The sequence below is a fragment of the Bacillus jepli genome, from assembly GCF_047238305.1.
Lineage (GTDB): Bacteria > Bacillota > Bacilli > Bacillales > Bacillaceae_L > Ferdinandcohnia.
The window spans coordinates 4,151,405-4,382,090 of the sequence record NZ_JBDFMO010000001.1 but is presented as its reverse complement, the minus strand read 5'-3'; the positions used below and the strand labels follow the sequence as shown (position 1 = coordinate 4,382,090).

General features: G+C 37.1%; 228 protein-coding genes, 2 pseudogenes, 1 riboswitch and 1 other annotated feature (1 of these 232 only partly in view). Of the genes and pseudogenes, 163 read left to right on the top strand and 67 right to left on the bottom strand.

Annotated features, from left to right (window positions below; genetic code table 11):
- Positions 1-225: the 3' end of a lysozyme inhibitor LprI family protein gene (locus tag ABC371_RS22315; RefSeq protein WP_412898812.1), read on the top strand. The gene continues 429 nt to the left of window position 1, outside the view; 225 of the gene's 654 nt are visible here — the last part of the coding sequence; its start codon lies beyond the left edge, outside the window; its stop codon occupies positions 223-225.
- Between the two features lie 196 nt (positions 226-421).
- Positions 422-685: a hypothetical protein gene (locus ABC371_RS22310; RefSeq protein WP_412898811.1), complete on the top strand. Its 264-nt coding sequence runs from the start codon at positions 422-424 to the stop codon at positions 683-685.
- Positions 686-721: 36 nt separating this feature from the next.
- On the opposite strand, the gene ABC371_RS22305 is transcribed toward ABC371_RS22310, so the two are convergent.
- Together ABC371_RS22305 and ABC371_RS22300 are read right to left on the bottom strand one after the other, a co-directional pair.
- Positions 722-913 carry a hypothetical protein gene (locus ABC371_RS22305; protein ID WP_412898810.1) on the bottom strand — a complete coding sequence of 64 codons (192 nt, stop codon included), beginning with the start codon at positions 911-913 and terminating at the stop codon, positions 722-724.
- Positions 914-1,096: 183 nt separating this feature from the next.
- Positions 1,097-1,456 (bottom strand): helix-turn-helix domain-containing protein, encoded by a 360-nt coding sequence (locus tag ABC371_RS22300; RefSeq protein WP_412898809.1) that lies wholly within the window; start codon positions 1,454-1,456, stop codon positions 1,097-1,099.
- Between the two features lie 109 nt (positions 1,457-1,565).
- On the opposite strand from ABC371_RS22300, the gene ABC371_RS22295 reads away from it, so the two are divergent.
- The 4 genes from ABC371_RS22295 (at position 1,566) to ABC371_RS22280 (ending at position 4,694) form a co-directional block, all read left to right on the top strand.
- Complete coding sequence (locus ABC371_RS22295; RefSeq protein WP_412898808.1) at positions 1,566-2,159, top strand: hypothetical protein; 594 nt, start codon at positions 1,566-1,568, stop codon at positions 2,157-2,159.
- Positions 2,152-2,469 carry an HNH endonuclease gene (locus tag ABC371_RS22290; RefSeq protein WP_412898807.1) on the top strand — a complete coding sequence of 106 codons (318 nt, stop codon included), beginning with the start codon at positions 2,152-2,154 and terminating at the stop codon, positions 2,467-2,469. The genes ABC371_RS22295 and ABC371_RS22290 overlap by 8 nt, the downstream gene beginning before the upstream one ends.
- Before the next feature lie 532 nt (positions 2,470-3,001).
- A complete protein-coding gene (locus tag ABC371_RS22285; RefSeq protein WP_412898806.1) occupies positions 3,002-3,304 on the top strand; it encodes a hypothetical protein in 303 nt (100 codons plus the stop codon).
- A gap of 115 nt (positions 3,305-3,419) precedes the next feature.
- Positions 3,420-4,694, top strand: coding sequence for a hypothetical protein (locus ABC371_RS22280; protein WP_412898805.1), 1,275 nt, complete (start codon positions 3,420-3,422; stop codon positions 4,692-4,694).
- Between the two features lie 188 nt (positions 4,695-4,882).
- Here ABC371_RS22280 and ABC371_RS22275 read toward each other — a convergent pair whose 3' ends face one another.
- The gene (locus tag ABC371_RS22275; protein ID WP_412898804.1) at positions 4,883-7,438 is read right to left on the bottom strand and encodes a Spaf_1101 family AAA-like ATPase; all 2,556 of its coding nucleotides are present in this window, start codon (positions 7,436-7,438) and stop codon (positions 4,883-4,885) included.
- A 410-nt stretch (positions 7,439-7,848) separates the two neighbouring features.
- Between ABC371_RS22275 and ABC371_RS22270 the strand changes: the two genes are divergently transcribed.
- From ABC371_RS22270 to ABC371_RS22225, 10 genes are all read left to right on the top strand, one after another.
- Entirely contained in the window at positions 7,849-8,751 is a 903-nt protein-coding gene (locus ABC371_RS22270; protein ID WP_412898803.1) for a polysaccharide deacetylase family protein, read from the top strand.
- A 30-nt stretch (positions 8,752-8,781) separates the two neighbouring features.
- Complete coding sequence (locus tag ABC371_RS22265; protein WP_412898802.1) at positions 8,782-9,420, top strand: YkyA family protein; 639 nt, start codon at positions 8,782-8,784, stop codon at positions 9,418-9,420.
- A gap of 63 nt (positions 9,421-9,483) precedes the next feature.
- Positions 9,484-9,795: an inner-membrane translocator gene (locus ABC371_RS22260; protein ID WP_412898801.1), complete on the top strand. Its 312-nt coding sequence runs from the start codon at positions 9,484-9,486 to the stop codon at positions 9,793-9,795.
- A gap of 188 nt (positions 9,796-9,983) precedes the next feature.
- Entirely contained in the window at positions 9,984-10,439 is a 456-nt protein-coding gene (locus tag ABC371_RS22255) for a hypothetical protein (protein ID WP_412898800.1), read from the top strand.
- A 257-nt stretch (positions 10,440-10,696) separates the two neighbouring features.
- On the top strand, positions 10,697-11,146 hold the full coding sequence (locus ABC371_RS22250) for a hypothetical protein (RefSeq protein ID WP_412898799.1): 450 nt from the start codon (positions 10,697-10,699) through the stop codon (positions 11,144-11,146).
- A gap of 2 nt (positions 11,147-11,148) precedes the next feature.
- The gene (locus ABC371_RS22245) at positions 11,149-11,964 is read left to right on the top strand and encodes a hypothetical protein (RefSeq protein WP_412898798.1); all 816 of its coding nucleotides are present in this window, start codon (positions 11,149-11,151) and stop codon (positions 11,962-11,964) included.
- A 499-nt stretch (positions 11,965-12,463) separates the two neighbouring features.
- Complete coding sequence (locus ABC371_RS22240) at positions 12,464-12,664, top strand: hypothetical protein (RefSeq protein WP_412898797.1); 201 nt, start codon at positions 12,464-12,466, stop codon at positions 12,662-12,664.
- A 68-nt stretch (positions 12,665-12,732) separates the two neighbouring features.
- A complete protein-coding gene (locus tag ABC371_RS22235; protein ID WP_412898796.1) occupies positions 12,733-13,248 on the top strand; it encodes a hypothetical protein in 516 nt (171 codons plus the stop codon).
- Between the two features lie 238 nt (positions 13,249-13,486).
- Positions 13,487-14,002: a hypothetical protein gene (locus ABC371_RS22230; protein WP_412898795.1), complete on the top strand. Its 516-nt coding sequence runs from the start codon at positions 13,487-13,489 to the stop codon at positions 14,000-14,002.
- Positions 14,003-14,203, top strand: coding sequence for a hypothetical protein (locus tag ABC371_RS22225; protein WP_412898794.1), 201 nt, complete (start codon positions 14,003-14,005; stop codon positions 14,201-14,203). It begins immediately after the preceding gene.
- A gap of 305 nt (positions 14,204-14,508) precedes the next feature.
- On the opposite strand, the gene ABC371_RS22220 is transcribed toward ABC371_RS22225, so the two are convergent.
- Positions 14,509-14,919, bottom strand: coding sequence for a hypothetical protein (locus ABC371_RS22220; protein ID WP_412898793.1), 411 nt, complete (start codon positions 14,917-14,919; stop codon positions 14,509-14,511).
- A gap of 230 nt (positions 14,920-15,149) precedes the next feature.
- Here ABC371_RS22220 and ABC371_RS22215 point away from each other — a divergent pair.
- From ABC371_RS22215 to ABC371_RS22200, 4 genes and pseudogenes are all read left to right on the top strand, one after another.
- Positions 15,150-15,356: pseudogene (locus tag ABC371_RS22215) on the top strand (3'-5' exonuclease); the annotation flags it as partial.
- A 100-nt stretch (positions 15,357-15,456) separates the two neighbouring features.
- Complete coding sequence (locus tag ABC371_RS22210; RefSeq protein ID WP_412898792.1) at positions 15,457-16,302, top strand: hypothetical protein; 846 nt, start codon at positions 15,457-15,459, stop codon at positions 16,300-16,302.
- An 86-nt stretch (positions 16,303-16,388) separates the two neighbouring features.
- A complete protein-coding gene (locus ABC371_RS22205; RefSeq protein ID WP_412898791.1) occupies positions 16,389-16,748 on the top strand; it encodes a YtxH domain-containing protein in 360 nt (119 codons plus the stop codon).
- Between the two features lie 109 nt (positions 16,749-16,857).
- Entirely contained in the window at positions 16,858-17,436 is a 579-nt protein-coding gene (locus tag ABC371_RS22200) for an HTH-type transcriptional regulator Hpr (protein WP_412898790.1), read from the top strand.
- Between the two features lie 7 nt (positions 17,437-17,443).
- Here the strand turns inward: ABC371_RS22200 and ABC371_RS22195 are convergent, their stop codons facing one another.
- Positions 17,444-17,785 carry a DUF1878 family protein gene (locus tag ABC371_RS22195; RefSeq protein WP_412898789.1) on the bottom strand — a complete coding sequence of 114 codons (342 nt, stop codon included), beginning with the start codon at positions 17,783-17,785 and terminating at the stop codon, positions 17,444-17,446.
- Between the two features lie 216 nt (positions 17,786-18,001).
- Between ABC371_RS22195 and ABC371_RS22190 the strand changes: the two genes are divergently transcribed.
- Positions 18,002-18,541, top strand: coding sequence for a DUF3267 domain-containing protein (locus ABC371_RS22190; RefSeq protein WP_412898788.1), 540 nt, complete (start codon positions 18,002-18,004; stop codon positions 18,539-18,541).
- 73 nt (positions 18,542-18,614) lie between these two features.
- Positions 18,615-18,809 carry a hypothetical protein gene (locus tag ABC371_RS22185; RefSeq protein ID WP_412898787.1) on the top strand — a complete coding sequence of 65 codons (195 nt, stop codon included), beginning with the start codon at positions 18,615-18,617 and terminating at the stop codon, positions 18,807-18,809.
- Positions 18,810-18,889: 80 nt separating this feature from the next.
- Here ABC371_RS22185 and ABC371_RS22180 read toward each other — a convergent pair whose 3' ends face one another.
- Positions 18,890-18,982, bottom strand: coding sequence for a YjcZ family sporulation protein (locus ABC371_RS22180; protein WP_116351295.1), 93 nt, complete (start codon positions 18,980-18,982; stop codon positions 18,890-18,892).
- 307 nt (positions 18,983-19,289) lie between these two features.
- Here ABC371_RS22180 and ABC371_RS22175 point away from each other — a divergent pair, with 307 nt between their 5' ends.
- Positions 19,290-20,165, top strand: coding sequence for a peptidylprolyl isomerase (locus ABC371_RS22175; RefSeq protein WP_412898786.1), 876 nt, complete (start codon positions 19,290-19,292; stop codon positions 20,163-20,165).
- Between the two features lie 125 nt (positions 20,166-20,290).
- Here the strand turns inward: ABC371_RS22175 and ABC371_RS22170 are convergent, their stop codons facing one another.
- The 4 genes from ABC371_RS22170 to ABC371_RS22155 all read right to left on the bottom strand — a co-directional run bounded on the left by ABC371_RS22170 (position 20,291) and on the right by ABC371_RS22155 (position 23,058).
- The gene (locus ABC371_RS22170) at positions 20,291-20,488 is read right to left on the bottom strand and encodes a sporulation YhaL family protein (protein ID WP_136380633.1); all 198 of its coding nucleotides are present in this window, start codon (positions 20,486-20,488) and stop codon (positions 20,291-20,293) included.
- A 272-nt stretch (positions 20,489-20,760) separates the two neighbouring features.
- Positions 20,761-21,279, bottom strand: coding sequence for a tryptophan transporter (locus ABC371_RS22165; protein WP_412898785.1), 519 nt, complete (start codon positions 21,277-21,279; stop codon positions 20,761-20,763).
- 120 nt (positions 21,280-21,399) lie between these two features.
- Positions 21,400-22,482, bottom strand: coding sequence for a 3-phosphoserine/phosphohydroxythreonine transaminase (gene serC, locus ABC371_RS22160; RefSeq protein WP_412898784.1), 1,083 nt, complete (start codon positions 22,480-22,482; stop codon positions 21,400-21,402).
- A gap of 150 nt (positions 22,483-22,632) precedes the next feature.
- Positions 22,633-23,058: an HIT family protein gene (locus ABC371_RS22155; RefSeq protein WP_412898783.1), complete on the bottom strand. Its 426-nt coding sequence runs from the start codon at positions 23,056-23,058 to the stop codon at positions 22,633-22,635.
- Between the two features lie 801 nt (positions 23,059-23,859).
- Between ABC371_RS22155 and ABC371_RS22150 the strand changes: the two genes are divergently transcribed.
- From ABC371_RS22150 to ABC371_RS22140, 3 genes are read left to right on the top strand one after another with little or no spacing between them, the layout of a single operon-like run.
- A complete protein-coding gene (locus ABC371_RS22150) occupies positions 23,860-24,600 on the top strand; it encodes an ABC transporter ATP-binding protein (protein ID WP_412898782.1) in 741 nt (246 codons plus the stop codon).
- Complete coding sequence (locus tag ABC371_RS22145) at positions 24,593-25,822, top strand: ABC transporter permease (RefSeq protein WP_412898781.1); 1,230 nt, start codon at positions 24,593-24,595, stop codon at positions 25,820-25,822. The genes ABC371_RS22150 and ABC371_RS22145 overlap by 8 nt, the downstream gene beginning before the upstream one ends.
- Positions 25,823-25,882: 60 nt before the next feature.
- Positions 25,883-26,602 (top strand): EcsC family protein, encoded by a 720-nt coding sequence (locus ABC371_RS22140; RefSeq protein ID WP_412898780.1) that lies wholly within the window; start codon positions 25,883-25,885, stop codon positions 26,600-26,602.
- Between the two features lie 230 nt (positions 26,603-26,832).
- Here the strand turns inward: ABC371_RS22140 and ABC371_RS22135 are convergent, their stop codons facing one another.
- Complete coding sequence (locus ABC371_RS22135; protein WP_412898779.1) at positions 26,833-28,032, bottom strand: M20 family metallopeptidase; 1,200 nt, start codon at positions 28,030-28,032, stop codon at positions 26,833-26,835.
- 97 nt (positions 28,033-28,129) lie between these two features.
- Positions 28,130-30,265, bottom strand: a complete 2,136-nt coding sequence (locus tag ABC371_RS22130) for a GDYXXLXY domain-containing protein (RefSeq protein ID WP_412898778.1) — start codon at positions 30,263-30,265, stop codon at positions 28,130-28,132.
- Positions 30,266-30,443: 178 nt separating this feature from the next.
- Here ABC371_RS22130 and ABC371_RS22125 point away from each other — a divergent pair, with 178 nt between their 5' ends.
- The 4 genes from ABC371_RS22125 to modA all read left to right on the top strand — a co-directional run bounded on the left by ABC371_RS22125 (position 30,444) and on the right by modA (position 34,025).
- Entirely contained in the window at positions 30,444-31,136 is a 693-nt protein-coding gene (locus ABC371_RS22125; protein WP_412898777.1) for a TerC family protein, read from the top strand.
- 106 nt (positions 31,137-31,242) lie between these two features.
- Positions 31,243-31,578, top strand: a complete 336-nt coding sequence (locus ABC371_RS22120) for a DUF2680 domain-containing protein (RefSeq protein WP_412898776.1) — start codon at positions 31,243-31,245, stop codon at positions 31,576-31,578.
- Between the two features lie 181 nt (positions 31,579-31,759).
- Positions 31,760-32,917 (top strand): acyl-CoA dehydrogenase family protein, encoded by a 1,158-nt coding sequence (locus ABC371_RS22115; protein ID WP_412898775.1) that lies wholly within the window; start codon positions 31,760-31,762, stop codon positions 32,915-32,917.
- 337 nt (positions 32,918-33,254) lie between these two features.
- Positions 33,255-34,025 (top strand): molybdate ABC transporter substrate-binding protein, encoded by a 771-nt coding sequence (gene modA / locus ABC371_RS22110; RefSeq protein ID WP_412898774.1) that lies wholly within the window; start codon positions 33,255-33,257, stop codon positions 34,023-34,025.
- A 38-nt stretch (positions 34,026-34,063) separates the two neighbouring features.
- On the opposite strand, the gene ABC371_RS22105 is transcribed toward modA, so the two are convergent.
- A complete protein-coding gene (locus ABC371_RS22105; protein WP_412898773.1) occupies positions 34,064-34,309 on the bottom strand; it encodes a helix-turn-helix domain-containing protein in 246 nt (81 codons plus the stop codon).
- A 145-nt stretch (positions 34,310-34,454) separates the two neighbouring features.
- Positions 34,455-35,270 carry a bifunctional hydroxymethylpyrimidine kinase/phosphomethylpyrimidine kinase gene (locus tag ABC371_RS22100; RefSeq protein WP_412898772.1) on the bottom strand — a complete coding sequence of 272 codons (816 nt, stop codon included), beginning with the start codon at positions 35,268-35,270 and terminating at the stop codon, positions 34,455-34,457.
- Between the two features lie 228 nt (positions 35,271-35,498).
- Between ABC371_RS22100 and trhO the strand changes: the two genes are divergently transcribed.
- From trhO to ABC371_RS22085, 3 genes are all read left to right on the top strand, one after another.
- Positions 35,499-36,467, top strand: coding sequence for an oxygen-dependent tRNA uridine(34) hydroxylase TrhO (trhO, locus tag ABC371_RS22095; RefSeq protein WP_412898771.1), 969 nt, complete (start codon positions 35,499-35,501; stop codon positions 36,465-36,467).
- Between the two features lie 110 nt (positions 36,468-36,577).
- Positions 36,578-36,844: a hypothetical protein gene (locus ABC371_RS22090; RefSeq protein ID WP_412898770.1), complete on the top strand. Its 267-nt coding sequence runs from the start codon at positions 36,578-36,580 to the stop codon at positions 36,842-36,844.
- A 16-nt stretch (positions 36,845-36,860) separates the two neighbouring features.
- On the top strand, positions 36,861-37,487 hold the full coding sequence (locus ABC371_RS22085) for an NUDIX hydrolase (protein WP_412898769.1): 627 nt from the start codon (positions 36,861-36,863) through the stop codon (positions 37,485-37,487).
- A 591-nt stretch (positions 37,488-38,078) separates the two neighbouring features.
- Here ABC371_RS22085 and ABC371_RS22080 read toward each other — a convergent pair.
- Positions 38,079-40,160, bottom strand: a complete 2,082-nt coding sequence (locus tag ABC371_RS22080) for a transglycosylase domain-containing protein (RefSeq protein ID WP_412899422.1) — start codon at positions 40,158-40,160, stop codon at positions 38,079-38,081.
- A 164-nt stretch (positions 40,161-40,324) separates the two neighbouring features.
- Entirely contained in the window at positions 40,325-41,467 is a 1,143-nt protein-coding gene (locus ABC371_RS22075; RefSeq protein WP_412898768.1) for an MFS transporter, read from the bottom strand.
- A gap of 125 nt (positions 41,468-41,592) precedes the next feature.
- On the opposite strand from ABC371_RS22075, the gene ABC371_RS22070 reads away from it, so the two are divergent.
- The 5 genes from ABC371_RS22070 to acnA all read left to right on the top strand — a co-directional run bounded on the left by ABC371_RS22070 (position 41,593) and on the right by acnA (position 48,478).
- The gene (locus ABC371_RS22070) at positions 41,593-42,462 is read left to right on the top strand and encodes a LysR family transcriptional regulator (RefSeq protein ID WP_412898767.1); all 870 of its coding nucleotides are present in this window, start codon (positions 41,593-41,595) and stop codon (positions 42,460-42,462) included.
- A gap of 130 nt (positions 42,463-42,592) precedes the next feature.
- Entirely contained in the window at positions 42,593-43,576 is a 984-nt protein-coding gene (locus ABC371_RS22065; RefSeq protein ID WP_412898766.1) for a tripartite tricarboxylate transporter substrate binding protein, read from the top strand.
- A 66-nt stretch (positions 43,577-43,642) separates the two neighbouring features.
- Positions 43,643-44,551, top strand: coding sequence for a methylisocitrate lyase (prpB, locus tag ABC371_RS22060; protein ID WP_412898765.1), 909 nt, complete (start codon positions 43,643-43,645; stop codon positions 44,549-44,551).
- 12 nt (positions 44,552-44,563) lie between these two features.
- A complete protein-coding gene (locus tag ABC371_RS22055; RefSeq protein WP_412898764.1) occupies positions 44,564-45,703 on the top strand; it encodes a PrpF domain-containing protein in 1,140 nt (379 codons plus the stop codon).
- 84 nt (positions 45,704-45,787) lie between these two features.
- The gene (acnA, locus tag ABC371_RS22050) at positions 45,788-48,478 is read left to right on the top strand and encodes an aconitate hydratase AcnA (protein WP_412898763.1); all 2,691 of its coding nucleotides are present in this window, start codon (positions 45,788-45,790) and stop codon (positions 48,476-48,478) included.
- Positions 48,479-48,532: 54 nt separating this feature from the next.
- Here acnA and ABC371_RS22045 read toward each other — a convergent pair whose 3' ends face one another.
- The 6 genes from ABC371_RS22045 to ABC371_RS22020 all read right to left on the bottom strand — a co-directional run bounded on the left by ABC371_RS22045 (position 48,533) and on the right by ABC371_RS22020 (position 55,231).
- Positions 48,533-50,041, bottom strand: a complete 1,509-nt coding sequence (locus ABC371_RS22045) for a tripartite tricarboxylate transporter permease (RefSeq protein ID WP_412898762.1) — start codon at positions 50,039-50,041, stop codon at positions 48,533-48,535.
- 15 nt (positions 50,042-50,056) lie between these two features.
- Positions 50,057-50,506 carry a tripartite tricarboxylate transporter TctB family protein gene (locus ABC371_RS22040; RefSeq protein WP_412898761.1) on the bottom strand — a complete coding sequence of 150 codons (450 nt, stop codon included), beginning with the start codon at positions 50,504-50,506 and terminating at the stop codon, positions 50,057-50,059.
- Between the two features lie 231 nt (positions 50,507-50,737).
- Positions 50,738-51,421, bottom strand: coding sequence for a response regulator (locus tag ABC371_RS22035; RefSeq protein WP_412898760.1), 684 nt, complete (start codon positions 51,419-51,421; stop codon positions 50,738-50,740).
- The gene (locus ABC371_RS22030) at positions 51,421-53,028 is read right to left on the bottom strand and encodes an ATP-binding protein (protein ID WP_412898759.1); all 1,608 of its coding nucleotides are present in this window, start codon (positions 53,026-53,028) and stop codon (positions 51,421-51,423) included. Before ABC371_RS22030 ends, ABC371_RS22035 begins: the two co-directional genes overlap by 1 nt.
- A 162-nt stretch (positions 53,029-53,190) precedes the next feature.
- Positions 53,191-54,609, bottom strand: coding sequence for a hypothetical protein (locus ABC371_RS22025; protein WP_412898758.1), 1,419 nt, complete (start codon positions 54,607-54,609; stop codon positions 53,191-53,193).
- Between the two features lie 115 nt (positions 54,610-54,724).
- On the bottom strand, positions 54,725-55,231 hold the full coding sequence (locus ABC371_RS22020) for an antibiotic biosynthesis monooxygenase (protein ID WP_412898757.1): 507 nt from the start codon (positions 55,229-55,231) through the stop codon (positions 54,725-54,727).
- 307 nt (positions 55,232-55,538) lie between these two features.
- Here ABC371_RS22020 and ABC371_RS22015 point away from each other — a divergent pair, with 307 nt between their 5' ends.
- From ABC371_RS22015 to hemY, 4 genes are all read left to right on the top strand, one after another.
- A complete protein-coding gene (locus tag ABC371_RS22015; RefSeq protein ID WP_412898756.1) occupies positions 55,539-57,677 on the top strand; it encodes a transglycosylase domain-containing protein in 2,139 nt (712 codons plus the stop codon).
- A gap of 201 nt (positions 57,678-57,878) precedes the next feature.
- Complete coding sequence (hemE, locus tag ABC371_RS22010; RefSeq protein WP_412898755.1) at positions 57,879-58,916, top strand: uroporphyrinogen decarboxylase; 1,038 nt, start codon at positions 57,879-57,881, stop codon at positions 58,914-58,916.
- A gap of 23 nt (positions 58,917-58,939) precedes the next feature.
- Positions 58,940-59,872, top strand: a complete 933-nt coding sequence (hemH, locus tag ABC371_RS22005) for a ferrochelatase (RefSeq protein WP_412898754.1) — start codon at positions 58,940-58,942, stop codon at positions 59,870-59,872.
- A 90-nt stretch (positions 59,873-59,962) separates the two neighbouring features.
- Positions 59,963-61,387, top strand: coding sequence for a protoporphyrinogen oxidase (hemY, locus tag ABC371_RS22000; protein WP_412898753.1), 1,425 nt, complete (start codon positions 59,963-59,965; stop codon positions 61,385-61,387).
- 30 nt (positions 61,388-61,417) lie between these two features.
- On the opposite strand, the gene yhfH is transcribed toward hemY, so the two are convergent.
- Positions 61,418-61,546, bottom strand: a complete 129-nt coding sequence (yhfH, locus tag ABC371_RS21995; RefSeq protein ID WP_116351244.1) for a protein YhfH — start codon at positions 61,544-61,546, stop codon at positions 61,418-61,420.
- Between the two features lie 190 nt (positions 61,547-61,736).
- Here yhfH and ABC371_RS21990 point away from each other — a divergent pair, with 190 nt between their 5' ends.
- The 10 genes from ABC371_RS21990 (at position 61,737) to aceA (ending at position 72,202) form a co-directional block, all read left to right on the top strand.
- Positions 61,737-62,468: an MBL fold metallo-hydrolase gene (locus ABC371_RS21990; protein ID WP_412898752.1), complete on the top strand. Its 732-nt coding sequence runs from the start codon at positions 61,737-61,739 to the stop codon at positions 62,466-62,468.
- 7 nt (positions 62,469-62,475) lie between these two features.
- Entirely contained in the window at positions 62,476-63,465 is a 990-nt protein-coding gene (gene lplA, locus ABC371_RS21985) for a lipoate--protein ligase (protein ID WP_412898751.1), read from the top strand.
- 163 nt (positions 63,466-63,628) lie between these two features.
- Positions 63,629-65,179 (top strand): fatty acid--CoA ligase family protein, encoded by a 1,551-nt coding sequence (locus ABC371_RS21980; protein ID WP_412898750.1) that lies wholly within the window; start codon positions 63,629-63,631, stop codon positions 65,177-65,179.
- A gap of 123 nt (positions 65,180-65,302) precedes the next feature.
- On the top strand, positions 65,303-66,079 hold the full coding sequence (locus ABC371_RS21975) for an enoyl-CoA hydratase (RefSeq protein WP_412898749.1): 777 nt from the start codon (positions 65,303-65,305) through the stop codon (positions 66,077-66,079).
- 242 nt (positions 66,080-66,321) lie between these two features.
- On the top strand, positions 66,322-67,050 hold the full coding sequence (locus ABC371_RS21970) for an AzlC family ABC transporter permease (protein WP_412898748.1): 729 nt from the start codon (positions 66,322-66,324) through the stop codon (positions 67,048-67,050).
- Entirely contained in the window at positions 67,043-67,348 is a 306-nt protein-coding gene (locus tag ABC371_RS21965; protein ID WP_412898747.1) for an AzlD domain-containing protein, read from the top strand. Before ABC371_RS21970 ends, ABC371_RS21965 begins: the two co-directional genes overlap by 8 nt.
- A gap of 12 nt (positions 67,349-67,360) precedes the next feature.
- The gene (locus ABC371_RS21960) at positions 67,361-67,666 is read left to right on the top strand and encodes an MGMT family protein (protein ID WP_412898746.1); all 306 of its coding nucleotides are present in this window, start codon (positions 67,361-67,363) and stop codon (positions 67,664-67,666) included.
- A gap of 181 nt (positions 67,667-67,847) precedes the next feature.
- The gene (locus ABC371_RS21955; protein ID WP_412898745.1) at positions 67,848-69,110 is read left to right on the top strand and encodes a M48 family metallopeptidase; all 1,263 of its coding nucleotides are present in this window, start codon (positions 67,848-67,850) and stop codon (positions 69,108-69,110) included.
- 204 nt (positions 69,111-69,314) lie between these two features.
- On the top strand, positions 69,315-70,904 hold the full coding sequence (gene aceB, locus ABC371_RS21950; RefSeq protein WP_412898744.1) for a malate synthase A: 1,590 nt from the start codon (positions 69,315-69,317) through the stop codon (positions 70,902-70,904).
- A 20-nt stretch (positions 70,905-70,924) separates the two neighbouring features.
- A complete protein-coding gene (gene aceA / locus ABC371_RS21945; protein WP_412898743.1) occupies positions 70,925-72,202 on the top strand; it encodes an isocitrate lyase in 1,278 nt (425 codons plus the stop codon).
- A 69-nt stretch (positions 72,203-72,271) separates the two neighbouring features.
- On the opposite strand, the gene ABC371_RS21940 is transcribed toward aceA, so the two are convergent.
- Positions 72,272-72,508 (bottom strand): IDEAL domain-containing protein, encoded by a 237-nt coding sequence (locus ABC371_RS21940; protein ID WP_412898742.1) that lies wholly within the window; start codon positions 72,506-72,508, stop codon positions 72,272-72,274.
- Positions 72,509-72,663: 155 nt separating this feature from the next.
- On the opposite strand from ABC371_RS21940, the gene ABC371_RS21935 reads away from it, so the two are divergent.
- Both ABC371_RS21935 and ABC371_RS21930 read left to right on the top strand, forming a co-directional pair.
- A complete protein-coding gene (locus ABC371_RS21935) occupies positions 72,664-72,876 on the top strand; it encodes a hypothetical protein (RefSeq protein ID WP_412898741.1) in 213 nt (70 codons plus the stop codon).
- Positions 72,877-73,182: 306 nt separating this feature from the next.
- A complete protein-coding gene (locus ABC371_RS21930; protein ID WP_412898740.1) occupies positions 73,183-73,734 on the top strand; it encodes a competence protein ComK in 552 nt (183 codons plus the stop codon).
- 35 nt (positions 73,735-73,769) lie between these two features.
- Here ABC371_RS21930 and ABC371_RS21925 read toward each other — a convergent pair whose 3' ends face one another.
- A complete protein-coding gene (locus tag ABC371_RS21925) occupies positions 73,770-74,135 on the bottom strand; it encodes a YhjD family protein (protein WP_412898739.1) in 366 nt (121 codons plus the stop codon).
- A 176-nt stretch (positions 74,136-74,311) separates the two neighbouring features.
- On the opposite strand from ABC371_RS21925, the gene ABC371_RS21920 reads away from it, so the two are divergent.
- The 19 genes from ABC371_RS21920 to ABC371_RS21830 all read left to right on the top strand — a co-directional run bounded on the left by ABC371_RS21920 (position 74,312) and on the right by ABC371_RS21830 (position 99,716).
- Positions 74,312-76,303 (top strand): S9 family peptidase, encoded by a 1,992-nt coding sequence (locus tag ABC371_RS21920; protein ID WP_412898738.1) that lies wholly within the window; start codon positions 74,312-74,314, stop codon positions 76,301-76,303.
- A 149-nt stretch (positions 76,304-76,452) separates the two neighbouring features.
- Positions 76,453-77,079 carry a TVP38/TMEM64 family protein gene (locus ABC371_RS21915; RefSeq protein WP_412898737.1) on the top strand — a complete coding sequence of 209 codons (627 nt, stop codon included), beginning with the start codon at positions 76,453-76,455 and terminating at the stop codon, positions 77,077-77,079.
- A 27-nt stretch (positions 77,080-77,106) separates the two neighbouring features.
- Positions 77,107-77,667, top strand: a complete 561-nt coding sequence (gene lepB / locus ABC371_RS21910) for a signal peptidase I (protein WP_412898736.1) — start codon at positions 77,107-77,109, stop codon at positions 77,665-77,667.
- Positions 77,668-77,817: 150 nt separating this feature from the next.
- On the top strand, positions 77,818-81,054 hold the full coding sequence (locus ABC371_RS21905; protein WP_412898735.1) for an AfsR/SARP family transcriptional regulator: 3,237 nt from the start codon (positions 77,818-77,820) through the stop codon (positions 81,052-81,054).
- Between the two features lie 118 nt (positions 81,055-81,172).
- Positions 81,173-81,778, top strand: coding sequence for a TetR/AcrR family transcriptional regulator (locus ABC371_RS21900; protein WP_412898734.1), 606 nt, complete (start codon positions 81,173-81,175; stop codon positions 81,776-81,778).
- Positions 81,779-81,793: 15 nt separating this feature from the next.
- On the top strand, positions 81,794-83,275 hold the full coding sequence (locus ABC371_RS21895; RefSeq protein ID WP_412899421.1) for an o-succinylbenzoate--CoA ligase: 1,482 nt from the start codon (positions 81,794-81,796) through the stop codon (positions 83,273-83,275).
- Between the two features lie 16 nt (positions 83,276-83,291).
- Positions 83,292-84,305 (top strand): 3-oxoacyl-ACP synthase, encoded by a 1,014-nt coding sequence (locus ABC371_RS21890; RefSeq protein ID WP_412898733.1) that lies wholly within the window; start codon positions 83,292-83,294, stop codon positions 84,303-84,305.
- A gap of 97 nt (positions 84,306-84,402) precedes the next feature.
- Complete coding sequence (locus ABC371_RS21885) at positions 84,403-85,662, top strand: substrate-binding domain-containing protein (protein ID WP_412898732.1); 1,260 nt, start codon at positions 84,403-84,405, stop codon at positions 85,660-85,662.
- Positions 85,663-85,734: 72 nt separating this feature from the next.
- On the top strand, positions 85,735-86,502 hold the full coding sequence (locus ABC371_RS21880; protein ID WP_412898731.1) for an ABC transporter ATP-binding protein: 768 nt from the start codon (positions 85,735-85,737) through the stop codon (positions 86,500-86,502).
- Positions 86,486-87,193: an ABC transporter ATP-binding protein gene (locus ABC371_RS21875; protein WP_412898730.1), complete on the top strand. Its 708-nt coding sequence runs from the start codon at positions 86,486-86,488 to the stop codon at positions 87,191-87,193. The genes ABC371_RS21880 and ABC371_RS21875 overlap by 17 nt, the downstream gene beginning before the upstream one ends.
- Before the next feature lie 30 nt (positions 87,194-87,223).
- Complete coding sequence (locus ABC371_RS21870; protein ID WP_412898729.1) at positions 87,224-88,084, top strand: branched-chain amino acid ABC transporter permease; 861 nt, start codon at positions 87,224-87,226, stop codon at positions 88,082-88,084.
- Positions 88,085-88,088: 4 nt separating this feature from the next.
- The gene (locus ABC371_RS21865; protein ID WP_412898728.1) at positions 88,089-89,096 is read left to right on the top strand and encodes a branched-chain amino acid ABC transporter permease; all 1,008 of its coding nucleotides are present in this window, start codon (positions 88,089-88,091) and stop codon (positions 89,094-89,096) included.
- A 12-nt stretch (positions 89,097-89,108) separates the two neighbouring features.
- On the top strand, positions 89,109-89,288 hold the full coding sequence (locus tag ABC371_RS21860; RefSeq protein WP_412898727.1) for a hypothetical protein: 180 nt from the start codon (positions 89,109-89,111) through the stop codon (positions 89,286-89,288).
- 6 nt (positions 89,289-89,294) lie between these two features.
- Positions 89,295-90,317 (top strand): 3-oxoacyl-ACP synthase, encoded by a 1,023-nt coding sequence (locus ABC371_RS21855; protein WP_412898726.1) that lies wholly within the window; start codon positions 89,295-89,297, stop codon positions 90,315-90,317.
- Entirely contained in the window at positions 90,308-91,207 is a 900-nt protein-coding gene (phaZ, locus tag ABC371_RS21850; RefSeq protein WP_412898725.1) for an intracellular short-chain-length polyhydroxyalkanoate depolymerase, read from the top strand. Before ABC371_RS21855 ends, phaZ begins: the two co-directional genes overlap by 10 nt.
- Before the next feature lie 127 nt (positions 91,208-91,334).
- Positions 91,335-92,072: a 3-oxoacyl-ACP reductase FabG gene (gene fabG / locus ABC371_RS21845; RefSeq protein ID WP_412898724.1), complete on the top strand. Its 738-nt coding sequence runs from the start codon at positions 91,335-91,337 to the stop codon at positions 92,070-92,072.
- Between the two features lie 216 nt (positions 92,073-92,288).
- On the top strand, positions 92,289-93,791 hold the full coding sequence (locus ABC371_RS21840; protein ID WP_412898723.1) for an acyl-CoA synthetase: 1,503 nt from the start codon (positions 92,289-92,291) through the stop codon (positions 93,789-93,791).
- Between the two features lie 280 nt (positions 93,792-94,071).
- On the top strand, positions 94,072-99,027 hold the full coding sequence (locus tag ABC371_RS21835; RefSeq protein ID WP_412898722.1) for a 5'-nucleotidase C-terminal domain-containing protein: 4,956 nt from the start codon (positions 94,072-94,074) through the stop codon (positions 99,025-99,027).
- A gap of 149 nt (positions 99,028-99,176) precedes the next feature.
- Positions 99,177-99,716 (top strand): GNAT family N-acetyltransferase, encoded by a 540-nt coding sequence (locus ABC371_RS21830; protein WP_412898721.1) that lies wholly within the window; start codon positions 99,177-99,179, stop codon positions 99,714-99,716.
- A 39-nt stretch (positions 99,717-99,755) separates the two neighbouring features.
- Here the strand turns inward: ABC371_RS21830 and ABC371_RS21825 are convergent, their stop codons facing one another.
- Positions 99,756-100,166 carry a VOC family protein gene (locus ABC371_RS21825; protein WP_412898720.1) on the bottom strand — a complete coding sequence of 137 codons (411 nt, stop codon included), beginning with the start codon at positions 100,164-100,166 and terminating at the stop codon, positions 99,756-99,758.
- Between the two features lie 152 nt (positions 100,167-100,318).
- Here ABC371_RS21825 and ABC371_RS21820 point away from each other — a divergent pair, with 152 nt between their 5' ends.
- The 4 genes from ABC371_RS21820 (at position 100,319) to ABC371_RS21805 (ending at position 105,060) form a co-directional block, all read left to right on the top strand.
- Positions 100,319-100,828 (top strand): GNAT family N-acetyltransferase, encoded by a 510-nt coding sequence (locus tag ABC371_RS21820; protein WP_412898719.1) that lies wholly within the window; start codon positions 100,319-100,321, stop codon positions 100,826-100,828.
- 98 nt (positions 100,829-100,926) lie between these two features.
- Positions 100,927-101,105: riboswitch (cobalamin riboswitch) on the top strand.
- Between the two features lie 152 nt (positions 101,106-101,257).
- Positions 101,258-103,540: a ribonucleoside-diphosphate reductase subunit alpha gene (locus ABC371_RS21815; protein ID WP_412899420.1), complete on the top strand. Its 2,283-nt coding sequence runs from the start codon at positions 101,258-101,260 to the stop codon at positions 103,538-103,540.
- 15 nt (positions 103,541-103,555) lie between these two features.
- A complete protein-coding gene (locus ABC371_RS21810; RefSeq protein ID WP_412898718.1) occupies positions 103,556-104,602 on the top strand; it encodes a ribonucleotide-diphosphate reductase subunit beta in 1,047 nt (348 codons plus the stop codon).
- 2 nt (positions 104,603-104,604) lie between these two features.
- Complete coding sequence (locus tag ABC371_RS21805) at positions 104,605-105,060, top strand: flavodoxin domain-containing protein (protein ID WP_412898717.1); 456 nt, start codon at positions 104,605-104,607, stop codon at positions 105,058-105,060.
- A gap of 17 nt (positions 105,061-105,077) precedes the next feature.
- Here ABC371_RS21805 and ABC371_RS21800 read toward each other — a convergent pair whose 3' ends face one another.
- From ABC371_RS21800 to ABC371_RS21785, 4 genes are all read right to left on the bottom strand, one after another.
- Positions 105,078-105,533: a DUF2269 family protein gene (locus tag ABC371_RS21800; protein ID WP_412898716.1), complete on the bottom strand. Its 456-nt coding sequence runs from the start codon at positions 105,531-105,533 to the stop codon at positions 105,078-105,080.
- A gap of 93 nt (positions 105,534-105,626) precedes the next feature.
- Positions 105,627-106,757: an MFS transporter gene (locus tag ABC371_RS21795; protein WP_412898715.1), complete on the bottom strand. Its 1,131-nt coding sequence runs from the start codon at positions 106,755-106,757 to the stop codon at positions 105,627-105,629.
- 175 nt (positions 106,758-106,932) lie between these two features.
- Positions 106,933-107,355, bottom strand: coding sequence for a universal stress protein (locus ABC371_RS21790; protein WP_412898714.1), 423 nt, complete (start codon positions 107,353-107,355; stop codon positions 106,933-106,935).
- Between the two features lie 135 nt (positions 107,356-107,490).
- On the bottom strand, positions 107,491-110,151 hold the full coding sequence (locus tag ABC371_RS21785; protein WP_412898713.1) for a cation-translocating P-type ATPase: 2,661 nt from the start codon (positions 110,149-110,151) through the stop codon (positions 107,491-107,493).
- A 209-nt stretch (positions 110,152-110,360) separates the two neighbouring features.
- Between ABC371_RS21785 and addB the strand changes: the two genes are divergently transcribed.
- The 4 genes from addB to ABC371_RS21765 all read left to right on the top strand — a co-directional run bounded on the left by addB (position 110,361) and on the right by ABC371_RS21765 (position 122,297).
- Positions 110,361-113,849 (top strand): helicase-exonuclease AddAB subunit AddB, encoded by a 3,489-nt coding sequence (addB, locus tag ABC371_RS21780; protein WP_412898712.1) that lies wholly within the window; start codon positions 110,361-110,363, stop codon positions 113,847-113,849.
- Positions 113,842-117,597, top strand: coding sequence for a helicase-exonuclease AddAB subunit AddA (addA, locus tag ABC371_RS21775; protein WP_412898711.1), 3,756 nt, complete (start codon positions 113,842-113,844; stop codon positions 117,595-117,597). The genes addB and addA overlap by 8 nt, the downstream gene beginning before the upstream one ends.
- Positions 117,598-117,726: 129 nt before the next feature.
- Positions 117,727-118,911, top strand: coding sequence for an exonuclease SbcCD subunit D (locus ABC371_RS21770; protein WP_412898710.1), 1,185 nt, complete (start codon positions 117,727-117,729; stop codon positions 118,909-118,911).
- Positions 118,908-122,297, top strand: a complete 3,390-nt coding sequence (locus ABC371_RS21765; protein ID WP_412898709.1) for an SbcC/MukB-like Walker B domain-containing protein — start codon at positions 118,908-118,910, stop codon at positions 122,295-122,297. The genes ABC371_RS21770 and ABC371_RS21765 overlap by 4 nt, the downstream gene beginning before the upstream one ends.
- A gap of 34 nt (positions 122,298-122,331) precedes the next feature.
- Here the strand turns inward: ABC371_RS21765 and ABC371_RS21760 are convergent, their stop codons facing one another.
- The 6 genes from ABC371_RS21760 to ABC371_RS21735 all read right to left on the bottom strand — a co-directional run bounded on the left by ABC371_RS21760 (position 122,332) and on the right by ABC371_RS21735 (position 124,373).
- Complete coding sequence (locus ABC371_RS21760) at positions 122,332-122,550, bottom strand: spore germination protein (protein ID WP_010283446.1); 219 nt, start codon at positions 122,548-122,550, stop codon at positions 122,332-122,334.
- Positions 122,551-122,615: 65 nt separating this feature from the next.
- A complete protein-coding gene (locus tag ABC371_RS21755) occupies positions 122,616-122,996 on the bottom strand; it encodes a spore germination protein GerPE (protein WP_412898708.1) in 381 nt (126 codons plus the stop codon).
- Between the two features lie 6 nt (positions 122,997-123,002).
- Complete coding sequence (locus ABC371_RS21750; RefSeq protein WP_412898707.1) at positions 123,003-123,182, bottom strand: spore gernimation protein GerPD; 180 nt, start codon at positions 123,180-123,182, stop codon at positions 123,003-123,005.
- Positions 123,179-123,808, bottom strand: coding sequence for a spore germination protein GerPC (gerPC, locus tag ABC371_RS21745; protein ID WP_412898706.1), 630 nt, complete (start codon positions 123,806-123,808; stop codon positions 123,179-123,181). Before gerPC ends, ABC371_RS21750 begins: the two co-directional genes overlap by 4 nt.
- A gap of 70 nt (positions 123,809-123,878) precedes the next feature.
- A complete protein-coding gene (locus tag ABC371_RS21740) occupies positions 123,879-124,136 on the bottom strand; it encodes a spore germination protein GerPB (RefSeq protein WP_412898705.1) in 258 nt (85 codons plus the stop codon).
- Positions 124,137-124,151: 15 nt separating this feature from the next.
- A complete protein-coding gene (locus ABC371_RS21735) occupies positions 124,152-124,373 on the bottom strand; it encodes a spore germination protein (RefSeq protein ID WP_010283441.1) in 222 nt (73 codons plus the stop codon).
- Positions 124,374-124,587: 214 nt separating this feature from the next.
- Between ABC371_RS21735 and ABC371_RS21730 the strand changes: the two genes are divergently transcribed.
- Positions 124,588-125,787 (top strand): DUF418 domain-containing protein, encoded by a 1,200-nt coding sequence (locus ABC371_RS21730; RefSeq protein ID WP_412898704.1) that lies wholly within the window; start codon positions 124,588-124,590, stop codon positions 125,785-125,787.
- Between the two features lie 15 nt (positions 125,788-125,802).
- Here ABC371_RS21730 and ABC371_RS21725 read toward each other — a convergent pair whose 3' ends face one another.
- Positions 125,803-125,970 (bottom strand): aspartyl-phosphate phosphatase Spo0E family protein, encoded by a 168-nt coding sequence (locus tag ABC371_RS21725; protein ID WP_136379543.1) that lies wholly within the window; start codon positions 125,968-125,970, stop codon positions 125,803-125,805.
- A 226-nt stretch (positions 125,971-126,196) separates the two neighbouring features.
- On the opposite strand from ABC371_RS21725, the gene ABC371_RS21720 reads away from it, so the two are divergent.
- From ABC371_RS21720 to ABC371_RS21710, 3 genes are all read left to right on the top strand, one after another.
- Positions 126,197-127,102, top strand: coding sequence for a fumarylacetoacetate hydrolase family protein (locus ABC371_RS21720; RefSeq protein ID WP_412898703.1), 906 nt, complete (start codon positions 126,197-126,199; stop codon positions 127,100-127,102).
- 320 nt (positions 127,103-127,422) lie between these two features.
- Positions 127,423-127,791, top strand: a complete 369-nt coding sequence (locus ABC371_RS21715) for a YisL family protein (RefSeq protein WP_412898702.1) — start codon at positions 127,423-127,425, stop codon at positions 127,789-127,791.
- Between the two features lie 130 nt (positions 127,792-127,921).
- A complete protein-coding gene (locus ABC371_RS21710; RefSeq protein WP_412898701.1) occupies positions 127,922-129,355 on the top strand; it encodes a putative bifunctional diguanylate cyclase/phosphodiesterase in 1,434 nt (477 codons plus the stop codon).
- Between the two features lie 35 nt (positions 129,356-129,390).
- Here ABC371_RS21710 and ABC371_RS21705 read toward each other — a convergent pair whose 3' ends face one another.
- Positions 129,391-129,954 (bottom strand): DUF2777 domain-containing protein, encoded by a 564-nt coding sequence (locus ABC371_RS21705; RefSeq protein ID WP_412898700.1) that lies wholly within the window; start codon positions 129,952-129,954, stop codon positions 129,391-129,393.
- A gap of 152 nt (positions 129,955-130,106) precedes the next feature.
- The gene (locus ABC371_RS21700) at positions 130,107-131,477 is read right to left on the bottom strand and encodes an MATE family efflux transporter (RefSeq protein ID WP_412898699.1); all 1,371 of its coding nucleotides are present in this window, start codon (positions 131,475-131,477) and stop codon (positions 130,107-130,109) included.
- Between the two features lie 201 nt (positions 131,478-131,678).
- Here ABC371_RS21700 and ABC371_RS21695 point away from each other — a divergent pair, with 201 nt between their 5' ends.
- Positions 131,679-133,067, top strand: coding sequence for an alpha-amylase family glycosyl hydrolase (locus ABC371_RS21695; protein WP_412898698.1), 1,389 nt, complete (start codon positions 131,679-131,681; stop codon positions 133,065-133,067).
- Between the two features lie 37 nt (positions 133,068-133,104).
- Here ABC371_RS21695 and ABC371_RS21690 read toward each other — a convergent pair whose 3' ends face one another.
- Positions 133,105-133,971, bottom strand: coding sequence for an SDR family oxidoreductase (locus ABC371_RS21690; protein ID WP_412898697.1), 867 nt, complete (start codon positions 133,969-133,971; stop codon positions 133,105-133,107).
- A 158-nt stretch (positions 133,972-134,129) separates the two neighbouring features.
- Between ABC371_RS21690 and ABC371_RS21685 the strand changes: the two genes are divergently transcribed.
- The 7 genes from ABC371_RS21685 to ABC371_RS21655 all read left to right on the top strand — a co-directional run bounded on the left by ABC371_RS21685 (position 134,130) and on the right by ABC371_RS21655 (position 140,571).
- Positions 134,130-134,840, top strand: a complete 711-nt coding sequence (locus tag ABC371_RS21685) for a response regulator transcription factor (RefSeq protein WP_412898696.1) — start codon at positions 134,130-134,132, stop codon at positions 134,838-134,840.
- Entirely contained in the window at positions 134,837-136,300 is a 1,464-nt protein-coding gene (locus ABC371_RS21680; RefSeq protein ID WP_412898695.1) for a HAMP domain-containing sensor histidine kinase, read from the top strand. Before ABC371_RS21685 ends, ABC371_RS21680 begins: the two co-directional genes overlap by 4 nt.
- Positions 136,301-136,302: 2 nt before the next feature.
- Positions 136,303-137,379, top strand: a complete 1,077-nt coding sequence (locus tag ABC371_RS21675) for a LolA family protein (protein ID WP_412898694.1) — start codon at positions 136,303-136,305, stop codon at positions 137,377-137,379.
- A gap of 9 nt (positions 137,380-137,388) precedes the next feature.
- Entirely contained in the window at positions 137,389-139,104 is a 1,716-nt protein-coding gene (locus ABC371_RS21670; protein WP_412898693.1) for a M56 family metallopeptidase, read from the top strand.
- Between the two features lie 13 nt (positions 139,105-139,117).
- Positions 139,118-139,264: a hypothetical protein gene (locus tag ABC371_RS21665; protein ID WP_412898692.1), complete on the top strand. Its 147-nt coding sequence runs from the start codon at positions 139,118-139,120 to the stop codon at positions 139,262-139,264.
- Positions 139,265-139,282: 18 nt separating this feature from the next.
- Positions 139,283-139,486, top strand: a complete 204-nt coding sequence (locus tag ABC371_RS21660) for a hypothetical protein (protein ID WP_412898691.1) — start codon at positions 139,283-139,285, stop codon at positions 139,484-139,486.
- 644 nt (positions 139,487-140,130) lie between these two features.
- Positions 140,131-140,571, top strand: a complete 441-nt coding sequence (locus tag ABC371_RS21655; protein ID WP_412898690.1) for a YtoQ family protein — start codon at positions 140,131-140,133, stop codon at positions 140,569-140,571.
- 38 nt (positions 140,572-140,609) lie between these two features.
- On the opposite strand, the gene ABC371_RS21650 is transcribed toward ABC371_RS21655, so the two are convergent.
- Positions 140,610-141,101: a YajQ family cyclic di-GMP-binding protein gene (locus tag ABC371_RS21650; protein WP_412898689.1), complete on the bottom strand. Its 492-nt coding sequence runs from the start codon at positions 141,099-141,101 to the stop codon at positions 140,610-140,612.
- A gap of 151 nt (positions 141,102-141,252) precedes the next feature.
- On the opposite strand from ABC371_RS21650, the gene ABC371_RS21645 reads away from it, so the two are divergent.
- Positions 141,253-142,113, top strand: a complete 861-nt coding sequence (locus ABC371_RS21645) for a CvfB family protein (protein WP_412898688.1) — start codon at positions 141,253-141,255, stop codon at positions 142,111-142,113.
- Positions 142,114-142,155: 42 nt separating this feature from the next.
- Here the strand turns inward: ABC371_RS21645 and ABC371_RS21640 are convergent, their stop codons facing one another.
- Together ABC371_RS21640 and ABC371_RS21635 are read right to left on the bottom strand one after the other, a co-directional pair.
- Entirely contained in the window at positions 142,156-142,287 is a 132-nt protein-coding gene (locus ABC371_RS21640) for a DUF3941 domain-containing protein (RefSeq protein ID WP_010283423.1), read from the bottom strand.
- A 65-nt stretch (positions 142,288-142,352) separates the two neighbouring features.
- The gene (locus ABC371_RS21635; RefSeq protein WP_412898687.1) at positions 142,353-143,216 is read right to left on the bottom strand and encodes a DegV family protein; all 864 of its coding nucleotides are present in this window, start codon (positions 143,214-143,216) and stop codon (positions 142,353-142,355) included.
- Between the two features lie 159 nt (positions 143,217-143,375).
- Here ABC371_RS21635 and ABC371_RS21630 point away from each other — a divergent pair, with 159 nt between their 5' ends.
- Both ABC371_RS21630 and ABC371_RS21625 read left to right on the top strand, forming a co-directional pair.
- Positions 143,376-144,218: a YitT family protein gene (locus ABC371_RS21630; RefSeq protein WP_412898686.1), complete on the top strand. Its 843-nt coding sequence runs from the start codon at positions 143,376-143,378 to the stop codon at positions 144,216-144,218.
- Positions 144,219-144,266: 48 nt separating this feature from the next.
- The gene (locus tag ABC371_RS21625) at positions 144,267-145,142 is read left to right on the top strand and encodes a BsuPI-related putative proteinase inhibitor (protein ID WP_412898685.1); all 876 of its coding nucleotides are present in this window, start codon (positions 144,267-144,269) and stop codon (positions 145,140-145,142) included.
- 50 nt (positions 145,143-145,192) lie between these two features.
- On the opposite strand, the gene ABC371_RS21620 is transcribed toward ABC371_RS21625, so the two are convergent.
- The 3 genes from ABC371_RS21620 to ABC371_RS21610 form a co-directional block, all read right to left on the bottom strand.
- Entirely contained in the window at positions 145,193-145,390 is a 198-nt protein-coding gene (locus tag ABC371_RS21620) for a DUF3813 domain-containing protein (protein WP_412898684.1), read from the bottom strand.
- A 1-nt stretch (position 145,391) separates the two neighbouring features.
- Entirely contained in the window at positions 145,392-145,541 is a 150-nt protein-coding gene (locus ABC371_RS21615; RefSeq protein WP_116351173.1) for a competence protein, read from the bottom strand.
- 201 nt (positions 145,542-145,742) lie between these two features.
- Positions 145,743-146,558, bottom strand: coding sequence for a Cof-type HAD-IIB family hydrolase (locus ABC371_RS21610; protein WP_412898683.1), 816 nt, complete (start codon positions 146,556-146,558; stop codon positions 145,743-145,745).
- Between the two features lie 144 nt (positions 146,559-146,702).
- Between ABC371_RS21610 and yjfP the strand changes: the two genes are divergently transcribed.
- Entirely contained in the window at positions 146,703-147,470 is a 768-nt protein-coding gene (gene yjfP / locus ABC371_RS21605; protein WP_412898682.1) for an esterase, read from the top strand.
- A 48-nt stretch (positions 147,471-147,518) separates the two neighbouring features.
- Here the strand turns inward: yjfP and ABC371_RS21600 are convergent, their stop codons facing one another.
- The 7 genes from ABC371_RS21600 to ABC371_RS21570 form a co-directional block, all read right to left on the bottom strand.
- The gene (locus tag ABC371_RS21600; protein WP_136380548.1) at positions 147,519-147,827 is read right to left on the bottom strand and encodes a metal-sulfur cluster assembly factor; all 309 of its coding nucleotides are present in this window, start codon (positions 147,825-147,827) and stop codon (positions 147,519-147,521) included.
- Positions 147,828-148,091: 264 nt separating this feature from the next.
- Complete coding sequence (locus ABC371_RS21595; RefSeq protein ID WP_412898681.1) at positions 148,092-148,391, bottom strand: metal-sulfur cluster assembly factor; 300 nt, start codon at positions 148,389-148,391, stop codon at positions 148,092-148,094.
- A gap of 14 nt (positions 148,392-148,405) precedes the next feature.
- Entirely contained in the window at positions 148,406-149,647 is a 1,242-nt protein-coding gene (locus tag ABC371_RS21590; RefSeq protein ID WP_412898680.1) for a hypothetical protein, read from the bottom strand.
- Positions 149,648-149,661: 14 nt separating this feature from the next.
- A complete protein-coding gene (locus ABC371_RS21585) occupies positions 149,662-149,868 on the bottom strand; it encodes a DUF2249 domain-containing protein (RefSeq protein WP_116351166.1) in 207 nt (68 codons plus the stop codon).
- Complete coding sequence (locus ABC371_RS21580) at positions 149,868-150,107, bottom strand: DUF2249 domain-containing protein (protein ID WP_412898679.1); 240 nt, start codon at positions 150,105-150,107, stop codon at positions 149,868-149,870. The genes ABC371_RS21585 and ABC371_RS21580 overlap by 1 nt, the downstream gene beginning before the upstream one ends.
- A 132-nt stretch (positions 150,108-150,239) precedes the next feature.
- Complete coding sequence (locus ABC371_RS21575) at positions 150,240-150,929, bottom strand: Crp/Fnr family transcriptional regulator (protein WP_412898678.1); 690 nt, start codon at positions 150,927-150,929, stop codon at positions 150,240-150,242.
- Positions 150,930-151,090: 161 nt separating this feature from the next.
- Positions 151,091-151,228 carry a hypothetical protein gene (locus ABC371_RS21570; RefSeq protein ID WP_412898677.1) on the bottom strand — a complete coding sequence of 46 codons (138 nt, stop codon included), beginning with the start codon at positions 151,226-151,228 and terminating at the stop codon, positions 151,091-151,093.
- Positions 151,229-151,531: 303 nt separating this feature from the next.
- On the opposite strand from ABC371_RS21570, the pseudogene ABC371_RS24715 reads away from it, so the two are divergent.
- The 5 genes and pseudogenes from ABC371_RS24715 (at position 151,532) to ABC371_RS21540 (ending at position 155,735) form a co-directional block, all read left to right on the top strand.
- Positions 151,532-152,773 (top strand): annotated as a pseudogene (locus tag ABC371_RS24715) (IS110 family RNA-guided transposase).
- Positions 152,774-153,077: 304 nt separating this feature from the next.
- Positions 153,078-153,308, top strand: a complete 231-nt coding sequence (locus tag ABC371_RS21555; protein WP_412898674.1) for a DUF2249 domain-containing protein — start codon at positions 153,078-153,080, stop codon at positions 153,306-153,308.
- 145 nt (positions 153,309-153,453) lie between these two features.
- Positions 153,454-154,059: a molybdenum cofactor guanylyltransferase gene (locus tag ABC371_RS21550; protein WP_412898673.1), complete on the top strand. Its 606-nt coding sequence runs from the start codon at positions 153,454-153,456 to the stop codon at positions 154,057-154,059.
- A 113-nt stretch (positions 154,060-154,172) separates the two neighbouring features.
- Positions 154,173-154,466 carry a DUF5316 domain-containing protein gene (locus ABC371_RS21545; protein WP_412898672.1) on the top strand — a complete coding sequence of 98 codons (294 nt, stop codon included), beginning with the start codon at positions 154,173-154,175 and terminating at the stop codon, positions 154,464-154,466.
- 144 nt (positions 154,467-154,610) lie between these two features.
- Positions 154,611-155,735 carry a TIGR04053 family radical SAM/SPASM domain-containing protein gene (locus tag ABC371_RS21540; RefSeq protein ID WP_412898671.1) on the top strand — a complete coding sequence of 375 codons (1,125 nt, stop codon included), beginning with the start codon at positions 154,611-154,613 and terminating at the stop codon, positions 155,733-155,735.
- A gap of 138 nt (positions 155,736-155,873) precedes the next feature.
- Here ABC371_RS21540 and ABC371_RS21535 read toward each other — a convergent pair whose 3' ends face one another.
- Complete coding sequence (locus tag ABC371_RS21535) at positions 155,874-156,578, bottom strand: Crp/Fnr family transcriptional regulator (RefSeq protein WP_412898670.1); 705 nt, start codon at positions 156,576-156,578, stop codon at positions 155,874-155,876.
- Between the two features lie 171 nt (positions 156,579-156,749).
- Between ABC371_RS21535 and modB the strand changes: the two genes are divergently transcribed.
- The 5 genes from modB to ABC371_RS21510 all read left to right on the top strand — a co-directional run bounded on the left by modB (position 156,750) and on the right by ABC371_RS21510 (position 160,818).
- Positions 156,750-157,403, top strand: coding sequence for a molybdate ABC transporter permease subunit (modB, locus tag ABC371_RS21530; RefSeq protein WP_412898669.1), 654 nt, complete (start codon positions 156,750-156,752; stop codon positions 157,401-157,403).
- A 136-nt stretch (positions 157,404-157,539) separates the two neighbouring features.
- Positions 157,540-158,064, top strand: coding sequence for a cupredoxin domain-containing protein (locus tag ABC371_RS21525; RefSeq protein WP_412898668.1), 525 nt, complete (start codon positions 157,540-157,542; stop codon positions 158,062-158,064).
- A gap of 14 nt (positions 158,065-158,078) precedes the next feature.
- Complete coding sequence (locus tag ABC371_RS21520) at positions 158,079-159,566, top strand: cbb3-type cytochrome c oxidase subunit I (RefSeq protein ID WP_412898667.1); 1,488 nt, start codon at positions 158,079-158,081, stop codon at positions 159,564-159,566.
- Positions 159,556-160,164 (top strand): SCO family protein, encoded by a 609-nt coding sequence (locus ABC371_RS21515; protein WP_412898666.1) that lies wholly within the window; start codon positions 159,556-159,558, stop codon positions 160,162-160,164. Before ABC371_RS21520 ends, ABC371_RS21515 begins: the two co-directional genes overlap by 11 nt.
- Before the next feature lie 9 nt (positions 160,165-160,173).
- Positions 160,174-160,818, top strand: a complete 645-nt coding sequence (locus ABC371_RS21510; RefSeq protein ID WP_412898665.1) for a hypothetical protein — start codon at positions 160,174-160,176, stop codon at positions 160,816-160,818.
- 60 nt (positions 160,819-160,878) lie between these two features.
- On the opposite strand, the gene ric is transcribed toward ABC371_RS21510, so the two are convergent.
- The gene (ric, locus tag ABC371_RS21505; RefSeq protein WP_412898664.1) at positions 160,879-161,586 is read right to left on the bottom strand and encodes an iron-sulfur cluster repair di-iron protein; all 708 of its coding nucleotides are present in this window, start codon (positions 161,584-161,586) and stop codon (positions 160,879-160,881) included.
- Between the two features lie 454 nt (positions 161,587-162,040).
- Here ric and ABC371_RS21500 point away from each other — a divergent pair, with 454 nt between their 5' ends.
- The 12 genes from ABC371_RS21500 to ABC371_RS21445 all read left to right on the top strand — a co-directional run bounded on the left by ABC371_RS21500 (position 162,041) and on the right by ABC371_RS21445 (position 173,882).
- On the top strand, positions 162,041-163,309 hold the full coding sequence (locus tag ABC371_RS21500; RefSeq protein ID WP_412899419.1) for a molybdopterin molybdotransferase MoeA: 1,269 nt from the start codon (positions 162,041-162,043) through the stop codon (positions 163,307-163,309).
- Positions 163,294-163,803 carry a molybdopterin-guanine dinucleotide biosynthesis protein B gene (gene mobB, locus ABC371_RS21495; protein WP_412899418.1) on the top strand — a complete coding sequence of 170 codons (510 nt, stop codon included), beginning with the start codon at positions 163,294-163,296 and terminating at the stop codon, positions 163,801-163,803. Before ABC371_RS21500 ends, mobB begins: the two co-directional genes overlap by 16 nt.
- A complete protein-coding gene (locus ABC371_RS21490; RefSeq protein ID WP_412898663.1) occupies positions 163,800-164,273 on the top strand; it encodes a molybdenum cofactor biosynthesis protein MoaE in 474 nt (157 codons plus the stop codon). The genes mobB and ABC371_RS21490 overlap by 4 nt, the downstream gene beginning before the upstream one ends.
- Entirely contained in the window at positions 164,270-164,503 is a 234-nt protein-coding gene (gene moaD, locus ABC371_RS21485; RefSeq protein ID WP_412898662.1) for a molybdopterin converting factor subunit 1, read from the top strand. Before ABC371_RS21490 ends, moaD begins: the two co-directional genes overlap by 4 nt.
- Before the next feature lie 139 nt (positions 164,504-164,642).
- Positions 164,643-165,683, top strand: a complete 1,041-nt coding sequence (gene argC / locus ABC371_RS21480) for an N-acetyl-gamma-glutamyl-phosphate reductase (protein WP_412898661.1) — start codon at positions 164,643-164,645, stop codon at positions 165,681-165,683.
- Positions 165,684-165,700: 17 nt separating this feature from the next.
- Complete coding sequence (gene argJ / locus ABC371_RS21475; protein ID WP_412898660.1) at positions 165,701-166,930, top strand: bifunctional ornithine acetyltransferase/N-acetylglutamate synthase; 1,230 nt, start codon at positions 165,701-165,703, stop codon at positions 166,928-166,930.
- A gap of 11 nt (positions 166,931-166,941) precedes the next feature.
- Complete coding sequence (argB, locus tag ABC371_RS21470; protein ID WP_412898659.1) at positions 166,942-167,718, top strand: acetylglutamate kinase; 777 nt, start codon at positions 166,942-166,944, stop codon at positions 167,716-167,718.
- Positions 167,718-168,869, top strand: a complete 1,152-nt coding sequence (argD, locus tag ABC371_RS21465) for an acetylornithine transaminase (RefSeq protein WP_412898658.1) — start codon at positions 167,718-167,720, stop codon at positions 168,867-168,869. Before argB ends, argD begins: the two co-directional genes overlap by 1 nt.
- Positions 168,870-168,979: 110 nt before the next feature.
- Positions 168,980-169,408, top strand: coding sequence for a carbamoyl-phosphate synthase domain-containing protein (locus ABC371_RS21460; protein WP_412898657.1), 429 nt, complete (start codon positions 168,980-168,982; stop codon positions 169,406-169,408).
- Positions 169,409-169,468: 60 nt separating this feature from the next.
- Positions 169,469-172,594: a carbamoyl-phosphate synthase (glutamine-hydrolyzing) large subunit gene (carB, locus tag ABC371_RS21455; RefSeq protein ID WP_412898656.1), complete on the top strand. Its 3,126-nt coding sequence runs from the start codon at positions 169,469-169,471 to the stop codon at positions 172,592-172,594.
- Positions 172,591-173,550: an ornithine carbamoyltransferase gene (argF, locus tag ABC371_RS21450; protein ID WP_412898655.1), complete on the top strand. Its 960-nt coding sequence runs from the start codon at positions 172,591-172,593 to the stop codon at positions 173,548-173,550. Before carB ends, argF begins: the two co-directional genes overlap by 4 nt.
- 152 nt (positions 173,551-173,702) lie before the next feature.
- Positions 173,703-173,882: a YjzC family protein gene (locus ABC371_RS21445; protein WP_412899417.1), complete on the top strand. Its 180-nt coding sequence runs from the start codon at positions 173,703-173,705 to the stop codon at positions 173,880-173,882.
- A 36-nt stretch (positions 173,883-173,918) separates the two neighbouring features.
- On the opposite strand, the gene ABC371_RS21440 is transcribed toward ABC371_RS21445, so the two are convergent.
- Positions 173,919-174,107 carry a YjzD family protein gene (locus tag ABC371_RS21440; protein ID WP_412898654.1) on the bottom strand — a complete coding sequence of 63 codons (189 nt, stop codon included), beginning with the start codon at positions 174,105-174,107 and terminating at the stop codon, positions 173,919-173,921.
- A gap of 152 nt (positions 174,108-174,259) precedes the next feature.
- On the opposite strand from ABC371_RS21440, the gene ABC371_RS21435 reads away from it, so the two are divergent.
- The 3 genes from ABC371_RS21435 to ABC371_RS21425 all read left to right on the top strand — a co-directional run bounded on the left by ABC371_RS21435 (position 174,260) and on the right by ABC371_RS21425 (position 176,693).
- Positions 174,260-174,991, top strand: coding sequence for an alpha/beta hydrolase (locus ABC371_RS21435; protein ID WP_412898653.1), 732 nt, complete (start codon positions 174,260-174,262; stop codon positions 174,989-174,991).
- 89 nt (positions 174,992-175,080) lie between these two features.
- Positions 175,081-175,647, top strand: a complete 567-nt coding sequence (locus ABC371_RS21430) for a hypothetical protein (protein WP_412898652.1) — start codon at positions 175,081-175,083, stop codon at positions 175,645-175,647.
- A gap of 89 nt (positions 175,648-175,736) precedes the next feature.
- Complete coding sequence (locus ABC371_RS21425; RefSeq protein WP_412898651.1) at positions 175,737-176,693, top strand: BMP family ABC transporter substrate-binding protein; 957 nt, start codon at positions 175,737-175,739, stop codon at positions 176,691-176,693.
- Between the two features lie 32 nt (positions 176,694-176,725).
- Here the strand turns inward: ABC371_RS21425 and ABC371_RS21420 are convergent, their stop codons facing one another.
- A complete protein-coding gene (locus tag ABC371_RS21420) occupies positions 176,726-176,989 on the bottom strand; it encodes a hypothetical protein (RefSeq protein ID WP_412898650.1) in 264 nt (87 codons plus the stop codon).
- A gap of 263 nt (positions 176,990-177,252) precedes the next feature.
- On the opposite strand from ABC371_RS21420, the gene ABC371_RS21415 reads away from it, so the two are divergent.
- The 3 genes from ABC371_RS21415 to ABC371_RS21405 all read left to right on the top strand — a co-directional run bounded on the left by ABC371_RS21415 (position 177,253) and on the right by ABC371_RS21405 (position 180,364).
- Positions 177,253-178,185 carry a beta-ketoacyl-ACP synthase III gene (locus ABC371_RS21415; RefSeq protein WP_412898649.1) on the top strand — a complete coding sequence of 311 codons (933 nt, stop codon included), beginning with the start codon at positions 177,253-177,255 and terminating at the stop codon, positions 178,183-178,185.
- Between the two features lie 79 nt (positions 178,186-178,264).
- On the top strand, positions 178,265-179,503 hold the full coding sequence (gene fabF / locus ABC371_RS21410) for a beta-ketoacyl-ACP synthase II (protein WP_412898648.1): 1,239 nt from the start codon (positions 178,265-178,267) through the stop codon (positions 179,501-179,503).
- Between the two features lie 87 nt (positions 179,504-179,590).
- On the top strand, positions 179,591-180,364 hold the full coding sequence (locus tag ABC371_RS21405; RefSeq protein ID WP_412898647.1) for a DUF2268 domain-containing putative Zn-dependent protease: 774 nt from the start codon (positions 179,591-179,593) through the stop codon (positions 180,362-180,364).
- Between the two features lie 687 nt (positions 180,365-181,051).
- Here the strand turns inward: ABC371_RS21405 and ABC371_RS21400 are convergent.
- Positions 181,052-181,960, bottom strand: coding sequence for a nuclease-related domain-containing protein (locus ABC371_RS21400; protein WP_412898646.1), 909 nt, complete (start codon positions 181,958-181,960; stop codon positions 181,052-181,054).
- 298 nt (positions 181,961-182,258) lie between these two features.
- Here ABC371_RS21400 and ABC371_RS21395 point away from each other — a divergent pair, with 298 nt between their 5' ends.
- From ABC371_RS21395 to ABC371_RS21340, 12 genes are all read left to right on the top strand, one after another.
- Positions 182,259-183,272, top strand: coding sequence for an ABC transporter ATP-binding protein (locus ABC371_RS21395; RefSeq protein WP_412898645.1), 1,014 nt, complete (start codon positions 182,259-182,261; stop codon positions 183,270-183,272).
- Between the two features lie 2 nt (positions 183,273-183,274).
- A complete protein-coding gene (locus ABC371_RS21390; RefSeq protein WP_412898644.1) occupies positions 183,275-184,267 on the top strand; it encodes an ABC transporter ATP-binding protein in 993 nt (330 codons plus the stop codon).
- A gap of 45 nt (positions 184,268-184,312) precedes the next feature.
- Positions 184,313-186,028, top strand: a complete 1,716-nt coding sequence (gene opp4A / locus ABC371_RS21385; protein WP_412898643.1) for an oligopeptide ABC transporter substrate-binding protein — start codon at positions 184,313-184,315, stop codon at positions 186,026-186,028.
- Between the two features lie 91 nt (positions 186,029-186,119).
- A complete protein-coding gene (gene opp4B / locus ABC371_RS21380; protein WP_412898642.1) occupies positions 186,120-187,085 on the top strand; it encodes an oligopeptide ABC transporter permease in 966 nt (321 codons plus the stop codon).
- A gap of 12 nt (positions 187,086-187,097) precedes the next feature.
- Positions 187,098-188,006, top strand: coding sequence for an oligopeptide ABC transporter permease (gene opp4C, locus ABC371_RS21375; RefSeq protein WP_412898641.1), 909 nt, complete (start codon positions 187,098-187,100; stop codon positions 188,004-188,006).
- 491 nt (positions 188,007-188,497) lie between these two features.
- The gene (locus tag ABC371_RS21370) at positions 188,498-189,481 is read left to right on the top strand and encodes an ABC transporter ATP-binding protein (RefSeq protein WP_412898640.1); all 984 of its coding nucleotides are present in this window, start codon (positions 188,498-188,500) and stop codon (positions 189,479-189,481) included.
- Positions 189,478-190,500: an ABC transporter ATP-binding protein gene (locus ABC371_RS21365; protein ID WP_412898639.1), complete on the top strand. Its 1,023-nt coding sequence runs from the start codon at positions 189,478-189,480 to the stop codon at positions 190,498-190,500. The genes ABC371_RS21370 and ABC371_RS21365 overlap by 4 nt, the downstream gene beginning before the upstream one ends.
- Positions 190,501-190,614: 114 nt before the next feature.
- Positions 190,615-192,291 (top strand): peptide-binding protein, encoded by a 1,677-nt coding sequence (locus tag ABC371_RS21360; protein WP_412898638.1) that lies wholly within the window; start codon positions 190,615-190,617, stop codon positions 192,289-192,291.
- Between the two features lie 137 nt (positions 192,292-192,428).
- A complete protein-coding gene (locus ABC371_RS21355; RefSeq protein WP_412898637.1) occupies positions 192,429-193,379 on the top strand; it encodes an ABC transporter permease in 951 nt (316 codons plus the stop codon).
- Positions 193,380-193,394: 15 nt separating this feature from the next.
- Positions 193,395-194,303 carry an oligopeptide ABC transporter permease gene (gene opp4C / locus ABC371_RS21350; protein WP_412898636.1) on the top strand — a complete coding sequence of 303 codons (909 nt, stop codon included), beginning with the start codon at positions 193,395-193,397 and terminating at the stop codon, positions 194,301-194,303.
- Between the two features lie 159 nt (positions 194,304-194,462).
- Positions 194,463-194,681, top strand: a complete 219-nt coding sequence (locus tag ABC371_RS21345) for a YuzI family membrane protein (protein ID WP_412898635.1) — start codon at positions 194,463-194,465, stop codon at positions 194,679-194,681.
- Positions 194,682-194,782: 101 nt separating this feature from the next.
- Positions 194,783-195,532 carry a YjbA family protein gene (locus tag ABC371_RS21340; protein ID WP_412898634.1) on the top strand — a complete coding sequence of 250 codons (750 nt, stop codon included), beginning with the start codon at positions 194,783-194,785 and terminating at the stop codon, positions 195,530-195,532.
- A 59-nt stretch (positions 195,533-195,591) separates the two neighbouring features.
- Here ABC371_RS21340 and trpS read toward each other — a convergent pair whose 3' ends face one another.
- Positions 195,592-196,581: a tryptophan--tRNA ligase gene (trpS, locus tag ABC371_RS21335; RefSeq protein ID WP_412898633.1), complete on the bottom strand. Its 990-nt coding sequence runs from the start codon at positions 196,579-196,581 to the stop codon at positions 195,592-195,594.
- A gap of 84 nt (positions 196,582-196,665) precedes the next feature.
- Positions 196,666-196,908: a binding site (T-box leader), on the bottom strand.
- Between the two features lie 182 nt (positions 196,909-197,090).
- Here trpS and ABC371_RS21330 point away from each other — a divergent pair.
- The 6 genes from ABC371_RS21330 (at position 197,091) to ABC371_RS21305 (ending at position 204,101) form a co-directional block, all read left to right on the top strand.
- The gene (locus ABC371_RS21330) at positions 197,091-198,719 is read left to right on the top strand and encodes a peptide ABC transporter substrate-binding protein (protein ID WP_412899416.1); all 1,629 of its coding nucleotides are present in this window, start codon (positions 197,091-197,093) and stop codon (positions 198,717-198,719) included.
- 107 nt (positions 198,720-198,826) lie between these two features.
- Entirely contained in the window at positions 198,827-199,762 is a 936-nt protein-coding gene (locus ABC371_RS21325; protein WP_412898632.1) for an ABC transporter permease, read from the top strand.
- Positions 199,763-199,765: 3 nt separating this feature from the next.
- Complete coding sequence (locus ABC371_RS21320) at positions 199,766-200,683, top strand: ABC transporter permease (protein ID WP_412898631.1); 918 nt, start codon at positions 199,766-199,768, stop codon at positions 200,681-200,683.
- 12 nt (positions 200,684-200,695) lie between these two features.
- Complete coding sequence (locus ABC371_RS21315) at positions 200,696-201,754, top strand: ABC transporter ATP-binding protein (RefSeq protein ID WP_412898630.1); 1,059 nt, start codon at positions 200,696-200,698, stop codon at positions 201,752-201,754.
- 1 nt (position 201,755) lies between these two features.
- Positions 201,756-202,694, top strand: coding sequence for an ABC transporter ATP-binding protein (locus tag ABC371_RS21310; protein WP_412898629.1), 939 nt, complete (start codon positions 201,756-201,758; stop codon positions 202,692-202,694).
- Between the two features lie 201 nt (positions 202,695-202,895).
- The gene (locus ABC371_RS21305) at positions 202,896-204,101 is read left to right on the top strand and encodes a putative glycoside hydrolase (protein ID WP_412898628.1); all 1,206 of its coding nucleotides are present in this window, start codon (positions 202,896-202,898) and stop codon (positions 204,099-204,101) included.
- A gap of 47 nt (positions 204,102-204,148) precedes the next feature.
- Here the strand turns inward: ABC371_RS21305 and ABC371_RS21300 are convergent, their stop codons facing one another.
- Positions 204,149-204,334, bottom strand: a complete 186-nt coding sequence (locus tag ABC371_RS21300) for a hypothetical protein (RefSeq protein ID WP_412898627.1) — start codon at positions 204,332-204,334, stop codon at positions 204,149-204,151.
- Positions 204,335-204,483: 149 nt separating this feature from the next.
- Here ABC371_RS21300 and ABC371_RS21295 point away from each other — a divergent pair, with 149 nt between their 5' ends.
- From ABC371_RS21295 to pepF, 5 genes are all read left to right on the top strand, one after another.
- The gene (locus ABC371_RS21295) at positions 204,484-205,059 is read left to right on the top strand and encodes a GNAT family N-acetyltransferase (RefSeq protein WP_412898626.1); all 576 of its coding nucleotides are present in this window, start codon (positions 204,484-204,486) and stop codon (positions 205,057-205,059) included.
- A 238-nt stretch (positions 205,060-205,297) separates the two neighbouring features.
- Positions 205,298-205,693 (top strand): transcriptional regulator SpxA, encoded by a 396-nt coding sequence (gene spxA / locus ABC371_RS21290; protein ID WP_099354197.1) that lies wholly within the window; start codon positions 205,298-205,300, stop codon positions 205,691-205,693.
- A gap of 357 nt (positions 205,694-206,050) precedes the next feature.
- Positions 206,051-206,719, top strand: a complete 669-nt coding sequence (gene mecA / locus ABC371_RS21285; RefSeq protein ID WP_412898625.1) for an adaptor protein MecA — start codon at positions 206,051-206,053, stop codon at positions 206,717-206,719.
- Between the two features lie 128 nt (positions 206,720-206,847).
- Entirely contained in the window at positions 206,848-208,086 is a 1,239-nt protein-coding gene (locus ABC371_RS21280) for a competence protein CoiA (protein ID WP_412898624.1), read from the top strand.
- 94 nt (positions 208,087-208,180) lie between these two features.
- Positions 208,181-210,001, top strand: a complete 1,821-nt coding sequence (gene pepF, locus ABC371_RS21275; RefSeq protein WP_412898623.1) for an oligoendopeptidase F — start codon at positions 208,181-208,183, stop codon at positions 209,999-210,001.
- A 38-nt stretch (positions 210,002-210,039) separates the two neighbouring features.
- Here pepF and ABC371_RS21270 read toward each other — a convergent pair whose 3' ends face one another.
- The 4 genes from ABC371_RS21270 to ABC371_RS21255 form a co-directional block, all read right to left on the bottom strand.
- A complete protein-coding gene (locus tag ABC371_RS21270; RefSeq protein ID WP_412898622.1) occupies positions 210,040-210,219 on the bottom strand; it encodes a hypothetical protein in 180 nt (59 codons plus the stop codon).
- 270 nt (positions 210,220-210,489) lie between these two features.
- Positions 210,490-211,329, bottom strand: a complete 840-nt coding sequence (locus tag ABC371_RS21265; protein ID WP_412899415.1) for a ClpXP adapter SpxH family protein — start codon at positions 211,327-211,329, stop codon at positions 210,490-210,492.
- A gap of 199 nt (positions 211,330-211,528) precedes the next feature.
- On the bottom strand, positions 211,529-212,143 hold the full coding sequence (locus ABC371_RS21260) for a lytic transglycosylase domain-containing protein (protein WP_412898621.1): 615 nt from the start codon (positions 212,141-212,143) through the stop codon (positions 211,529-211,531).
- Positions 212,140-212,739, bottom strand: coding sequence for a CYTH domain-containing protein (locus tag ABC371_RS21255; RefSeq protein WP_412898620.1), 600 nt, complete (start codon positions 212,737-212,739; stop codon positions 212,140-212,142). Before ABC371_RS21255 ends, ABC371_RS21260 begins: the two co-directional genes overlap by 4 nt.
- Before the next feature lie 142 nt (positions 212,740-212,881).
- Between ABC371_RS21255 and ABC371_RS21250 the strand changes: the two genes are divergently transcribed.
- From ABC371_RS21250 to ABC371_RS21235, 4 genes are all read left to right on the top strand, one after another.
- Positions 212,882-213,256: a UPF0738 family protein gene (locus tag ABC371_RS21250; protein ID WP_412898619.1), complete on the top strand. Its 375-nt coding sequence runs from the start codon at positions 212,882-212,884 to the stop codon at positions 213,254-213,256.
- Positions 213,257-213,279: 23 nt separating this feature from the next.
- Positions 213,280-213,921: a GTP diphosphokinase gene (gene yjbM / locus ABC371_RS21245; RefSeq protein WP_412898618.1), complete on the top strand. Its 642-nt coding sequence runs from the start codon at positions 213,280-213,282 to the stop codon at positions 213,919-213,921.
- A 17-nt stretch (positions 213,922-213,938) separates the two neighbouring features.
- On the top strand, positions 213,939-214,733 hold the full coding sequence (locus ABC371_RS21240; protein ID WP_136379968.1) for an NAD kinase: 795 nt from the start codon (positions 213,939-213,941) through the stop codon (positions 214,731-214,733).
- 65 nt (positions 214,734-214,798) lie between these two features.
- On the top strand, positions 214,799-215,698 hold the full coding sequence (locus ABC371_RS21235; protein ID WP_412898617.1) for an RluA family pseudouridine synthase: 900 nt from the start codon (positions 214,799-214,801) through the stop codon (positions 215,696-215,698).
- A gap of 406 nt (positions 215,699-216,104) precedes the next feature.
- Here ABC371_RS21235 and prpE read toward each other — a convergent pair whose 3' ends face one another.
- The gene (gene prpE / locus ABC371_RS21230) at positions 216,105-216,842 is read right to left on the bottom strand and encodes a bis(5'-nucleosyl)-tetraphosphatase PrpE (protein ID WP_412898616.1); all 738 of its coding nucleotides are present in this window, start codon (positions 216,840-216,842) and stop codon (positions 216,105-216,107) included.
- 77 nt (positions 216,843-216,919) lie between these two features.
- Positions 216,920-218,095: an FtsW/RodA/SpoVE family cell cycle protein gene (locus ABC371_RS21225; RefSeq protein ID WP_412898615.1), complete on the bottom strand. Its 1,176-nt coding sequence runs from the start codon at positions 218,093-218,095 to the stop codon at positions 216,920-216,922.
- 287 nt (positions 218,096-218,382) lie between these two features.
- On the opposite strand from ABC371_RS21225, the gene mgtE reads away from it, so the two are divergent.
- Positions 218,383-219,762, top strand: coding sequence for a magnesium transporter (mgtE, locus tag ABC371_RS21220; RefSeq protein WP_412898614.1), 1,380 nt, complete (start codon positions 218,383-218,385; stop codon positions 219,760-219,762).
- Between the two features lie 33 nt (positions 219,763-219,795).
- Complete coding sequence (locus tag ABC371_RS21215; RefSeq protein ID WP_412898613.1) at positions 219,796-221,643, top strand: monovalent cation:proton antiporter family protein; 1,848 nt, start codon at positions 219,796-219,798, stop codon at positions 221,641-221,643.
- Between the two features lie 42 nt (positions 221,644-221,685).
- Here the strand turns inward: ABC371_RS21215 and fabI are convergent, their stop codons facing one another.
- Positions 221,686-222,465 (bottom strand): enoyl-ACP reductase FabI, encoded by a 780-nt coding sequence (gene fabI, locus ABC371_RS21210; RefSeq protein WP_116351099.1) that lies wholly within the window; start codon positions 222,463-222,465, stop codon positions 221,686-221,688.
- Positions 222,466-222,666: 201 nt separating this feature from the next.
- Between fabI and bcbE the strand changes: the two genes are divergently transcribed.
- From bcbE to ABC371_RS21165, 9 genes are all read left to right on the top strand, one after another.
- Complete coding sequence (gene bcbE, locus ABC371_RS21205; protein WP_412898612.1) at positions 222,667-223,899, top strand: bacillibactin exporter BcbE; 1,233 nt, start codon at positions 222,667-222,669, stop codon at positions 223,897-223,899.
- Between the two features lie 158 nt (positions 223,900-224,057).
- A complete protein-coding gene (locus ABC371_RS21200) occupies positions 224,058-224,885 on the top strand; it encodes a UTP--glucose-1-phosphate uridylyltransferase (protein WP_412898611.1) in 828 nt (275 codons plus the stop codon).
- Between the two features lies 1 nt (position 224,886).
- Positions 224,887-226,164 carry a UDP-glucose dehydrogenase family protein gene (locus ABC371_RS21195; protein WP_412898610.1) on the top strand — a complete coding sequence of 426 codons (1,278 nt, stop codon included), beginning with the start codon at positions 224,887-224,889 and terminating at the stop codon, positions 226,162-226,164.
- Between the two features lie 96 nt (positions 226,165-226,260).
- Positions 226,261-226,608 (top strand): DUF1360 domain-containing protein, encoded by a 348-nt coding sequence (locus ABC371_RS21190; RefSeq protein ID WP_412898609.1) that lies wholly within the window; start codon positions 226,261-226,263, stop codon positions 226,606-226,608.
- Positions 226,609-226,711: 103 nt separating this feature from the next.
- Positions 226,712-226,948, top strand: a complete 237-nt coding sequence (locus tag ABC371_RS21185; protein WP_412898608.1) for a hypothetical protein — start codon at positions 226,712-226,714, stop codon at positions 226,946-226,948.
- Positions 226,949-227,164: 216 nt separating this feature from the next.
- The gene (locus ABC371_RS21180; protein WP_412898607.1) at positions 227,165-227,395 is read left to right on the top strand and encodes a hypothetical protein; all 231 of its coding nucleotides are present in this window, start codon (positions 227,165-227,167) and stop codon (positions 227,393-227,395) included.
- Between the two features lie 204 nt (positions 227,396-227,599).
- Complete coding sequence (locus ABC371_RS21175) at positions 227,600-228,556, top strand: protein kinase family protein (RefSeq protein WP_412898606.1); 957 nt, start codon at positions 227,600-227,602, stop codon at positions 228,554-228,556.
- Between the two features lie 40 nt (positions 228,557-228,596).
- Positions 228,597-229,700 carry a glycosyltransferase family 4 protein gene (locus ABC371_RS21170; RefSeq protein WP_412898605.1) on the top strand — a complete coding sequence of 368 codons (1,104 nt, stop codon included), beginning with the start codon at positions 228,597-228,599 and terminating at the stop codon, positions 229,698-229,700.
- A complete protein-coding gene (locus tag ABC371_RS21165) occupies positions 229,681-230,457 on the top strand; it encodes a HipA family kinase (RefSeq protein ID WP_412899414.1) in 777 nt (258 codons plus the stop codon). The genes ABC371_RS21170 and ABC371_RS21165 overlap by 20 nt, the downstream gene beginning before the upstream one ends.
- Positions 230,458-230,686: the final 229 nt, after the last annotated feature.

Below are 230,686 nucleotides of genomic sequence, written 5' to 3'. Positions count from 1 at the left end.
TTGCTGAATGATATTTATGGGGTCCTAAACGAACAACTTCCTACAGACGAGATGGACCAATTGAGAGAAGAACAACGGAAATGGATAAAATATAGAGACGATACTGCACTAGAGGCATCCAATAAATATAAAGGAGGCACGCAGGAACATTTAGAATATGTAGCTGTGCTAGCGAATCTTACAGAAGAAAGATGTTATGAATTAGTTGAGGATTATATGATGTAACTCTTAGTTACTGATTATTAATTAATTCTTCTTAACACCAGTCATTAATAACTTACTAGTATTTATGAAATGCTAAAAAAAGTTGAACGGTACATAAGCGATTGCGTTAATCCTTTTAGGATTAACGCAATTAGTATTTTAAGGTAATAACCTAAAGCAACGGTATTCTAGTTACATAACTAAAGGAAGATGAAAATTGAGATATCTAAATGCTGTATCATTATTATTATTTGGATTAAATGTATCGCATTATTTTTTATTTTTTAACGGAATTGATTTAGTTCCAGATAAAGTGTTTTTTCCTATTGTTATAGTTTTTTCAATTATAGGATTAGCTCTAGCAATATTTGGTCAAAAAGGAATCACCAGAAACATCGGTGTTTTTGGAAACACTATTTTCCTTTTGTTTACGGTAGTCGGTCCATTGATTGTACGTATTTTATTATGGAATAGTCCTTAATGGAAAGTTCAAAAAGAGAAGGATAACATCTTAAATTTATTCTCTGTCCCACTGTTGTTGACAATCCGGACACTCCCATTTAATGACTCTATCTCTTTCCATGCTTGAAATACCAATTTTTCTTGAAAAATGTGTTGATGATCCATAATGTTTTTGTAATTCTTTTGGTATTAGTTCTCCTTGCAAATTTGCTTTGCAAAAGGGACAATATTCAAGATTATTATCCATTAAAATCATCCTTTCAGTATTTTTATAAATATCTTAATTAAGTAGAAAGATTAATGAATATCAAGAAAGAGGAAATGCAAAGCATTTCCTCTTTTTCAACTACAAATTGCAATAACGACAGCAATAATATATCATTTTTTTAATTTATTTTCCATATCCTTCTAAGATTAAATAGCAATCAATTTATTGTTTCTTTTGCGAATCAATTACCTTTAGAATTTCTTTCGTTATATTATGTATTGATTTTATTTCATCAATGTTTCGTGACCTAATCAAACTTTCATGGATTTTAATAATTTCATTGATATTATTTTTTTCAGAGATGTCTATATCCTTATAATTAAAGAAAGTTTCTGATGATAAATTTAACGAATTTATTATTTTTTCTAATGTTAGTAAAGAAATATTTCGCTCGCCGCGTTCTACTCCTCCAATATAGGAATTCTGGAGGTCAGACTGATCAGCTAATTCCTCTTGAGTTAATCCTTGCTCTTTTCTATGGAACCTAACCTTTTCTCCTACTAGCTTTAAAAAATCTGACATTTTATCACCTCTAACTTTAGATTAGAAAAGTGTGATAAACATAGTAAGATGCATAAAGTATAAAAAAAAGCTAAAACTATACTTATAAGTATCAAAAAGGAGGTTAATTATGTCATTAGTAAGTGCAGAAGTGGAAATTAGGGGAATTAGGCCATTATTATTCAATAATTTCTCAATAGAGTCTATTCCGCTTATAAAGAAAGAAAGGACAGGAGTTGCGGGGAATGATCCAGAAGAATGGAAGAAAAGCTATCTAGTTACCCGTGAAGGACAGTTATATTTGACATCAGATTATATTTTTTCATGTCTAAGAGCAGGAGCAAAGCATACACCGTGTGGTCGAGGTACAATGGAACCTGTAGTTTCCGCATCATTACAAGTCTTGACGGATAAATTGCTATTAAATAGGTATGTTACTGATGAAGATCAAATATCGAAAGATAGTAATGATGAGGTGTACATTGATGTAAGGCCAGTAACAAGGCGGGGAGTCAAGAATATAAGGTATCGACTTGCTACATCAGAAGGATGGGAAACAAAATTTGAAATAGCATGGGAGAATACGTTAATTAGTAGAAACCAAATGGAAGCAATCTGTATGGATGCAGGATCATTTGCTGGACTTGGTGATGGCAGGAAAATTGGTTATGGTCGTTTTGAGATTATAAATTTTAATGTAATAGAGGAACGATTGAATGCCTAAAAAGCGCCCTCCATCTGAAACTTGGAATAAAAATATAAGACCAGTAATTTGGAATAGAGATGGTCGAAAATGTGTTCATTGTGGAACTCAAGTTACTTTAAGAAATTGTCATATAGACCATATTATAAGTGGAGTAACAGCAACCAATAAATTTTCTAATTTACGAACACTATGTTATAAATGCCATGTACTGAGAGCCGATCCTCTTCATAGGGGAATGGTTCAACAAGCTATTAAAGGAGGGATTATTCCACCAAGATGGAGAAACTTAATTTGGGATGAGATAAAAATTGAAACGGAAGATATATAAGTCCGTTCAATAAGGGTGACCTCCTTATTGCTGATGATTTACGTCAAAACGGTGCGTTTCGGTCCGGTATGGTATGCTTTGGTAAGGTAGGGAACGGTACGCTTCGGTATGGTACGGTACGGGTAGGATAGTATATTAAAGTTTTGTATTTCCATAATATGTGATGCACAAGATTCCTTTTTTAAGTTTTCCACATTTTTAGACTTCAAATATATTCTCCCTCAAGTAATTCATTGATTATAATTATTATTTTTTATTCCAATTAATATAGTATAAAGCACTTAATAACTACATATTTTTGAACGTCTGTCAAAATTGCAGAAGTGTGGCTTGAAAAATTGATTTTAGATATCTGAGATAGCTGGATATCTAGATATCTATAAAATAAGTTTGTAACAGTAACAGGACTGTGCAAACAAGTCAGTATTTTGAGAGTGGGGTATCCTATTTGAAAAAATGTAAATTGAATTGGTTTAACTACTTTATATCGTGTATCATCTATAATTTTGATTAGAGGTGACGAAGAATGAGGTTGAAGGGATATGGATTAAGTTTTAATCTAAGAAAGGTAAAAGAGAATAATGCTCAATTGTGGGATGATTACAAGGAACACTTTGATAATGCTAAATTTGAAGATGAAGAGGAAGTTTATTTTCATGAATTACCAGATGGAAAAGCAGCATTGGAGTTTTTGCGAAAATTGCTTCCTGAAGTATTAGAGAAAGAAATCGAAAAAGATTTTAAAAAACATCGAGTAAAAAGCGCTATGGAATTTACTATTCCAAGCTTTTTTTGTTTCATGGGATGTTCATTATTAAGATACAGTACCAATTAAGAACAGAACTAATATACTTACGCTATAAGGTTTCTGATAAAATATATTTATAGAGTAATAGGGTTAAATACACTTGTTTAATGAATTTTTAACAATATTAATGAAGGAGATAAATATGGCCAAGGATGTATTTCTAATAAGTCTAGATACAAATGTTCTTGATAAACTAAGAAATAAGGTGAATGAGGAACTAAATATCTCCTATAACATTACATATGGTAAACACCGGGCATGGGATAAAATTTGCGCTATTATGGATAGGCTTGATGATACTGTATATTTCTTAAATGAACTTAAATTAAATACAGGTAAGTACAAAAGAAGCGCGTTTGATTTTTATGATTTTATGAACAATGCATCAGTTGTTGTAGATTGTATCAAAGAATTATCAAAAATTTTTAATGTACCCGATGATCAGATAAAAAATTCAACAGAAATTTTTAAGCAACTTGGCAGTGATGGGAAAGGGTCAGATGAAAAATATTTTGAATATCTGCGTTCATTATGTTCAGTACATCCAGTAGAAACAAGTAGACACAAAAGGTATCAAGCTAACGATTTTGAATGTAGCCCATTTGTTGTTTGGAATAATAGAGAACTTTGGAATGATGATTGTGATATTTACGCAGTTGTCTATACAAGTAAAGATGAAGAGATAAATAAAAGAGTTCCAATATACATTTCACAAATATTTGAATTTGTTAAATCGAGATTAGATTTTGTAGTAGAAATAACAAACGCAATTGACCAATATCAAAAAAAGGTTATATCTAATTTGAAGAAGAGACCCATGAAAAAAGAAAAAGAGTTTAATAATTATATAGATTATCTACGATATCTAGACGTAGAATTAAAAGAACGATATGGTTCAGATTACTTTTATTCATTTGATTATATTATTAATTTAATTGAACTTAAATTATCAAACCCTATAAATAAAAATAAAATGAATTTATATCTAAACGCACTAAAATACGCAATCGAGTATGAACATAATGGTATACAAAATATGAGATATTCTGTATACGAAGATAACGGATTGTCAGATTCTTATAGAAATATTGAGACATCTTTATATATTGAATTATATTCACCTCGCAGTGGAAGTGATGAACAAAGAAGATACGGTTATAATTTAGAGAAAATAAGCTATTTAAGTTATGATGCGGGCTACGGGAATAAACAATGGGCTTACCGTCAATTAGAGGATGCATTAATATTTTTGGAAAAGTATGTTTCGTTTAAGGGTGCTAAAGGGGATTTTGAACATTATGCATTAGTTAAACTGGCATTATACTTGGATTGTTTGGAAAATGAATGTTTGTTAAATAAAAATATTCCAAATGACTTAAAATACCGTCAAAGACTACTGGAAGAAATTATGCTGTGAAAAAAATAGCTTATAAATCAATCATAAAATACTTTGAACCTCAACAGCGCTAAATGATAGTTTCCTCAGACGAGATGAATTTGTAAAAGGAAGAACCGCAACTAGATAGTTGAACTAAAAAATTAAATAGATAAAAACGGCTCAGTATTGGACTGAGCCATTAATGTTTTTTGCTCAAAATAATTACCTTAATGATGAATACCAAGAATCGTATCATAAGTGTTTATTTTATGTCTGAACGATTCTTCCCCACCTTCTAAATACTGCAAAATCAATTTTGTTATTCGGCGATTTCCTTGATAACCTTTGCATTCAAGCCAGCCTTTCTTATTATCTGAATTTAGTACAATTACTTGTTCTGCAACTGCATTAGTTACGATAGTTGAATTATGAGTGACGATGATAACTTGTCTTCCGTTTTTAATTTCTCTTAAACTGCTTACAAGGTTTTTATATATATACTGACTATCTAAATTGTCTTCTGGTTGATCAATAATGAGAGGTGTATTGTCTTTGGCATGGATACCGAATTTAAATATGAATGTTAATATTGCTGCAACTTTTTGTCCAAGTGATAAGGAATCGATTGGTTTTAACAAAACTCCCTGATTAGGGGTAGCTTCTTTAGAATTCACATTAAACAAAATATTAAAACTCTCAGTTACCTCCAAATATCTTTTAAGAGATGAATGTAAGTTACCAAAGTTAGAGACAAACTGTTTTAATATACTACGGTAAACCTTAGCGATATTTCGGGGATTAACCTCTTCATAGTCATTAAAAATATCTCTTTGAGTACGAGAATTCCCACCATTAGCAAAAGGTGATAGCGGTAAAATTTTTTCAAGTTCCGAAAAACGTTGCCAAACCAATAATTCAAGAAAGGTAATCATGTCAATCTTTTTAATCATTTGATAAAGATACCTTTCAACACCAGCCCAGTCCAAGAGAGTTTTGTTTATTCGTTCTTCCCGTTTAATATTAAAAAGTAATTCATCTATATAATGATGTTGAAAAGGATTATCATTTCCGTATTTAATTTTAATTAATTCTTTATAGGCTTCATTAAATTTTTCTATTTCGTTAGCTACCTTAATTTTTCGGTCCTCTAGTTCCGCAATAACAATAGGAAACTGATCTTTAAGATAATTTCTAATCGTATTATTGTTTGTATTCTTTAACCCTTGTAAAAAGCTATTTAATTTTTGAGAAGGAAGGCCGTCAAATATAACCTCCTTAACGAATTCACCAATTTCCCCTTTATCAATTCTATGAATGATATTATTGATGGAGTATCTATTTCTATATACTGAGTTTAGTATTTCGTTTTTATTCTCTCCGGTAATTTCAACTAATTTTATAGATTGTTTATCTTCTACTTTGTACAATTCAATCCAGTGATCAGCCAACACTAGCTGTTTATTCAAGTTGTAATTTGATTCTTTAAATGCCTTTTCCAAGAAAAAATCACGTTGATAATATTCCTTATCTGGATCAAGTTGCGGAACAAATCTAACCAAATAATCAAAGCCTTGATATGTGAATAACACTACTATATATTTGTGATCTGAAATAAATTTTAATTGTTGTTTATTAGGAGAAGTTCTAGAGAAAATAGTATCGATTATATTAAGCATGGTACTTTTTCCGGTTCCTCTACCTCCAATAATGCAGTTTAGATCCTTTGAGAAGTCCACAACAAAAATATCTTCCGAAACATTTTTTCCTCTTAAATATCCTTCCTTACCGGGATTAATATATATCCCTTTAATAAATTTGTCTGTCGTCGCTGGCTGCTCTGTATATACTGAAAAGTCATGATCAATTATTGCTTTTTTAAAAGCAGAAAAACTAAATTCGTTGAATTTAATCCAGCTATTCCTGCGTCCTATTGCTTCAATACAGTGGGAATCACCTTCATGCAAGATACAAAATTTTCTATTACTAACAAATGGATAAACTTGTGTTTCTAAAATTTGACTCATATTGTTTAAATTAGTTGAACCCAGTATTTTATTAGTAAAGAGATTTTGTTTATAAAGGCGGGTTCCTATAAAATCAGAGCTATTAATGTGTGCTACATAACCTATACCTCCCAACTTGGATATCTCGTTTATGATGGTCAAACTCGTTTCTAGAGTTCCATCTGTTTCAGAATAAATAAACTGGTCAATAAACTTTTGAACTTTAGTATAATCATTTTCTTTAAATATCCCGACTACATGATTCCTATCTGAACAAGTAATTTCGATACCTAGTAGTAAGTATACGGCTTTATTATTTCGGTCATTATTATTCTTAATATATGTCTTAAAATATTCTTCAAGTGCAAAATGGAGTTTTTTATAGCCAGCAATTGTATTGTGATCGGTTATTAGTACAACTTCAATATTTTCCGAATAAAGCTTATGTGCGATAAGCATGTATGAGATGTATTCCTTAAAATCCTCATATGGTATATTTTTTTCTTCAAGTTGTTCTATATAGTTAAGTCCATCATAATCCCCATTCGCTATACCCAGAAGAATACTTTCCTTTTGTGTTTGATTTAGATATCCATATTTCTGACAATACTCTAAAAGTATTTCTATTTTTAATGATTTATAGTTTTTTCCTTCGATAAGAGAGTAGTCATGAGAGGCTGGTGTATGTAAGTGTATTTCACATTTTTTTAGATCTGCATATTTTCGCCTCATTTTTATTATTCGTTCATAAATTTGAGAGAGAGAGTTAGTCATTAACATATTAGTGACCTCCAAATACGGTTTAAAAGAATTAATAATTTATATGGCATACTGGTACATATTACCTATTTTAATTATATCATTCTGACCTGTAAGTAGTAGAGAAACATAGCATGACTATAAAAAATAGTTATCACAGCAGTTCTCTTAGATTACTACAATCATTATCTTAAATAACATAAGACGTATGGAACAAATAAAACAAGATTAATAGTTGAGATTGGAATTATTATTTAGGCTAAAAAAATCGTAAATGGGAGAAAAGTAACGTTAATATCATTAAATACCCAATATTATCCTTTAAAATGGTCATATTTATATGTTATGTTAGATTATGGAATGCAAATTTTGTAGATATATGAATCTATTTGTAGAAAAATATATAAATCTAACAATTGGAGGATGTTAACGTGCGTAGGCGTAGAAGGTTAAACAAAAGAGGGAAGATTGCTGTTTCCATTCTATTAACCATGATTGTTGTATTATTATCTGGAATGGTTGGTAATAATACAGGAAAAAATAATGAATCCACTTTAGAGAATACACTGAAAATGTTTTCGTTTTCTGCAGAGCCAGTGATAGCGTTTTCTGATTCTACACTAAGTCAATCTATCATTTATAAGGAAAGTAAAAAAAGAGAAGTTGCTAGAAAAAGAGAGGTATCTCAACAATATAAGTTAGATCAAGAGGAAAATGCAATTTACCTCACTTTTGATGATGGGCCAACCAATGTTTCAGATGAATTATTGGACATGTTAGAGGATTATCAGATGAAAGCAACTTTTTTCATGGTTGGTCCAAAAATAAAAGAATATCCTAAAGTTGTGAAACGTATGCATAGGGAAGGTTATGGACTTGCATTACACGGTATTACACATGATGTAGGTGAAATTTACAGTAGTCGTTATGCTCCATCTGAAGAAATGGAAGAGAATCGGGAAATATTGGAAAACGTTACAGAGGAACGTTCTTACATTGTACGTCTACCTTATGGTAGTATTCCGTATCTTACTGAAGAAATGCGTTATGTACTACACCAAAATAACTTTAAGATTTGGGATTGGAATGTAGACAGTCGTGATTGGGAATTAAATGATGAACGATATGTTCAACATACTATCCGAGAAATACAAAAAATGAAACAATCAGGTGTAACCCCAGTAGTACTTCTTCACGATACAAAAGAGACAGTAAGACATTTGCCTAAATTACTATCATATATCAAGATACAAGGATTTAAAACAAAAGTATTAACTAACGAAATGCCTCCATTAACATTTCAATGTGAAGGACGCTGCCGTCCTGTAAACTAATCCGATCCTAATAATAGGAGGTAATAATTTTTGAAGAAGAAACGAGTACTAATTGCAATTGCGATTATTATAAGTTTTATTTTTATTCTTAATGGTTGTCAGTCCGATAATAAACAGGCTACTAAAATACAGAAAATATTAGAGAAATCTGCTGTGTTTGAAAATGATTTCGCGACTACTCAAACAAAACTATTTGAAACTAGAGAAAACGCACAATTGTTATACAATGACCTGATTAGTCTTGATATAAATGATAAGGAAGTAATTAATCAAAAGATAGATGAAGCCAATACATACATAGAAAAACAACAGAAGTTATTAGAGGCAGCTGAAAAAAACTTCCATAAGGCTTACAATAAGGTTTTAACCATTGAGAAAAATATCAAAAAAATTAAAAACGAGGATAAAAGAAACCAAGCTTTAAAACTATTAACGATCATGAACGAACGAAAAAAATTGCTCAACACCTTTTTTGAATTATACAACGAAAATTTGGATTCACAGAATTCATTTTATAATTCCCTTGGTGAAAATATATTTAGAATTGAAAACCTTGATGAACCCATTAATGAAATTAATAAGCGCAGTCAAGAAATGGAACAGATTATAGAACAATTTAATCAATATACACAAAATTATATAGAGGAACAAGGCGAATTTTATAACTAGCTTAAAAGCTAAAATTCGCATAACTGTATTTACGGTAAATTTAACTGATGGGAGAAATAGATTTTGGAAAATTTAATTTTGATTTTATTTGTTTTAATTTTAATATCGCTTAATGTTTTTTTCTTTATATTGTTTAAAAAAGGAAAAATAAATCTTATGGTATCAGGCATCATTATGATAATACTTGCTCCAGTTATGGGTTTTTCAAGCGGTGCATTATTCCTTCATTTTTATGATTGGAGTTCAGGAGGAACAGGGGAAGGTGCAGGTTATGGTGGAGCATTTTTAGGACTTATAACAATGGCTAATGGGATTCTCATTCTAGTGGTTGGAATTATAAGGTGGTTTTTACATTTCGTGAAAAAAGAAAATTAATGTTTCGTTATACAAGTAACGGGTGCTTTAGTCCAAGTAGGATTAAAGCTCCTTTTTGTTGAATTCCTTATTGAGCTAACGGGTCAGTTTAGTTGGACAAGGACAGGAAAATCATTTAAATTTTATTAGTGTCAATGTTAAAAATTATAATGAATTAGTAGTCAAAAAACGTGAAGGAGTGAAGATGTGTGAATACATTTTTCAAGTTGATTGTAGGTTTGTTTTGCGTCTTTTTATTAACAGGATGTATTGGAGAAGAATATGATTTTTCTCCACCAACTGTTTCAGTGTATACTCCAAATGATATTAACGCCCAAGAAGATTTAGCAGCAGCAAACATAAATTGGGATTATGATGAAAAATTCAATATGGAAACAAAGGATATTCAATCATTTGCCAAAAGACAAGATGAAATATACTTTAATGCAGGTGAGTTAGTTGCTATAACCCTTGAAAATGGGGATTTTAATCCAAATGGAATAAGTGTTTCAGTTTGGCAAGAAGACAAAAAAATTGATTTAGAATATCAAAAAAACAGCCAAGACTTCTACTTACCAGAAGAAAAAGGTGAGTATATGATTGTGATTGACATAAATGCGGATAGTGGAAATGCTCAATACGTTGGGAATGTCGTTATTCAATAATTTGAAGGTTAGACACGGCAATTACTTAGGCATCTTCTTTTTCTTCTTCAACGGGTGCTTTAGTTAAAAATAGTCCATATTACGAAACAGAACTTCCAAATAAACGGAAGTTCTATTTTTTTCCTGTTATCAATATTAAACTTTAACAGAGCTTAATATTGACGGTATTAGTAAAATCCAATTACTAAGCAATAATTTTTTTGGAATTTAATGTTATGATAATTGTAAGATTATTTTAATAAAGGAGGTTGGTGAAAGTGACAAAAAACTTTGTTTTAACGAAACAAAGTGACATTGATGGTTTTTCTTCTTTTAAATGTTCATTATGTGGTGAGGAATTCAAGCTTCTTTCTAATGAATGTCAAGAAGATGATGTATATGAACTTTTCTGTCCCCATTGCGGAATACCTAGTCCACCATCATCGTATATAACTGATGATTTTGTTGAAAACGCAAAAGTGCTTGCAGAAAATGAAGTAGCAAAAATGTTAAATGATTTTACGAAAGGTCTTGAGAAATCATTTCGGGGCAATAAATCTATCAAATTTAAGGGTGGTAAAAAACTTCCTATAAAACCATTACTTTCAATGTATGAACAAGACAACCTTGACCAAATAGTGTTTACTTGTTGTGAAAGAAAAGCCAAGCTAAATACACTACTTATTAGTTCTAAAAATCCTTATTGTCCTTATTGTGGGGTGAATTAAGTATGGAAGAAATTATAAATAAAAGAGATTTTAAAAACTTATCTCGACAATTTAGAAGAGTTTCTGGTCAACTTCTTAACTGTGGAGATTCAACTGAAGCTATTAGACTCACTAAGAGATTTATAGATTTTATTGACAACGAGCCTTTGTTATCAGACTTTATAAAGAAAAATCATACCGAACAATTTGATATAGAAAACATTATTAAATCCACAAATATAAATGAGAAATATGAGATACCAATAGAAATAAATCGAGAAATCACATTCATCTATCAACTTCTCAAATATACAGCAGAAAACTTTGATGACTATATAGTGATATGTAGAGGATATGCTTTTTATAAAGGAGCAACTTATAGAGATTGTATTAATAAGTTTAATCATCAGGTTGTTAATCTTTTAGTAAATCATATAATTGATTATTTGGAAGGGATTTCGATAGAAATGGGATTAGATGAAAAAGAAAATGCGAAAATTCTTGTTCAAGGTTCAGTAGGTCAATTAAACTTTTCAGAACAAAATTTAGAAGCACATCAAACGAATAACCAACAATCTTATACTGAATTAGTTTCATTAATAAGCGAACTAATAAGGGAGTTAAAGAATGAGCAAATATCAGATAGTGAGACACAAGAGGATGCAATTGATTTTTTAGAAGATGCAAAAAGTGAATTGCAGAATGAAACTCCCAAAAAATCTGTATTTAGAAGAGTGACTGACACTTTAAGTCAAATAAGAAAAAGTGTAGATGACTCCGTGCATATTGCACAACTTATTGATAAGGCAATTGTTGGTTTTAGCCAGTTACCATTTTAAATATGGCACTGTTAAAGTTAGTTGTAGATAATGATAACTTAGTATTTGGTATAGTTTATTGGAATACGAGAAAAAGACCACGTCTGCAGATCTGATCAGCTAAAAATTGAGGTTCTCGATAATGATGGGGCGGTCATATGGAACCTTACGTTTGAAGGAGGTTTGGGAGGTTAATATCCAACTAAACCAGCTAATAGAAGCATTCCCTTATTTCACTATAGGGTGCAAGAGTTGAAGATCAAGGCTGTCATTGAGGCAGCTTTTTTTGTTGAATTTATTCTACGAACGTCGCAGATTAGTTGATGAATCGTCTTTAGCTCTTTTCAACAATCGGGCCATATTCTTGTATAACACTCGGCAATAAATTTGGATATTTATGTTAAAATGGAGGTTGTAAGAAATGTACTTAAACTATCGAGGCAGTATAATGTAGTTAGTTATGTACTTTAATGGTATTTGTTTCGGGGAGTAAAATGGTAGCGGAAATGGGGTATCCTTGATGATTACAGAATTAGAAACACGGCTTGTAAATATATATGTAGCTCGTAATCTTGAATTGTACAAGAAGTTCATGGGAATACATGAAATGCCAGATTTTAATATTGTTCTAATGGAAATACACTTGAAGAGGCAAAGCAAAAGGGTTATGGTGTTCCAGCTGCTCATTTTTATGATGTTGGTAAAGACAAACACATATTGAAAGTCTGGAAGGACATTTATAAGAGTATTTTACACGCAGACTATATATTATTTCATGAGTTTACTCATATGCATGATACGGTTGCATATTCAGCCAAAAATAAAATTTTATATGCTGCTAATCGTGGATTTACAGAATATCATGCCGCTCAAGTTGAATTGTTGAAGTTGTTGGGGGCAGAATCGATAGAAGACATAATATCTTTTTCGTTAAAACAACCAATTGAGATAATCGCTGGTCGTAAAACAGTATTTGAGTATATTACAAATTCCCATGTAGCAGTAACCGAGCTTATTTCGAGATCGAATTTTCCAGATAGTATTGAATCTTTATCAACGGGATTGGGAATGATTTTTAATCATCTTGGCCGCATATCAATATGCAAAATGTATGCCAATGATTATGACCAATACATGGACGAAATTGAAAATATGACAGTTGAAGAGTCTTATATTGGGGATAAGTTTTCAGAAATAAAATCTATTATGAATGGTTTCTTGGGCAAGACAGACATTTTGAGTATTGGTCAAATATATCTTCCAACTATTATTGAACTAACAAAAAAAATTGAGGGAAACCTTTAAAATTAAAGGGCGCTTTTCCGGAGTAACGAAAAGTCCAAATCTCAATGTTAATGTTGAGAAATTGGGCTTTTTAATATTGTAATTCCCTTAACGTTGTAAATCCACATTTTCCTGACGCTACCCCCATGCCCATCAAGCTAAAGGTTGATATCCCCCCAAATGGGAAGTTGAATTAATATATAAAATTATTAATGTAAAGATTTATTTTCAGCATGTTTATAAAGTTCTGGAGGTTTCAATGATGAATAGTTACGAGGAAAATAATGAAGCCATCTTTGATGAGGAAAATTACGATGAAGAATGGGCGTATGTTGGTATTAAACTTAATAATGATGGATTATCAGTAGTTGAAAATAAAAGAACTAAAGAAGAAATGATAAAAGACATATATTCTCCTTTATTGTCTATAGATTTAACACCAAAAGCTAAACGCGATATATTTGAGGCAGTAGCTAGAGATTGGACTAAAGAATATGGAAAATACAAAGGGGCTAAGTTTTGGTCAAAAGAAGCCATTGAATTGTATAAGAAAATGGTTGATGAAAACAACGGAAAATCAATATCCGAAAAAAAATTATCTTCAAAGTTTGTTCATGAACATGTAGTTCCAATAAAGGCATTTATTAAATTTTTGGATGAAAGACAAGAGCCACATGCAGATTATATTCGTGAACATATGATAGATAAACTCATTGGTGCAATTGTAACTAAAGAGGAAGATAAAAAATTAAGAACAGCAGGTCTTAAAGATTAAATGCCGAATGATTTTTGGCTAGATAATAAACAAAATCCTTGGTGGAGATATTTAGTTGTAAATATTGATATTGAACTATGTTGGTGGGATGAAATAAAAAAAACAAAAGTACTTCAATGTTCTAAGGCATATAACATTGAAAGAAGGCTTCTACAAGAGGATGTAGAGGAAGAAGAAAAATGGAAATATCTTGATGATTAATATTGCTTTTATGTAATCTTTTTGTAAACTACCATGAAAGAACGTAATTATCTTTTACTTTCTGTGGTGAAGGTGTGGTTCGTGGATGGTTAACGGGGCTTTTCAGGAATAAAATTTACAATAAAACGATATTCTACAATCGGGCGCGTTTGAGGACATCACAAGCCTAATTCCTTGCTAAAATTAAGGATTAGGCTTTTTATTTTTCAAAATCCTTTCGTTATAAATCTGCACGTTCCTGACTATACCCATTGGTAAAACAACTCGTTGGTGAGAAGCGGTACATTCTTTTGGCTGTAATCAGGTTAGTTAGATAAATTATTCATATTGTGTTTTCTAATATGGCATATACGTTCTTCGATTACTTTATAATACTTTTTATATTCATGTCTTCCGTTCAAAATTGAGTTAGCCTGTATTAATATTGAAAGTTCATCTTGATTACTTCTTTCAATAAACTCTCCTATAAAATCTTCGGGTAATACCTTATCCAAACCATCTAGACCAAAAGAAATGTCGCCAAGGGAACTTATATCATCGTCAAAAGATAAACTAACTGATGCTCGTTGATCACTTTTTAATTCGAAATGTAAAATTTTAGCCCAAACAGAGTCTAATCCTCCGTGAATAGGAACCTTGAGTCTTTCAGGTTCCCCAACTAGTGATTTGAGTATTAGCTCTTCGGGAAGAAAGTTCTTTTTTACTTTAACGTCCATTACAGTTTCCCCCTAAACATTAATAAATGAATTATACCATCACCAAGTTTAAATACAAACATGCGTTCTTTAAAGTGAAATAGAAATTCCTTCATTAAGGTGATTATTTCTACAAAAACTTATTAATAGAAGAAATCAGTCCATGTTTTGCTCACATATAGTGAGCAAAATAGCTGATAAGTACTGGCATTAATGTATTTGTTGTTACTTTTCTCACTTTTTATATATAGATAACTTCACATCACGGGAAAGCCGAATGGGGAAGTCCTAAGCCTCCACTGATTAAGGAAGCAGAAATACTGCATTATATTGACAATTTGGATGCGAAAATGAACATGTTAGATCGTGCATTAGAACGAGTAAAGCCAGGCGAATTTAGCGAACGCGTTTTTGCATTAGACAATAGAAGCTTTTATAAGCCAACCTTTCATAAATAAACAATGATACACTCGACTCGATTTTTTAAAAGAGTCGAGTTTTTTTATAAATAGAATCTGATTGTTAATGGAAAGCTATGAAAAAAAAGAGGTACTTAAAATGATAAAGGTGATCCTTCTATTTTTTCTTCTTACTTTTTCAACCCAGTATTTTGCAGTCGGGGCGGCAACAACAAAATTTGATGAAAAAGACAGCCCACTTAGCTTTAAAGTTGAAATGGTTCCTTGGGATATGGTGAATGAAATACTTCCCAGAAAATCCTTTTTTACAATTATTGATGTAGAAACCGGTCTCCAATTTCGTGTGCAAAGAAGAGCCGGAAGTAGGCATGCTGATGTGCAACCACTTACATTTGAGGACACGAAGATCATGAAAAAAATCTATAGTGGGAAATGGAGCTGGAAGCGTAGAGCGATTATTGTAAAATATGGTGATCAAATGATCGCAGCTTCAATGCATGGAATGCCACATGGAGCAGGTGCATTAAAAAACGGTTTTCCTGGCCATTTTTGTGTGCATTTTTTGGGAAGCACCACCCATAGTTCAAAAGAGCCAGATTTAGCTCACATGCTTATGTTACTAAAGGCGGGTGGAAAGCTTGATGAATACATAAGCAATTCAGATCCCTATCATCTCATTGAAATTTTTGCTACAGGAATTAATCAAACAGACCGAAAAATTATTAAACAAACATTACTCCCTCATTCAAATAATAAGAAGCTATTTAAGAAATTGAATGAAATTACTATCTTTTCAATAACAAATATGTCCTATCTACCATTAAGTGATTTAAAAGGACTGCTAAGCATCGAGATTCCTGTGGAGGTTGAAATATATCGTGATAACCAAGGGAAAGAGCGGAAGCAGATCGTTTTCGTTTTAGTTCGCAACAGTATAGTTGATCGTTGGTATATCCAACAAAAAATATTACAAAGAGAGGTCTGATTTTGTAAAAAATATGAAAATGAAAAAGGATTTTTGCATTTTTTGTGGAATTCTGTAAATGATGGGTTTTTTAAGGAGTGATTAAGATGACGTCAACAAAATCTCTTTTTTATGGATTGTTAATTGGAAGTGTAATCGGTGGTGTTTCTGTCCTTTTAAGTACTCCATCTTCTGGAAAGGAAGTTAGAAGGACTTTAAAAAATAATCAAAGACAACTTTCTGAATCACTGTCTCAGGTAGTTTCGGAAGGGAAGTCTCTTACTGAACAGGTTTCTAAATCAACTAAACAGGCCGTAAGTGCGATAACCGAAATTTCTGCTGATGTTAAAAACTCATTTGATCATTGGAAAAGAGAAATTGAAGGTAATCAAAAAAATATTCAAAAAGAGCTTTTAGAAATAGAGAGCGCTTTAGAAAAGCTTGAAAAAACGGTTACAACCAAGTGAATACTAATTTTTTTCACTTAATTTAAAAATTTTGTAAATTTACATCTTTATTAATTTTTATTTTATTGGCATAATAGTAATAAGAGAAAATAGAAAAGTGGGTGGATCTATGAAACATGAAGAAAAAATGGCCTCCATCAAAGAAGCGCTCCTTTTTAGTCAGAGAATCGCACAACTTAGTAAGGCACTATGGAAGTCTATTGAAAAGGACTGGCAACAATGGATCAAGCCTTATGACTTGAATATTAATGAACATCATATTATTTGGATAGCGTATCATTTAAGAGGTGCTTCTATTTCAGAGATTGCTAAATTTGGAGTTATGCATGTTTCGACTGCATTTAACTTTTCTAAAAAGTTAGAGGAACGTGGACTGCTACAATTTTCAAAAAAGGAAAATGATAAGTGTAACACGTATATCGAGTTAACTCCAAAGGGAGAAGAAATCTTTTTAAAAATTGTGGAAGCCTATAATCCTAGTAAAAATGGGGTATTAGAAGGTGCGATACCACTTAAGAAACTTTACGGAAAGTTCCCAGAAATTGTTGAAGTAATGAGCATTGTACGCAATATTTATGGAGATGATTATATGGAAATCTTTGAAAAATCTTTTAAAAATTTCGAAGATGACTTTATCGAAGTAGATGGAAAGCTTTATAAACGAGTAGAAGAGAAATTAGAAATGTAAATAAAGGCTATTTGATTGTATCAATTATCCCTTTAAACTCTTCCATTAAAGGGGCGTATTTTCTTTCTTGTGCTAGGACGTTAATTGTTACTTTTGGATCTAAACGCGGATGAAGCATCCCTACAAATAAAGTTAAAAGCGGTGTGAAACCAATAAATCCCTCCGCTTTTTGTTTTTTATACTCTTTGCTCATTTCTTCACAATTTTGTAATAGGTATTCAACGTCTGTTTTTGTTAATCCAGCCTCCATAATCATTTTGTGAAAAGTGGGTAACTTCTCACCTAAAAGGGGGAGGATTAAAGACTGATAAAACTCAAGACGTGCAAGTCGCTCTTCAAAGGTCTCCATATTCCACACTCCAGTTAAATCAATCACCTAGCTATCAATTTTAATATGCCCAAATAACGCGAAAAAAGTCGAAAAAACGTGTATTTTATCGTTCTTTTAGATACCTATTGCATTTTTGTGAGAAACAAAGTAAAGTAATTTAGTAAGTTTAGAGTATCTAATTTTGATAATGATTTTATTTATTTTACTTCTTATGATTGCGGACGGTGATTTGGTATGACTTGCTGGAAAACCATTAATCTTTCAAGGGATTATGGATTCCATCGAATTATCTTGATATCCTTTATATCAATGTTTATAGCATTTATTCTTTTTTATTTGCCATTGAATCTTATGTATTCTTCTGTTGAACTTAGAGAAGATGGAGCAATTTATCTTTTATTAGCTTTATTATTCATTTATCCAATACATGCGACATTGCATGTTTTACCATTCTGGATATTTAATAAGAAGCTTACAGTAAAGTTTAAATGGATGTACGGTATTATTCCAGTAGTTTCGACACGTTCAAAACACTCACTTTCTAAACCGTTTATAATTTGTGTAATGGGTACACCATTTTTACTCATGACAGTCCTTATGCTTGGTGCATGTGTTTTATTTCCAGGCTATATTCATTATTTTTCCATTATCGCAGCGATTAATTTTGGTTTATGTGTTCCAGACTTTATTTATTTAGGTCAGTTTATTAAGGCGCCAAGGTCTTGTACTGTTGAAGAAATAGAAGACGGCTATGATATCTTAATTCACAATTAATTTTCACATGGGTGCGAAATAGATAAAAACTTCAGTGGTGACTAAGATTTGATATGCCAAGGCGCATTTAAAGATGGGGGGATTAGGAGTGATCATATTTTATATTCCATTTGCTGCTTTTATTTTATTTTACATTAATCAAATGACTTACCGGCTTTGTGAGCAAAAAGAAATTCCTGATGACCGCCAGCCAAAAGTTTATCGAACAATCAATATTTTGATTACTATTTTGCTGATCTCATCTTATGTAGAGGTCTTGTTTACGTGAAAATGGAGAAAGGATGGCTTATTACTGGAGCCATCCTTTTCTTTTTGTAAATTTTACAATCTCCTATTGCAGAGGAGCTTTTAGTAAACCCAAGAAGCGCCAATAATAACTAATAGGATGAATAAAACGACGATTAGCGCAAATCCACCACCGAATCCACCAGCGTAACCCATAATTACACCTCCATTTTCCTTAGTACGGTATTTTATGCGAAATTATTTGTGAACGAATAGGCGGTTGTCTCGCCTTTAGTAATTCTTTTTCACAATTATCTATAGTTTTGAACCTTTGAAAGCTCTTGCCTTTACTCAGTTCACTATAATCCTATTCCCAAAAACCTTATCTGACTGTACGAATGTCCCATATTTTTGGATATCTTTTTAGAAAATGTTTTCTTTCTTTTTTAAAAGTATGTTATAGTAATTTTTGTACCCTTGGACAAATCGTATATAAAAATTGTACATAGTAGGAGTGTGTGTAATGAAGAAATCAATAATTGCTCTAACGGCAGCAGTAGGTATATTTGGATTAAGCGCTTGTAACAATGCCGACGATTCAGCAGTGCTTGTCGAAACTAAAGCAGGAAACGTAACAAAAGAAGAACTATATAATGCAATGAAGGACCAAGCAGGTGCTGTTATCCTTAAAGATTTGGTTTATACAAAAGTGTTATCTGAGAAATATGAAGTTACCGATAAAGAATTAGACGCAAAATATAAGGAAATGCAAGCTGCATTAGGTGCTCAATTTGATGCAATTGTTGAGCAAAACGGCGAAGATTTTGTTCGCGAGCTTCTAAAATCTGACATGCTAAAAGAAAAAGCAGCATTGGACGAAGTTGAAGTAAAAGAAGGCGAAGTAGTTAAGGCTAGCCATATCTTAGCAAAATTCTCTGATAATCCATCTGCAGAAGTAACTGACGAACAAAAGGCAGCAGCTAAAAAGAAAATCGAAGAAGTTAAGGCTAAGCTTGATAGCGGCGAAAAATTCGAGGATGTTGCAAAGGAATACTCTGATGATAGTACAGCTCAAAATGGTGGAGACCTAGGCTGGTTCGGAAAAGGCCGAATGGTTCCTGAATTTGAAGAAGCTGCATTTGCTCTTAAAGAAGGCGAAACAAGCGATATTATTGAATCACAGTATGGTTACCATATCATTAAAGTAACAGGAACTACTGAAGGTTTCGATAAGATGGATCAGGAAAAGAAAGATGAAATCCGCAAAGCTTTACTTCAAGCAGATCAATCTGGTACTACTCTTCAAAAAGCTTTAGATAAAGCAATTGAAGGTGCAGATGTGAAAGTGAAGGATAAAGAATTTAAAGATTTATTTAATACTGAACCTGCTGCAGAATAAGTAGTGTGCAAACATAGAAAAGGACCGTTTTATGACAAAACGGTCCTTTTTTCAATTGTCTAGCTTTAGATTCATCAAACCTAGGTTACAATCCGATGATAGGGGTATGATAATGTTTATCAATTTTACATTGCTTCTGGTTTATTCATTCGTTTTGTACGTCGTTCCTTTTCATCGTTCATTCGTTCGATGTAAACATTACCTTCCTGCTCAATGTAAGAGTCTTCAATCTGCTTTTCCTCCCTAGTTGTTCGAATCACCATATATGCACTAAAAAGTACTCCAAATAATGCTACATATACAAACCACGGTACTGATAACATCGCTATCCACTCCTTGTCCCACTTTTTACTTCTACTATATGATGAAAATTCACTAGATATCACTAAATCTCATAGATTTTTGATTGATAGGAGAGCCTATCAGCGTTTATTTGAATTCTATCGACGATAATTCGATTCTATCGATTTTATTTCGATTCTATCGGTTTTATTTGTGTTCTATCGGTTTTAATTCATTTCTATCGATTTTAGCAAAATTCATAAACAGAAAAAGGGTGCCCGACAACCTAGTCGGACACCCCATGAAAATCTGATTATGCACTTACTGTAAAGTTTGTACGTTTAATAATTTGTTGTGCAACTGGGTGAATAATCGCCATTGCAATTGTACCCATTACAGTTGCTGGGAGGACTACACTAATGAACAATCCGATGAATGTTCCAGGTAGACCAGCAATAAACAGTGCAGTAGTCAAGAAAACAGTTCCAGAAACTAAAATTCCTACTGCGGTAACAGTACATACCATTACAAGTGATTGTGTGTGCTTTCTTGCAGCCATGAAAATGCCGTAGAATACGAATGCTGATACTAACTTATCAACTGGGTTCGCAATTTGACCACCTGGGAAGTTTGTTGTTAATGCTGAAATAACACCAGCGACAATCGCAACAAGAAGAACGTATTTTTTTTCAGGAAATAACATAATTCCTAAAAACATCATGACTAACATTAAGTCAGGTTTCATTCCTAGGTAGATCGGAGGCATAACTGTATGCAAAACAGCACCCATTCCAACTAATAATGATAAAAATACTAAAACCTTTGTATTCATTTCTCATCTCTCCTCAGCTTTACTAAGCTATATTTTTTTGGATTCTCCAATAGTGCACTCATTGCCTATTGCAAAAATCTTACCTTTAATTATATCAGACTATCATCCTACTTGAAAGTTCTAATTTTCTGATTTAAAGGCTTTCATAAATAAAACAAGCGCTTCAACAGATTCATATGGAACCGCATTGTAGATGGATGCACGGCAGCCACCGATAGAACGATGTCCATTTAGCCCAACAAAACCTTTTTCTTTCGCTTGTGCTAAGAACTTTTTCGTTAATTCTTCACTTGGAAGTGTGTAGGACACGTTCATAATGGAACGGCTGCCTACCTTTGCATGTGCTTTATAGAAACCTTCTGATTCATCAATTGTATGATATAAAAGTGCTGCTTTTTCCTTGTTTCTTGCTTCAATCACGGGCACTCCACCTTGTTCCATCACCCAATCAAGGACAAGTGATAGCATATAAATAGAAAAAGTTGGTGGTGTATTATAAAGAGAATTTGACTTAACATGTGTATGGTAATCCAACATTGTTGGCAGATTGCTGTTCCTTTGTTTTAATAGGGAATCCTTAATAATAGCAACTGTTACACCAGAAGGACCAAGATTTTTTTGGGCACCTGCATAGATCATCCCAAACTGCTCCACATTTGTTTCTCTGCATAAAATATCACTAGACATATCTGCAATTAATGGGACATCCGTGTAGCTTGGGTATTTCTCCCATTGTGTTCCATAGATTGTGTTGTTAGAGGTAATGTGAACATATGCAGAGTTAGTCGAATGGTTGTCCCCATTTACTTCAGGGATATAGCTATATTTTTCGTCTTTGCTTGATGCAATGACATTGGTTTCCCCAAGCTTATTTGCTTCTTCAAGTGCCTTTTGAGACCAAGAACCAGTTAAAATGTAATCTGCTGTTTTACCAGGAGTTAAAAAATTCATTGGAATCATTGAGAACTGTAGACTAGCGCCTCCTTGTAAAAATAACACCTGGTAGTCATCTGGAATCTGCAAAAGGGTACGTAAATCAGAAATAGCTTGTTGATGAACTTGATCATATTCCTTGCTGCGATGGCTTAGTTCCATCACTGACATACCAGTTCCTTTGAAATTAACTAGCTCGGCTTGTGCACGATTTAACACTTCAAGTGGCAGAGCAGAAGGACCGGCATTAAAATTGTAAGCTCGTTGCATGGTTGATTCCTCCTATTTTATCGCTTTAGATGAATAAAGCTATCTTATCACGTTTTTATGAAAAAAAAAGTGAAATTTTTTGAAAAGAATGAAGAAAACGCTAACATGGCAATAAAAAAGACAAGACTTAAAAAGTCCTGTCGGTAATGATTAATTTTGGATGGCTTTAGATATAGTGGAAGCGATATTTTGTAAATCCTCGCCTGTATATTGATTTTCATGTGACTTCCATACGATGCCAAATCCATCGCCTTTTCCATAACGTGGAATGAGGTGGAGGTGGAAGTGGAAAACAGATTGTCCAGCTTGTTCGCCATTATTTTGTAAAAGATTCATTCCAATCGGATTGAATTCTTGTTTGATTGCATTTGCAATGGATGGTACGGCTTCAAAAATATGTTGTGCGATTTCAGGTGTTAATTCAAATACATTTTCTTTATGTACTTTTGGAATGACAAGCGTATGTCCTTTTGAAACTTGGCTGATGTCTAAGAAAGCAAATACGTGTTCATTTTCAAATACTTTCGCACTTGGAATATCCCCATTGATAATCTTACAAAAAATACAATCACTCATTTATGTCCATTCCTTTCAAAATTCAAATATTATCCCATATTTTATCATAGGTTCTAGAGATGTAAAAATTTTCATGCCTAAATTCAAAAAGAAACAGGATGCAATCGCAAAGGATGCATCCTGTTCTTGAAGAAGGCTTAAGTTAAAAGGTTAACGGTATCTTTGATAAACACCTCATTTTTTTAGGAATGAAAGTCTTTATCTAATGGAGTGAGTCAATTTCGTGGTTCAAGCGGACCATCCCCTTGTCTTTTGGATATAAGCTTTTTTACGACTTATATTTCGACTAGGTAGCCTTTAACAAACACCTCATTTACAAAATAATGTTATTTTGTTGGTAGTGGTAATTTGTTATGAACTCACTTTCTCTGACATTTCCCAAAGTAACCATCCCCTTATAACAGGTTTAAAAAGCTATCGTCTAAAACAAGGATATTGTCTTTAACAAACACCTCATTCCAGGTAGATGATTAACATCAAGGCTTTTTTCTTGCCCTCTTCAAGAATTAGTATGGCTTTTTCTAGTCAAGATATACAAACTTTTTAACTATGTAAAAAAGCCATTTTTTGATATGATAAAAAGAAAAGTGCAAGGCGCCTTGGTAGCGGAACATCGACTAACTACCGCCACGTCCTGTGGCAAACGTCGATGTCAGCACTTCCTGTGCAAGTCAAGCTTAAGACGAGCGCTGACAGAAGGTGCCTTATACCTTCCGAAGCGATTGGCGTAAGACCTCGAGCCGATGGCGCCTGGAGTTAGACATCGAAAAATACGTAATACGGGTAAGAAGGGAGCTTTCCATGGCACTATTAGAGATAAAAAATCTAACAGGTGGATATACACAAAATCCAGTTTTAAAAGATGTTTCCTTCCAAGTCAAACAAAATGAGATTGTAGGATTAATCGGATTAAACGGTGCAGGGAAAAGTACGACTATTAAACATATCACTGGTCTGATGGAACCGAAAAAAGGATCCATCCAAATCAACGGAAACACGATTCAAGAGGATATGGAAGCCTATCGCTCTATGTTTAGTTTTATTCCTGAAACACCGATTCTATATGATGAATTGACATTATATGAACATTTAGAACTAACGGCTATGGCATATGGGTTAGAGAAGAAAGTTTTCGAAGAAAGGGTACAACCTTTATTAAAAGAATTTCGAATGGAAAAAAAGGTAAAGTTCTTCCCATCTCATTTTTCAAAGGGAATGAAGCAAAAGGTGATGATTATGTGTGCCTTTCTGGTTGAGCCTGACCTTTATATTATTGATGAGCCATTTGTGGGACTCGATCCGCTTGGTATCCAGTCATTATTAGAATTAATGAACAAAATGAAAAATCAAGGTGCAGGTATTTTAATGTCGACCCATATTCTTGCGACGGCTGAAAGGTACTGTGATTCTTTTATTATTTTACATAACGGGAAGGTAAAGGCCTCTGGAACCTTGGAGGATCTTAGGCAGCAATTTAAAATGGATAACGCCACACTTGATGATATTTATATCAGCCTAACAAAGGAAGAAGAACATGATTGATATCAATGAATTATGGAGTAAGCGTCAAACCCAACATTTTAAGGAAATAAGCCGTTACTTACGCTATATGTTAAATGACCATTTATTGATTGCCCTCCTATTTTTAGGTGGCGGAGGGGCGTATTATTATAATTATTGGCTGCACGATGTTCCAAAAAATTTTCCATATGCCATCATTATTGCGCTCATTTTAGGGTTCATATTAACAAATAGTCGTATTCAAACATTGGTAAAAGAGCCTGACCTCGTTTTCTTATTGCCCATTGAAAAGAAGCTAACTCCTTATTTTCAAAAGGCATTTTGGTATAGTTTGTTCTCCCAAATCTATTTATTGTTAATAGTATTTGCGGTAGCAGCACCTTTGTATCTAGCTGTTACGGATAAAACCTTTTCGTCTTTAGCTGGGATTTTCGTCATTGTGTTGTTGTGTAAAGCATGGAACCTTTTAATGACGTGGTTTACACAATATTACACGGAAAGCTCAACCTATTATACTGATATCGTGATTCGCGTTATTTTAAATATCGTACTCATGTATTTATTATTTTCAGGTGCATCGATTCTTGTGATTGGCAGTGTGGCTGTCATCATGGTAGGGTTGCTCCTTTATTTCCATAAAGCAGTTGAAAATAAAGGGCTAAAATGGAATACATTAATCGAATTAGAATCGAAACGAATGCTATCCTTTTACCGAATTGCGAATTTATTCACTGATGTCCCAAAGTTAAAGGAACGGGTGAAAAAAAGACCATGGCTCAATTGGGTGACAGCGTCAATTTCGTATTCAAAGAAAAATACGTTTCGTTACCTTTACACACGTACTTTTTTGCGGACAAGTGACTATTTAGGAATGTATGTGAGGCTGACAATTATTGGTGGATTAATCATTTATTTCGTCCCATTTCAATATGGAAAAGCCTTTGTTATGATTTTGTTTCTTTATTTAACTGGCTATCAGCTAATTACTTTATGGAGACATCATAGCTTGAAAATTTGGGTTCGCTTATACCCTGTAAGTGAAGCTGCAAAGTTAGCCTCCTATTTACAGCTATTATTCCAGCTACTTGTTGTTCAGTCTATTTTATTTACCATACTCTTGTTTCTAACTGCTGAAATCACGACAGCATTCACTTTCTTAGTGGTAGGTATTGTATTTGTTTATCTATTTGTGTTTGTTTATTCGAAAGGGAAAGTACGTAAGCTTGATCGCATGTATGGTTAAATGAAACCTTTTCTTTTATTCACACGTAGAATGACTAAACGAAAAGAAGGGTAGAGGTGCATGAACGATTCGTATATGGTAACGGTAGAAGAGGAGTTATTTCAATGGCGCAAAAAGCTCATTAAAAAGTCAAATATGCTCCAACGTGTATCGAAAAAAGCACAAACAAAAGTGAATGAATTAATTCCTGAGAAAGCTCATACGGTCATTACCGAAAGTATTAAAAAAATGGTTCAAGCAACGTTGGTTGGTTCGGAATATACAACGAAGGGAAGCTATCCTCAAGGGCTGACATTACAAGTTAAAGAAAAACTGATTGAAGATAAGCTTACTGTTTATCGACGTACTGCAGCGGCTGAAGGAGCCGGAACTGGAGCAGGAGGATTTCTATTATCGTTGGCTGATTTCCCATTACTTCTGTCGATAAAAATGAAGTTCTTGTTTGAAGTGGCTGCGATTCATGGATTTGATACGAAAAACTATGAGGAACGCCTTTTCTTGTTGCAGGTGTTTCAGCTTGCTTTCTCAAGCGATGAGCATAAAAAGAAAACCTTACAAGTAATTGAGAAATGGGAGGAAGTAAAATATCGTCTAGCGGAATTGGATTGGCGAATTTTCCAACAGGAGTATCGAGATTATATTGATTTCGTGAAAATGCTTCAACTACTGCCGGGTATTGGTGCTGTTGTCGGAGCCTATGCCAATTATAATCTTCTTGATCATTTGGGTGAAACCGCGAAAAATTGTTATCGATTACGCATCTTAAAAGAGAGTAACTAAATGAAAACGCAAGAATGCTGTAAACAACAACATTCTTGCGTTTGTTTTTGGATTTTTGACAAGATTGGTATACGCGGTACATGCGTTTGAAACGAAAAAGAGAAAGCATGCCCCGCAAGAAGTGTCTAGCGGTACATGCTTGAGTAAAAGAGTCCTAGCTTTTCACTAAAGATGTATTTAGAAGTACATGCTTCAGGCAAAAGTCGCTAGCCTTGTTTGGCAAGCCCTTTTTACACTGTAGCTTCCTCAGATTTTTCTATTGATAAGTAGTTCAGGGTTGCAGCTCCCAATGTTTTTGCAGCAATGAGCATGGCTTTTTCATCAATATCAAATTTAGGATGGTGATGTGGATAGGCATTTGCTTCATCTACTGGCTTTGCCCCTGTAAAGAAAAAGCTTCCTGGAACATGCTGTAAATAATACGCGAAGTCCTCACCACCCATTTGAGGTGCAGTTTCATTTACATGCACAACACCTGGTACATTCTCTGCAACTTCCACAAGCAAATCAGTTTGTTCCTTATGATTGACGACAGCAGGGTAACCTCGGTGATAGGCATATGTGTAAGAGGAATCAGATGCAATACAAGTTCCCTTTACGATTCGTTCAATTTCTGCCTCAATTTGACTTCGTACATCCTCACTAAATGTTCGTACAGTGCCCTCAAGTTTCGCAGAGTCTGCGATCACGTTAAATGGATTTTCTGCAACAAATGAGCCAAGGGTTACGACAGCAGATTCAATCGGATCAACTCGTCTACTTACAATTTGTTGTAAATTCATGACAAGCTGGGATCCAATCACAATTGCATCCTTTGTTGTATGCGGATGCGCCCCGTGTCCGCCAGACCCTTGAACCTTAATTTCAAACCGGTCGGCTGCAGCCATAATTGGACCAACACGGTATTCAATTGTTCCTGTAGGGGTAGTTGACCATAAATGGGTTCCAAAAATGACGTCTACATCTTCGAGACAGCCATCCTCAATCATCGCAATTGCGCCCCCTGGAGCAAATTCTTCCGCATGTTGGTGGATAAGAACAACATTTCCTGCAAGTTGATCTCTCAATTCATGGAGTGTTTTCGCCAGTACAAGTAATGTAGCGGTATGCCCATCATGGCCACAAGCGTGCATCACACCAGGTACAGTCGATTTATAGGGTACATCCTTTTCATCTTGAATTGGGAGTGCATCAAAATCGGCTCTTAGGGCAACCGTAGGACCTGGCTTGTCACCGTGAATTTTTGCAACAACTCCATTGCCTCCAACATTTGTGCGCACCTCGACCCCGATGTTTTTATAGAAATTCGCAATGTATTCAGCTGTTTTATATTCTTTAAAAGAAACTTCTGGGTGTTGATGTAAATAACGGCGGATATTGACCATTTCGGTGTAATTATTATCTAAAGCTTCATATAGGTTATGTAACATTTTCCGATTCTCCCCTCTTTGTAGTATGAATAAATTATATCATGATTATTTAGATTTTTAGTACTTTTCATGAGAAAAAGGAGGCAAGTGTGCCTCCTTAATAAATGGTTTCTACTATTGCATTTCCGTTTTTCGCAACTTTTACTTTTGCATGTTTGGCATCAAGTTGAAGATCTAACCCAGTTCCTTCTTTGACAAAATAGCTTTCAATCCCAAGGATTACCCCATCATATCCATTGTATTTACCTGCAATCAGAACTTCATCTTCAGCAAGTTGATATTCTTTAGGGTCAATGGAGGTAAGTATTTTCTCACGTTGATACACTCCATTTTGATCTTTTTTAGCAAGGATGTAAACCCGATTTCCGGAACGAACATTTGTTAGTTCAGGAACTTCGGCAATTTCATAACGTAAGGTAACATAGTCCCCCTGAAGCATGGAACGGGGATCAACTGGTGCCAATTCGAGCGTAATTTCTTTTCCATTTTGCAAAAGCGATTCATTGCTTCCAATTTGGTATCCGACAAATCCTAATTGGAGAAGGAATATAAGTCCAATCAGACTCCACTGCTTTTTCGTAAATACTATTTCATTTTCAATCACTTTTACACCCGACCTTCGATCAAAGAATTGGGTAATTGTAAAGAAGACAAGCCCGATAACTAGAAGTGAAAGTGATTTGTGTACAAGTGACCAAACTAAGTCATAATAGGTAGAAATAAATAATGCAATCCAGAAGACAAGTGTCATTCGAAACATAAATACATCGTCGTGGCGAGAGTAGAAAAGGACTAATGTTGTCGTAATGATAAAGAACACCAGACTATATAAAATCTCCTGCCATAACAAATTATCTAAAAAAGTTAGTGAATAGAAGAAGAGCAAAGTATAGAATGAACTTATTCTTTTTAATTTAGTTTCTGAACGAACGACATAATAGATGATTGCGTTTAACAGGGCAAATCCTATCAACACAAACTCTAAGTGTACCCATTGGCCCCATGCATCTAGGAAAAGATTCAAGGAACAACCAATGATTGTTGTATAGCTTAAAAAACGAATGATTCCATCCTTCATGACGATTGTGACCACGACCGATACGATTAAAAAGAAAATCGTAATGGATGTCGATAGGAAAAATGCCTCAAGTAGACCCGAGAAAAAACCGATAAACAGCAATGTGTTTCGGACATAGGGTCCAAGCTTTTGCACAAATAAGCCTACACTAATAAATATTACACTTAAAATGACAGTTGGATAAAAACTAGAAAAGATCAGGAATAAAACTCCTCCGAAACTAATCGAAAACATAAAGGATCCTATAAGTGTGACAATCACGATTAAGATACCTTTGACCGCCTGACTCACCGGAGTCTCTGTATGTTTCGCCGATAAATGTCTTGCGAGCAGAACCCCACCAACTATCAGGGCGATCGAGGCTATTGAACCGATTATTTGTAATCCAAGGTAACCCATTGCATCTCCAAACAAAAATGGGATTTCAATGATTTTCGTACACACGTAAATACTAACCATAGTGAATAAGATGATTGAAATATACTTATCAATTTTCTTTGTAACAAGATAGAAATAAGATATGGACGCAAATACAAGATATAAAACATTCGTCCACCCACTATACGGTTCATACAATTCAAAGATGCTCATTCCGATTAACATGGCATGTGTCATTGTATAAGACATATAACGAATCGAATGATTTGCTAAAAATCGCGTAAAGGTTAGCAAAAATACGATTAAATTAATAACAGCAATGATGAGATATATGAGCCACTCCTGAAAATCTGTGCGGACGATGAAGTATGATGAGGGATTCATATAGAACCAATAGGCAAGGTGGAAAAGCACAAAGCTTAAAATAGACAAAGGTGCATAACGTGTGCAAATCGCAAGCAGTAATGCAGGTATTAGCCAAATAAGGAAAAGTACATAACTATCTGCATGAGAGTTGTATATTTGACCAATTAATGCAACGCATAAGCCGAAGGAAATTGCACCTGCAACCAATAGCCATTTCCCTAAAAATACTTGATGTGAAAGGAGTTTTGAGGAAAGGACCGATAATAAATAAAATAAAGCAATCGCAGCCACTGCAAGTGCCACTTTTTCAAAACGTGTAAATTCTGGCCAATTTGCAGCAAAAAAATAAAGAACACCAGATAAAATTAATACAATCGAAGCAAAGTAACCAAATGGAATTAACTTCTTCATTCATACTCCCCGTTTCTCCTAGGAAAAATAAAATTTTTCTACTAGTACTATATGTTGTAATAATGAATCGTTGTAACGATTATAATATATTTTTCCAATTATGATACCAATTTTTAATGAACAAATTCTTAAAAGATAAATGTAATTTGGGGGAACCTAATTTTGAGGTGAATTACTTATGGAATTGTTTTCAGGAGAGTTTTTTTCAGCTCTACTTGCAATTGTAGTAATTGATCTCGTCTTAGCAGGCGATAATGCGATCGTTATCGGTTTAGCCGCAAGAAATTTACCTAAGAACCAGCAAAAACGAGCAATCATATGGGGAACCGTAGGAGCCATTATCATACGTGCAGCTGCTACCTTAGTTGTAGTATGGCTTCTCGAGATACCTGGATTACATCTCGTTGGAGGAATTCTCCTCATTTGGATAGCCTATAAGCTCCTCGTTGATGATCAAGAGGATCATGAAATTGAGGCGAAAGGTTCTTTTGGATCCGCGGTTCGAACAATAATTGTTGCCGATGCGTTAATGGGACTTGATAACGTTCTTGGAGTTGCCGGTGCTGCTCATGGTAGTTTTGTTTTGGTCATTGCAGGGCTGATAATTTCAGTCCCAATTATGGTTTGGGGAAGTACGTTGTTTATTAAATTAATTGATCGTTTTCCAATCATTGTTACAATCGGTGCAGCAATACTGGCCTGGACAGCATCAAAAATGATTGTAGGAGAACCATTCCTACAGGATTTTTTTGATAATCCATGGATCAAATATGGATTTGAAGCACTAGTCATTATTGCTGTTGTGTTTATTGGAACAAAGATGAAGAAAACAAAAGCACAGTCGATACAAGAAAAGCAAAAAGCATCTTAGATACAGGTGGCCATTATGGCCACCTTTTTAAATGGGATGAATAAAACTTGGATAATAATGGATACTAACAACGAATTGGTACACAATTGAGAAAGGAAGTATTTAGATGAAAAGAATGACTGGTTTTGTATTACTATTAAGTTTCTTTCTTCTAGGAGGAATCCATGCAAACGCTGAAGTGGAGAAGAGTGAAGAAAGACCTAAGGTAGAGCTTACTGATCAGCAGAAGCAAGAGCTCGATAAGCTTTATCTTGAACTCCTTGAAACAAAGAAATCGATTATTGACAAATATGTTGAATATGGCGTTCTTCCAAAAGAGAAAGCCGATAAAAAGCTTAAATGGTTGGACGAGCATTACCAAAAAATAAAAGAACATGGATATATCCCAATGCATCATTATAAAAAGCATCATGATGATGAAGATAACAACGACAATGATTAATCGAGGAGCTAGATAAAACAGTACCTGTTTTGTCTAGCTTTTTTCTTTTAACATCAAGTAATCACGAACTCATGAAGTGTCACATCCTCAGGTTTGCGCATTTATTTTTAATTATTCAAATAGGAATAGTATAATATACATATTGAATTAGTAAGGATGATTCGAAAAAGGAGAGGTGAAAATGCCCATTTCATTTATTAAAACAGAGAAACAAAAGCATTTATATAAGCTGGCTAGCGAATTAGCAGAGAGATTTTATGAGAGAGCTCAAAAGTATGATGAAACAGGAGAATTTCCTATATTAAATATTGAGGATTTAAAAAGAACAGGCTATACAAGTCTTTCAGTACCAAAGGAATATGGAGGGAAAGAAGGTCTTTCCTTGTATGACTTTGTATTGTTGCAAGAAACGCTTGCTGTTGGGGATGGCTCAACCGCCTTGTCGATTGGATGGCATCTTGGCGCAACCATGGATTTATTTGAGAAGCAGCGCTGGGATGAAGAGAAACTTTCTTCTTATGCAAACCAGGTTTTGCAAGGAGCCTTATACAATCGTGCTGCAACAGAGCCCCAAACGGGCAGCCCTACTCGAGGAGGAAAACCTCAAACAACTGCTAAAAAAGAAGGGTATAAGTGGATTCTTTCGGGAAGAAAATCATTTACAACCATGGCCCCTGTCCTTGATTATATCGGCGTCATTGCTTCGATAGAAGGCACAGATCAAGTGGGTGAGTTTTTGGTCGAACGCTCAAAAGCTGGAGTTACAATAGAAGAAACGTGGAATACCATTTCGATGAGGGGGACAGGAAGCCATGATTTAGTACTTACAAATGTAGAACTGGAAGAACATGATTTAGTAGAAATTTTAACCCCAGAATTAAAAGCAATACCAAGTGGCTGGATGCTGCATATTCCAGCATGTTACCTAGGAATTGCAATTGCTGCTAGAAATTATGCAGTGAAATTCGCAAATGAATACTCACCAAATAGTATAAAGGGGCCGATAAGAACGATACCAAATGTTCAGCGAGTCGTTGGGGAAATGGAAGCTGAGCTGCTTCAGGCACGTCATGTACTGTACTCAATTGTTGACAAATGGGATCGAACTGTTGACCGTAGCCAACTTGGACCAGAATTAGGTCTTGCCAAATACATTGCTACAAATAGTGCACTTTCTGTAGTTGATAAAGCAATGCGAATTGTCGGTGCAAAAAGTCTACATAAATCCAATCCACTACAAAGATACTATCGCGATGTGAGAGCAGGACTTCATAACCCACCAATGGACGACATGACAATTGCTAAGTTAGCGGATTTAGCTTTTAAGGAAATGGAATAATATGTGAAAATGTAGTCACAAAATAATCAACTTGTGACTACAGTTCCACTATTTAAAGAAGCAATTGATGAATCCGATATGGTGATGGGAGTGCTTGTGAATTCTCAAAAAATAGAAAAAGCGAAAAAACTTTTCCATTTTTTGTTTACGAATTAACAAACGTTCATTAAAAATTCTAGTATTTTACGATATTATTTTCTTCAACACGTTAAATGAAAGAGAAGAAGAGTATCGTCAAGGACTTGTAAAACACATAGTCAAGCACGTTGAATTATTAAACCTATAATTGTTCAAAAACACCTTCCTTTTAGTTATACTAACTAGGGGAAGGTGTTTTATGTATAGGTTCATTTTTTTACTCATACTTGTCTTATTATTAAATGCATGTGGGTCACCTAAGAAAACTGAAGATGTTAAAAATATGGGGATAACCGTTTCTGCTGCAGCAAGCATGCAAAATGTGCTCCAGGAATTAAAGGAAAACTTTGAAGAAAAGCATTCAACAATCGATATTTCCTTTAATTTTGGGGCATCAGGTGCACTTTCCCAGCAAATATCACAAGGTGCGCCGGTAGACTTATTTTTATCTGCATCACTGGAGAAATTCAATGACTTAAGAGAAGCTGGGCTCGTTCATGAGGAATTTCAACAAAATTTAATCGGTAACGAAATTGTCTTAATCACTCCGGAAGATAATAATAAAAATATTAAATCGGTGGAAGATTTGAAAAAAGCAGAGCGAATTTCAATCGGTATACCAGAAATTGTCCCTGCAGGTGCATATGCAAAAGAAGCCCTAGATCATATGGGGTTGTGGGATACCATTGAAAATAAGCTTGTTCTTGCTAAGGATGTTCGTCAAGTACTTACATATGTTGAAACAGGAAATGTTGATGCAGGATTTGTTTATAAAACAGATACGGAAACGTCAGATCATATTCAAGTTATCACGAGTGTGGACTCTAAATACCATTCACCCATTATCTATCCAATCGGGGTTATAAAATCTTCGAAGCATGTGGAAGAAGCAACACTATTTTATGAATACTTATCAAGTGAGGAAGCCATAACCCTATTTGAGGAATATGGTTTTACAAGAATCCAATAAAAAGGCAATTGGCACACATGTCCAATTGCTTTTTTATTTTACATATAAGGATGTACGCCCTTTGCTACTTCTTGAACGATGGATGCAAGGGATGATATTTGTTGATCATCTAAATTAAAAGACTCTTTGATTTTCATTTCAAGGTTGCTTGTAATTCTGCGTTTGCCAACTTCGACAAGAGCAATTAGCGCAAAGCTGCAATTTACAGCTTTAGCAAAATCACGTTGAGTCATGTTGTTTCTTTTGCGTAAAAATTTAACGATATCTTTGTTAATCCTAGGCATCTTTCTACACTCCTTACCTATGGCTTTCTACAAGTGAATATCTATTATTCTATGATATTCACAATATTACCATCATCTTTAAAATTCGTCTAGGCAGGTTTTTCATTACCTAAGATTAGTAAAGCTTTAGAGTTTTTTCTACAGCTTAGTTATCACCGTAAAGTCGACGTGCAGCATGATTTGTTGGACCAACATACTCATTTAGCTGGAAGGAATGACGAATGGCAGCTGTAATGAATTTCTTCGCTTCATATATGGCTTCCTTTACATCTAATCCTTTTGCAAGTCCTGCTGCAATCGCTGCAGAAGAAGTGCAGCCTGCACCGTGAGTAAATGTTGTTTCAAAACGGTCACTTTCAAGGATCTCTATTTCTTTTCCATCATATAAAACATCTACTGCTTTATCATGTTTTAGCTTTCCGCCACCTTTTACAAGTACATATTTTGCACCAAGGTCATGTATCTTAACAGCAGCTTCTTTCATCTGATCGACAGTTGTAATCGAACCAATTCCACTTAGTTGGCCAGCTTCAAATAAATTTGGAGTAATGACGGTGGCAAGTGGAGTAAGTATTTCTTTAAGAGCAACGGCATGGTCTGGGAATAGAACTTCATCTTCGCCCTTACAAACCATAACAGGGTCAACCACAAACTTTTGAAGATTATGTTTTTTTACCGCATCTGCAGCAATTTCAATAATATCAACAGTAGGAAGCATTCCAGTTTTTGCCGCATCAACACCAATGCCATCAAGAATTGTTGCTAATTGTGCCTTGATGATATCATGCTCAACGGGAAACACTTGGTGATTCCAACGATTATTTGGGTCCATCGCAACAATTACAGTTAAGGCTGACATGCCATAAACCCCATTTTCTTGGAAAGTCTTTAAGTCGGCTTGTAGTCCAGCTCCACCACTGCTATCAGAACCTGCAATTGTTAACGCTTTTGGTAAACTCATATTTGAAACCCCCATCCAAAAAAATTTGACAAGATATATTATATATCAAATGTCGAAAATAGATATATTATTGTAGAAAAAAAACGACTTTACAATATAAGGAATGTATAAAACGTTGATTTAGTATTAAAGAATTTGATACAATACACTGATGTAAGAGAAAAAGTGTAATTCGATCCTAAACACATTCATATCTTGCAAATATTAATGATAGGCGGTCGAAAAATAATGACAGAAACAAAACCTTATCGAGTATTACTTTATTATCAGTATGTGACAATTGAAAACCCAGCAGAATTTGCTAAAGAGCATCTTGCGTTCTGTAAGGAAATTGGTTTAAAAGGTCGTATTTTAGTCGCGACTGAAGGGATTAACGGAACAGTTTCCGGTACAATTGAACAAACTGACAAGTATATGGAAGAAATGAGAAAAGATCCACGCTTCGCTAGCATTGTATTTAAAATTGATGAAGCAGATGGTCATGCATTTAAGAAAATGCATGTTAGACCACGTCCTGAGCTTGTGAACTTAAGTCTTGAGGATGATATAAATCCACATGAATTAACCGGTAAATATCTTAGTCCAAAAGAATTTTATGAAAAAATGCAAGATCAGAATACGATTATTCTTGATGCACGGAACACCTATGAATTTGATTTAGGACATTTCAGAGGTGCAATCAGACCTGACGTTGAAACATTCCGCGATTTACCACAATGGGTACGTGAAAATAAAGACATGCTTGAAGGTAAAAAGATTTTAACATACTGTACAGGCGGTATTCGTTGTGAAAAATTCTCTGGTTGGTTAGTGAGAGAAGGCTTTGAGGAAGTCGGCCAACTTCATGGTGGTATTGCAACTTACGGAAAAGATCCTGAGGTACAAGGGGACCTTTGGGATGGCCAACTCTATGTTTTTGATGAAAGAATTGCTGTTCCAGTAAATCAAAAAGAACACGTTATTGTTGGTAAAGACCATTTCACTGGTGAACCATGTGAAAGATATGTAAACTGTGCAAATCCAGAATGTAATAAACAAATTCTATGTTCTGAAGAAAATGAGCATAAATATTTAAGAGGCTGTACTCATGAATGTCGTGTTCATCCACGTAACCGTTACGTAGAAGAGAATGGTTTAACTGAGGAAGAAGTAGAGGAACGTTTACAAGCTCTTGAAAAAGAATTAGTACAACAATAAGTATGATGACCACAGTGATTATAGTTCACTGTGGTTTTTTCTATAATGGATAATGGGAGCCCAGTGCTCGTCATTTTCTGATACAATATAGGAAAGAAAGGGGAGAATCTGTGAAATTTATTGCATCTCATTCGTATATTGTTATACAAAGAAAAATTGAGTGGAATGAACAAAAATATATCGAAACACATCATCAACTACGATTATTTGAAGACAGAATCCTTTCTTCTGCAAATGAATTTCAACTAGAACATGTGTATGATGTATCCTACCGAACAAGCTTTTTATACCTCCATACCAATCAAGGAGTATTCTCCTACCATATAAAAGAAGAGCCAATTGAATTTATTCAAGCTTTTAAAGGCTTAAAACAATAAATATTCGAGGTGAACTATGGAAATAGATAAAATTGTCAGTGTTATCAACAATCGAACTCCATCCATATTAGGTCTTGGTGAATTCAAACGCTTTTCCATTCTTCTTCCTTTGATTAAAAAAGATAATGAAGTTCATATCCTATTTGAAGTTCGATCAAGCCAACTAAGAAGGCAGCCAGGTGAAATTTGCTTTCCAGGTGGGAAAATGGATTCAACCGATAAAGATGAAAGACATACAGCGATAAGGGAAACAATGGAGGAGCTAGGAATAAAAGAGAGTGCGATTACAGATGTAAGCCCATTAGATTATTTTGTATCACCTTTTGGTACGATTATTTATCCATTTGTAGGTGTGATAACCAATCCTGATGAGATTCACCCGAATCCAGAAGAAGTTGGCGAGGTTTTTACGGTACCATTGTCATTTTTTCAGGCTAATCCACCACAAATTTTCAAAGTGAATTTTCATGTAGAACCTGAAGAAAGCTTTCCTTTCAACGATATTATTGGTGGTGAAAATTACAAGTGGCAGGTACGGGGAATGGATGAATGCTTTTATTATTATGAAGACCGGGTTATTTGGGGCTTAACAGCTGGAATTCTTAAACATTTTATAGAAGTCATTGATAAAAGCCCTAAATAGAGGGCTTTTTGTTCATTATTGAGTAAATTTAGTGTTAGGATGACGGTCTAATTCTTCATAGAGTTCCACTGTATTCCAGATATTAGTATGTTGGTGTCACCCGAGTGGCCGTGGAGATCCACGAAGTACTAGATAATAGGAGGTTGGTGTCTCCCGAATCGACGTGGAGGTACCTGGAGTACCAGATATTAGGAAGTTGACGTCCCTCGCATGGCCGTGGAGATCCACGAAGTACCAGATATTAGGAGGTCGGTGTCCCCCGAATCGACGTGGAGGTACCTGGAGTACCAGATATTAGGATGTTGGTGTCCCTCGAGTGGCCGTGGAGGTCCACGAAGTACCAGATAATAGGATGTTGGTGTCCCTCGAGTGGCCGTGGAGATCCACGAAGTACCAGATATTAGGAGGTCGGTGTCTCCCGAATCGACGTGGAGGTACCTGGAGTACCAGATATTAGGAGGTCGGTGTCCCCCGAATCGACGAGGAGGTCCATGCAATACCAAAAACTAGGAGATTGACGTCGCTCCAAATCGCCACTCTCGGATCAATTAAAAAGAGTATTGCTCGTTTGAACAATACTCTTTGGAAAATCTAGTTTCCGAGTAATCCTTGTACTTTTTCTTTCAGTTTTTGACTAACATCCTTCATGTCTTTTTTTGCTTCTTCCAGAACTAGCTTCCATTTTGCACTTTCTTCTTTTAAGGCTTCTTCCACTTTTTCAGCCTTCTCTTTAATTTCTTCTTTTGAAATTGTTTTTCGATCCTCTTGTCCGGATAGTTTCGCATTAACCGAGACAACATCAAATGAATCTACTTCCATCGATGGGAGCATTTCCTCCATCATTGCCCTAAATAAAGGAACTATATAATCGGAGCTGCTTCCTTGAATATAATGTGTTTTATCTGTTTTGTCATAGCCTAACCAAACAGCTCCAACGAAATTAGGCGTAAATCCGACAAACCATTGGTCCTTTGTACCATTTATATCTTTATAAGGAAGCTGTGTTGAACCCGTTTTTCCAGCTAATTCAACTCCAGGGATTTTTGTTCCCTTACCTGAACCAGTTTCAACTACGTTTAGAAGCATGGATGTCATATCATCAGCTACTTTTTTGGAAGTGACTCGAGTTGTTTTATGCTTATGTTCAGCAATCACATTCCCAGTTGGTCCTACTATTTTCGAGATAAGATGTCCATCCGGTCGTTTTCCATCATTTGCAAAAACGGAATAGGCCTCTGCAAGTTGTAATGGTGAAGTCCCTTTATGCATACCACCAAGTCCAATTCCGAGATATTTATCTTCATCTGTATAAGGAATACCAAACCGTCGTAAAGCATCAAGTCCTTTATCAAGTCCAATTTGGTCTAACAGCCAAACGGTCGGTGCATTCAGGGAATTCTCTAGTGCTTCGTACATCTTTACCTCACCTTGGTAGGTTCTTGAGAAATTCTCTGGTGTGTAATCGCCATATGTTTTCAACTCATCCTTGAGCACGGAGGTTACCTCATATCCATCTTCAAGAGCGGGAGTATAAACAGCTAATGGCTTTATCGTTGAACCTGGTTGTGCCTGCAAATGGGTGGCACGATTAAAACCACGAAATACATAGTCACCACGACCTCCGACTAAACCAAGTACACCACCTGTTTCAGGATGTACCATAACAGCTCCACTTTGTACGAGTACATCTCTCCCTTTTGGGAAAAGGTAGTCCTTTTTATAGACAGCTTCAAGGGAAGCTTGAATATGTTGATCCATTTCAGTATAGATTCGGTACCCACGAGTAAGAATTTCCTCTTGAGTTAGACCATATTTTTTAATGGCTTCATCTAGAACAGCATCTACATAATAGGGATAATTTCTTTGGATATAACTTCCACCGCCATCTTCAAGCTGTATTTCTTCCTTTTTCGCTTGGGCATATTCATCGTCAGAAATCATCTTTAATTCATGCATTTTCAAAAGTACAGTATTTCTTCTTTTGATAGCTCCATCGTAATTTCGATAAGGATCTAATGCAGAAGGAGCTTGGAGAAGTCCGGCCAACATTGCTGCCTCACTAATTGATACTTGTTCAATATCTTTATTAAAATACTTTTTAGAAGCTTGGCTTATTCCCCATGAGCCATTTCCAAAGAAAACCTGATTCAAGTACATTTGCAAAATTTCATCTTTGGAATAATGCTTTTCAATTTCTAAGGCTAAAAAGAGTTCCTCGATTTTCCGTTTATAGGTCTGTTCAGGAGAAAGAAGTGCATTTTTTGTCAACTGCTGAGTAATGGTACTTCCTCCACCAGTGATTCTTCTTGCAAATAGATTATTAAAAAAGGCGCGCATGATTCCTTTAATATCAAAGCCATTATGGCTATAAAAGCGTTCATCTTCAATGGCAATGACTGCATTTTTTACATGGTCGGGTAGTTCTTCAACCTGAACACCTTCCGTACGATTTGTCACAATATTGGTGGCAACCGCACCGTCTTTATCATAAATAACAGTTGCTTGGCGCAATCCGTCCTTCAATGACTGGACGTTCGCTTGGCTTGCCATGAAAGCAAAGAAAAGCATGGACACTAAAATAAACACTAACATAATCAGTAATAATATTTTTGTCAGATGCTTTTCACGCCAAAATCGTTTAATAGATTTCCAGGCACGTTTTATATACGGCATTATTTTTTCAAATATACCTCTCATATTTGTTTCTCCAATCGTTAGGATGCTTGAACTTATATTTTATAACAGTTATTCGAATAAGAGAAATATAATATGACGTTGTATAGTTAATGTTATAAATGAAGCCTACAGCTATCCTTCATGCTGTAGGCCTTTGTAATCTATGAAGCTAGTTTGCTTTTCTTTTCTGGCTTAATGGCAAATAAGCCGCCAAGTAAAAACGTTCCACTGATAAAAAACACGGAAAAAATTCCAGCCCAAGATCCCACCAATCCAAAGAAGACAGGGGCTATTAACTGAGACAGCCGATTAGAGGCAAGTCGCAATCCTAGAACTTCACCAGTCCTTGATTTTGGTGAAGCATTATAGGTGGTTGTCATCGAAAGTGGTTGACCACATCCCAAACCAAGTCCCATTAGGGCACTTAACGCACCTAATAAAATCACATTTCCCGTAAACGGCACTATTAAGAACGATATTCCAGCCATAAAAACGGAAGCAATTAATACGCTGTCCCTTCCAAGTCTGCCAGTTAAAGCTGGTAGTAAGAATCGAACGAGAATAATCGCAAGTCCCTGAATTGAAATAATCCAACCAATCGTAGATGTTGAAATCCCATACTGTTTAGCAAAAAGCGGAAAATAGGCGATGAAAATATCCTTTGAATAAAGAACAAGTGCACTTGATATTAATGCTTTTCGTAATAACGGCATTTTTAATAATCCGACAGAAGCAGAGATGCTCATCTTTTGCTTAGTTTCTTGCTTCCGAAGTACCGGAATAAAAAACGAAATTAAAATAGGAACAATATTAATAAAAATCGAAGCAAGGAATACGGAAGCATATGAAATGTGTTCCCCTAAATAACCTCCGATTATTGGACCAATCATTGCCCCCATCGCGGTCGCGATACCGAATAAACTATAGTACTGATCTCGCTTTTCCTCAGTCGCAATATTTCCAAGTATGTTTTGTAAGGATACCGTTATAAAGACGGCTGCAGTTCCTACAATTAATTGTGAAACAATCAAGCTCAGCATGGAAGGAAAATAGTAAGGGATGATCATACCTAGTGAAATCCCAATTAATCCAAAAAACACAGGTAATCGGTCCCCGATCTTATCAGCAATTCTCCCTGCATGTATAGCGAAAATTAAAGGAAAGAAAGCATATGCTGCTGTTAAAATTCCAATATCAAATGTATTCGCTCCCATTTCGGAAGCATACAACGTGATGATGGGTCTAGTTGTGTTTAAAATCGTTTGAAAACCAGTACAGATGATGATGACTATCCAGAGAATCATGTTTTCCCCCACCTATAAACTTCTTTATTATGTATGGATAAATATAGTATATTGATAGATATAAGTAAAATATTGTATTTGAATTAGTGGTCATAAGTTTTCTGAATATCTAAAGGAGGAAAGGAATGCGGAGTCAGGATTGGGAAATTCTTAAAGTACTTTATGAAAATAAGAATATAACAAAAACGGGTAAGCAATTATTTATTTCACAACCGGCCTTAACAAATCGGATTAAACAAATTGAAAAAGAATTTGGAATTAAGATTATTAATAGAGATAGACGCGGTGTCAAATTTACACCACAGGGAGAATACCTTGCTAAAAGTGCCGAAGAAATGATTTTAAAATTTAGACAAATAAAAGATAATTTGACCAATATGGAGCGTAAAGTGGTCGGAACCATTAATTTAGGCGTTTCAAGTTTTTTTACAAAATATAAGCTTCCTCAATTACTAAGAGCGTTTAAAGACAAATATCCGAATGTGGAATTCAAAGTAACTACAGGGTGGAGCCGAGATCTTTTTCATTCATTATATAAAAAGGATATTCATATTGCATTTGTTCGCGGTGAATATACATGGATGGAGCAAAAGCGATTATTATTTGAAGACCAGCTTTGTGTTGCCTCAAAAGAGAAAATTGACTTAAAAAACTTACCAGATTTGCCTAGGATAAATTATAAAACTGACAATTTTTTAAAATCTATTATTGACCACTGGTGGATGGAGAATTATACAAAACCTTCGAGGATTACAATGGAGGTAGACCAAGTCGATACATGTAAAGAAATGGTCGTAAATGGACTTGGATATGCAATATTACCTGGGATGATCTTAAAAGGAAATGAAGATATTTATAAAGTGTTTATCAAGGATAAAGAAAAGAACCCATTAATACGTAATACATGGATGCTTTATCATAATGAATCGCTTGAGGTAAACGTAATTAATGCATTTGTCACTTTTATTGAATCATTCGATTTGCATGATTTATAAAACTGGTGAACTTTATGAACAAAATGATGTTTTTATTGTTAAATTCCTTTAAATTGAAAACGATTACATTTCCTTCAATAAAAAGTATTATAAGGTTGTGAAAATTAAGAAAGATAAAAGGGGTGGAACAATGAAAAAACTATTTTCATTAGTAGCAATTTTAGCTTTAGTATTTGTAGCAACTGCATGTTCATCTGGAGCTTCAGGGAAAAAAGATTCTTTCCCAACAGGAAATATCGAACTTATAGCTCCTGCAACTCCAGGGGGAGGTTGGGATGCAACTGCTAGAGCAATCCAGAAGATTTTTAAGGATGAAGGCATTGTAGACCAAAACATCAATGTTGTTAACAAGCCAGGGGGAAGTGGAGAAGTAGGTTGGCAATATCTATCTACAAAGGATGCTCATCATCTTGCGATTAACTCAAGTCTAGTGATTACAAACAACTTACTAGGCCAAAGTGAATTAACGTATAAAGATTTTACTCCACTAGCAATATTAACAACAGAGTGGATTTCAATTGCAGTAGGAAATGACTCAGAATTCAAAACTGCAAAAGATGTGATGGAACAATTGAAAAAGGATCCTGCATCTTTAACAATTGCAGTTGCACCAGGTTTGGGTAATAATGATCACCTATCATTCGTAGAAGCAGCAAAAACCTACGGTGTTGACGTATCAAAATTAAACTTCATGATTTATGAGAGTGGCGGGGATGTAGTAACAGCTCTATTAGGTGGTCACGTGGATGTAGCTACAATGGCAGTTTCTGAATCTAAGGATCAGCATATCGCAGGTAATTTCAGAGTAATTAGTGTTTCTTCTGATGAAAGAATAGAAGGTTTAGAGGACGTTCCAACTTGGAAGGAACAAGGGGTAGATATGGTATTCCCACACTGGAGAGGGATCATGGGACCTCCTGATATGACTGAAGAGGAAATTGCTTACTGGGATAAAGTAATCGGAGAAATGGTTGAGACCGATGCTTGGAAAGACCTTGTGAAAAATAATGAATGGTCTTCATTTTATAAGGATAGCAGTGAAGCAGCTAAGTTCTTAGAAGATCAAACTAAAATGTATGAAACATTAATTAGCGAATCTGGATTAGTTGACTAATGATAGGGGCCCTATTTCGATAGGGTCCTTCGTTCTTTCATTCATTCAAAGAAAAGAGGGTTTATCATGACATGGCTTATTGAACAACAAAAAAGTCAAAAAGAGTTAGCAGAAGAATTTAAAAATTATATAACAGAGGGACCAATCTTGAAAATCATGGGTACGCATGATGGAATGGCAGCTTTAATGGCGAAAAAGGTAGGATTTAAAGCATTGTATTTATCTGGTGGGGCGTACACAGCTAGTAGAGGTCTACCAGATTTAGGCGTTTTACATTCCCAAGAAGTTGCGGAGAGAGCACGCGACATTATTCGTGCATCCAATTTGCCACTATTAGCGGACATTGACACAGGTTTCGGAGGAATCTTAAATGTTGCTCGAACGGCAAAGGAAATGGTTGAAGCTGGTGTTGCCGCAGTACAAATTGAAGATCAAGATTTACCGAAGAAATGTGGTCATTTGAATGGGAAAAAATTAGTTTCAGCAGATGAAATGGCACAAAAAATTAAGATTATTAAAGAAGTTGCACCATCATTAGTTGTTGTTGCTAGAACCGATGCACTTGCAGTTGAAGGTAGAGTCGCTGCAGTTGAGAGACTAAGAAAATATGTAGAAGCGGGTGCTGATGCTTTATTCCCGGAAGCCCTAATTACTGAAGAAGACTTTAGAGCTTTCAGTAAAGAGTTTAATGTTCCTTTATTAGCTAATATGACAGAGTTCGGGAAAACACCATATTTTACAGCAGATGAATTTGAGTCATTTGGTTATGCCATGGTCATCTACCCGGTTACATCTCTAAGAGCAGCAGCGAAAGCATATGAAATTGTGTTCTCGCAAATATTTGAAAAAGGAACACAGCGTGATGTACTAGACAAGATGCAAACGCGAAAAGAACTTTATGAAACAATTAAACTTCATGACTATGAGGATTTAGATCAAGAAATCGCCAAGACGATTGTTCCTGAAATGAAGTAAGGAGGTATAAAAATGTCACAATTCTCTGTTCGATGTGTTGTGTATAGAGGTGGTACAAGTAGAGGTCTCTTTTTTCATGAAAAGGATCTACCAACAAATAAAGAATTACAGCACAGAATATTTTTAGAAGGAATTGATGCATATAATCCCTCACAAATAAATGGCTTAGGAAGCGGTACATCGCATACAAGTAAGGTGATGGTCATTTCAGATCCATCAGTGAAAGGTGCAGACCTTGATTATACATTCTATCAGATTGGAATTGGAGAGGCAGTAGTAGATGATGAAGGAACATGTGGAAATCTAATGGCTGCCATTGGAGCATTTGCAGTAGATGAAGGACTTGTACAAACAAATCCGAATGATGACTTTATTACTGTTTCTGCTTTTAATAAAAATATAAATAAAATGATTAAGATGCGAGTACCCTTATCAAACGGTAATGCAAGGGTGTCCGGTGAATATTTGATGCCAGGAATCGTAACTCCTGGAGCAAAAATTATCGTGAACATCCTCTCACCCGGTGGAGGAAAAACTGGAAAAACAATACCGATTGGCCTAAAGACAACTGTAGCTACTCAAAAAAGAAAGTATGACACATCATTTGTTGATATTGTTAATCCTTTTGTATATGTAGCTGCAAAAGATTTTGGATTATCAGGTTCTGAGTACAATCGTGTAGTAGGAGAGAACCAGGAGTTATTATCTGAACTCGAAGAAATTCGTTTGAAGATAGCAGTCGCAGGTGGTGTGGCAAAAAACGAGGAGGAAGCAAAAAATATTCCTTCTATTCCAAAAATTGCACTAGTTGCAAGTCCACATGATTATATAACTTCTACAGGGAAAAAGATTAAAGCAGATGACATTGACATTGTAGCAAAAATGATTTCAATGAAGCGGTTCCATCGAACATTTGCCGGAAGCGGATTATATAACTTGGCTGCATCTGCTTTACTTGAAGGCACAATTCCGAATCAATTCTCTAAAAAGAAAGATGGAAGCATCGAACAAATCATTCGAATTGGCCATCCTGAAGGAATTGCAGAGGTACGTGTCAATTTAACTGAGGATCTACGAGATGTAGCTTCTGTTGGTTTAGATAGAACAGCACGAAGAATAGTAAAAGGTGATTTATTTATTCCTGGGGGGTAATACGTAAATGCTCATTAGTCTAGCTGAGTTTCATCAACTAGGCTATTTTTTTCAGTTAGTAGAACAATAAGGGAGGCATGTCAAATGAGTGTGTCTGAAGTTTTATCAACATTAAAAAGAACGTTATATGTTGATGGAAAAGAATATCGTTATTTTCGAATAAATGACCTGGAAACGAATGGTTATCCGGTTGCTTCACTTCCATTTTCAATAAAAATGCTACTAGAGGCCGCAGTTCGGCACTTAGACGGAAAGCATATCACCACCACCCACATTGAACAACTAGCAAACTGGGAAAACATGCAATGGGAGAAAAAAGAGATTCCATTCAAGCCAGCTAGAATTGTCTTTCAAGACTTTACGGGGATTCCAGCGATCGTTGATTTAGCTTCCATGAGGAATGCTGTGAAACGAAAAGGTGGGGATGTCTCCCGCATCAATCCGCAAATTCCTGTCGATTTAGTCATTGATCATTCCATGATTGTCGATCATTCTGGTAATAAAGAAGCTTTATCTGAAAACCTTAAGCTGGAATACGAGCGAAATCTAGAAAGATACCGTTTCATTAGATGGGCACAAAATAGCTTTTCAAATTTTAGAGCTGTACCACCTTCAAACGGAATTGTTCACCAGGTTAATTTAGAGTATTTGGCTACTTCGATTGTCACAAAAAATGATAATGGAGAAACCATTGTCTTTCCAGACTCTCTTGTAGGAACAGATTCCCATACACCAATGATTAATGGCCTTGGAACAATTGGATGGGGAGTAGGTGGGATTGAAGCAGAGGCAGCGATGCTCGGACAACCTCTATATTTTGTTATTCCTGAAGTAGTTGGAATTAAGCTAATTGGAAAACTACAGGAGGGTGTAACGGCCACAGACCTTGCCTTAACAATTACAAGCCTCTTACGTAAAAAGGGAGTAGTGGGAAAGTTCGTTGAGTTCTTTGGCAAAGGTTTAACAAATATCTCCCTAACAGACAGGGCAACGATTGCGAATATGGCGCCAGAATATGGAGCAACAATGGGCTACTTCCCGGTTGATGAAGTGACATTAGATTATCTTGAACTTACAGGTAGGGGAGATAACAAATCATTAATCAAGGCATATTATGATGCCCAAGGATTATTTAGAACGGATGAGACTCCTGATCCAAAGTTTACCGAAACCCTTGTGGTGGATTTAGACTTAATCAAACCAACTATTGCAGGACCAAAAAGACCACAAGACAGTATTGACTTGGGTTCGATGAAGGAAGAGTTTACTAGTTTCGTAACTAAGCCAATCACAAGTGGTGGATATGGACTGGATGAAGCAGAACTAAATAAGCATGTCGAATTAAAAGAGGGTGGTAGCATCGGTACTGGCTCGCTCGTACTCGCTGCAATTACCAGTTGTACAAATACTTCAAATCCTAGCGTGATGGTAGCAGCTGGTCTAGTTGCCAAAAAGGCATTACAACTAGGGCTACAGAAACCAGGTTATGTAAAAACAAGCTTAACACCAGGCTCACGTGTAGTTACAAAATATCTTGAAGCGTCTGGCCTTCTACAGGCTTTAGAAGAGATTGGCTTTTATATTGATGGTTATGGCTGTGCAACTTGCTGTGGCAATAGTGGGGCTCTTTTAGAATCTGTCGAAAAGGCTATTAAGGATAACAATCTCCTAGTCGCTTCTGTTTTAAGTGGAAATCGTAATTTTGAAGGTCGTGTCCACCCACTAATAAAAGCCAATTACTTATGTTCACCTCCATTGGTTGTTGCATATGCGTTAGCAGGATCAGTAAATATTGATTTATATTCTGAACCAATTGGTAGCGGGAGAGATGGGAACCCTGTTTATTTAAAAGATATTTGGCCTTCATCAGAGGAAATAAATAAGGTCCTTACATCTACCATTAATGAGGAACTCTTTAAGGAAGAATACGACCGGATTTTTGAAAATGAAGTTTGGTCATCGATTGATTCATCAAAAGGCCAACTTTATAGTTGGAATGATATGTCAACATACATCCAGGAAGCACCTTATTTTCTTGAACAGAAATCAGATGGTAAGACGGAAGTAGATTATAAAAAGATGAAGACTTTATTGATGTTAGGGGATTCTATTACAACTGATCATATTTCTCCAGTAGGACAAATTCCAGTAAATAGCCCAGCAGGTATCTTTTTAACGGAAAAAGGCATTCCAGTTCGACAATTTAATTCATATGGCTCAAGACGTGGGAACCATCATGTCATGGTTCGGGGTACATTTGCAAATATCCGAATTCGAAATAAACTAGCTGATGGAAAAGAAGGTGGATACACAAAGTACTTACCTACAGGTGAAATCATGCCAGTTTATGATGCTGCCATGAAATATAGAGATGACAAACAAAGCCTCCTTATCATTGCGGGGAAAGAATATGGAACAGGAAGTTCACGGGATTGGGCGGCAAAAGGAACGGCGTTATTAGGTGTTAAAGCAGTTCTTGCTGAAAGCTTTGAGCGAATCCATCGTAGCAATCTAGTAGGTATGGGTGTATTACCGCTTCAATTTTGTGAAGGAGAAAATGCGGAAAACTTGCAATTAGATGGAACGGAAGATTTTGAATTACGAGGGTTAACCGAAAGTATTATACCAGGACAAGAAATCAAAGTAATCGCAACGAAACAGAACCAACTTAAACAAGTCGAATTTGCGGTTATCGTGAGGTTAGATAGTGTAGTTGAAATTGAATATTACCAAAACGGTGGAATTTTACAAGCGGTTCTTGAAAATCTCCTATAAAATATGAAAACCCTTAGCACCACTGCTAAGGGTTTTCACAATGACTTAATTCCTTTATAATGAGCTATTTTCGTTTAAATCAGCTTTTTTCTTTTTTCTGCTGTTCACGAATAATGGGTAAGTAAGTGATAAAATGGTTAAAATTAGTAGAGTAATCGAGATTGGTGAACTCACAAAGATATCTAGATTACCATGACCAGCTACAAGACTTTTTCTGAAGTTTTGTTCCATATCTGTTCCAACAATTAAAGCAAGTATCATTGGTGCAATTGGGAAGTCGTATAGTTTTAAGAATAAACCGATGACTCCGAAAATAATTAAGATATAGAAGTCTAATATCGTGTAATTCATTGTATAAGCACCGATAAATGCAAGCACTAAAATAATCGGGTATAGAACCTTAGCAGGTACATCTAAAATTTTAATAAATACACCAACCATTAATACGTTGATTAGGAATAAGAAAATATTTCCTAAGAATAGACTATCGATTAAGCTCCAAACCATGTTCGGGTCACTTTCAAATAAAAGAGGACCTGGTTTAACACCTAGCATGACGAGAGCACCTAGCATGACGGCAGTTGTCCCAGAACCTGGGATACCCATGGTTAATAGTGGAACAAAAGCACCGACCGCTGCAGAGTTGTTAGCTGTTTCAGGTGCAGCTAATCCTTCAATTGCCCCTTTTCCGAATTCTTCAGGGCGTTTGGATAGTTGTTTTTCTGTACTGTAGGCCATTAATGAAGCAATTGCCCCACCAGCACCAGGTAAAATACCTACTATGAAGCCTAGTGGGGAACTACGGAACATCGGCCACTTTGACCTTTTCCAGTCATCTTTCGTAATCCAAACTCGCCCAAGTTTATTTTTCTTACCAAGTGGATTATCAATAGTTAGGTAGTTATAAAGAATTTCTCCGACAGCATAAATACCAATAATAATGACTAAGAAGTTGATCCCATCGCTTAAATGAACATTGCCAAATGTAAAACGGTGTACTCCTGTTTGGAGGTCAATCCCAACTGTACTTAGTACTAAACCAAGCCCCATTGAAATAAACCCTTTTGTCATATTTCCAATTGATAAGGAAACGACAGCTGATAAAGTAAAAAGCATTAGTAAAAAGTATTCCGCTGGACCAAACTGTAAAGCGAAATTTGATAAAGGCTTTGCTAAAAACATAAATCCTATAACAGCGACAAAACCACCGATGAGTGATCCAATGGCCGTAATCGCAATAGCTGGACCAGCACGCCCAGCTTTAGCCATCTGGTAACCATCAAATGTTGCAGCAACAGCTGAACCATCTCCAGGAGTGTTGATTAAGATGGAACTTAATGAACCACCATACATTGCACCATAGTAAATAGTTGCCATTAAAATTAATGCACTCGTCGGATCCATTCCAAATGTAACTGGGATTAAAACCGCAATCGCTGTTGCTGGTCCTAAGCCTGGAAGCATTCCAACAATGGTTCCTAAAAATCCACCGAATACAACGAATAGTATATTTTCTGGTCTTAGTACCGTTGCAAATCCTTCAAGAATTCCTTGTATATCCATGTTATCCCCCCTGATCTACGGTAAGCTGACGTCTAGAAGTTGAGAAAAGGCGTACCATGATCCCAAACTAAATAAAACAGCTACACTAATGTTAACCTTCCATTTTTCTTTTCCATTCACAATGAATAACACAGCCAACATAAAGAGCGTTGTTGAGATTAAGAATCCAACCCTTTCAAAAATGAGTGTATAAATTAATGATAAGACCAATGTCGAAATGATAAGAAAAGGAACCCTTCCCTTAAACAATAATTTCACTTCATCATTTTTTGGGTAATGATTTCTTAATTCCTTTATGAAATAAATGACACTCACTATAAAAAGAAAAATACTAATCATTAATGGAAAATAGAGAGGACCATTTGGGTCTCCCAATTTAGCTTTTGATAGATTAATAGTTGATATAAAGTAAAAAATGCTAATTAGAATTGAAATAATCGGTAGAATTAATCTAGTTGCCCCCATTTATTAAAACCTTCCCTTCTATAAAATATTTTCATTGTTAATAACCTTATCTAACCTTCATATGCACCCCTCAAAAGATAGAAATTGCTTAGTTGCTGTATTGATAATTTTAAAACTTCAGACACAATCTTGTAACCGTTTTCAAAATAAGTTATATAAAAATCGATAAAATCTTTTTGTTCATTTTGTTCATAAGAAAGCATCTTGAATCCACTTCAAGATGCTTCACAACTACTTAAGTTTTGAATATTTTCGTTCTGGCCTACCTACAATTCCATATTCAAGTTCTGCAGTTACCTCATTTGTTGATGTAAGGTATTCTAAGTAACGTCTTGCAGTCGTTCTGGATGCGCCCATTCTCTCACCCATTTCTTCAGCCGTAATACCTGAATCCAACTTTCTGATTATGTCTCTTACTTTTTCAAGTGAAAGGGGGTCTATACCTTTTGGGTAGTGAATTTTCTTTTCAACAGACTGCATTAATTTACCCCCGAAATAATGGTCTGCAAAAGTTTGATCAACTTCATTCATGCTTAGAAGTAGGTCTTTCTTTTCTATATACTTTTTTATTGTTTCCGTAAATTTTTCGAATGTAACCGGTTTTATAAGATAATGAAAAACCCCACTTCGGAGTGATTCCTCTAAATGTTTCTTTTCGGTCGCAGCAGTTATCATGATGATATCTACTTCCGGATATAGATTACGAATGATTGGCAAAAGTTCAGTTCCCATTTTATCGGGCATATAAACATCCAATAAGAGAAGATCGATATTGTCATGTTTTTTTAACATTTCAAGGGTTTCTTTTGCGTTCGATGATTTTCCAACCAAGTTTACATCTTCGATTTTTTTTAGGAATTGTTCATGAATGGACGCTACTCGAAAGTCATCCTCAGCAATAAGTACATTTATCATCAGTCTACCTCCTTATCAATCTGATTTTTCATCGGTAGAAAAACCGAAAAAATCGCTCCACCATTTTTTCCATTTGCTACTTCAATTGACCCGTTTAACTTATCCACAACGGTCTTAACGTTCCAAAGCCCAAAGCCTCTATTTTTTTCTGCTTTGGAGGATACTCCTTTTTCAAAGAGATTAGAAATTTTTTCGCTCGGGATTCCTTTACCATTATCACTCACTTCGAAAACGATGTCATTTCCGATATCGGTTACGAAAAAGGTTACTTTCCCTTCATCTTGCATAACCTCGTCAATCGCATTGTCAATTAGGTTTCCAATAATGATGATGCAGTCTGTAATAGAAATATGGCTCGGTAATTCTGCTAGATAGCTATTTTCATCAATTTCCAAACTGACCTTTTTTTCTGAAGCTTTTCCGATCTTTCCAAGTAAAATAGCTTGGAGTTTAGGGTCTTTTATTTGATTAAACAAAATATCGTTTTGAAAGTTAAGTTGATTCGTTTCTTGTTGAATCATGGCAATTGCTTGCTCGTATTGTTCTAGCTGAAGTAATCCAGATAAAACATATAATTTATTCGTAAACTCATGAGTTTGTGCCCTTAAATCTTCGGAATAATTTTTTATCTCAGTCAAGGTGTCAACCATTTTCTTAATATCTGTTTTATCCCTGAAACTTGAAACGACTCCTACCGTTTTGCCGTTTTCGATGATAGGCATACGGTTCACGATTAATACTCGGTTGTTAATAATCATTTCATCATCGGATTCAACCATATTTGTATCCAATACCCGGAGCATTCTTGTGTTTGGCAAGATCTCTGCTATTGGTCTGTTAATGCTTTCGTTCGAGATTCCAAGCATTTGTCTTGCTGAATTATTAAGTAATGTGATGAATCCATTATTATCAATTGCGATAATTCCTTCTTTTACAGATTTTAAAATTGCATTTCTCTCACGGTATAAGGAAGCGATTTCATGTGGTTCAAGTCCCATGATGTCATTTCGAATACTTTTGGCTAAAAGAATTCCACCCAATAAACCAACTATTAAGACAATAATTGCTATAAAAAGAGTTTTAAGTAATTTATGATTGATACTTTGTTGAATTTCGCTTTTTAAAAAGCCAACACTTGCAACACCGATGATTTGTTGTCCGTTTTTTTCGGCAAAGATAGGTGCTTTTCCCCATAAAATGTGACCAAGTTCATTTTCTGTTTCTATTGTGTAAAAACCACCAAAAACGATTGCTTTATAGTTTTCTGGATCAAAGACAGAGTGGCTAATTTCGTAAGTAGGATACGAAATATTCAGCCCATCTTTATATTCAATGAGTACATAATTTGCTCCTGCCTGGTTTCCTATTTGTTGCGTAATAGCCTGCATAGAGCCTGTTTGGATGTCTTCACGGGAAACATTTTTCATAATCGGTATTAAAGACAGTGTGCGTGAAGCTTGGATAGCCAGCTTTTGCATTTCTTCATTCGTGTCTTTTGCTTCATAGTAAAGAAACATCCCTGTGAGTACCGAAATGACAAAAACGATTAAAGTAAGAATTAATGTAATAATTTTTGTTTGCAAGGTGATGTTAAATAGTTTTAACATGTCTCTCTCCGATTATATAAATATAGGAAGAATTGTAGATTATATATTATTATATCGAAAAATGTCATAGATTCATAATATTTAATGAATTGAAATGAATAAAAGTTAAAAAAGTTACATGAAAAAGAAGCTCTCATCACACAAGAGCTTCATTAAGATGGACTATATCAAAAACATCGCCACTATCGTCGTCACAACTAAACCAATGGTGACAGGAAGCAAATTCTTCCTTGCAAGCTCAAATGGGTCAACCCCACATATTGCAGCTGCAGGGATTAGCGCCCACGGGACAAGGGTTCCACCGCCGACCCAAATGCCGGCAATTTGCCCTAGTGCTGTTAATGTTGCAGCGCCTGCCCCAATGGCTGTTGAGAACAATGCAGCAAGTGACCCAGCTAAGGAAATCCCCGAGAAACCTGATCCATCTAACCCGGTAATTGCACCTACTATCGTTAATGTGATCGCTCCAGTTGGTGCATTTAATGGTACGACGGAAGCGAGACTAACCCCTAGGTCGTTCACAATTCCCTGTGAGTGTTCAGGTAAGAAGTCACCAATAATTTTCACAAAACCAGAATCGCCAAGATAGAAAAAGGCAGCGATTGGGATAACCGGACCAAATACTTTAAAACCAAATTGGAAACCCTCGATTAAATAGGTAGTGGTTTTTTCTAATCCCGCATTTTTATGGGCTACAAGTGAAATGAGAAGAAGAATAAAAATGGATGTGCCTCCAATAAGAGCTGTTGCATCTCCACCAGAAAGTTTCAATGCAGACATGGCTGCTACATCTAAGGCAAACAGGATTGGGATTAAGATTGCGAAAAAACGTTTTGCTGTTGGAGATAACAAAGTTCTTAGATGCTGTTCCTCCTGTTTTGTGAGGTCTTTTGTTAATGGATTTGAATAATTTGATTCTCCACTAACTGAAAGGATGCCTTTTCGCATGTCGCGCCGAAGGAAAATGTAGGCTGCGACTGTTGTCACAATCCCCATTACAAATACTAATGGAATACTTGCTTTGACAACTTCTAGTACTTCCAGACCTGCAGCATCTGCAGTAAGCTTTGGCGCTGCCTGTATAATAAAGTCACTCGACAATGCAATACCGTGACCGAACAAGTTCATTGCCATCGCAACACCTAATGCTGGAAGACCAACCCGCATTGCAACTGGCAGAAGAACTGCACCGATTAAGGCAACAGCAGGGGAAGGCCAGAAAAACCATGATATGACCATCATCACTATTCCAATCGTCCAATAAGCAAGTGCAGGGGAACGAATCAGTTTTGCAAAAGGAGCAATCATGATATCATTAATTCCCGTTACTGTTAACGCCTTACTCATCGAAACAATAATGGAGATGACGAGAATGGTTGAGAGTAATTCAGTAATGGCATAAATAAAGCTATTAAATACCCCACTTATCGAAGCACTTATCGATCCGGTTGCGGTAATGGCAAGTAAAAAGATGCCAATTATACAAATAAGTGAGGTATCTCTTCTTATGACCATAAAGCCAATGATTAAAAGGATAAACGAAACATATATCCAATGCAGGGCGGTTAATTCCACTAACATTTCAAAACCCCCATTCAACTAATCCGAATTCAAGCAAAGGTAACTACGCATTTACCCATGTTTGTAATACAGAATATGTTGAAGGGGATGAGGTGTGAGAAGGGAGCAAAGTTTTTTAATTCTCTTTTAATGAATGAAACGTTTTTGTATAAACTGGACCTGAAAAAACAGTTTGGTTGATTCCTGCTTTTGTTTTTTTAATCACTTGTTCAAGCTCCTCGAAATTTGGTGAGCGAGTCCATTCCAAATAAAAAGACTCTTTCAACCAAAAGCTAGCAATGACAAAGGTATCACTTTTTAAAGGTCGAAGTACGCGAAAAGCGACCAATCCTAGTGTGTCTTTTAATAGTGAACTCTTTTGGATAATGTTGTATTCGAAAAGCGGCTTACCCTCATCGGTCACAGGTACATATGTAAGTGCCACGAAAACTGCGTCTTTAAAGTTCCCGGAACCAGTTAGAACTTCGTATTTTCGCGGTGCAGCAAAAACGGACTTCTTCGTCGTTTCATGTACCAAGATGGCTGTTTCATTGTTATAAAACAAGGCCATGTTTTCATTTTTATGCTTTTCATGAAGCTTTTCTAAAAATTCTACCGTCCCAAACGCAAAATAGAAATTCACGGAACCACTCCTTTATTTATACGTAATACATAGTAGGAAACTTTTACAGTTATACTAAAAGATAACATAACAAATTTTTGAAAACATCTACAATCATTATATCTAGCTTCAGCGCCTAGCCCCTCGAGGTCATAAGCCAATCCGTCAAGAAGGATAAACTGCATCCTCCTCGCCGTCTTTTCTTATGCTTGTCGGACTTGCACAGGAAGTGCTGACATCGACGTTTGCCACAGGACGTGGCAGTAGTTAGTCGATGTTCATCTTTTCGAGGCGCTTGCGCCTTTAAATCTTCCAAGGAGGTCACTTTATGAAAAAGAAATTATTTCTCTCATTTTTTGTTATTGTTGGTTCATTTGTCCTTGGATTGTGTGGGTATTTGCTTATCATATATGCCGGTGACTATGTCATTGATGACAAAAAACTGGTCATGAATTCTGCAACAAAACTAGTCGATGAGGATGGCCACTTTATTACCAAATTATATTATGAGAATCGTGACATTGTACCAATAAGGGATATTCCAGAATATGTCCAACAGGCGTTTATCGCGGTCGAAGACACTCGTTTCTATAAGCATCATGGAATCGACGTTCAGGCGATTGGAAGGGCAATTTATAAAGATATTGTGGCTGGTGGAAAGGTAGAAGGTGGCAGTACAATTACACAACAGCTTGCAAAAAATGTGTTTCTTACAAACGAAAAAACATTTCTTCGAAAAACGAAGGAATTAATCATCTCCATTAATTTAGAGGAGGAATACAGCAAGCAGGAACTTCTTGAAATGTATTTAAATCAAATTTACTTTGGACATGGTGCATATGGTATTCAATCTGCATCAAAGTTTTATTTTAATAAAAATGTAAGTGATTTGACTGTCGAAGAAGGGGCACTGCTTGCGGCAATTCCAAAAGCACCAACTACTTATTCTCCCATCCTTAATCCTGAAAAAAGTAAACAGAGACGGGATTTGGTTATTAACTTAATGGAAAAAAAGGGCTTTTTGCAACCTGAGGAGGCTGTAAGGACCCAAGGAAAGACCGTTGCGTTGGACATTCATGAGGTCGAAAGAGATCCTTCATTATTAACCTATATCGATATGGTGTTTGAAGAGGCGGAGACACGCTTTAATCTGTCAAATGAAGAATTACTCAGAGGTGGCTATACCATCACAGTTCCCCTTCATTTGGAAATTCAAAAAACAGCATATGAGCTTTTTAAAGATCAAAAAAACTTTCCGGGAGTCGATGATCAAGCCGAAGGTGCTTTCGTGTTACTTGATAATGATACAGGTGGTGTCTTAGCTAGTATCGGGGGTAGGAACTATGTGAGTCGGGGCATTAATCGAGTTTTGGTTAAACGTCAGCCAGGCTCGACAATAAAGCCACTTGCAGTATATGGACCTGCATTGGAAGAAGATGAGTTTGACCCTTATTCGATGCTTGTTGATAAAAAGCTATCCTATGGTGAATATGAACCAAGTAATATATCGGGTATTTATAAAGGGAAAATATCTATGTATGATGCTCTAATCGAATCAGCAAATGCGCCTGCTGTATGGATGCTTGACAGACTCGGAATTGATACAGCTAAAAAATATTTAACTAAAGCGGGAATCACCATACCAGACCAAGGTTTGTCGATTGCGTTAGGTGGACTGAAAGAGGGGATTTCTCCACTTGCAATGGCAAAAGCATATCGTGCCTTTGCCAGGGAAGGAAAAGTCATTGAACCACATGTTATAAGTAAAATTGAAAATCGTGACGGAAAAGTAATTGGAGAGGCATCCACGCACGAAACAGAGGCATTTTCAAAACAAACGGCATGGTATATGACAAGAATGCTTGAGGGGGTTGTTGATAACGGTACAGCACGAGTAGGAAGTTATTCGGGTGCACTTGCTGGTAAAACAGGGACAACCAATTTACCTGGTGTTGAAAACGGGATAAAGGATGCTTGGTTTGTCGGCTTTACTCCGTCTGTAGTGGGAGCAATATGGATGGGCTATGACTCGACAGATGCAACTCATTATTTAAAAGGGGGTAGTTCATCTCCAACAAAATTGTTCAAGAATATTCTTGATCAATCGGAGTTGAAAAAAGTCACCGCTTTTTCTGCGCCGAAGGATGTTCAAGAGCTTGAGCCACCAATAAGACTATCCGAAATTGATGATGTGAAAGCCAATTTATCATTTAAGCCACTAGGGTTATTTACGGTTACATTAAATTGGACTCCTTCAGAAGATGAACGGATTGAATATCGAATCTACGAAGAGAATTCGAAAACTGTTAAATATGTGGGTTCTGTAAGAGGTATAGGGGGGTATGAAATTGAAAATGTAAACATTTTTTCGATGCCATCCTACTTTATTGTTCCTTATAATTCACAAACAAAGGAAGAAGGTACACATTCTAAATCTGTTAAGCCTACCTTTTTTTCGAATAAATAGATCATTAAGGGTGGTAATTCCTTTAACCACCCTTAATGTTCGTCAAATTTTTGACATTTGACGTGGTTTTGTATACATAGATAGTAGAAACAATTATAGTGGTAAAGTGAGGATAAATGAAACATAAACTTAATAAATGAAACTTATTTATGCTATGATGGTAACTATTGTGTGAAGATGTTGAAAGGTAGGTAAATACATATGCAAAAGGGTTTTAATGATACATTATTAAGGGCGGCTAGAGGAGAAAAGACTGGACATGTACCTGTTTGGTATATGCGCCAGGCTGGACGTTCCCAACCTGAATATCGAAAAATCAAAGAAAAATATGGTTTATTTGAAATTACTCATCAACCGGAATTATGTGCTTATGTCACTAGACTACCAGTTGAACAATATGATGTAGATGCTGCAATTCTTTATAAAGACATCATGTCTCCACTTCCAGCACTTGGAGTAGATGTTGAAATCAAGGCTGGTGTTGGTCCAGTTATCAGTAACCCAATCCGTTCAGTAAAGGACGTTGAAAAGCTTGGAGAAATTCATCCAGAAGAGGATGTTCCATACGTACTTGATACAATTAAGCTTTTAACAACAGAACAGCTTTCAGTACCATTGATCGGATTTGCTGGGGCACCATTTACGCTAGCAAGCTATATGATTGAAGGCGGTCCTTCAAAAAATTATAATAAAACGAAGGCTTTCATGTACGCTGAGCCAGACGCTTGGTTTGCGCTTATGGATAAATTAGCTGAAATGACGATTACTTATGTAAAGTCACAAATAGCAGCAGGTGTAAAAGCTGTACAAATTTTTGATTCTTGGGTAGGGGCATTAAATGTTGCAGATTACCGTCACTTCATTAAACCAGTTATGCATCGTATATTCTCAGCACTTCGTGAGGAAAACGTGCCACTGATTATGTTCGGAGTAGGCGCAAGCCACTTAGCATTAGAATGGAATGACCTGCCTTTAGATGTTGTAGGCCTGGATTGGCGCCTCCCAATAATGAAAGCAAGGGAACTTGGAGTCACAAAAGCCGTTCAAGGAAACCTTGATCCAGCTATACTATTAGCTCCTTGGGAAGTCATTGAAGAAAAAGCAAAAGAAATTTTAGACCAAGGCATGCAGCAGCCAGGCTATATCTTTAATCTTGGTCATGGTGTATTCCCTGATGTGAAACCAGAGACTCTAAAGCGTCTAACTACATTCATCCACGAATATTCTAAGCAAAATTAATCTAGTCTTTTGAGGTGTATTTAATGACAAAAAAGAAAATGGGTTTACTCGTAATGGCATACGGGACTCCATACAAAGAAGAAGATATTGAACGCTATTATACACATATTCGTCACGGCCGTAAGCCATCACCAGAGATGCTAGAAGACCTTCGTAGTCGTTACGAAGCAATTGGTGGAATTTCACCTCTTGCAAAAATTACTACTGAACAAGGTAAAAAACTAGAAGAACATTTAAATCAAGTTCAAGATGATTTTGAGTTTAAAATGTACCAAGGCTTGAAGCATATCGAACCATTCATAGAGAATGCAGTTGCACAAATGAATGAAGATGGAATTGAGGAAGCGGTGAGTCTTGTCCTTGCACCTCATTTTTCAACCTTTAGTGTAAAATCCTATAATGGTCGTGCCAAAGAAGAAGCAGAAAAACTTGGGGGGCCAACAATTACATCCGTAGAAAGCTGGTATAAAGAGCCTAAATTCATCGAGTATTGGGCAAATCAAGTGAAACAAACATTTGCTTCAATGACTGAAGAAGAACGTGAACATGCAGTACTAATCGTTTCGGCTCATAGCCTTCCTGAAAAGATCATAGCAGCAGGAGACCCATATCCAAGCCAATTACGAGAAACAGCTGATTTAATTGCAGAAGCTGCAGGTGTAAACAATTATGAAATTGGCTGGCAAAGTGCCGGAAATACTCCCGAGCCGTGGTTAGGTCCAGATGTTCAAGATTTAACGAGAGATCTGTATAATGAAAAAGGCTACAAGGCGTTTGTTTACATTCCAGTTGGATTTGTTGCCGATCACTTAGAGGTTCTATATGACAATGATTATGAGTGTAAGGTTGTTACTGAGGAGCTAGGTGTAAGCTATTACCGTCCGGAAATGCCAAATGCGAAACCCGAATTTATCGATTGTTTGGCAACTGTTGTTTTAAAAGAACTACAAAAATAATCTATGCATTTAAATAAAAGTTCAATAGGAAAGGTGAAATTGCCGATCACCTGACTTTTTGAACATTCTATTGAAAGAAGGCGAAGTTAAGTGAGTAATCAAAAGGTAGTCGTAATAGGTGGTGGGATTACTGGTTTAACAGTAGCTTATTATCTCCAGAAAGAGGCAAAGGAGAAGGGCTTAGATATTACATGTACGCTTTTAGAAGCGAGCCATCGATTAGGTGGAAAAGTACAGACAGTTGAACGGGATGGCTTTGTAATTGAAAAAGGTCCAGACTCCTTTTTAGCTAGGAAAACAAGTGCCTCACGGTTGGTTAATGAGGTTGGACTAGGGGATAAATTGGTCAATAATACCGCTGGTAAATCCTATGTTCTTGCGGGTGGAAAGCTCCATCCAATGCCAGGTGGATCGATTATGGGGATTCCTACTCAAATCGGCCCGTTCATTACTACAGGTCTGTTTACCCCAATGGGCAAACTGAGGGCAGCAATGGATTTTGTGTTGCCACGAACACCTGCTGAGGGGGATCAATCACTTGGTCGATTTTTTAGAAGAAGACTTGGTGATGAGGTCGTAGAAAATCTTATTGAGCCATTGCTTTCCGGGATATATGCGGGGGATATTGATCAATTAAGCCTAATGTCAACTTTCCCACAATTTTACCAAGTTGAGCAAAAATATCGAAGTCTAATTGTTGGAATGAAACAAACAACACCACCAAAACCAAAGCAAAATGCGAAATCTGCACCAAAAGGACAGTTCTTAACGGTTACTACTGGACTACAGTCATTTATTGATGCAATTGAAGCAAAGCTAGAGCCAGGTACCGTGTTTAAAGGAATTAAAGTTGAGGGTATTGAAAAACATAATCATCAGTATACGATAAAGTTAAGTAATGGAGAAGAAATGACAGCTGATAGTGTAGTTGTGGCAACTCCACATCATGTAACGCAATCTATTTTTAATCAATATTCCTTTTTCGATAGTTTTAAGGATATGCCATCAACATCGGTTGCAACCGTGGCAATGGCATTCCCTGAAGAAGCGATTAAAAAGGATATTGATGGAACTGGCTTTGTTGTATCAAGAAATAATGATTATATTATTACCGCAGTTACTTGGACACATAAAAAGTGGCCACATACAACACCTAAAGGAAAAGTGCTACTCCGTTGTTATGTTGGAAAAGCAGGAGACGAAGCCATTGTTGATCAATCAGACCAGGAAATTACCAAAGTGGTACTCGATGATCTGAACAAAACGATGAACATCACAGATCAACCTGAATTCTCAATTGTAACAAGATGGAAAGATGCGATGCCACAATATACAGTTGGTCATAAAGAGCGGGTAGAGTATGTAAAGAGGAATGTTACTGAACATTTACCAGGCGTCTTTTTAGCGGGAAGCTCATACGAAGGTCTAGGGTTACCTGATTGTATTGACCAAGGCGAAGCAGCGGTTAAAAAGGTTCTAGAATACATGAAAATAAATACTCCAGTATTGGTGTAAAAGAAAAAGGAAGGCCGCGGCCTTCCTTTTTCATTTTATTTCATTACAGTGGTCACATTTGTTACCGTAGCACTCATGCTGCTCCTCGATATCATGGCCACACTCAACACATTTTTTAGGCGGCAGATTTTTGAAAAATTCTGTACTTTTTACTAACATTTGAACCCCTCCGTTTCTTTTATTGTTTATAGTGTACTATAACAGTTGAAAATATGTCAATAACTGTTTTGTAACAAAAGTATTAAAAAGTGATATTTTTTTTCGTATCGATTATAGTGGTATTGGATAGGGTAAACCATTGAAGAAGTGTAATGGATAACGAAAAACATTTGAGGAGAAAGGTGATCCTATGAAAGTAACGGTCGTAGGTTTTTGGGGTGGATTTCCAGCAGCAAATGAAGCCACAACGGGGTATTTATTTGAACATGAAGGTTTCCGACTTCTAGTTGATTGCGGAAGTGGTGTACTGGCACAGCTTCAAAACTATATAACCATTGATGAACTGGATGCGATTATTTTATCCCACTATCATCATGATCATGTAGCGGATATCGGTCCAATGCAGTACGCAAGATTAGTAACAAGTGCAATACATAATCAACAAAAGGAACTTCCTATTTATGGGCATACAGCTGACCAAGAAGGTTTTTCAAAATTAGAGCATAAAGGGCATACAAAGGCGATTGCTTATCATCCGGATGAAACAATCAAAATTGGTCCGTTTTCGATTTCCTTTATGAAAACCAAGCATCCGGTTGTATGTTATGCGATGAGAATGACAGCTGGTGGACAAACTGTTGTATTTTCAGCGGATTCTAGCTACATAGATGACTTTATTCCGTTTACGAAGGGTGCAGACCTGTTTATTTGTGAATGTAACCTCTATGCGGATCAAGATGGCTCCAATATGGGGCATATGAATAGTACAGAGGTTGGAAAAATTGCGGCTGCTTCTGATGTGAAAGAACTCTGGATTACACATCTGCCTCATTACGGAAATCATGAAGACCTTGTTAAACAAGCTTCAGAACAATTTACTGGCGATATCAATTTAGCAAAATCAGGACTAACTTGGGAGTGAAATCACGATGTTATTTATCGATAATAAAGGAATTAATGATCCACAAATTAACTTAGCGATTGAAGAATACGCACTTAAAAATTTAGACATTAACGAAACATATTTATTGTTCTATATTAATGCGCCATCGATCATTATTGGAAAGAACCAAAACACAATTGAGGAAATCAATACGCAATATGTTGAAGATAATGGGATAAAAGTGGTGCGTCGCTTATCAGGCGGTGGAGCTGTTTATCATGATTTAGGAAACTTGAATTTTAGCTTTATTACAAAGGACGACGGAGAGAGCTTTCACAATTATAAAAAATTCACTGAACCCGTTATTGAAGCACTCCATAAGCTTGGAGTTCATGCACAATTAAGTGGTCGAAACGATATTGAGGTTGAAGGTAGAAAAATCTCCGGAAATGCTCAATTTTCAACAAGAGGTAGAATGTTCAGCCATGGAACTCTTATGTTTGATTCAGAAATTGATCACGTCGTTTCAGCTTTAAAAGTGAAAAAAGACAAAATTGAATCAAAAGGAATTAAATCTGTAAGAAGTAGGGTTGCCAATATCAGTGAATTCCTAACGGAAAAAATTACAATTGAAGAATTTAGACAAATGCTTCTTCGCTACATTTTTAACACAGAAGGGGAAATTCCAGAATATAAATTAACGGAGCAGGATTGGGAAAAAATTCACGAAATTTCAAAGGCACGCTATCAAAATTGGGAGTGGAACTACGGAAAATCACCAAAATTTAATTACCAACATACACATCGTTTCCCAGTTGGCTCGATAGATGTGCGTCTTGAAGTTCAAAAAGGGACGATTGAAAACTGTAAAATTTATGGTGATTTCTTTGGTGTTGGAGATGTTGAGGAAATCGAAAAACGATTAATTGGAACAAAGTATGAAAAAGCGGAATTAGAGAAGGCATTAGAAGGTATCGACATTCAGCATTATTTCGGTAAAATTACCAAAGATGATTTTATGAATTTAATTTACTAATTCACGTGGTTGACGGGTAAGATTTCTTACCCGTCATTTTTCAAAAATACATTTTACGTCTTGATAGAAAAACTTTCTTTCAATATAATATATTTAGAATATTATTTTTTGCTGTATAATGAATGATTATTCATTCATTATACTGACCATGGGAGGGAGAAATTTGAATCTATCAACTCGACTAGGGGACACAGCTAAGAAATACTTCGACAAACCAGCGTATATTTTTCAAGGGAATGTTAGTACATATGCTGAATTAGATGGTGCAGTTTCAAAGTTTGCAAGTGGTTTAGAGCAGCTCGGAATAAAAAAGGGAGATCACATTGCTCTCGAATTGGGGAATATTCCACATTTTGTGATAGGATTTTACGGTGCACTCCGTTTAGGGGCGACGGTAATTCCGATAAATCCAATCTATACACCAGACGAAATCGGCTATATTGTAAATAACGGAGATGTAAGGGCTGTCATAACGTTTGATTTGCTTGTTCCACTTTTTGAGAAGATGAATCAACACCTTCCGAAAGTAGAACATCTTATTGTGTGCGAAACTTCACAGGGGGCTAATAGTGAAGTAGATGTCTCAAAACTTTCAATCTACCCTAAATTGAAATCGTTTACAATTGTGGTGGATTCGGGTGATTTTCCTTTTTCTGGTCCAATTCTTGAAGATGATGATATTGCCGTCATTCTATATACATCAGGTACAACCGGTAAACCTAAAGGTGCAATGTTAACCCACTTGAATTTGTATAGTAATGCAAGGGACGTTGCGGATTATTTGAAAATTTCCGAGGATGATCGAGTCATCACTACTTTGCCGATGTTCCATGTATTCTGCTTAACAGTAGCGTTAAATGCCCCATTAATGAGTGGTGGAACAATGTTAATTGTTCCAAAGTTTAGCCCGAAAGAAATTTTTAAAATGGCCAAGGACTATGAAGCTACGGTTTTTGCAGGTGTTCCAACAATGTATAATTTCCTTCTTCAGTATCCCGAAGGAAACCCAGAAGATTTAAGCTCGTTGCGCTTATGTATTTCAGGCGGGGCTGCAATGCCGGTCGCCCTTTTAAAAGGCTTTGAACAGAAGTTTAATGTTCTTGTATCAGAGGGGTATGGTCTTTCTGAAGCATCACCTGTCACATGTTTTAATCCGTTAGATCGTCCACGTAAGCCAGGTTCAATTGGAACAAACATTGTAAACGTCGAAAACAAGATTGTCGATGAAAAAGGCGATGAAGTCCAGGTAGGTCAAGTTGGAGAATTGATTGTTCGCGGTCCAAATGTGATGAAGGGCTATTATAAAATGCCTGAAGAAAGTGATGCGGCATTGCGAAATGGTTGGCTCTATACAGGTGATTTAGCACGAATGGATGATGAAGGCTACTTTTATATCGTTGACCGTAAAAAGGACATGATTATTGTTGGTGGATATAATGTTTATCCAAGAGAGGTTGAAGAAGTTCTTTACAATCATCCTAACGTAGTTGAAGCCGTTGTTTTAGGTGTGCCAGACCCAGAGCAGGGAGAAGCAGTCCACTGTTATGTTGTGAAAAAGAATCCTACTTTAACAGAAGATGATCTTCTCGCTTATTGTCGGGAGCATTTAGCTAAATATAAACTTCCTAGTAAGATAGAATTCATAGAAGAAATTCCTAAAAATACAACCGGAAAAATTCTTCGTCGTGCTTTAAAGGATTTAGTGACAAAATAAGGGGGAGAGCAGGTCGATTGGCCTGTTCTTTTTTTGATTGTTTTTAAATAATTTAAAGGAATTTTTCAGTTTAAAGCGAAATAGGATGTAAGCGATATCAAATTTTATTGAAGAGGTGTATCCATGACCACAGTTTTATACCAAGTTGAAAACCATGTAGCAACTGTCACATTGAATCGCCCAGATGCTTTGAACTGTTTTAATTACGAAATGCTTAAGACACTTGATGAAATCGTCGAGGATATCCGTACGAACGCTGATGTTCGTGTTGTTATTATAACTGGAACAGGTGAAAAAGCATTTAGTGTGGGTGCTGATTTAAAGGAGCGAAAGACATTAAATGAAGCACAGGTAAGAAGAAATGTGTATAAAATTGGCCAGGTTTTTGCGAGTATTGGAGACTTGCCACAGCCGACAATTGCGGCGATCAATGGCTATGCCTTTGGTGGCGGAATGGAGCTTGCACTAGCCTGTGATTTCAGAATTTCGGTTGAGAATACTCAAATGGGACTAACGGAAACGAGTCTAGCCATTATTCCGGGAGCAGGGGGAACTCAACGTCTTCCACGTCTCATTGGTGAAACAAAGGCAATGGAGCTTATTTTAACGGCAAAACGAATTAGTGCAACAGAAGCGAAAGAGTATGGGATTGTTTCAAGTGTGGTGCCTCGTGAAGAATTAATGGAAAGTTCCATGAAGCTAGCAAATGAGATGCTAAAAAATGGTCCACTTGCCTTACAGCAAGCCAAATTTGCGATTAAGCAGGGGATGAATGCAGACTTACATACGGGCTTTAAAATTGAACGTAAAGCATATGAAGTGATCATTCCAACTGAGGATCGAGTGGAAGCGCTGGCTGCTTTTAATGAAAAACGGAAACCAAATTTTAAAGGGAAATGATTTTATGAGGGCGCCACGTGGTAGGCGCCTTTTTCATGGGCGGAATCTTGCTAAAGTCGATAGAAACGGAATAAAATCGATAGGATGGAAATAAAGTCGATAGAACCGAAATAAAAATGATAGACCGTAAATAAAACCGATAGACCACATTTCTTAAAAATATTCAAACAAAAACATTGAAAAAACATTCCAAATTTAAGACAATTAGTAATAAAAAACGTTTAAAGGAGAATATTGGGGGAATGACAACTACAGTTTTAGCAAAAAAGCATTCAGAATTTCGGAGCGGCTTTCAAGCCGGCATCAGTATTGCGCTTGGCTATGCACCAGTTGCGTTGACATTCGGTTTATTGGCAAAATCGACAGGGCTTACGGTAGCTGAAACGGTCATGATGAGTATTATCGTATTTGCTGGAGCATCACAATACATAGCCCTACAATTAATTGCCGTAGGAACTGGCGTTTTTGAAATTATACTTACGACTTTCATTTTAAATATCCGTCATTTTTTAATGTGTGCCTCTCTTAATGAAAAGGTAGAGGAAGACCATCCAATTAAAAAGGCATTTTATTCCTTTGGAATTACAGATGAAACGTTTTCTGTTGCCGCTGTAAAAGAAGGTACGGTTACAACGGGCTATTTATTTGGTGTGATCTCCATATCCTATGGAAGTTGGGTCGTTTTTTCAGGGATTGGACATGTCATTGGGGCAAATCTTCCACATGTGTTGCAGCAAAGCATGTCTGTCGCCTTATATGCAATGTTTATCGGGTTGCTTGTACCATCGTTAAAAAAACAGAGAAAAGTAATTGTGTTAGCAGGAAGTGCAGCGATTTTAAATGCCATTTTTTCATTTTTCTTAGAGCCTGGTTGGTCAATTGTCGTAGCCTCTCTTGTGGCAGCAATAGGGGTTGAAGTGGTTATTAGTTTAGTTGGGAATAAGAGCAAGGAGGATGAGCAGCATGGATAAGACAATTCTTCTTATGATTATCGGAATGGGGCTTGTTACATATATACCAAGGATGTTGCCTCTAGTTGTGTTTAACTCTGTTAAATTACCTCCATTCCTGCAAAATGTGTTAAAGAACGTTCCGTTTGCTATTCTTGGCGCACTGATTATTCCAGGGGTTTTTACGATTAATGAAGATATTTGGTTTGGAATCATTGGTGCAGGAGTCGCTTTTATTGTCGCTTTCTTAGGGGCAAATGTCATTGTCGTCGTATTAAGCTCCATCCTTGCTCTAAGCATTTATTCATTTTTTATGTAAGGGATAAACAAGATGAAACCATTTACCGAAAATGTTATTAGGATTATTAAGCAGATCCCCCCAGGAAAGGTCATGACGTATGGGCAGATAGCAAAACTTGCAGGAAGCCCACGAGGCGCAAGACAGGTTGTGCGAGTTCTCCATTCCATGAGCAAAAAGTACAATCTTCCTTGGTTCCGGGTGATTAACTCTAGGGGGGAAATCACAATCCTAGATGAAGAAACTCACGCTGCCCAGATCATCTTTCTTGAGGATGAAGGGATCGAGATTGAGAACAAGTCAATCGATCTTAAAAAATATCAATATCATCCAGAGTAAAAGCCTAGGACTAAATCCTAGGCTTTCTACATTTGCTCCGGCCACTACCCTTTAAAAAATCAACTCGTTTTTTAAGGATCATCTTTGTCTAAAATGGATGATAGTAAAAGTCAATGTTCTAACTAGCACTAAATTAAACTAAAATACAGTAAGAGGGTTGTACATAAAGGGGGACAGCTTAGTGAAAAAAGTAATCGGTTGGTCACTTGGCATTTATCTTGTTTTTGGATTAGGTATAGCATGGTACTTATTTTTTGGAGCAAATACAGACATACCTGCTCAGCTAAAAGGAAGTCCTGCAGATCCACAGACATTTATGAATGAGCGTGAACTATTATTAAGTGAAGAATATTCACAAATTAAAAATCTTTTGTTTTTCCTGTCAGTACCTTTTGAATGGTTAATTTATACTCTTGTCCTTGTAATCGGCATATCGGCAAAATTCCGTGATTGGTCAAAAGCATCTGCTAAATTTTCGATTCTACAAACGGCGATTTATCTATTTTGGTTATCCTTGCTGGTTGAAGTATTATCATTTCCACTTTCTTGGATTAGCTACAATGTTTCAAAGACGTATAATATCACTGTTCAATCCACACAAAGCTGGGTGAAGGATCTCCTAATTGATTTTTGGGTGAATTATGCATTAATGATTGTCATTGTGGGCGTCTTGTTCTGGTTGATTCGTAGAAATGAAAAAAGATGGTGGTTTCATGCATGGCTGCTGTCGATTCCATTTTCAATGTTTCTCATGTTCGTACAGCCAGTTATTATCGACCCATTGTATAACGACTTTTTCCCATTAACAAATAAAGAGTTGGAGACGAAAATTCTTGAGATGGCTGATCGTGCAGACATCCCTGCAGATCATGTATTTGAAGTAAATATGTCCGAAAAGACAAATTCACTGAATGCTTATGTAACAGGAATCGGCTCCAATTCTAGGATTGTGCTATGGGATACGACACTTCAGCGACTAAATGAAAATGAAATTTTATTCATAATGGCCCATGAGATGGGACACTACGTGATGAAGCATATTTACATCGGGATTGCGGGGTACTTGGTGTTAACCTTAGTGGGACTGTTTATTATCAGTAAGCTCATGACCTTTATGATTCGTAAATGGGGCCATGTATTTAAAATTTCAAGTGTCAAAGATATTGCGGTTTTGCCCGTGTTTTTATTATTAATTTCGGTATTAAGCTTTGTATCCGATCCAGTTTCAAACGCTGTTTCAAGACATCAGGAAAAGTCGGCTGATTTATACGCACTTGAAATGACCGAGGATAACAAGGCAGCAGTCTCATCATTCCAGGAATTATCAAGAGCAGGTTTAAGTCAAGTGAACCCGCCATTCTTAGTGAAAATTTTCCGATATGGACACCCAACAATGCTTGAAAGAATTACGTATACGAATGAATTTGAAAAGGGTGAAAAATAATCGAAAGAACCTTGTTTACGGATCTATTTCTGTAAGCAAGTTTTTTTTATTTCAGTGTTGTTATAGTACAGAATGACTATTTGTAAAAGTGTTATATAAAAATTTACAGAAAAATGTTCCATTTTTGGAAATTCTGTTATATAATACTTTTAGTATTAAAAATCTGTATTATAACAATACAAAGGAAGGTGTGTTTGGGACAAAATGACGATACAAACCTCAGGACTTCAGATCACAGGAAAAATGAATGAGCAGTATGGTGAAATTTTGACACCTCAGGCATTAAACTTCATTGAAAAACTAGAGCGGAACTTCGGTGGAAGAAGAAAACAATTATTAGAAAAGAGACAGCAAAGACAGCGGGAAATCGACAGAGGAATCATGCCCACATTTTTATCCGAAACAGAACATATTCGGAATGGGGATTGGACAGTTGCTCCAGTTCCGAAAGACCTACAAGATCGTCGCGTTGAAATTACTGGACCTGTCGACCGAAAAATGATCATTAATGCATTGAACTCAGGAGCTAAAGTATTTATGGCAGACTTTGAGGATGCTAATTCTCCAACTTGGAAAAACATAATCGAGGGGCAGATTCATTTACGGGATGCTGTTAGAAAGACGATTACATTTGAAAATCCAAATGGAAAAACGTATCAATTAAACGATGACATTGCAACACTTGTTGTTCGTCCACGAGGCTGGCATTTAGAAGAGAAGCATATTGAACTTGACGGGAAGAGAATCTCTGCGAGTTTACTAGATTTTGGACTTTATTTTTATCATAATGCGAGTGTGTTAATCGAGAACGGTAGCGGGCCTTATTTTTATCTACCAAAGATGGAAAGCCATCTTGAAGCAAGACTGTGGAATGATGTATTTATCTTTTCGCAAAAGGAACTAGGAATTGCCCAAGGAACGATTAAAGCTACTGTACTAATTGAAACGATCCTTGCAACCTTTGAAGTGGATGAGATTTTATATGAACTAAAAGAACACTCTGCAGGTCTCAATTGTGGGAGATGGGATTATATTTTTAGTTATTTAAAGAGATTTCGAAATGTAGAGAATGTGATTTTACCAGACCGATCAGAAGTCACAATGACAGCTCCATTTATGAGTGCGTATTCACAACATGTCATCAAGACTTGTCATAAGCGAGAGTGTCATGCGATTGGTGGAATGGCTGCCCAGATACCAGTAAAAAACAATCCAGAAGCAAACGAGGAAGCCTTTAATAAAGTACGTGCAGATAAAGAACGTGAAGCACATAATGGCCATGACGGTACATGGGTTGCTCATCCAGGGCTTGTACCGGTTGCTAGGCAGGTCTTTAATACAATCATGTTAGGACCTAACCAAATTGATAATAAACGTACCGATGTTCAAGTGACTGCCGAGGAACTTATTGCTGTACCTAAAGGCAGTATAACGGAACAAGGTGTACGTACGAATATCAATGTTGGGATTCAATATATTGAATCGTGGCTTCGCGGATATGGTGCAGCACCGATTCATAACCTCATGGAGGATGCGGCTACAGCAGAGATTTCTAGAGCACAACTATGGCAGTGGATCCGTCATCCAAAAGGGATCTTAGAGGATGGAAGAAAGGTCACATTTGAGCTTGTTCAACAACTACAAGAAGAAGAACTTGAAAAAATTAAGCAAGAAATTGGTAGTGAAGCATTTGAAGCAGGCCGTTTCAACGAAGCAGTTCATTTATTTGCGAACTTAGTGTCAAATGATGAATTTGTAGAATTTTTGACTATACCAGGATATGAAATTTTATAAAATAAGAGGAGGAATTTAAAATGACAAACGAAAGAATTCAAAAATTACAAGAAAGCTGGGAAATGGATTCAAGATGGAAAGGAATCGAAAGACCCTATCATGCTGAGGATGTTATTCGCTTACGCGGTTCTATTGATATTGAGCATACATTGGCGCGTAGAGGGTCTGAAAAACTGTGGAATCTTCTTCAGACAGAGGATTATGTTCATGCTTTAGGGGCATTAACCGGGAATCAGGCTGTTCAGCAAGTAAAAGCGGGTCTTAAGGCCATCTATTTAAGTGGTTGGCAGGTTGCTGCTGATGCGAATCTTTCAGGTCATATGTATCCGGATCAAAGCTTATACCCAGCCAACAGTGTTCCAAGTGTTGTAAAGCGGATTAATCAAGCTTTACAGCGTGCAGATCAAATTCAGCATTTAGAAGCCGACGGTGATACGGATTGGTTTGCTCCAATTGTGGCCGATGCTGAGGCAGGTTTTGGCGGTCAGTTGAATGTTTTTGAACTAATGAAAGGTATGATTGAAGCAGGAGCTGCCGGAGTGCATTTTGAAGACCAGCTTTCGTCAGAAAAGAAATGTGGTCATTTAGGTGGAAAGGTATTATTGCCAACGCAAACTGCCGTACGAAATTTAATTTCTGCACGACTTGCAGCGGACGTTATGGGGGTGCCAACGATTTTAGTGGCCAGAACAGATGCTGATGCAGCAGACCTTATTACAAGCGATGTTGACCCTGTTGATCAGGAATTTATTACAGGTGAACGAACACCAGAAGGCTTCTTCCGGACAAAAGCCGGACTTGATCAAGCCATTGCACGCGGTTTGGCGTATGCACCATATGCTGATTTGATTTGGTGTGAAACATCGGAGCCAGACTTAGAGCAGGCCCAGCGCTTTGCAGACGCAATACATGCGAAGTTCCCTGGTAAGCTATTAGCCTATAATTGTTCTCCATCGTTTAACTGGAAGAAGAAGCTTGACGAAGTAACAATTGAAAACTTCCAAAAAGAAATCGGAAAGATGGGGTACAAATTCCAATTTGTAACGTTAGCAGGATTCCATGCTTTAAACCATAGCATGTTTGAATTGGCAAGAGGCTATAAAGAAAGAGGAATGGCGGCATATTCAGAGCTCCAGCAAGCTGAATTCGCAAGCGAAAAATATGGTTACACAGCAACAAGGCATCAACGTGAAGTAGGAACAGGGTACTTTGACGAAGTTGCCCAGGTTATTACAGGTGGAACATCTTCAACAACTGCGTTAAAGGGGTCTACAGAAGTAGCGCAATTCACGAAGTAATTGATGCATGAAAAAACTGGCTAACACTTTTGTTAGTCAGTTTTTATGTGATTTTAAAGATGAAAATTTCTACAATGTTTTACTATATAGTTTGCGGTATTCTGCCGATGCTTCCATAAACAAACCTTCATTTCTGGCATCAATCGCTTCGTTAACCTTTGTTTCCAAAAGCTCTTTTTTTCGTTTGAATAGGCTCTCATCAATAATCATTTGAATATATATGTCTAATACCGATTGCCTAGGTGTTTTTAAATTTTTTGTATCTCGTGACCTCATGATCTCAGAGTATGTTTTTCTATTCTTCATGAAATCTCACCCCTAAACCCTTTTTAATAGTATATTTAGGTAGCAATATAAAATCAACTGAATTTTTTGACTTTTTTAAAATTTATTTGGAATACTCAAAATGGTAGTATGATATTTTACATTTTCATGCATCATAATAGTGGAGGTGGAAATAAATGAAAAATCCAAATGAACATACAAATCACGATATCCCGATGAATACTCCATTAAATCCGGTTTTCGGGATGTCAAACTCACTTGATACAAATAATCCTTTTCTTTCTGAATCAGTCTATGCGGGTAATTCGGTTGACGAGCATACGACATTAGAACAAGCAAATGCATTTCTTGCTGAAAAGGAACTTGGCCAAATAAATGAAAATTCATGAGAAAGGCGCTATGCGAGTCCGCCCATCGACGATAAGCATAAGACGAGCGCTTAGGAGAATGTGTCATTTACCTTCAGAAGTGATTGGATAGACCAGAGAGTCGATGTCGCCTGGAGCTAGACAATAAAAAGCCTTAGTGGTTTTCTTTTAAAAATGTTCTTTCTTTTTAAAAAGAGCATTTTAAAAAGAAGTCCACTTTTTTTGTGAACATTTTGTGAACCGTATAGTTATAAATACCTAGAAGTGATATTATGAAAATGCTTCCATTAGTTTAAAAATTAAAATAATTTAAAAGGGGATGAATGAATGGAAGGTAGGAATAGCAATTATTTAGTGGAATATGAGATTAACCCTGATACAATGGCGGTACTTCCAATTGAAATAGGAAATAATACCTGTTCAAGAGTACTTGAAGTTGAAGGTGAATATGTAGTTACCATGAAACCAACTGAGATTGTCGACCGCAGTTGCCGTTATTTTGGAAGCTCACTTAAAGGCAGGCAAGAAGGAACGCGTGAGATTATGGGAGTGACTCATAAGGCTCCGATCATTGTAGAAGCTTCTAATAAGATTTTTCTGTTTCCGACCGCTTCTCCAACAAAACAGGATTGTGCATGGCTGTCTCATCATTATGTCTCAGATTGCAAGTTTAGTGTACATGAGGAGACGACTGTTATATTTACGAATAAGCAAGCAATTCAACTACAAATCTCGAAGGGCTCCTTCCAAAATCAACTCCATAGAACTGCACAACTGCGAACCATTGTCACAAATCGAATGGATAAACCAAATAAACGCATTAATTTCGTCATAAATCCTCAAATCAACGATAGCTTACCCAAAAAATCTGATTTCTGAACTAAAAATTATTTTTCTACCTGAATTGTGCTTTGCTACTCACTGTTATTTTTTTCAACGAAATAAGATTCGAGCAGCTGTTGAACCTCATTTCGAATCCGTGGGTTAAAGTAGTTATGCTCCTCTTCATAGCCTCGATACATGAATGAAAATAGAGTAAATGCCTCATCTCTTTGTTTTTCCCATACTTTCATATTTTTCTTTTTCATTTGTTGTTTGATTGTGTAGAGGTCTTTTTGAACTTTCTTCATGGTATGTTCAAGCAAATGCAGATATGGCTTTTTTAATTTAAAGCCAGCCGTTTCAATTGCTGAAAGATCACGATTAAGGATGGTAAGAACCATTGGCAAAAAGATGGCTTTTTCAAAAATATCACGGTCATCCTCAGGTATTCTTGTCATGATTATCCCTCTTTCGAGAACGTATGTTTGTATCTATGATAGAACATTTTTTAAAAAGAATCAAGAAACATGGAGGAAAATTATTTCTAGTATCGAAATAATTTAATTTGTAGTGCATAATGGAAGAGGAAGTATTAAACTACTTTGACAATTCTGTGATAAAGGACGGGAGAAGGATGACAGAGAAAAAACGCAGAGGAATCGTTGCAGAAGATTTATATGAATTAAAAACAGTTAATGATCCACAATTTTCTCCAGACGGGAAGCGCTATGCGTTTGTGGAAACAGAGATTAATAAGGAAACTCATGAATATAATTCACATTTATATGTTGGAACTGTAGATGGGAATGTATCACAGTGGACGTTTGGGGATGTTCGAGATGCGTCGCCACGTTGGTCTCCTGATGGAGAATCAGTCGCGTTTGTATCAAATCGTTCAGGCAAACAGCAAATCTTCGTTATGAATGTAAACGGTGGGGAGCCGAAACAACTTACATATTGTGTGAATGGTGCCAGGAATCCAATCTGGTCTCCAGACAGTTCGAAAATTTTATTTGCAACTTCTTTAACATCAGATGAAAGCCTCACTGATAAGGAAAAGAAGAAAAAGGATGAAGATGAGAAGAACCTTGAACCAATGGTTGTCGAGAGAATTCGTTACAAATCAGATGCTGCAGGCTTTTTAGATAATAAAAATCAACATCTTGCATTAGTTGATATCGCTTCTGGTGATCTAGAACAATTGACATCAGGAGATTATGATTATGCCGCAGGTGGTTGGTCTCCAGATGGAACAAAAATCACTTTCGTTGGTGATATAAGTGAAGACTCAGATTATAATTTAATCTCTGACGTATATGTAATGTCAGTAGAAGATAAAAGCTACCATAAAATTACGGGCAGTACTGGTAACTTTGGCTTGCCGTCTTGGTCACCAGATGGCAAATATATTGCGATCATTGGACATGAACAGGAGTTTGCAGGCGCAACATTGCCGAAAATATGGCTTTACAGTGTTGATAGCACAGAATTCACTTGTTTAACAAGTGAACTTGATGCATATGTTGGGGATTGTGTTGCTGCAGACTTTCAATTAGGCGGTTCAGATCCTGGCGTTATCTGGAATGACGATAGCAGAAGTTTTTATTTTCTATTAACTAACCATGGCAATACGGGAGTCTATTACGGTTCCATTGAAGGAGAAGTGTATCCGTCCCTATTTGAAAATCAACACGTGTTTGCCTTAACCGTAAATAATCATAAGGCTGTGGTAGGAATCAGTAAACCAACAGAGCCTGGCGATCTTTTTTACTTGGATTTGAGTACAGGTGAATTGAATCGACTTACACATGTGAATGAAGCATTTTTACATGAGGTTGAATTGTCAGATGCAGAGCCATTTACGTTCAATGCTCCAGACGGTTGGGAAATTAATGGATGGGTTATGAAACCATTTGGCTATGAAGAGGGCAAAAAATATCCGACTATTGTCGAAGTCCATGGTGGGCCACATGCGATGTATGCTAATACATATTTCCATGAGTTTCAGGTGCTAACAGGCAAGGGTTTTGTGGTTGTCTTTACGAATCCTCGTGGTAGTCATGGCTATGGTCAGCAATTTGTTGATGCTGTCCGAGGCGACTATGGAGGAAAAGACTACTTAGACGTCATGGCAGCAACTGATTATGCTGTCGAACATTTTGATTTTGTGGATGAAACAAAGCTTGGTGTTACAGGTGGAAGTTATGGTGGTTTCATGACAAATTGGATTGTTGGACATACAAATCGATTTAAAGCAGCGGTTACCCAACGCTCCATCTCAAACTGGCTAAGCTTTTATGGGGTAAGTGATATTGGCTACTTCTTTACTGAATGGGAGCTCAAAGGCACTCTTCTTGAAAATGCTGAAAAATTATGGAATCATTCACCATTAAAATATGTGGGAGATGTGGAGACACCACTATTAATTCTCCATGGTGAGCGTGACTTCCGTTGTCCAATCGAACAAGCAGAGCAGTTTTACGTGGCATTAAAGCATCAAAAGAAACCAACAAAGTTTGTTCGTTTCCCTGGTGCTAACCATGAATTATCGCGAAGCGGAAATCCAAAATTACGATTATCACGACTTAACCATATTAAAGACTGGTTTGTTGATTATTTAGGATAAGAATGAAAGGCACTAGTACTTACTAGTGTCTTTTTTCTATGTATTTAAAGTGAATTTTTTTGGTAGGAATGCCCAAATGGGTGTACAATATGAAGTAAGACAATATTATTGTATCTGTTAAGCTGAATTGTTTTTTCAAGGAGAGACCTATGGATATTGAAACACTGAAAGAACTCATTACATTGAAAAATATTGAAGAATTGTTAAGTGAATACCGGTCATTTGGTCCATTGCCTGGAATTGTTCTTCCAATGTTGGAAGCGTTTCTTCCATTTCTGCCTTTGGTCGCATTTGTTGTTGCCAATGCAAATGCATTTGGACTTTGGCTTGGATTTTTATATTCATGGATAGGAGCCATTGGTGGTTCTTTGCTCGTTTTTTTCCTGGTTCGTAAATATGGTCAAAAACGATTCTTTTCATTTGTCAGTCGCCATAAAAAAATAAAGAGTCTTATAACTTGGGTAGAAAAGCACGGATTTGGTCCATTATTTCTCCTATTATGCTTTCCTTTCACCCCGTCTGCGGCAATTAATTTAGTAGCAGGGCTATCAAGGGTAAGTACTCCCCAATTTGTTTTAGCCGTTTTAAGTGGAAAATTAGTCATGATATTTACCATAAGCTTCATAGGCTATGATATACGAGCTCTTTTTCAACAGCCCGTTCGGACGATTATTGTGGTCATCATAATATTTGTGCTTTGGATTGTCGGGAAAAGAGTGGAAGCATGGTTAAAGGTAAAGCCAAATTCAAATCTTCTTAAGGAGGATGAGGCTTGACACGATAAAACGAAGGGTGGAGTTGCAATGGAGGAAACCCCAGCGAAGAAGAATCATCAATTTTCTTTTATTAAATCTTTAGGGATTAGTCTGATCATTGTTGTCTTTTTACGAGCCTTTTTTTTTACGAACTACATAGTTGACGGTGAATCAATGATGCCAACCCTTGAGGATGGTAACCTTTTAATGGTCAACAAGATCGGGATGAAAATAGGAGAGCTTGACCGCTTTGATATCGTTGTATTTCATAAAAATAAAGAAGAGGATTTTGTAAAAAGGGTGATCGGTTTACCTGGCGACAAACTTGAATACCGGGATGATGTGCTTTATATAAATGGGAAAAGTGTTTCCGAACCATTCTTAGACAAATATAAAGAAGAAATAATTGTAGGTCAACTAACAGGCGACTTCACGCTTGAGGAAGTGACAGGGGAATCAAACGTTCCCGAAAATCATATTTTCGTTATTGGCGATAATCGCATAGACAGCTGGGATAGCCGCCATTTTGGATTTGTTAGAATGGAACAAGTTGTTGGAAAGGTAAACATCAAATACTGGCCATTCAACAAAATGGAATTATTGAATTAAGGAAAATTGGATCAACATAATAAACAATGTCAAAGAACTCAACCGAATTTCGAGTTCTTTTTTGGCTTGGATATGATAAAATAGTACCAAAATTATGAATTAATTTAGTGTAAATATTCCGGGGCATTTGATACGAAGGGAGGTTATGGAATGGGGACGAAAATTCAAGTTCTGCAAACAAAAATTACTCCACCCAATTTAAAGGACATCATTTTACGAAGACCGTCTTTAATGAAGAAAATGAAAACGATTGCAACGTACCCACTAACCATTCTACATTCGGGAGCAGGTTACGGAAAAACAACTGCACTTGCATCCTTTATTCATGATCAAAAAAATACGCCCTGCTGGTATAGTGTGGGTATTAATGATGACGATATTATTCCTTTTTTAACATATGTGGTCTACGCAATTCGAAAAAATCACCAAGGATTTGGAACGGAACTTCTTCTTTATGTTGAAAACATTGAAAGATATGTACGTGATGAAGAAATCAGAACACTTTGCTCGCTGTTTATCAATGAGATAACTGTGCTTAATCAGAATGTCATGCTTGTTATTGATGACTATCATTTGATTCAACACTCTTCGTCAATAGACCATTGGATGGCATGGTTGATCCAGCATCTTCCAATGAATTTAAATCTTGTCATCTCAAGTCGGATAAAACCAAGCTGGGATTTTCTAACTTCAATGACGGTGAAGGGAGAACTCCTTGAACTAAAACAGCGGGACCTTGTGTTTTCGTTTGATGAAGTTGAAGTTCTATTAAGTGATTTATATAAGGGTGATCTGACTGATCAAGATATAAAGAAAATTTTTTCACTAACAGAAGGATGGATTATTGCGATTGGAATGATTCGAGGGCAGCTTTCTTCTGATGGAGGATTGGAGGCAATTCTAAATAATAAATCGAAATCACTTGATGAATTGTTTCGCTTTCTTGCAATGGAAGTGTTCATGAAACAGCCACCGATGGTTCAACAGTTTCTTGAGAATACATGTATTTTTGAAGAATTGAACGGTAAAGTGTGTGATGAAGTTTTAGGAATCAGAAGCTCAGGTGAGATGTTAAAGGAACTTTCCGACCATAATCTTTTTTTACTTTCCATTGGAGAAGGACAATATCGCTACCATGCATTGTTTAAAGAATTTCTAGAGCAGCGTCTGTATTCGATGAATGAACGGCATTTTCATAATCTTCATATTCAAACCGCTCAATATTTTCAAAGGATAGGAGATTTCAATCAAGCTATCTATCATCTTGAGGAGTCCTGTGATTTTGAAAGAATTGCGGAAATCCTCCACCATTATGGAGAAAAGATGATTCAAAATGGACAACTTGAAGGGCTACTTGATCGGATTAAAAAGATCCCGGAATCACTTATGAACCATTATTATCTATTATGGCTTTATAAAGGAGAAGCGTTAAGATATCGCTGCTCCTATAAGGAGGCTGAGGATTGTTACATAAAAGCCATTCACTTTGCACATTCTGCAAGGGATTTAGAGGGGTTAAGCAGAGCCTATGAAGGACAAGCGAAAATTTATCTTGATACCATCCAACCTGGTAAAGCCGAGCGGTATTTATTACAGGCAATTGAAGCACTTGAGGAAAATGAAGCCTCCTCAAGTGAAGATAAAAGTAGAGTATATCAATTAATGGCTGAAAATCTAGCCAATGCTGGTCATGCAAAAAAAGCAAAAAAGTGGTATGAAAAAGGACGAGAGCTCAATATTCCATTATTGGACGGAAATTTAGAATCAAGATTATTTTTGCGGACTGGAAAGCTTTTTGAAGCGAAAAAAATTCTGACTCAAAAGAAAGTAGTTGAAGCGGATCAAAAAACGGTCCATTTACAGCAATCCCACCGTGAAACGGATTTGTTGTTATCGTTAATTGAGTCCTTTATGGGGAACGGGCAAGAAGCTAAGGAACTGGCGGAATCAGGTATTAAGCAAGGGGTACAATTTCAAGCACCATTTGTTGAAGCATGTGGCTGGATACGCATGGGTCATGCGGTCCAATTGCTCGATAAATATGACGCTTCACTTGCAATCCAATGCTATGAAACGGCGCTTGAAATCATGGATGAATTAAATATTGCAAGGGGTAAAGCAGAACCGTTAATGGGTTTATGTATTTTATACGGAAATCGAGGTATTTATGATCGAGCCATTGAATTTGGGAATAAGGCCTTGGAGGAAACAGAACAGGTAAAGGATGCATGGCTTTCCGCACTTATATTACTTTGTATGGGTATTTCTTCTGTTCATAATGAAAAATGGGAGGAAGCGAACAAATACTTAACAAGGTGTGAATCCTTGTTTGGAAATTGTGGTGATCAATATGGGATTGCCTTAACACAGCTTTGGTTTGCATTTCTCTATTATCAACAGAAAGATAAAGAGGCTTTTAACGAAGTTATTACTAGTTTTCTTAATAAAGTGCAGGTTGGTGGCTACGATTTTATCTTGACGAAACGCACAACTTTCGGACCACTAGATTTATATAATGTCGTACCATTGTTACTCGATGCACAGAAGGAAGGCATTCATCTTCCATACGTAAATCAACTCTTAAATAATTTAGGCTATTCAAATATAACGTCCCATCCTGGCTATACGTTACGTATTCAAACATTAGGTAGATTCCGAGTATGGCTTGGAAGCCAAGAAGTGGAGGAATCTGATTGGCAGCGTGGAAAAGCTAAAGAATTACTCGAGCTTTTTGTGACACTAAGAAATACAATGATTGCCAAGGAAGAAATATTTGCTACCCTGTGGCCAGATCATGATGAGGCGGCGGCAGCAAGAGACTTTAAGGTGGCTTTAAATGCATTAAATAATGCATTGGAACCAAATCGAGTGGCAAGATCAACACCATTCTTTATCCAACGAATTGGTTCATCCTATGGACTAAATCAACAAGCAGGCTATCAACTCGATATTATTGAGTTTGAAGAATGGATACATGCAGGTCTTCATGAAAAGGATACCGAACAGGTTATTAAGTGCTTAAGACGAGCATTGGAGTTTTACGAAGGAGATTATTTACCGAATCGCAGATATGAAGATTGGTGTTTAAGTGAGAGAGAACGGCTCCAAGTCTTATTTTTACGTGGTGCTGAACGGATTGCACAAAGCTTTGTAAAAACGGAAGAGTTTGACGAGGCCATTTATTGGTGTGAACAAATTATTGCTAAGGACCGGACATGGGAGGAAGCATATCGCTTGTTGATGTTCTGCTACTATCATAAAAATAACCGGCCACAAGCGATCAAATGGTATAAAAAATGCGTATCAGCATTGGAGGACGAACTAGGAGTAGAGCCAATGCAACCAACAAAACAAATGTATGACATGATTCTCCAGCATCAAAACTAGTTTAATAAGACTTGTTTGATAAACCATAACCTTCCGGGGATGGTTTATTTTTTTATTTTTAAAAACATATTGAAAAGTCAGTAAATGTGTATATAATAAAAGTTGAGAGGTGATTCAGGTGTCAGAAACAACAAAAACAGATCAAAAAGTATTGAGTCCTAAAGGTTTAGAGACAAGAGAGAAACTATTACGTGCAGCAGAGGAGGTATTTGGACAAAAGGGATACTATGAGACTTCAATTGTAAACATTTCACAAGAAGCAAATGTAGCACAGGGCACCTTCTATAATTATTTTCCATCAAAAAAAGATATTTTTGATGAACTTATTCGTCAATATAGCCGCGAGCTTCGTTTGGCCATTAAAGAAGAAATGGGTAAAGCTAAAACCTTCGAGGAAGCACAACGGAAAGGATTTAAAGCTTTCTTTACTTGGGTCAAAAACCGCAGAAATTTATATAGTATCGTTCAACAAGCTGTAGTAGTGGATAAGGACCTTTATCGCTGGTATTACGATAAACTTGCTAATGGATTCTTAAAAAGTTTATCTGCTGGAATTGGCGTAGGTGAATTTAAAGAGATTGATCAAGAAACGGTTGCCTATTGCCTAATGTCAATTGGTCAGTTTCTTGGTATGAGATGGGTGTATTGGGAACAGAAAGACGTTCCTGAAGAGGCTTTTGAGGCAGCAATGACACTTATTTTTGAAGGGCTAAAAAAAGGATAGAAGGGAGAGTACATGATGCAAGGCATTGCTTATTGGATTGAAAAAAGAGCTGAATTACATCCGAAGCGTATTGCCATTATCACAGAGAAGGAACAAATCACTTATAAAACGCTTAGTCAAGATGTAAACAATTTAGCTTCTTATTTAAAACTTAAGTTGGGTATAAAAAGAGGAGACCGTATCGGAATCTTGTCTCAAAATAGATATGAATACATGGTATTACTATTTGCTATTGCAAAGCTGGAATGTATTGCGGTCCCACTTAATATTCGCTTAACAGTAAAAGAACTTGTTTATCAATTAAATGATAGTGAGGCAGAGACTCTTTTTATAGAAGACACCTATCAACAAACATTGAATGCTTTGGAAGAGGAAACGTGCTTGAAAAAAATAATATCCGTTGACACAATTAGATATCTAAAAGGTGGAAATGAGAAGGTTTCAGTTGAAATAAATGAAAGCGCTCCCTATTTGATATGTTATACATCAGGAACAACTGGAAAACCAAAGGGGGCGGTTTTGACACAGAATAATATGTTTTGGAATGCCATTAATAATTCGCTCGCAATTGATATCACATCTAGTGATCGTTCCCTTTTATTACTTCCGCTCTTTCATATAGGAGGTATAGGCTTATTCGCATTTCCAACATTGTATGCTGGTGGGACCATCATTTTACCTGAGGGGAAATTTGATTCTGAAAGAGCCTTAATGATGATTGAACAGCACCAAGCGACAATCGTAATGGGTGTTCCTACAATTCATCAAGCGATTTTACATAGTCCGTCATTTGATAAAACAAATTTAAAATCTGTTCGCTGGTTTTACAATGGGGGTGCCCCATGTCCACTTGAAATTATCAAGTCGTTTTTTGATAAGGGGTTATTATTCGGCCAAGGTTTTGGGATGACCGAAACATCTCCCACCCTGTTTATGCTTTTGAAAGAGGATGCCGAACGAAAAATGGGTTCGATTGGAAAGCCTGCTATGTTTTGTGAGTATAAATTAATAGATTCGAAAGGGTCGTTGGTAAAAGCAGGCGATGTTGGAGAGCTCATTGTTCGTGGACCAAATGTGATGAAGGAATATTGGAATAGACCGGAAGCAACAGCTGAAGCTCTTCGTGATGGTTGGTTATATACCGGAGATTTAGCAAGGGTTGATGAAGAGGGATTTTTGTATATTGTCGGAAGGAAAAAAGAAATGATTATTTCTGGAGGAGAAAATATTTATCCATTAGAAGTTGAACAAATCATTGGGAAGCTAGAAGATGTTGAAGAAGTAGCTGTTGTTGGAGTTGTCGATCAGAAATGGGGAGAAGTTCCGGTAGCTTTTGTTGTAAAGACCAAGGAGAGTTTACTAACAGAAGAAGAAATAATCGAATATTGTTATCAGTTTTTAGCAAAATACAAGATTCCGAAAAAAATAGAATTTATTGATCAACTCCCTAGGAATGCGACAGGGAAAATCCAAAAGAACCGGCTTGTCAAAATATGAAAGGACGGTAAAACAGATGAGAACAGATAAGATCGGAATTGAAGCAACAAGTGTATATTTTCCAAAAGGAGTTGAAACAGCAGCGGAATTGGCTAAAAAAACAGGAATCCCTGAACAAGTCATTATAGAAAAATTCGGATTGTATCAAAAGCATGTCTCTGATGATTCCATGCAAGCAACAGATCTCGGAATCGAAGCAGCCAGACAAATCTTAGCGAATATAGATCCTTTATCAATTGATGTGGTTATATATTTTGGAAGTCCTCATAAAGATTATTTAGTTTGGTCAAGTGCACCAAAACTTCAATTTGAACTGGGAACAAAAAATGCCTATGCATTCGAATTAATGAATGTGAGCTCCTGCTTTCCAATTGCCTTAAAAGTAGCAAAGGATATGTTACGTTCAGATGAAAAAATTAATAATATTTTACTTGTTGGAGGCTGTAAAGAATCTCAAATAATAGATTATGAGAATCCTCGCTCTAGATTTATGTTTAATTTTGGAGATGGCGGGACGGCGGCATTAATAACGAAAAATTCTACTACAAGTGAAATTCTAGAAAGCTCGATCATCACGGATGGTTCATTCTATGAAGATGTTCGTGTACCGGCCGGAGGTTCCAAATTGTTCCCAAGCTTGGAAACAGTAAAAAATCGACAACATTATATCGATGTTCTTGATCCATCTAGCATGAAAGAACGGCTTGACCCTGTATCGATTCTGAATTTCGAAAAAGTGATTCGACAAGCAGTACAAAGTAGCGGATATTCACCTCAAGACATAAAAGTTCTTCTCCCACTTCATACGAAACGCTCCATGTTTAGAGAACTACTTCACACATTCCAAATTCCAGAAGAAAACGCAGTCTATTTAGAGCACCATGGACATATGTCCGCACTTGACCCCTGTGTTGGTCTCCATTTTGCACAGGAGCAAGGAAAACTAAGAGATGGAGATATTGCTGTAGCTGTGAGTGCCGGAACTGGTTATACATGGGCAGCTACTGCAATTCAATGGAAGGTTAGCTAATTACACAAATATATCTGTAACTAAAATGTAACTATCACCGAGTACGATTATCTCAGGAGGTTTTACAGTTTTAATGATGAAAAAGGGGGAAGGAAAAATGAAGAAATTCTCATTTCGTAAAATGCTTTTCTTAAGTCTGCTTGCCATGCTTATGGTAGTTGCAGCAGCTTGTAGTTCAGGATCTTCAACGACAGAAGAAAAGAAACCAAGCTCAGGTGATTCAGACAAACCAGCAGAAGAAACAAAAGCAAAGGATCCGATCAAAATCGGTGTGCTCGCTTCATTAAGTGGTGGACTTGAATCATACGGAAAACAAACAACACAAGGATTTGAACTTGGGCTTGAATACGCAACTGACGGAACAATGGAAGTCAATGGACAAGAAATTCAATTTATTGTAGAAGACACTGAAACAAAACCAGAGGTTGCGATTCAAAAAGCTACTAAATTAATTGAGGAAGACGGAGTCGATTTCCTAGTCGGTTCTTCAAGCTCAGCAGATACATTAGCCGTTCTTCCACTAGCTGAGGAATACGAAAAAATCATGATTGTTGAACCAGCCGCTGCAGACAGTATTACAGGCGCAGACTGGAATGAGTATATTTTTAGAACAGCGCGTAACTCTTCACAAGATGCGGTTGCGGGTGCAGCAGCTATTGCAAAAAAGGGTGTAAAAATCGCGACACTTGCTCCAGACTATGCTTTTGGTCGTGATGGAATAGCAGCCTTTAAGGAAGCAGCAGAAGAACTTGGTGCTGAGATTATACATGAGGAATATGCAGACCCTGCAGCAACTGACTTTACATCTAATGTCCAAAAGATTATTGAAGCAAAGCCTGATTATTTATATGTTGTATGGGCTGGTGCAAACACACCTTGGAACCAAATCGCAGATATGAAGGTCCAAGAAAATGGTATTAAAATCTCGACAGGTGCTCCAGATATTCCGGCACTTGCTACCATGGATGCCTTAATTGGAATGGAAGGATTCACAGTGTACTATCATCAACTTCCTAAAAATGATATTAACGATTGGTTAGTTGAAAAGCATAAAGAAAAGTTTAATGGAGAGGTTCCAGATCTATTTACTCCAGGTGGTATGACCGCTGCATTAGCAATTGTTGAAGCAATTAAAAAGACGGATGGCGATACAAATGCAGATAAGCTTATTGAAGCAATGGAAGGTATGAGTTTTGACACACCTAAAGGAAAGATGACGTTCCGTGAAGAGGACCATCAAGCCCTTCAAACGTTATATGCTATTCGCCTAGAAAAGGTGGATGGTGTGGATTATCCAGTACCAGTCTTAATGAGAGAATTAAGCCCTGAGGAAACAGCACCACCAGTTCGCAACTAAAGTCAATTAAGGAACTTCGGTAGTGAATTTTTCTACCGAAGTTTCCTTTTAGAAAAAAAGAGGTGAGACTACGTGAAAAATATTATTGAAACGAAGGAACTGACAATAGCATTTGGAGGACATGTTGCTGTTGATAAGGTGAATTTTACAGTTCCTCCAAACCACTTCAAATCCATCATCGGACCAAATGGTGCAGGTAAAACAACTTTTTTCAATCTGCTAAGTGGTCAGCTTTCACCAACCAATGGCCAAGTTTTCCTAAAAGGTGAAGATATTACAAAGCTTTCTCCCACTGCACGTACACGTAAGGGAATCGGTCGTTCCTTTCAAATTACAAATGTTTTTCCAAATCTGACAGTATTAGAAAATGTGCGTTTGGCCGTTCAATCCGTGGCAGGAGTTAGGTACCAAATGTTTAAGCACTTCCGCAAATATCGACAATTCGAAGAAAAAGCTTTACACATTTTATCGCTTGTTCTTCTTGATAATAAAGCAGATGCAATTGCAAAAAACTTGGCACATGGCGAAAAAAGAAAGTTGGAAATTGCCATGCTTTTGGCATTGGAGACGGAGGTTCTATTACTAGATGAACCAACAGCCGGAATGTCGCTGGAGGAAGTTCCTACAATTCTTGAGGTTATTAAAAAAATTAAAGCAGAAGGGAATCGTACCATCATTTTAATTGAACACAAAATGGATATGATTCTCGATCTATCTGATAGTGTAATGGTTTTATTTAATGGGAGATTGCTTGCTGATGGAACACCTGAAGAAATCATGAACAATGAAACAGTCCAATCAGCGTATTTAGGAGGTTTGTACGATGACACTGCATCTTAAGGTAGAGGGAATCCAAACGTATATTGACCAATTTCATATTTTACAGGGCGTCTCATTTGAAGCGAAAAAAGGAGAGGTTACGGTTCTTTTAGGAAGAAATGGTGCAGGCAAAACAACGACCCTGAGGTCAATTATGGGACTCAATCCACCGGCTAAAGGAACAATTGAATATAACGGGGAAAACATTGCCGGACTTGCAACCTATCATATTGCGGCAAAGGGGATTGGCTATGTACCCGAGGATCAAGGAATATTTGGAGAGTTAACAGTAGAAGAAAATATGAAGGTCGCGATCAAAAAGGAAAACGACGAAACAAAGGACCGGCTCGATTATATTTTGAACTTATTCCCCGACCTGAAAAAGTTTTGGAAACGAAAAGGGGGGAACCTAAGCGGTGGGCAAAAGCAAATGCTCTCGATCGCAAGGGCTTATGTCAATAATAATGATTTACTTTTAATAGATGAACCGAGTAAGGGTTTAGCCCCTATTGTGGTAGAAAAAGTGATGGAATCTATCCAAGAGATAAAGTCTAAGACATCCATCGTACTTGTTGAACAAAATTTTATTATGGCAAGTACAATTGGAGACCGATTTTTCATCATTGACGATGGAAGAACTGTTCATCATGGTGACATGAAGGAGTTAAAGGAAAATGAACAACTCCGCAAACAATATTTAGGAATAGCATAACGAGATATTCTAACGGGAGGAGGATAATTTGTGGATGCAATCATTAATTTAACGATCAATGGACTTGCTACAGGTATGTTGATTTTCCTGCTTGCAGCAGGGTTAACGTTAATTTTTGGACTTATGGATGTCTTAAATTTTGCCCATGGTGGTTTATTTGCATGGGGAGCATATGCTGGTGTTTGGTCATATGGGCAAACCGGCAGTTTCTTAGTTGGGATCATTACAGCTTTGATTACCGGATTAATTTTGGGGTTGTTAATTGAAAAATTTATTGTTACCCCTGTATACGGAAATCATGTCCAACAAATTTTGATAACACTTGGGGTCATGATCGTCCTTTCCGAAATGTTAAAGGTCGTTTGGGGACCAAACCAATTAAGTGCGAAAACCCCTGCATATTTGAGTGGAAGCTGGGAGTTTGGTGGGGTTATCCTCATAAAATATCGATTATTTATTATTTTAGTTGGGTTCTTAGTTTTCTTCCTTATTTACTACATTCTAAAAAATACAAAGATTGGCTTAATCGTTCGTGCGGGCGTTATCAACAAGGAAATGGTCCAATCGCTTGGAATTAATATTAAAAAGATTTTTATGCTCGTTTTTATGGTAGGTGCAGCAATGGCCGCACTTGGGGGTGTATTACTTGGACCCTATTCTGGACAAATTTATGCGGAGATGGGTATGGAATTTGCTATTCTCGCATTTATCGTTGTTGTCATCGGGGGAATGGGAAGTATTACAGGGTCACTATTTGCAGCGATTTTAGTAGGGTTATCAGGTGCTTTCATGGCATACTATGTCCCAGAATTATCACTAGCAGTTAATATGCTACTGATGGCCATTGTATTAATTTTTAGACCACAAGGATTATTCGGGGCAAAGGGGTGAGGAAATGAGGCTTCTAACTAATTCTTCAAAAGCAAACATCATATATATTGCGGCAGCGGTATTTCTTCTATGTTATCCATTTATTAATGACACTAGAAGTATATTGATTTTATTTACACAAATTTTTATCTTTGCTGTCTTTGCTATGAGTTATGATATTTTACTAGGTTTTACAGGGATTGTTTCATTCGGGCATGCGATGTTTTTCGGAATTGGTGCTTATGCAACAGGTGTTCTTTTACATCGATTTGAACCAACAGTTCCCATTTTTCTACTATCAATCATAGTTGGAATGATTCTGTCAGCCATTTTAAGTTATATTGTCGGTTTGCTCTCACTTCGGTTAAAGAGTCACTTCTATGCCATGCTGACATTGGCGTTTTCGGGCTTATTTTTAGTAGCTGCTGAAAAATGGCGATCATTAACCCGGGGGAATGATGGATTTACGTTCCGCATACCAGATGTATTAAAAGACCGTATGACCCTCTATTTTGTCACATTGATTCTAATGATTATCGTATTTTTAGTGTTAAAAAGATTTACAGAATCACCTCTTGGCAGGGTTCTCCAAGCGATTCGTGAAAATGAACCACGAACAGAGTCACTAGGCTATAATGTGATTCATTATAAAATTATAGCAAGTATTGTTGCAGGGGTAATTGCAAGTGTTTCCGGATCGATGTATGTTGTCACACTAAGGTTTGTCAATACATCGGTATTTGCTCTCGATGTAACTCTGGATGCTCTTCTCATGACAATTATCGGAGGGGTTGGAACATTAGTTGGGGCCATCATTGGAGCGGGGCTTATCGAATTTGCCCATCACTGGCTAACTGGGCTTGCAAAGGTGCACTGGATTTTTGAACGATGGATGATCTTCTTTGGCATTATATATATATTAGCTGTTATGTTCTTCCCAATGGGAATCGTTGGAACTGTTAAGTCATGGTTCTATAAAAGCAAAGGGACCACTAAAACGAAAGACTGTGAAAAAGAAAAAATAGCCGGCTAAGGAGAGAGGTCCATGAATGATAATCAAACCATTACTTCATTCGTTGTCCGTTGTGCGCTGGTTGATGTCGATAACCAGACAATGAAAAAGCACTGGCGTATAAAGGTTAGTCATGTCCAGGGGGAAGATGAGGTAGTTGTGACAGATTTAGATGATGCCGTTGAGTTTATGAAACGTGTAATAGAGGAGTGACCTACTTTGGAATCAGTTGGAGTTTTAAGTACAGGGACATACATTCCGAAAGACTTTTTAACCTCGGAAGACATTTCAAAAAAAAGTGGGATACCAAAGGAAATCGTCGAGACCAAGCTTGGTATTTTGAAGAAACCGATTCCTGGAACAGATGATCATACATGTGAAATGGGCATAAAAGCTGCAAGAGAAGCTATCAAGAAGGCAAACATTGACCCATTGGAAATTGATTTAATCATCTATATCGGAGAAGAGCATAAGGAATATCCTTTGTGGACAGCAGCCATTAAAATGCAACAAGAGCTCGGAGCCTCGAATGCGTGGGGCTTTGATGTGGCAATGAGATGTGGAACGACAATCATGGCGATAAAGGTAGCAAAGGATTTGATGAAAGCAGATGACTCCATAAAAACGGTATTACTAGCGGGTGGCTATCGAAATGTCGATTTTATTGATTACGAGAATCCTAGAACTCGCTTTATGTATAATTTGGGAGCGGGTGGCGGTGCCATCCTGCTACAAAAAGGGATCACAAAAAATCACGTACTAGAAAGTCATATTATCACAGATGGTGCTTTTTCTGAGGATGTCGTAGTCGTTGCGGGTGGAACAAAGAACCCGATAACCAAAGAAGCCCTTGAGCAAAAATTAAATATGCTTGATGTTCTTGACCCAGAAGGGATGAAACAGCGACTTGAAGAAAAGTCGATGGCGAACTTTCTTCTGGTGATTCGAACAGCCGTACAAAAAAGCGGGTATACCGAAGCAGATATTGACTACTTAGGCATTCTTCACATGAAAAAATCGGCCCATGATTATGTGTTGCAAGAGTTAGGGCTTACCCAGGACCAATCCATATATTTGAATGAATACGGACATATTGGTCAAATCGATCAAATACTTTCTATGGAATTGGCGGAAAAAAAAGGTAAAATAAAAGAAGGGGATCTTGTTGTTCTCGTAAGTGCCGGTATTGGATATGCATGGGGTGCCACGACAATTAAATGGGGGGATTGTGAATGTCAGTGATTGAACTGAAAACGGTTAATCTCGAAAATGGAGAAACATTGGGCTACAGGGAACGTGAAGGAGGAGAAAAAATAGTTCTACTCATTCATGGGAACATGTCATCATCGAAACATTGGGATGTTGTCATTGAAAATCTTGATAGCGATTACAAGGTATATGCGGTGGATATGAGAGGCTTTGGTATTTCAACCTATCATAAACCGGTACAATCTATTAAGGACTTCTCAGATGATATTAAACTATTTGTTGATGAATTAGGCTTATCAGATTTTATCATTGCTGGTTGGTCAACAGGTGGTGCCGTAGGAATGCAGTTTGTAGCTGACCATCCAGGACTTTGTTCAAAATTAGTGTTACTAGCATCAGCATCAACAAGAGGTTTTCCAATCTTTGGTTTAGGTGCCGACGGACAGCTGGATTTTTCAAATCGTTTGAAGACAATGGAAGATATTCATAGTGATCTAGCACGAACAATCCCAATTCAAACTGCCTACGACAATCGAGATAAAGAAGTTCTGAAAGCTATCTGGAATGCTGCTATATACACAAAAAATCAGCCTAAAGAGGCTCACTACGATGAGTACTTAGAGGATATGATGACTCAACGAAATCTTGCCGATGTCTACTATTCACTAAATACCTTTAACATCAGCCATCACCACAATGGGTTAACAGAAGGAACAGGCCAGGTGGATGATATCAAAATCCCAGTCTTAGTACTACGCGGGGATCGGGATTATGTTGTAGTAGAAAGTATGGCAAAGGAAATTATGGAAGATATGGGAGATAACGCTACATTTATTGAATTAGAAGACTGTGGACATTCTCCATTAATTGATAACTTAGAGCTATTGTTAAAACATATGCATGAATTTATAAGATATGAGTAAGCACCTTGAACAGCCCCGACAAGCGCTGGAACCCCGACGAGGAGGCTGTTGCCGCCGCAGGAGGGTGAAGCGACCTCGAGGGGCTAGGTGCTGAAGCTAGACAAATCGGAAAAAAGGAGCCAGCAAAATGAGATTAAAGGATAAGGTGGCAATCATTACGGGAGCAGCAAATGGGCTAGGATTAGAAGCAGCTATTACATTTGTACGTGAAGGCGCAAAGGTTGCCTTAACAGACTATGATACAAGAGGCGCTGATAGAGCTAAGGAACTGAAAGAACAAGGTGCCGATGTTGAATTTTTTCAGGTCGATGTAGCAAATAGAGAGAGCGTTGATGAAATGGTTTCCGCTGTAATGGAGCGATTTGGAAGGATTGATATTTTAATAAATAATGCAGGGATTACTCGGGATGCAATGCTGACAAAGCTTTCTCAGGAGGATTTTCAAAAGGTTATTGACGTGAATTTAACAGGTGTTTTTAACTGCACTCAAGCTGTCGTACCTCATATGATTGCTAACGGAAAAGGGAAAATTGTCAGTACCTCGTCTGTAACTGGTGTTTACGGGAATGTTGGTCAAACCAATTATGCGGCATCAAAAGCTGCAGTAGTCGGAATGACGAAAACATGGGCAAAAGAACTAGGAAGAAAAGGGATTAACGTAAATGCAGTTGTACCAGGATTTATCGAAACAGGGATGGTTGCTTCCGTACCTGAAAAGGTCATCAATCAAATGAAAATGATGATTCCTCTGCAAAGGCTTGGAAAGCCTTCAGACATTGCGAATGCGTATTTATTTTTATCTTCCGATGAATCTGATTACGTGAACGGAACAACCTTACATGTTGATGGTGGGATTATGATGTAGTTTTATTTAGGAGCCGATAATATGGCTCCTATTTTTTTCCTTTTAGCCTATCTCAAAGACAAACTAATGTAAAAAGTAACATGAACTATCTCCGAAAGCCTACCCCGAAGACAAACCGTACATACTATTCCCACGCCCATATCCTAATGTAACTTCTATGTAACTACTATCTTCTATAGTAAGAATAGAATTAAGTAGAAGTAAGGAGAGATAGTTGTGAGGTGGGAACTGGATTGGATCGCAAATCGGGCTCGACTATCACCTGATTCGATTGCTGTTGTAGATGGTGAGACGGGAAGCCGTTTTACATTTCAAGAATTAAATAAACGTGCGGAAAATATCGCCTATTATTTCAAAACCATCGGAATAAATAAGGGAGATCGGATTGCACTACTATCTCCGAATGATATTTGTTATTTCGATTTGCTGTTTGCCTGTGGGAAAATCGGGGCAATTTTTGTACCGCTAAATTGGCGTTTATCAAGTGAAGAAATAGATTACATCCTTTCAAATTCATCACCAAGGCTAATTGCTTTATCTAATAATTTGGAAGGCTTATTAGGGAACAAATCATCTAGGCATGTCATAAAAATTGATTCAGAGGAATATCAACAAATTGCGAATGTATCAAGTATTTCCAATGTGCAAGAGGAAATGATTCAAGAAGATGACGCCTTAGCGATTATTTATACAGGCGGTACAACAGGTAAACCAAAGGGCGTGGTCCTAACCCATCGATCGATTATGTGGAATGGGTTAAATACGATCGTAAGCTGGAATTTATCAGCAGAAGATGTGACATTAACGTATATGCCGATGTTCCATACGGGTGGGCTTAATGCCTTATCCATTCCGATTTTAATGATGGGGGGAAAGGTAGTAATTGCGAATAATTTTGAGCCAAATCGAGCAATCCAGATTATCAATCAAGAGGGTTGCACCGTCGTATTACTTGTTCCAACGATGTATCACATGATGGTTAACACTCCATCCTTCAAGGATGTGAAATTTCCAACCATGCATACTTTCTTATCAGGAGGAGCTCCATGTCCGCTAGAAATTTATCAGGCGTTTGAAGAAAAGGGACTATCCTTTAAAGAAGGATATGGACTAACAGAGGCTGGTCCAAATAATTTCTTCATCGATCCTAAGATTTCAAGATTTAGAAGGGGGTCTGTCGGGAAGGCGATGTTTTATAATGATGTGAAAATCATGACTTCTGATGGGAGGGAAGCCAAGGCTGGAGAAGTAGGAGAGCTTTTAATTCGTGGAAAGCATGTATTCCATCATTACTGGAATAATCAAGAAGCGACTAAGGAAGCGTACCATGATGGATGGCTCCATACCGGTGATTTAGCAAGATGTGATGAGGAAGGCTATCACTATATTGTTGGTCGAAAGAAAGAAATGATCATTACTGGTGGGGAAAATGTCTATCCTTTAGAGGTAGAACAATGCATTAGTAAGCATCCAGCAATCAACGAAGTTGCGGTGATTGGTGTCTCGCATCAAAAATGGGGCGAAATGGTAATTGCTATTATCTCGTTAATGCCAGACCAACAAGTGTCTAAGATGGAATTAAAAGAATTCTGTCAAGAAAAAATCGGTAAATACAAAGTTCCGAAAGAGTTTATTTTTGTAGAAGAAATACCAAAAACACATGTTGGAAAGATAGATAAGAACCATTTGCAAAAAACATATGAAAATTTAGTTGGGTGAAAAAATGATATGCAAAAAACGACTACTAGTTTAATTGGTAGTCGTTTTTTTAGTATTATAGGATTTTTCAGAGACTGCTAAGAAATATTGTTAATCAAAGTAAAATAGTAAAAAAATACTAACGTTAAATCGTGACTATTTACCTAACGTTCGTGTTTTATAGGTAAAATAGATTGAAGTTATGTTTAATTTTCGTAAATTATATTGACCTATATTTACTTTGCCATTATCCTGTAGGCGAACCAATTTCTACTAATTCACTAAGTGAGGGGAGAACGCTGTGAAAAAAGTCATAGTGAAAAAATTACGATCAATCTTATTTGTGCTTAGCTTAATAGTGCCTACTACTCTATTAAACTTTGCACCTGCTGTAAATGCGGCAGAAGAAAATGCGAGTACAACTGAACAACAATCATCCTTTATAACAGTAGCAGAAGCGATTGCTAATAATACGGGGATAGCTACAGTGCAAGGATACATAGTGGGAACAGCTAAGAGTGGATCAAGTTATGATCAAGTTGTACCATTTGAAATTGCTACTAACCTTGGTTTAGCAGATGATCCAAACGAAACAAATCCAGTTAACATCTTACCGGTACAGTTACCGAAAGGAGATGTTCGTACAAATTTAAACTTAATGGATCATCCAGAAAACTTTCAAAGAAAAGTAGCTATAACAGGCAACCTTGAGCTATATTTTAGTGTGCCAGGATTAAAAAGTGCCTCTTCTTATGAATTTCTTGATGGTGACTCCAATCCTGGTGAACCAGAACAACCATCCGTAATCAGCATTGCTGAAGCACGTGCTAAAGGTACGGGTTCAGCAACAGTTAAAGGAATTGTAACAGCAACATTAAAAAATACAATTCACATTCAAGATGAAACAGCTGCGATTGCTGTTCGTCCAACGTCCTTAGATGTTCAACTTGGCGATGAAATCACTGTAAGTGGTTCATTACAAGATTATCGAGGGCTATTACAACTAGATTCAGCAACACTAATTGAAAAAATGGAAGATAAAGGCGAACCTGCACCAATAGAATTAGCAGGGGCAAATGTTAATGAAGAAAATGAATCTAAATTAGCAGTTGTCAAAAATGTTGAACTTGTAAAAGTTAATGAAGGCAGTGGTTGGGCAAATTACACGGCTAAAGCTGAAGATGGTACAGAGTTCTTAGTTCGTGATGAAAAAGGCACATTGGAATTATCAGTAGGTACGACATATGATTCGATAACTGGTATCGTTCAACAATTCGACCAAGATTATCAAATCATTCCTCGTGGACAAGCAGATATAATTGAGGATGCAACAAAAGTTCAATCAGTAAATGCATCTCATCCTACCGGCACCATTCCAGGAGGAACGCAAGTAACATTATCTACTACAACTGAAGGTGCAGACATTTACTATACAACAGATGGAACTGAACCAACAGTTGAGAATGGTCAAAAATACAGCGAACCGATCACAATTGAACAAGATACAACAATCAAAGCGATTGCTGTAAAAGAAGGCCTAACCGCTAGTGAAGTGAAAGAATTTACTTATAAAGTATACAATGCTGAAGATATCAATATCCATGATATCCAGGGAGAAGCTCAAGAATCTCCGCTCAAAAGTTTAACAGTTGGAAATGTTGAAGGTATCGTTACGTATACCTACAAAATCGGAAGTGGCAACTATTTTCATATGCAAACGCCAGATGACCAAAAGGATAACAATCCAAAGACATCTGAAGGGATTGTCGTTTATACAGGGAACCAAGCGAATGTAAAAGTTGGTAATCTAGTAAGTGTAACAGGTACAGTAGATGAGTATCATATTGATGGTTACAGTAATACAAAAAGTGACACTGACTTACCAGTAACTCAAATCAATGCAAGAGATGATCGTGGCGGTGTAATAACACTACTTGAGGAAGCGGTTGAATTACCTGAACCAATAATAATTACAAGCGAAAACCTTCCAAACCAAGTAATCGATAATGATAGTTTTGCTGAGTTTGATCCAGAAGAAGATGCAATTGATTTCTGGGAAAGCATTGAAGGTATGCTTGTTGAAGTAGGAACAGTGAAGGCTGTTGCACCTCAAGAGCATGGAGATTTAATTACCGTTCTTGAAAATAGAGAAACAGATACAATCCATGGTGGCGTATTATTTACTGATGACAATGCGAATGCGGATCGTATCCAATTCAAAATGTATGATAATTATGAAGCAAGAGACTTTGAAGTAGCAACAGGAGACAAATTTACTGGCCCGATTACTGGTGTCGTAAACTATGGTTTCCAAAACTTTAAGATCTATGTTGATTTAGCAGACATGCAATCAAAACATGTTGAAGGCAATACAGAACCTGAGACAACAACGATTGTTAAAGAAGATGATAAGTTAACAATTGCGTCTTATAATCTAGAAAATTTCTCGAATAATACAAAAGAAACATCAAACGATAAAGCACAGAAACTAGCAAGAGCATTTGTTCAAGATATGGAAAGTCCTGATATTATCGGGGTAACTGAAGTTCAAGATAACAACGGTCAAGATGCAGGTGATTCAGCTGCAAATGAAAGCTATGAACGTTTAATTCAAGCAATTGTTGATGCAGGCGGTCCTTCATATGAATATTTAAACATTGACCCTATTAATAATGAAGATGGTGGAGCACCAAATGCCAATATCCGTGTTGGATTTTTATATAATCCAGAACGTGTTTCTTTACCAGAAGGGATAACGGCCGGTGATGCTACAACTGCAGTCGGTTATGAAAATGGTAAATTAACTCATAACCCTGGACGTATTGATCCCACAAATCCTGCATTTGATAACAGTCGTAAACCTTTAGCTGCTCAATTTACCTTCAAAGGTGAAGATGTAGTTGTGATTGCAAACCACTGGAACTCCAAATCAGGAGATACTCCTTTGTTTGGTTCAACACAACCACCTGTATATGGTAGTGAGGTACAACGTAAACAAATCGCAAATATCGTGTATGACTTTGTAGAAGAAATTAAAGCTGTTAACCCAGATGCAAATATCGTATCTGTTGGCGACTACAATGATTATCAATTCTCTGATTCTATGAAAATATTTGAAGGCGAATTGATGACCAACATGATAAACCATGTTGAACAAAGTGATCGTTACACATACTTGTTCCAAGGTAATTCACAAGTTTTAGACCATATTGTGGTATCTAATAACCTAGTGCCAAGAACAAAGATTGATATTTTACACATCAATGCAGACTTTACAGATATGGCCGGACGTGCAAGTGATCATGACCCGGTAATGGTACAAGTAGATTTAAAAGACAATTTCGACCTAACCGTAATGCATACAAATGATACACATGCAGCCCTAGATAATATGCCTAAAACAGTGACTGCAGTGAAAGAAGAAAGAGCAAAAGACCCAAATGCACTTCTTCTACATGCAGGGGATGCATTTACAGGTACCTTGTATTTCAATGAGTTCCAAGGTGCAGCAGACTTAGCCATGATGAACTTGATGGGCTTTGATGCGATGACCTTTGGTAACCATGAATTTGATTTAGGATCTTCAGCTGAAGGTCATCAAAAATTAGTCGAATTTATCCAAGGTGCCACATTCCCATTTGTTAGTGCAAATGTTGACTTCTCGAAGGATGCTACATTCGCTGGAATTTTCAATGATTCTATCGCAGCAGAATTTAAAAATGGCCAAATTTACAATGGAATTATCAAAGAGATAAACGGTGAAAAAGTGGGTATCTTTGGTTTAACAACGGAGGAAACAGCCGATATCTCAAGTCCAGGTTCTATTGAATTTGAAAACTATCTAGAGGAAGCTGAAAAGGCTGTAACAGCTTTGGAAGCAGAAGGTGTTAACAAGATTATTGCATTAACCCACATCGGATATGACGATAATGCAGCGGTAGACAACGACTTAACACTTGCTGAAGAAGTAGAAGGCATTGACGTAATTGTTGGTGGACACAGCCATACAACATTATCTGAACCTGTAGTTGTTGCAAAAGACGATACACCAACAGTCATCGTTCAAACAGGAAATGCGAACAGCAATCTAGGGGTATTAAATGTTGAATTTGATGAAAATGGTGTAGTAGTAGCCCATGATGGTGGTTTAGTGCCAATTGGTAATCAAGTGGATGATCCTGAAGCAGCCGAAATATTAGCACCATTTAAAACGCGTGTCGATGAGGTAGCTCAGGAAGAAATTGGTGTAGAAACTCCAATTGAATTAGAAAACCCTCGTACAAATGGTGATAATTCAAAACCAAGCGTACGTAAGAACGAAACAATTCTTGGTAACTTGATTACAGATGGTATGCTTACAAAAGCAAGAGAATTCACCGGTAAAAATGTCGTAATGGCGTTACAAAACGGTGGTGGTATCCGTTCAGCTATAAATGCAGGCCCAATCACTGTTGGTGAAGTTATCACTGTTCTTCCTTTTGGAAATACGTTAGCAACAATGGAGATAACAGGTGCTGAGCTTAAAGAAGCGGTTGAAATTTCGTTAAGCAAGTATCCAGGAGAGAATGGCGGCTTCTTACATGTTGCAGGAGGTAAGGTTGAATTTGATTCGTCCAAACCAGCTGGGGAACGTGTAGTTGAAGTTTACATCAAGGATTCCAATAATAAACTGGTTGCGGTTCATGATGATACAACGTACACCATTGCAACAAATGCATTCACAGCAAAAGGCGGCGATGGCTATGATGTATTTGCAAAAGCGTATGAGGAAGGCCGTGTAACAGATCTTGGACTTTCTGATTGGGAAAATTTCCGTGACCATTTAATAAGCCTTGGTAGTGATGGAATTCCAACTGAAATTGATGGCAGAATTGTTAATATTCTTACAACACCGGGTGAAGAACCGGAAGAACCTCAAATTGTTGTTGTTACTCCAGAAGTTGAGCGAGGGAACAAATATGTTGTAACAGCAAATGATTTCGGTGATTTAACAGATGGAGCAACTGTTAGAGTTGAAGTACCTGAGAAGAAAAATACAATTTTTGTATCAGTGAGTTCTGAAGCTGTTGCAGAGCTTAAAGAAGCGGATGCAACATTCGTAATTTCTAATAACGCTAATGAACTTCAAGTTCCTGCAGCTGAATTGCCTGATGGTGAAATTGAAATTAAAGTGCAAAAGAACAATCGTAAGGGTGCTTTAGATGCTTATGATTTTGCAATGAAATCCAAAGGTAAAGGATTTCAAAAGTTGAAATAAAATATAATGATGAAGGCCATAGAACTTGTTTCTATGGCTTTTATAATGGAGAAATTAAACGAGATTATCTATAAATGGCTTGTTTGAAAAAGGAAATCGATACGAAATGTTGAATTACTAAATTAGTTAATAATGAAGGGGTAATTCAAATGATTACATATAATCTACTAAAAGGAAAAAAGGTTGAACTTGTAAGATTTAAGGAAGAGAATGTTCCTACAATTGTCAGTTGGTATGAAGATCAGGAGTTTCTTAGAAATCTAGATACGTTACCATCCTTCCCAAAACATCCTTCTGATTTCAAGGAATGGGTCGAGCAGAAAAATGAAAAAGCATTCGTGTTTGGAATTAAAGAGCTAGCTACTGATAAATTAGTGGGCTTTGTCGATATTGATAGTATTATTTGGCCACATCGAAATGCATGGCTCGCCATTGCAATTGGTGGAGATGGTAACCGGAATCGAGGGTTAGGACACGAAGCGATGCAGCTTGTGTTAGAATTTTCGTTTCAGGAATTAAATCTGCACAGAATTCAATTAACCGTATTTCAGTACAATGAAAGAGCCATCGCTTTATATGAAAAACTTGGCTTTGTCAGGGAAGGAACTTCTAGGGAATTCCTAGAGCGAGACGGCAAGCGTTTTGATATGTATTTTTATGGTCTGTTAAAACACGAATGGAAACAATAATCTAAAATCCCCCCCAGAAGTTTGGGGGGATATTCACATTTACTGTTTTTCAAAGTTTAAATCCCAAATAATCCCGAATGGGTCTTTTACTTTAGCATATTTGGCACCCCAGAAGGTATCCTGTAATTCCATGAATACTGTTCCTTTTTCCTTTAAATCATTAAACGTTTTCGTAATCTCTTCTTCACTTTCGAATTCGATTACAAGCGAGATGTTGTTTCCGATAGTAACTGTTTGGTCTGGAGAATCATCAGATACCATTAATAAGAAGTCATTCTTTTTAAATTTACCATGGATGAGTCTATCATTCGCCCACTCTTGGTTCTCATAACCCGCCTTAGCATATGTTTGAACATCCAAAATTTCCCCTTCAAATATTTCCTGGTAATAGTCCAAAGCTTCCTTGGCATTTCCGTTAAACATTAAATACGGTGTTGCTTGTCCTTTCATTCACAAAACACTCCTTTTAAAATTTCTTATGCGCTACACTATGTTTTCTATTTCCTAAAGAAGTCATACATTTTTGTATATTTTTCCCTTAAGTACCATTATAATTAAGGAAAATAAAAAACACAAGAACAAATGTTCTTAGGAGGGATAATATGAATATTAGAAAGCTTATACCAGAGGATGCTGAGGGCTATTGGAAGCTACGGCTAAAAGCATTAACAACTGATCCTGATGCGTTTTTAGTCACGTATGATGAAGCAATAAGTAAGGAAAACCCGATCGAAGAATACAAGAAAAGCTTTCAATCTGAAGATATTTTGACATATGGTGCATTTGAAGAAGCACAATTAGTTGGTATGGTAACGGTAGTAAGGGAAACACGTCGAAAAATCAGGCATAGGGCTAATATTGTAGCAATGTATGTTGATGATGGAAACAGAGGAAAGGGAATTGCAAAATCTTTACTAACTGAAGCGATCAAAGTGGCCGAAAGTATTCCTGAAATTGAGCTACTTTATTTAACGGTGGATGCTGAAAATACACCTGCAAAGCAATTATATGAAAAGTTAGGATTTCAAACATTTGCTGTTGATAAAAAAGCAATGAAATACAACGGACAATATCGTGGCGAAGAGCATATGGTATTATTTCTCGAGAAATAATTTTGTCAAAATTTGTCTTGCTAAAAGTGCAGTATTCACTTATCATAAATTTAATAGCATATATTGATAGACTTTTAATTTAAATAACTACATATTGTGTTTTGCCTTGAGAAAAAGATGCCGTGTAGGCTTAAAAGGGAATCTGGTGAAAATCCAGAACTGCCCCCGCAACTGTAATTGCTGACGAAATGAACAGACCACTGTATGACTTATATGGGAAGGGTTCAAAGTAGAGTGACGCATAAGTCAGGAGACCTGTCTTTTCTTAAGATGTTTCACCTTCTTCGGGGATTGGGAAGATGAAACGGTGGCGACAGGTGGGCTCTATTTTTATGCTCTCTTGATGTTATCGTTTCATCCGCTCAATTCGTTTGAGCGGATTTTTTCTGTTTAACGAAAAAATAGATAAGGGAGAGAAATAAATTGAATATCACAACGCAAGGAGAATTAGATTCAGTTCTGCACTCGCTTGATTATGCTAAAAAGGCATATCAGCTTGATACAACCGAACTAAAAAATAATCTGCAAGGGATGAATTTCTCAACATTTGAAGCAAACCAACATGCACTTTTTTATTCTCTAAACAGAATTGCCATGGACCAGCCAAATTGGACTTATTTAGCGGCCCATCTGTATTTAAATGAGCTCTATGAAAAAGCTGCAACGAGTCGGAATTACAAAAGCGCCCTAAAATACGGGAGCTTTCATAAGTTAATTGAAGAGCTAACGAACAAAGGGATCTATTCTCGTGAAATAGTAAACTCCTATTCCAAAGATGAGATTTTTGAACTAGAAAAGATAATCGATCCTACTAAAGATCATTTATTTACATACATCGGGTTATTTTTATTGGCAGACCGATACCTTGCCAGGGACTATGAACGGAATATTTACGAACTTCCACAGGAGCGCTTCATGATCATTGCTATGACATTAATGCAGCATGAAAAAAGGGATGTGCGGATTGAGTATGTCAAGGAAGCCTATTGGGCATTAAGTAATCTGTATATGACCGTTGCAACCCCAACTTTATCTAATGCTGGCAAGAGTTTTGGTCAGTTATCCTCTTGTTTTATTGATACAGTTGAGGACTCACTTGATGGCATTTATTTAAATAACTGGGACATTGCTAGATTATCAAAAGATGGAGGCGGAATAGGTGTCTATTATGGAAAGGTTCGTGCACTCGGCTCCGATATTAAAAAGTTTAAAGGGAATTCATCTGGGGTTGTACCATGGATTCGTCTAATAAATGATACAGCAGTAAGTGTTGACCAATTAGGACAACGCCAAGGAGCAATTGCAATCTATCTTGATTTATTCCATAAGGACATTATGAATGGCTTCCTAGATTTAAAAACGAATAATGGGGATGAGCGCCGTAAGGCCCATGATATTTTTACGGGAGTCTCCGTCCCAGATCTATTTATGAAAAAGCTACAAGAAGTAGATGAAAATGGAAGAAGCATTGGGGAATGGCATACCTTTTGTCCACATGAAGTAAAGCAAATCATGGGCTGGAAGGATGAGAATGGAAATCTATTAGGACTTGAAGATTTTTATGATGAAGAGGATGAAAAATACTTCACATTAAAATATATGGAAGCCGTCAATCATCCCATACTACCACGTAAATCGTATCGAGCGATGGATGTCATGGCTCGTATCATGATTGCGCAGTTAGAAACAGGAACACCATATATGTTCTATCGTGATGCAGTCAATCGTCAAAATCCGAACAAACATCTGCTAGGAAAAGGGCGAACAGCGATTTTCTGCAGTAATTTATGTACGGAAATTGCTCAAAATATGTCAGCAACCGCGATTACAAAGGAGTATGTGGATGATGAAGGAAATATTGTGATCATCCGAAAACCGGGTGATTTTGTGGTTTGTAATTTATCATCTGTTAATCTACCAAGGGCAGTTCAGGAAAATGTACTTGAACGATTAATCCGCATCCAAGTGAGAATGCTCGATAATGTTGTAGATTTAAATACCATTTCTGTTAAACAAGCAGATATCACTAATAAAAAGTTTCGCGCGGTGGGATTAGGAACATTTGGCTGGCATCATCTTTTAGCACAAAAGGGGATTTACTGGGAATCAGAAGAGGCTGTGCAATTGGTTGATATATTGTATGAGGACATTGCCTATTACGCAATACAATCCTCGATGGAGCTTGCCAAGGAAAAAGGAGCTTACCCGAAATTTAAAGGATCCGAGTGGGAAACGGGAGCCTATTTTAAACGCAGAAAGTACACATCTCAACGATGGAATAAACTTAAAGAAAATGTTTCTCAGAATGGATTGAGAAATGGTTGGCTGATGGCGGTTGCTCCTAATTCATCAACAGCTAAAATTGGCGGCTCTACTGATGGGATTGATCCAATCTACGCAGTTGAGTATGCAGAGGAGAAAAAGAATTTCAAGTTTAAAGTCACTGCACCAGATATTAACCATAGAACCTATGAATATTATCGAAAAGCACGTCATGAAGTGGATCAAATTTGGAGCATCAGACAAAATGCAGCACGTCAGCGACATATTGACCAAGGCATCAGCTTTAATCTATATGTTAGACATGATATTAAAGCAAAGGATCTCTTACAACTCCATGTAGAGGCTTGGAGACAAGGGTTAAAAACGACATATTATGTAAGAAGTACCTCACAAGCAGAAATTGAAGAATGTGAACTATGCCATAGTTAAGGGGGAAAAGAACGAATGACAATCAATCAGCCGTTAACAAAAATTAAATTATTTAATCCGGATTTTCCTAATAAATCAACAGGAATCATTAACGGAGAAACCTCGGGTTTATTGAATTGGAACGATATTGCCTATCCCCAAATGTATACTTTATATCAAACCTTGCTTTCGAATTTTTGGAAAGCGCAAGAAATTAATATGCAGGATGACATTAAGCAATGGGACCAATTAACATCAACTGAAAAGGATGTATTTTTACGAATTAACACTCAGCTCGCATCTTTAGACAGTTTGCAAACACCTACAATGAACCAGGTCATGGACTATGTAACAGATTCTAGCTTTAAAGCCATTTTCGCGGTGATATCACAGCAGGAAGCCGTTCATAATGAATCCTATTCCTATATTCTGAGTTCACTGGTGCCATTACAAGAACAAAAGGAACGCTTTAACCAGGCGAAGGAAGACCCAATTGTTCGAAAAAGAAATCAGGTAATCCTTGAGGCTTACGAGGGATTCAGGGAGCATTCGACTCCAGAAAATTTGTTTAAGCTTGCGATCAATTCAATTAACCTAGAAGGAATCTATTTTTATGCGGGTTTTGCCTTTTTCTATAATCTTGCCAGACAACAAAAAATGCTTAAGACGAGCACAATGATTAGCTATATTCAAAGGGATGAAATGCAGCATGCTTATTTCATCGCTCAATTTGTACGAATTCTTTTATCAGAAAACCCTGAACTAAACACCGAGGAAAATAAGGATTATGTCTTTAGGGCAATCGGACAGGCAGTGGAGCTTGAAAAGGAATGGGCACGCTATATTTTGAAAGATATTGATGGAATTGATTTAAAGGAATTTGAAGGATATGTAGAATATCTTGCTAATAAGAGGCTTCGCCAGCTTGGGTTCCAAAATTTATATGAAGAGAGGGAGAACCCGATGCCGTGGATTCAGGTGTTTAGTGATGAGATGATGAACGATACCAAATCGGATTTCTTCGAACAAAAATCACGAACCTATACCAAGGTATCCCAATCCAATGGGTTTGATGAGCTATAAATATGAAGATTGCGATTGTGTATACATCGATTACTGGGAATACAGCGGAAGCGATGAATATCATTTACAAATATATAAGTAGGTACACTAGCAAGTGCTATGTCTATGAGGTAGAACATTTTCCTTTTTATGAATTGGAATCATTTGATGCGATTATCATAGGTACCTATACTTGGGGAAGTGGGGATATTCCGCACGAAATGATTCCTCTTTATTGTGCACTAGAGAAAAGTACCAATAAGGATATGGTAACAGGTGTATTTGGCACTGGGGACCAATGTTATCCCCATTTTTGTGGGGCAGTTGATGAGTTTCGCGATATGCTCTATGTACATTCGAACTTAGCAGCAACTTTAAAAATTGAATTAATGCCTCAGCATATTGATGAACATCGCTTTGAGCGCTTTGTTGAGGTTGTCATGGAGAGGGTAAATAGTAAAAAGGGTATCACTGTCTAGTGTTACCCTTATTACACTTACAAAGGTTTCCATATCATTAAAATGAACAGAAGAACACCGAATACGGTAGCGAAATAAAATTGATTACTGATTTTTGAGAGAAGCTGGTCTTGCTCTTCAGGCAAATCAACAGCTTCTTTGTTATTTTCATCAAAAACCCAACCTGCTAATTTTTTTGCGTTTGGATCAATGATTCCAATAACAATGATCTGAATAAGGATATAAATAATAAGAGAGCCGATAAGCCAAAGATTTAAGAAAGAGCCATAATTTCCAATGATTACAAGAAGTATTCCTGTTAATACGGCAATTGAGCCTCCGATTTTAGGAAAGAAGTTCAGCATTTGACTTAAGGCCATCGATTGTCTCAATTGTACCGCATTTTGATTTTTGCGAAGTAGGACATGGGCAAAAAAGGTTGGACCCACACCGATTATGGCTGACAACACATGGACAAGGATTAAAAACTTCACGAACTCAACTCCTACTTATAGCTTATAAGATATTACTTTAGTACCATACAGATTATGTTTATGAAACAAATTTATAAAAGTATTCCTATCATTCTACATTTTTAATTTAAAACTCAGAATTATATTTAGGACAAATAACCCAAGTAGACTTCTAAGTAATATCGGAAAATCTAATACAGATGATAGCAGTGCTCCAAAGGTTCCTTCAGTCATTAAAGTAAATGAATATAGCGAAATGGCGGATCCTCTTGCCTCTTCACCAAGCTTACCAATGATCGAAATAAGGGAAGGGTAGAGTAGAGAAATAGCCGCAATAAAAGGGATGGATAGGATGGCAATCATTGCAGGTGTATTTATAAAAAGGAGAAAACTTAAACTACATGTTACAAGACATAGACCCATTAATAATGTCCGACGGTCACCCAAATACCGTACAAATTTCCCTGTTAACAATGAAAAAGATGCACCAATAAGACCAATTGCCCTTATATTAAATAAAGTTTGTTGGTCAATTGAATATTTTTCATGTAAGTATTGGCCAATTCCGTCATAAAACGAAATAAATGTCAGTAAAATCGAAAAGGTAATCATATAGCAGGTGACTAATGAGGGACTCTTCATCATTTTACAAATGTCTTGAAAAAGTGGCGCGGTAGCTTGTTTAGCGACGGGGGCTGTTGGAAGGATAAACACACCGCTAATAAACAGGACAAGATAAATAATGGCAAAGCAAAATAATACATACTCCCAGCCATAGAAATAAGTAATGCTCGAACTAATAAGTTGACCTAGGATTCCCGCAAATAAGAAGCCACAGTTAATAAGCGCTAGCACGAGTGTACGGTGTCGAAGTGGAAATACATCAAAGATATACGCAAACGCAACCGGAGGAAAACTCCCTAAAGCAAAACCTTGAAGGCTCCTGAAAAGATACAGTGATTGTTCATTAAATGAAAATCCCACTAGGCCAGTTGCAAGAAATGAAAGGATTAATCCAAGAAGAATGACTTTTTTTCTTCCTATTTTCTCAGAAATAGGCCCAAAGAATAGCAACCCACATGCATAAGTAAAGGAAAAAATGCTCCCGCCAACCACCACTTGTTCAACAGAAATATGGATTGAATCCGATATACTTTGATATATGGGTATAAACGTATAAATATTTGAAGCAACAAATATCCCTGTAACGATAAGAAATAACGCGACAAGATATAGCCTTTTCAACCGGACCACCACCCTTTTGTAACATATGCTTACTGGCAAGTTCTGGTTAAAAAATCGAGGGTGTCGAAAGCGATTATAAGAAAGAACCTTAATAAACAAAAAAGCGAGAAAATAACTTGGTTATCTTCTCGCTTTTATCTATATTTAGACAGTACCATCATCTGAAAAATTAGTTTTAAGGAACGATGGTTACTGGGCAGGGAGGTTCGTGTAAAACCTTATAACTAACACTTCCAAGGACTGTTCGTTTAATTGCACCTAATCCCCTATAGCCCATTATTATTTGAGTTACCTGGCTTTCTCTTGCCTCAGTACAAATTTCAATTCCAGGTTCTCCAATTCGTAATTTGGTTTTCACTGGAACAGAGAAGTTCTTCGTTTCAGCTAAAGCTTTATCAAACGCGACTTTACTTTCTTCATTTTGATATGCCTGAATTTGATCTTGCCGAACAAAGCGCTTTACATTTGGAGTGTTATAACTTGGTTGAACATTGAGGAGTATGATGTCAGAACCGGTTTCAACAGCTTGATTTAAGGCGAAATGTAAAGCTTTAATAGAATGGTCAGAACCGTCAATTGGTACTAGTAATCTAGGCATAATAATAACCCCCTTCAAATTGACAGGATTGACTTGTGTACAAAATGTCATCAATCCTTACTTTCATTATAAATCTATCTTAAGAGTTTGTTATAAAGTTAACTAAAATGTCGAAATAATAAAAATGTCGCAATCTCAAAAGATACGTTTCCATGCTTTTGCAAATTCATTTCCTATAATCGGTATAATGGATAGCCCGAGAATGAAGAGCCAATCATTGATGGTAAGAAAATGAATTCCAAATACATTGTTAAAAAACGGAATGTAAACAAGTCCGACTTGAATAGCAATACCTAAACAAATCGCGCCGATTAAATATTTGTTTGTTAACAGTCCAACCTGAAAAATAGATTTCTTTTGACTTCTAAGGTTCAAAGAATGGAACAATTGTGAAACACTTAATGTGATAAAAGCCATTGTTTGAGCGTGAACTAATGCATCTGATGTAATGCTGCTATAATCGATCGAAAAGATAGAGCTTGCTCCGGAGTAGAAATGTAAGCCTTCTACAAATGCAAACAATGTAATAAACCCAATTAGTAAACCATTTAATACGGTAAAGCTTCCACTCCCATTTGCAGAAATACTTTCCTTTGGATCCCGTGGTTTTTCTTTCATGACATCCGGATCATCAGGGTCCATCCCTAATGCAATTGCTGGAAGGGTATCTGTAATTAGATTCACCCAAAGAATTTGTACGGCTGTAAGTGGAGCAGGTAAACCTAGTAAAATACCAATGAATAAAGCTGTAATTTCACCTAGATTACAAGAGAGTAAAAATAAAATGGATTTTTTAATATTTTGATAGATATTTCTACCATGCTCCACAGCTGATACAATTGTAGCGAAATTATCATCTGTAAGAATGATATCGGCGGCTCCTTTAGCAACATCCGTACCTGTAATCCCCATAGCAACTCCGACATCTGCTTGTTTTAATGACGGAGCATCATTTACACCATCACCAGTCATGGAGGCGATATGACCATTATCCTTAAATGCTTTTACAATTCGTACCTTATGTTCAGGAGAAACGCGTGCAAATACGCGAACATTTTTCACCTTCTCTTGTAGCTCCGTATCACTAAGCTCATGTAATTCCTGGCCAGTCATCGTTTGTGCCTCATCCTTAGCTATTCCTAGTTCAGAGGCAATTGATAATGCTGTCTTTTGATGGTCACCGGTAATCATAACCGTTTGAATACCTGCATCTTTACAATAAGCAATAGACGCTTTTACTTCCTCACGTGGAGGATCGATCATACCGATTAGCCCTAGGAAAATAAACTCTGATTCTAAGCTACTATCGAGATGGTCATTTTCTGATACATTTTTCATAGCAACAGCTAAAACACGTAAGGCCTTGTCAGACATTTTTTCAGATGCTTTCTGAATATTTTTCATCATGTCATCTGTAAACGCTATAACATTCCCATTCCTATAAAAAGCTGTTACCTTTGGCAAAATGCTTTCCAAAGCTCCTTTTGTAAACGAAATTAAGTTATCATTTTCTATGTGAACGGTTGTCATCATTTTTCGATCGGAATCAAAGGGAAGTTCGAAAATTCGTTTGTAGGTCTTTTCGAGCTCCTCTTTATGTAATCCACTATTCAACCCTGCCTGAACAAGGGCGATTTCAGTTGGATCTCCCGTACTTTGATCACGAGAAACTTGGGCATCATTACATAATGTAATCCCACGGAAAAATGGATGGCTTTGTGCAAATTCTGGAGCAATGTCACCTATCTCTCGAAAACGATCATCCATAAAAATAGTAGTAACTGTCATTTTGTTTTGCGTAAGTGTCCCAGTTTTATCCGAACATATTACACTTACAGCACCAAGGGTCTCCACAGCAGGAAGCTTGCGAACGATTGCATGGTGCTTAATCATTCGTCCGACACCCATGGCAAGTACAATCGTTACAATAGCAAGGAGACCCTCAGGAATAGCTGCAACCGCCAAACTAACAGCAATAAGGAACATGTCCAACGGTTCTCTACCTTGAAAGAAACCGATTAAAAAGATCACAATTGAAACTAAGATTGCTCCTATCCCTAAAAATTTGCCTAGTTCATCTAGTTTCTTTTGGAGTGGTGTAGTTTCTTTTTGTTGCTGTCCGAGCATTCCAGCAATCTTTCCGATTTCTGTGTCCATTCCAGTATGTACAACAACACCTATTCCTCTTCCGTATGTTGCAAGTGTTGTCATAAAAGCCATATTTTTTTGGTCTCCAATTGAAGCTTCTTGATGGGTTATTAACGATCCATCTTTTTCAACTGGAACAGATTCACCTGTTAATGCAGATTCCTCGATTTGTAAATTCGCTGTTTCCGCAAGACGTAAATCAGCCGGAACATAGCGTCCAGCGTCTAATGCGATGATATCACCTGGGACGATTTCTTCAGATGGAACTTCTTTTAGGTTTCCATTCCTTTTGACTACTGCCTTTGGAGTGGACATCTTTTTTAATTCTTCTAAAGCTTTTTCAGCCTTGGACTCTTGAACAACTCCGATAACTGCATTGAGAAGGATGACAATAAAAATAATGGCAGCATCGGTAATTTCGCCAACAAAAGCCGAAATGGCAGCCGCAGAAATTAGTATGTAGATTAACATACTATTAATTTGATCCCAGAACATTTTTAAAATCGAAACTTTTTTATGATCTTCAAAGCGATTAGGGCCAAACCTTTGAAGTCGTTCCGCGGCTTCACTTTCATTAAGTCCTTTTTCAATATTGGTGGAAAGTTCTGTTTCTACTTCCGATATCGTTTTTTTATACCATTGTGACATTTACATCACTTCTTTCTAAAAAATGACTTCTTCTATTTAACATATATGGAAGTCCTTACAAAAATTATATCATCCTAAAAATAAAAGATGGTGAGTTTTCTTCGACATTTCTAAAATATGGATTGGTCAGGATTTACCCGTTCGACAAAATTTTTGATACAATTAGAGGATAAGAATGAACGAATTCACTCTCTTTAGGAGGTTAACATATGTCTCTACAATTTATACTGGGACGTGCTGGTACTGGGAAATCATACACATGTCTTGAAGATATTCGGTCAAAGCTTCTTGACGATCCAACAGTTTCTCCGATTGTGTATTTAGTTCCGGACCAAATGACTTTTCAATCTGAATACGATTTAATCAGTACCCCCGGAATTGGTGGAATGATGAGAGCCCAAGTATTCAGTTTTACGCGTTTGGCATGGCGGGTTCTGCAGGAAACAGGGGGAATGAGCCGCTATCATGTCAATAATGTCGGGGTGAATATGCTTCTTCGCAAAATCATTGATTCCAAAAAGCAGGATCTGAAGATATTCTCACGTGCTGCTGATAAAAATGGGTTCATTACTCAAATGGAAGAAATGGTTGCAGAGTTTAAACGATATTGCGTCACTCCCGAAATCCTAGAAGAACAAAAACAAGCCATTGCACCTGAAAACAAAGCACTTTCCGATAAATTACATGACTTACAGCTTTTGTATGATGAATTAGAAAAACATTTATTTGAGAAATACGTCGATTCCGAGGATTATTTACGACTCTTAGCAGAAAAAATTCCTCAATCTTCCTATATAAAAGAGGCAGAAATTTTAATTGATGGGTTTCATAGCTTTACTCCACAGGAACTTGAAGTTTTAGGGCAACTTATGAAAACTTCAAAAAATGTAACAATCGCTTTAACGGTTGATAAAGCTTACGATGTTCCACCGCATGATTTAAGCCTGTTCCGAATGACTGGAAAAACCTATCAATCTATTATCCAATATGCGAATGAAAATGGAATTAAAATCAAGGAGCCGATTTTGTTAACCAAGCAGCAGCGGTATTCTTCAGAACCTTCGTTAGCCCATTTAGAACGTTATTTTGATGAAAGACCAACTGTTCCATATCATGGTCGGGCATCGATTACATTAAGCCAAGCAGTGAATCGACGTGCCGAAATTGAAGGAATTGCACGTGAGATTCAAACATTAGCAAGAGAGAAAAACTATCGGTATCGTGATATCGCAATTATGATACGTAATGCTAGTGATTATCATGAAATCATTGAAACCATTTTTCAGGATTATCACATTCCATTTTTCATTGACCAAAAGCGTTCGATGTTAAATCATCCATTAATTGAACTGATTCGCTCAAGTCTTGAGGTTGTTAACAGCAATTGGCGCTATGAATCTGTATTTCGTTGTGTCAAAACAGATCTTTTATATCCTTTCGGTGAAGAGATTTCCGCACTCCGAGAAGACATGGACAAGCTTGAAAACTATGTGCTTGAATACGGGATTCAGGGCTATAAATGGACAAATGGTGAACGTTGGAAGTATAAGCGCATAAGGGGATTAGAAGATTCAGACCTACCACAAACAGATAAAGAACGTGAATACGAGGACAAGCTTAACGAGCTTCGCACGATGATTGTGGAACCATTATTTGTTCTCGGGAAACGACTACAAAAAGCGAAGGATGGTAGAACCATGTGTGAGGCGCTCTTCCTATATTTAGAGGAGCTTGAAATCCCAGCAAAAATGGAAGAGATGAAGCTTAATGCTGAACTTGATGGAAGACTTTCAGAAGCAAGGGAAAACGACCAAGTGTGGAATGCTGTTTTAGAACTGTTTGATCAATATGTTGAGATCATTGGTGACGAAAAAGTATCGCTAACGATGTTCAGTAATATGATTGAAACAGGACTAGAGAGCATGCGATTTGCACTTGTGCCACCGGCAATTGACCAGGTACTTGTGGCAAGCTTGGAGCGTTCTCGGTTTTCAAACATCAAATGTACTTTTATCATTGGCGCGAATGATGGTGTCTTACCCGCCCGCCCAAATGAAGAAGGCGTATTTTCAGAATCAGACCGTGAAGCCCTAGGTGATGCAGGGCTACAATTAGCACCTGGAAGTAGGGAAACATTATTAGATGAAAATTTCCTGATTTATTGTGCGCTAACAAGCTCCGAGGAGGCTTTATATATTAGCTATCCACTGGCAAATGAAGAAGGAAAATCACTTCTTCCTTCACCAATTATTAAGCGCATAAAGGACATTTTTCCAAGTTTACAAGAAAAATTTTATATGAATGAGCCATCAGAGCTCTCTGCGAACGAGCAGCTAGAATATATCGCTAATCCTGATGTCGCCTTATCTTCTTTGGCTACACAATTACAGGCGTGGAAAAAACAGTATCCAATTCAGGATTTATGGTGGGATGTTTATAACTATTTCGCCAATCATGATGTAATGAAATACAAGAGTCAGCTTGTATTAAGCAGTTTATTTTATAAAAACAAACCGAAAAAACTATCAAAAGAAATAACAGAAGCACTATATGGCGACCATATTCAAGGTAGTGTATCACGGATGGAAGTATTCCAAGGCTGTCCTTTCTCTCACTTTGCTAGCTATGGACTACAGCTAAAAGAGCGCAAAGTATTTCGCTTGGAATCACCAGACATCGGCGATTTATTCCACGCAGCCCTTAAGAAAATTGCTGATTCTTTACGAATCAATGGAATTGACTGGCGTGATCTAACAAAAGAGCAATGTGATAAGCTTGCTGCACAAGCTGTCGAAGAATTAGCACCACGACTGCAGAAAGAAATTTTATTGAGTTCAAATCGCTATCACTACATCATGCATAAGCTTCAAAAAATTATTAGCCGGGCATCGAAAATCTTAAGTGATCATGCGAAAGCAAGTGGCTTTGCTCCAGTAGGGATTGAGTTAGGCTTTGGTAAGAAGGGACCACTTCCACCAATTCGATTTGCTTTAGATAATGGAAGCACAATGGAGCTAGTGGGTCGAATTGACCGGGTTGATAAAGCAGAAAGCTCAAAAGGTGTGCTGTTAAGAGTGATTGACTATAAATCAAGTCAAAAGGCACTCAATCTTTCAGAGGTATACTATGGGCTCGCCCTGCAAATGTTAACTTACTTGGATGTGATTATTACACATTCTAAGGATTGGATTGGAACGACTGCAAAGCCAGCAGGTGTGCTTTATTTCCATATCCATGACCCATTGATTCATTCAAACAAAGTACTTCCTGAGGATAAAATTGAAGAGGAAATCTTTAAGAAATTTAAAATGAAGGGACTCTTACTAGGAGACGAGGAATCCGTTCGCCTAATGGACCAATCGCTTGGAACGGGGTACTCTCAAATTGTCTCAGCTGCGATCAAGAAAGACGGTAGCTTTTATTCTAATTCTCAGGTTGCAAGCGAAGAAGAACTTGGTTACCTTCGCAATCATGTGCGTGGTGTCTTTAAAAACACTGGAAACCGGATTACAAATGGTGAAATTGATATTGCTCCATATAAACTTAAGGATAAAACACCATGTACGTTCTGTTCGTTCAAATCTGTTTGTCAGTTTGACCAAAGCTTAGAAGAAAATAACTATCGTGTTCTAGCAAATGAAAGTAAAGAAGCAATCCTCGAGAAAATTCGGAATGGAGGTGTGAAAATTCATGACTAATCTCATACCAAAGCCAGTAGGAAGTCAATGGACAGATGATCAGTGGAAGGCCATTGTCTCAAGTGGGCAAGATATTTTAGTTGCAGCAGCTGCTGGGTCGGGTAAAACAGCAGTACTTGTTGAACGGATTATCCGAAAAATCTTATCGGATAATCCTGTCGATGTTGATCGTTTGCTTGTTGTGACGTTTACAAATGCGTCTGCAGCAGAAATGCGCAATCGAATCGGAGAAGCGTTGGAAAAAGCGTTAAAGGAAGATCCAGCTTCACTTCATATTAGACGCCAACTTAGCTTGCTTAATCGAGCTTCTATCTCTACCATTCACTCTTTCTGTTTAGAAGTCATTCGAAAATTTTATTATTTAATTGATATCGACCCGGGCTTTCGAATTGCCGATTCTACAGAAGCTGAACTTTTACGTGATGAAGTAATGGAAGAGTTATTTGAAGAGCATTACAGTAATCTTGAAAACACAACATTCTTTGATTTAGTTGACCGCTTTACAAATGACAGAACTGATGTTGAATTACAAAATATGATTCGGAAACTATATGAATTTTCACGAGCTCATCCAACCCCTAATGAATGGTTGAAGCAAATTGTCGAGGATTACCAAGTGGATGATCAGACATTGGATCAAACACCCTATATTCCATATTTATTAGCCGATATTTCACTTCAGCTTGAAGGCGCAAAAGCTAATTTAGAGCAGGCAATGGATTTAATTCGACTGCCTGGCGGACCAGCACCGCGAGCAGAAAATATTGAAGCAGATTTGGAACAAATTAACCGACTTTTACATGCGAAAAATCACTCATGGACGGCTCTCTACCATGAAATGCAAACTCTTGTTTTTGGTAGAGCGAAGCCTGTTAAGGGTGATGAGTATGATGAAAATTTGAAAGACCAGGTAACAAAATTAAGAGATGACGCGAAAAAGCTAGTTGAAAAAATTAAAGAAGACTTGTTCAGTCGAACTCCGGAAAGCTATTTAGACAATATTAAAGAAATGCAGCCTTCCATTGAAATGCTTGTTCAGCTTGTGATTGAATTTGGCGTGAGATTCCAGAAGGTAAAAGAAGAAAAAGGGCTTGTTGACTTTTCAGATTTAGAGCATTATTGTTTGGAAATTCTTCGTAAAGAAAGCTCGTCAGACGAGCTAGTCCCATCCGAAGCAGCACTTCAATATCGACTTCAGTTTGAAGAAGCTTTTGTGGATGAATATCAGGATACGAATATGGTGCAGGAATCGATCTTAAAGCTAGTAACAAAAGATGGAGAAGCAACCGGAAATATGTTCATGGTTGGAGATGTGAAGCAGTCGATTTACCGCTTCCGTCTTGCGGAACCGATGTTATTTTTAAGTAAATACAAACGGTTTACTCCATCTGGGGAAAATACAGGATTAAGAATTGATTTATCGAAGAACTTCCGTAGTCGTGCTGAGGTCTTGGATGGAACGAATTACTTGTTTAAACAAATAATGGGAGAAGCTGTTGGTGAGATTGAATATGACGATGATGCGGAATTAAAGTTAGGAGCGGATTATCCCGAAAGTGATCAAATGGCTGCAGAATTAGTGTTAATTGATAAAAATGGCCAAGAGGCCGAAAACTATGAAGCAGTTGAAGATTCAGAAGATGAGGAGAGCATCGTCCTTTTTAATGAGGCGGAACTAGAAACAGCCCAGCTTGAAGCTCGAGCGATGGCCAAGCAAATCAAGATTATGGTTTCTTCAGGATTCCAAGTGTTTGACCGTAAAGAAAATCGAATGAGAAGTATTACGTATCGTGATATTGTCATTTTGATGCGCTCGATGCCATGGGCTCCTCAACTTATGGAGGAGTTCAAACAGCAAGGAATTCCAATTTATGCAGATCTTTCAACAGGCTATTTTGATGCAACAGAAGTCGCAATTATGATGTCCTTGTTGAAGGTGATTGATAATCCATTTCAGGATATTCCGCTTGCATCTGTTTTACGGTCACCAATTGTCGGACTTGAAGCAGATGAGTTGGCTAAAATTCGAACCTATGAAAAAAATAGCCCTTACTATGAGGCGTTGAAGGTATTCCTAGAGGAAGCATCTTCAGATGATGAAACACATAATAAGGTAGCTGCATTTTATCATAAGCTTGAAAACTGGCGCACTCGAGCGAGAACAGGTTCCTTATCTGATTTGATTTGGCAACTATATCGCGAGACCTATTTTTATGATTTTGTTGGGGGCATGCCAGGAGGGAAGCAACGCCAGGCAAATCTTCGTGCACTCTATGACCGTGCTCGACAGTATGAAGCGACTTCCTTTAGAGGTTTATTCCGTTTCTTGCGTTTCATCGAACGAATGCAAGATCGCGGTGATGATTTAGGTACGGCAAGAGCTCTTGGGGAACAAGAGGATGTTGTCCGCCTCATGACCATTCATAAAAGTAAAGGACTTGAATTCCCAGTTGTGTTTGTTGCGGGGCTTTCAAAGCAATTTAATATGATGGATTTAAATAAAAAGTATTTATTAGACAAAGAGCTTGGATTTGGAACGAAATATGTAAATCCAAGACTTCGGGTAACATATCCAACTCTTCCGATGCTTGCCATTAAGAAAAAAATGCACCTTGAACTGATTTCTGAAGAAATGCGTGTATTATATGTTGCACTGACGAGAGCAAAGGAAAAGCTTTATCTAGTAGGTACTGTCAAGGATTTAGAAAAGCAGCTTGGTAAATGGCAGGCCACACTTCAAAATAAAGAATGGTTGATTGCGGACCATACAAGAGCAGGCGCTAAATCTTATTTGGATTGGATTGGACCCGGATTGATTAGACATAAGGATGCTGAATTACTACGTGGAGATGAATCAGTGGACGGGCTTCCTGCCGACATTGTAAAACACCCAGCAAAATGGGAGATTCGGTCAATCCCAGCTGTTGAGTTACAAAAAATTGAGGTTGGAGAAGAAAACAAACATGAACAAATGGAAGCTGCACTAAAGGAAGGAAAGCCAATTCCGGTTAGTAGTGATGCATCTGATCAAATTGAACATCAATTAACATGGCAATACCCTTATAAATCTGCGGCAAATAAGCGTTCAAAACAGTCTGTCTCAGAGATAAAAAGACAGCGAGAGAGCAGGGATGAACAGAGTGATGTAGCTTTTCTTCCTCGATTCCGATCAGTGAGCGCTGACCGTCCAAGGTTCATGCAGCAAAAATCATTAACACCTGCAGAACGTGGTACCGCGATGCATATGGTGATGCAGCATGTTATTTTCAATGAACCAATTAACGAAGATGCCCTTCGCGAGCAAATTCAAAAAATGGTTCATCATGAATTATTAACGCAAGAACAGGCAGATGTTATCGATGTAGCAAGTATTCTCGGATTTTTTAAATCAGGGATTGCACAGCGCATGTTAGCTGCTAAAAGTGTAAGACGAGAGGTTCCTTTTAGTGTTGCCATTCCTGCAGATGAAGCCTATGCAGATTGGTCTGATGAACAACAGGAACATGTCCTCATCCAAGGGGTTATTGACTGTATCTTTGAGGATGAAAAGGGAATTGTTTTGATCGATTATAAAACGGACACCATTACTGGTAAGTTTAGAAGCTTTGAAGATGCAAAGCCAGAACTAGAAGACCGCTATCGCGTCCAGCTTGAATTATACAGTAAAGCAATCGAACATATTTGGAGAAAACCACTAAATGAAAGATATTTATACTTTTTCGATGGTGGACATTTGTTAGAAGTTTAAGTGGGAAGTACTGCTCATATTAGGGGCAGTACTTTTTTCGTTTAATTTCCAGTTAACATTATAAATCTCTGACAACCTCCTATGTTAAAATAATAGTACTAGATTTCGGTAAAGGAAGGGGAGTTTCAAATGAGAATTCTTCACACTGCGGATTGGCATTTAGGTCGTTCCCTTGAGGGAAGAAGTAGATTAGAAGAACAAGCACAATTTTTGGACGAGCTTGTAAAAATTGTCGAAGAAGAAAAAATCGATGTTGTCTTAATGGCAGGAGATGCGTTTGATACAGTAAATCCACCAGCGGCAGCTGAAAGCTTATTTTATGAAAGTATCGCTCGTTTAGCTAATGGTGGCAAACGACCTGTATCGATAATTGCAGGAAACCATGATAACCCAGACCGTCTGTCTGCAGCCTCACCACTCGCACTAAAGCAAGGAATTCAATTACTTGGCTTGCCAACAATCGATGTCCAGACCATCTATGTTCCTACAACAAATGAAACTCTTAAGCTAGCAGCTTTACCATATCCATCTGAGTCACGTTTAGCAGAAGTGTTATCTGATTCACATGAGGAATTAATGCTCCGTGATAAATATGATCAACGCATTCAAGGAATTTTTGAAGAAATGAGTAAAGCTTTTACACCTGAAACTATTAATATCGCAATGAGCCATATTTATGTAACAGGTGGGAGTAGCTCAGATTCTGAGCGACCAATTGAGGTTGGTGGGGCATACACGGTTGCTGCGACGAGTCTACCTGAAGCCGCACAATACGTAGCGTTAGGGCATTTACATCGTCCACAAATGGTGTCAAGAGGAAAAACAATGGCGAGATATTCTGGTTCTCCATTAGCCTACAGCTTTTCTGAGGCAGGGTACGCGAAGTCTGTAACGATTTTAGATGCGAAACCTAATCAACCAATTGAAATGTCCGAGGTATTTCTATCAAGTGGAAAACCGCTTGTAAGATGGAAAGCGAAAGAGGGGTTAGCTCAAGTTTATACATGGCTTGACGAAGGTAAGGACGCGAATGCATGGATTGACCTTGAAATTCACGTGACAAATGCCCTTTCAATCGAAGAGATTCATCGATTACGAAAGCATCATAGTGGTCTTATTCATATTCGACCTGTTTTTGAAGAGCTTGAAAAAGAAAGAGCAGAGCGGATAGTGAATACAAATACACCTATTGATGAGCTTTTTACTCGATTTTATGAAAAACAAACAGGCGGTGCGAAACCAGAACCTGAACTTACGAAATTATTTTTAGAGCTGATTTCTGATGATATTGACGAGGATGGTGACGAAGCATGAAACCAATCACATTAACAGTAGCGGGACTTCATAGCTTCCGCGAAAAACAGACGGTTGATTTTGGATCCCTTTGTGAAGGTGGAGTATTTGGGATTTTTGGACCAACAGGAAGTGGTAAATCGTCCATTCTCGATGCAATGACACTTGCTCTATATGGGAAAGTCGAACGCGCATCCAATAATACGCACGGAATATTGAATCATGCAGAGAATCTGCTTCATGTTTCTTTTACATTTGAGCTTGAAAACGCCAAAGGAGCAAAGCGTTATACGATTGAGCGTAGCTTCAAACGCCAGGATGAATTAAAGCTTAAATCATCTGTAAGTCGAATCATTGAAGTTGGTGAGAAATCGGTCGTTCTTGCTGATAAAATTGGTGAAGTCAATCAATGTGTTCAGGATCTCTTAGGTTTAACCATTGATGACTTTACTAGAGCAGTCGTATTACCACAAGGAAAGTTCGCTGAGTTCTTATCACTTAAGGGTGCAGACCGCAGACAAATGCTGCAACGCTTATTTAATCTCGAACAATATGGAGACAAGCTTAATAAAAAATTAAAGAATAAGCTAACCACTGCAAGAAATGAGTTAAACGAAGTAGCAGCTGAACAAGCAGGTCTTGGTGATGCATCAACTGAAGCAATCAAAAGCGCGGAGCAAGAATTAAAAAATACAGAGATACTTTTGGAAAAACGACAAAACGAGGTCAATAAGATTGATGCTGATTTTGAAAAAAGTAAGAGTATTTGGCAATGGCAATTAGAAAAGAGTGAGCTATTAAAAAAACTGGTTGAAATCGAGCAAAAGAAACCACATATCCTTCAGCTTGAACAAACAGTGAAGAATGCCGAAACAGCTGCTCTTATCCTTCCATATTTAGAGGAATACGAGTCTGCAAAAGAAGCATTAGACAAAGCAACCATTCGTTATCAAGCCTTACAAAATCAATTAACAAGTAAAAAGCAAGAAAATGAAGCAAAGGCAAATAATTATCATCATGCCCGTCAGGAAAAGACGGAAAAATTACCAGTTTACGTAACAAAAAAACAACAGCTGACTGATGCTAAGGTAGTTCAGGAAAAAGCAATTGTTCTAGAAGGAGAAGCTAAAGAGCTCCAAGCCAAGCTGAATAGCTTACAATCACTAGTACGGGAAAAACAAAAGAAAATTGAAGCCATTACTACTTCCATGACGGAAGATACAGAGAAACAAAAGGAGCAAAGAGAAAAGCTATCGAAATTAACTGTTACAGCAGAAGTACGGGACGAGTTACAGAAAGCCAATCAACAGAAGCAGACGATATTATTTTCTAAGACAAGTGTAAACGAGCAAAAAAAAGAGCTTGAAAATAGTCAAATGCAGCTTGAACAAGTAGACAAAATGCTGAGCTCACAAAATGAGGTGCTTAATCAGGCTAAGCATAGAATGGAAGTGCTTTTTTTAAAGAATGCATCCAAATATGAAGCTGTTTGTGATCGTGAAAGAGATAGTGAAAAGCTTATTGGTTTTACTGAGGCTAAACTTACTATGCTTAAGCAAAAACTAGAGGATAATCGGAAAAAGAATCTTGCTATTCAACTTGCAGACCAGCTTCAATCCGGGGAGCCATGTCCAGTTTGTGGTTCTACCCACCATCCAAATCCTGTATCTAGTCTTAAAGATCATGGAGATGAAATCGCAGCGCAAATCGAAAAACTCAGCAATGAGATAACAATTGTAAGGGAGCTAAAACAAGAATTTTCAACACTTAAACTTAAGCTCGAACAAATTTCAGGGGGACTTATTGCGGAGTACCCTGGGGAAATGAATGCCCCTATCCAAGAGAAGAAGACGGTTAATGATGATGAGTTTGAAGATGTAGATGGAAAGCTTCAAGCCCTTGTTGTTGAACAAAAATCATTGCAACAGGATTATTTAAAGCTACAAGAAATGGGTAGAAAAGCCATTCAAGACCTTCGTGCATCATTAAAACAAGTGAACCAGCTTGAACAGACAAAGGAAATCAATACAAAAACCTTTAATGAGCTTCAAGCTCGGTTTTTAAACCTACAGGAAAAAACGAAAGAACAGTACTTGAACTGGAAGCAATCCTTTCCACAGCTTGAATTTGAATCAATTGAATCAAAGCTTGAAGACATCTCAAAGAATGATAAATTGGCGCAAAGACTATCTGGTGAAATTGAAAAAAGTACCACCTTACTTGAACAAAAAGAACAAGAAAAGCAAAAGCATCAACATGAAAGCAATGTGCTTGAACGTCAAATTGCTGAAGTCAATTCGACATTAAAAGGTAAACTTGAAGCTTTATCTGAGGCACGCGAAAAACTCATAAGAGAAGTCGGAGACAATAACATCCCGCAGTTATTAGTTGAAACGGAACAAATGATAAAGCAGCTTGAGGACATAGAATCAACAGCTTACGAAGCATGGCAAAAGGTCCAAGCGGAATGTCAAAAACTCGAAAACGAAACCCATGCTGCCTTGCAAGCATTTCAGGACGGGAAAAGTAGAAGTGAAAAAGCAACAAGTAAATGGACTGAGGTATTTGAAACAACAAGCTTTTTAAAAAGTTCCGATGTAAAGGAATCGGTACTTTCAAAACATGAGCAAGAGGAGCTTGGTTCAAAAATTGAGCATTATTGGGATTACTACAAGCAAGTACAAACTGATTTGCAAAAATTAAATGATCTCCTAAAAGGTGAAGAGCTAACACAAGAAAAGTGGGACGAAATTCAAAAGGTTCGTACGGAAATGAAAGAGATGCTTAATCAAGCGGTTGAAGCGAAGGGAGCAGCTGTAAAAGCCCTTCAGGTGCTGTTAGAAAAACATGAGCGATTCAATGAGCTTGAAGAACGAAGAAACGAGCTTGAACAGTTGGTAGAGCAATATAACAAGCTGCAATCCGTTTTTAAAGGGAATAGTTTCGTAGAGTTTATTGCAGAGGAACAGCTTGTTCAAGTAAGTCTTGACGCAACAGAGCGACTTGGCATTCTTACGAGACAGCGCTACGCTGTAGAGGTGGATTCACAGGGTGGATTTATTATGAGAGATGATGCAAATGGTGGGGTTAGACGTCCTGTTACAACGCTATCCGGTGGAGAAACCTTCTTAACATCATTGGCGTTGGCATTATCCCTGTCCGCTCAAATCCAGCTTAGGGGTGAATATCCGTTACAATTCTTCTTCTTAGACGAAGGATTTGGTACATTGGATGCAGACCTTTTAGATACAGTTGTATCAGCTCTTGAAAAACTACATTCAAAACAATTAGCGGTAGGTGTTATTAGTCATGTCCAGGAATTAAGGGCTAGATTGCCTAAACGCTTAATCGTTGAACCTGCTGAACCATCAGGTAGAGGTACACTTGTTAGATTAGAAACCTTATAATACATAAAAAGGCCGTGTTTCGGCCTTTTTATTTTTATGCATTATTTTTTAAGAGTTGATCTGCAAAATCTTCATCATTTGTATTTGTGGAGTTTAATCCATTATTGGTACAAATAAAATCTCCAGTATTAAATGATCCTGATCCTGAGTAGGTCTTCGCTGTATCCTTAGGTGAAACATAGAAGGAGTCACCAAAATTAACGACTCCACCTCCGACATTAACAATTTTTATAGGTCCAACAATAGAAGGCATATAGCGTCATCCTTTAAAAAAACATTTTCATGCTATTACTTTATGTGAAAATACATAATTCGGAACTATCTTTCAGTGGGCTGTTTCTCTAATAATTTTCGAATATGTTTTACTTTAGATTTTGACTCTATCTCAACAGTTGATCCAATCTGGAGTACAGATGAAGAGGAAATACCAAGTATTCTAACAGTATTTACTTTGATAACAGGATTTTGATGGAAGGTATTCATGGTTATTTCATCTTCAATTTTTACTTTTGGTAGCTCCCTTTTAAAAAAAGGAAATGCAGAAAGACTTCCTTCATTTGAAAAAAATAATGGGACTTCTTTTTGAAAAGCAAGTGCTTGCGTAAAAGGAGCGATTCTTCTAGTGTCACCGACCTCCACTATACTACTGAACAGAACGGCATTTATCCGAATATAGTCTACTACGGATAGTCTTTTCAATGTACATCAACTCCCTGGAGCAAGCGGAACAAATGGTCCAATGATTAAAGATTCAGGTGGAGTGTCAAATGCAGAAGCCATCGAAATGGTTTGTGCATCTCCAATAATAAAAACAGCCGATGTTGAAACACCGATAATATCAATATGTCCTACTTGTAATTCCTTATTTACAACGGTAAAGTTCACGTCTCATTCTCCCTTTTCGTGTTTTTTGGCAAATTTTGAATATATCCAGTAACTGAATTTTTGATGTCGTTTTTAATATGGCTGATAATGTTTTGGTACACTTGCGCTTCTCTTGAGGGATTTTGTAACTCTTCATGATATTGACCTAGATAATGGACAATTCGGTCAGGAATTTGTTTCTGAATATCCTCAATGATAAAGCCTGAGTGCCCTTCTTCTAAAGCCGTTCTTTCTTGATTAGCGATTCCTTCAATAAGTACCGGACCTTCATTTGATAAATACTCATCTATATTATCTTGTATCTCATTAAGTAGTTCTTTATGAACATGCCGAATATCTGGAATGTTCATTTTTCCTTGAGCTACGGAGAAGTCTTCAATTGGTTCCCCATTTAATGGATTTAAACCAATGTTTAAAGTTCCTTCTAGAGTTTCAACTTTCAGTTGATCAAATTTATATTCAACTCTTTCAATATGGGTGGATGGTTGCTTCTTTAATTCTCCTATTTCCGTTTGAAGTTGCTGAAGTGATTGCTCTAATTGATTAATCCGTTGGTTTTGTTGTTGGATATACTGATAAAGATTCTGAATATATGAGGAGGACACACAATGATAATAAGGATACATAGCATTCACCCTTTCTAAAACTCTGTTATAGATTACTCTATGCAGATAAGAACGATTGGGTGAATGCCCATTATCTTACACCTGTTGCACCGACTACAGCGCCTACTCCTCCTCCTGCTCCTGATGCGCCGGCTAAAGGGACAGCTGGTGCTTCTAACATATTTTGTTTTGTAATTTGTGGAGCTGGTTCAGTAAAACCACCTGTATTATACAAATGTGCAGATGGCCGAATAATTCCCGCACTTCCAATTTGTAAGACAGATGAATTTGCAACACTTCCGACTCTTAGCGTTTGTATACAAATACTTTGATTTATATAAAAATTCATTTGCGTATACCCCCTTTAGGCGTTTCCGACATTGACACTATCGATTGTATCGACATCATATGAGTTGGTTACACTCTGATTATTAAAGATTCGAGTTCCATTCCCGGTATTAAAAGAGCCAGCTCCAGCGAATGTTTTGGCAGTAGTAACAGGTGCAATTTGAAAAACATCCCCTACATTCATTACACTGCTATTCCCAATGCTATTTATTTTTATTGCTCCAACAATTGCTGGCATATTGAACACCCTTTTAAAAATCAAATTAAAAAATATACGAAATAGAAAGTTGCTACATGTAGATGCGATTACGATATTCTATGATAAACACCCAGAAGGTGTGATTTCGAGGATAAAGGAATGACGTGTTAATTCTACTTTTGGAATCTTATTCTAGAGATTTCTAGATCCATCTCTTATAATCAAATATAGGAAAATTAAAGGAGTTAGATGAATGAACAATGAACGATTAACACCAGTAATGGGAGCGGAGCGAATTCAGACTCTCGATGTTATAAGGGGGCTAGCGATATTCGGTATTTTTTTCGTGAATATGCCTTCGTTTTTTTCACCAGTATTGTATTTAAACCCTAAAGACTGGTGGGGTGGGGAATTGAATCAATGGACAAATAGCTTCGTTGACATTTTTGCACAAGCAAGCTTTTATACCCTGTTTTCGTTTCTTTTCGGGTTTGGCATGATTCTATTTAAGGAAAGAGCACTTGCTAAAGGTTATTCTTTTTATCCATTGATCACAAGAAGATTAATGGTACTTTTACTGTTTGGATGTTTACACGCTTTTTTTGTATGGCATGGAGATATTTTAATTACATATGCGTTTGTTGGGGCAATTTTTCTATTGTTTCATAAGGCAAAACCAATCACGTTACTTATTTGGGCTTTAGTGCTTATTTTCATACCCAATCTATTTCTTGGCGGTATGATGCTTCTAGCCGTTATGTTCGAACCAGAATTAGGTGCCATTATGTTTAATGAACAACTTGCTCAAAAATCTGCAGAAATTTATGCTTCAGGCGGATTTTGGGAAATTACAATTCAAAGATTCCAAGATTGGTACTATGTAAATAATGTAGGCAGCATCTTTGCATATATTATTACATTGCTACCGATGTTTCTTCTCGGAGCTTTTATCGCAAAGAAAAAGTGGCTGGAAGGCCGTGATGAGGATATAAAGAAAGTAAAGATCTTATGGCTGATTTCACTAGTAATCGGGATTCCCATGAAATTGCTGCCATACTATACGTCTAAAAATGCGGCAACCGACTATTTGCAGGATACGATAGGTGGTCCGAGCACTGCTGTATTATATGCAACATCGATTGTCCTGTTAATGAGAATACCAGTTTGGAAGAGACTGCTCTCACCGCTTGCTTTTGTTGGACGAGTTTCTCTGAGTAATTATTTATTCCAATCGATTGTATGTACGTTCTTGTTTTACGGCTATGGTTTTGGATTGTATGGACAAGTGGAGCTGTATACGGGGTTCCTTCTCACGATTGTTATTTTCATTATCCAAATCCTGTTAAGTTATCTATGGTTAAAAAAATTCAGGTTTGGTCCTTTCGAATGGATTTGGAGAACATTAACATATGCCCAAAAGGTGGAAATAAGAAAAAAGGCTATTCGCGGATAATGCGAATAGTCTTTTTTAGTTCACCATTTTTAATTTTTTCTGTTTGGTTTTTTGATAAATATTCAATAATTGGTCTAACTCTTGACTACACTTTACTGTCTCCCTAGCAGTAAAGCCATGCCGATCAGCTAAAACAGTCATTTTACGGCGCTTTAATTCAATGGCAATTTTCAACATGAACATTTTCATTTCTCCATTTTTTTAGTCCATTTTCTTTACAATTCATTAGACTAAAGTAGTATATACAAGGCTTGTACTACTATTATACCTGCCTTTACAGAGAATAAAACAGGTTCGCTAAAACCTCTTATAATGTTACAAAATAATACAAAGTTTGACAAAATCTCAAAAGAGGAAAAAGGATAGCTTAGGTAGAATTAAGTAAAGGATTAAATAAGAGGTGATGATAATGAGGTTTGTAACGGCTGAAAAGAATGGAAAACAATTTATTGGGATGGTAAACGAAAGCCTTGATCAAGTACTCGATCTACAAGTTGTTGAAGCACAAATGAACAGTTCATCCATTATTCCAAAAACAATGATTGAGGCTATTTCACAAGGTGAAGTGTTTCTCGAGAGGGTGTCTCATATTAAGGAGTGGACTCTGCAACATCCTGATGCAGACGGCATATTTCCGATCAAGAATGTTACATTGAAGGCACCAATTCCAAAACCTAGTAAGAATATTTTTTGTGTTGGTAAAAATTATGCGGACCATGTGATTGAAATGGGAAGTGCTAAGGATATCCCCGAGCATGTCATGATCTTCACAAAGGCACCAACGACAGTTGTGGGGCCTGATGAACTCGTCATGAATCATAAAAATATTACAGAGCAATTGGATTACGAAGGTGAATTAGCCGTAGTAATCGGTAAAAAAGGTCATGGTATAAAAGAAAGTGAAGCATTGGAGTATGTGTTTGGGTATACAATCGTTAACGATATTACTGCTCGTGATATCCAATCAAGACACAAACAGTTTTTCCTTGGAAAAAGCTTAGATACCAGTTGTCCAATGGGGCCAATGTTGGTGCATAAATCGTTGATTCCAAATCCTAGTCATTTATCCGTAACTACCGAAGTAAATGGAGAGGTACGCCAGGCAGGTAACACAAGCCAATTTATATTCCCAATTGAAAAAGTTATTTCAGTGATCTCACAAGGAATGACATTGGAGCCAGGTGATGTTATCGCAACAGGTACTCCAGCGGGAGTAGGAAAAGGTTTTAATCCACCACGCTTTCTAAAGGCTGGAGACGAGATCGAAATTACCATTGATGGTCTAGGTACGTTGAGAAATAAAATTGAGGAATAAAAAAGAAAAGCACAAGGCGCCTGAAGTGGAACATCGACTAACTACTGCCACGTCCTGTGGCAAACGTCGATGTCAGCACTCCCTGTGCAAGTACAAGCATAAGACGAGCGCTGACAGAAGGTGCTTTTTACCTTCCGAAGCGATTGGCTTAGACCAGAGAGCCGATGGCGCCTGGAGCTAGCCATTGAAGGACAACACGTCACAAAAACGACATATTTACTATGCGAATAGTGAAAAAGGGTTGATTGAATCTTTTTATTTTCTTCATAAACATGCTATGATTATCCATGAATGAAAAAGAAAAAAGGAGGAAGTAGTACATGACATACAATACTCATGCACATATTACTTCTTGGGCAGTTGCTATTATTCTATTTGTTATAGCAGCAACAATCCTAAACAAGGCCGGCAAAGAAAAATCCCAAAAAATTGTTAAAATGATCTTGCGCTTATTTTATCTATTCATTTTAGCGACAGGTCTGCTACTTTTATTTGGTGGAGTAGAGATTGACGGTGAATACATAGGTAAAGCAATACTAGGGGTACTAACAATCGGATTCATGGAAATGATTTTGGCACGTTCTAGTAAACAAAAACCAACTGGATTATTCTGGGGATTGTTTATAGTTGTGCTAATCTTAACAATTGGATTAGGAATGAAACTTCCGTTAGGTATATGGAGATTCTAAACGTTTTGTGAAAAAGCTACCATTTAAGGTGGCTTTTTCTCTTTTTTCTGTGTTTTTCGACAAGAAATTATGCTATCTTTATGAATAGATACATACTTCATGAGTGAAAAAAAGAGTGGTGAATCTCGTTTTGAGAACGAACAGCTTTATTTATAAACAGTTGCTAGATACTATTGAACTAATAGAGCAACACCAACTTATTATCGACAAAAATAAAAAAATAGAGGCATTTTATGAAAAAAAAGCTAAGGATAAAGTTGCGAACTTAGCCTATTATGATGCAGAAACTGGTTTGCCGAATCGTTTGCATTTTACAAATCAAGTAGAGGACTTTGTTAAGCGATTTTCAAAGAAAAAGAAGAAACATAAATTAGCTGTGTTATTTATTGACCTTGACCGATTTAAAGTGATTAATGATACAGTTGGTCATTATGCGGGAGATATTATTCTAAAGCAACTTGCCAAACGATTTCAAGGACTACTCCCAAAAAAGAGTTTTCTTGCAAGATTTAGTGGCGATAAATTTACAATCCTTATAACCGAGGAAGTTGAAGTTGAAAAGATTGCTGACCTTGGACAGACATTATTGCATGGCATTACTAAACCAATTATGTATGGAGCACGTGAGTTTTTTTTAACCGGAAGTATCGGAGTTAGTTTCTATCCTAATGATGGGATTACGACGGAGTTATTATTTAAGCATGCCGATACAGCTATGAACCTTGCAAAACAGCAGGGTGGCAACAAAATGAAATTCTACTCAACAGAAATGAATCAGCAAGTGTTATATAAGCTTGAGCTTGAGGGCTATTTACGAAAAGCTCTTGAGAAAAATGAGTTTCACATATGCTTCCAACCGTTGATTGATTTAGCGTCTGGAGAAGTATATGGCAGTGAAGCATTAATTAGATGGGACCATCCAAAGCTTGGACTCGTATCACCTGGTGAGTTTATACCTCTTGCAGAGGAAACGGGGCTTATTCATGAGATAGGCAAATGGGTCTTAAAAAAGGCTTGTCAAGAGAATAAGAAATGGCATGATATGGGCTATGATTATTTAACAATTTCGGTTAATGTATCAGCAGACCAGTTCCAGCAAATTAGCTTTATTGATGTGGTCAAAGAGGTTTTAGACGAAACTGGACTTCTTCCGCAATATTTAACGCTCGAGCTTACCGAAGGCGTGATGCTAAGAAACATTACCCATAGTGTCATTGTTATGAAGGAACTGCAAAAGCTTGGTGTTAAGGTATCAATTGATGACTTTGGTACAGGTTATTCATCATTAAGTTATCTAAAGGATTTGCCAATCAATACCTTAAAAATTGACCGGTCATTTATTAATAATCTCAAGGTTAATACTACTGATATCGCGATTGTGAAGGCGATCATTACGATGGGGCATGGACTTGCTGTGAAGGTGGTAGCAGAAGGAGTTGAAACAGATGAGCAAATTGAATTACTTAAGGAGCTACAATGCCATTATGCTCAAGGTTTCTACATTAATCGACCGATGAAAAGTGAAGAGTTTGAAAAAGGATTAGCAAAACTTAAAGCATTGTAAGGGTGGGGGCTGTTCACGTGGGAACGCCCCCAGTTTTATTTACATAAGGTTGAAAGAATTGCTCTTTTTCCATTGGCTAGTGTAAATTCAAATCGATCCTTCTTTAGTTTTCCACGAGAAAAATGATGGTGAACAGACAAAAGCAATTCCGTATTATCAAATAGGATAAAATTGACACCTTCATTTTCACCATTCTCTTCTTGAAACATTAATTGATTATGACAATGGATACAATCATATAATGAAAACGAAAGTTTATTTAAAGTTGATGTAAAACGAATAAATTGGTCCTCGGTAAAACCTTCTAGCCATTCCTTATACGCCAAGGTTAATTTCTTTCGAAAACGGAGGCAATCTCCATTATCGAGTTTATAAAAATATCCATTCATCTGGATTAAACCATCATCCACAAAAATGCCTTTTTCCCATTTATTTAGAGTGAAAACTTCTACTTCCTTCCCAAGCATTTCTTCAAGCATTGAAGCCTCGTCTGTTTCGGCTTCGAAGAAAATCCATTGGTCATTTATGCATTCTGTCGTACCTGTTATAAAAGAACGTTTTTGTTCAGTTATGCTGCCGAGACGTTGTTGTAAATCCAAAGCAAATCCTCCATCCATAGCTGTATATTTGAAAGTAGTTTGTATCCTCTTTTTTAGACAAAAGTAGGGAATTTTATAACAAAGACTTTTTAGTGAGATTTTACCCTGATTTTAGGAAAAATAGTGAAAACGAAAAAACAGCCTTAACTTTTTCAGGCTGTTATGTCTACATTATCAACTGGTGCAATAAATGATTTTTTCTCCCATGCCCGTGAACGCCATCGCCACAGCATGACAATGCCACGGACCCATTCATCGACAATAAAAGAAATCCAAACCCCAACCAATCCGAGTTCAAAGTGAATGCCAAGTACATATGCAATTGGCACACAAATTCCCCACATCGAGAGGATTCCCATGTATACTGGCAGTTTTACATCCCCAGCGGCTCTTAATGCATTGATAAGGACAAGATTAAAAGCTCTTCCTGGTTCAAGAATGATGGTTAAAAGGATAAGGACACCACCTGTTTTAATGATGTCTTTATTATCTGTAAAGATGGATAATAAGGGTTCCTTAAAGAAAGAAAAAACAATAGCCATTGCTGCTGATATCAATATGGCGAGCTTTAAACTTTTTAATGCTCTTTTATAAGCATCATTTATTTGACGGGCTCCAATCATTTGCCCAATTAAGATTTGTGTTCCTTGACTAATAGCAATACTAAAAAGGAAGATGAACATCATTAAATTTTGTGCATACACCTTTGTCGTAAGTGCCTGAGTTCCCATGATTGTAATAAAATACGTGATGATCATCTGGGAAGAGTTGTAAGAAAGCTGTTCCCCAGCAGAAGGTATCCCAATTTTAAGTAGATTTTGAAGATGAACTCTTGGTAAACGAAAAATCTTTTTAAAATGGAGACCATGTTTTACTCGTTTTATTAATAGATAGGTGATAACCAGTAAGCCTATTAATCTACTAAAAGAGGTAGATATCGCAACTCCTTCAACACCGAGAACTGGCAAACCAAACGGACCAAAGATAAAAATATAATTTCCTATGACATTCAGGATGTTCATACCGATTGTGACGTACATCGTATCCCGAGTAAAACCATAGCTTCGGATGACCGCCCCAATTGTCATGATCAGTGCTTGGAGAAACGAGAATAAACCTACGATTCTCAGGTAACTATCCGCTTCGTCTAATAATTCAGTTGGCAAATCCATTAAAAGCAGGAGATCCTTGCTCCAAACAAAAACAATAAGACTTAAAATAAGACCAAACACAAGGTTGGCAAAAATAGAAACGACCGCAACTTCAGCAGCGTTTTTTTCATTATTAGCACCAAAATGCTGGGCCACAAGAACGGCTGTACCGGTTGCGATGAATCCAAACATGACGATAATTAATGATAAGATTTGGTTTGAGACCCCGACTGCTGCAACTGAATTATCGGAGTACATACTCAGCATTAAGGTATCTGCATTCCCCATTAGCATATGTAAAAGCAATTCAATAAAAATGGGCCATGTGAGCGCAAATAATGTTAATTTTTTTGTATTTATAGAAGTTTCCAAGCTGTCAACCCCTCTAATTCCGTAATGAAAAACTATATTAGTTTATCACAGAATGTGGTAAGAAAGAATAGCCATTTTACACGAAAAAGAAAACGTTATAAATATGTACAAAATATGAACAAACTCTTGTACTATTTGACTTTTAAGAAGGGATAAGGTTACTTTAAAGAGTGAGATTACTATGAGGATTGGAGTTACGTGATGAAGAAAAAGATATATATGCTGGCTATACTGATTCCGTTATTACTGCTGTCGGCCCTTCCAGCTTTTGCTGCGGACAAACAAACAATAGCGGAAGAAAGCATTTATTACATAGTGGTTGACCGTTTTAATAATGCAGACAGCGCAAATGATTCAGCAGTGGACCTATCGAACCCTTCATCCTATCATGGGGGAGACCTCCAAGGAGTGATTAGTCGGCTTGATTATGTGAAGGATATGGGGTTTACGACGATTTTATTATCACCTATATTTGAAAATGAAACCGATACATTTTATCCATATGTGGTAAAGGATAGAAGTGTCATCAATAAGCATTATGGAACATCTGATGATTTAAAACAGCTCGTGAAAGCGGCGCATGACAAGGGAATAAAAATTATTCTTGACTTAGGCATCAGATCAAATGATGGTACTTTAAATGATGAATTTATTGAGGATGCGAAGTCGTGGGTACAAAAGGCAGACATTGATGGATATAAACTTGACCTTGTTGATGGTGTACCAGCTAATTTTATCACGACATTATCAACGGATCTAAAAGCGGTAAAAGCCAATTTTCGCTTGGTTGGACAACCTGTAGGGGTAGAAAACCTTGGTGAGGTTGAAACTAAGGGACTTGATTCCGTTTTTAATATGATTCCTTATGAAGGAATCACTAGTTTTAGTGTTCCAGATCAACCATTTAAAGATGTTGAAAAAACATGGGAACAAGCTAAGGAGTTTGAAAATCCGAATTCCTTAATTAATTTTTTCGATAATCCAAATACGGTTCGTTTCACCTATCTTGCTACAGAAGCTAATGAACATCCTGCACCACGCCTTAAGTCGGCGTTAACGTATTTGTATACTACACCTGGAATTCCAACCATTTTCTATGGAACGGAAATTGCCTTAAATGGAACTGAGCCACCGGACAACCTCGGTTTAATGGACTTTCGAACAGACAAAGAGCTAGTTGATTATATTACATTGCTCTCTAAAATTAGGTCAGGTGTACCTGCTCTAACAAAAGGTTCAATTGAATTAGTCAAAAATGATGCAGGTTTACTTGTTTTTAAGCGAGAATATGAAGGGGAAACAGCTTTTGTGGCAATTAATAATACAACGAAAACACAGAGCTTTACCTTAACGACTGACCAGGTTGGAGAGGATAAGGAACTAACTGGACTAATTACGGAGGACCTTGTTCGCGCAACTGACGATGAATTTCATCTTGTTGTAAATCGTGATATCTCGGAAGTGTTTGTTGTACGAGACACTACAAACATTAATTATGCCTTATTCGTTGCCGTATTTATTGTACCTGTATTAATGATTGGTTTCATTTATTTGAATAAAAAAAGACATGGTAATTCAAAACCAGAGTAAAAGTAAAGCATCATCCTGCATGGATGATGCTATTTCTTTACCCATTTACGATTTCTCCACCGTTAACGTGGAGGATTTGGCCAGACATATAAGAGGAGTCGTCACTTGCAAGGAAAACATAGCATGGTGCGACCTCTTCGGGCTGTCCTGGTCGTTTCATGGGGGTTGTCGAGCCAAATTTGGCAACTTGGTCACTTGTAAAGGTTGATGGAATAAGTGGTGTCCAAATTGGACCTGGAGCCACTCCATTTACACGAATGCCATTTCCAATTACTTGCATAGAAAGGGACCTTGTAAATGAAACAACGGCTCCTTTTGTTGCTGAATAATCGAGAAGTTGCTCATTACCTTTATATGCTGTAACAGACGCTGTATTAATGATGGAACTTCCCTTTTTTAAATGGGGGAGAGCGGCCTTCGTTAAATAAAAATATGAAAATATATTGGTTCGAAATGTTTTTTCAAGCTGCTCAGCTGTTATGTTAGAGATACTTTTTTGTGGATGCTGCTCAGCTGCATTATTGACTAAAATATCTAGTTGTCCAAATGTATCAATTGTTTTCTTCACAATCTCTTTACAGAACTCTTCATTTCCGATATCTCCGGATAGAAGTAAGCATTTTTGACCTTCTTCTTCAATCTGTCGCTTTGTTTCCTTAGCATCCTCATGCTCTTCCAAATAAACAATGACAACATTGGCGCCTTCTTTCGCGTAATGTATCGCGACTGCCTTTCCAATTCCACTATCCCCACCAGTAATAATGGCAACCTTATTTTTCAACTTATAACTACCCTGGTAGGAATGATCTTCGGAGACTGGTTTTGGCACCATTTCCGTCTCGGTTCCAGGTTGGTGAGTTTGATGTTGTGGTGGCAAAATATTTTTCCCTTGATTATTAGACAAAACTAACACCTCTTTTATGTATTGATGTACCTTACTTACTTTTTAATAAAAGAGGTCTGAATATACCTTTTTGAGTTAATTATTAAGTAAAAATAAAAATTCCATGTGCACACCAAAACTTCCTTTATAATGAAAATAGATAGAAAGAGGGGTTATCCATGGAAAGACCTGAAAAAATTCTACTTGTGGAAGATGATAAGGAAATCGCCCGTATTGTTTGTGATCATTTACGGAAGGAAGGTTATTCCGTGACATGGGCTTCTACGGGTACAGAAGGCTGGGAGGATTTTAAAGAGGACCAATATGACCTTGCCTTAATTGATTTAATGCTTCCTGAAATGGATGGATTTACATTATGTAAAACCATTCGATTGGAAAGTGAAATTCCTCTCCTCATTTTAAGTGCACGAAATGAGGATGAAAGCAAGATCAAAGGATTGAATCTTGGAGCAGATGATTATATCACGAAACCATTTAGTCTTGAGGAACTAAGTGCGAGAATTAGCTCTCATTTAAGAAGATTCAGAAGATATAACAAAACGACATCAAATGAAAATCGCATCAATTATTTACATGGGCTTACCATCGATTTTACGAATGACCTTATTTTTTTAAACGGCAACGTAGTTCAAATGAGCTCCAAAGAAAGAGAGTTATTGTTTTTGTTAGCAAAAAACCCATTGCAAACATTTTCGAAAAAAGAAATCTACGAGCATATTTGGCAACAAGAAGATGTCGACGGAAACAATACAGTCACTGTTCACATTAAAAGTCTTCGGTCAAAGCTAGGTGATGATACGCGCTCTGCAAAGTTTATTCAAACGGTTTGGGGTGTTGGTTATCGTTTTATAGGAGAGCAAAGCGTATGAAAATTAAACAATGGTTAATGGTCAGTTTTTTTATCGTGATGCTGCTCCCAGTTGTGGCACTTTACATCCTATATGTAAGTTTAAGCAATCTCGATGAAAAGCAAGCATTTGTTGAGTACGTTGAGATGACCACTAAAATGGAGGAGATTGAGTCACATCTTTTAAATCCTAAATTATATCAACTACAACCAAAAGAACAGTTTGAGTCAGTTCAAGCACTAACTAACGAATCTATCAAAATAACATTATATCGATCAGATGGTGTAGTTGTATTTTCTAGTTTGCCTAGTGTAGGTTCATATGGATTTTCAACGATAAATATTGAACAAGTATACAAAAATCTGAATGAACTTCAAAAAAATTCACGTACCTATACATTAAAAAAGCCAGTCGTTGGTGACGGTGATGTTGTTGGGATTTTTGAAATTTCATTTGCGAGAGAAGATTGGATTGAAGGGGTAACGAATCACTACATACTTTTAGGGGTGTCCTTCAGTATTTTTATTATCCTACTCTATATCATTGTAGTGATTCTATTGAACCGAAAATTGAATCGACCATTAAGCTATTTGCAGACGCAAATGACAGCTTTTGCTAATGGAGAGAAGCTATCAAATCAAACAAAAGAATCAAATGATGAAATAGGGGATTTAATCAAACATTTTTGGAAAATGAAAGCGCAGATTGAACAAACCCAAGAGGCACTTGCTAAACAACAAAAGGAAAAAGAGTTTATTGTGGCCTCCTTATCACATGATTTAAAAACACCGTTAACGGTTATACGTGCTTATACGGAAGCCTTGCAAAATGACGAAACTCTTTCAGAACAAGAAAGGCTCGAGTATAAGGAAATTTTATTTGAGAAGCTCGAATACATGAAACGAATGCTTGATGATTTGACCATGTATACCGCATTACAATCCTCTAAACAACTGGGTGAGCTTGTGGAGGTTGATGGGGAAGAGTATTTTGACATGCTGTTATCTGGATATGACGAACCTTGTAGTCGAAAAGGGATTTCGCTAGTTGTTACTCAATCTGTAAAAGAAATCTATGAGTTGGATCCAAAGCAAATGGTGAGGGTTGTAGATAACATTATGGGTAATGCTATTCGACATACGGAAAAAGGGAATCAGATTTGGCTTGCTGCCATTTCAAGTGATACCCAATTACCGGACTGGGTGTTTAACGAATTTCGTGATGACCTTGAGGTTTGGAGAAAGAATGGCACAGTTATCTTGATTCAAAACGCAGGAAAAGGAATCCCAAAAGAACAACTGGACAATGTCTTTCAACCCTTTTATCAGGCAGAAGGTGCTAGAAATAATGGTGGTAGTTCTGGGCTTGGACTAAGTATTTCAAAAATGTTAATGGAACAACAAAATGGGAAAATTGGAATCTGGTCAGCGGAGAAAGAAGGAACATTACTTGCTTGCTGGATTAAGGAAGGAAGGGAATAAAAATGAAGAAAAAAATAGTCTTACTAATTGCTATTTTACTAACTGGTTTGTTATCAGCCTGTAAGGGGGATATGGCTGTGTCGTCTGAAGAAATTGTAACAAAAGTCTTATCAGCAAAAGAAAGTAAACTATCTTATTACGGTGAGGGTGTCATAAAGCTTACGACAGCTGGAGAGGTCACTGAAAATGCGAGTTTTAAGGAATACGCAGCAGAAGACGGTAAACGAAAAATCATTACAACAGGAGATACAAATGGTCTTGAATCATCTGTGTTAAACGACGGAAAACAAGTGATTTCCTATGAAACGGGAAGTGAAACGGCATTTAGTATTGACTTAGTAGAGGAGGGTATGCCGTTATTAGATGCCTCACCTAAAGAACAACTCATAACAATGCTGGAAGCTATAAAAAAAACACATGACTATGAAATTATTGGTGAAGAAAAAATATTGGATTTAAATGTTTATCATATAAAGGCAACGCCAAATACAAATTCTAATTTATTTGGGGAAGTTGAGCTTTGGATCGATCAAAAAACATGGTTTGTCGTGAAATCAATCTCTGTTGTGGAAGAAACGAGATCTGAGTTTGAATACAAGTTGCTCGACTTTTCACCAGATTTTACGGAAGATACCTTCACTTTAGATATACCAGAAAATGTGACGGTCACCCCAATTGAATCAAATCTTGAGCCAAACTTTGGGTCACTTGAAGATGCCCAAACCGAATTAAAACAACCATTCCTTGTTTTCTCAGGAGAAGACATGACTGTCGAGAATGTTGAAATTGTCAATCTTCAAGGGATAGTCAATCGTCCAGAAATTACTGTTTATTATGCTCATGAGGGGATTCCCTCTGTATCAGTTTCAATTTTTCCAACTCCAGAAGATGCTGGAACGGAAATTAAACCTGGAGAATGGGAAGTTCGTGGTCAACATGCAGACTATGATGATTTTATTAATGCTTTAAGTTGGGATGAGAATGGTCTGCGTTATACGATCATTATTCAGAAACCAGCTCTTGAAATGGAAGCAGTTCTTAAAATGACGGAGAATATGATACTGAACAATGAAATGTAGGTGGGAGCTTTGCTACCAAATTGGTATGAAATCGTATTGTATATTTTAGTTGGCGCAGTGATTCAATTAATAGGGTTAATCGTTGAGAAGATTAGTAAAAAAGTAGGAAACACGATTGAAATCATCCTTGGCCTACTTGCAGTCGGATTTGTGTTTTACCAACTTCCATTTATGGATGGCTTTATCTATGTAGCGTTTATCTCAAGTGGATATTTCCTTGCAATCTCTTTAACTACCGGCAACGAAAAACGAATCGAGATTGAAAAGGAATTACATCAAATAAAAGTAGAAAAAATCCCTTTAGAGCGTGATTTGAAACGGATTGTATCTGATTTGTTCATAACTGGAATTGTTTTGATGGGTGCAATCCTGTTTTACATTTTTGGTCCAGAGTATAGCCTTTTAAAATATATGATTGTCTTTGGACTTGTTAGCACAGCAACAGAAGTAATAAAGCGAATTGGTATTTATACTACAGTAAAGGTATTTTATGACAATGATGAAAAGTATTTATATCTTACATCTCGCTTTGAATCTCGAAAAATTCCAATTGAAGATTTGGAAGAAGTGAAACTAGAAACAAATGTAGACCTGTTAAAACTTCACCCACTATTGACGATGTTTTCGTCAAACGCAGATTTTACAACAAGCTTTCAAAAGGTAATAAAACTAACTGTACCAGGCGAGACGATTTATATGACAATTCAAGAATCGGAAAAATGGAAAAAAACGTTTGAGGAATGGATGAAGGTCGAAGAAAAAGAGATGGGACTACAACAGGTTCTACCGTTTTGGCATCAGAAGAATATTAAGCGAATGCTTGGAAAGCTATATTTCGCATCAACGGTAAAAGGTGTATCTGCCTATACGGGCTTACTTTTAATTCTCTATTATTTTGAGGTAGCACCTTGGATCATGGTTGCTGTAGGATTGGCCTACTGGGCTTTTAATCTCTATATTTCTGACAGGGTTTTAAAAGTAGCAATGGATGCAAAGGAAACGGTAAATCCTCAATTAATCCAGTTATCCCAACGGATTTTTGAAAGGGCCGGTATACCGAATGTTCGTGTGTATGAAACGGAAAGTACGGACTATAATGGCCTTGCAACAGGTATGAATATTGGTAAATCAATGGTGACTCTAACTACTGCTACCTTAAAGTTACCGACTGAAGCGATAGAGGGAATCCTTGCTCATGAAGCCATTCATGTGAAAAAGAGAGATGTGCTGTGGGGACAGATTTGGAAATTAGGTTATCTCATGATTCTAATTGCATTTGTCTTATTGATTCAAGAAAATATAACGAATATTGAGGATCATAAAGTATCAATCTTTTTAGTAGTCTTTTTCTTAATGATGTTTTTCTCTGTTTTTCAATCTTTTTGTTCACAATGGATGGAGGTTCGTGCGGATCATCTAGGCGCATCTCTTCTTAGAGGTGGGAGTGAGCAAATGTCAAATAGTTTAATCGCTTTATCAGAGAAACAGGATGCGGCGATTAATAAATCACTTTCATATAGCACGGTTATTAAAGACGAAAAAGAGAAGGAAAAGTCATCAATTGAGCGGGATTCGTTAATATGGAGGTTTATTGAATTTCAATTTATGCCGCACCCCCCAATGTACTGGAGAGTTCAGTCTCTAAAAGAAAATGGGGAAGGTTGGGGGAAAAGGATTCGAAATCGTTGGATCGTTGATAGAGTGAAAGAGTCTGTATTGAGGTAGAAGAGGTGAAATTGTGAAAATCGCGAAGGTATTATTTGTCCTTGGGGCAGTAGTTTTTCCATTAGGTATTTATTTATCGTCGTATAGTCCAGTAGGTGTGGTATTAGCCATTGTGGCTGGACTGACAGTTTTCTTAAGTACTCCGGCAATACAATCATAGAAAAAGGAGTTGGCGTAAATGGACTTCTTAAGTGTCAATGATTGGATAACCCCAACTAATCCGTTTGCATCGCTCTTTTTTGGATTTTTGTTTACGATTGTGGTTGGGGTGGCCGTTTGGATAGATACAAGGAAAATTAAAACACTTCTAATTGTACTATTAACTGGTAGCATAGTATCGATCGTCGGTGTTTTTATATTGAAGGTTGTTGGGTTTTACTGAGTTTATATGCAGGAGACTGTCCTTGAGTGGGAGAGTCTTCTTTTGTTTATCTAGGGTTATTAATGAATGATGTTATTTGTAAATTTAGTGATGGTTTTACTGTAATTTTCCTGAATTCGTGTGATAAAAGGTGTTTATGATATGAGTTTTTTCATATTGTGTCAAAAGTCTTGATATAAATGATATTTATGCTATTGATATTTCCACTATATTCCAAAAATCTTGATATAAATGGTGTTTATGTAATGGTTTTTTCCATATTGCACCAAAAGTCTTGATATAAAAGGTGTTTATGATATGGCTTTTTCCACAATCATCCAAAAGCCTTGCGATAAAAGGGTTACGGTGCATTTTTTTCTTATTTTTCAAAAGGTCAGATCGTCTTCGCAACGTTTAACGTAAATTAGAAGACCTTGTACCAAAACTGCCACTAAAAGAAGGAATTCTTCCACATTTAAAGAAATAAATATTAGAAAATAAATAAAGTGGGAGGATTCCATGGAGATAAATATAAGACTAGTAAGAAAAGAGGTTTGTAAAATTTTGTGATTCCCACTATGAAGATGAAATCATCATGTATAAATTTGTAAAATAAGCATCCATATATGTTACGATAATAGAAATAGGCAATAGGAGGGTGAAAAATGCAGTTAACAGTATATTTAGCTGGACAAATACATGACAATTGGCGAGAAGAAATTAAGGAAAAGGCAGAGGCAAAGAATCTCCCGTTCCACTTTGTTGGACCGCAAACAAACCATGACAAATCAGATAACATTGGCGAACAAATTTTAGGTGAACAACCTGGAAATTTTTATAAAGATGATGCCGCATCAGACATTAATAATTTCAGAACACAGGTACTGATGCAAAAATCAGATGTTGTTATCGCGCTATTTGGGGAAAAATATAAACAATGGAATACAGCAATGGACGCGAGTGCTGCGATTACGATGAATAAGCCCACAATCATTGTAAGACCAACCTCACTCATTCATCCGTTAAAGGAATTATCAAATAAAGCAAATGTAACCGTCGAAACGGTTGATCAAGCTTTAGATGTGCTAAGCTATATTTTTGAATAGAAAAAATGCAGCGGGCAAAATAGTCCGCTGCATTCTTCTTAACGATAATTTATAAATTGTACATCAATCGGTAAATCTGCTTCACGAACGGCATTGATAATTTGTTGAAGATCATCTCTGCTTTTACCTGTTACACGAACTTGATCATCTTGAACCTGGCTTTTCACCTTAAGACCGCTGTTTTTAATAATTGTATTTATTTTTTTCGCGTTCTCCTTGTCAATGCCTTGAATGAGTTTCGCGCGTTGACGAACAGTACCGCCAGATGCATTTTCGATTTTTCCGTAATCAATATTACGAGTTGGAACCCCACGCTTAATCATTTTACTAATCAGGACATCCTTCAATTGTTCAAGCTTATACTCGTCATCAGAAACGAGGACAAGTTCTTCCTTATCAAGCGTAATATCACTTTTGCTACCTTTGAAATCATATCGAGTTTGAATCTCTTTTTTTGCAATACTAATTGCATTCGTTACTTCTGGTAAATCCACCTTTGACACAATATCGAATGAGCTATCCTTTGCCATTGCCAACCTCCAAAAAAAAGTATATTTGCCTTGATTATAGACAATCTTAGCAATTTGAACAACTTTTTCCAAAACTATACTAGTAAATTGTGGTCTTAAACGTCTATACTATGTAATGATAAAGAAAGTACAGAAGAAAGAGGTTTAATAAATGAATGCATTAGAACCAGGTACGGTAGTTACATTACGTGTTGATAGAGATGCCCAATTTGGCTATTTTTTAACAAACGGTGAAGAAGATGTTTTACTACATACAAATGAAATAATAGACGGGTTTGACCCAGATGAAGACGTAACGGTCTTTCTTTTTCAAGACCATCAGGGGAGACTAGCAGCTTCCATGAAAATTCCGACTGTTCAAATTGGTTCGTATGATTGGGTTGAAGTAGTTGAAATCAAGCATGAGCTTGGAGCCTTCGTCAATATCGGGATAAATAAGGATATCCTTGTTTCAAAGGATGATTTGCATGAAGTTTGGGACCTCTGGCCAAAACCAGGTGACAAACTATATGTAACCCTACGAACAGACAAAAATGGTAGACTCTTTGGAAAGCCGGCAACGGAAGATGTTATTCGTACGATATCAAAGCCAGCAACAAGAAAAGATTTTAATAAAAATATTACAGGAAACGTATATCGTTTACTCATGGTCGGTTCCTTTATGATTTCAGAGGAAGGGTTTCTTGGCTTTATTCATGAAAGTCAACGGACAAGAGAACCGAGAATGGGGGAAAAGGTACAAGGTCGAATTATTGATGTTAAGGAAGATGGTACCGTAAATGTATCCTTGCTAGGGAGAGGTCATGAAATTATGGGTGACGATGCTGATAAAATTTATCAGTATATGGAGAGCCGTGGGGGAGCAATGCCATATTGGGATAAAAGCTCTCCAGATGATATTTCTGGCAGATTTGATATGAGTAAAGCAGCCTTTAAACGTGCACTTGGTAAGCTAATGAAAGAAGGAAAAGTATACCAAGAAGACGGCTGGACCTATTTCAAAAAAGAGTAGGAACGAAAAACGCATTGGTTGTAATGACCGATGCGTTTTGCATTATAAATGATCTGTTTTCTTTGAATATTGATGTTTGCCTGCCTGACGATTTTTTTCTCTCATCATATTTTTTTCATGGCGTAACGCATTGTTGTCTTGGGCTTTTTTATCATTATCACTAGTTTTTGGCATACATGTACACTCCCTTCAATCCATTCGAAATTAGGATATCCAGTCGTTTTTCAAACTATGTAAAATTAGCGAATTGGCAGCTCATTTAAAAAGAAAATCGCGATTGTTCCTGGTCCTGCATGTGAACCAATTGCAGCACCAATCACATTCATATAAAAAGATTTACACCCTAATTTTTCTTCAAAAAGTTTTTGTAATTCAAGTGCTTCATTTTCCACGTCGCCGTGGCTAATCCCAATTGTCTGGTTTGAAAAATCCACTCCGCGTTCTTCCATAAGCTCAACAATTCGTTTATACACTTTCTTTTTTCCTCGAATTTTTTCAAGAGGGATAAGCTTTCCATCTTCGACATTTAATAGAGGTTTAATATTTAATAATCCTCCGACAAAGGCAGAAGCTTTACTAATTCGTCCTCCGCGAGCTAAATATTCAAGATCATCAACCGTGAAAAGATGCTCCATATGAGAGCTATAAAAATTAGCAAGGTTTACGACTTCTTCCTTTGAAGCCCCATTGGTCGCTAATTCAGCAGCTGCTTTTACAACAAGGCCTTGTCCGAGTGATGCACATTTCGTGTCAATAATCGTTAAATCAAGGTCTGGGTATTCTTCTTTTACTTCTTCACTCATCATGACGGCTGTTTGATAGGTTCCTGATAATTGAGATGAAAAGGCAATGTAAACTGCAGATTGTTTTTCTTTTGCAATTTCAGTAAATACCTCTTTAAAGCGGTGTGGCGGAACTTGAGATGTTTTTGGAGCACTCCCATTTCGCATCGCTTCAAATACTTTTACAGGATTAATTGTCGCAATATCTTCGTAATCTTGCCCATCTAGATGAACTCCTAAGGAGAATAAGGTTACATTGTTTTCTTCAAAAAATTGAAGAGGTAGGTCACTACCGCTATCAGTAAGAATTCTAACGGTCAAAAGTCTCACCTTCTTTTTTCATGGTCAAGTTTGTAAGACAAACTTGCCTATTGTAAGTGTAGCGAGAATTGGATAAAAATACAACAAGTGTGGGAAAATTTTGTATGACAACTAAGTTGCACTTTGATTGAAAAATGTTGTTCCAGGAGGACTATTTTAATGGTTTATAGAGAAATAAAGAAAGTAATCATAGTGATAATCGGTGCATTGCTAAATGCAGCTGCCTTAAATCTATTTTTAATTCCAGCAGACGTATACTCTTCAGGATTTACCGGTGTTTCACAGCTATTGTTTAGAATATTAGGTGATTACACCCCTTTACATGTTTCAACTGGAGTGATTTTACTTCTATTAAACATTCCAGTTGCGATTTTAGGTTGGAAAAAGGTAGGAAAGGCATTTACCCTGTATAGCTTTGTTTCGGTTGCTTTAACTACATTATTTTTATCGATAATACCACTTGAACGAATCTCAAATGATATTTTACTTAATGCTGTTTTTGGTGCTGTTATTCAGGCGTTAGGAATTGGATTAACCTTGAAGTGGGGGGCCTCAACAGGTGGTCTTGATATCATCGCGCTTGTGTTATCAAAGTCAAAAGATAAGCCAATTGGTACTTATATTTTTACATTAAACGGACTCATTATTATTACAGCAGGGTTCTTATTTGGTTGGGAAAAAGCCTTATATACTCTTGTTGCTTTATATGTGCTAACAAGGGTAATTGATACGGTTCACACGAGTCATGTAAAAGTCTCAGCGTTGATCGTCACAAAAAAAGCAGAAGAATTGAAAAAAGCCATCCATTCCAAATTAGTGAGAGGAATTACGGTGATTCCTGCAAAAGGTGCGTTTTCGAGCGAACCAAAGGATATGCTGATGATTGTTTTAACAAGATATGAATTATATGACTTGGAGCGTATTATTAAGGAAGTTGATCCCCATGCCTTTACTAATATTGTACAAACTGTCGGCGTATATGGATTATTTCGCAAAGAATAGTAACTTTTTTAAGGATCTTTCGACATATTAGATAAAGGGGTGACAAACATGAGAAAAAAGCTTCTAGTAGTCTTTCTATTTGTAATGAGTTTATTTATCATATCAGGATGTGGTACAGCAGAAAAAGAAGAGGCTCTTCCAGTGAATGCCGGGGGAGATGAAAAAATAGAAACAGAAACACCACCAGAACAAGAGGGTGAAGAACCTGGAGGTGATGAGAACGTGGTTGAAAAACTTCAAACAAACCTATCCATTCAAACAGAGGAAAACGAAGCATCTTTTAAGATTTCATTAAAAAATACGAGCGACAATTCTGTGAAAGTGACGATTCCAAGTGGTCAAAAATATGAAATTGTTGTGACGGATACGAATGGAAAAGAAGTTTACCGCTATTCAATCGATAAAATGTTTATCCAAATGATTGAAGAGATGGAGTTAAAACCAGGTGAAGAAAAAGTCTGGGAAGAGCCATGGGATTACACATCAAACGATGGAACAAGACTTGCTCCAGGTGAATATAAAGCAACTATTTTCCTTACTGTTTCACAAGTAAATGGACAAAAAATTGAAGCAAATGCATTACAGGCAGAACAAAGTGTGGCAATCCCTAAGGAAGGGAATACAGCATTCCGCAAGGTTCAAGTACTTGGAGAAAATGGAGAATATACAGTAACTGGAGAAGTACGAGTGTTTGAAGCAACATTCTTCTATGCTGTCGAGGATGGGCATGATTATGTGGTTCCTGAAACGGTTCAAATGGCATCTGAAGGCGCACCAGCGTGGGCACCATTTGAAATCAAACTTTCAATTCCAAAGGGTAAACTCCCTACAAATGGAGCATTGATACTTCACTTATATGAAAGAAGTGCGAAAGATGGCTCTATCACAAACCTATATCATGCAAAACTTCAACAGTTCCAATAAAATGGGGAAGGGTCAGACGATATGTCTGACCCCTTTTTTTGAATTAGCACTTATTGAATTTGGTCTAATTCATTTTGTAATTCGCGGAGTTGTTCTTTCTCGGCTGTTGTAGAGTTAGCATATGCAGAAGAAAGTGCATTTTTTGCAACTGATATCGCATCCTGTAAGGGAGTATCACTTTGACCCGCGCTTGCTAATTTTGCAACTTCTACAGTTTCACGAGCCTTTTGGAATAAAGGGTTACCCATTTTAGATTCCTCCAAGTGATGAATTTTCGACATTTTGCTTTTTCTTTGCTTCTGCTTCAGCTAGAGTTGAACGGTAAGGAAAGCGCTGAGCATGTTGTTGAACTGCATCTGCACCTTGATGAACAAATCGTTTTGATTTATTACTACCCATCCGTAAATTCCCCCTTTAACAGCTTTAAAAGAAGTGCGCTTTAGATGCGCTAATCATATTGTTTGAAGTTTCGAAGAGGAATATATAAGGTAATTATTTCTGAGTGTTTTAGGATAGGGAAATTTTTTTAAAAAATTGGTCGGATCAAAAAACGAACATCCACACAAAAAAGGAAACCGGATCTTCATACCGGTTCCTAATTTATTTATCTAATTTTAGTACATCCTCTAAATAAAGGGCAATTCCGTCCTCTTCATTCGTCATTGTCACATGGTTTGCAATATTTTTTAACTCATCAATTCCATTCCCCATAGCAATCCCATGACCAGCATATTCAATCATTTCTAAATCATTATCTTCATCACCAAAGGCAATTATTCGGTCTTCCGGGATTTGAAAATAATTGGCTACCTTTTGAATACCAACCGCTTTATTTAAACCTGATTTAACAATCTCAATGACATGCCAAGGTGCTGCCCATTTGCGGTGATCGACCACTTCTGCATGCATTTCAGAAAGATACTCTCGGATTTTATCTGCAATTTCTTCGTCAGGATGTATTAACAGTGAAGTGGGGTCATGCTTTAAAATTTTCCGTAAATCGCCTGTTTCGATATTCGGTTTGCCCATACCGAAAATATCCAACATCGTATCATCGTGATAATGAAAATACACGTCATCAATCACTTCTGCTAGGATATTTTTCACTCGGAAGCTATCGGCAACCTCTACAATTTCTTTTACTGTTTTTAATTCAAGTGTGTCGTGATAGACACCCCAACTTTGATCAAGAGGGTGATGGACAAAAGCTCCGTTGAAGTTAACAATGGGCGTTGTAAGACCTAGTTCTTGATAGTACATGGAGCTCGAACGAAAAGGTCTTCCTGTCGCAATCATGACCTGATGACCGGCCTTTTTTGCTTTTACGATAGCCTCTTTTGTTCTTTCGGATATCGTTTTATCATCTTTTAGTAAAGTACCATCTAAGTCTAGTGCAATTAAATGTTGTTTTGTCATATAAATCTCCTCTGCTCTCTTTCTTCTACTTAAACAGATATTAAAAAAATCGTCAATTGAAAAAGCTAAACTTTTTAGGTTAACTACCAATTAGTGGTACACTAGAAGATGTCTCAAAGTTTTTATAAAAGGAGTACATAAAGAATGGTTATTGTTGAAAAGACTAAAATAGCAGATATTCCGTCATTACATATTGTACAAAATCAATTAAAAAACGAAAATGCTCCGCTCATTCTGTTCGTTCACGGATTTGGTAGTGCAAAAGAACATAATTTACACTATGCATATCTTTATGCAGAAGAAGGATTTCGTGTAGTTTTACCTGAAGCAGAATATCATGGAGAGAGAGACAAGGGTCTTGAAGAACTTGATATGAATTTTAAATTCTGGGATATTGTCATCAATGAGATCAAGGAACTTCAAAGGATCAAGGACGAACTTGTTGAAAAAGGCTTAGTTGATGAGACAAGAATTGGTGTTGCGGGAACTTCAATGGGGGGAATTGTGACACTTGGAGCATTGACTCAATATCCATGGATTAAGACCGCGGTAAGCCTCATGGGGAGCCCCTATTACGAGGAATTCTGTCGTGGACAAATTGAGGAATTGAAGCGACATGACATTGAACTTCCTTTCACAGATGCTGAATTAGAAGAAAAATATGCTGAATTAAGGAAATATGATTTAAGCTTACAACCAGAAAAATTAAATGGAAGACCATTGTTTTTCTGGCATGGCGAAAAAGACAAAATGGTACCATTCAAATATACGTATGAATTTTACCAAGAAATTAAACCATTATATGAAGGGAAAGCGGAAGACCTATCCTTTATTGGTGATGCACGTGCTGATCACAAAGTTACCAGAGAAGGTCTTCTCGCATCAGTAGACTGGTTTAAAAAACATTTATAAAATAGAAGAACGTGTCGAGGTTTATCGACACGTTCTTTTTTTATCAACTTATCTTATTCCTAATGCAATCTTTGCATAACGACTCATCATGTCTTTGTTCCAAGGTGGATTCCAAACGATGTTCACATCTACGTCCTTGACTTCGGGTAATTCTGTGAGGACACGTTTAACGTCCATTGCAATTGTGCCAGCAAGTGGGCAACCCATTGATGTTAAAGTCATTGTAACTTGCGCTACGTCTGCATCATTCATATCCACATCATAAACAAGTCCTAAGTTAACAATATCAATTCCTAGCTCAGGGTCCACAACCTGCTCAAGTGCACCCATAATATTTTCTTTTAAAGCTTCATCCATTTAATAACTCTCCTTTCGAGAAATAGCTTATTTAAGAGTTGTCTAGCTCCAGGCGTCATCGGCTCGAGGTCATAAGCCAATCGCTTCTGAAGGTAAAAAACACCTTCTGTCAGCGCTCGTCTTATGCTTGACTTGCACAGGAAGTGCTGACATCGACGTTCGCCACAGGACGTGGCGGTATTTAGTCGATGTTCTGCTACCAAGGCGCCTTGCGCTTTTCTTAAGTATAACGAAACAAGCGTAGAATGTGAAATTGAACGCTTCCTAACCACGCAATTGCTTCATGGCGGCTTCTGACATGCGTTCAGGTGACCATGCAGGATGCCAAACCATTAATACCTCGACATCATTTATCTCTTCAAGATAAGCAACTGCATGCTTTACACCGCTTGTAATACTGTCATGAAGGGGACAGCCAGGTGTAGTTAGTGTCATTTCAATATAGACATTGTTATTTTCTTTAATATCTATTTTATATATAAGTCCTAAATCGACAACATTAATATTTAATTCAGGATCAATTACTTGTTTTAATTGTTCGATTATTTGCTCTCTTAATTCCATTTTTGTTCTCCCCTTTACTTAAAAAGTACCTTCATAATGCTATAACTGAAAAATAAAGTTGAAGCGAGTACTAGGCTTTGGCCAATCGAGAAAATAAGCAATTGCCCAAACGCTATCGATAAAACGACGATAAGACAACCAGTAACAAAGCCAGAAAAAATCGGGATAGCCAATTTTTCATCAATCATTTGTTTTAAAGTCGGTACATCCCTTTTTCCAATAAGCTTACTGTACCTGTGTGTCCACCAAAGAAAAGGAATTATTTTATATAAATAGCCAAGAATGCTGTTTGCAATCCACAATAAGAGGTAAAGAAATATAAGAACACCATACATGTCATAATACCCTGGTAGGAATGAAAGGATCATTCCGGAAAAGTGAATCACTAAGCCAAATCCTATTGCAATTAATGAAAATGTAAATGGTTTATCCAGCTTTTTCTTTAATCGCACTTTGATAATCGTTGAAATGTGGTATGAAAAATGAGCGAATCCGGCGAACAGTATGCTCATACCTATCTGCAATAACATGTTTTTCTCAGTTATAAAGCTGCTAATAGTGACAAGAAGACCCATTCCATACACGATATAGACCCATCTCGCAGGTTTCATTGAAAAGCCATGTGCTAATGAAAACATGGGGACCATTTTGTAAGAAAAACCAAAAATTAAGAATGTAAACCATCCTGCAATTCCAAGCAAAATATGACTTTTTAATACAGCAAGATGATTTAGATTTGCGATTCCTGCTCCAAGATTGACGATTAACAGAATTCCAAGTGTGATTGTAAGTAATAAGCATACTAGAGCACTACCAACAAATACGGTTAGAATATTCTTCTTGGCTTGCTTATTTATTGTCATAAACATTTGGACGAGAAACAGTACTATACCAGTAACAGCAAGTGATCCTGTAAAAATTGACAAAGTGGGTGAGAAGGAAAGGGTTATTCCAAAACCACCAAAACCTATAGCTGTTACCCAAAATTGAACAAACCCAAATTTTTCACTCCATATTGGAGTTAAAAAGGCTACAGGTACAAGCTGGTACATGGCTCCCATCGCAACCATTAAGGCCCATCCTAAAATCAATAAATGGGCAGCGGATAGAAGGGGAAATGTTCGAAAATTTCCACCAATGACCACATGTCCATTAAATAACAGGATTACCTGGGAGACGACTAAGGCTACAACACTAAAGATAATAAAGGAAAGCGGCAGCCTTATATCTGTTTCATTTGATAATTGAGGCATCATTTGCAAGCAGCTCCTTATTTCGTAATCTCAATTTGAAAGCCGCCATCGGGATGTGGTTCCGTCGTATGTTTGTAGCCTAATTCATCTAGCTGTTCATACAAGAACATAGGTCGGCGATCATTGATAATTGTCAAAGTGTCGCCTTTATTTAATTTTTCGAGGGCTTTCAATGTCCTCATCATCGGAGTAGGAGGCTCAAGACCTCGATTATCTAATTGCATTACTTGTCACCTCTTTTTGTAAAGGTAACCTTCCAATGTTTTTTATCAATTTGTTCTGCTTCATTTGAAAATCCTTTAGCTTTTAATATTGGAAATAAAGGAGTCGGTTTAAAAGGTGCGTGTAAAACGAAGATATCGCCATCCTGTAAAGGTTTAACCGCCTCCATAATCTTTTGAAAAGGCTCAATTTTATTTTTAAGATCTTCTCTAACATCTACTTCTACAACTTTGGAATCCATATTTGATTTCCCCCTTATATAACGGTTATAAGTTAATGATAATCATTTTCAATGAAAATCGATGTGACCTGAATCACAAGTATTACAAAATATTTAGTGAAATCAAAGACAAAGAATCCCTTCATGTGAGCTCTAAAAAATCTCATCATGCAGCTTCATATGATCCAATAGGTAATATCCATCAGGACTTATGTCTACGATATGTTTCTTCTTCAATACTGAAATGGTCCGACTTACAGATTCTCGCGTTGTGCCAATCATGTTGGCAAGCTCACGATTTGTAAATTGAGTAGTAAGCTTAAAGCGATTGTCTATCTTTTCTCCGTTGCTTCGGCATAAACGAAGTAACAACATAATAATTTGTTCTTGTGTATTTAATAGAATTTGTTCCTCCAGTCGCTTTTGAAGGTCGATGATTTTTTCACCTAATACTTTAAAAATTTTAATGCATAGCTCGGGGTTTTTTATCAATATTTCTTCAAATCGATCAATGGGGGTGAAAATAATGTTTGATTCCTCGATTACTTCGGCATGCGCTGGATACCCACCTTGTCGAAAAAATCCAGCATGTGGAAACATTTCCCCTGCTTCAAGTACAGATACAATCTGTTCTTTCCCGTGCATATCAGATTTGTAAATTTTTACCTTTCCGGATTGAATGAAAAACACACGATCAAGAGGATCGTCTTGCATGAAAATAAACATTTTTTGTTTATATAAACGTGACTGTGAAATTTCAACAATTGGATCAAGTTCTTCCGAGGTTAATTCTCGGAACAAGGGAACTCCTTTCAATTGTTCACGAATGGATGGTATCCCCATCTTGCTGCTCACTCCTTATTTGATTTACATTACCTAAGGCAACTCTTTATTAAGTGTAGCAATCCTCGTTTTTAAGACTGTGATTTACATCATAGGTAGTGAGAAACAAAATCAATGTTCATAAAAAAGACACAAAAAAAGCTAGGAGAGTTTCCCCTAACTTAGTCATCTTGGTTTTCTTCTGCACAATCAAAGCAAAGTATGCCTTTTTTATCTTCTAAAACAACCCCATTAATAAATCCATCTAAACAGTAAATTTCTTTTTCACAATCCTTACATATACCAACAAATTCTTTCATCTTTATATCCATTCCTTTCGCTCTGCTCAAGGCACAAAACGTAATGAAACAAGTTTACCTTGAGCGTTATTTTGGCAATTCTGTAGCCATAGGGATTTCAATTAACTACAAATCACGCGGAGGTGAGTGGGCTGCTTCAGTTGTGGAGTGACCGCATCTTTATATGTGTAGATTGCCTTTCCAAGCACAAATAAGTGTGACTTCGAGCACGCAGACTTATCTTTGTATAACCATTACTCGTTTATTGCTGGGCAATCAGTCAATGTTGTCTATCCCTATAAATCTGTTAAAGGAGTTATCCCTATGGCTTTAAAAACTGTTTATCCTATTTGTTGTGGAATTGATGTCCACAAAACCTTTGTTGTGGCTTGTGTTGCCTCAACTGATAAAGGAGTTACAACATACAAACGCCGTCGCTTTTCGACCTATACAAAAGGATTGATTGAGCTGTCACAATGGCTTTGTGAAAACAAATGTAAAGATGTCTGTATGGAATCTACCGGGAAATACTGGATTCCCGTATTTAATGTACTTGAAGATTCCTGCAACATCACTTTGGCGCATCCTAAATACGTCAAGGCTATCCGTGGTAAAAAAACAGACAAAAAGGATGCCAAATGGATTGCTGATTTATTTAAGCACGACCTTGTAGCTGGAAGCTTCATGCCTCCACTTACGATTAGACAACTTCGTGACCTTATGCGTTATCGTTTTAAACTGACTAACTTTATGTCGAGCGAAAAGAATCGTCTTCAAAATAGTTAAACTGTGTCAAATATCCAGCATGGACATGTTGTTACAGATACCTTCGGCAAAAGCTCCATGAACATCATTGACAAGCTTCTTGAAAATCCTTTAGAAACATCTTTTGACATTGAACCTTTAATCCATGGCTCCCTGAAGAAAAAACTTCCTGATCTGGAGCTCGCCATTGACGGATATATTACTCCCGAACAGGCTGAAAAACTAAAGGTTATAAAACAACACTATGAAGACCTTGGGTCCCGGAAGGATGACCTTGAAAAAATTATTCTTTCTCTTGCCGCGTCCTACACAGAAGAAATCAATTTGATCTTAACTGTTCCGTCCTTCAAGAACATCTTTTCCGCCATTGCAGTGGTTTCAGAAATCGGTGTTAATATGGACGTGTTTCCGACAGCTAAGCATTTGTGTTCCTGGGCAGGACTTACACCCACAAATAATGAGAGTGCCGGCAAGAAAAAGTCAGTAAGAATTTCGAGAGCTGGCTGCTACATAAAGCCCCTTTTAGTACAGTGTGCTACAGCTGTAGTTAAAAGTGAAAAACATCCCGAAATTCGAAACCGTTACTTAAAACTTAAGAAACGACGTGGTCACAAACGAGCAATTATTGCAATTGCACGAATGCTTTTAACAGCTATCTACAATATTCTCAAAAAGAAAGAAGCATATAACGCTGAATTATATAGAAAATCGGATGTTCTTCCAGTAACCCGTGAAATCACGGTAGAACAAGCCATCTTACTAGCTAAAAACCACGGCTATAAAGTGTTAGAAGCTTCTTAAAGCTAAAGTATTTAATTCGATCAAAAATTTTTAAAAGTCGTCATAAGATGGCTTATTTGTCGTGCTCTAAATTAGAATAGTGGTCAAACGTAGTTTTTTCAGACTTTCACCCCGTTTATTCTTTTAGACCCACATTTCATGAGGTATGACAAGATGTTTACGTGGCATTTTAAGATTTTTTTTCATTATCGCATATTTTTCTAGAGATATGATTAAAAACATACGTACATAGTGATAAGATTCACTACAATTACAGAAAAGACTCGATACAATGAACCCATAAAACAAAAGGAGGAATGTAAAAATGGTATTTGCAGCGAAAGTAAATGCTCCAGATTACGCACCGAAGGATAAGCACCCAACAATTTTTAGAACATTTGATAGTTTACAGTCAGGTGAAATCATGGAGCTTACAAATGACCATGATCCACGACCACTCCAATATCAATTCATGATGGAACGCGGTAATGAATTCACCTGGGAATACCTTGAACAAGGTCCAGATGTATGGCGCGTTGCAATCGGTAAAAAATAAAAAACAATCAAAGATTCAATATTTATAAAGATGTAGGCAAAATCAATTTACGATGTGCCTACATCTTTTTATCAATAAAAAGTTTTATTTGGAAGACTGTTCCATTCGTGCTACTATGATGAAAAAAGTAAAAGGATGTTTCTACATGAACAAATCAAAAATCACAGGTATCCTTTTAGCTGGTGGAGAGTCAAGGAGATTTGGGAGCCCTAAAGCGTTTGCCAAACTTCATCGTAAATTCTTTTATGAATATGCTATCGAGGCATTGGAAGGAAATGTGGGAAAGCTTATTATTGTAAGTCATCCCGCATTAGTAGAGCAATTTCAAGACCAAACTTCAGTAGAAGTTATTCAGGATTTACCTGAATATAAAGGGAACGGACCGCTTGCTGGTATGTTCACAGCCATGCAAAAAGAACAGTCAGATTGGTATATAGTCTTACCTTGTGATACCCCTTTTGTGACTGATGTACTTGTGAAACAGCTAATCACTTATACCAATGACCAAAGTATTGATGCTATTGTTCCGGTTATCAATGATCGACAACAGCCGTTAATCGCTGTTTACCATCGTAGGGTTGCAAAGAGAATAGAGGAACTGCTAAAAATTCAACAGTATAAAATGAGCCATTTATTAGACGCTTGCAACGTTAAATTCGTAACCAATCAAGAACTCCAGCTACAAGGCATGGAATTTGAAAATATTAATGACCAAACTGAATATAAAAAAGTACAGCAAAAGCCAATTTAAATCCATTGAAAATTGGCTTTCTTTTTTAAATTTCACTTTGCACACTCATAATATTCAGAAAAATATGATAAAATAATAATGAAACAAAATGTGTTGAAAAGGAGGGAGTGCGTTTGAGAGTAGGCTTAATTTTAGGGATAGTAACCTCTGGACTTCTACTAATCATTGGTTTGTCTACTCATCAATTTGAAACATATTCTGTGATTTCAGGGACACTCGGGATCATTTGTTTTTTACTCGCGGGAATCGTGTCTGATTCCTTTATCAGCGGAGATCGGGCAAGAGCGAACTACTATACCGAAAGCAAACAAGATCGTAAAAAAAGAATCCGATATTCTTATCTGTTTTTCCTCTTGGGAGCTCCCAATTTACTTGTAGCCATAGTTTTAACCCTCAATTATATGTAACATTTCTTCAAACTAATTTGAACACCTCATAACATGTTCCTAATTGTGAACATTTTCAAACACCTCCTTAACCTGTGATGCACCTCACATAATTCACTTTTATATAGTGTTAAAATGTGGACATTAATAAAGGAGGTTTGCCTCATGTTTGAAAGAGACTATAACAAAGACCCATTTATTGTGATTTGGGAGCTTACAAGGGCTTGCCAATTAAAATGTTTACATTGTCGTGCAGAAGCACAATATACAAGAGACCCTCGGGAACTTTCCTTTGAAGAGGGTAAAAAGTTAATCGACCAAATATATGAGATGAATAATCCGATGCTTGTATTCACAGGCGGAGATCCTTTAATGCGTCCCGATGTTTATGATATTGCTGATTACGCCATTAAAAAAGGTGTCCGTGTTTCAATGACACCAAGTGCAACTCCAAATGTTACAAAGGAAGCGATTCAAAAGGCAAAAGAAGTAGGCTTAGCGCGTTGGGCTTTTAGCTTAGATGGACCAAATGCAGAAATCCATGACCATTTTCGGGGAACAAAAGGTTCATTTGACTTAACAATGAGAGCCATCAAATATTTACATGAACTTGAAATACCAATCCAAATCAACACAGTCATCTCAAGATATAATGTTCATGCCTTAGATGAAATGGCAAAATTAGTTGAGGACCTTGATTGTGTGTTATGGAGCGTCTTTTTCCTTGTACCTACAGGTCGTGGTAAGGATACCGATATGATTTCTCCAGTTGAACACGAAAAGGTTTTCCGTTGGTTATATGATTTAAGTAAACGTGTTAAATTTGATATTAAGACAACAGCAGCGCAGCATTATCGTCGGGTTGTCATTCAATCCAAACTGCGTGAGACGAAGGATACGGATAAACAAATTCGCTATGAAGATGCACTTATGAAGGGGAAAACTGGCCAAATTGATGGACTTGGAAGAGCGCCTCAAGGTGTAAACGATGGTAATGGATTTGTCTTTATTTCTCACATTGGAGATGTCTATCCGAGTGGATTACTACCTGTAAAAGCAGGAAATGTGCGTGAGACACCACTAGCTGAAATTTATCGGGAATCCCCAATATTTAAAGATTTGCGTAATCCAGATAAGTACAAAGGAAAATGTGGGGTATGTGAATTCAGACATGTATGTGGTGGATCACGTTCTCGTGCATATGCGATGACAGGAGATTACATGGAGAGCGAACCTTTCTGTGTATACATCCCAGAAGCGCTTCGTAAAAAAGAAAAAACACTTCAATAAAAGTAAAAGGTTCGACAAATAGGAATGGGCAGAAAAAAGTCAATCCTTCAAAAGTGATTGGCTTTGTCCTTGAGAGCATTAACGCCTGTCCTGGACCAAATAAAGACCCATGGGCTTCCATGGGTCTTTATAGCGCCTTTATTCAATACTACAATATTTCGCTGGACATTCTTCACATTGGATTTCTTTTTTTATATATACTAAATCGTGAATCGTAATAAAGCCTTTGGTAACAGAAATGACACCTAGAGAACGCAATTCATGCAGCATCCGGTTTACACTTTCTCTTGTAGTTGCACAGAAATTAGCAAGCTCCTGATTGGTTAAGTGCAAGTCTATTAAGATGCCATTATCAGTACGAACACCATAGCTATTGGTCATTCGAACCAAGGTGGAATATAAGGCACCTTTTTTACCTAATAAAACAAGATCTCGAAACTTCGTTTGTGTTTTTCGAAAATGATCACTCATCCATTTCATAAATTCAAATGCAAGATTCGTATTTTCAAAAAGTTTTCGTTCTAAGTCATCTTTTTGAATAACGGCAATATCACTATCCTCTAAAAGTAAACAATCAAATAAATATTTCGGTTGATCGGTGAATAATGTCAACTCTCCAACAATTTCATTTTGGCTACAAACTCGAAGGGATAATTCACTTCCATCAGATGTTCCTTTGCTAACCCTTACACGCCCAGAAAGAATGAGATAAAGTTCGGAAGCTTTCATACCTTCCCGAAATAAATACGTTCCTTTTTCCATTTTAATGACATGATTAGCTGATTTCATAAGCTCTGTTAATTCATCTGAAATTTTTGTTTTTTGTAATGTTAATTGACTCATAGGTACCACCTTCCTAAGCAGGAATGCTATACTTCATTCTAATAAAATAATATAATGTTAGTTATTCATGCGGTGTATAATAAATCACACTTATTGTAAAAATGCTTCAAAATGCTTGAAAAATAAGGGTATATTAATTATGAACAATTTTTAACAATTGAGGTAAGATTCATGGAACAGTTATTTTGGTCACCTATTAAACTTTCAATATCCATTGCGATCACTGCGGGCTGTATTGTCTTACTGCTTGGTTTGGTCACTGGGAAATGGATGGCGTATAGGAAATTTAAAGGAAAACTCATTTTTGAAACGTTATTAATGCTGCCACTTGTTCTTCCCCCATCGGTAGTAGGTTTTTTATTAATTGTAATATTTGGAAGAAATAGTTTCGTTGGCACATTTATTGAAAAAGTAACGGGCCAACCAATCATGTTCACATGGTGGGCAGCGGTTATTGCTTCTACTGTCGTGGCGTTTCCACTCATGTATCAATCCGTGAAAACAGGCTTTCAATCCGTAAATCCGGATATCGAGGATGCTGCTAGGACGGATGGGGCAGATGAATTTCGGATATTCCTTTACGTTTCCATACCATTATCGATTAAAGCAATTGTAACGGGTTTTATCTTAAGTTTTACTCGTGCCTTAGGTGAATTTGGTGCAACCCTCATGTTTGCCGGAAATATTCCTGGCAAAACTCAAACATTACCAACTGCAATCTATGTTGCTATTGATAGTGGGAACATGGAATTAGCTTGGTTATGGGTCGTAATGACTATCTTCATTTCCTTTCTAATGCTCGCAACTACCTATTTAATTAAATAACAAATGAGAAAAGATGCATTCTTGACAAGAATGTGTCTTTTTTCGTTTTATGCCCATTTTGTGACAAACTTAACAGATTTATGGTTGAACAATATGTGAGAATCATGCTGAAAAGAGAATTTAGGAGGGGGTCCTTTTGTACCAAACAGCAGCTTGGTATCTTTCCATTATGTTAATGACCTTAATTACCGTTATTTTTATTACCGTTGTCTTAAAAACAAATAGACGAAGAGAGTATGAAACTATTCAAAAAAAATGGTACCGCTTTAGAACGATTTATTTTATTGCTTTACTTGTTGGATTTGGAACTGCAACGTATTTTACACTTCAAGATCTACCATTTGAAAGACCAGTATATGGAAAATCAGAAAATCCAGTTATTGTTGATGTAGAAGCTATTCAATTCGGCTGGAATATGAGCCAAACTGAATTCCAAGTGGGGGAACCAATCGAATTCGATATTACGAGCTCAGATGTTAACCATGGCTTTGGTATCTATGACAAAGACATGAATTTATTAGCACAAACCCAGGCAATGCCAGAGTATACAAACACTGTTTTCTACACATTCACTGAGCCTGGTACGTATCAAATTTTATGTATGGAATACTGTGGACTTAGTCACCATCTCATGATTGGTGAAATTGTTGTAACAAATTAAAGGGGGGGTTAACAATGTCTACTAATATTGTAATGGAAGGGACAAATCAATCCCGAAACAAAACGATTGCTATGTACCTATTAGCAGGAGGATTAATCATTTTATCAATGATGGTATTTGGGGTTTTGATGCTTCTTGCACAAGGAAAAATGATTGATGTGGACCCTGGATTTTTTTATGAGATCATGACTGTCCATGGAACAGGTATGGTTGGTGCCGCTGCATTAGCTGCAGCTGCTGTCATGTGGTACTTTCTTAGTAAATATGTTGTATTAAGCAAAACAATTCTGATCACCAACTTCATTACGTTCATCGTTGGGGTCGTCATGGTGTTAGTAGGTATCTTTGTGTTTGACTTTGCGGGAGCTTGGACATTCTTATATCCGCTACCATCTATCTCTGCCGGTGGATGGGCAGTTACGGGAGCAGCGCTTTATTTGGGCGGTATGCTTATACTAGGTGTAGGATTTTTATTACTAAATTTAGATGTAGCTAGAGCAATTATTAAACAATATGGAAGCTTAGGCGGAGGGTTAGGCTGGTCAATCGTATTCGGAAAGAAAAAAGGGTATGGTCCTCCAGCAGCTGTCGTTGCTAGTACAATGGTTTCAATTGTAAACACCACTGCATTAATTGCGGGAGCAACAGTACTAGTTATGAACCTTATACATCTGTTTATTCCAACGATCACAATTGATCCAATGCTTGCAAAAAATCTAACATATGCGTTTGGTCACATCTTTGCAAACTCTATTATTTACATGGGTGTTATTGCGGTATATGAGATATTAGCAACCTATACGAATCGGCCATGGAAAGCAAATCGTCCATTTTTAATTGCGTGGAACTGTTCAACATTATTTACGATTACCATATATACTCACCACTTGTTAATGGACTTTGCTTTACCAAAGTGGATGATCATTTTAGGTCAGGTTCTTTCATATGCAAACGGATTACCAGTATTAGTTGTCACAGCATATGGTGCGTTAATGATTGTATATCGTTCAGGTATTAAATGGGACATTGCTTCATCATTTATGTTTCTATCTATGTTTGGTTGGGTAATTGGCGTCGTACCTGCAATTGTCGATGCAACGATTGTTGTAAACCATGTTATGCATAACACAAGATGGGTACCTGGGCATTTCCATATGTATATGGGATTAGGTGCAACAGCTATGCTATTTGGATTTATGTATTATTTAGCAAAAGTGAATGGCAAAGAGAAAGAAACTTCGATTGATACGATTAGTTTTTGGGTTTATACGATGTTCTTTATTGGATTATGTGGATCGTTCCTATTCTCTGGAAAAGTAGGAGCGCCAAGAAGATGGGCGGAACATTTCCCTGAATGGATTCCATATGACCGTATGGGAGTAATCTTTGGTATCTTTATCGTCCTTTCTGTCTTGACATTTGTTATTCGTTTTTGGAATTTTTCAAGGTCAATTGATTATAAGATTCAAGAAAAAATAGGAAAAGACAGCCATGTTGCGTAAAAGTGTTGGAATTCTATTTGCACTAGTAGCAGGATTCACTTTGCTATGGATTGGTACAGATGGATTACAGGCTTTTACAGCAGAGAAAGCAAGAATTATTGATTTAGAAAGGGAGCAGCCTAAGCTCCCTTCTGCTACATTAATAGACTCCAATTCGAAAGAATTTCACTTAAATGAATTGAAGGGGAAATACACACTCTTTACCTTTATGTATACAAGTTGTGGGGATGTATGTCCTGTTTTGGAGCGGAATTTTGCTGAAATCTACGAAAACATTCCAAGAGAAATTCTAGGGAAAGAAGTTGTTCTAGTAAGCATAAGCTTTGATCCAGAGAATGATTCTCCAACAGTCTTAAAATCTTATTCAGATCATTTTGGAGCAGACGGAGATCAGTGGAAAATGGCAACGATTCAAAATGAACACGAATTAAAGGATGTATTAGATACACTTGGGGTAATAGTAATACCGAATGAATATGGAGGGTATGAGCATAATTCTGCATTTTATGTTGTCAACCCAGAGGGGAAATTAACAAATATCTTTGATTATCAGACACCGCAAACTGTTGTGGAATACTTAGATACTTTTTTATTTTAGAGGTGAAATATGGACCGTTTACGTTATTTTTTGATTGGACTACTTTTACTTCTATTCATTTCTTTCCCGTATGTAAGGGTTTATTTTGAAGAGAGCATGGTTGGAACTATGCTCATTCAATACCCATTATTGGTAGGTAGCGGTTATTTTCTTGCAAAAGGGTTTCCTAGGAAATGGAGAAACTTTTTCCTTTACTTCAATGAAAATGGGATTACAGGGATGATCATTACAATATCTGTGATCGGTTTTTGGATTTTGCCAAGATCCATCGATGCTGCATTGAACGAACCAATAATGGAGATTTCAAAATATATTAGTTTATCATTTGTTGCTGGGGTTTTATTGTATTATAGCTGGCAGTTGCTTGGACCCATTAGTAAAGGATTTATTTGGGCAAATCTCATTTCCATGATTTTTGTGATGAGCTGGCTTTATACGGTGTCTCCAGCACGCCTTTGTAATAATTACTTACTTACAGCCCAACAGCAGCTTGGAAAATCCATGTTTACTCTAGGAATGGTAATTTGTCTATTATTTATGGTACGCGTTTTTATTGGGAAGCCTGTTGCTCTAAAAGTTAAAAAGAGAAATCAGCCTTTCATTCGATTAAAGTCAAATAGATCAGAGTCTTCTTCTGTTCCAATCTTTAAGTAAACATAAAAAACCGCGATTATCGGATGAGAAATCGCGGCTTTTTTAATCTTTTTGAATGAATTAATTTCCTGCTGCTGCTCTTGGGAATAGGATGTTATTTTCTAAATGAATATGCTGGAATAGATCTGCCTCAAGTGCTTCAAGACGTTGGTAGACTAAACGATATGTGCCACATGCACCAATTGGTGGTTGGAAGTCATTTGTAATGTCTCGGATTTCTTTAATAATAGCTCCAGCCTCGTCATGTTCACCTTCTAGTTCTGTTACATGTTTTTTCACTAGTTCATGGTTTTCGGGAGTTTGCTCGTTTTCAAATTTGATAATAAGAGGGAATGACTCTGATTCCTCCTTAATTGTATGCTGTTCAAGCTCAACCTTTAATTGATTAAACAGTGAGTGTACTCTTGCTAGATGTGGATGATTGCCTCCATGTACTCTTAAAACCTTTGTTACATATGGGCTAAGTTGCGGAAGCTCTTCATTTAAATAACGATGATGTTTATTTACAATATGGTCAATTAATTCAGAATAGCTTGCAGCCTTCCAATCCACTGTTTTTTCATTTAAATCCTTCACTTCTTGATAAAGTGTATTCAATTTTGACAAAACCTCATCTTTGGAGAGGTTTCTTTCTTCTATAGCATCTATAAGTGGTCGATTACCACCACAGCAAAAGTCAATTCGAAGTTTTTTGAAAAGGTCCCCAGCTTTCGGAAACTCAGTTACAATTTCTCCAATGATATGTTGTTCTGTAAAAGTTTGTTCCATGACTTTACCTCCTATTTAGTAAACTACTTATAGAATAGCTGTTATAAAGGAAGAATGAGGTGATACGTATCACACATTTGTAGAAAAACGTCATAAATTATGATAAAAGTGACGAGCATCACAGGTTAAAAGGACGTAAGTTTGGTACCATAAAGCCAAATACAGATTGCTACAGGGAGATGTCTTAACGATGTTTAATCGTAAACAATATATTGCAGTTCTGAAAAAGAAAAAGGTATATTCATAGGATGTTATGTAAGAAATTTCGACTCCAAAAGAATTATTTGATAATGCGAACGATTTAATTAATCAACATATTACAGACGCCAAAGTTGTCGACGATAAACTTGAAGAAGGAATCGTTCAGCTTAATGAAGTGACAGCAATAAAGTAGTGGTTTTTTCTAATTTATACTACAATAGGAAAAAAGTAGATAAAAAGTGAGTGAAAAATGATGGTTGAAAGAAGAACACCCATACCCGTTCCAGAAGCGGTGTCACGAGTAATGGAATTTGCGGGTATAGGGACAAAGGAAATAGTATCGCTTGAAGCTAGTTATGGACGATTTTTAGCGGAGGATGTAATTGCTGATCATGATGTTCCACATTTTGATCGGTCACCATATGATGGGTTTGCTGTTCGTGCAATGGATACAACAAATGCGGGGCTACAAAATCCAATCGAATTTGAAGTGATTGAAGAAATTGGAGCCGGGTCTGTTGCAACCAAAAGGGTCGAGGCTTTTCAAGCAGTTCGAATCATGACGGGTGCAGCGATGCCAACAGAATGTGATGCAGTTGTCATGCTTGAATTGACAACTGAATATGAACGTGATGGCAGAAAGTATATGGCTATAAAGCGCCCTTTTAAGTCTGGTGACAATGTATCGTTTCAAGGTGAAGATACAAAAAAAGGTTCAGTCCTAGTGGAAAAAGGTGTTTTTATAAATCCAGGCGTCAAAGCACTTTTAGCTACTTTTGGCTACCATCAGGTAGAAGTTGCTAAGAAACCAGTTGTCGGTATTTATGCTACCGGGACAGAATTGCTTGATGTCCATGAGGAACTTGCACCTGGAAAGATTCGAAATAGCAATGCCTATATGATAAGTGCACAAATTGAAAGAGCGGGTGCGGAACCAAAGTATTTCGGAAAACTCCCAGATGAGTTTGAGCTTTGCTTTGAGGCAATCAAAAATGCAATCGATGAAGTGGATATCTTAATTACAACCGGCGGAGTTTCTGTCGGGGATTATGATTACCTTCCAGCCATTTATGAAAAATTAGGTGCAGAAGTCTTATTTAATAAAATCGCAATGAGACCGGGAAGTGTAACTACTGTTGCACAGCTAAATGGTAAGTTATTGTTTGGATTATCTGGAAATCCTTCTGCTTGTTATGTTGGCTTTGAATTATTCGTCAGACCGGTAGTGCGGACGAGATTATTTTCTACCTACCCTCATCTTTTAAAATTGAAAGCAGTGCTAGGTGCTGACTTCCCAAAACCAAATCCATTCACAAGATTTGTAAGAAGTAAAATCAGTTTTTCTGATAGAAAACTTGTAGTGGCGCCAAGCGGTCTAGATAAATCAAATGTCGTATCCTCACTAGCAGGAGCAAATGCATTTATGGTTTTACCAGGTGGAACGCGCGGATTTGGCATAGGTGATGAAGTAGACGTATTGTACCTAGAGGACCAGGAAGGAAGTAGCTGGCCTTGGAAATAAGGTTTCCACTTCTCCAAGTCGTCGGGTATCAAAATAGTGGGAAAACGACACTAGTTGAAAAGATCGTAAAAAAAGGTACCGATTTCGGTTATCATATTGCTACCATTAAGCATCATGGACATCAAAGTAGCTTACAAAGTATTCATCAAGAAAAAGATTCTTCCCGCCACTTTAAAGCAGGAGCGTCTGCAACAATCGTAGAGGGTGGGGGAAGTATGCAGCTTGAAGCGAAGACTTCCAAATGGACACTCGCGAAGCTAATTCAGCTTTACGCGTTTTTTGAAAATGATATGATAGTAATTGAAGGATATAAAAACGCAGAATATCCTAAAATCGTCTTAATTAAAAGGGAAGAGGATATGGAACTGCTAACTTTGTTAACAAATATCGTGGCAGTTATAACCTGGATACCGATTCAAACCAAGTTTCCTCTTTTTCTTATAAACGAAGAAGAGAACTATTTAAACTGGATTTTTAGTGAGGTACATCAATGAATAATAATGAATTATTTACAATTACGAATGAGCCGATTCAGGTTGAAGAGGTCACGAATAAGGTCATTCGACGAGAAGCTGGCGCAGTTACGACCTTTATTGGAACAGTTCGTGAATTTACGAAGGGGAGGAGAACCCTTTATTTAGAATATGATGCGTATATTTCAATGGCAGAAAAAAAGCTTGCTCAAATTGGTGAAGAAATTTCGGTAAGATGGCCTGAAGCGAAAACGGCTATTACCCACCGAATTGGACGTTTGGATATTTCTGAAGCAGCAGTCGTCATTGCAGTTTCCACACCACATCGTAAGGATGCCTATGCAGCAAATGAATATGCAATCGAACGTATAAAACAAATCGTCCCTATCTGGAAAAAAGAACATTGGGAAGACGGGGAAATGTGGATTGGAGATCAATTAGAAACGAAACAATATGCAACTGGCCGTCCTGAAGAGGAGGATTTAAAATGATTACGGTTTTATTTTTTGCCCATTTACAGGAAATGGCGGGAACTGAAAGGCTCTCGATACATGCAGATCAAATAACGATTTCATCGCTCAAAGAGAAGCTTGCTAATGAAAATGGTTTAAAAAATCTTGATCAAATCATGTTTGCCATAAATGAAGAGTATGCATTAGATGATGATATTGTAAAAGCAGGAGATACTGTGGCTTTGATTCCACCAGTAAGTGGAGGTTGATTTTAAAATCAACTTCACTTACTGGTGTTTTTTTGAATAAAAAAATCAGACTTTTTATAAAAATACAATTGATTTAATTTTTATACACATTTATAATGATACATATTCAAATATTAATAAAAATAATGAGGTGGATATTTTGAAAGCGGCAATTATAGGGGTTACGGGTTATGGCGGAATTGAATTACTACGATTATTGGCAAACCACCCATCTATAGATGTGCATTCCGTTCATACTTCGTCACAGACAGGGATGAGGCTTTCAGAGGTCTACCCACATGTTACGAATCTTGTAAATCATTCATTAGAAGAAATTGATGTTCCCAAAATAGCCAATGAAGTGGACGTTGTTTTTCTTTCAACACCATCAGGAGTTTCAACAACCATTGTGCCTAAGTTGCTGAATGAAAATGTGAAAATAATTGACCTTTCGGGGGATTATCGTTTAAAAAATCCAAGTGTATATGAACAATGGTATAAGAAGCCAGCTGCTTCACAGGAGGATTTAAACAAAGCTACATATGGTTTGCCAGAATGGTATAAAGAAGAAATTCAGAATAGTAGGTTTATTTCAAATCCAGGCTGCTATCCAACGGCAACTGTTCTAGGGTTAGCACCGATCATTAAAAATGAATTAATTGATGAAAAGTCAATTGTAATTGATGCAAAATCTGGTATCTCTGGAGCTGGAAAAAGTCCTTCAAGAACCACCCATTTTGCTGAAAGTAATGATAACTTTTCAATCTATAAAGTGAATCAGCATCAACATATTCCTGAAATTGAACAAGTGATTCAAGGCTGGGACGATTCAATTCCATATGTAACATTTAGTACTCATTTGGTCCCAATGACTAGAGGAATCATGTCAACGATGTACATTAATAGTACAGTAGATTCACTTTCATTAGAGCAGCTATATGAATTATATAAGGAATGTTATCAAGATTCACCATTTGTAAGAATCAGAGAAAAGGGTACCTTCCCTGCTACAAAAGAAGTCTATGGCACAAATTATTGTGATATTGGCCTTGCATTTGATAAAAGAACAAACCGGATAACCGTGGTTTCAGTAATCGATAACTTAGTAAAGGGAGCTGCTGGTCAGGCAATCCAAAACGCGAATATCATGTTTGATTTAGATGAAAAAACTGGGTTACATTACGTCCCATTATTCCCATAGAAAAGGAGTGACTTTGCATGATCGATATGAAGGAATTTCAAATTTCAAAAGTAGAAGAGGGGTCTGTTGTGACTCCTCTAGGATTTAAATCAGCAGGTGTCCATGCCGGATTACGTTATTCAAAGAAGGATTTAGGGGCAATTGTGTGTGATGTTCCGGCGAACTGTGCAGCCGTATATACGCAAAGTCATTTTCAAGCTCCTCCTTTAAAGGTGACAAAAGAAAGTATTGCTGTAGAAAATAAACTACAAGCAGTTGTCATTAATAGCGCTTGTGCGAATGCATGTACAGGTGAACAGGGTTTACTAGATGCATATGAAATGAGAGCTGAATCAGCTGCTCATTTTGGAATCGAAGATCACTTAGTCGCGGTTGCTTCAACAGGTGTAATTGGGGAACTCCTACAGATGGATAAAATTAAAGCAGGGATCAAACAACTTGAGCCAACTAATACAGCAGAAGCTGCTAGTGACTTTCAAACAGCGATTTTAACAACAGATTTAGTAATGAAAAAAGCATGTTATCAAACAACAATTGATGGAAAGAAAATTACCATTGGTGGAGCAGCAAAGGGTTCAGGGATGATTCATCCAAACATGGCGACGATGCTTGGCTTTGTAACAACAGATGCAAGCATTGATTCGGATTCCCTCCAAGCAGCGATGAAAGCTGTCACTGATGTAACATTTAACCAAATCACAGTAGATGGTGAAACTTCAACAAATGACATGGTATTGGTAATGGCAAGTGGGTTAGCAGAAAATAATCAACTTTCACCAGAACATCCAGAATGGGATTCATTTGTGTCAGCCCTTCAGTCTACTTTCGAAGACCTTGCAAAGCAAATTGCAAAGGATGGAGAAGGCGCTACAAAACTTGTAGAGGTCAATGTAACAGGTGCTTTATCTGATGTTGATGCGCGTATTGTTGCTAAAAAGATTGTAGGATCAAACCTTGTTAAAACAGCAGTCTACGGAGCAGATGCGAATTGGGGAAGAATTATTGGGGCGATTGGTCATAGTGTAGCAACTGTGAATCCGGATGTTGTCGATATCTCAATTGGCTCCATTCAAATGCTAAAAGGAAGCCAACCAGTGGTTTTCTCAGAAGAACTTGCAAAACAGTATCTTGAAGGAACAGATATTGTCATACATGTTGACCTCCATCTTGGAAATGGTAACGGAACGGCTTGGGGCTGTGACTTAACCTATGATTATATCAAAATTAATGCAAGCTACCGCACGTGAGGAGACTAGAAATGGAGACAATTGTTATCAAATGTGGAGGAAGCATTTTAGCTCAGCTGTCAGACTCATTTTTTAATAGTTTAAAAGAATTAAAGGCAAGTGGTTATAGTGTCGTAGTTGTTCATGGGGGTGGACCGGAGATTGGTCAGACACTCACCTCTTTGAAAATACAAAGTGAATTTGTGAATGGGTTGAGGAAGACAACAAAGGAAGTCCTTGATGTCGTTGAAATGGTATTATCCGGGACAGTAAATAAAAAAGTAGTCGTTGAACTAGAGAAAGCAGGGATCCCTGCAGTAGGCTTATCTGGTTGTGACGCACAACTAATAAAAGCTAAACCTTTAGATTTTGAGCAATTAGGGTTTGTCGGTGAGGTTGAACAAGTCAATGTTTCGTTCCTGGAATTTCTATTATCTCAAAATTATGTTCCAGTCATCTCACCAATGGGGTTTGATGAGAAGTATACAAAATACAATATCAATGCAGATACTGCAGCAGCAAGTGTTGCTACAGCATTAAAGGCAGAGCATTTACTATTCGTTACAGACGTAGATGGAATTAAAAAAGATGGTGAAGTTCTACCTTCACTCTCAACAGATTCCGTTCTTACACTGATCGAAGAGGGAACCATCTACGGTGGAATGATTCCAAAGGTGAAAGCCGCTCTCTCTGCTCTTAATGATGGGGGAATAAACGAAATCATTATCATCAATGGAAAAGGTTCATTGTTAACAATGGACGGAACTTTAAAAGGAACAAAAATCGTAAAAGAACTTGAGGTGGTTTAATGGATGCACTATTTCCAACCTATGCGAGATGGGATTTGACGGTTGAATCAGCAGAAGGTGCGATCATTGTAGATAATACAGGGAAAAAATATTTAGATTTTGTCTCTGGAATCGCAGTTTGTAATCTCGGACATCGCCATCCGGCTGTAATTGACGCCGTGGAAGATCAACTAAAGAAATATTGGCATGTATCAAATTTATTTAAATCTGATATTCAACAAGAAGTAGCCGGGAAGCTTGTAGAGAATTCAGAACTGGATGCCGTTTTCTTCTGTAACAGTGGTGCCGAGGCAAATGAAGCAGCATTAAAGCTTGCCCGTAAATATACACAAAAGTCAAAGGTCATTACGTTTAACCAATCCTTCCATGGCAGAACATTCGGAACGATGGCAGCAACTGGGCAAGACAAGATTCATTCAGGATTTGGACCACTTTTACAGGAATTTGTCTATCTTCCTTACAATGATTGTGAAGCATTAGAGGAAGCAATGGATGATTCGGTCGCAGCTGTAATGGTTGAAGTTGTTCAAGGAGAAGGTGGAGTCGTACCTGGTACTGAAACGTTTTTAAAAAAGATTCAAGAACTTTGTGAGAAGACTGGGGCACTTTTCATTATTGATGAGGTTCAAACAGGGATTGGTCGAACAGGCCTAGCGTTTGCTCATCAGCATTTCAATCTATCTCCTGATATTATCACTTTAGCAAAAGGTTTAGGAAGCGGTCTTCCTGTTGGTGCCATGCTTGGAAAGGAAAAGCTGAAGGAAGCATTTGGTCCTGGCTCACATGGTTCTACATTTGGCGGCAATCCAATTTCATTAGCTGCAGCCAAAGCAACATTATCCATTATTTTTCAAGATGAATTTTTAGCAGAGGTTGAGAAAAAAGGAGTTTATTTAAAAGATGAGCTATCAAAAGCTCTACTCGATCAAGATGTAGTAACTGAGATTCGCGGAAGTGGATTAATGATTGGAATTGCTTGTAAAGCTGAAGTCGCAGATTACATTACAAAACTTCGCGAAAATGGATTGTTAGTTCTTCAAGCTGGACCAAATGTTATTAGGTTATTGCCACCATTAACAGTAACTTACGAAGAAATTGATGAAGCGATTAAGATGATTAAAGAAAGCCTTGTCGCGGAGTACATTTCTTAATCTTTATCTGGAAGTTAGCATTGTTCTACCGAACTAGTCATACAATGAATTTTTTTGAATAAATTTGTATAAAAATACGACTACTCAAATAAAAATACGAGGTGAATCAGATGAAGGGATATCTACACTTAGCGAATGGTGAAAGCTTTGAAGGTACTATTTTCGAGAATAGCTCAAATACAACGGCTGAAAGTGGAATCGGATTCTATACAGGGATGACCGGCTATCAGGACGTTATCACCGATCCTTCCAATAAAGATCAAATCATTGTTTTCACATACCCTCTCATCGGTAATTGCGGAATTAATGAGTTTGAATTTAACACGAAGCCCGAGGTTGCAGGGGTCATAGTTTATGAAACGAAGGATACCCATTCCCATTATAATGGGAAGTACTCGCTTACTCAGTATTTAAAGAAGTGGAATATTCCATTGCTCTCACATGTCGATACACGAGCAGTTGTGAAAAGGATACGAGACAATAAGACAGAAAAGGCAGTCATTAGTAAGCAATCTGTTTTAGCGGGAGTATTGAATTAAGTTACTAAAGGTGAAAGGTACAGAATTTTATACAAACAGAAGGTTAGGGGAGAAAAGTTTATGCCTAAAGATCATTCAATTCAATCAATATTGGTAATTGGCTCAGGTCCTATTGTAATCGGGCAGGCTGCAGAATTTGATTATTCTGGAACACAAGGCTGTAGGGCATTGCGGGAAGAAGGCTACAAAGTTATTTTGGTGAATAACAATCCTGCAACCATCATGACCGATGAAGTCAATGCGGATGTTGTGTATTTTGAGCCACTTACAGTTGAAAGCATCGAGAAAATCATTGCAAAAGAACGTCCAGATGGATTACTTGCAACCTTGGGTGGTCAAACAGGCTTAAATTTAGCTTTTAGCTTACATGAACATGGAATTTTAGATAAATATAATGTGAAAGTTCTTGGGACATCGATTGATTCCATTAAAAAGGGAGAGGACCGAGAGGCTTTTCGAAGCTCAATGAATGAATTAAATGAACCAGTCCCTGACAGTGAAATTGTCACAACAGTTGAGGAAGCTATTGCCTTTGTACAAAGAGTAGGATTTCCAGTCATTATTCGTCCGGCATATACATTGGGGGGAACAGGAGGAGGCATTGCCCACGATCAGCAACAATTGATTCAGCTTTCTAAAAATGGCTTGTCCGAAAGCCCAATTACTCAATGTTTGATCGAAAAAAGCATTGCTGGATATAAAGAAATTGAATATGAGGTTATGCGTGACCAAAATGGAACTTGTATTACGATTTGTAATATGGAGAACGTTGACCCGGTTGGCATTCATACAGGGGATTCGATCGTTGTAGCACCGTCGCAGACCTTAACAGATGATGAATTCAAAATGCTTCAGACTTCATCGGCAAAAATAATCACTGCTTTAGGTATTGTTGGTGGATGTAATATTCAATTTGCCTTGGATCCCTATAGTAAAAACTACTATCTGATTGAGGTAAATCCGCGCGTAAGTCGTTCATCAGCACTTGCATCAAAAGCAACCGGCTATCCGATCGCAAAAATAACAGCTAAACTTGCTGTCGGCTATACATTAGATGAATTAATCAACCCGATAACAGGTAACACATTTGCTAGCGCTGACCCTGCATTAGATTATGTGGTCGTGAAATTTCCGCGCTTTCCATTTGATAAATTCACGGATGTTCCAAATGTACTTGGTACACAAATGAAAGCAACTGGAGAAGTCATGTCACTTGACGTGAACCTAGAAGGTGCCATCCAAAAAGCAATTCATTCATTAGAGGGAGAAAACGAGAGCTTACACTTACCTAAATTAGCAAGCATTTCAGCTGTCGAGCTCAACCATCTCGTTGAAACGGGCAGTGAAAATCGCTTTTTTGCGATACTAGAATTATTTAGAAGAGGAACTACTGTAGAGGAAATTCATAGAATCTCAACAATTGATTCATTCTTCCTTCACATTTTCAAAGAATTAGTGAAAAATGAGGATGAGATTAGCCGAACATCAGTCCATGAATTCTCAAGTGAATTCATGCAAAAGATAAAGGAAAAAGGCTTTACTGACCAATATATTGCTTACCTCTGTGGTGAGGAAGAAATGACGATTCGGACCAAACGTAAGGAACTTGGTATTCTTCCTAGCTATAAAAGTGTTGATACATGTGCGGGTGCGTTCGCATCGAAGTCGTCTTATTATTACTCAAGCTATTTTGGAGAAAATGAAACTCAAGGTTCTTCGAAACAAAAGGTATTAATTCTCGGCTCAGGACCGATTCGAATTGGGCAGGGAATTGAATTTGACTACAGTTCTGTTCATGGAATTTTCGCCTTACAAGAGGAAGGCTATGAGACGATTTTACTGAATAATAATCCTGAAACAGTCAGTACCGATCATGAAATTGCAGACAAATTGTATTTTGAACCATTAACATTTGAACATGTGTTAAATGTAATTGAAGCAGAAAAAGTGAATCAGGTAATCGTACAATTTGGGGGTCAAACAGCCATTAATCTTGCACAACGATTAGAGGCAGCAGGTGTATCGATTGTGGGAATTACCCACGACGTCATTGACCAACTTGAAGACCGCGACCGTTTTTATAAGCTATTAGAGAAGGTGAATATCAAACATATTCCTGGCGAAATTGCTGACAACACGCAAGAATTACTGGGAAAATCGTCTGAGATCGGATATCCTGTGTTAATTCGTCCTTCCTATGTAATTGGTGGGAAAGGGATGGTTGTCATCAATGACGAGGGGGACCTTACATCCTTTGTCAAGGAGATTTCAAATGAATCATTTCCACTCCTTATTGATGCATATGTTCCTGGTTTAGAAATCGAAATTGATTTACTTTCTGATGGGAACGAAATTCTCATTCCTACCATTGTTGAGCATATAGAAAAAGCGGGAGTTCACTCAGGCGATAGTCATGCGATTATGCCAGCTGTTTCATTATCAGAAGAAAACAAGAAAACTGTTGTAGACTACGCAGAAAAAATTGTTCGTGAACTACAGTTTAAAGGGATCATGAATATCCAATTTGTTGTGAGTGACAATCAAATATTCGTCCTTGAAGTGAACCCACGCGCTAGTCGTACAGTTCCCGTTATTAGTAAAATAACAGGAATTCCAATGGCACAGCTAGCTTCAAAACTTGTACTTGGAAAGTCATTACAAGAGGTTTCATCACAAACTGGCCTTTTACCTGATTTACCTTACTTTACTGTAAAATATCCAGTTTTCTCTACTTATAAACTGCTTGGTGACCCAACGGTTGGACCGGAAATGAAATCAACTGGGGAAGGAATCAGTATTGCAGAAACGATTGATGAGGCCTTAACAAAAGTGTTCCATAGCTATATATTATCGAAAAAAGATGCAGACGAAATTGTCTTCGATACAGAACTTATCCCTTCAGAAATAGTGAAAGTGGCTGAAGAAATTGGATTAAACGTTTATGCCGCAAATGACATTTCAGATTGGGTCAAGAGTGATAAGGCTTTAGCATTTGTAAGTCTAAATAAAGATGAAAATTCAAAAAAGAATAAAATAAAAGCAAGTCAACAGCGAATTCATGTATTTACGGAAATAGAGACTCTACAGGCATTTTTAAAAGGATTTCAAGATAACCACTTTACAGTCATGTCGATTCAAGAACGTAGAGGAATATTCAAAAATGAGAAAGAAGTGATTGTCAAATGACTAGTACGTTAAAACATAATTTAAGTAAGGCGTTAAAAGGAAAGGATTTACTCACTCTCCTTGATTTAACGCAGGAAGATATTATCGCTTTATTAGATTCAGCCATTGAAATCAAGCAAAAGCATAAAAATGGGGAAGATACTGCTTATTTAAAAGGGAAAACATTGGCAATGATTTTTGAAAAGCATTCAACCCGCACAAGAGTTTCTTTTGAAGCCGGAATGCTTCAGTTGGGGGGAAATGCCATCTACCTCAATAGTAATGATATGCAACTAGGAAGAGGGGAATCAATTGCAGATACCGCAATGGTTTTATCTGAGTATGTGGATGCAATCATGATTCGTACATTTGAACATGAAAAAATTGAAGAACTTGCGGAGTTCGCAAGTATTCCGGTCATTAATGGCTTAACAGAAGATTTTCATCCATGCCAAGCGTTAGCTGATTTACTTACGATATATGAACGAAATAAATCCTTTAAAGGGAACAAACTTGTCTATGTTGGAGACGGAAACAATGTAGCCCATTCTTTAATGATTGCTGCAGCAAAGGTTGGACTAGACTGCACGGTTGTTTGTCCGTCTCAATATGCGCCGAAAGCATTTATCGTAGAGAAAGCAAAAGAAATTGCAGAAGACACAAATGCAGTCATTGAAGTTAGCCATGACCCAGTCGAGGGTGTAAAGGGTGCAGATTTTATCTACACAGATGTTTGGGCAAGCATGGGCCAGGAACAGGAACAGCAAGAAAGAATGCAAGTTTTCATGCCTTATCAAGTTAATTCAGAACTCGTAAATGTAGCGAATGAAGATTATCTCTTCTTGCACTGTCTACCGGCTCATCGTGGTGAAGAAGTAACAGCCGAAGTGATCGATGGTCCACACTCTGTTGTCTTTGAACAAGCTGGGAATCGTCTGCACGCTCAAAAAGCCGTTTTAAAAGCAATAATGGAATAAATACATTAAATGGGTCAAGGGGACAGGTCCCTTGACCCACTGCTTTGCCTGGATGAGGAACTGTCCTTCCGTTCTACACTTGTGCTTTTAACATGAATTTAAGTGTGAGTGGGAATAGTAAGCTTGTAATACTATTCAAAAGGAGGATTATGATGGGGCAAAGTCATGAATTTCGTGCAGGGCAAAAAGCACCGAATAATGGGATTTATGTAGAGATCGGCGAAACTGGGGATATGGTGAAAAACCCAAAGAGCGTTAAATTAAGTGCTGGGGACCCATTCCCAGAAAACTCTAACGATAATCGTAAATGGACATATAAAAGAAAGCCGTGACAAACAAAAAAGACCCGAGTGGGTCTTTTTTGCATATTAATGATGTGGTTCCTCGACAGGCTCATTTGGAATAACAGAACCTAAAATAATGATTAAGGCTGTCACAATAACAGCTACGATTGAAGCTGTTTTAAATGAATATGTAGCTGCCTGCATTGATCCAATTACATATGAAGCCATTTGGATTAACAGGAATGTCCAGAAAAATGTCCAAAAATAACGCAAAATCTTCACCTCGTTAAGCAATATCTGTAATTAGTTTACCACAATTGACATCTGATAGAAAAGATATTTGTAGGCATTTCCCCCTTTCATCTTTATTATCAAAACATACAATAATCATGAAGGACGAAAATAAGGAGTAGGAGAAGGGGAACATGGTACAAAACAAACTTTTTTTTAAGCTCGACACGGAGTGGTCTGCTCTTCATTTGCCAAAACGTCCAAATGGCTTCGCTGTTTTAATCATCGGGGATTCAACAAATTTTGTAGAAGAGAACTCAAGCTTTTGGATTCAAAACTATGCAAGGTCTCAAATTCTAGAATATCTAAAAGATGAAGGATATACAGTATTTTATTCAAACTTATACGGTGCAAATTGGGGAAACCCAGATTCCGTTAAATTAGCCACACAGCTCTATCACATTATTATGAAACGAGAAATTTTAAATACACGCATTCATATTCTGGCGGAAGGAATGGGTGCTCTAACAGCCATGCATTTAAGCAAAAAACTAAATAAAGAAATTCGTTCTATGGCATTCCTTAATCCCTGCATTGATCTTATGGCACATATCGATAATGAAAGAAAAAATAAATTTTTTTATAAAAAACTGATTAAAGAAATTGCTCAAGCTTATCAACTTGACGAAAGGGAAGTTGAAACGAATATTGAAGAATTAGCACCAAGTAATAAATTACTTTTTACAAATATCCCGATCAAAATTTGGCGTAGTACAAATGAAAGAACATACACTCCTGAAATACACAGTAAGACATACCAAGGCATTAACGAGATGGTTACATTAAGCTATCATATTAGTGAAAATACCTATGCATTCAGCCGCTCTATTGGAAGCTTCTTCAAAGAAAATGAAAAGGAATTATAAAAAGTCTCTGTTTCTTTTGTTGGGATAGGGACTTTTTGTTTGTCAGCAAGCATACGATATTCTAATAAATTGTATAGGAGATGTTACAAGTGAAGAAGGTCATCCTATTCGACGCTTTCTCGTTTGTGGGGTATGGACTCTGCTGCAGAATGATTGAAAAGGAAATCCAAGTGATTGGAGTGGATGCAAACCCAAAGGAAAATAGCCCTGAAGAGGATAAAATGCTGCGCATTGGGCGTAATGCTTTTTTTGAATTTATTGAGTTTCCAAAAGCAATGGGGAACGAAAATATGTTCATGCAATCAGATGCCGTGATTTACCCATGGTATAACCCAAAGACATCGGAACGTAACGAAAATAAAGGGGAAAACCTTCAATCGGTGCTTGAATACTGTAATGATACAAAAACAAAACTGGTCCTAATATCTGCTCATACGTTACACAGGAATTCAAATGATGATTTAGAAGACGAACTTGACGACAACTGGTATTCCAAAATTAACATGGATAATAGTCTATGTGAACATCAAAAAGTACGAACAAAAAATATCCAGTTTTTGTTTACGTTCATTGATTTTTCAAATAAAGAATTAGAGGAAGCGATCAATAAAAAGAATGATCACGAAGAGTGGATTTTCCAAAACTTTTATGACTAGGCCTTTTTTTTCTTTCAAATTCCTTATAAGTACAATAGAATATAATTGGATGATTGATTTTGTTGTTGGTCTTTGGAGGAGTTGTAGTAATGAAAAAGCCGTTCAGGTGGATAACACTCTTGTTCCTATTAACCATGCTTGTATCTTGTGGACAAACAGATGTCAATACTGGGGTGAAAAAAGTAGGCTTACTTGTACCTGATACAATCGATGATCAAGTATGGGGTACTGAAGGATATAAGGGATTATTGCAAATAAAATCAAAATTTCATGTTGATGTCTTTTACAAAGAAGGAATTACCTCGGAAGCTTCGACACGAGCAGTTGTGGATGAATTTATCGATAAAGGCGTCAATTTAATATTTGGTCATGGTAGTGAATATGCTGAAATTTTTAATGAGATTTCAGATGATTACCCTGACGTCCGTTTTATTTTTTTTAATGGAGATACAAGAAAAGAGAATGTTACGAGCCTAAACTTTAAAGGGCATGCCATGGGCTTTTTTGGTGGTATGGTCGCTGGAGAAATGACGGAAGCGAATAAAGTCGGGATCATTGCTGCTTTTGAATGGCAACCTGAGATCAATGGATTTTATGAAGGTGTTTTATTTCAAAATGATGAAGTTGATGTAGATATTGGCTATGTTCAAAACTGGGATGACGATGAGAAGGCAATTTTAATCGCTGAAAAAATGATTGCTGATGGAGTAGATATTATTTACCCTGCTGGAGATGGGTACAATGTACCTGTAATAGAAAGGCTTAAAGAAGATGGCCTATATGCAATTGGCTATGTGTCAGACCAATCCGACTTAGGCAAAGAGACGGTGTATACAAGTACAGTGCAGCACATAGATCAACTCTATCTTTTAGTTACAAATAAATTTAATGAAGGCGAGCTCGCTTCTGGAACCCTTTATTTTGATTTTCAGGATGATGTGATTTCCATGGGTACCTTTAGTCCAAAGGTCGATAAAAAATTTATAGAAGAATTAACAGGGTATATTGAAGATTATAAAATAACAGGGGATCTTCCTTCAAAATAGAAGAGGCTATCACATGAGGTGATAGCTTCTTCTTATTTTTTCCGGAAAAAATCTAAAAATGGGGAAAGGCCTTTGAACGCAGGTTTAATTTTACCAATAGAAGTCATAATATCATCTAGTTGGCCCATTAGTTGATTAAAATCTACTTCATCCGTCTTGTTTGATATCGTATTTTTTTCTGGAGCTCTGTTTTCATCTCCTCTTGTACGAGGGCCAAACATTAGACGATCAAACCGATCCACCTTGGAAGGCTCAGGTTTACTTTCTTGTTTCACCGTGGATTCTTCTTGTTTCACATCCAAATCCTCATGCTCATTACTCATTTTTATCACCAACTTACATTTTAAAATATTGTTACTTTATTCATATGTAGAACAGTAAAAAAAGAGATAGGCCTGTATCATGCATAAGACTAGGCAAACGTGGAATCTTACAAAAAATGAAACCAAATAGTTGATATCAAGAAAAAAATGAATTAAAATTAGTACCAAGTCATAAGAATTGATATTAAGAATTGAAACAAAACGTGTTTTTTCTCATAAAAAAGGGAGATGTTTATATGGGTGTAGGAATAATCGGAATCAATCGATTCGTACCAGAAAGAGTGGTAACAAACCAGGATCTTGAAAAAATACTAGATACATCAGATGAATGGATTCGAACAAGAACAGGGATAGAAGAACGTCGAATTGCAGATGATGATACAAATACATCTGATATGGCCTATGAGGCAGCGCGAAAAGCAATTGAAGATGCAGGAATCACGGCGGAAGAATTGGACATGATCATCGTAGCTACAGTTACGCCTGACCATCCATTCCCATCTGTATCATGCATGATTCAAGAGCGTCTTGGTGCAAAAAACGCTGCTGCAATGGATATTAGTGCAGCATGTGCTGGTTTTATGTACGGAATCATTACAGGAAAGCAATTCATTGAAACAGGTACCTATAAGCACGTATTAGTAGTAGGTGTTGAAAAACTTTCAAAAATCGTGGACTGGAGCGACCGAAACACAGCCGTATTATTCGGAGACGGAGCAGGTGCAGCAGTTCTTGGTGAAGTTTCAGAAGGGAGAGGAATCCTTTCGTTTGAGTTAGGTGCAGACGGTACGGGTGGTAAACATCTATACCAAGACGAACACATTATCATGAATGGTCGCGAGGTTTTCAAATTTGCCGTAAGACAAATGGGTGAATCAAGTGTAAATGTACTTGAAAAAGCTGGATTAAAACGAGAAGATGTAGATTACTTAATCCCGCACCAAGCAAACATTCGAATCATGGAAGCTTCAAGGGAAAGACTTGAGCTGCCTGTTGAGAAAATGTCTAAAACAGTGGACCAGTTCGGAAATACATCTGCAGCCTCTATCCCAATTTCAATTGTTGAGGATATCCAAGCAGGAAAAATTAAAGACGATGACGTAATAGTTATGGTAGGATTTGGTGGAGGTTTAACTTGGGGTGCTATTTGTATCAAATGGGGCCGCTAAGGAACAACTTTTACTAAGAAAACATCATTTATCGCAACACATGATAGGAATTTTTATATAGGTTGGAAGGAGAACGGGTATGCAAAACAAACGTGTAGTAGTTACTGGATTAGGCACAGTATCGCCATTAGGCAATGATGTGAAAACAACTTGGGAAAACGCAAAAAACGGAGTCTCAGGGATTGGTCAATTAACAAGAATTCAAATCGAAGGTTTACCTGCAAAGGTAGCAGCGGAATTAAAGGATTTTAATCCTGAAAATTACATGGACAAAAAGGAAGCACGTCGTATGGACCGCTTTACACAATATGCAATGGCTGCTTCTTTAATGGCTGTTGAGGATGCTAATTTAACTATCACTGATGAAATTGCTCCGCGAGTTGGTGTATGGATTGGTTCAGGTATTGGCGGAATGGAAACACATGAAGAACAGCACAAGATTTTCTTGGAAAAAGGCTATCGTCGTGTAAGCCCATTTTATGTACCAATGATGATTCCGGATATGGCAGCAGGTCAGGTATCCATTGCAATTGGAGCAAAAGGAATTAACACATGTACCGTAACTGCATGTGCAACAGGTACGAACTCAATTGGAGATGCTTTTAAAGTTATCCAACGCGGAGACGCGGACGTCATGATCACAGGTGGAACAGAAGCCCCATTAACGAATATGTCATTTGCAGGATTCGTTTCTGCAAGAGCATTATCATTAAACCCTGATCCAAAAACAGCAAGCCGTCCATTTGATAAAAATCGTGATGGATTTGTAATGGGTGAGGGCGCTGGAATTCTTGTTCTTGAAGAACTAGAACATGCATTAGCGCGTGGTGCTCATATTTACGCAGAAATCGTTGGGTATGGAGCAACTGGAGATGCCCACCATATCACAGCTCCAGCACCAGGTGGAGAAGGTGGAGCTCGCGCAATGCGCCAAGCTATTGCAGATGCAGGACTTACACCAAGCGATGTTGATTACATCAATGCTCACGGAACTAGTACTGATTACAACGATAAGTTTGAAACAGCAGCTATCAAAGAAGTTTTTGCTGATCATGCTTATAAAGTTGCAATTAGTTCAACAAAATCAATGACAGGTCATTTGCTTGGAGCAGCTGGTGGTGTAGAAGCAATCTTCTCGATTCTTGCGATTAAAGAAGGAATCATCCCACCAACGATTAATTATGAAACACCAGATCCAGAATGTGACTTAGACTATGTCCCAAATAAAGCAAGAGAGCAGGAAGTAAATGTCGCACTAAGTAACTCTCTAGGCTTCGGTGGACACAACGCAACAATTCTTTTTAAAAAATATCAATAATGTATAGATAAGAGTCAGACTCAAAAGGTCTGGCTCTTTTTTCATGAACTTGAATACAATAAAGTGTCTGTGAAAGGATGTGATGAAGTGGGAGTAATACGTACGGATCAATGGCTGAAGGAATCACAAGCAAACCCGGTCGAAGTTTGTAAAAGACTAATAAGTTTTTTTCCAAAGGGGGCTACTGCCCACGATATTTTCGAATATCTAATGATGCACGGAATGTATAGGTCAACCTCTAAAAACATAGTTGGGAGACTTCCGAAAAACGTATGGGAACTAGTCGGAAAAGAATATGCTGTCTTACAAAAAGAATGGAACGGACCAGAGGTTCCGATTTTTGTTTTCCCTGCTGACGTAGGAAACTCTAAAATCAAACGAGAATTTAACGGAAAATCTGGCCTAGCATTTAAAGACAAATTATTTCTTTTTTTCTCAGCGCATAATACACAACCTGAAATAAAAGCAGTTTTAACCCATGAATACAATCATGTATGTCGATTGAAAAAACTCAAAAAAAATGAAGCCGACTTTACCCTGTTGGATACAGTGATACTTGAGGGGATTGCAGAAAATGCGGTCCGCGAACAATGTGGAAGCGCGAATTTAGTGGGCTGGACGAAATATTACTCAGATGAAGAACTCCGAAAAATAGTCAAACAACTCATCATCCCTAATCGAAATATGAAAAGAAATGAAAGAAAACATAACGATCTCTTGTACGGTAAGCGATTTTACCCGAAAATGGCTGGGTATTGCGCGGGCTATTATCTTGTTCGAAACTATTTGGAATCGAACAAACTACGTATTAAGGACATATTTGCGATGGATTCAATGGAGTTTGTAAAGGAGTATCTGTGATTTTCTAACCGCAGGATGGGGGGCCTGGGGTTTTTTTGTGGTTAGAAAACATAGTTTTTGTGTTGGCTTCCAACGTTCTCCTAGAAAAAGTGAACTGGTGTCACTCCAGAAGTTGTGGAGAGCCCATAATCTCCTAAAAATAGGAAAGTGACGTCACTCCAGAAGTTGTGGAGTGCCCCTAATCTCCTAGAAATAGGAAAGTGACGTCACTCCAGAAGTTGTGGAGTGCCCCTAATCTCCTAGAAATAGGAAAGTGACGTCACTCCAGAAGTTGTGGAGTGCCCCCAATCTCCTAGAAACAGGAAAGTGGCGTCACTCGAGAAGGCTATGAGTGCCCCAATCTCCTAGAAACAGGAAAGTGGCGCCACTCGAGAAGGCTTGGAGCGCCCCCAACCTCCTAAAAACAGGAAAGTGACGTCACTCGAGAAGGCTATGAGCGCCCTCATTCTCCTAGAAACAGGAAAGTGGCGTCAATCCGGAAGTTGTGGAGCGCCCCTGATCTCCTAGAAACAGGAAAGTGGCGTCACCCAAGAAGGCTTGGAGCGCCCCTTGATATTCCACAAAATGGAAACCGGTGGTACTCCAAAAAGTTTGTAGGCACACACTCTTCTAGAAATATGGAACTAAAGTCATCCAAATAATTTTCAAGCACCACATTAATCAATAATATATTGAAACCAATAACAATCATTCAAAATATGAGGAATTTCCAAAACGTACATGCTTATAATTTGTTTGAAGCAATCTCCTGATTGTTTTCTTTGAATTTATTACCTTACACCATTCATAAATTGCATTTGTGGTGATTCTTTTATCCGGAAATAATAGTGAAAACTCTTTTATACTTCTTAAAATAGCAGTTTCTTTATTTTCAACGAAATTGCATTTTTCACATGTTAAGTAATGATAATCTCCACTTAACATAAAACCTTCCCCACACCCCCCACACAAAATCCCCTTCTCCAACTCATCGTAGCTATACCCTGGCAACAATGAATAAGGCGAGTCTTTAATATGCGATGCCAAAAGCTTATTTGCAAGTCCATGATGTTTTCCGATCAATTTCGACGATTGAGTATTTAGTTGGTTAAGAAAGCGATCAAGCTGAGTAGGAAAAATAATCGGTAGGTCGGGTGAAGCTTGGTAGAGGTAAAATTCAGGATTAATGAATACGAGGTGGCCTTCAACTGAAAAGTTCAAACGCTGCTGTTGAAGGAGTTGCCGAAAGAGAGAGACACTCCGAGATAGTTGAATAAGCGGGTTTTTTATCTCCTTCCCAGTTAGAAGTCGTAAACAATCTCCATCGAGAACGTAGTCCCCTTCATAATTTTTCACTTCAAAAATATGAATTTTTGGTTGAGTAATCAGGAGTGAATCAATCTGATAATGAGTATTACTGGTTTCTAAAAGCAGGTCATTAATGATGAGGCAGTCGAGGGTGAGAGAGGTCATTCGTTGATCAAACATCTTTTCTCCATCATATCCCTTTTCAAGTGAAACGATTTGATTCTCCGTTTTCTCGGAAACTTTGCGTCTGGCACGGATAAATCTTAAAAGTATCAATTCATCCGGGATAGTACGAGGTTTAATAATCAAATTAACACTTCCTTTCATTAGATTCAAGAATATTGTAAATCTTACATGCCATACATACAATTGATATTTTCAGAAAGCTGTATATACAACTTATTAGAAAATTCCAATATATTATATATTTATAATATATTAAAATAATTAGAGTTAATAGAAAACTAGTTTAAAACCCTTATTTTACAACGTTTAAACCTTTTTTCACTTCAAATATATAAAATTGTCTTGCAATTTTAACATTATAGTAATATTATTTTATTTACGAAATAAATGTGGATAATCTAGAAGAATTTGGGGTGTTTGTATGCAACAGCCAAATAATGGGGCACCTTTGCTAGAGGTAAAGGGATTAAAAACAGGTTTTAACATAGATGGAGAAATCTATCATGCAGTGGATGATGTTTCTTTTAAAGTTAATCCACGTCAAATTGTCGGAATTGTTGGTGAATCCGGCTGTGGAAAAAGTGTAATGTCAATGTCCGTTATGAAACTATTGCCTGTAGGAATCGGAGAAATTACCGACGGAGAAGTAGTTTTTCAAGGAAATAATATTGAACATCTAACAGAAACTCAAATGAATAAAATTCGTGGAAAAGACATTTCAATGATCTTCCAGGAACCAATGACAGCTCTTAATCCAGTTTTCACAATTGGGTTTCAATTAGATGAGGTTCTATTAAACCACCAAACTATTTCAAAGCAAAGAGCAAGAGAAATTAGTATTGAACTTCTAACTCAAGTGGGAATTTCTCGTCCTGATAGTATTGTAGATGAATATCCTCACCAGCTATCTGGTGGGATGAGGCAGCGTGTAATGATTGCAATGGCTATTGCATGTCAACCAAAACTATTAATCGCTGACGAGCCGACAACCGCTCTTGATGTTACAGTTCAAGCGCAAATACTCGAGCTCCTAAAAACGATTCAAGAAAAGAATGATATGTCAGTTATTTTAATTACACATGACCTTGGTGTTGTAGCCGAGATGTGTGATGAAGTAATTGTAATGTACGCAGGTAAAATTGTTGAAAGAACGGATGTTGATACACTTTTCTACAATCCAAAACATCCATATACAAAACTTTTGATGGAATCTATTCCAAAACTTCATGAGGAAGTTGAAACATTGGGTTCGATTGAAGGAATTGTACCATCCTTAAAAAATATGCCAAAAATGGGTTGCCGTTTTGCTGACCGCTGCCCAGCAGCAATGCCTGAATGTAAGACAATTACACCGGTATTAGCGGAAGTTGAAGATGGACATGATGTTTCCTGTCTATTGTATAAGAGTAGTCGACCTGTAGAAGAGGTGAAATAAGAATGGCTAATCCAACACTAGAGAAAAAAGACAATCTTATATTAGAAGTTAAAAATCTAAAAACCTACTATCCAATCAAGGGTGGGTTTATGAGAAAGACCATTGGCAATGTAAAAGCAGTTGATGGTGTTTCATTTGAAATTAAACATGGTGAAACATTAGGGCTTGTTGGTGAATCAGGATGTGGGAAATCTACAACCGGAAGAACCATTCTTCGCTTACTTGAACCAACAGAGGGTCAGATTCTTTTAGATGGTGAAGATATTACGAACCTAAAAGGGAAACGCTTGAGGGATATTAGAAAGGATTTCCAAATGGTGTTCCAAGACCCATACGCTTCACTAAATCCAATGCAGATGGTTGGCGATATCGTAGCGGAACCAATCATGAACTACACTGGAAAATCATTAAAAGCATTAAAAAATGAAGTAATAGATTTATTAAAAAGGGTTGGCCTTCCTGAGGATGCTTTTTATAAATACGCTCATGAGTTCTCCGGGGGACAACGTCAAAGAATCGGAATTGCACGTGCTTTAGCGCTTAAGCCAAAATTGATTATCGCAGATGAACCCGTTTCAGCGCTTGATGTATCGGTTCAATCGCAAGTATTAAACTTATTAAAAGAATTACAAGAAGAGTTCGGATTGACTTTTCTTTTCATTGCTCATGACTTAAGTGTTGTAAAACACATGAGTGACAGAATTGGGGTTATGTATTTAGGTGGTATTGTTGAAATTTCAGAGAAGGATGACTTATATGCTGAACCACTTCATCCATATACACAGGCATTGATTTCTGCGATTCCGGAGCCTGATCCAAGAAAGAAAAAGGAAAGAATTGTTCTTCAAGGTGATGTGCCAAGTCCAGCAAATCCACCAAGTGGTTGCCCGTTCCATCCAAGATGTCCAATGGCAATGGAGGAATGTTCAAAAGTTAAACCACAATTAAAGGAGGTGAAGCCAGGACATAAGGTGGCTTGTCATTTACATAAATAAATGGCAGAAAATTTTTTACAACATACTTAAAGGGGGAAAACCTACATGAAAAAGTCAGCATTGTGGACAATCGTACTTTTGCTAGTTATGTCATTATTCCTAGCAGCTTGCGGTGGTAACGAAGAAAAAGCTGAAAAAGAAAATGAAAATACTGGCTCAGAAACATCTGAACCAAAAGAAGGCGGAACAATCACATTAGCAGTTGACCAAGCTCCTGAAGGTGTTTTTGAATCTGCATATTATAGAAGTGTTATTGATGCACAAATTCTAGGTTTTACTGGCGGAAGTATTTATAAAGTAAATGACGACCTAGAATATGTACCAAATCTTGCTGAATGGACAATCAGCGATGACAAATTAACGTATACTTTTAAATTTAAAGAAGGCGTTAAATGGCACAATGGTGAAGAGTTAACAGCGGATGACTATGCGTTTGCTCTTGAAACAATCGCAGACCCTGATTATGATGGTTCTCGTTTCAACTATGTTGAAGGAATCAAAGGTGCTACTGAGAAAAAAGAAGGAAAAGCAGACCATGTTGAAGGTGTTAATGTAATTGATAAATACACAGTTGCAGTTACTTTTAAAGAAGTAAAAATCAACAACTTAGAAAATCTATGGTCAGATCCAATGCCTAAGAAACATTATGAAGGCGTTCCTGTAGCTGAACTTGGAGAATCTGATCAAGTTCGTCTAAACCCAGTAGGTCTTGGACCATTTAAAGTGAAAAAAGTTGTACCTGGTGAATATGTTGAATTAGAACGTTTTGATGATTATTGGGAAGGAAAACCACTTCTAGATGGAGTAGTTATCAAAGTTATTGATCCTTCATTAGCAAACGGTGCGTTCCAAAATGGCGAAATTGATATTATGAACATTGCTCCTGCTTCTGTTAAAGAATTAGAAAAAATGGATCATGTTCGCGTAGAAGAAGCTACTGGAACTGTTTACTCTTATATCGGTCTACGTTTTGGTCATCGTGACCAAGCTACACGTACGAACGTAGCAGATTTTGATAAGTTTAAATCTAAAGAATTACGTCAAGCTTTACTATATGCAATCGATCGTCAAGCAATGATTGATGGTTTCTTATCTGGTAAAGGTAAAGTATTCAACACAGTTATTCCTTCTGCTTTCTGGATGGCTGCTGATGATTCTGAACTAAACCAATATAAATTTAATCAAGATAAAGCAAAAGAACTATTAGCTACAGCTGGTTATAAGGATGTAGATGGTGACGGATTTGTAGAAGATCCAGAAGGTAAGCCATTCTCTATCAAATTTGGTCACTATGCAGGTAATGCAACATTTGAAGGTCGTTCACAAGCAATCATCCAAAGCTGGAATGATATCGGTGTGAAAACTGAATTAGCAACTGGTAGTCTAATTGAGTTCAACCTTTACAATGAAATGAAAGACAACGACGATAAAGAATTAGAAGCATTCTTCGGTTCTTGGGGAACTGGTTCTGACCCAGATCCATCTGGTCTATGGGCAAATGATGCTGAGTGGAACTATGGTCGTTGGGTAAATGAAGATAACCAAAGACTTCTTGATGAAGGTTTAAGTGAAAAAGCATTTGATAAAGAATACCGTGGTCAAGTGTATGTTGAGTGGCAAAAACTATTCAACGAAGAATTACCAGCACTTCCATTATGGGAGAACATGGACCTTTATGGAATTAATGATCGTCTACAAGGTGTACATGTAAATGCTGTTGGATTCCAAGACAATGTTCATAAGTGGTATGTAACTGACTGAACGTAGGTTGGTAGAGTTCAAAAAGTCACGATTTGTGACTTTTTGAACTTCAATTTTAAGTATGAATTTTTTAGAATAAGGAGAAATTAACATGCTCCAATACTCAATTAGAAGAATACTAGGCATGATTCCATTATTACTCCTTGCCTCAATTGTGGTTTTTTCCTTGGCGAAAATAATGCCGGGTGACCCATTTGGAGGAGAAATTGATCCATCAAATACTGATCCAAAATACATTGAAGAAATGCGAGAAAAATTGGGCTATAACGACCCAATCTATGTACAGTATTGGAGATGGGTAACTGATTTCGCTCAGGGTGATTTTGGTAAATCTACAACTCATAAAATGGATGTTTCAAAGCTAATCGCTCAAAAAATTCCAAATACCTTATTTTTAGCACTTGTATCTTTATTTTTCACGTACATTTTTTCATTCTTCATGGGAATGTATGCAGGACGAAAACCGTATAAACTTGGAGATAATCTTATTGCAAGTTATAACTATATAGGATTAGCTGTTCCGTCGTTTGTTGCGGGTATTGTGGCAATCTATTTCTTTTCCTTTCAGCTTAATTGGTTCCCATTCAGTGGATCAGTTGAAGTTGGGCTCGATGAAGGAACTTTTCAATATTATGCAAGTAAATTTCACCATGTGTTGTTACCAGCACTCGTTTTAGGATTAATGGGTACTGCTTCATACACGCAATTTTTACGAAATGATATTATCGAAAATAGTCGGAAAGACTTTGTAAGAACAGCAAGGGCAAAAGGAACAAAAGAATCAACAATCTATAATAAGCACATTTTACGTAATTCTATTATTCCGTTAGTAACATTTTTAGGATTCGATATTGCTACCTTAATAGGTGGTGCGGTTATAACTGAAACTATTTTCACATACCCAGGAATCGGACAACTTTTCTTAGAATCCGTTAATACAAGGGATTATGCTGTTATGATGACGATCACAATGTTACTTTCATTTTTAACACTTTTCGGAAATCTTATCGCAGATTTACTGTATGGAATTGTGGATCCGCGCATTCGATTGGATTAAGGAGGAGAATAAATGGAAGTAGTTACGAATACAAATGTAAATTCACCTAAAAAAGAAACAAAAAGTCTTTCTCCTTGGGCGATAGCCAGAAGGAAATTCATGAAAAACAAACTAGCCATGATAAGTTTAGTTTTTCTAATCTGTATTGTTTTGGTTGCTATTTTTGGACCCATTTTTAATAAGCAAGATATTGTTCGTGTTGATTTCATGAACATGAGGAAAGAGCCTTCAGGAGTGAACTGGCTTGGTACAGATACAAATGGGCGTGACGTATTTGCAAGGATGCTACATGGTGCGAGAACATCCTTGATGATCGGATTTTCGTGTACAATCTTTATTACTTTAATCGGAACAATTGTTGGTTCTGTTGCAGGCTATAATGGTGGGAAAATAGACCAAATGTTAATGCGTTTTACAGACTTTGTTTTAGTATTCCCATTCATGATCTTTGTCATTGTCTTAAACAGTATTCTTACTGGCAAGGTAACTGGAGCATGGACTCTAATTATTGTGATGAGCTTACTAAGCTGGGGTGGAGTTGCCCGTATTGTTCGAAGTAAAGTTTTAGCGGAAAAAGAAAATGAATATATTCTTGCTGCGAAATCGATTGGGACAAGGCCATCGAAAATCATCATTAAACATCTATTGCCAAACGTTTCTTCCACAATCATTGTACAAGCGACATTAATTTTGGCGGTTATGATTGTTGCTGAATCAGGTCTAAGTTTTTTAGGCTTTGGGGTACCAACGAATACACCAAGCTGGGGTAATATGTTAGCAGAAGCTAGGGATGCTGATGTTTTACGTAATATTACTTGGATGTGGGTTCCTCCAGCAATAGCCATTACATTAACAATTTTATCTATTAATTTCATAGGTGAAGGGTTAAAGGATGCACTAAATCCTAAATCCAACCGTTAGCAGATCTATCACAAAGTGTGATGGATCTTTTTTTGGTTAAAAGTTTTACTGATTCAACGCTTTTTTGCGATAAAGTATTATATCGAGAAAATAAAAAATCCTCTTTTTTAAAGAGATATATTACAAATGTTTCTTTTGTAAACCCGATAAAATCAATTGATTCTAGAAAAAATAATGACAATAATAAAAATTATCTTGCAATTTCGACATAGTTTTAATAGAATTTTAAATAGATTAAGAGAAAAGGGATTTTTCACTCTTTATTGTAAATTAATTCAATTTTAAAAATTGACTTGTATTTGTAATCTTTCTGTAATAAAATTTAGGTGATTCTTTTGTCAGATAATTTAGTACGTTTCTTACTTTAAAGCTTTAGTCTGGTAAAACAAGAGAACACTAGAAATTTTTGGTTGATATTTCTCTAAGTATATTATATTTTGAATAATGAGTGAACTTGTATTTAGTTCCGATAAGGAAGGTGAACCTAATTTATGGCTACATTACTAGAAGTAAAAAATCTTAAAACATATTTCTACAAAAAGAAAACAGTAATACCTGCCGTAGATGGCGTTGATTTGAAAATAAATAAAGGTGAAACCTTAGCTATAGTAGGTGAGTCTGGATCAGGTAAAAGTATTACCTCACTTTCAATTATGAAACTCGTACCTAGTCCAGCTGGAAAAATCGTTGAAGGTGAAATCATTCTTGATGGTAGAGACCTTGTTGATTTATCAGAAGCTGAAATGTGTAAGGTTCGTGGAAATGAAATATCAATGATTTTCCAAGAACCCATGACTTCTCTTAACCCAGTTCTTACTGTTGGTGAACAAATTATAGAGGTTCTGATGTATCACCAAAAAATGTCCAAAGTAGAAGCAACTAAAAAAGCAATTGAAATGTTGGAATTGGTTGGATTCTCAAGGGCGGCTGAATTAATAAATGATTACCCACATCGTCTTTCGGGTGGTATGCGTCAAAGGGTCATGATAGCGATTGCAATGAGCTGCAATCCAAAGCTTCTAATTGCGGATGAGCCTACAACTGCACTCGATGTTACAATCCAAGCTCAAATTCTTGACTTAATGAAAGATCTTAGTCGCAAATTTGATACTTCCATTCTTTTAATTACACACGATTTGGGAGTCGTGTCAGAGGTTGCTGATAATATTGTAGTTATGTATGGTGGGCAAGTTGTGGAGCAATCACCAGTAGATGAATTATTTGATGAACCATTACATCCATACACAGTTGGACTGATGAACTCAATACCTGCAATAGAAGGGGAGATTGAGCGCCTTCAATCTATCGAAGGAAACGTACCATCTCCAGAAAATATGCCAAAAGGATGCAGGTTTGCTCCGCGGTGTTCAAAAGCATTTGATCGCTGTTTTGCAGAAGCTCCTCAGTTAAAGCAAATGGGTAAGGAACGAGCAGTTCGCTGTTTCCTATATGAAGACGAGGGGGCTAAAGCATGACTACAATTAATATAGATAAGACAGTCGGAGCATCACAGGAAAATAGTGATATCATCCTTGAGCTTCAAGATGTAAAAAAGTATTTCCCCATCAAAGCTGGTCTTCTACAGCGAAATGTAGGTAATGTCAAAGCAGTTGACGGTATTAGCCTACAAATTAAAAAAGGGGAAACTATTGGACTAGTTGGGGAGTCAGGATGTGGAAAATCTACAACTGGAAGAACCATAATCAGATTGTACGAACCAACGGATGGAAAAATTATCTTTAAGGGTAAAGACATCACACATATGTCTGAAAGTGAACTTAGGAAATCAGTTAGAAGAGACATTCAAATGGTATTCCAGGATCCTTTCGCAACTCTTAATCCTAGAAAAACATTACGTTCGATCATCAAAGAACCATTAATTACACATAAGTTATACACTGCAAAAGAACGTGAAGAAAAAGTAAAAGAACTTATGGAAACAGTTGGGCTGAACGCATCATATATCAACAGATATCCACACGAATTCTCAGGAGGACAGCGTCAAAGGATTGGGATTGCAAGAGCACTCGCCTTAAATCCTGAATTGATTATCGCTGATGAACCTGTATCAGCACTTGACGTGTCGATTCAAGCACAAGTAATAAACTTAATGGAAGATCTTCAAGAAGAATTTGGCTTAACGTATATTTTTATCTCGCATGACTTAAGTGTTGTTAGACATATAAGTGATAGAGTGGGAGTTATGTATTTAGGTAGAATGATGGAATTAGCAAATAAAGAAGATTTATATGCTGAACCACTTCATCCATATACTCAAGCATTATTATCAGCGGTTCCTGTTCCTAAAAAAGTAGGAGCAATCAAAAGAGAACGAATTGTACTTAAAGGAGAGCTTCCAAGCCCTTCAAATCCACCAAGTGGTTGTGTGTTCCACACAAGATGTCCAGCAGCAACAGATATTTGCCGCCAGCTGGTGCCAGAATTTAAAGAAATTAAGCAAGGGCATTTTGTTGCATGTCACCTTTACGAGTAAAGGTGGCAGCACAGAAAATATATAGATTCTTTGAAGGGAGGAGATGCCACCTAAGAGGGATCAATCTATGCAGTAAAAACTAAAAATTCCAACAAAATGATAGGGGGAAAAAACGTGAAGTTAAGAAAAAGCTTATGGCTATTTTTAGTCCTAACACTTGTAATGTCACTTTTCTTAGCAGCTTGTTCCGGTGGCGAAAAAGCTGGTACTGACACTGAAAAAGAAGAAGAAACACCAAAAGAAGAAACACCAAAGGAAGAACCAAAAAGCAATGAACCTGTTACTGGTGGGGATTTAGTAATTGGTTCTGCTGGTAGTCCAACATTGTTTAACCCATATTTCTCAACTGATACAGCGTCAAGCGACATTGAGGGGTTAATCTATAACGCACCTGTTAAAACAAATAAAAATCTTGAAACTGAGTTAGACTTAGCTGAAAAGATTGACGTTTCAGATGATGGTTTAGTTTATACTGTTAAGTTAAGAGAAGGCGTAAAATGGCATGATGGTGAAGAAATGAATGCCGACGACTTAGTATTTGCGTACAGCATGATGAAAAATCCAGATGTAGTTTCTGAGCGTAAATCAAACTTCGAAAGCTTAGAAAAAATTGAAAAAATTGATGATTACACTGTTAAGTTTACTTTGAATAAAGTAGATGTAACTTTCTATCCAACTACATTAGGATCATATGGTCCACTACCTGAGCACATCTTAGGTGATGTTGATCCTGCTACATTACATGAAAATGAATTTAATACGAAAAATCCTATTGGTACTGGTCCATTCAAATTTGTAGAATGGAAAGATGGCGAGTATGTAAAGGTAGAAGCTAACGAAGATTACTTTGAAGGTCGTCCATACTTAGATACAATCACTACTAAGTATGTTGCAGATGCTAATGCATTAATCGCAGCATTACAAGCTGGGGAAATCGATATGTACAATGCATTCCCTGGTACAGAGATTGATACTGTAAAATCAATAGATGGTGTTAAGATTGAAGAAGATCTAGCATTATCATATACATTCCTTGCATTCAATCAACAGGATAAGAGATTCCAAGATAAAAAAGTTCGTCAAGCGTTCACTCACGCTGTAAATAAAGAAGCAATTGTAGAAAGCATTATGAATGGTGCTGGTCAACCTGCTGAAGCTCCTGATAGCCCATTAATGTGGACATACAATGACGATGTTCCAAAGTTTGGATATGACTTAGAAAAAGCAAAACAATTACTTGAAGAAGCTGGATGGAAAGATACAAACGGTAACGGAATCATTGATAAAGATGGCGAAGAAATGTCATTTACTATCAAAACAAACCAAGGTAACAAAGTCCGTGAAGACATTGCTGTAGTGTTACAACAACAATTTAAAGAAATTGGTGTTGAAGCAACACCAGAAATCGTTGAATGGTCTGCATTTATTGAAGCTATCTCTGCTCCAAACTGGGACTATGAAGGTATGATTCTTGGTTGGTCATTATCAACATTCCCTGACCAATATGATATCTTCCACTCTTCACAAAGAGAAGAAGGCTTAAACTTCGTATGGTATAAAAACGAAGAAGCTGACAAGTTAATGGAAGAAGCAAGACAAACAACTGATAGAGATCGTTATGTAGAAATCCACAAAGATCTATATCAAATTCTTGTTGAAGACCAAGCTTACACATTCTTGTATTACCCAATTGAGTACCGTGCAATGCCAGAAGAATTACAAGGTTATGAGTTCCATTCAAAAAATCAATTATTTAATGCACACAAATGGTGGTTACAAACCGCTGAATAATAAAAGACAAACATGATAGTTGCAGAGGGAAGGGTAAATTTTCCCTTCCTTCTTTTTAAATACTGAAAATAACTGGATACCTGTATCTAGATCGAACATAGAATATGAATTTATTAAAAAGTGAAGGAGAAATAGCTATGGTCTCTTATATCATCCGTCGAACATTAATGGCTATTCCCCTATTATTAGGAATTACCATCGTCTCATTTGCTATTATGCATATGGCACCGGGTGACCCGACTGCACTCATGATGGATCCTAATATTAGTCCAGCAGATAGAGAAGTGGTTATGGAGAAATATGGTTTCAATGACCCAGTCCATGTACAGTATTTCAAATGGTTAGGCAATATGCTCCAAGGTGACTTTGGAGATTCCGTTATTAATAAAGGAAGAGATGTTTCTGAATTGATTTGGAATCGATTGCCGAACACCCTGTTGTTGATGGGAGTATCTACGATATTAGCCATCGCAATTGCAGTGCCATTTGGTGTAATTTCAGCTGTACGTCCGTATTCAAAGGTAGACTATACTGTTACCGTTTCATCATTTTTAGGACTTGCTATTCCAAATTTCTGGTTTGGATTAGTGTTAATTATGGTGTTCGCAGTTCATTTACATTGGTTCCCGGCTTCAGGTACATCTACACTAAATGCTCCTTTCAGCATTTGGGATCGCATTCACCATTTAATCTTACCGGCCTTTGTTTTAGCCACAGCAGATATGGCAAGTTTAACAAGATATACTCGTTCAAGCATGATTGAGGTTGTTAATCAAGACTATATGAGGACTGCTCGGGCAAAAGGTTTTAAAGAAGGAAAGGTTATTGCAAAGCATGGGTTGCGAAATGGTCTAATTCCGGTTATTACAATCTTTGGAATTATGATCCCGAGCTTTATTGGTGGTTCAGTTATTGTTGAATCCGTGTTTGGATGGCCTGGTCTTGGTAAATTATTCGTAGATTCAGCATTCCAACGTGACTATCCGATTGTAATGGCAATAACAGTAATTTCCTCCGTCTTAGTAGTAGCAGGAAATCTTATAGCCGATATTCTGTACGCTATCTTTGATCCGAGAATCGAATACTAAAAGGGGGGAAGCAAGATGGCACAACCGAATTTAGCACATGGAAATGATATAGAATTGCAAGGTTTATCTACAAAAGCAGATACATTGACGAAAATAATGATTCGAAAGTTTTTAAAAAATAAGCTTGCAGTCATCGGTGCAATATTATTGATTCTGATTATTTTATCAGCCGTATTTGCACCACTTTTAACACCATATGAACCGGATAAACAAGACTTGTTTAAGAGACTTGCAGACCCAAGTAAGGAACACCTTTTAGGTACAGATACATTTGGTCGAGATATCTTAACACGATTATTGTATGGGGCTAGAATTTCGTTACTTGTTGGTTTCGCTTCAGTTGCAGGTGCCATCACGATTGGTACAGCTCTTGGAGCCATAGCAGGATATTTTGGTGGTATTGTTGATGCATTGGTCATGAGATTTGTAGATATCATGCTATCAATTCCACAAATTTTCTTGCTAATCACACTTGTTACACTATTTAAGCCAGGTGTAGATAAGTTAATCATTATTTTTGCCCTTACAGGGTGGATGACGACAGCCAGATTAGTACGCGGTGAGTTTTTATCCCTACGAAGTCGAGAGTTTGTATTAGCTTCAAAGACAATTGGTACAAGAAGCTTTACAATTATCTTTAGAGAAATACTACCGAATGCAATGGGACCAATTATCGTTGCAGCAACACTAGCCGTTGGGGGAGTTATCTTAGCAGAGTCTGCTCTTAGTTACCTTGGATTAGGTATTATGCCACCGACACCAAGCTGGGGCAATATGCTTCAAGGTGCACAGAGTATTACAATCATGCTTAACCAGTGGTGGGTTCCAATTGCGCCGGGGTTAATGATATTAATTACTGTACTTTGCTTTAACTTCGTCGGTGATGGTCTACGTGATGCCCTTGATCCAAAAATAAATGAGTAAAAAAAAGCCAAGATGCCATCTTGGCTTTTTCTTATGCCCAAAACAATACATTTAGCATCTTTTTCAAGCTCGTACCATAGATTATAGTAAGAAAATAGGACGAGCAGGTGATTTAATTGAGAATCCATTTTTATCACAGTCTTATTGTATGGTATACAGATGATGGTTAGGGCCTTTTTCTTTTTAGTAGGATTTGGATTAGCGGTTTGTGGAGGAATTTCTACCATTGCTTATTTAAATTTAACCACTACTGGTCTATCTTTTTTGGAATACCTACAATACATTAGTCAAAGAATTGAATGCTATCTAGTAGTAGTAGGCTTGGTGATGATTTGGATTAGTATTTATTTTCCGGCCAAACCACCAAAAAAAGAATAAACCTGTGTACGTATTTTCTAACAATACAAGAATATTTTGGAATAAAACTTCCTCATTCTGCCTATACTGTTGACAAACAGCTTTGAAGTGAGGGGTAAAAAATGTTGTTTCTTCATGATATTTGGGTAAACTGGTTTGAAGGTGAAGAAAATGGTTACAACGTTTGTCACTTCCATGAATGGCGCAAGGATGATAGTGTTGAACTGTTAGACCAGGTACCTTTGCTAAAAATTGAGTCTCCGTTGTTTAACTACATTGAAAATGATTTAATGGAATTACCACAACAACTTCTTATGGATGTTCACCAAAAAGCGTATGTTCGTAAAAATCACGAACGAATTCAACTCGATTATTGTTTTGTTGTAACGGACGGCCATGGGATTATGGCGATAGACACAATAGGCTATAACATTCCGATTCGGAAAAGCCGATTGATTCCACGGCAGGAACAGCTCGTTTACGAAATGGTGAATGGTCATGAGGCAATTCCTTATACCTTTGAAAGTGAGAATAGCACAAAGGAAAAGGAATATCATATTTTGTCTCCATCGCCTATTGAAATGGCTGGTCTAACACGTAAGGAAAGGCAGTTAAAGCAGCTTTTATTTATGGCTTTAGATCAGTTAGCCTCAACAAAAAATGTAGCGGAGATTAGGTATTGGTATACGGAGTGGAACCCTTCGAGGTACCAAGAAATTCAGGAAATGCAATTTGAGGAAGTATGGCAAAACCTCTATGAAGAAACCAGAAACGGTTGGACAAGCAAACATGTTTTATTATGTGAAAACCTAATAAAGGGACAACCATTTTTTGAAAAGCTTTGGGAAATTGAACATGAATCAAAAGTGTAATTACATGTAAATCAATTGGAAAAAGGATTTGTTCGGAACAAATCCTTTTTTCGTTTTCATTATTTTCTTTTTCTTCCTAGTCCCATGGCATTTTCCATTTTTTTGGCGGTTTTACTTGCTACTCTATTCGCTTTTTCAGCACCGGCATCAAGGATTTCGTCTAATTTTGGTGAGTTTAGAATCTCGTAATATCTATCTTGAATTGGGCGAATCTCGTTTAATACAACCTCTGCAAGGTCGGCTTTAAATTCTCCGTATCCTTTTCCGTCATACATTTCTTCAAGTTCCTTAATGGATTTGTTGCTGAAGTTGGAATAAATGGTAAGAAGGTTAGAAATACCCGGTTTATTTTCCTTATCAAATTTCACAATTCCCTCTGAATCGGTTACAGCACTTTTGATTTTTTTCTCAATTTGTTTCGGATCATCAAGTAGTGCTATAAAGCTTTTTGGGTTTGGATCGGACTTACTCATTTTCTTTGTAGGATCCTGTAACGACATAATTCTTGCGCCTTCTTTAGGTATCCTTGCTTCTGGAATTGTGAAGATTTCGCGATATTTTTTGTTGAATCTTTCTGCTAGATCACGAGTTAATTCAATATGTTGCTTTTGGTCTTCACCGACAGGAACAAGGTCCGCATTATATAGAAGAATATCTCCAGCCATTAACGGTGGGTATGTTAATAATCCAGCGACAACAGCTTCTTTCCCTTGTGATTTATCTTTAAATTGAGTCATTCTCTCAAGTTCACCGATATAGGAGACACATTGTAACATCCAGCCTGCTTGAGCATGTGCTGGAACCTCTGACTGAATGAAGAGTGTTGCTTTTTCTGGGTCAAGCCCTATTGCCAGATAAAGTGCGGCTAAGCTTTTGATATTTTCGCGTAATTTTTTAGCGTCTTGTGGTACAGTAATCGCGTGTTGGTCCACAATACAATAGAAGCAATTATATTCATTTTGCAATTCAATGAACTGTTTCATTGCCCCAATATAGTTTCCTAATGTTACAGATCCACTTGGTTGAATCCCTGAAAAAATAGTTTGCATGTTGTTTCTCTCCTTTTAAAAATATGGATAATAAAGAGTAGTTTCAGTCAAAATAAAAAACCACCCGCACCTAACAATTTAAATGTTAGGGACGAATGGTTACCGCGTTGCCACCCTAGTTATTTTACTCGAATATGAGTGAGTAAAATCTCTCGTATCCTTTTAACGTAAGGAACACGTCTATGCCTACTACTAATTTTCAGCAAAGATGCTCAAAAGTCCATTCCATATGCTCCATTACCTGTTCACACCAACCACAGACTCTCTGTAGGAGGAAATGTCCTCCCAATGGTTATCATATGTACTACTCTTCTTCATAGCCCGTTATTCATATTATTTTTATTATAATCTTTTCATTTCGAATTGCAAGTAGTAAAGCAAAAAATCGATGGAAAACATATAAGCCCCATACGCATAAGTTAAACCATTTTGAAACAACATAAGTAGCGTATATCTTTGGTAACAAAAAAAGGAAACTACATATTGAGGAGGACATCCATTTGAAAAAAATGTTATTGATATTAAGTATACTTTTTGCAAGTACGATTGTACTTTCAGCCTGTGGCACATTTAATAATGGGAACAAAGAAGGTGGAGGAGCCAAGGGCGAAGGTGCAAAGCAAGAACTAAGAATCAATATTAGTTCAGAGCCGCCGACATTACATCCGGGCTTAGCGACGGATTCAACATCTGGGGTAGTATTGAACCATGCTTTTGAAGGTTTAACTCGTATTAATAAAAATGGAGAACCAGAAGAAGCGATGGCGGAAAAAATTGATGTTTCAGAGGATGGCAAAACGTATACTTTCACAATTCGAGATGCCAAGTGGTCCAATGGTGATCCTGTTACTGCCCATGATTTTGAATATGCATGGAAATGGGTATTGGTGCCTGGAAACCAATCTGATTATGCATCACAAATATATAATTATGTTGAGGGAGCAAAAGACGCTTATAACACGCCAGATATTTCTATTGAAAAAATGGACAGTGTTGGAATTAAAGCGATTGATGATAAAACACTTGAGGTTAAATTGGTCAATCCAACTGCTTATTTCTTAGAATTAACGGCCTTTTATACGTATTTTCCCGTCAATAGTAAGTTTGCAAAGGATAATCCGGATTGGGCTAATCGCGTTGATGAATCATATGTTTCAAATGGTCCGTTTGTAATCGCAGATAAATCAGCGAGTATTACGCTTAATAAGAATAAGGACTATTGGGATGCTGATTCAGTCAAGCTCGAGAAAATAACAATGGATATGATAAATGATCCGAATACTGAATATCAAAGCTTCAAAAAAGGAGAGTTGGACTGGGCTGGTGCTCCAACATCTGCATTGCCGACAGATGTTATTCCTACATTAGACAAAGAAGGTACGTTACAAAAGAGCGCCATTGCGGGCACCTATTGGTACAAGTTTAATATTAATAAGGAACCGTTTCAGAATGAAAATCTTCGAAAAGCTTTATCTTACGCAATCGATCGAAAAGCGATTGTTGATAATATTACTCAAGGTGGACAAATTCCGGCAATGGCTTTAGTTCCATCGGCAATACTTAAGGAAAATGAGAAGGGATATTTCAAGGACAACGACGTAGATGCTGCAAAGGAGCATTTACAGAAAGCATTAGATGAACTTGGATTAAAAGATGTATCTGAGCTTCCTGAGATTGCCCTTTCCTATAATACCTCAGAAGGACACCAAAAGGTTGCACAAGCCGTTCAAGATATGTGGAGAAAGAATTTAGGGGTAAACGTAACCCTTAATAACGCTGAGTGGAACGTGTATCTTGATAATATTGACCAAGGTAATTTCCAAATTGGTCGTGCGGGCTGGTTGGCAGATTTTAATGATCCTGTAAACTTCCTTGAAATTTTTACAGTCCCACAAGGAAATAATGATACAGGTTGGACAAGCGAGAAGTTTAATAACCTGCTTGCACAAGCAGCTAAAGAAACAGATAAAGATAAGCGACTAGGTTTACTAAAAGAAGCTGAGCAAGTGGTAATCGGTGAAATGCCAATCGCACCTATCTATTTCTATACAAATAACTGGGTTCAAAATGAAAATTTAAAAGGTGTTGTTATTTCCCCATTAGGAGATGTTCAGTATAAGTGGGCTTATTTTGAATAACTCAAAATAGGTCATCTTAAATAAAAACATAAAAGTAAGGTATATAGTTTGCCTATATACCTTACTTTTTGAAAAGGGAAAAATGATTGCAATGGGAGGTGTACCAAGTGGCAAAATATATCATTAAGAGATTAATCTACATGATCGTTTCTCTCATCTTGATTGTGACCGCTACATTTTTCTTAATGCAGGCGGCTCCAGGTGGTCCATTTACGAAAGAGAAGGATGTCCCTCCAGAAATTGAAGCAGCTTTAAATGCCCATTATGGTTTGGATCAACCATTATATAAACAGTATTTTGACTATTTGTATGATGTGGCTAGATGGGATTTTGGTCCATCCTTTAAATATAAAGCAATGACCGTGAATGAAATTATCAATAACGGCTTTCCTATTTCCCTTTTTTTAGGGATCGAGTCCATTCTGATTGCAATTGCGTTTGGTGTTGTATTAGGTGTAATTGCAGCCCTTTATCACAATAAATGGCAGGATTATTCAGCGATGATTATTGCAGTTTTGGGAATATCTGTTCCAAGTTTTATTTTAGCAACGGTTCTCCAGTATGTATTTGCCATTAAGCTAGACCTTTTTCCAGTTGCGAGATGGGAGTCGTTTATGCATACGATTTTACCTGCAATTGCTCTAGCTTCTTCACCAATGGCATTTATCGCACGATTAACTCGTTCAAGTATGCTCGAGGTACTGGCCAATGATTACATAAAAACAGCTCGTGCTAAAGGATTGGCTCAATGGACAATTACGATTAAGCATACGATACGTAATGCAATGCTACCTGTAGTCTCCTATATGGGACCATTAACAGCAGGAATCTTAACAGGAAGCTTTGTGATTGAAAAAATCTTTGGAATACCTGGATTAGGGGACGAATTTGTAACGAGTATCACAAACCGTGATTATACCGTAATAATGGGAGTCACAGTTTTTTATAGTATCTTACTCTTGATTTCTGTTCTCCTTGTCGATATTTTGTACGGATTTATTGATCCTCGTATCAAGTTATCTGGAGCAAAGAAAGGGGAGTAACATATGCAGAATATTCCTAAGGAAATGTTTACGCCCGCAACCATAAATGAGAATGAAGCCGAAAAAATATCGAAACCAAGTTTATCCTTTTGGAAGGATGTCACTTCAAGATTTAAGAAAAATAAACTCTCATTAGCAGGAGTCGTATTATTAATCCTTCTGCTCATTATGGCGATTTTTGGGCCAATGATGAATGAATTTGATTTTCGAACAACAGATCTTGCCCATGCCAATGAAGCACCATCTAACGTTCATTGGTTTGGAACAGATGAACTTGGAAGAGATGTCTTTACAAGAACATGGCAAGGAGCGAGAATCTCTTTATTTATTGGACTTGCAGCTGCTGTTATTGACCTGGTTATCGGGGTTTTATGGGGCGGTATATCCGGCTATATGGGTGGAAAAGTCGATGAATTTATGATGAGATTAGCAGATATTTTATATGGGGTACCTTATTTGTTATTAGTTATTCTACTCATGGTTATTCTTGAACAAGGGCTCGGAACTATGATTCTTGCAATGACCATAACCGGTTGGATCAATATGGCGCGGATTGTGAGAGGACAAGTCTTGCAGTTAAAGTACCAGGAATATGTTCTTGCGGCTCAAACATTAGGTGCTGACGTTAAGAGAATTATGTTTAAGCACCTGATTCCGAATTCCATGGGGCCCATTCTAGTTACGATGACGTTGACGATTCCAAATGCAATTTTTACTGAATCCTTTCTAAGTTATCTTGGATTGGGAGTACAAGTTCCACTTGCCAGTTGGGGAACAATGGCCTCAGAAGGCTTGCCGGCATTTGAATATTATCCATGGCGTTTGTTTTTCCCGGCAATGTTAATCTGTATCACGATTTTTGCTTTCAACGTAATAGGCGATGGAATGCGAGATGCATTAGACCCAAGGCTGCGCAAGTAAGGGAGTGAGTATATGGAAAAGTTATTAGAAGTTAAAGACCTTGAAGTCTCTTTTCAGACCTATGCGGGTGAAGTGAAAGCAGTCCGCGGTGTGAATTTTGATTTATATAAGGGTGAAACACTTGCCATAGTTGGGGAATCAGGGTCAGGTAAAAGTGTAACCTCTCAAACAATTATGAAGCTTATTCCGATGCCACCTGGAAAAATTACAAAAGGTCAAATCCTTTTTGATGGTGAAGATCTTGTTCCGAAAACCAATAAGGAAATGGAGAAGATTCGCGGAAAGGATATTGGAATGATCTTTCAGGACCCAATGACCTCTCTTAACCCAACGATGAAGGTTGGCATGCAGATTATGGAGGTTTTAATTAAACATCAAAATATGTCCAAGGGAAACGCAAAGGATCGTGCAATTGAACTTCTAAGGCTAGTTGGAATCCCTAGTCCAGAGAAGCGAGTGAATCAATATCCACATGAATTTAGTGGGGGAATGAGACAGCGTGCAATGATTGCCATTGCATTGGCCTCAAGCCCTAAATTATTGATTGCTGACGAACCAACCACGGCCTTAGACGTAACGATCCAAGCACAAATATTAGAATTAATGAAGGACCTCCAAAAGAAATTGGAAACATCCATTATTTTTATCACTCATGATTTAGGTGTCGTTGCCAATGTCGCTGATCGAGTTGCGGTTATGTATGCTGGAAAAATTGTTGAATATGGAACGGTTGATGAAATATTTTATAACCCAAAGCATCCCTATACATGGGGATTATTGTCGTCAATGCCAAGTCTAGATAATGATAATCAAACCGAGCTTATGGCCATACCGGGGTCACCGCCTGACCTTACAAATCCTCCAAAAGGGGATGCGTTTGCACCAAGAAATCGTTTCGCGATGAAAATTGATTATGAAATGGAACCCCCCATGTTTAAGGTTACGGATACACATTATGCAGCTACATGGCTCCTTCACCCTGATGCACCTAAAGTAGAGCCACCTGAAGCTGTACAACGTCGAATGAAAAACTTCTCATCCGAAAAGCAACACAGAAAGGATGATGAATGAAATGGCTGAAAAACAAAAACTACTTGAGATAAAAAATTTAAAGCAATATTTTAATGTTGGAAAACCAAATATGGTCAAAGCGGTGGATGGGATTACCTTTGATATTTACAAAGGAGAAACACTAGGTCTTGTAGGAGAGTCAGGTTGTGGAAAATCAACCACTGGTAGGACCATTATCCGCTTATATAACGCTACCGGTGGGGAGGTTATTTTTAACGGAGAAAATGTTCATGGGAAAAAATCTAAGAAAGAGTTAAAAAAGTTTAACCGGAAAATGCAAATGATTTTTCAAGATCCATATGCTTCCTTAAATCCGAGAATGACAGTAGCGGATATTGTGGCTGAAGGTATTGATATTCATGGGCTTGCTAAAAATAATAATGAACGAATAGAACAGGTTTATGCACTATTGGAGACTGTTGGGCTAAACCGTGAGCATGCCAATCGGTATCCACATGAATTCTCAGGAGGGCAGCGGCAGCGGATTGGAATTGCACGTGCACTTGCAGTTAAACCAGACTTTATTATTGCAGATGAGCCCATCTCGGCCTTAGACGTTTCTATTCAAGCACAGGTTGTAAATCTAATGAAAAGGCTCCAAAAAGAAAAAGGATTGACGTACTTGTTTATTGCACATGATTTGTCAATGGTTAAATATATAAGTGACCGAATTGGAGTTATGTATTTCGGGAAAATCGTTGAGCTTGCAGATGCGAACGATTTATATTCAAACCCGATACATCCATATACAAAATCATTGTTATCAGCGATTCCGCTGCCTGATCCAGATTATGAACGAAATCGTAAAAGACTGATTTACGATCCAAAAGAACATGGATATTCAGAAAATGAAGAGGTAAAACTCCGTGAAATTAGACCAGGACATCTAGTCGCCTGCTCGGAAAAAGAATACAAAGAATATAAAGCAAAATACAGCTAAATGGCCTAACGGGCCATTTTTTATTTTGAATACATTTACCATTAATAACAGAAGGGTTTATTAGAAGAATATAATATAAAGACAAACGAGCTCATACAATTGAATAAATATTAAAATTATGAAAAGTTTGTCTAAATTTGTATTATTTCCTGAAAAATTCATATAAACTGTAAGTAAAGAGTGGGAAGGAAGGAGGAAAGTATGAAAAAATTTATCTCTTTTCTATTGGTTATCGCTTTAATTGGATTCGGCGTGTTTTATGTAAATGATACAGGATTTGCAGAAAATAAAATATTTACAATGGAATCTCATTCTATAAGTAAATCGGTCATAACTAAAAAAGAAATCCCAGAAATGGTGACCCGGTTTGAATTTGATTCAGGCTATCAATTCGAATATCCTGATGCTATTAGGGGAATTTATGTATCAGCACATTCAGCGGGGGGAGACCGTTTTCCACGACTTGTCCAGTTTATTGAAGAGACGGATCTAAATGCGATGGTCATTGATGTTAAGGACGATTTCGGATATTTGACTTACGTACCACCACAGGGCTCAAAATATCAAGGGATAAGCAAAGACTATATTAAAGATCCATCAGCTCTGCTAAAAAAACTCGAGGAGAAGCAAATCTATCCAATCGCAAGGGTTGTCGTATTTAAAGACTCTGTATTAGCAAAGCAAAGGCCGGATTTATCTTTTAAAGAAGGCGATAAGGTTTGGACGAATGGACGAGGGGAAGCATTTGTGAATCCATTTTTAAAAGAAGTTTGGGATCACAATGTTGGGATTGCAATTGAAGCGGCGAAGCTTGGATTCCAAGAGATACAATTTGACTATGTTCGTTTTCCAGAAGGATTTGAGAAACGTGATGGATCCTTAACCTATGGCTTTGGGGAATATGAGAAGGCAAATACAGATAATGTGCAAAAACGTGTTGCTGCTGTCACGGATTTTGTAGCATATGCCAAGGAAAAATTAGAGCCATATCACATTAAGGTTTCAGTTGATATTTTTGGATATACAGCAACATTGCCTGAGGCACCAGGAATTGGTCAAAATTTCTCTAAGATATCTGAGAATGTCGATGTCATTTCTTCCATGATTTATCCAAGTCACTGGACATCCTATTTTGGAATTGCACGACCTGACTTAGAACCATATCGTTTAGTTTCAGAATATGCAAAGGTTGAAAACCATAAGCTTGATCAAATCGAAAATAGACCTATTTCAAGACCGTGGCTACAGGATTTTACAGCAAGCTGGCTTGGAAAAGGAAATTATACGGTTTACGGCAAGGATGAAATAGAGGCGCAAATAAAAGGATTGCAAGACCAAGGTATTCAAGAGTTCTTAATTTGGAACGCTGCAAACACCTATACAAAAGGTGTGGATTACACACCATAGAAAAAAACTGGCTGGTCCCATTTCCTTTGGGACCAGCCTTTAGTTTGTTATTTTTTTCGTCCACCTACGTTTTTCCAACCAGTTTTCACATGGGAATCACGATTAACGATATCTGATCCAGACTTACCGCCAAAAACTCGTTCTCCAACACCATTTGCCATAACACCCATTAAAGCAGTAATTCCAATGACTAAAACAGCAATTAGACCTAAATCCATTATGTAGCTTGCCATGAATATCCCCCTCAATGAAAACGCATTCCTACTTCTATTCTATTCCAAGTGAAGTATTATTAAAAGAGGGAATAATGAAAAATGAGAACAATCTCTTTTATATTGCATACACTAAGGATGTCCAATTTAAAAATACAAGGAGTAGATGTATGAACTGGTACGAGAAATTAAATCAGTATTTTCCAATTGAAGAAATGAAATCAAAAGAACATATGGAAACTCTATTGAAGGAAAAAGGAGATATTTATTACAAAGATGAGGGTACTTATCATGTTCTGATGTTTGCTGAGTTAGACAGCTTTATTTTTATCGATTACCTTTTTGTTTCAAAAGAATCCCGAGGACAAGGTTTAGGTCATAAACTCATCGAAAAATTAAAGAAAAAGGGTAAACCAATAATCCTTGAGGTCGAACCCGTGAATTACGAAGACTCAGATACTGAGAAAAGACTTAAGTTCTATAAACGGGAAGGTTTTGAACATGCCACCTCAATTGGTTACGAACGCAAATCATTGGCAACAAATGAACGTAACCAGATGGAAATTTTATATTGGTCCCCAACAAATCAATCTGAAGAACTTATTTATGAAGCCATGAAAAAAACATATGAAGAAATCCACAAATATAAAGATAAAGAATTTTATGGCGAATCTTACCAAGATGTTAGTCAAGTATTATCATTTAACGACAATAATGATAATCGGGACATCTTAAAAAATGTGTGATTATTGAAGCAATAGGAACAGATCATTCCTATTGCTTTTCTATTTAGAACTCTAGATGTATCAAGGTCTTAATGATTTAAAAGTTTTCTTCAAAATTGTCTATCTTTCTCAGAAAATTTGAGGTATAATAATTAAAGAAATTACTTAATTAAACTAATTTTAATTTAGTATATACATCCATGACCAATCATGCTGATTGTTAAGTAATAATCTACTTTTTAAGGGAGTGATAAGGTTAATGGTTACTCTTTATACTTCTCCAAGCTGTACTTCTTGCCGTAAAGCGAAGTCATGGTTAGAGGAAAATCAAATTCCATATCAAGAAAGAAATATTATTTCTGATTCTCTTTCAATCGAGGAGATCAAAGAAATTTTACGTATGACGGAAGATGGAACAGACGAGATTATTTCAACTCGTTCTAAAGTTTTCCAAAAATTGAATGTAAATCTGGAGACAATGCCTCTTCAGGATTTATACAAATTAATACAAGAAAATCCTGGCCTTCTTCGTCGACCAATTATTATTGATGAGAAGAGACTTCAGGTAGGATATAATGAGGACGAAATCCGTAGGTTTTTACCAAGGAAAGTTCGTACCTTCCAACTAAAGGAAGCACAACGCTTAGTAAACTAACATCAAGAAACTTCTACTGTCAAAACGTAGAAGTTTTTTTGTTTATTAGGACATTTTACTCGTTTTCTGATGCGTTTCATATTATAATGGTACATAAAACAGAAGCTACCTGAAATGATTTCATCAAAATTCATGCTCTTTTGCATGAAAAACCGGGCAAAACAACTGTTTTTTAAAAATTAACCTTTTTTATTTCCATTCTCATATCTTTTAACATAAAATAAAAGTACAAGATATAGACTTTTTTCTTATCTGTAGGTTATTCTACAACATTTATGGGAAAAGTGAATAAAAGAGCATCTGGCTCGGGGGTATAACGTCCCTTCAAAATCTGAGCAAGAAGGGAGAGGTTCTGTAATGGAAATCGAACGAATCAACGAATATACAGTGAAATTCTATATTTCATATAATGACATAGAACAGCGCGGGTTTGAACGTGAAGAAATTTGGTATAACCGTGAGCGAAGTGAAGAGCTCTTTTGGGAAATGATGGATGAAATTCATCAAGAAGAAGAATTCACGATTGATGGTCCACTATGGATCCAAGTCCAGGCGTTAGAAAAAGGGCTAGAAGTTCTTGTGACACGAGCACAGCTTTCAAAAGATGGGAATAAATATGAACTTCCTGTTGGTGACGATAAACTTCCAGTTGATGAAAAGATTGAATCTTTACTTGATCAACAATTTCATTCAAAATATGAGGACAAAGATTTTATTGAAGAATTTGAGGAAGAAACCTTCCAATTTTTAATTCGGTTCCAAGATTTTGAGGATGTCATTTCGCTAGCACATCGTATCCAACTTGAAGGATTAAGTAATTCATTGTACTCCTTCGAAAATAAGTACTACTTATTTATCGATTTCAACGAAGAACTCTACACTGAAGATGAACTTGAAGATATGCTTAGCATTGTGTTGGAGTATGGGCAAGAGTCAGCAATGTCGATTCATAGAATTGAAGAGTATGGTAAAAAGATTATCGATGAGAATGCATTAAATGAATTGGTTAAATATTTCTCGCTATAACCTAAGTCGAATTCCATTTTTGGAATCGGCTTTTTTTATGGAGAAATGTTCATAATTTTTAAATTGTACAAACATATTTTCTATGCTATTTTAAAGGAGCAACCTAATAGGAAAAAGGAGATGATGCCGTGTTTGTTGCATTACGTGAAAACGGTCAGTACATATCACTCGTGGAGACATGGAAGCGTTCCGATTTACTTGAGCTCCGCAGCCATGAGACATTTAATTGTCCGGCATGCCAAAGCAAAGTCCAATTGAAGGCAGGTTTGAAAAAGACCCATCATTTTGCACATCTAAAAGGAGTAGAGTGTACGGTTAAAACCGAACCAGAGTCTGAGTATCACCTTGAGGGAAAACGACAGCTCTTCCAATGGTTCAAAGCCCAAGGGTATGATGTCAAGCTTGAGCCGTTTTTACCAGAAATCTCACAACGTCCAGACCTCTTGGTCACCACACCTAACAAACGCTTCGCAATTGAGTACCAATGCTCCCAACTTGATTATCCCTTATTTAAAAAGAGATCCGATTCCTATAAGAAGGAAGGAATTGTACCTATTTGGATTTTGGGTGCTAAATGGTTTAAGCGGATATCTACCCATTCTGTAAAACTTTCACCGTTTCAATGGCTGTTTGCCACCTCCTTCAACCAACCTATCCACCCTAGCATCCTTTATTACTGTCCAGATACTTCTACATTTGTTAAACTCTTTTATCTTCAACCATTTACAACAACTGAAGCTTTTTGCTCGATGTATTTTTATAAAGAAAAAGAAATATCATTTTCAGAACTATTGAATCCGGGCAATCGTATATTTACTTTGCAACCTATTTGGGGTAGAAAAAAACAAAAGTGGAGAGCAAGCTATTTCGTTTATACCTCTACCCATTTGTCCTCATTTTTGACCACGCTTTATCAAAAACGAATTCCGCCCGCCCATTTACCGTGTGAAGTGGGATTACCTGTACCATCAGGTTATTGGTTTCACACACCCCCAATGATCTGGCAAATGTGGATATTGCTAGATCTGTTGCTTCACCTTCGGAGTGGGGATACTTTCTTTTTTTCTAAAGTAATGGAGGTCATTTCAAAGCGAATTGCATCAAAAGATATTGTGATTAGACAGCTGCCGCTGGTGTTTCATACACAATATTCACTAGCGGTTGAGGAGTACTTACATGTATTGGTGAAAGCAGGCAATCTAAAAAAAATGTCTAAAACCAAATATGAAAAAATAAAGGATTTTACTATTCCAACAAGTTTAGATGAAGCGAGTACTACGGACGAAAAATTGCTGGCAAGTGTTGGAAAGCATGAAGAAATCGGATTGGCACAATCTAATATTGGTAGAGATCTAAGTCGAGGTTGAATTCAAAAAACTTGAACTTTTTGAATAAAAAAGGAGATAATCAATAAGGTATCGAATACCTTTTAGTGTAATAGGAAATAGGAGGTTTTATTAAATGGCGGAACAATCAACTGTAAAGAAACTCCCAAATCGGAATGAAATTGCCGAGCAGGATACATGGAGATTAGAAGATATTTTTGCTTCAGATGCTGAATGGGAAAAGGAATTTACTGAAGTGAAAGAAATGATTTCTGGAATTGAAGAATTCCAGGGAAAGCTTGGTGAATCTGCGGATAAGCTTCATGAGGCTTTAGCGTATCAGGATGCCATTTCTTTACGAATGGGAAAACTATATACATATGCACATATGCGTAATGACCAAGATACTTCAAATTCGTTATATCAAGGTTTATATGATCGTGCAACAAATTTATATACACAAGTAGGAAGTGCACTTTCTTTTATCGTACCTGAAATCCTAACAATCGATGAGGAAACAATTAAATCTTTCCTGTCCGAAAAGGAAGAATTGAAGGTTTACGAGCATGCTTTAAACGATATCAACCGTGAACGCCCACATGTTTTATCTGCAAAAGAAGAAGCATTACTTGTACAAGCCTATGAGGTAATGGATTCTTCAAGCAATACATTTGGAATGCTGAACAACGCTGATTTAACTTTCCCAACCATCAAAGATGAGAACGGAGAAGAGGTTGAAATTACACATGGTCGTTATATTAACTTCCTTGAAAGTTCAGACCGACGCGTTAGAGAAGAATCATTTAAATCTGTCTATGACACATATGGCAATTTTAAAAATACGTTCGGCAGCACGTTAAGTGGAACTGTAAAAAAGGATAACTTTAATGCGCGTGTTCGCAATTATAAGTCTGCTCGCGAAGCAGCCTTGAGCAGCAATAATATTCCTGAGTCCGTTTATGATAATCTTGTGAATACCATTAATGAACATTTGCCATTGTTACATCGCTATGTCGATCTTCGCAAAAAGGAACTTGGAGTGGATGAGCTTCATATGTATGACCTCTATACACCACTTGTAAAAGATGTAAAAATGGAGGTTTCCTATGAGGAAGCAAAGGATTATATCCTAAAAGGACTTGCGCCATTAGGTGAGGATTATTTAAATGTCTTAAGAGAAGGCTTTGAAAATCGTTGGGTGGATGTTCACGAGAACAAAGGAAAACGAAGTGGTGCATATTCTTCCGGAACATATGGTACAAATCCTTATATTCTTATGAACTGGCAGGACAATGTCAACAATCTATTTACATTAGCACATGAATTTGGACACTCCGTTCATAGCTACTATACAAGAAATAATCAGCCATATACGTATGGAAATTATTCTATCTTTGTTGCCGAAGTGGCGTCTACTTGTAATGAAGCACTCTTAGGAGACTATTTATTAAAAACTCTTGATGATGATCAAAAGAGATTATATATTTTAAATCACCAGTTAGAGGGCTTTAGAGGAACTGTATTCCGTCAGACCATGTTTGCTGAATTTGAACATATGATTCATATGAAAGCACAAGAGGGAGTAGCGTTAACACCTGATTTGTTTACCGAAATGTATTATGATCTTAATAAAAAATACTTTGGTCCGAATATTGTCGTGGATGAGGAAATTGGTCTAGAATGGTCACGTATTCCACATTTCTATTACAATTATTATGTGTACCAGTATGCAACAGGTTTTAGTGCTGCTACAGCATTAAGTAAGCAAATCTTAGAAGAGGGTAAGCCTGCTGTTGACCGTTATATTAATAACTTCCTAAAAGCAGGTAGCTCGAATTATCCAATTGAGGTACTGAAAAATGCAGGTGTGGACATGACTTCTGCAGATCCAATTAAAGAAGCATGTAAAGTATTCGAAGCAAAGTTAACTGAAATGGAAAAGTTATTAAATAAGTAATAAAAATAAGCGGGGGCATCCAATTTGGATGCCCTTTGCTATGAACGAAACCCCCTGAAACGATTTCGGTTATTATAAATAACAAATGTGACAAGTAACGAAAGAAATAAAAGAGGGGTTGTGATATAAAGGGGAATTAATTTCATTAATCCCAATATATTTAGTCCAAAAGTGATGATGATCATGAAAGTCCCAATAATCAGTCCGATTCTCCTCATCCTTACATCCTCCATACAAATGAATGAATTTTTACCTTATTGTTTCTATACTTTATATTTATGTCCAAGCATCTACTTTAAGAATAGGAATTTGACAACTTTGTGAAAAAATGTACAAATAGTTGAAAATGGTTATCAACCTTGCTATTATGTAATCAAGAAGTAATCACACAAACAACACCCCTTTGTTTGAAGTGAAATTTCTCCCATCCCCTTTATTGAAATATATAGTAAAAAGACTTGGATCAATTGGATTCCAAGTCTTTTTCGTTATTCTATATATCTCCAGAATGTTCCGTATTTAACAGGAACTTGTTCGACTTTTTGCTTTAATATGAGCTTTTTCATTTCACGTTCGACTTCTGGTATAGGCAAATCGTATAGAACGGAAATTTCCTTTGAGGCAACGAATTTAAAGTATTTTAAGAAATCCTCCAATGGCGGTGGAGGAGTTGGTTCTATTTTTTCACCGAGCATATCGTAAATAATATGAACATACATTTCATATGGATAGCAGCCGGTGATTTTTAGACCTTCCTCTTCAATGTTCTCATTAAAGAAAACAAGTGTCGGAATTTCCTCAACTTCCATTTCAGATGTGATTTTTAAATCGCATTGGAATGCTTTTGCAGCACTTGATGAATGAAGATCGCTTTTAAATTCGTTAACATCCAGACCAACCTCATCTGCACATGCATATAATACATCAGCATCTGAAATATCCCGTTTTTCAAGGAAAAGATTTTCCTGTAGCTTTCGTAAAAAACGGATTCCTGCTTTTTTTCCTTGTAGTTCTGCAGCTTTAATCGCAATGGAAACAGAATGAGGAGCAGAAATCGGATTTTCAAGCCATAGGGTTCCGTCACAAGACATTCCTGATCGACTAGCAGTGCGTTCCCACACTTGAGCCATGTCAGCAGGCTTTTTCCTCTTTTGAATATTCAAGGAAGCAAGGCGGCCACTTAAAATATGGCGAATCGTAAAATACTTTCCATATTCAATTGATAGCTTTTTTAAAATGGGTTCCAATGCCCAACAATCAGGACATAGTGGATCAACAAACATATAGATTTCCAACGGTCGGTTACTAGAGGAATGTTTGAATCCCATATGATCAGTTTGTTTCAAGACCTTACCCCCTTTCTACTCTCAAGGAGTGTATATCAAATGTTGAATGTATTAACATTTTATCAATGGACGAGATTTAACTCAAATAAAGCGCACTTTTTAGGGAAATGAAATTTATGGAATCGAAATAAAATATTGCTTGAAATGAAAAAGCTCTCCCTTTGATGTGGGAGAACTTTTATTATCCGAGATAGGTTTCTGTTACTTTTCTTACATAGTTTTGTGTTTCTTTAAAGGGTGGGATTCCACCATACTTATCAACATTTCCAGGTCCAGCATTATATGCAGCTAAGGCAAGTGATACATTGCCGTTATAGCGGTCTAGCATATTTCGAAGGTATTTCGTACCTGCTTCAATATTTTGGGCTGGATCTGTGATATCAGTGACTCCCAATCCTATTGCAGTTGCAGGCATTAACTGCATAAGGCCAGTGGCGCCGGCATGGCTTTGCGCATTTGGATTAAAATTGGACTCGTGCTTAATCACAGAGCTAATTAAACGTGGATCCACATTATGTTTTTGTGCTGCCTGTTGAATCAAGTCTTCATAGCTACTGGATACAGGCGTGGATTGAAGATTCGATATCGTTAATGGCATATAATGCCTGTTGTTATTTAAAGATGAAAGATCAACCATCGAACGAATACTTTCCGTTGGCGCACTAGATGAATTGGATATCAGCTGTAACAGCATGTCCTTAAAAATGGACCCATCATTAGTCGTTGTCGGTGAATTTGTTGTTGAAACATTTCGTAACGCTTGGAGTTCCATTAGTACTTTAAAATCTATTTTCAACTGTGTTCCTCTCCTAGTAGAAGCTGTTTTTTTCGATCATAAAATCTACGAATTTTATTGTCTGTTTTGCGAACGGGTATGTTGTATTGATGGAGTAGTTCATCAAAAATTTCTTTTCCGATTACTTCATCTGTTACTTCATATTCTACCTCGAAATCGCATTTGTTTAAATAGTAACTCTTATCCAAGACGAGTAAGCCATTTTTATATTCGACTTCAGCTCGTTTCGTTTTAAGCGAACCAAAGAAAGTTACATCCATGGGGTTGATAGAGAGTGTTTTTAAAATGGTAGAAACCTCACCGCCTATGATAGGACCACCAGCAAGCATTTGCTTGGCTTCATCTCCTGTTAAAACTTGATGTGTCTCTAGTAATCCACGACGGACGGGCTGTTTTAGAGTAAGTGTATAGGTGCCTTTTTTTTCACGAATACGAAGGGCAGCTCCTTGATTTTTTAAGGAAAACTGAGCTGTATCAAAATAAAAATTTTCTTGGATTACTTTTTTCTCATCGTCAATTGAGAATGCTGAAAGTAATCGATGATATTCATTTTCTTCTAGCAAATTTTTAAATTCAATTTCAAGCTCTTGTGACATCTTCATCGTCCTTTTCAACAATTTGTTTTTATTATATCATGAGGTGTGACTTTTTTAGGAATTGGTTAGCAGTTTCTTTAACGAATTGATGTACATATGATAAAATAGGTGTGGATTTGGAAATGAGAAAAGGAGATTACTGATGCAGAAGCATATCGAAATTAGTCAATTTAATTATTCTAACGGCAGGTTAGTTCTTAAGGCGGAGCATACAGATTTTGACACGGCTGGATTAAGTGCCACCGGTCAAATGCTGGTTGATTCCGATTCATTAGCATTCATTTACAAGCTTGAAAATGAGCAGGAATTTATATATGTGAGTTTGCCATCAGCTATCTGGCCATCATTAAAAAATGTTATTTCTGAAAATCAAAAAGTTATTTTACACCTCGAAGACGACGAACTCGAACTAATTGATATCATTCCTGAATTGGAGTACCTTTTACAAAACATTGAAGGTAATGCCAACTATGGAGATGAGATGGTCGAACTTGTCGAGAAGACATTTTTATCCTAAGTTTAGAAAAACGGGGGACGATCATGAGTAAAGACTGGGATCTTTTTTTTGCTCCTTACAAGCAAGCTGTTGATGAGCTGAAAATAAAGCTTAAAGGAATGAGAACTCAATTCGAAATGCAAGGTACCCATTCCCCAATTGAATTTGTAACAGGAAGAGTAAAGCCCATCCCTAGTATTTTGGATAAAGCAATGAAGAAAAACATTCCGCTCGATAAAATCGAAGAGGAGATGCAAGACATCGCAGGCTTGCGAATGATGTGTCAGTTTGTAGATGATATCAAGTGGGTTGTTGAATTATTACGGATGCGAAATGATTTAGAAATCATTGAAGAACGTGACTATATTTCACAAAAGAAAGAAAGTGGATACCGCTCATACCATCTCGTGATCCAGTATCCTGTTCAAACCATTGATGGTGAGAAGAAAATTTTAGTAGAAATACAGGTTCGCACTCTTGCAATGAACTTTTGGGCAACGATCGAACATTCTTTGAACTACAAATATAAAGGCAGATTTCCTGAAGAAATTGAGCATCGCTTACAGCGTGCGGCCGAGGCTGCTTTTCTTCTTGACGAAGAGATGTCTATAATACGTGGCGAAATCCAAGAAGCACAAGCTATTTTTTCTCGAAAAACGGATAACAAGGATTCTGCTAAATCTTAATAGATAGGGTGTAAAATATGAAATTTGCTGTAACTTCGAGAGGTGACTCGAACTCGAATACATTAATGCAAAAGATAAGAACATATTTAATGGACTTCGGGCTCACATATGACGAGGATCAACCAGATATTGTCGTAACTGTCGGAGGAGATGGAACCCTTTTATATGCCTTTCACCGCTACCGCAGCCGGTTAGATAAAACAGCTTTTGTTGGTATCCACACAGGCCATCTTGGGTTTTATGCAGATTGGGTTCCAGAAGAAATAGAGAAACTAGTCATCGCCATTGCCAAAACACCTTATCAGGTTGTCGAATATCCATTACTTGAGGTGTATATTCGCTATATTAACGGGGGACGGGAATCGAGATATCTTGCATTAAATGAATGTACGGTAAAGAGTGTAGAGGGTTCACTTGTGATGGACCTTGAAATTAAAGGACAGCTTTTTGAAACGTTTCGCGGGGATGGACTATGTATTTCGACACCTTCAGGAAGTACTGCATATAATAAAGCGCTCGGTGGCGCGATTTTACATCCATCGATTGAGGCAATTCAGGTTGCAGAAATGGCTTCAATTAATAATCGTGTATTTCGTACGGTTGGTTCACCGTTAATATTACCGAACCATCATACGATTGTCATGAAACCAGTGAATGATGTCGATTTCCACATTACAATTGACCATTTAACGCTTTTACACAAAGATGTTAAATCCATTCAATGCCGCGTAGCTCCTGAAAAAGTACGCTTTGCTCGTTTTCGCCCTTTCCCATTTTGGAAAAGGGTTCGTGATTCGTTTATTTCGGATTAGTTGAAATGCGGAGTCTTGCTAATTGCTGCGAGCCATAGCTGGACAAATGGAAGGGATATAGGACTGTGGATGCTTTTACATTGGAATGGACGGTATCTTCACAAGATACTGGAAAACTAGTTAGAGAGTTTTTAAAAGAACAGAGTATATCAAAAACGGCCCTTACTGATATCAAGTTCGCAGGTGGCGGGATTTTTATAAATGGTCGTTCTGTTACAGTTCGACATCCTTTAATCGAAGGCGAGGTTCTCAAAGTGGTGTTTCCACCGGAAAAACCTTCCCAAGAGTTAAAGCCTGAGAATCTACCTTTACAGATTGTGTATGAGGATCCTTATGTATTGGTTGTGAACAAAGCACCATACCAGCAATCAATTCCATCCAGGGAGAGCCCGACCCGAAGCTTAGCAAATGCGCTCTTATATTATTACCAATCAGCAGGTCTTGATGTGACGGTTCATTTAGTCAATCGCCTGGATCGTGACACATCTGGGTTGCTGCTCGTTGCAAAGCATCGCCATATCCACCATCTTTTATCACAGCAACAAAAGGCTGGAAGATTGAAGAGGACATATGAAGCCGTGGTACATGGTGAATTAGAAATGGATTCTGGTACGATAGATGCCCCAATTGGACGGAAGGATGATAGCATTATTGAACGCCAAGTGCGTGAAGATGGCCAGAGGGCTGTTACTCATTTTAAGGTCATTGAGAAGTTTCGAAATTGCACACATGTGCTGCTTCAGCTTGAGACTGGGAGAACCCACCAGATTCGCGTTCATCTTTCACATCTTGGTCATCCGATTGTAGGTGATGATTTGTATGGGGGATTACTTGTGGAAATTGGAAGGCAAGCACTCCATTGCCGAGAACTTCATTTTTGGCATCCCATGTATAAAAAAGAGGTAGCCTTTTATGCAGAATTACCGGAAGATATGAAAGAGTTATTGGAAAAAGCGACCTTGTGAGGTCGCTTTTGTGTTGAGGTGGCATTCATGGAGTTGCGTTATCTTCACCTATTAGGTTGTTTGAGTAACTTGAAACGGGCTGGAGGTGCATGGGAATCCAGAAATTAGGATGTTGATGCCACTTGGATTGACTTGGAGTGTCGCCGGAATCCAGAAATTAGGAAGATGGTGTCACTTGAATTGGATTGGAGTGTCGCCGGAATCCAGAAATTAGGAAGATGGTGTCACTTGAATTGGATTGGAGTGTCGCCGAAATCCAGAAATTAGGAAGTTGGTGACACTGGAATTAACTTGGAGTGCCATTGAAATCCAGAAATTAGGAAGTTGATGTCACTTGAATCGACCTGGAGTGTCACCAAAATCCAGAAATCAGGAGGTTGGTGTCCCTCAGATGAGTCCATACCACTCACCCAAATTCCCGAAACTTCTCTGACACGAGCGGCATAGTCGAACGCACCGAAACAGTCTCCATCTCCGGATACTTTAATGCTGTTAAGCTTCCACCAAACACGCAACCGGTATCAATATTCACTGTATGATTTACCCATCGTGGTTCCTTTACTGGCGTGTGACCATACACAATCCATGATGTGCCCTTATATAGCTTTGCCCAATCACGTCTTTCCGGTGTTCCATCAGGGTTGTTTTTGCCTGTAATATCCCCATACAACACAAAGGTTTTTACCTTTTTATCATTGCGCCCAATATAATCCTCACGAATGCCTGCATGGGCAATGACCAATTTTCCATCATCCAATCTTTCATAAAGAGGGGCCATTTCATACAACTCAATAAACTGACTTCGGACCGATTCTTGTTTCTTTTTATCTAAAGCTTCAAATTCAGCCACGGTTGTTTCCAATCCATGTGTGGCCTGGACTTTATTTCCGAGCAGAAATCGATATAGCTTATTACAATGATTGCCTGGTACATAATAGGCTTTTTTCTCCTGAACAACGAGCTTGTACACAGTTTCAATCACCTTTAATGATTCTGAACCACGATCTGTTAAGTCTCCTACAAATGCTAGGAGACGGTCATTATGTATTGGTATCCCAGTTTCCCACGAATAATCAAGTTTCGTCGTTAATTCTTTAAATTCCTGATAACAACCATGAATATCACCGATTACATCTATTTTCATCAATAGCACCTCTCTACAAAAAAATCACGTTACTCCTCAACTATTATAAGAAGAATAACGTGATTTTATTTCTAGTTTTAGTCAAACATAAACTTCTTCGTTCTTGAACGAACATTTAGTACAATTCCAATAGCAATCATATAGGTGGCAAGGGAACTACCGCCATAGCTAATAAACGGTAATGGAAGACCAGTGATTGGTAGGATTCCGACTGTCATTCCAACGTTTTGGAATACTTGGAAAGTGATCATTCCAATCACACCAGCACATAAGTAACTGCCATATGGATCGTGACTTTCTAGTGCAATATGAATCATTCGATAGATTAATAAGAAGAATAAGGAAATAATAATACTTGTTCCAATGAATCCAAATTGCTCAGCAACCACGGCAAAAATAAAATCGGTGTGTCCTTCAGGAATGGAAACCTCTGATTCCTGATAACCTTTGCCGTGTAACTGACCAGACCCGATGGCCAATAACGAACGGACTAATTGGTGGCCCTCGTTACTGGCAGTAGCAAAAGGAGAGAGCCAGCCATAAAAACGGCTCATCTGGTAGTCCTCTATAATGTACTTAAAGAAAAAGTCTGGAAAGTTGAAGTATAGGAAAACACCTAATGAGATTGCAAAAACAGCTGAAAATACGCCTGCAAAAATAATTCTCCATTTAATACCTGCAACAAGAATCATTGTCGCAATGATTGACATAAAGACCATGGTCATCCCCATATCCGGCTGTAACACTAAAAAACCAATCGGTGGGGCAGACGCTAGTAAAATCTTACCAATAAGAAGAAGATCATCCTTAACCGTATTAATCGGATATTTTTCACGATGATCCGCAATAATCTTACTTAATACAATGATGATAATAATCTTCATTAGTTCAGATGGTTGAAAGCTTGCGAAACCAAAGTTGTACCAGCTTGTTGCACCTTTAACTTTTGAGGCAAAGGGGATGTCAACAATATATTTTTCAACAAAAAGACCAAATAATAATACCATCCCGAATCCATATAAATACCAGGAGATCATTTTAAAACGGTCAAAATCAATAACCATTGTCCCGATGATGGCGACAATTCCAATCACATACCATTGAAGTTGTTGGGCTGCGAAATTTATATTTTTAAGCTTTTCTGGTAAAAAAGGCTGTGCACTTTGAATTGCGATGGCACTAACGATGGCCATGAGAAATAAAATAAACAACAATGTATAGTCAATTTTTTGAGGAGTATTTTCTTTATTCATGAATAAAAATCCTTTCTAATCAGGCACGAGTTTTATATCATAGAAAACAGGGTATTTATTCAATATCCAGTATTTTAAAAATTAAAGTCCAGCTCCACGAGCGCCTAGCGCATTTTTCGTGAGCCAATTCTATCTTAGCTTATTTTAGAGTGATTGCAAATCATTATATCGAGCAAACTAAAAAATTAATGATATACAAATTGCCACAAAAAGTAAATGGTCGTATGTTACATTTTTGCCAAATGTATGTTAAGATTTTGTTTTTCAGTTGTAAGGGGGGGAAGAACATGTTACAACATGAAGTAAATGAAAAAGAACAACAACAATTAGAAACTGAACAATTGCTGGTAGCTCTTGAAAATGAGAATATCGACGAATTCCGCGCCAAATTCTTAGAAATTCATCCATATGAAAGATCAAAATTCTATGCAAAGTTACCAAAAGATGCTAGAATGCGCGTATATCTTTTTTTATCACCAACAGAAATGGCTGAGGTTTTCGAAAACCTTGAAATTGATGAGAATGAATATGAAGAGCTTTTATCAGAGATGGACCCAACTTTTGTCGCGGATATGCTTTCACAAATGTATGCGGACGATGCAGTTGACGTATTAAATGAATTAAACAAGGAACAGGTCGCAAGCTATTTGACAATAATGGATGATGAAGCTGCGGGGGAAATAAAACAGCTTCTTCATTATGAGGAATATACGGCAGGTAGTATTATGACTACCGAATTTATCGCGATACATGCTAATCAAACCGTAAAATCAGCCATGTACATCTTAAAGAAAGAAGCTCCTCGTGCTGAAACGATTTATTATGTGTATGTAATCGATGAAGAAAAACGACTAGTCGGTGTCATTTCTATCCGTGATTTGCTTGTAAGTGATGATGACACAATGATTCTTGACATCATGAATGACCGAGTAGTATCTGTGTCTGTTAGTGAGGATCAAGAAGAAGTCGCAAGAAAGATGAGGGACTATAATTTCTTAGCGGTGCCTGTTATCGATTTTCAAAATCATTTATTGGGGATTATTACGGTAGACGACATTATTGATGTTATTGATGAAGAGGCATCTGATGATTACTCAAAACTTGCGGGTATTTCAGATGTGGATTCTGCTGATAAAAATATTTTTACATCTGCTAAAAAGAGATTGCCTTGGCTGATTATTTTATCTTTCCTTGGAATGATGACAGCAAGCCTTATTGGACGATTTGAAGCAACTTTAGATCAAGTTGCCATTTTAGCTGTTTTTATTCCGTTAATTGCAGGTATGGCAGGGAATACTGGAACACAGGCATTGGCTGTTGCTGTTCGTCGAATAGCGATTGGTGAGGATGAAGAAGAAAATAAATGGCTTTTAATCCTGAGAGAAGCCGGGACAGGTGTAATAACTGGGGCTGTTTGTGGAACGGTAATAATGTTCGTTGTTTATTTTTGGAAAGGTGATTTTTTTCTAGGATTATTAGTTGGATTTTCAATTTTTATTACATTAATTGTAGCAACTCTTGCTGGTGCACTTGTGCCGTTACTTATGCATCGGTTAAAAGTAGACCCTGCAGTTGCGTCGGGACCTTTTATCACCACAATTAATGACATTATTAGTATTTTAATTTATTTTGGATTAGCAACCTTTTTTATGGGCTATCTTGTTTAATAATTTTAAAATTTATGATATTGGGGGTAAAACATGGAACATGGTGCTTCATTAACATCATTAGTCATAGTGATGGTGGTGGCCTTCTTGACACCACTGTTATTACATAGATTTAAACTTCGGGTAATCCCTGTTGTTGTAGCGGAAATTATTATGGGTATTATTATTGGAAAAAGTGGGTTTGACGTGGTTGAACCTGATATGTGGCTCGAAACTTTATCAACATTAGGATTCATTTTTTTAATGTTTTTAAGTGGGGTTGAAATTGACTTTTCTGCATTTGCAGGAGGCAAAAAGAAACAAACCCTCCCAAATGGAAAAAAGGCTCCAAGTACTTTTATTGTTTCCATCATTGTATTTGCAGGAATCTTTATTTTATCTCTTCTATTATCTTATCTATTTGTTTGGACAGGATTTACAGATAATGCATTCTTAATGACATTAATTATATCAACGATTTCTTTAGGGGTTGTTGTACCAACTCTTAAGGATGCCCAAATTATGAAAACAAATATTGGTCAGATTATCCTGCTAATTGCAGTAGTGGCTGACCTTGTTACAATGATTTTACTTGCTGTTTTTGCCTCTATTTACGGAGGCGGAGAGAGCAATATGTGGCTCTTGTTAATCTTATTTGGAGCAGGGATCCTCCTCTATTTAGTTGGGAAGAGGTTTCAAAATCGATCCTTCCTTGAAACGATGTCGAAGGGAACCATTCAAATTGGAACAAGAGCAATTTTTGCACTCATCATGATTTTAGTTGCTCTTTCTGAAACGATTGGTGCTGAGAATATTTTAGGTGCGTTTTTAGCTGGTGTCTTAGTCTCATTATTGTCACCAAATCATGAAATGGTGCAACAGCTTGATTCATTTGGTTATGGATTCTTAATTCCGATCTTCTTCGTGATGATCGGGGTGGAACTCGACATATGGTCGCTTTTCCAGGATCCAAAAATACTAATGCTTATTCCATTATTATTTATCGCTTTAGTTATTTCAAAAATGGTTCCGATTCTTTATATCAAGCGCTGGTATGATTGGCGAACGACAATCGGGGCCGGTGCATTGTTAACATCAACATTATCTCTTGTCATCGCAGCAGCAACTGTAGGGGAGAAAATGGGGATCATTGATGATCGGATGTCTGGTGCATTAATTTTAGTTGCGATTATTGCAAGTATCGTTTCACCAATAGGGTTTAAAAAGCTGTTTCCAAAGCAAATGGATGAAGAACCAGTCATTCGCGTTGCCTTTATTGGTGCAAACCAGATGTCATTACCTGTGATAAGGGAGTTAAACTCAAAGCTATATGATACGACGATTTATCATACAACCCAGGATAAAATTGATAAAAAACATTCGGATTCTGTATTCGATATTGTGGGTCTTGAAGATTATTCAATTGAAACCCTTGAAAATTTAAATGTGTTTGATGTGGAAATTTTAGTTATTACAACTGGGTCTGATCAGCAGAATGCTGAAATTGCGAAATTCGCAAAGGATAATGGAGTTGATCGTGTCATTGCAAGAATCGAGTCTGGTTCACTAGGTGATGAACTCAAGGATCAAAATATCGAAGTATTCTCTTTACTAATGTCGACCAATACATTACTTCGTGCGTTAATTGAAGTACCGAGTATTATGACAATCCTTACGAATCAGGAACAATCCTTGTTTGAAATCGATATGAACAATAGGGTGTATGATGGAACCATGTTGCGAAACTTCCCGTTTACTGGAGATGTCATCTTTGTTCGGATTTTTAGAGGCAAAGATTCAATTGTTCCACATGGTGATACAGAACTTCTGCTTGGGGACCGATTAATTGTGACCGGCTCTAGGGAGTATGTGGATGAATTAAGATTTGATTTAGAATTCTAAATGAAGAAAGGGCGAGCCAACAATTGGTATCGCCCTTGTTTTTTATCCAACAATATTATAACCTGAATCGACATAAATTACTTCGCCAGTCACTCCGCGTGAAAGATTGCTTAGCATGGCAATGGACATGTTACCAACATCTTCTTTTGTTACATTTCGCTTAAGAGGCGCTTTTTCTTCAATCATTTTCATAATATCATTGAAGCCCGGAACTCCTTTAGCAGCTAATGTTCGAATTGGACCCGCTGAAATTGCATTGATTCTAACTCCATCTTTCCCTAGGTCAAATGTAAGGTATCTTACACAAGCTTCAAGTGAGGCTTTTGCAATTCCCATCACATTATAACCAGGAAGAGCACGTACAGCACCTAGATAAGACATGGTTAAGATCGAAGCATCTTCTGCTAAATATGGTCGAGCTGCTTTTGCTGCAGCAACTAATGAATATGCACTCGTATCTTGTGCAAACGCATATCCATCTCTTGATGTATCGATAAAATCACCTTTTAAGTCATCTGCATTGGCGAATGCAACAGAGTGTACTAATCCGTGGATTGTTCCTACTTTTTCACCAATTTCAGTAAAAGCTTGTGAGATGCTTTCATCGCTATTCACATCACATCTTACAATCATTTCTGCAGGGTAATTGTATTTCTCTAATAATTTTTCTAATTTTTCACGTGAACGATCTAGACGATACGTATAAATAACTTTCGCACCGGCTTTATAAAGGGATTCAGCAACACCCCAAGCAATACTTCTTTCATTGGCTACGCCCATAACGACAATATTTTTACCTTCTAATTGAATTAAATCTTCCATTGTTACCTCCATAAATGCATCAAAAATGTTTTCCTCTTATCTTATTATACCTGGTTTTAGTATCTGATACTATATTTTAGTTTATTATTTTCCCAAAACTAGCCATGATAAACCTTTCTATACATATTATCACCTTAATAGGTGAAGCTAAAATCTATATGTTTAACTTTTTGAAGTAGAATTCCGAAGGAGAAGAGTGATATGCAGAAAAAAGAAAAATGGGGCGTACTTTCACTTGCATCCATCCCATTAGTCATGACCTTGGGCAATTCTATGCTAATACCCGTTTTACCAATGATGGAAAAAGAACTAGATATTTCACCTTTTCAATCAAGCTTGATTATTACTATTTATTCGATTGTGGCAATTATTTTAATCCCTATTGCTGGATTTCTTTCCGATCGAATTGGAAGAAAGAAAGTGATTATCCCAAGCTTAATCATTGCTGGTGTAGGAGGTCTACTTGCAGGACTAGCTTCGTGGTTATTCGAAAGTCCGTATATCCTGATTCTAGTAGGTAGACTGTTGCAAGGTATTGGTGCTGCAGGTGCTTCGCCAATTGTTATCCCACTTGTAGGCGATATGTGTAAAAGTGAGAAGGATGTTAATACCGGTCTTGGATTAATTGAAACATCCAATACATTTGGAAAGGTACTAAGCCCAATTTTAGGTGCGTTACTTGCAGCCATGATTTGGTATATGCCTTTTTTAGCTTTTCCGATTTTTTGTTTAATTTCAATTCTATTGATTCAATTTATGGTTCACACACCAAAGGATAATGAAGTTGACACCACTGAATTTAAATTTTTTCTTAAAAAAATTAAGCGAACATTAAAAAATGAAGGGCGGTGGCTGATCTCCATTTTTATCGTCGGAGCGATTTGTTTTTATATTCTTTTTGGGATGCTTTTTTTCTTATCGTCAATTTTGGAGGACAAGTATGGAATTGATGGAATGGTAAAAGGTCTCATTCTTGCAATTCCGCTTGGAGCGCTGTGCCTTGCATCATTTATTACTGGAAAGAAGCTTGGTGATGATAAAAATGCGATTAAATGGATTATATTTTCTGGGATTTTTGCAGCTACAGTAGCCGTTTTTGGGATTTGTTACACGGAAAATCTGTATATTTTTATAGCTGCCCTTGTCATTTGTGGAATAGGTATCGGAATCGCTCTTCCAAGCCTAGATGCGCTTATCACGAATGGCACTGAAAAAGATGAAAGAGGTACGATTACTTCAATCTATAGTAGTGCCCGCTTTATTGGAGTTGCTGTTGGACCACCTGTTTTTGCTATTTTAATGAAGCTTTCACATGATATCTTGTTCTTTTCAGTCGCCGGTATTTCTGCTCTAGCGGCTGTTCTAGTCTTATTTTTTATTAAGCCGCCTAAGCGAGTCAGAACAGATTCATTATTTCAAAAAATGAAGAGATAGGGTAAACTTGGAACCTACGGAATTTTCTCCGTGGTTTTTTTATGTGTGAAAATCGTTTATACGTTTGCCTCATTTACTAGCCCTTTCTATAGGGGACAACTTCCTCTAAGACAACTCGTGAATAAATTGAATAATAACAGAAGGGGGGAGACAACTAAATGATTAAAAAGGCGATTATTCCTGCTGCAGGGTTTGGTACACGGGGATTACCAATGACGAAAGTACTTCCAAAAGAAATGCTCCCTATCGGAGGGCGTCCAGCGATTGATTATATTGTCGAGGAAGCTGTAAAAGCAGGTATTGAACAAATCCTCATGATTGTCTCACGTACTAAAAATTTAATTGTAGATTATTATGATCGATCTTTAGAATTAGAAGCATTTCTAGAACAGCAAAACAAACAACATCTCCTCAATACGTTGGAGCTTCCGAAGGTGAAAATATATTATACGAGACAGTTCTATCCAAAGGGGTTAGGGCATGCGGTCTCATTAGCAAAGGATTTTGTGGGGAATGACCCATTCGCCATTCTACTTCCGGATGAAATCTACCTTCCTACTAAACTAAATCCATTGGAGGAGTTAATAGAATCTTATCGTGAATATGATAGGAATGTTATAGCATTACAACAGGTAGATCCTACCCATTTGAAAAGCTATGGGGTTATTCAGGTAGAGAAACAGGAAAAAGACCGCTTGTATAAAATTTCTGATATTGTTGAAAAACCGAAAAGTAATCCACCTTCGAATCTTGCTGTAACAGGAAGATATATTTTGAAGCCAAACATTTTTGCATGCTTAGAACAAACCAAACCTGGTGTTGGTTCGGAAGTTCAACTAACCGATGCCATTAAGCTCATGCTTCAATCTGAGCCCGCATATGGACTTGAGGTTAGCAGTGAGCGTTTTGATATTGCAAAAGAAGCTGAATATATAAGGCTTGTTCAAAAAATATACACATTACAACAAGGGGAAGAGGAGAAGTAAAGTGAATATTTTAGTCATTGGAACAGGATATGTCGGAACAACAACAGGCCTAGTATTATGTGAAAAAGGCCACAAGGTTACGGGCCTAGATATTGATGAAAAAAAAGTAGAGGCATTATCATCGGGAAGGCTTCATTTTTATGAAAAGGGGTTACCCGAATTATTAAGGAAGCATCTGACTCAAAAAAATATAACGTTTACAACCGATGCAAAAACCGCTATCGGGAAAAATGACCTTATTTTTATTTGTGTAGGAACACCTAAGAAAAAGGACGGCAGTGCTGACCTGAGTGCTGTATATTCAGTAGCGAAGATGATTGGAACCCATATGAATAACTACAAGGTAGTAATTAATAAAAGCACTGTTCCAGTTGGAACAGCAAGCAAAGTAAAAGCAGTTATTGAAGCCGCAAATGGGAAGATCCCGTTTGATGTGGTTTCAAATCCAGAATTTTTAAGAGAGGGCTCTGCCGTTTATGATGCCCTTCATCCTGATCGAATGGTAATTGGCAGTTCAAGTAAAAGGGCGCTAGAGATAATGAGACAATTATATGTTGGTGAAACCTCTCCCGTTATCGAAACTACTCCAAATGCTGCTGAACTTATAAAATATGCTTCAAATTCCTTTCTCGCTTTGAAAATCTCCTTTATCAATCAACTGGCAAGACTTTGCGATAACATGCAGGTGGATATTGATGAAATTTCGAAAGGAATCGGTCTCGATCATCGAATTGGCCCCCATTTCCTCAAAGCAGGGATTGGGTATGGTGGCTCGTGCTTTCCGAAAGATGTCAGTGCGTTGATTACAATTGCAAAGGAAGTAGACATGAATTTATCACTTCTGGAAGAAGTGGAGGCGATAAACAAATCGCAATCCTTTTACTTTTTAAAGAAGGTTGAGAAGGCAATAGGTGATTTGAAAGATAAGAGCATTGCGATATTAGGTTTGGCTTTTAAACCAGGGACAGATGATACAAGGGAGTCTCCAAGTTTGGTTGTAATTGACGAACTAGTAGGTAAAGGCTGTTCCGTTAACGTGCATGATCCAATAGTTACACTTTCTAATCCCAATGTAACGCAGTATAAAGATGTGTTTGAGGCGGTAGATGGAGTGGACAGCGTGTTATTACTTACAGAATGGGAAGAGTATTTGAAACTAGACTGGCAGAAGATGAAAAACGCTGTCAAGCAACCATACATCTTTGATGGAAGAAATGCTTTAAATAAACAGGTACTTGAAAAAATGGGCTTTTATTATGAAGGAATTGGAAAGCCATAACCTAATATTCAAATGGTCATCATGTAATTGTTGTGATGACCATATTTTATTAAAAAGGATATTCTAACGCGTTTCCGCTTGAAAGGAGGAGAAGTCTTGACTGTTTTTGAGTTTATTCTACTTGGCTTAGCAAGTTTTCGACTTACAAGGCTATTGGTGTTTGATAAAATTACTGAATTTATTCGTAGACCCTTTCATAATGTGATTGAGGAAGAACTCCCAGATGGGACTGTGGAAGAATATATTCAACTTAAAGGTACCGGGATAAGAAGATGGATTGGTGAGTTATTAAGTTGCTACTGGTGCACTGGTATCTGGTCAACCGGCTTACTTTATCTTCTTTATGAATTTTATTTGCCCCTTTCAGAACCGCTTATTGTGATTTTTGCAATTGCGGGCTTTGCTGCCATCATCGAAACTTGTGTTACAAGACTATTAAATTAGTTTACTAGGTAAATACACATTTTCCTATTTATACACTCCTGTCCATACAGATTATAGACATATTCCATATAGTGGGAATTAGAAACAGTAAAGAGGTGAGAATATGGGGAAAAGTGGTTCATCTAAAGATAGACAGAACCAAGATGGTTTTACTCAGGAAGGTTCAAATCAAGAAAGCTCAAATCCAGAGAACATATTGCATGTGAATGCTCCAGGTGGGGTTTCTATTCAAGTTTTGGGTATGGATATAAGTATGAGTAACCTGAATATTACAATAGGACCTGACGCAAACATAAGTGAGATTCATAACATCTTGGATCAAATAAGAAGACGAGGTTAATTTAGAATGCCCAAAATAATTGACAAAACGAAGATATCAATTAAGATACCTTCGTTTTTTTTGAGTTCAAATAGTGCTAATCATGCTTCAATCCCCATCAGCATCCTGGTGTATGGAACAATCATAAATGCCCTTTTTTAAGCAAGAAAGGACAAACACACTTCCAAATCTGCTAAAAAGGTATACGTTATAGTACTGAGTTGGGAGGTGAGAACTATGGGGAAGAAGGACAAAGAAAAGTCAAAAAAATACGATGAACTCCGTGCTATTGTTAGAGAGGAAATGGAGAATGTGCTCAGAAATGTCTCCAGCAATATTCAATTTAGTTTTAATACACAAACAGAAGAAGAAACTAAAGAGCCAACTGAAGAATCCACAGAGAAAAATACAGTAGAAGAAAAATCAGCCGGAGATAATGATGCCCCTGTAAAGGAGGAAAAATCGTAATTTAATTATGACAAGGACTGCTTGCGATTCAAAGCAAGGCAGTCTTTGATTAAATTTATTGAAATAAATTCGGTTTTTCTAAGTAATTTGTCCTACACAAGCTAATTTCCCAAGAATACTATACATTGATAGACTTTTACAAACAAAATTAGTAAATACACATTCTATTTAAATACAACGTAAAACGTTGCGAGGTGAAATAAATTGAATCAAATAGTTGACTGTAAGGAAATTGAGAATTATGTAAAAAATATCACTGTTCAAGCACATGAGGATGCTGAAGTAACAGTCCTAAATAATAATACATCACTTAATATGATCGGAAAGGGTGTTCATGGAGCAGTCTTTCAAGTAAACGATGATGTCTGTGTGAAGATATACGGGGAGGAAGATGTTTGTGCACGTGAGCTCTATGCTTTATCGCTCGGTCAACATACAAGTCTTTTCCCAAAGGTATTCTGTAGCGGTCCTAATTATATTGCCATGGAAATGGTTTACGGAATTGACTTACGTGAGTATTTGCAATCTCAACCTTTAACAAAAAACTTATCTGAAAAGCTAATTCATTTATTAACTACCTATAAGCAAATTGGACTTGAAAGAATTGACCACCATAAACGCCATATTTTTGTGCAGGATGATGGAAATCTAAAGGTTCTTGATGTAGGTACAACCGTATGGAGAAATCGTGTTTACCCATACCCGAGAAAACTATTAAATAGCCTAGGAGATCAATATCAAGGGTTGTTTTTAGAGCATGTAAAAGAAATGGCGCCTCAGCTTCACGAGGAATGGCAGAAATATATAGAGATGGAAAAGTATGCGACAGCCTTACATGAAAAATATTTTTCACAAGAAGATTTCAAACTAAAGAAGCTAAAAAAAGAGGAAAAAGTACTCTTAACAGGAAACGATGAATGGAATTCTAAAATCGAAGACCTTGTAAGGAAAGTTCACAAAGAACAATGGATTAAAGCTCTAACAGCAAAAGGGATGGACATCGAATATGTGAAGGCAAATGCAAAAGAGCTTGAACGGGAATATATTTATGGAAAGAGTAAGAAGGATAAGAAAAACAAGAAGAACGAATCTTTACAACCTTCAACTGAAAATAATAAAGCAAGAGTATACACTTCTTCTAAAAAGAAACGGAAAAAGTAATTTAGTAATATATTAATGTATTACAGAAAGGAGGCTAAACTTGAAGGTTTTAGTGATATGGCGCTTATTAACTGTTGGGGGTGTGAATGCAGGCTGGAGAAATCGAGCCGTTTATTTTAAAAAATATGGAATTGAAACAGACTTTATGTATGTGAAAGACCTTGGCGGCATGCACATCATGGACGATGTCGCCAAGGTCTACCTTACAAATGACAAGAAAGAAATTGTCGATATCATTCAAAAAAACAAGTATGACGTGATCATTATTTGTGATACGAAAAAGGGCTATAAGTGGATTCGAAAAGCGAACTACAAGGGGCCTCTTATATTGGAGGCTCGTACCCCTGAAATTCTTAAGCTAACTCGTCATCTTCCTGATTTTGACGAGGTCACACCTGATCGTATTATCGTTCCCTCACATCATCAAAAGCGTCTAGCATCCATTCTAATCGATTCCAATGCACCCTATGAAGTAATTTATAACGGCATTGATACAGAATTTTTCAAACCGCTCCAACCCGAAGAAACACATTTAAACAAAGAACCTATCATTCCAAATGGGAAAAAGGTAGTTGCCTACATTGGTAGATTAGATGGGCGAAAAAACTGGAAGCTTCTAATGGAAATTGCTCATCGAATTAAAAGTGAACGGAATGACATTGAAATTTGGATCGTCGGTGGAGCAAATAGTGTACAAAAAAGTGAATTTGAATTCTATTGGAATGAGCATGACTTAACAGATATTGTAAAATGGTATCCGGTAGTTACTTATCAAGAAATGCCACATATGTATTCAAAGGTTCGACAATCAGGCGGATGCACCATAGCCACAACGAAGGGCGAGTCGTTTGGAAACACCTTTATTGAATCAATGGCTTGCGGGGTACCTGTTGTTGCTCCAGGAATCTCATCTATTCCAGAGATTGTCGAGGATGGAAAGACAGGCTTGTTATATATCGAAGAAAATGCACAAGACGCAGCGAAAAAAATCTATCAAATCATAGATGCACCAGAGTATTATCAATCACTATCCGCTAACGCGAGAGAACGCGTAGAATCATATTTCTCTTTAGAAAAATGTGCCGAAAGCTATGTTAGACTACTTCAAGAGTTGACTGGGGGTGATGAGCATCCAACCAACTAAGTATCATCAATTATTTGAAGGGAAATCCAATAATGCACATCTCTTTTCATTTGATAATGGCAAACAGTATATTGTTAAATTTTTGAAGGAAGGCCAAGAGAAGGTATTGTTTAATGAATGGGTAGGCTATTCAATTGCACGGTATCTACAGCTTCCAGTTCCACCAAGCCGCTTCGTACAAATCCCGCAAAACTACTTTAGTGAGCTGAGCGATGGGGAGCTTGTAAAAGTGACAAATACACAGTTTGCAGTTGAGTATATACCAAACTGTCAAAACGCTCATCAATTAACTTCTCCGAATGTCATCAACCGCAAACATCTTGCAGGAATTATCATTTTGGATTACTGGTTGTATAATCTTGATCGGACGAGAAAAAACGTCCTTTTTAAAGAAGTGAGTGAAGGAAATCACGAACTTTATATTATCGATCACGCTGATCTATTTGGCTCATATGCCTGGGATAGTACAAATCTATCAACCTATTGTAGAAAACTAATGAAAAGTGCGACTCATGAGCTAATTGCAGGCTTCATTGAAGATGAAAAGGATTTCTACGACCAATTAGCCATCATTCAATCGATTCCCATCCATCTATTATACGAAATTGTTGACTATACACCAGAAGACTGGGCCATTACAGAAGAGGAGAAAAAGCAGGTTGTCGATTATTTAATATGTCGCCGTGATATCGTTCTCCACAAATTGATCCGTGACTTTATCAAATCACGCTACCGACCACTGCAATCAAATGCGTAAAAAGGGGCTGTCCGAAAAGTCATTGAAAAATGACATTTGAGGATAGCCCCTCATTTTTTGTTTTTGGTTATATTTATTTATAAATGGTTGTTGATTTCCGCTGCAGGTACTCGCTTTCCGCGGGCGGTCCGGGAGCCTCCTCGTCGCAAGCTCCTGCGGGGTCTCCCCTGGCCACGCTTTTCCCGCAGGAGTCTCGTACCTTCCGCTACAATCAACAAGTTTACAAAAA

What these genes read in the sequence shown, in the direction of transcription:
- ABC371_RS22080 (WP_412899422.1), bottom strand. Translation starts at nt 40,160, where the DNA reads ATGCCGTATATAAAACGTGCCTGGAAATCTATTAAACGATTTTGGCGT.
- ABC371_RS21625 (WP_412898685.1), top strand. Translation starts at nt 144,267, where the DNA reads ATGAGAAAAAAGCTTCTAGTAGTCTTTCTATTTGTAATGAGTTTATTT.
- ABC371_RS22280 (WP_412898805.1), top strand. Translation starts at nt 3,420, where the DNA reads ATGGCCAAGGATGTATTTCTAATAAGTCTAGATACAAATGTTCTTGAT.
- ABC371_RS22135 (WP_412898779.1), bottom strand. Translation starts at nt 28,032, where the DNA reads ATGTTACATAACCTATATGAAGCTTTAGATAATAATTACACCGAAATG.
- ABC371_RS22055 (WP_412898764.1), top strand. Translation starts at nt 44,564, where the DNA reads ATGTCACAATTCTCTGTTCGATGTGTTGTGTATAGAGGTGGTACAAGT.
- ABC371_RS22175 (WP_412898786.1), top strand. Translation starts at nt 19,290, where the DNA reads ATGAAGAAATCAATAATTGCTCTAACGGCAGCAGTAGGTATATTTGGA.
- ABC371_RS21390 (WP_412898644.1), top strand. Translation starts at nt 183,275, where the DNA reads ATGGCTAATCCAACACTAGAGAAAAAAGACAATCTTATATTAGAAGTT.
- lepB (WP_412898736.1), top strand. Translation starts at nt 77,107, where the DNA reads ATGGAGGAAACCCCAGCGAAGAAGAATCATCAATTTTCTTTTATTAAA.
- ABC371_RS21765 (WP_412898709.1), top strand. Translation starts at nt 118,908, where the DNA reads ATGAAACCAATCACATTAACAGTAGCGGGACTTCATAGCTTCCGCGAA.
- ABC371_RS21365 (WP_412898639.1), top strand. Translation starts at nt 189,478, where the DNA reads ATGACTACAATTAATATAGATAAGACAGTCGGAGCATCACAGGAAAAT.
- ABC371_RS21865 (WP_412898728.1), top strand. Translation starts at nt 88,089, where the DNA reads ATGAGGCTTCTAACTAATTCTTCAAAAGCAAACATCATATATATTGCG.
- ABC371_RS22070 (WP_412898767.1), top strand. Translation starts at nt 41,593, where the DNA reads ATGCGGAGTCAGGATTGGGAAATTCTTAAAGTACTTTATGAAAATAAG.
- ABC371_RS22130 (WP_412898778.1), bottom strand. Translation starts at nt 30,265, where the DNA reads ATGAAGAAGTTAATTCCATTTGGTTACTTTGCTTCGATTGTATTAATT.
- ABC371_RS21555 (WP_412898674.1), top strand. Translation starts at nt 153,078, where the DNA reads ATGGTATTTGCAGCGAAAGTAAATGCTCCAGATTACGCACCGAAGGAT.
- yjbM (WP_412898618.1), top strand. Translation starts at nt 213,280, where the DNA reads ATGAGTAAAGACTGGGATCTTTTTTTTGCTCCTTACAAGCAAGCTGTT.
- moaD (WP_412898662.1), top strand. Translation starts at nt 164,270, where the DNA reads ATGATTACGGTTTTATTTTTTGCCCATTTACAGGAAATGGCGGGAACT.
- ABC371_RS22085 (WP_412898769.1), top strand. Translation starts at nt 36,861, where the DNA reads ATGGAAATAGATAAAATTGTCAGTGTTATCAACAATCGAACTCCATCC.
- opp4C (WP_412898636.1), top strand. Translation starts at nt 193,395, where the DNA reads ATGGCACAACCGAATTTAGCACATGGAAATGATATAGAATTGCAAGGT.
- mecA (WP_412898625.1), top strand. Translation starts at nt 206,051, where the DNA reads ATGGAAATCGAACGAATCAACGAATATACAGTGAAATTCTATATTTCA.
- ABC371_RS22150 (WP_412898782.1), top strand. Translation starts at nt 23,860, where the DNA reads ATGGCACTATTAGAGATAAAAAATCTAACAGGTGGATATACACAAAAT.
- ABC371_RS21975 (WP_412898749.1), top strand. Translation starts at nt 65,303, where the DNA reads ATGACCACAGTTTTATACCAAGTTGAAAACCATGTAGCAACTGTCACA.
- ABC371_RS21740 (WP_412898705.1), bottom strand. Translation starts at nt 124,136, where the DNA reads ATGAATTTTTATATAAATCAAAGTATTTGTATACAAACGCTAAGAGTC.
- fabG (WP_412898724.1), top strand. Translation starts at nt 91,335, where the DNA reads ATGAGATTAAAGGATAAGGTGGCAATCATTACGGGAGCAGCAAATGGG.
- ABC371_RS21630 (WP_412898686.1), top strand. Translation starts at nt 143,376, where the DNA reads ATGGTTTATAGAGAAATAAAGAAAGTAATCATAGTGATAATCGGTGCA.
- ABC371_RS22200 (WP_412898790.1), top strand. Translation starts at nt 16,858, where the DNA reads ATGAAACATGAAGAAAAAATGGCCTCCATCAAAGAAGCGCTCCTTTTT.
- ABC371_RS22205 (WP_412898791.1), top strand. Translation starts at nt 16,389, where the DNA reads ATGACGTCAACAAAATCTCTTTTTTATGGATTGTTAATTGGAAGTGTA.
- ABC371_RS21305 (WP_412898628.1), top strand. Translation starts at nt 202,896, where the DNA reads ATGAAAAAATTTATCTCTTTTCTATTGGTTATCGCTTTAATTGGATTC.
- ABC371_RS22045 (WP_412898762.1), bottom strand. Translation starts at nt 50,041, where the DNA reads ATGGATATACAAGGAATTCTTGAAGGATTTGCAACGGTACTAAGACCA.
- ABC371_RS21580 (WP_412898679.1), bottom strand. Translation starts at nt 150,107, where the DNA reads ATGGATTCCAAAGTTGTAGAAGTAGATGTTAGAGAAGATCTTAAAAAT.
- hemE (WP_412898755.1), top strand. Translation starts at nt 57,879, where the DNA reads ATGCAAAAGGGTTTTAATGATACATTATTAAGGGCGGCTAGAGGAGAA.
- ABC371_RS22275 (WP_412898804.1), bottom strand. Translation starts at nt 7,438, where the DNA reads ATGTTAATGACTAACTCTCTCTCTCAAATTTATGAACGAATAATAAAA.
- ABC371_RS22245 (WP_412898798.1), top strand. Translation starts at nt 11,149, where the DNA reads ATGGAAGAAATTATAAATAAAAGAGATTTTAAAAACTTATCTCGACAA.
- ABC371_RS22295 (WP_412898808.1), top strand. Translation starts at nt 1,566, where the DNA reads ATGTCATTAGTAAGTGCAGAAGTGGAAATTAGGGGAATTAGGCCATTA.
- ABC371_RS22075 (WP_412898768.1), bottom strand. Translation starts at nt 41,467, where the DNA reads ATGATTCTCTGGATAGTCATCATCATCTGTACTGGTTTTCAAACGATT.
- ABC371_RS22305 (WP_412898810.1), bottom strand. Translation starts at nt 913, where the DNA reads ATGGATAATAATCTTGAATATTGTCCCTTTTGCAAAGCAAATTTGCAA.
- ABC371_RS22235 (WP_412898796.1), top strand. Translation starts at nt 12,733, where the DNA reads ATGCATGATACGGTTGCATATTCAGCCAAAAATAAAATTTTATATGCT.
- ABC371_RS22145 (WP_412898781.1), top strand. Translation starts at nt 24,593, where the DNA reads ATGATTGATATCAATGAATTATGGAGTAAGCGTCAAACCCAACATTTT.
- yjfP (WP_412898682.1), top strand. Translation starts at nt 146,703, where the DNA reads ATGGTTATTGTTGAAAAGACTAAAATAGCAGATATTCCGTCATTACAT.
- ABC371_RS21165 (WP_412899414.1), top strand. Translation starts at nt 229,681, where the DNA reads ATGAGCATCCAACCAACTAAGTATCATCAATTATTTGAAGGGAAATCC.
- ABC371_RS21310 (WP_412898629.1), top strand. Translation starts at nt 201,756, where the DNA reads ATGGCTGAAAAACAAAAACTACTTGAGATAAAAAATTTAAAGCAATAT.
- ABC371_RS21930 (WP_412898740.1), top strand. Translation starts at nt 73,183, where the DNA reads ATGGAAGGTAGGAATAGCAATTATTTAGTGGAATATGAGATTAACCCT.
- opp4C (WP_412898641.1), top strand. Translation starts at nt 187,098, where the DNA reads ATGGAAGTAGTTACGAATACAAATGTAAATTCACCTAAAAAAGAAACA.
- argJ (WP_412898660.1), top strand. Translation starts at nt 165,701, where the DNA reads ATGATCGATATGAAGGAATTTCAAATTTCAAAAGTAGAAGAGGGGTCT.
- ABC371_RS21645 (WP_412898688.1), top strand. Translation starts at nt 141,253, where the DNA reads ATGAATGCATTAGAACCAGGTACGGTAGTTACATTACGTGTTGATAGA.
- ABC371_RS21515 (WP_412898666.1), top strand. Translation starts at nt 159,556, where the DNA reads ATGTTGCGTAAAAGTGTTGGAATTCTATTTGCACTAGTAGCAGGATTC.
- ABC371_RS21805 (WP_412898717.1), top strand. Translation starts at nt 104,605, where the DNA reads ATGAAGATTGCGATTGTGTATACATCGATTACTGGGAATACAGCGGAA.
- ABC371_RS21225 (WP_412898615.1), bottom strand. Translation starts at nt 218,095, where the DNA reads ATGAATAAAGAAAATACTCCTCAAAAAATTGACTATACATTGTTGTTT.
- ABC371_RS21875 (WP_412898730.1), top strand. Translation starts at nt 86,486, where the DNA reads ATGACACTGCATCTTAAGGTAGAGGGAATCCAAACGTATATTGACCAA.
- argF (WP_412898655.1), top strand. Translation starts at nt 172,591, where the DNA reads ATGACTAGTACGTTAAAACATAATTTAAGTAAGGCGTTAAAAGGAAAG.
- ABC371_RS21890 (WP_412898733.1), top strand. Translation starts at nt 83,292, where the DNA reads ATGAGAACAGATAAGATCGGAATTGAAGCAACAAGTGTATATTTTCCA.
- ABC371_RS21415 (WP_412898649.1), top strand. Translation starts at nt 177,253, where the DNA reads ATGGGTGTAGGAATAATCGGAATCAATCGATTCGTACCAGAAAGAGTG.
- ABC371_RS21520 (WP_412898667.1), top strand. Translation starts at nt 158,079, where the DNA reads ATGTCTACTAATATTGTAATGGAAGGGACAAATCAATCCCGAAACAAA.
- hemH (WP_412898754.1), top strand. Translation starts at nt 58,940, where the DNA reads ATGACAAAAAAGAAAATGGGTTTACTCGTAATGGCATACGGGACTCCA.
- ABC371_RS21960 (WP_412898746.1), top strand. Translation starts at nt 67,361, where the DNA reads ATGAAACCATTTACCGAAAATGTTATTAGGATTATTAAGCAGATCCCC.
- ABC371_RS21395 (WP_412898645.1), top strand. Translation starts at nt 182,259, where the DNA reads ATGCAACAGCCAAATAATGGGGCACCTTTGCTAGAGGTAAAGGGATTA.
- ABC371_RS21445 (WP_412899417.1), top strand. Translation starts at nt 173,703, where the DNA reads ATGGGGCAAAGTCATGAATTTCGTGCAGGGCAAAAAGCACCGAATAAT.
- addA (WP_412898711.1), top strand. Translation starts at nt 113,842, where the DNA reads ATGACTAATCTCATACCAAAGCCAGTAGGAAGTCAATGGACAGATGAT.
- gerPC (WP_412898706.1), bottom strand. Translation starts at nt 123,808, where the DNA reads ATGTATCCTTATTATCATTGTGTGTCCTCCTCATATATTCAGAATCTT.
- ABC371_RS22240 (WP_412898797.1), top strand. Translation starts at nt 12,464, where the DNA reads ATGATTACAGAATTAGAAACACGGCTTGTAAATATATATGTAGCTCGT.
- ABC371_RS21905 (WP_412898735.1), top strand. Translation starts at nt 77,818, where the DNA reads ATGGGGACGAAAATTCAAGTTCTGCAAACAAAAATTACTCCACCCAAT.
- bcbE (WP_412898612.1), top strand. Translation starts at nt 222,667, where the DNA reads ATGCAGAAAAAAGAAAAATGGGGCGTACTTTCACTTGCATCCATCCCA.
- ABC371_RS21760 (WP_010283446.1), bottom strand. Translation starts at nt 122,550, where the DNA reads ATGCCTTCTATTGTTGGACCTATAAAAATTGTTAATGTCGGAGGTGGA.
- addB (WP_412898712.1), top strand. Translation starts at nt 110,361, where the DNA reads ATGTCTCTACAATTTATACTGGGACGTGCTGGTACTGGGAAATCATAC.
- ABC371_RS21895 (WP_412899421.1), top strand. Translation starts at nt 81,794, where the DNA reads ATGCAAGGCATTGCTTATTGGATTGAAAAAAGAGCTGAATTACATCCG.
- ABC371_RS21215 (WP_412898613.1), top strand. Translation starts at nt 219,796, where the DNA reads ATGGAACATGGTGCTTCATTAACATCATTAGTCATAGTGATGGTGGTG.
- ABC371_RS21600 (WP_136380548.1), bottom strand. Translation starts at nt 147,827, where the DNA reads ATGGATGAAGCTTTAAAAGAAAATATTATGGGTGCACTTGAGCAGGTT.
- ABC371_RS21715 (WP_412898702.1), top strand. Translation starts at nt 127,423, where the DNA reads ATGACATACAATACTCATGCACATATTACTTCTTGGGCAGTTGCTATT.
- modA (WP_412898774.1), top strand. Translation starts at nt 33,255, where the DNA reads ATGTATAGGTTCATTTTTTTACTCATACTTGTCTTATTATTAAATGCA.
- ABC371_RS22180 (WP_116351295.1), bottom strand. Translation starts at nt 18,982, where the DNA reads ATGGGTTACGCTGGTGGATTCGGTGGTGGATTTGCGCTAATCGTCGTT.
- yhfH (WP_116351244.1), bottom strand. Translation starts at nt 61,546, where the DNA reads ATGTTAGTAAAAAGTACAGAATTTTTCAAAAATCTGCCGCCTAAAAAA.
- ABC371_RS21320 (WP_412898631.1), top strand. Translation starts at nt 199,766, where the DNA reads ATGCAGAATATTCCTAAGGAAATGTTTACGCCCGCAACCATAAATGAG.
- argD (WP_412898658.1), top strand. Translation starts at nt 167,718, where the DNA reads ATGGATGCACTATTTCCAACCTATGCGAGATGGGATTTGACGGTTGAA.
- ABC371_RS21575 (WP_412898678.1), bottom strand. Translation starts at nt 150,929, where the DNA reads ATGGGGATACCATCCATTCGTGAACAATTGAAAGGAGTTCCCTTGTTC.
- argB (WP_412898659.1), top strand. Translation starts at nt 166,942, where the DNA reads ATGGAGACAATTGTTATCAAATGTGGAGGAAGCATTTTAGCTCAGCTG.
- ABC371_RS22230 (WP_412898795.1), top strand. Translation starts at nt 13,487, where the DNA reads ATGATGAATAGTTACGAGGAAAATAATGAAGCCATCTTTGATGAGGAA.
- ABC371_RS21790 (WP_412898714.1), bottom strand. Translation starts at nt 107,355, where the DNA reads ATGCCTAGATTACTAGTACCAATTGACGGTTCTGACCATTCTATTAAA.
- ABC371_RS22165 (WP_412898785.1), bottom strand. Translation starts at nt 21,279, where the DNA reads ATGAATACAAAGGTTTTAGTATTTTTATCATTATTAGTTGGAATGGGT.
- ABC371_RS22225 (WP_412898794.1), top strand. Translation starts at nt 14,003, where the DNA reads ATGCCGAATGATTTTTGGCTAGATAATAAACAAAATCCTTGGTGGAGA.
- ABC371_RS21615 (WP_116351173.1), bottom strand. Translation starts at nt 145,541, where the DNA reads ATGGGTAGTAATAAATCAAAACGATTTGTTCATCAAGGTGCAGATGCA.
- pepF (WP_412898623.1), top strand. Translation starts at nt 208,181, where the DNA reads ATGGCGGAACAATCAACTGTAAAGAAACTCCCAAATCGGAATGAAATT.
- ABC371_RS21200 (WP_412898611.1), top strand. Translation starts at nt 224,058, where the DNA reads ATGATTAAAAAGGCGATTATTCCTGCTGCAGGGTTTGGTACACGGGGA.
- ABC371_RS21825 (WP_412898720.1), bottom strand. Translation starts at nt 100,166, where the DNA reads ATGAAAGGACAAGCAACACCGTATTTAATGTTTAACGGAAATGCCAAG.
- ABC371_RS22210 (WP_412898792.1), top strand. Translation starts at nt 15,457, where the DNA reads ATGATAAAGGTGATCCTTCTATTTTTTCTTCTTACTTTTTCAACCCAG.
- ABC371_RS21725 (WP_136379543.1), bottom strand. Translation starts at nt 125,970, where the DNA reads ATGTTCATGTTGAAAATTGCCATTGAATTAAAGCGCCGTAAAATGACT.
- ABC371_RS21345 (WP_412898635.1), top strand. Translation starts at nt 194,463, where the DNA reads ATGATGGTTAGGGCCTTTTTCTTTTTAGTAGGATTTGGATTAGCGGTT.
- ABC371_RS22030 (WP_412898759.1), bottom strand. Translation starts at nt 53,028, where the DNA reads ATGTTAAAACTATTTAACATCACCTTGCAAACAAAAATTATTACATTA.
- ABC371_RS21785 (WP_412898713.1), bottom strand. Translation starts at nt 110,151, where the DNA reads ATGTCACAATGGTATAAAAAAACGATATCGGAAGTAGAAACAGAACTT.
- aceB (WP_412898744.1), top strand. Translation starts at nt 69,315, where the DNA reads ATGACGATACAAACCTCAGGACTTCAGATCACAGGAAAAATGAATGAG.
- ABC371_RS21315 (WP_412898630.1), top strand. Translation starts at nt 200,696, where the DNA reads ATGGAAAAGTTATTAGAAGTTAAAGACCTTGAAGTCTCTTTTCAGACC.
- ABC371_RS21300 (WP_412898627.1), bottom strand. Translation starts at nt 204,334, where the DNA reads ATGGCAAGCTACATAATGGATTTAGGTCTAATTGCTGTTTTAGTCATT.
- ABC371_RS21435 (WP_412898653.1), top strand. Translation starts at nt 174,260, where the DNA reads ATGGTACAAAACAAACTTTTTTTTAAGCTCGACACGGAGTGGTCTGCT.
- acnA (WP_412898763.1), top strand. Translation starts at nt 45,788, where the DNA reads ATGAGTGTGTCTGAAGTTTTATCAACATTAAAAAGAACGTTATATGTT.
- ric (WP_412898664.1), bottom strand. Translation starts at nt 161,586, where the DNA reads ATGGAACAAACTTTTACAGAACAACATATCATTGGAGAAATTGTAACT.
- ABC371_RS21295 (WP_412898626.1), top strand. Translation starts at nt 204,484, where the DNA reads ATGAACTGGTACGAGAAATTAAATCAGTATTTTCCAATTGAAGAAATG.
- ABC371_RS21610 (WP_412898683.1), bottom strand. Translation starts at nt 146,558, where the DNA reads ATGACAAAACAACATTTAATTGCACTAGACTTAGATGGTACTTTACTA.
- ABC371_RS21965 (WP_412898747.1), top strand. Translation starts at nt 67,043, where the DNA reads ATGGATAAGACAATTCTTCTTATGATTATCGGAATGGGGCTTGTTACA.
- ABC371_RS22065 (WP_412898766.1), top strand. Translation starts at nt 42,593, where the DNA reads ATGAAAAAACTATTTTCATTAGTAGCAATTTTAGCTTTAGTATTTGTA.
- ABC371_RS22220 (WP_412898793.1), bottom strand. Translation starts at nt 14,919, where the DNA reads ATGGACGTTAAAGTAAAAAAGAACTTTCTTCCCGAAGAGCTAATACTC.
- ABC371_RS21735 (WP_010283441.1), bottom strand. Translation starts at nt 124,373, where the DNA reads ATGCCAGCAATTGTTGGAGCAATAAAAATAAATAGCATTGGGAATAGC.
- ABC371_RS21920 (WP_412898738.1), top strand. Translation starts at nt 74,312, where the DNA reads ATGACAGAGAAAAAACGCAGAGGAATCGTTGCAGAAGATTTATATGAA.
- ABC371_RS21695 (WP_412898698.1), top strand. Translation starts at nt 131,679, where the DNA reads ATGAAGAAAAAGATATATATGCTGGCTATACTGATTCCGTTATTACTG.
- ABC371_RS22195 (WP_412898789.1), bottom strand. Translation starts at nt 17,785, where the DNA reads ATGGAGACCTTTGAAGAGCGACTTGCACGTCTTGAGTTTTATCAGTCT.
- ABC371_RS22140 (WP_412898780.1), top strand. Translation starts at nt 25,883, where the DNA reads ATGAACGATTCGTATATGGTAACGGTAGAAGAGGAGTTATTTCAATGG.
- ABC371_RS21255 (WP_412898620.1), bottom strand. Translation starts at nt 212,739, where the DNA reads ATGTCACAAGAGCTTGAAATTGAATTTAAAAATTTGCTAGAAGAAAAT.
- ABC371_RS21650 (WP_412898689.1), bottom strand. Translation starts at nt 141,101, where the DNA reads ATGGCAAAGGATAGCTCATTCGATATTGTGTCAAAGGTGGATTTACCA.
- prpB (WP_412898765.1), top strand. Translation starts at nt 43,643, where the DNA reads ATGACATGGCTTATTGAACAACAAAAAAGTCAAAAAGAGTTAGCAGAA.
- ABC371_RS21270 (WP_412898622.1), bottom strand. Translation starts at nt 210,219, where the DNA reads ATGAGGAGAATCGGACTGATTATTGGGACTTTCATGATCATCATCACT.
- prpE (WP_412898616.1), bottom strand. Translation starts at nt 216,842, where the DNA reads ATGAAAATAGATGTAATCGGTGATATTCATGGTTGTTATCAGGAATTT.
- ABC371_RS22290 (WP_412898807.1), top strand. Translation starts at nt 2,152, where the DNA reads ATGCCTAAAAAGCGCCCTCCATCTGAAACTTGGAATAAAAATATAAGA.
- ABC371_RS21720 (WP_412898703.1), top strand. Translation starts at nt 126,197, where the DNA reads ATGAGGTTTGTAACGGCTGAAAAGAATGGAAAACAATTTATTGGGATG.
- ABC371_RS21425 (WP_412898651.1), top strand. Translation starts at nt 175,737, where the DNA reads ATGAAAAAGCCGTTCAGGTGGATAACACTCTTGTTCCTATTAACCATG.
- ABC371_RS21820 (WP_412898719.1), top strand. Translation starts at nt 100,319, where the DNA reads ATGAATATTAGAAAGCTTATACCAGAGGATGCTGAGGGCTATTGGAAG.
- ABC371_RS21860 (WP_412898727.1), top strand. Translation starts at nt 89,109, where the DNA reads ATGAATGATAATCAAACCATTACTTCATTCGTTGTCCGTTGTGCGCTG.
- ABC371_RS22125 (WP_412898777.1), top strand. Translation starts at nt 30,444, where the DNA reads ATGGAATTGTTTTCAGGAGAGTTTTTTTCAGCTCTACTTGCAATTGTA.
- ABC371_RS21640 (WP_010283423.1), bottom strand. Translation starts at nt 142,287, where the DNA reads ATGCCAAAAACTAGTGATAATGATAAAAAAGCCCAAGACAACAATGCG.
- ABC371_RS22300 (WP_412898809.1), bottom strand. Translation starts at nt 1,456, where the DNA reads ATGTCAGATTTTTTAAAGCTAGTAGGAGAAAAGGTTAGGTTCCATAGA.
- ABC371_RS21590 (WP_412898680.1), bottom strand. Translation starts at nt 149,647, where the DNA reads ATGATGCCTCAATTATCAAATGAAACAGATATAAGGCTGCCGCTTTCC.
- ABC371_RS22120 (WP_412898776.1), top strand. Translation starts at nt 31,243, where the DNA reads ATGAAAAGAATGACTGGTTTTGTATTACTATTAAGTTTCTTTCTTCTA.
- ABC371_RS21490 (WP_412898663.1), top strand. Translation starts at nt 163,800, where the DNA reads ATGAATAATAATGAATTATTTACAATTACGAATGAGCCGATTCAGGTT.
- ABC371_RS21535 (WP_412898670.1), bottom strand. Translation starts at nt 156,578, where the DNA reads ATGAGTCAATTAACATTACAAAAAACAAAAATTTCAGATGAATTAACA.
- aceA (WP_412898743.1), top strand. Translation starts at nt 70,925, where the DNA reads ATGACAAACGAAAGAATTCAAAAATTACAAGAAAGCTGGGAAATGGAT.
- ABC371_RS21250 (WP_412898619.1), top strand. Translation starts at nt 212,882, where the DNA reads ATGCAGAAGCATATCGAAATTAGTCAATTTAATTATTCTAACGGCAGG.
- ABC371_RS21830 (WP_412898721.1), top strand. Translation starts at nt 99,177, where the DNA reads ATGATTACATATAATCTACTAAAAGGAAAAAAGGTTGAACTTGTAAGA.
- ABC371_RS21340 (WP_412898634.1), top strand. Translation starts at nt 194,783, where the DNA reads ATGTTGTTTCTTCATGATATTTGGGTAAACTGGTTTGAAGGTGAAGAA.
- ABC371_RS21990 (WP_412898752.1), top strand. Translation starts at nt 61,737, where the DNA reads ATGAAAGTAACGGTCGTAGGTTTTTGGGGTGGATTTCCAGCAGCAAAT.
- phaZ (WP_412898725.1), top strand. Translation starts at nt 90,308, where the DNA reads ATGTCAGTGATTGAACTGAAAACGGTTAATCTCGAAAATGGAGAAACA.
- serC (WP_412898784.1), bottom strand. Translation starts at nt 22,482, where the DNA reads ATGCAACGAGCTTACAATTTTAATGCCGGTCCTTCTGCTCTGCCACTT.
- ABC371_RS21240 (WP_136379968.1), top strand. Translation starts at nt 213,939, where the DNA reads ATGAAATTTGCTGTAACTTCGAGAGGTGACTCGAACTCGAATACATTA.
- ABC371_RS21500 (WP_412899419.1), top strand. Translation starts at nt 162,041, where the DNA reads ATGGTTGAAAGAAGAACACCCATACCCGTTCCAGAAGCGGTGTCACGA.
- ABC371_RS21185 (WP_412898608.1), top strand. Translation starts at nt 226,712, where the DNA reads ATGGGGAAAAGTGGTTCATCTAAAGATAGACAGAACCAAGATGGTTTT.
- ABC371_RS21940 (WP_412898742.1), bottom strand. Translation starts at nt 72,508, where the DNA reads ATGAAGAATAGAAAAACATACTCTGAGATCATGAGGTCACGAGATACA.
- modB (WP_412898669.1), top strand. Translation starts at nt 156,750, where the DNA reads ATGGAACAGTTATTTTGGTCACCTATTAAACTTTCAATATCCATTGCG.
- ABC371_RS21730 (WP_412898704.1), top strand. Translation starts at nt 124,588, where the DNA reads ATGAACAATGAACGATTAACACCAGTAATGGGAGCGGAGCGAATTCAG.
- opp4B (WP_412898642.1), top strand. Translation starts at nt 186,120, where the DNA reads ATGCTCCAATACTCAATTAGAAGAATACTAGGCATGATTCCATTATTA.
- spxA (WP_099354197.1), top strand. Translation starts at nt 205,298, where the DNA reads ATGGTTACTCTTTATACTTCTCCAAGCTGTACTTCTTGCCGTAAAGCG.
- ABC371_RS21770 (WP_412898710.1), top strand. Translation starts at nt 117,727, where the DNA reads ATGAGAATTCTTCACACTGCGGATTGGCATTTAGGTCGTTCCCTTGAG.
- ABC371_RS22035 (WP_412898760.1), bottom strand. Translation starts at nt 51,421, where the DNA reads ATGATAAATGTACTTATTGCTGAGGATGACTTTCGAGTAGCGTCCATT.
- ABC371_RS22105 (WP_412898773.1), bottom strand. Translation starts at nt 34,309, where the DNA reads ATGCCTAGGATTAACAAAGATATCGTTAAATTTTTACGCAAAAGAAAC.
- ABC371_RS22100 (WP_412898772.1), bottom strand. Translation starts at nt 35,270, where the DNA reads ATGAGTTTACCAAAAGCGTTAACAATTGCAGGTTCTGATAGCAGTGGT.
- ABC371_RS21680 (WP_412898695.1), top strand. Translation starts at nt 134,837, where the DNA reads ATGAAAATTAAACAATGGTTAATGGTCAGTTTTTTTATCGTGATGCTG.
- mgtE (WP_412898614.1), top strand. Translation starts at nt 218,383, where the DNA reads ATGTTACAACATGAAGTAAATGAAAAAGAACAACAACAATTAGAAACT.
- ABC371_RS22040 (WP_412898761.1), bottom strand. Translation starts at nt 50,506, where the DNA reads ATGGGGGCAACTAGATTAATTCTACCGATTATTTCAATTCTAATTAGC.
- ABC371_RS21370 (WP_412898640.1), top strand. Translation starts at nt 188,498, where the DNA reads ATGGCTACATTACTAGAAGTAAAAAATCTTAAAACATATTTCTACAAA.
- ABC371_RS21510 (WP_412898665.1), top strand. Translation starts at nt 160,174, where the DNA reads ATGGACCGTTTACGTTATTTTTTGATTGGACTACTTTTACTTCTATTC.
- ABC371_RS21265 (WP_412899415.1), bottom strand. Translation starts at nt 211,329, where the DNA reads ATGGGATTCAAACATTCCTCTAGTAACCGACCGTTGGAAATCTATATG.
- ABC371_RS21655 (WP_412898690.1), top strand. Translation starts at nt 140,131, where the DNA reads ATGCAGTTAACAGTATATTTAGCTGGACAAATACATGACAATTGGCGA.
- ABC371_RS22025 (WP_412898758.1), bottom strand. Translation starts at nt 54,609, where the DNA reads ATGTTAGTGGAATTAACCGCCCTGCATTGGATATATGTTTCGTTTATC.
- ABC371_RS21355 (WP_412898637.1), top strand. Translation starts at nt 192,429, where the DNA reads ATGGTCTCTTATATCATCCGTCGAACATTAATGGCTATTCCCCTATTA.
- ABC371_RS21585 (WP_116351166.1), bottom strand. Translation starts at nt 149,868, where the DNA reads ATGCAATTAGATAATCGAGGTCTTGAGCCTCCTACTCCGATGATGAGG.
- ABC371_RS21540 (WP_412898671.1), top strand. Translation starts at nt 154,611, where the DNA reads ATGTTTGAAAGAGACTATAACAAAGACCCATTTATTGTGATTTGGGAG.
- ABC371_RS21620 (WP_412898684.1), bottom strand. Translation starts at nt 145,390, where the DNA reads ATGGGTAACCCTTTATTCCAAAAGGCTCGTGAAACTGTAGAAGTTGCA.
- ABC371_RS21685 (WP_412898696.1), top strand. Translation starts at nt 134,130, where the DNA reads ATGGAAAGACCTGAAAAAATTCTACTTGTGGAAGATGATAAGGAAATC.
- ABC371_RS22155 (WP_412898783.1), bottom strand. Translation starts at nt 23,058, where the DNA reads ATGAGTGATTGTATTTTTTGTAAGATTATCAATGGGGATATTCCAAGT.
- ABC371_RS21885 (WP_412898732.1), top strand. Translation starts at nt 84,403, where the DNA reads ATGAAGAAATTCTCATTTCGTAAAATGCTTTTCTTAAGTCTGCTTGCC.
- carB (WP_412898656.1), top strand. Translation starts at nt 169,469, where the DNA reads ATGCCTAAAGATCATTCAATTCAATCAATATTGGTAATTGGCTCAGGT.
- ABC371_RS21660 (WP_412898691.1), top strand. Translation starts at nt 139,283, where the DNA reads ATGGACTTCTTAAGTGTCAATGATTGGATAACCCCAACTAATCCGTTT.
- ABC371_RS21570 (WP_412898677.1), bottom strand. Translation starts at nt 151,228, where the DNA reads ATGAAAGAATTTGTTGGTATATGTAAGGATTGTGAAAAAGAAATTTAC.
- ABC371_RS21460 (WP_412898657.1), top strand. Translation starts at nt 168,980, where the DNA reads ATGAAGGGATATCTACACTTAGCGAATGGTGAAAGCTTTGAAGGTACT.
- ABC371_RS21970 (WP_412898748.1), top strand. Translation starts at nt 66,322, where the DNA reads ATGACAACTACAGTTTTAGCAAAAAAGCATTCAGAATTTCGGAGCGGC.
- ABC371_RS21915 (WP_412898737.1), top strand. Translation starts at nt 76,453, where the DNA reads ATGGATATTGAAACACTGAAAGAACTCATTACATTGAAAAATATTGAA.
- ABC371_RS21180 (WP_412898607.1), top strand. Translation starts at nt 227,165, where the DNA reads ATGGGGAAGAAGGACAAAGAAAAGTCAAAAAAATACGATGAACTCCGT.
- fabF (WP_412898648.1), top strand. Translation starts at nt 178,265, where the DNA reads ATGCAAAACAAACGTGTAGTAGTTACTGGATTAGGCACAGTATCGCCA.
- ABC371_RS21810 (WP_412898718.1), top strand. Translation starts at nt 103,556, where the DNA reads ATGACAATCAATCAGCCGTTAACAAAAATTAAATTATTTAATCCGGAT.
- ABC371_RS22015 (WP_412898756.1), top strand. Translation starts at nt 55,539, where the DNA reads ATGAAAAAGAAATTATTTCTCTCATTTTTTGTTATTGTTGGTTCATTT.
- trhO (WP_412898771.1), top strand. Translation starts at nt 35,499, where the DNA reads ATGACAGAAACAAAACCTTATCGAGTATTACTTTATTATCAGTATGTG.
- ABC371_RS21675 (WP_412898694.1), top strand. Translation starts at nt 136,303, where the DNA reads ATGAAGAAAAAAATAGTCTTACTAATTGCTATTTTACTAACTGGTTTG.
- ABC371_RS21595 (WP_412898681.1), bottom strand. Translation starts at nt 148,391, where the DNA reads ATGGAATTAAGAGAGCAAATAATCGAACAATTAAAACAAGTAATTGAT.
- ABC371_RS21550 (WP_412898673.1), top strand. Translation starts at nt 153,454, where the DNA reads ATGAACAAATCAAAAATCACAGGTATCCTTTTAGCTGGTGGAGAGTCA.
- ABC371_RS21330 (WP_412899416.1), top strand. Translation starts at nt 197,091, where the DNA reads ATGTTATTGATATTAAGTATACTTTTTGCAAGTACGATTGTACTTTCA.
- ABC371_RS22115 (WP_412898775.1), top strand. Translation starts at nt 31,760, where the DNA reads ATGCCCATTTCATTTATTAAAACAGAGAAACAAAAGCATTTATATAAG.
- opp4A (WP_412898643.1), top strand. Translation starts at nt 184,313, where the DNA reads ATGAAAAAGTCAGCATTGTGGACAATCGTACTTTTGCTAGTTATGTCA.
- ABC371_RS21935 (WP_412898741.1), top strand. Translation starts at nt 72,664, where the DNA reads ATGAAAAATCCAAATGAACATACAAATCACGATATCCCGATGAATACT.
- fabI (WP_116351099.1), bottom strand. Translation starts at nt 222,465, where the DNA reads ATGGAAGATTTAATTCAATTAGAAGGTAAAAATATTGTCGTTATGGGC.
- ABC371_RS22170 (WP_136380633.1), bottom strand. Translation starts at nt 20,488, where the DNA reads ATGTTATCAGTACCGTGGTTTGTATATGTAGCATTATTTGGAGTACTT.
- ABC371_RS21925 (WP_412898739.1), bottom strand. Translation starts at nt 74,135, where the DNA reads ATGACAAGAATACCTGAGGATGACCGTGATATTTTTGAAAAAGCCATC.
- trpS (WP_412898633.1), bottom strand. Translation starts at nt 196,581, where the DNA reads ATGCAAACTATTTTTTCAGGGATTCAACCAAGTGGATCTGTAACATTA.
- ABC371_RS22185 (WP_412898787.1), top strand. Translation starts at nt 18,615, where the DNA reads ATGGGGGGATTAGGAGTGATCATATTTTATATTCCATTTGCTGCTTTT.
- lplA (WP_412898751.1), top strand. Translation starts at nt 62,476, where the DNA reads ATGTTATTTATCGATAATAAAGGAATTAATGATCCACAAATTAACTTA.
- ABC371_RS22190 (WP_412898788.1), top strand. Translation starts at nt 18,002, where the DNA reads ATGACTTGCTGGAAAACCATTAATCTTTCAAGGGATTATGGATTCCAT.